Annotated in this window: 195 protein-coding genes, 6 pseudogenes and 2 riboswitches (2 of these 203 only partly in view); of the genes and pseudogenes, 91 read left to right on the forward strand and 110 right to left on the reverse strand. The window is 62.5% G+C overall.

The window, feature by feature from the left end:
* The 3 genes from PspTeo4_RS09350 to PspTeo4_RS09360 all read left to right on the forward strand — a co-directional run.
* On the forward strand, positions 1 to 1,882 hold the 3' portion of the coding sequence (locus PspTeo4_RS09350) for an acetoacetate--CoA ligase (RefSeq protein ID WP_322363403.1). 77 nt of this gene lie to the left of the window's left edge; the window shows 1,882 of its 1,959 coding nt (coding positions 78-1,959); its start codon lies off the left edge, out of view; it ends in the stop codon at positions 1,880 to 1,882.
* A gap of 36 nt (positions 1,883 to 1,918) precedes the next feature.
* A complete protein-coding gene (locus PspTeo4_RS09355) occupies positions 1,919 to 2,194 on the forward strand; it encodes a peptidylprolyl isomerase (protein WP_322363404.1) in 276 nt (91 codons plus the stop codon).
* Positions 2,195 to 2,340: 146 nt separating this feature from the next.
* Positions 2,341 to 4,659: an autotransporter outer membrane beta-barrel domain-containing protein gene (locus PspTeo4_RS09360; protein ID WP_322363406.1), complete on the forward strand. Its 2,319-nt coding sequence runs from the start codon at positions 2,341 to 2,343 to the stop codon at positions 4,657 to 4,659.
* Here PspTeo4_RS09360 and PspTeo4_RS09365 read toward each other — a convergent pair.
* Positions 4,656 to 5,279 (reverse strand): LysE family translocator, encoded by a 624-nt coding sequence (locus PspTeo4_RS09365; RefSeq protein ID WP_322363408.1) that lies wholly within the window; start codon positions 5,277 to 5,279, stop codon positions 4,656 to 4,658. The two genes, PspTeo4_RS09360 and PspTeo4_RS09365, sit on opposite strands and share 4 nt — an antisense overlap.
* 138 nt (positions 5,280 to 5,417) lie before the next feature.
* Between PspTeo4_RS09365 and PspTeo4_RS09370 the strand changes: the two genes are divergently transcribed.
* Together PspTeo4_RS09370 and PspTeo4_RS09375 are read left to right on the forward strand one after the other, a co-directional pair.
* Positions 5,418 to 6,233, forward strand: a complete 816-nt coding sequence (locus tag PspTeo4_RS09370) for an AraC family transcriptional regulator (protein WP_322363409.1) — start codon at positions 5,418 to 5,420, stop codon at positions 6,231 to 6,233.
* Positions 6,234 to 6,299: 66 nt separating this feature from the next.
* A complete protein-coding gene (locus PspTeo4_RS09375) occupies positions 6,300 to 6,914 on the forward strand; it encodes a LysE family translocator (RefSeq protein WP_322363410.1) in 615 nt (204 codons plus the stop codon).
* On the opposite strand, the gene PspTeo4_RS09380 is transcribed toward PspTeo4_RS09375, so the two are convergent.
* The gene (locus PspTeo4_RS09380; RefSeq protein ID WP_322363412.1) at positions 6,871 to 7,587 is read right to left on the reverse strand and encodes a metallophosphoesterase; all 717 of its coding nucleotides are present in this window, start codon (positions 7,585 to 7,587) and stop codon (positions 6,871 to 6,873) included. The two genes, PspTeo4_RS09375 and PspTeo4_RS09380, sit on opposite strands and share 44 nt — an antisense overlap.
* A gap of 75 nt (positions 7,588 to 7,662) precedes the next feature.
* Here PspTeo4_RS09380 and PspTeo4_RS09385 point away from each other — a divergent pair, with 75 nt between their 5' ends.
* From PspTeo4_RS09385 to PspTeo4_RS09395, 3 genes are all read left to right on the forward strand, one after another.
* Positions 7,663 to 8,178 carry a DUF3016 domain-containing protein gene (locus PspTeo4_RS09385; protein ID WP_322363414.1) on the forward strand — a complete coding sequence of 172 codons (516 nt, stop codon included), beginning with the start codon at positions 7,663 to 7,665 and terminating at the stop codon, positions 8,176 to 8,178.
* A gap of 76 nt (positions 8,179 to 8,254) precedes the next feature.
* Positions 8,255 to 8,998, forward strand: coding sequence for a carbon-nitrogen hydrolase family protein (locus PspTeo4_RS09390; RefSeq protein ID WP_322363415.1), 744 nt, complete (start codon positions 8,255 to 8,257; stop codon positions 8,996 to 8,998).
* Complete coding sequence (locus tag PspTeo4_RS09395; RefSeq protein WP_322363417.1) at positions 8,995 to 9,237, forward strand: hypothetical protein; 243 nt, start codon at positions 8,995 to 8,997, stop codon at positions 9,235 to 9,237. Before PspTeo4_RS09390 ends, PspTeo4_RS09395 begins: the two co-directional genes overlap by 4 nt.
* Positions 9,238 to 9,241: 4 nt before the next feature.
* On the opposite strand, the gene PspTeo4_RS09400 is transcribed toward PspTeo4_RS09395, so the two are convergent.
* Positions 9,242 to 9,742 carry a methylated-DNA--[protein]-cysteine S-methyltransferase gene (locus tag PspTeo4_RS09400; RefSeq protein WP_322363418.1) on the reverse strand — a complete coding sequence of 167 codons (501 nt, stop codon included), beginning with the start codon at positions 9,740 to 9,742 and terminating at the stop codon, positions 9,242 to 9,244.
* A gap of 193 nt (positions 9,743 to 9,935) precedes the next feature.
* On the opposite strand from PspTeo4_RS09400, the gene PspTeo4_RS09405 reads away from it, so the two are divergent.
* Positions 9,936 to 10,151 (forward strand): hypothetical protein, encoded by a 216-nt coding sequence (locus tag PspTeo4_RS09405; RefSeq protein ID WP_322363420.1) that lies wholly within the window; start codon positions 9,936 to 9,938, stop codon positions 10,149 to 10,151.
* 46 nt (positions 10,152 to 10,197) lie between these two features.
* Positions 10,198 to 10,860 carry an SOS response-associated peptidase gene (locus tag PspTeo4_RS09410; protein WP_322363422.1) on the forward strand — a complete coding sequence of 221 codons (663 nt, stop codon included), beginning with the start codon at positions 10,198 to 10,200 and terminating at the stop codon, positions 10,858 to 10,860.
* Here PspTeo4_RS09410 and PspTeo4_RS09415 read toward each other — a convergent pair whose 3' ends face one another.
* The gene (locus PspTeo4_RS09415; RefSeq protein WP_322363424.1) at positions 10,861 to 11,190 is read right to left on the reverse strand and encodes a hypothetical protein; all 330 of its coding nucleotides are present in this window, start codon (positions 11,188 to 11,190) and stop codon (positions 10,861 to 10,863) included.
* A gap of 350 nt (positions 11,191 to 11,540) precedes the next feature.
* Between PspTeo4_RS09415 and osmE the strand changes: the two genes are divergently transcribed.
* Entirely contained in the window at positions 11,541 to 11,903 is a 363-nt protein-coding gene (osmE, locus tag PspTeo4_RS09420; protein ID WP_322363425.1) for an osmotically-inducible lipoprotein OsmE, read from the forward strand.
* A gap of 565 nt (positions 11,904 to 12,468) precedes the next feature.
* Here osmE and PspTeo4_RS09425 read toward each other — a convergent pair.
* Positions 12,469 to 12,678: a DUF2790 domain-containing protein gene (locus tag PspTeo4_RS09425; RefSeq protein ID WP_322364828.1), complete on the reverse strand. Its 210-nt coding sequence runs from the start codon at positions 12,676 to 12,678 to the stop codon at positions 12,469 to 12,471.
* A gap of 439 nt (positions 12,679 to 13,117) precedes the next feature.
* Here PspTeo4_RS09425 and PspTeo4_RS09430 point away from each other — a divergent pair, with 439 nt between their 5' ends.
* Together PspTeo4_RS09430 and PspTeo4_RS09435 are read left to right on the forward strand one after the other, a co-directional pair.
* A complete protein-coding gene (locus tag PspTeo4_RS09430) occupies positions 13,118 to 13,366 on the forward strand; it encodes a helix-hairpin-helix domain-containing protein (RefSeq protein WP_322363426.1) in 249 nt (82 codons plus the stop codon).
* 120 nt (positions 13,367 to 13,486) lie between these two features.
* A complete protein-coding gene (locus tag PspTeo4_RS09435) occupies positions 13,487 to 13,723 on the forward strand; it encodes an Arm DNA-binding domain-containing protein (RefSeq protein WP_322363427.1) in 237 nt (78 codons plus the stop codon).
* Between the two features lie 203 nt (positions 13,724 to 13,926).
* Here PspTeo4_RS09435 and PspTeo4_RS09440 read toward each other — a convergent pair whose 3' ends face one another.
* A complete protein-coding gene (locus PspTeo4_RS09440) occupies positions 13,927 to 14,841 on the reverse strand; it encodes an alpha/beta hydrolase (protein WP_322363428.1) in 915 nt (304 codons plus the stop codon).
* 118 nt (positions 14,842 to 14,959) lie between these two features.
* On the opposite strand from PspTeo4_RS09440, the gene PspTeo4_RS09445 reads away from it, so the two are divergent.
* Positions 14,960 to 15,886, forward strand: a complete 927-nt coding sequence (locus PspTeo4_RS09445) for a LysR family transcriptional regulator (protein WP_322363430.1) — start codon at positions 14,960 to 14,962, stop codon at positions 15,884 to 15,886.
* Positions 15,887 to 15,896: 10 nt separating this feature from the next.
* On the opposite strand, the gene PspTeo4_RS09450 is transcribed toward PspTeo4_RS09445, so the two are convergent.
* Positions 15,897 to 17,090 (reverse strand): MFS transporter, encoded by a 1,194-nt coding sequence (locus PspTeo4_RS09450; RefSeq protein ID WP_322363431.1) that lies wholly within the window; start codon positions 17,088 to 17,090, stop codon positions 15,897 to 15,899.
* 106 nt (positions 17,091 to 17,196) lie between these two features.
* Between PspTeo4_RS09450 and PspTeo4_RS09455 the strand changes: the two genes are divergently transcribed.
* Positions 17,197 to 18,006: an SDR family NAD(P)-dependent oxidoreductase gene (locus PspTeo4_RS09455; protein ID WP_322363432.1), complete on the forward strand. Its 810-nt coding sequence runs from the start codon at positions 17,197 to 17,199 to the stop codon at positions 18,004 to 18,006.
* On the opposite strand, the gene PspTeo4_RS09460 is transcribed toward PspTeo4_RS09455, so the two are convergent.
* The 7 genes and pseudogenes from PspTeo4_RS09460 to PspTeo4_RS09490 all read right to left on the reverse strand — a co-directional run bounded on the left by PspTeo4_RS09460 (position 17,985) and on the right by PspTeo4_RS09490 (position 25,488).
* Positions 17,985 to 18,425: an OprD family outer membrane porin gene (locus tag PspTeo4_RS09460; RefSeq protein ID WP_322363433.1), complete on the reverse strand. Its 441-nt coding sequence runs from the start codon at positions 18,423 to 18,425 to the stop codon at positions 17,985 to 17,987. The genes PspTeo4_RS09455 and PspTeo4_RS09460 overlap by 22 nt on opposite strands.
* Positions 18,406 to 19,188 (reverse strand): annotated as a pseudogene (locus PspTeo4_RS09465) (OprD family outer membrane porin); the annotation flags it as partial. The pseudogene PspTeo4_RS09465 and the gene PspTeo4_RS09460, both read right to left, overlap by 20 nt.
* A gap of 233 nt (positions 19,189 to 19,421) precedes the next feature.
* The gene (locus PspTeo4_RS09470) at positions 19,422 to 20,705 is read right to left on the reverse strand and encodes a TRAP transporter large permease (RefSeq protein ID WP_322363435.1); all 1,284 of its coding nucleotides are present in this window, start codon (positions 20,703 to 20,705) and stop codon (positions 19,422 to 19,424) included.
* Positions 20,706 to 20,707: 2 nt separating this feature from the next.
* Positions 20,708 to 21,217 (reverse strand): TRAP transporter small permease, encoded by a 510-nt coding sequence (locus tag PspTeo4_RS09475; protein WP_322363436.1) that lies wholly within the window; start codon positions 21,215 to 21,217, stop codon positions 20,708 to 20,710.
* Between the two features lie 33 nt (positions 21,218 to 21,250).
* Complete coding sequence (gene dctP / locus PspTeo4_RS09480; protein WP_322363437.1) at positions 21,251 to 22,312, reverse strand: TRAP transporter substrate-binding protein DctP; 1,062 nt, start codon at positions 22,310 to 22,312, stop codon at positions 21,251 to 21,253.
* Between the two features lie 241 nt (positions 22,313 to 22,553).
* A complete protein-coding gene (locus PspTeo4_RS09485) occupies positions 22,554 to 23,900 on the reverse strand; it encodes an MFS transporter (protein ID WP_322363438.1) in 1,347 nt (448 codons plus the stop codon).
* Between the two features lie 88 nt (positions 23,901 to 23,988).
* On the reverse strand, positions 23,989 to 25,488 hold the full coding sequence (locus tag PspTeo4_RS09490) for an aldehyde dehydrogenase family protein (protein ID WP_322363439.1): 1,500 nt from the start codon (positions 25,486 to 25,488) through the stop codon (positions 23,989 to 23,991).
* Between the two features lie 218 nt (positions 25,489 to 25,706).
* Between PspTeo4_RS09490 and PspTeo4_RS09495 the strand changes: the two genes are divergently transcribed.
* Entirely contained in the window at positions 25,707 to 27,116 is a 1,410-nt protein-coding gene (locus tag PspTeo4_RS09495) for an MmgE/PrpD family protein (RefSeq protein WP_322363440.1), read from the forward strand.
* 39 nt (positions 27,117 to 27,155) lie between these two features.
* On the opposite strand, the gene PspTeo4_RS09500 is transcribed toward PspTeo4_RS09495, so the two are convergent.
* On the reverse strand, positions 27,156 to 28,187 hold the full coding sequence (locus PspTeo4_RS09500) for an MBL fold metallo-hydrolase (RefSeq protein WP_322364830.1): 1,032 nt from the start codon (positions 28,185 to 28,187) through the stop codon (positions 27,156 to 27,158).
* A gap of 270 nt (positions 28,188 to 28,457) precedes the next feature.
* Between PspTeo4_RS09500 and PspTeo4_RS09505 the strand changes: the two genes are divergently transcribed.
* On the forward strand, positions 28,458 to 29,207 hold the full coding sequence (locus PspTeo4_RS09505; protein WP_322363441.1) for a YkgJ family cysteine cluster protein: 750 nt from the start codon (positions 28,458 to 28,460) through the stop codon (positions 29,205 to 29,207).
* Between the two features lie 29 nt (positions 29,208 to 29,236).
* Here the strand turns inward: PspTeo4_RS09505 and PspTeo4_RS09510 are convergent, their stop codons facing one another.
* Positions 29,237 to 29,938 (reverse strand): nitroreductase, encoded by a 702-nt coding sequence (locus tag PspTeo4_RS09510; RefSeq protein WP_322363442.1) that lies wholly within the window; start codon positions 29,936 to 29,938, stop codon positions 29,237 to 29,239.
* 39 nt (positions 29,939 to 29,977) lie between these two features.
* Positions 29,978 to 30,883 (reverse strand): alpha/beta fold hydrolase, encoded by a 906-nt coding sequence (locus PspTeo4_RS09515; protein WP_322363443.1) that lies wholly within the window; start codon positions 30,881 to 30,883, stop codon positions 29,978 to 29,980.
* Between the two features lie 303 nt (positions 30,884 to 31,186).
* On the opposite strand from PspTeo4_RS09515, the gene PspTeo4_RS09520 reads away from it, so the two are divergent.
* From PspTeo4_RS09520 to PspTeo4_RS09545, 6 genes are all read left to right on the forward strand, one after another.
* Complete coding sequence (locus tag PspTeo4_RS09520; protein WP_322363444.1) at positions 31,187 to 32,077, forward strand: CoA ester lyase; 891 nt, start codon at positions 31,187 to 31,189, stop codon at positions 32,075 to 32,077.
* A gap of 12 nt (positions 32,078 to 32,089) precedes the next feature.
* Positions 32,090 to 32,551, forward strand: a complete 462-nt coding sequence (locus tag PspTeo4_RS09525) for a MaoC family dehydratase (protein ID WP_322363445.1) — start codon at positions 32,090 to 32,092, stop codon at positions 32,549 to 32,551.
* A 12-nt stretch (positions 32,552 to 32,563) separates the two neighbouring features.
* Positions 32,564 to 33,730 carry an acyl-CoA dehydrogenase family protein gene (locus tag PspTeo4_RS09530; RefSeq protein ID WP_322363446.1) on the forward strand — a complete coding sequence of 389 codons (1,167 nt, stop codon included), beginning with the start codon at positions 32,564 to 32,566 and terminating at the stop codon, positions 33,728 to 33,730.
* Between the two features lie 67 nt (positions 33,731 to 33,797).
* A complete protein-coding gene (locus tag PspTeo4_RS09535) occupies positions 33,798 to 35,036 on the forward strand; it encodes a CoA transferase (protein WP_322363447.1) in 1,239 nt (412 codons plus the stop codon).
* A gap of 47 nt (positions 35,037 to 35,083) precedes the next feature.
* Entirely contained in the window at positions 35,084 to 36,226 is a 1,143-nt protein-coding gene (locus PspTeo4_RS09540) for a CaiB/BaiF CoA-transferase family protein (RefSeq protein WP_322363448.1), read from the forward strand.
* Positions 36,223 to 36,624, forward strand: a complete 402-nt coding sequence (locus PspTeo4_RS09545) for a YybH family protein (RefSeq protein ID WP_322363449.1) — start codon at positions 36,223 to 36,225, stop codon at positions 36,622 to 36,624. Before PspTeo4_RS09540 ends, PspTeo4_RS09545 begins: the two co-directional genes overlap by 4 nt.
* Before the next feature lie 221 nt (positions 36,625 to 36,845).
* Here the strand turns inward: PspTeo4_RS09545 and PspTeo4_RS09550 are convergent, their stop codons facing one another.
* The 16 genes from PspTeo4_RS09550 to PspTeo4_RS09625 all read right to left on the reverse strand — a co-directional run bounded on the left by PspTeo4_RS09550 (position 36,846) and on the right by PspTeo4_RS09625 (position 54,349).
* The gene (locus tag PspTeo4_RS09550; protein ID WP_322363450.1) at positions 36,846 to 37,454 is read right to left on the reverse strand and encodes a TetR/AcrR family transcriptional regulator; all 609 of its coding nucleotides are present in this window, start codon (positions 37,452 to 37,454) and stop codon (positions 36,846 to 36,848) included.
* 171 nt (positions 37,455 to 37,625) lie between these two features.
* The gene (locus PspTeo4_RS09555; protein ID WP_322363452.1) at positions 37,626 to 38,861 is read right to left on the reverse strand and encodes an acetyl-CoA hydrolase/transferase family protein; all 1,236 of its coding nucleotides are present in this window, start codon (positions 38,859 to 38,861) and stop codon (positions 37,626 to 37,628) included.
* Between the two features lie 12 nt (positions 38,862 to 38,873).
* Positions 38,874 to 40,070: an acetyl-CoA C-acetyltransferase gene (locus PspTeo4_RS09560; protein ID WP_322363453.1), complete on the reverse strand. Its 1,197-nt coding sequence runs from the start codon at positions 40,068 to 40,070 to the stop codon at positions 38,874 to 38,876.
* Positions 40,071 to 40,086: 16 nt separating this feature from the next.
* Entirely contained in the window at positions 40,087 to 41,016 is a 930-nt protein-coding gene (locus PspTeo4_RS09565) for an electron transfer flavoprotein subunit alpha/FixB family protein (RefSeq protein ID WP_322363454.1), read from the reverse strand.
* Positions 41,016 to 41,765, reverse strand: a complete 750-nt coding sequence (locus tag PspTeo4_RS09570; protein ID WP_322363456.1) for an electron transfer flavoprotein subunit beta/FixA family protein — start codon at positions 41,763 to 41,765, stop codon at positions 41,016 to 41,018. Before PspTeo4_RS09570 ends, PspTeo4_RS09565 begins: the two co-directional genes overlap by 1 nt.
* A gap of 2 nt (positions 41,766 to 41,767) precedes the next feature.
* The gene (locus PspTeo4_RS09575) at positions 41,768 to 42,589 is read right to left on the reverse strand and encodes a CoA ester lyase (protein WP_322363457.1); all 822 of its coding nucleotides are present in this window, start codon (positions 42,587 to 42,589) and stop codon (positions 41,768 to 41,770) included.
* Positions 42,583 to 43,428 carry an FAS1-like dehydratase domain-containing protein gene (locus PspTeo4_RS09580; protein WP_322363458.1) on the reverse strand — a complete coding sequence of 282 codons (846 nt, stop codon included), beginning with the start codon at positions 43,426 to 43,428 and terminating at the stop codon, positions 42,583 to 42,585. Before PspTeo4_RS09580 ends, PspTeo4_RS09575 begins: the two co-directional genes overlap by 7 nt.
* 10 nt (positions 43,429 to 43,438) lie before the next feature.
* Positions 43,439 to 44,605: an acyl-CoA dehydrogenase family protein gene (locus PspTeo4_RS09585; RefSeq protein ID WP_322364832.1), complete on the reverse strand. Its 1,167-nt coding sequence runs from the start codon at positions 44,603 to 44,605 to the stop codon at positions 43,439 to 43,441.
* A gap of 179 nt (positions 44,606 to 44,784) precedes the next feature.
* The gene (locus PspTeo4_RS09590; RefSeq protein WP_322363459.1) at positions 44,785 to 45,690 is read right to left on the reverse strand and encodes an SDR family NAD(P)-dependent oxidoreductase; all 906 of its coding nucleotides are present in this window, start codon (positions 45,688 to 45,690) and stop codon (positions 44,785 to 44,787) included.
* A gap of 21 nt (positions 45,691 to 45,711) precedes the next feature.
* The gene (locus PspTeo4_RS09595; RefSeq protein WP_322364833.1) at positions 45,712 to 46,851 is read right to left on the reverse strand and encodes an acyl-CoA dehydrogenase family protein; all 1,140 of its coding nucleotides are present in this window, start codon (positions 46,849 to 46,851) and stop codon (positions 45,712 to 45,714) included.
* A gap of 28 nt (positions 46,852 to 46,879) precedes the next feature.
* Positions 46,880 to 47,950, reverse strand: coding sequence for an acyl-CoA dehydrogenase family protein (locus PspTeo4_RS09600; RefSeq protein ID WP_322363460.1), 1,071 nt, complete (start codon positions 47,948 to 47,950; stop codon positions 46,880 to 46,882).
* 257 nt (positions 47,951 to 48,207) lie between these two features.
* Positions 48,208 to 49,617, reverse strand: a complete 1,410-nt coding sequence (locus PspTeo4_RS09605; RefSeq protein ID WP_322363461.1) for an MmgE/PrpD family protein — start codon at positions 49,615 to 49,617, stop codon at positions 48,208 to 48,210.
* 39 nt (positions 49,618 to 49,656) lie between these two features.
* Positions 49,657 to 50,727, reverse strand: a complete 1,071-nt coding sequence (locus PspTeo4_RS09610; RefSeq protein WP_322363462.1) for a zinc-binding dehydrogenase — start codon at positions 50,725 to 50,727, stop codon at positions 49,657 to 49,659.
* 66 nt (positions 50,728 to 50,793) lie between these two features.
* Positions 50,794 to 52,284, reverse strand: a complete 1,491-nt coding sequence (locus tag PspTeo4_RS09615; RefSeq protein WP_322363463.1) for an aldehyde dehydrogenase family protein — start codon at positions 52,282 to 52,284, stop codon at positions 50,794 to 50,796.
* Between the two features lie 81 nt (positions 52,285 to 52,365).
* Entirely contained in the window at positions 52,366 to 53,256 is an 891-nt protein-coding gene (locus tag PspTeo4_RS09620; protein ID WP_322363464.1) for an SMP-30/gluconolactonase/LRE family protein, read from the reverse strand.
* A 169-nt stretch (positions 53,257 to 53,425) separates the two neighbouring features.
* Complete coding sequence (locus PspTeo4_RS09625) at positions 53,426 to 54,349, reverse strand: transporter (protein WP_322363465.1); 924 nt, start codon at positions 54,347 to 54,349, stop codon at positions 53,426 to 53,428.
* 249 nt (positions 54,350 to 54,598) lie between these two features.
* Between PspTeo4_RS09625 and PspTeo4_RS09630 the strand changes: the two genes are divergently transcribed.
* Complete coding sequence (locus PspTeo4_RS09630) at positions 54,599 to 55,402, forward strand: helix-turn-helix domain-containing protein (protein ID WP_322363466.1); 804 nt, start codon at positions 54,599 to 54,601, stop codon at positions 55,400 to 55,402.
* A gap of 31 nt (positions 55,403 to 55,433) precedes the next feature.
* On the opposite strand, the gene PspTeo4_RS09635 is transcribed toward PspTeo4_RS09630, so the two are convergent.
* The 6 genes from PspTeo4_RS09635 to PspTeo4_RS09660 all read right to left on the reverse strand — a co-directional run bounded on the left by PspTeo4_RS09635 (position 55,434) and on the right by PspTeo4_RS09660 (position 62,107).
* Positions 55,434 to 56,618, reverse strand: a complete 1,185-nt coding sequence (locus PspTeo4_RS09635) for a CoA transferase (RefSeq protein ID WP_322363467.1) — start codon at positions 56,616 to 56,618, stop codon at positions 55,434 to 55,436.
* A gap of 38 nt (positions 56,619 to 56,656) precedes the next feature.
* Positions 56,657 to 57,445: an IclR family transcriptional regulator gene (locus PspTeo4_RS09640; RefSeq protein ID WP_322363468.1), complete on the reverse strand. Its 789-nt coding sequence runs from the start codon at positions 57,443 to 57,445 to the stop codon at positions 56,657 to 56,659.
* On the reverse strand, positions 57,442 to 58,302 hold the full coding sequence (locus PspTeo4_RS09645) for an IclR family transcriptional regulator (RefSeq protein WP_322363469.1): 861 nt from the start codon (positions 58,300 to 58,302) through the stop codon (positions 57,442 to 57,444). The genes PspTeo4_RS09640 and PspTeo4_RS09645 overlap by 4 nt, the downstream gene beginning before the upstream one ends.
* Positions 58,303 to 58,313: 11 nt before the next feature.
* Complete coding sequence (locus PspTeo4_RS09650; RefSeq protein ID WP_322363470.1) at positions 58,314 to 59,129, reverse strand: enoyl-CoA hydratase/isomerase family protein; 816 nt, start codon at positions 59,127 to 59,129, stop codon at positions 58,314 to 58,316.
* Between the two features lie 32 nt (positions 59,130 to 59,161).
* Positions 59,162 to 61,096 carry an AMP-binding protein gene (locus tag PspTeo4_RS09655; protein WP_322363471.1) on the reverse strand — a complete coding sequence of 645 codons (1,935 nt, stop codon included), beginning with the start codon at positions 61,094 to 61,096 and terminating at the stop codon, positions 59,162 to 59,164.
* A 153-nt stretch (positions 61,097 to 61,249) separates the two neighbouring features.
* Positions 61,250 to 62,107: a MaoC/PaaZ C-terminal domain-containing protein gene (locus PspTeo4_RS09660; RefSeq protein WP_322363472.1), complete on the reverse strand. Its 858-nt coding sequence runs from the start codon at positions 62,105 to 62,107 to the stop codon at positions 61,250 to 61,252.
* A gap of 294 nt (positions 62,108 to 62,401) precedes the next feature.
* Between PspTeo4_RS09660 and PspTeo4_RS09665 the strand changes: the two genes are divergently transcribed.
* Positions 62,402 to 64,066, forward strand: a complete 1,665-nt coding sequence (locus tag PspTeo4_RS09665; RefSeq protein ID WP_322363473.1) for an electron transfer flavoprotein-ubiquinone oxidoreductase — start codon at positions 62,402 to 62,404, stop codon at positions 64,064 to 64,066.
* A gap of 519 nt (positions 64,067 to 64,585) precedes the next feature.
* Here the strand turns inward: PspTeo4_RS09665 and PspTeo4_RS09670 are convergent.
* Positions 64,586 to 65,509, reverse strand: a complete 924-nt coding sequence (locus PspTeo4_RS09670) for an AraC family transcriptional regulator (protein ID WP_322363474.1) — start codon at positions 65,507 to 65,509, stop codon at positions 64,586 to 64,588.
* A 151-nt stretch (positions 65,510 to 65,660) separates the two neighbouring features.
* On the opposite strand from PspTeo4_RS09670, the gene PspTeo4_RS09675 reads away from it, so the two are divergent.
* On the forward strand, positions 65,661 to 67,286 hold the full coding sequence (locus tag PspTeo4_RS09675; RefSeq protein WP_322363475.1) for a GMC family oxidoreductase: 1,626 nt from the start codon (positions 65,661 to 65,663) through the stop codon (positions 67,284 to 67,286).
* Positions 67,287 to 67,321: 35 nt separating this feature from the next.
* Here the strand turns inward: PspTeo4_RS09675 and PspTeo4_RS09680 are convergent, their stop codons facing one another.
* The 10 genes from PspTeo4_RS09680 to PspTeo4_RS09725 all read right to left on the reverse strand — a co-directional run bounded on the left by PspTeo4_RS09680 (position 67,322) and on the right by PspTeo4_RS09725 (position 79,937).
* The gene (locus PspTeo4_RS09680; RefSeq protein WP_322363476.1) at positions 67,322 to 68,737 is read right to left on the reverse strand and encodes an efflux transporter outer membrane subunit; all 1,416 of its coding nucleotides are present in this window, start codon (positions 68,735 to 68,737) and stop codon (positions 67,322 to 67,324) included.
* On the reverse strand, positions 68,734 to 71,874 hold the full coding sequence (locus PspTeo4_RS09685) for an efflux RND transporter permease subunit (protein ID WP_322363477.1): 3,141 nt from the start codon (positions 71,872 to 71,874) through the stop codon (positions 68,734 to 68,736). Before PspTeo4_RS09685 ends, PspTeo4_RS09680 begins: the two co-directional genes overlap by 4 nt.
* A gap of 14 nt (positions 71,875 to 71,888) precedes the next feature.
* Positions 71,889 to 73,031, reverse strand: coding sequence for an efflux RND transporter periplasmic adaptor subunit (locus PspTeo4_RS09690; RefSeq protein WP_322363478.1), 1,143 nt, complete (start codon positions 73,029 to 73,031; stop codon positions 71,889 to 71,891).
* 63 nt (positions 73,032 to 73,094) lie between these two features.
* Positions 73,095 to 74,261, reverse strand: coding sequence for an NADH-dependent flavin oxidoreductase (locus PspTeo4_RS09695; protein WP_322363479.1), 1,167 nt, complete (start codon positions 74,259 to 74,261; stop codon positions 73,095 to 73,097).
* Positions 74,262 to 74,318: 57 nt separating this feature from the next.
* On the reverse strand, positions 74,319 to 75,233 hold the full coding sequence (locus tag PspTeo4_RS09700) for an AraC family transcriptional regulator (RefSeq protein WP_322363480.1): 915 nt from the start codon (positions 75,231 to 75,233) through the stop codon (positions 74,319 to 74,321).
* Between the two features lie 27 nt (positions 75,234 to 75,260).
* Positions 75,261 to 75,908, reverse strand: a complete 648-nt coding sequence (locus PspTeo4_RS09705; protein WP_322363481.1) for a flavodoxin family protein — start codon at positions 75,906 to 75,908, stop codon at positions 75,261 to 75,263.
* Positions 75,909 to 76,141: 233 nt separating this feature from the next.
* Positions 76,142 to 77,080, reverse strand: coding sequence for an alpha/beta hydrolase (locus tag PspTeo4_RS09710; protein WP_322363483.1), 939 nt, complete (start codon positions 77,078 to 77,080; stop codon positions 76,142 to 76,144).
* A 40-nt stretch (positions 77,081 to 77,120) separates the two neighbouring features.
* Positions 77,121 to 77,756 carry an SDR family oxidoreductase gene (locus PspTeo4_RS09715; protein WP_322363484.1) on the reverse strand — a complete coding sequence of 212 codons (636 nt, stop codon included), beginning with the start codon at positions 77,754 to 77,756 and terminating at the stop codon, positions 77,121 to 77,123.
* A gap of 57 nt (positions 77,757 to 77,813) precedes the next feature.
* Positions 77,814 to 78,713 (reverse strand): alpha/beta hydrolase, encoded by a 900-nt coding sequence (locus PspTeo4_RS09720; RefSeq protein WP_322363485.1) that lies wholly within the window; start codon positions 78,711 to 78,713, stop codon positions 77,814 to 77,816.
* A 306-nt stretch (positions 78,714 to 79,019) separates the two neighbouring features.
* Positions 79,020 to 79,937 (reverse strand): AraC family transcriptional regulator, encoded by a 918-nt coding sequence (locus tag PspTeo4_RS09725; protein ID WP_322364834.1) that lies wholly within the window; start codon positions 79,935 to 79,937, stop codon positions 79,020 to 79,022.
* Positions 79,938 to 80,212: 275 nt separating this feature from the next.
* Between PspTeo4_RS09725 and PspTeo4_RS09730 the strand changes: the two genes are divergently transcribed.
* On the forward strand, positions 80,213 to 80,743 hold the full coding sequence (locus tag PspTeo4_RS09730) for a glyoxalase superfamily protein (protein WP_322363486.1): 531 nt from the start codon (positions 80,213 to 80,215) through the stop codon (positions 80,741 to 80,743).
* Between the two features lie 56 nt (positions 80,744 to 80,799).
* Here PspTeo4_RS09730 and yfcF read toward each other — a convergent pair whose 3' ends face one another.
* The 8 genes from yfcF to PspTeo4_RS09770 all read right to left on the reverse strand — a co-directional run bounded on the left by yfcF (position 80,800) and on the right by PspTeo4_RS09770 (position 92,013).
* Positions 80,800 to 81,435 carry a glutathione transferase gene (gene yfcF / locus PspTeo4_RS09735; protein ID WP_322363487.1) on the reverse strand — a complete coding sequence of 212 codons (636 nt, stop codon included), beginning with the start codon at positions 81,433 to 81,435 and terminating at the stop codon, positions 80,800 to 80,802.
* Between the two features lie 566 nt (positions 81,436 to 82,001).
* On the reverse strand, positions 82,002 to 82,211 hold the full coding sequence (locus PspTeo4_RS09740) for a hypothetical protein (protein WP_322363488.1): 210 nt from the start codon (positions 82,209 to 82,211) through the stop codon (positions 82,002 to 82,004).
* Positions 82,212 to 82,302: 91 nt separating this feature from the next.
* A complete protein-coding gene (locus tag PspTeo4_RS09745) occupies positions 82,303 to 82,773 on the reverse strand; it encodes an Imm26 family immunity protein (RefSeq protein WP_322363490.1) in 471 nt (156 codons plus the stop codon).
* Positions 82,774 to 83,762: 989 nt separating this feature from the next.
* On the reverse strand, positions 83,763 to 84,224 hold the full coding sequence (locus tag PspTeo4_RS09750) for a hypothetical protein (RefSeq protein WP_322363492.1): 462 nt from the start codon (positions 84,222 to 84,224) through the stop codon (positions 83,763 to 83,765).
* A 405-nt stretch (positions 84,225 to 84,629) separates the two neighbouring features.
* Complete coding sequence (locus PspTeo4_RS09755) at positions 84,630 to 85,220, reverse strand: hypothetical protein (protein ID WP_322363494.1); 591 nt, start codon at positions 85,218 to 85,220, stop codon at positions 84,630 to 84,632.
* A gap of 517 nt (positions 85,221 to 85,737) precedes the next feature.
* The gene (locus PspTeo4_RS09760; protein WP_322363495.1) at positions 85,738 to 87,030 is read right to left on the reverse strand and encodes a hypothetical protein; all 1,293 of its coding nucleotides are present in this window, start codon (positions 87,028 to 87,030) and stop codon (positions 85,738 to 85,740) included.
* A gap of 596 nt (positions 87,031 to 87,626) precedes the next feature.
* On the reverse strand, positions 87,627 to 90,263 hold the full coding sequence (locus PspTeo4_RS09765; protein WP_322363496.1) for a hypothetical protein: 2,637 nt from the start codon (positions 90,261 to 90,263) through the stop codon (positions 87,627 to 87,629).
* Between the two features lie 457 nt (positions 90,264 to 90,720).
* Complete coding sequence (locus PspTeo4_RS09770; protein WP_322363498.1) at positions 90,721 to 92,013, reverse strand: hypothetical protein; 1,293 nt, start codon at positions 92,011 to 92,013, stop codon at positions 90,721 to 90,723.
* 524 nt (positions 92,014 to 92,537) lie between these two features.
* Here PspTeo4_RS09770 and PspTeo4_RS09775 point away from each other — a divergent pair.
* Both PspTeo4_RS09775 and PspTeo4_RS09780 read left to right on the forward strand, forming a co-directional pair.
* Positions 92,538 to 92,825 carry a hypothetical protein gene (locus PspTeo4_RS09775; RefSeq protein WP_322363499.1) on the forward strand — a complete coding sequence of 96 codons (288 nt, stop codon included), beginning with the start codon at positions 92,538 to 92,540 and terminating at the stop codon, positions 92,823 to 92,825.
* A 255-nt stretch (positions 92,826 to 93,080) separates the two neighbouring features.
* Positions 93,081 to 93,619: pseudogene (locus tag PspTeo4_RS09780) on the forward strand (DNA cytosine methyltransferase); the annotation flags it as partial.
* A gap of 10 nt (positions 93,620 to 93,629) precedes the next feature.
* On the opposite strand, the gene PspTeo4_RS09785 reads toward PspTeo4_RS09780, so the two are convergent.
* Positions 93,630 to 93,845, reverse strand: a complete 216-nt coding sequence (locus PspTeo4_RS09785; RefSeq protein WP_322363500.1) for a hypothetical protein — start codon at positions 93,843 to 93,845, stop codon at positions 93,630 to 93,632.
* 131 nt (positions 93,846 to 93,976) lie between these two features.
* Here PspTeo4_RS09785 and PspTeo4_RS09790 point away from each other — a divergent pair.
* The 3 genes and pseudogenes from PspTeo4_RS09790 to PspTeo4_RS09800 form a co-directional block, all read left to right on the forward strand.
* Positions 93,977 to 94,556, forward strand: a pseudogene (locus tag PspTeo4_RS09790) (site-specific integrase); the annotation flags it as partial.
* A 20-nt stretch (positions 94,557 to 94,576) separates the two neighbouring features.
* Complete coding sequence (locus tag PspTeo4_RS09795; RefSeq protein WP_322363501.1) at positions 94,577 to 96,163, forward strand: ABC-F family ATPase; 1,587 nt, start codon at positions 94,577 to 94,579, stop codon at positions 96,161 to 96,163.
* Positions 96,164 to 96,314: 151 nt separating this feature from the next.
* A complete protein-coding gene (locus PspTeo4_RS09800) occupies positions 96,315 to 97,505 on the forward strand; it encodes an MFS transporter (RefSeq protein ID WP_322363502.1) in 1,191 nt (396 codons plus the stop codon).
* On the opposite strand, the gene PspTeo4_RS09805 is transcribed toward PspTeo4_RS09800, so the two are convergent.
* Positions 97,455 to 98,513: a dienelactone hydrolase gene (locus tag PspTeo4_RS09805; RefSeq protein WP_322363503.1), complete on the reverse strand. Its 1,059-nt coding sequence runs from the start codon at positions 98,511 to 98,513 to the stop codon at positions 97,455 to 97,457. The two genes, PspTeo4_RS09800 and PspTeo4_RS09805, sit on opposite strands and share 51 nt — an antisense overlap.
* Positions 98,514 to 98,643: 130 nt before the next feature.
* The gene (locus tag PspTeo4_RS09810) at positions 98,644 to 99,255 is read right to left on the reverse strand and encodes an FMN-dependent NADH-azoreductase (RefSeq protein ID WP_322363504.1); all 612 of its coding nucleotides are present in this window, start codon (positions 99,253 to 99,255) and stop codon (positions 98,644 to 98,646) included.
* A gap of 133 nt (positions 99,256 to 99,388) precedes the next feature.
* On the opposite strand from PspTeo4_RS09810, the gene PspTeo4_RS09815 reads away from it, so the two are divergent.
* Positions 99,389 to 100,291, forward strand: a complete 903-nt coding sequence (locus PspTeo4_RS09815; protein WP_322364835.1) for a LysR substrate-binding domain-containing protein — start codon at positions 99,389 to 99,391, stop codon at positions 100,289 to 100,291.
* Positions 100,284 to 100,643: an MmcQ/YjbR family DNA-binding protein gene (locus PspTeo4_RS09820; RefSeq protein WP_322363505.1), complete on the forward strand. Its 360-nt coding sequence runs from the start codon at positions 100,284 to 100,286 to the stop codon at positions 100,641 to 100,643. The genes PspTeo4_RS09815 and PspTeo4_RS09820 overlap by 8 nt, the downstream gene beginning before the upstream one ends.
* A 19-nt stretch (positions 100,644 to 100,662) precedes the next feature.
* Here the strand turns inward: PspTeo4_RS09820 and PspTeo4_RS09825 are convergent, their stop codons facing one another.
* Entirely contained in the window at positions 100,663 to 101,091 is a 429-nt protein-coding gene (locus PspTeo4_RS09825; RefSeq protein ID WP_322363507.1) for a DUF1294 domain-containing protein, read from the reverse strand.
* Between the two features lies 1 nt (position 101,092).
* Entirely contained in the window at positions 101,093 to 101,923 is an 831-nt protein-coding gene (locus PspTeo4_RS09830; protein WP_322363508.1) for an undecaprenyl-diphosphate phosphatase, read from the reverse strand.
* A gap of 390 nt (positions 101,924 to 102,313) precedes the next feature.
* Here PspTeo4_RS09830 and PspTeo4_RS29840 point away from each other — a divergent pair.
* From PspTeo4_RS29840 to PspTeo4_RS09880, 11 genes and pseudogenes are all read left to right on the forward strand, one after another.
* Positions 102,314 to 102,985, forward strand: a pseudogene (locus PspTeo4_RS29840) (cache domain-containing protein); the annotation flags it as partial.
* 138 nt (positions 102,986 to 103,123) lie between these two features.
* The gene (locus PspTeo4_RS29845) at positions 103,124 to 103,858 is read left to right on the forward strand and encodes a methyl-accepting chemotaxis protein (RefSeq protein WP_416196946.1); all 735 of its coding nucleotides are present in this window, start codon (positions 103,124 to 103,126) and stop codon (positions 103,856 to 103,858) included.
* Between the two features lie 204 nt (positions 103,859 to 104,062).
* Positions 104,063 to 104,629, forward strand: a complete 567-nt coding sequence (gene pnuC, locus PspTeo4_RS09840; RefSeq protein ID WP_322363510.1) for a nicotinamide riboside transporter PnuC — start codon at positions 104,063 to 104,065, stop codon at positions 104,627 to 104,629.
* A complete protein-coding gene (locus PspTeo4_RS09845) occupies positions 104,626 to 105,162 on the forward strand; it encodes an AAA family ATPase (RefSeq protein WP_322363511.1) in 537 nt (178 codons plus the stop codon). The genes pnuC and PspTeo4_RS09845 overlap by 4 nt, the downstream gene beginning before the upstream one ends.
* Before the next feature lie 299 nt (positions 105,163 to 105,461).
* Positions 105,462 to 105,899, forward strand: coding sequence for a hypothetical protein (locus tag PspTeo4_RS09850; RefSeq protein ID WP_322363512.1), 438 nt, complete (start codon positions 105,462 to 105,464; stop codon positions 105,897 to 105,899).
* Position 105,900: 1 nt separating this feature from the next.
* The gene (locus tag PspTeo4_RS09855) at positions 105,901 to 106,473 is read left to right on the forward strand and encodes an adhesin (protein ID WP_322363514.1); all 573 of its coding nucleotides are present in this window, start codon (positions 105,901 to 105,903) and stop codon (positions 106,471 to 106,473) included.
* 62 nt (positions 106,474 to 106,535) lie between these two features.
* Positions 106,536 to 108,068, forward strand: a complete 1,533-nt coding sequence (locus PspTeo4_RS09860) for a heme utilization protein (protein ID WP_322363515.1) — start codon at positions 106,536 to 106,538, stop codon at positions 108,066 to 108,068.
* A gap of 67 nt (positions 108,069 to 108,135) precedes the next feature.
* Positions 108,136 to 108,816, forward strand: a complete 681-nt coding sequence (locus PspTeo4_RS09865; RefSeq protein ID WP_322363516.1) for a C39 family peptidase — start codon at positions 108,136 to 108,138, stop codon at positions 108,814 to 108,816.
* Positions 108,817 to 108,849: 33 nt separating this feature from the next.
* Positions 108,850 to 109,596: a hypothetical protein gene (locus PspTeo4_RS09870; protein WP_322363517.1), complete on the forward strand. Its 747-nt coding sequence runs from the start codon at positions 108,850 to 108,852 to the stop codon at positions 109,594 to 109,596.
* A 46-nt stretch (positions 109,597 to 109,642) separates the two neighbouring features.
* Complete coding sequence (locus tag PspTeo4_RS09875; protein ID WP_322363518.1) at positions 109,643 to 110,923, forward strand: hypothetical protein; 1,281 nt, start codon at positions 109,643 to 109,645, stop codon at positions 110,921 to 110,923.
* 127 nt (positions 110,924 to 111,050) lie between these two features.
* Positions 111,051 to 113,252, forward strand: coding sequence for an LTA synthase family protein (locus tag PspTeo4_RS09880; RefSeq protein ID WP_322363519.1), 2,202 nt, complete (start codon positions 111,051 to 111,053; stop codon positions 113,250 to 113,252).
* A gap of 221 nt (positions 113,253 to 113,473) precedes the next feature.
* Here PspTeo4_RS09880 and PspTeo4_RS09885 read toward each other — a convergent pair whose 3' ends face one another.
* On the reverse strand, positions 113,474 to 114,799 hold the full coding sequence (locus PspTeo4_RS09885; protein ID WP_322363520.1) for a sigma-54 dependent transcriptional regulator: 1,326 nt from the start codon (positions 114,797 to 114,799) through the stop codon (positions 113,474 to 113,476).
* 344 nt (positions 114,800 to 115,143) lie between these two features.
* Here PspTeo4_RS09885 and PspTeo4_RS09890 point away from each other — a divergent pair, with 344 nt between their 5' ends.
* Positions 115,144 to 115,410 (forward strand): hypothetical protein, encoded by a 267-nt coding sequence (locus tag PspTeo4_RS09890; protein ID WP_322363522.1) that lies wholly within the window; start codon positions 115,144 to 115,146, stop codon positions 115,408 to 115,410.
* A 114-nt stretch (positions 115,411 to 115,524) separates the two neighbouring features.
* On the opposite strand, the gene PspTeo4_RS09895 is transcribed toward PspTeo4_RS09890, so the two are convergent.
* From PspTeo4_RS09895 to cobW, 4 genes are all read right to left on the reverse strand, one after another.
* Positions 115,525 to 116,082, reverse strand: coding sequence for a vWA domain-containing protein (locus PspTeo4_RS09895; protein WP_322363524.1), 558 nt, complete (start codon positions 116,080 to 116,082; stop codon positions 115,525 to 115,527).
* A 110-nt stretch (positions 116,083 to 116,192) separates the two neighbouring features.
* Positions 116,193 to 117,194: an ATP-binding protein gene (locus PspTeo4_RS09900; RefSeq protein ID WP_322363526.1), complete on the reverse strand. Its 1,002-nt coding sequence runs from the start codon at positions 117,192 to 117,194 to the stop codon at positions 116,193 to 116,195.
* 1 nt (position 117,195) lies between these two features.
* Positions 117,196 to 120,957, reverse strand: a complete 3,762-nt coding sequence (gene cobN / locus PspTeo4_RS09905; RefSeq protein ID WP_322363528.1) for a cobaltochelatase subunit CobN — start codon at positions 120,955 to 120,957, stop codon at positions 117,196 to 117,198.
* A 3-nt stretch (positions 120,958 to 120,960) separates the two neighbouring features.
* Complete coding sequence (gene cobW / locus PspTeo4_RS09910; RefSeq protein ID WP_322363530.1) at positions 120,961 to 122,028, reverse strand: cobalamin biosynthesis protein CobW; 1,068 nt, start codon at positions 122,026 to 122,028, stop codon at positions 120,961 to 120,963.
* Positions 122,029 to 122,124: 96 nt separating this feature from the next.
* Positions 122,125 to 122,333, reverse strand: a riboswitch (cobalamin riboswitch).
* Between the two features lie 370 nt (positions 122,334 to 122,703).
* Between cobW and PspTeo4_RS09915 the strand changes: the two genes are divergently transcribed.
* The gene (locus PspTeo4_RS09915) at positions 122,704 to 123,828 is read left to right on the forward strand and encodes an IS481 family transposase (RefSeq protein WP_322362636.1); all 1,125 of its coding nucleotides are present in this window, start codon (positions 122,704 to 122,706) and stop codon (positions 123,826 to 123,828) included.
* On the opposite strand, the gene PspTeo4_RS09920 is transcribed toward PspTeo4_RS09915, so the two are convergent.
* Complete coding sequence (locus PspTeo4_RS09920) at positions 123,816 to 124,097, reverse strand: hypothetical protein (RefSeq protein WP_322363532.1); 282 nt, start codon at positions 124,095 to 124,097, stop codon at positions 123,816 to 123,818. The two genes, PspTeo4_RS09915 and PspTeo4_RS09920, sit on opposite strands and share 13 nt — an antisense overlap.
* A gap of 382 nt (positions 124,098 to 124,479) precedes the next feature.
* A riboswitch (cobalamin riboswitch) is annotated at positions 124,480 to 124,704 on the forward strand.
* A gap of 93 nt (positions 124,705 to 124,797) precedes the next feature.
* Here PspTeo4_RS09920 and PspTeo4_RS09925 point away from each other — a divergent pair.
* The 7 genes from PspTeo4_RS09925 to PspTeo4_RS09955 all read left to right on the forward strand — a co-directional run bounded on the left by PspTeo4_RS09925 (position 124,798) and on the right by PspTeo4_RS09955 (position 131,310).
* Positions 124,798 to 124,983 carry a CbtB domain-containing protein gene (locus tag PspTeo4_RS09925; RefSeq protein ID WP_322363533.1) on the forward strand — a complete coding sequence of 62 codons (186 nt, stop codon included), beginning with the start codon at positions 124,798 to 124,800 and terminating at the stop codon, positions 124,981 to 124,983.
* Positions 124,984 to 124,993: 10 nt separating this feature from the next.
* Complete coding sequence (locus PspTeo4_RS09930; RefSeq protein WP_322363534.1) at positions 124,994 to 125,686, forward strand: CbtA family protein; 693 nt, start codon at positions 124,994 to 124,996, stop codon at positions 125,684 to 125,686.
* Entirely contained in the window at positions 125,656 to 126,096 is a 441-nt protein-coding gene (locus PspTeo4_RS09935; protein ID WP_322363536.1) for a cobalamin biosynthesis protein, read from the forward strand. Before PspTeo4_RS09930 ends, PspTeo4_RS09935 begins: the two co-directional genes overlap by 31 nt.
* A 32-nt stretch (positions 126,097 to 126,128) precedes the next feature.
* Positions 126,129 to 126,881, forward strand: coding sequence for a precorrin-4 C(11)-methyltransferase (gene cobM, locus PspTeo4_RS09940; protein WP_322363538.1), 753 nt, complete (start codon positions 126,129 to 126,131; stop codon positions 126,879 to 126,881).
* Between the two features lie 66 nt (positions 126,882 to 126,947).
* Complete coding sequence (locus PspTeo4_RS09945; protein ID WP_322363541.1) at positions 126,948 to 127,190, forward strand: DUF1272 domain-containing protein; 243 nt, start codon at positions 126,948 to 126,950, stop codon at positions 127,188 to 127,190.
* 219 nt (positions 127,191 to 127,409) lie between these two features.
* Positions 127,410 to 128,024, forward strand: coding sequence for a response regulator transcription factor (locus PspTeo4_RS09950; RefSeq protein WP_322363542.1), 615 nt, complete (start codon positions 127,410 to 127,412; stop codon positions 128,022 to 128,024).
* A 13-nt stretch (positions 128,025 to 128,037) separates the two neighbouring features.
* On the forward strand, positions 128,038 to 131,310 hold the full coding sequence (locus PspTeo4_RS09955; protein ID WP_322363544.1) for a transporter substrate-binding domain-containing protein: 3,273 nt from the start codon (positions 128,038 to 128,040) through the stop codon (positions 131,308 to 131,310).
* Here the strand turns inward: PspTeo4_RS09955 and PspTeo4_RS29850 are convergent.
* Both PspTeo4_RS29850 and PspTeo4_RS29855 read right to left on the reverse strand, forming a co-directional pair.
* The gene (locus PspTeo4_RS29850) at positions 131,285 to 131,779 is read right to left on the reverse strand and encodes a methyl-accepting chemotaxis protein (protein ID WP_416196947.1); all 495 of its coding nucleotides are present in this window, start codon (positions 131,777 to 131,779) and stop codon (positions 131,285 to 131,287) included. The two genes, PspTeo4_RS09955 and PspTeo4_RS29850, sit on opposite strands and share 26 nt — an antisense overlap.
* A gap of 42 nt (positions 131,780 to 131,821) precedes the next feature.
* Positions 131,822 to 132,604: pseudogene (locus tag PspTeo4_RS29855) on the reverse strand (PAS domain-containing protein); the annotation flags it as partial.
* A 363-nt stretch (positions 132,605 to 132,967) separates the two neighbouring features.
* Between PspTeo4_RS29855 and PspTeo4_RS09965 the strand changes: the two are divergent.
* Together PspTeo4_RS09965 and PspTeo4_RS09970 are read left to right on the forward strand one after the other, a co-directional pair.
* Positions 132,968 to 135,958, forward strand: a complete 2,991-nt coding sequence (locus PspTeo4_RS09965) for a T6SS effector BTH_I2691 family protein (protein ID WP_322363546.1) — start codon at positions 132,968 to 132,970, stop codon at positions 135,956 to 135,958.
* Positions 135,959 to 135,962: 4 nt separating this feature from the next.
* The gene (locus PspTeo4_RS09970; protein WP_322363548.1) at positions 135,963 to 136,856 is read left to right on the forward strand and encodes a DUF6708 domain-containing protein; all 894 of its coding nucleotides are present in this window, start codon (positions 135,963 to 135,965) and stop codon (positions 136,854 to 136,856) included.
* Positions 136,857 to 136,875: 19 nt separating this feature from the next.
* On the opposite strand, the gene PspTeo4_RS09975 is transcribed toward PspTeo4_RS09970, so the two are convergent.
* Complete coding sequence (locus tag PspTeo4_RS09975; protein WP_322363550.1) at positions 136,876 to 137,895, reverse strand: LacI family DNA-binding transcriptional regulator; 1,020 nt, start codon at positions 137,893 to 137,895, stop codon at positions 136,876 to 136,878.
* A gap of 207 nt (positions 137,896 to 138,102) precedes the next feature.
* On the opposite strand from PspTeo4_RS09975, the gene PspTeo4_RS09980 reads away from it, so the two are divergent.
* The gene (locus PspTeo4_RS09980; RefSeq protein WP_322363552.1) at positions 138,103 to 138,642 is read left to right on the forward strand and encodes a gluconokinase; all 540 of its coding nucleotides are present in this window, start codon (positions 138,103 to 138,105) and stop codon (positions 138,640 to 138,642) included.
* Between the two features lie 108 nt (positions 138,643 to 138,750).
* Positions 138,751 to 140,103 (forward strand): GntP family permease, encoded by a 1,353-nt coding sequence (locus tag PspTeo4_RS09985; protein ID WP_322363554.1) that lies wholly within the window; start codon positions 138,751 to 138,753, stop codon positions 140,101 to 140,103.
* A gap of 30 nt (positions 140,104 to 140,133) precedes the next feature.
* Here the strand turns inward: PspTeo4_RS09985 and PspTeo4_RS09990 are convergent, their stop codons facing one another.
* From PspTeo4_RS09990 to PspTeo4_RS10005, 4 genes are all read right to left on the reverse strand, one after another.
* Positions 140,134 to 141,558 (reverse strand): sigma-54 dependent transcriptional regulator, encoded by a 1,425-nt coding sequence (locus tag PspTeo4_RS09990; protein ID WP_322363555.1) that lies wholly within the window; start codon positions 141,556 to 141,558, stop codon positions 140,134 to 140,136.
* Entirely contained in the window at positions 141,527 to 143,020 is a 1,494-nt protein-coding gene (locus PspTeo4_RS09995) for a HAMP domain-containing sensor histidine kinase (protein ID WP_322363556.1), read from the reverse strand. Before PspTeo4_RS09995 ends, PspTeo4_RS09990 begins: the two co-directional genes overlap by 32 nt.
* Positions 143,021 to 143,310: 290 nt before the next feature.
* Positions 143,311 to 144,768 (reverse strand): HAMP domain-containing sensor histidine kinase, encoded by a 1,458-nt coding sequence (locus PspTeo4_RS10000; protein WP_322363557.1) that lies wholly within the window; start codon positions 144,766 to 144,768, stop codon positions 143,311 to 143,313.
* Between the two features lie 117 nt (positions 144,769 to 144,885).
* The gene (locus PspTeo4_RS10005) at positions 144,886 to 145,482 is read right to left on the reverse strand and encodes a transglycosylase SLT domain-containing protein (RefSeq protein WP_322363559.1); all 597 of its coding nucleotides are present in this window, start codon (positions 145,480 to 145,482) and stop codon (positions 144,886 to 144,888) included.
* A 186-nt stretch (positions 145,483 to 145,668) separates the two neighbouring features.
* Between PspTeo4_RS10005 and gspG the strand changes: the two genes are divergently transcribed.
* Complete coding sequence (gene gspG, locus PspTeo4_RS10010; protein WP_322363560.1) at positions 145,669 to 146,094, forward strand: type II secretion system major pseudopilin GspG; 426 nt, start codon at positions 145,669 to 145,671, stop codon at positions 146,092 to 146,094.
* Positions 146,095 to 146,105: 11 nt separating this feature from the next.
* A complete protein-coding gene (locus PspTeo4_RS10015; RefSeq protein WP_322363561.1) occupies positions 146,106 to 147,296 on the forward strand; it encodes a type II secretion system F family protein in 1,191 nt (396 codons plus the stop codon).
* Between the two features lie 37 nt (positions 147,297 to 147,333).
* On the opposite strand, the gene PspTeo4_RS10020 is transcribed toward PspTeo4_RS10015, so the two are convergent.
* The 5 genes from PspTeo4_RS10020 to PspTeo4_RS10040 form a co-directional block, all read right to left on the reverse strand.
* Complete coding sequence (locus PspTeo4_RS10020; protein ID WP_322363562.1) at positions 147,334 to 148,869, reverse strand: DHA2 family efflux MFS transporter permease subunit; 1,536 nt, start codon at positions 148,867 to 148,869, stop codon at positions 147,334 to 147,336.
* Complete coding sequence (locus PspTeo4_RS10025; RefSeq protein WP_322363563.1) at positions 148,866 to 150,059, reverse strand: HlyD family efflux transporter periplasmic adaptor subunit; 1,194 nt, start codon at positions 150,057 to 150,059, stop codon at positions 148,866 to 148,868. Before PspTeo4_RS10025 ends, PspTeo4_RS10020 begins: the two co-directional genes overlap by 4 nt.
* Before the next feature lie 30 nt (positions 150,060 to 150,089).
* The gene (locus tag PspTeo4_RS10030; protein ID WP_322363564.1) at positions 150,090 to 150,563 is read right to left on the reverse strand and encodes a MarR family transcriptional regulator; all 474 of its coding nucleotides are present in this window, start codon (positions 150,561 to 150,563) and stop codon (positions 150,090 to 150,092) included.
* A gap of 203 nt (positions 150,564 to 150,766) precedes the next feature.
* Positions 150,767 to 151,399, reverse strand: coding sequence for a response regulator transcription factor (locus PspTeo4_RS10035; RefSeq protein WP_322363565.1), 633 nt, complete (start codon positions 151,397 to 151,399; stop codon positions 150,767 to 150,769).
* Between the two features lie 13 nt (positions 151,400 to 151,412).
* On the reverse strand, positions 151,413 to 152,819 hold the full coding sequence (locus tag PspTeo4_RS10040) for a PAS domain S-box protein (protein ID WP_322363566.1): 1,407 nt from the start codon (positions 152,817 to 152,819) through the stop codon (positions 151,413 to 151,415).
* 195 nt (positions 152,820 to 153,014) lie between these two features.
* Between PspTeo4_RS10040 and PspTeo4_RS10045 the strand changes: the two genes are divergently transcribed.
* The 3 genes from PspTeo4_RS10045 (at position 153,015) to PspTeo4_RS10055 (ending at position 157,801) form a co-directional block, all read left to right on the forward strand.
* Positions 153,015 to 154,637, forward strand: a complete 1,623-nt coding sequence (locus PspTeo4_RS10045; protein ID WP_322363567.1) for an acyl-CoA synthetase — start codon at positions 153,015 to 153,017, stop codon at positions 154,635 to 154,637.
* Positions 154,638 to 154,852: 215 nt separating this feature from the next.
* The gene (locus PspTeo4_RS10050; RefSeq protein ID WP_322363568.1) at positions 154,853 to 156,622 is read left to right on the forward strand and encodes an acyl-CoA dehydrogenase C-terminal domain-containing protein; all 1,770 of its coding nucleotides are present in this window, start codon (positions 154,853 to 154,855) and stop codon (positions 156,620 to 156,622) included.
* A gap of 171 nt (positions 156,623 to 156,793) precedes the next feature.
* The gene (locus tag PspTeo4_RS10055) at positions 156,794 to 157,801 is read left to right on the forward strand and encodes a FecR family protein (RefSeq protein ID WP_322363570.1); all 1,008 of its coding nucleotides are present in this window, start codon (positions 156,794 to 156,796) and stop codon (positions 157,799 to 157,801) included.
* Position 157,802: 1 nt separating this feature from the next.
* On the opposite strand, the gene PspTeo4_RS10060 is transcribed toward PspTeo4_RS10055, so the two are convergent.
* Positions 157,803 to 159,122, reverse strand: coding sequence for a Na+/H+ antiporter family protein (locus tag PspTeo4_RS10060; RefSeq protein ID WP_322363571.1), 1,320 nt, complete (start codon positions 159,120 to 159,122; stop codon positions 157,803 to 157,805).
* Positions 159,123 to 159,653: 531 nt separating this feature from the next.
* Here PspTeo4_RS10060 and PspTeo4_RS29860 point away from each other — a divergent pair.
* From PspTeo4_RS29860 to PspTeo4_RS10080, 5 genes and pseudogenes are all read left to right on the forward strand, one after another.
* Positions 159,654 to 160,619: pseudogene (locus PspTeo4_RS29860) on the forward strand (HAMP domain-containing protein); the annotation flags it as partial.
* A gap of 102 nt (positions 160,620 to 160,721) precedes the next feature.
* On the forward strand, positions 160,722 to 161,477 hold the full coding sequence (locus PspTeo4_RS29865) for a methyl-accepting chemotaxis protein (RefSeq protein WP_416196948.1): 756 nt from the start codon (positions 160,722 to 160,724) through the stop codon (positions 161,475 to 161,477).
* 133 nt (positions 161,478 to 161,610) lie between these two features.
* Positions 161,611 to 162,474 (forward strand): LysR family transcriptional regulator, encoded by an 864-nt coding sequence (locus PspTeo4_RS10070; protein ID WP_322363573.1) that lies wholly within the window; start codon positions 161,611 to 161,613, stop codon positions 162,472 to 162,474.
* Positions 162,475 to 162,588: 114 nt separating this feature from the next.
* Complete coding sequence (locus tag PspTeo4_RS10075) at positions 162,589 to 163,506, forward strand: AEC family transporter (RefSeq protein WP_322363574.1); 918 nt, start codon at positions 162,589 to 162,591, stop codon at positions 163,504 to 163,506.
* A gap of 48 nt (positions 163,507 to 163,554) precedes the next feature.
* Positions 163,555 to 164,166, forward strand: coding sequence for a cell wall hydrolase (locus PspTeo4_RS10080; RefSeq protein ID WP_322363575.1), 612 nt, complete (start codon positions 163,555 to 163,557; stop codon positions 164,164 to 164,166).
* A gap of 6 nt (positions 164,167 to 164,172) precedes the next feature.
* Here the strand turns inward: PspTeo4_RS10080 and PspTeo4_RS10085 are convergent, their stop codons facing one another.
* A complete protein-coding gene (locus tag PspTeo4_RS10085; protein WP_322363576.1) occupies positions 164,173 to 166,338 on the reverse strand; it encodes a TonB-dependent siderophore receptor in 2,166 nt (721 codons plus the stop codon).
* 260 nt (positions 166,339 to 166,598) lie between these two features.
* On the opposite strand from PspTeo4_RS10085, the gene PspTeo4_RS10090 reads away from it, so the two are divergent.
* Complete coding sequence (locus PspTeo4_RS10090; protein ID WP_322363577.1) at positions 166,599 to 167,450, forward strand: CAP domain-containing protein; 852 nt, start codon at positions 166,599 to 166,601, stop codon at positions 167,448 to 167,450.
* Positions 167,451 to 167,475: 25 nt separating this feature from the next.
* Here PspTeo4_RS10090 and PspTeo4_RS10095 read toward each other — a convergent pair whose 3' ends face one another.
* Positions 167,476 to 168,444, reverse strand: coding sequence for a GlxA family transcriptional regulator (locus PspTeo4_RS10095; RefSeq protein ID WP_322363578.1), 969 nt, complete (start codon positions 168,442 to 168,444; stop codon positions 167,476 to 167,478).
* 101 nt (positions 168,445 to 168,545) lie between these two features.
* On the opposite strand from PspTeo4_RS10095, the gene PspTeo4_RS10100 reads away from it, so the two are divergent.
* The gene (locus tag PspTeo4_RS10100; RefSeq protein WP_322363579.1) at positions 168,546 to 169,157 is read left to right on the forward strand and encodes a LysE family translocator; all 612 of its coding nucleotides are present in this window, start codon (positions 168,546 to 168,548) and stop codon (positions 169,155 to 169,157) included.
* A 42-nt stretch (positions 169,158 to 169,199) separates the two neighbouring features.
* Here PspTeo4_RS10100 and PspTeo4_RS10105 read toward each other — a convergent pair whose 3' ends face one another.
* Together PspTeo4_RS10105 and PspTeo4_RS10110 are read right to left on the reverse strand one after the other, a co-directional pair.
* Entirely contained in the window at positions 169,200 to 170,399 is a 1,200-nt protein-coding gene (locus tag PspTeo4_RS10105) for an MFS transporter (RefSeq protein WP_322363580.1), read from the reverse strand.
* 113 nt (positions 170,400 to 170,512) lie between these two features.
* Positions 170,513 to 171,412 carry a LysR family transcriptional regulator gene (locus PspTeo4_RS10110; RefSeq protein ID WP_322363582.1) on the reverse strand — a complete coding sequence of 300 codons (900 nt, stop codon included), beginning with the start codon at positions 171,410 to 171,412 and terminating at the stop codon, positions 170,513 to 170,515.
* A 117-nt stretch (positions 171,413 to 171,529) separates the two neighbouring features.
* Between PspTeo4_RS10110 and PspTeo4_RS10115 the strand changes: the two genes are divergently transcribed.
* The 6 genes from PspTeo4_RS10115 (at position 171,530) to PspTeo4_RS10140 (ending at position 180,306) form a co-directional block, all read left to right on the forward strand.
* Entirely contained in the window at positions 171,530 to 171,883 is a 354-nt protein-coding gene (locus tag PspTeo4_RS10115) for a cupin domain-containing protein (RefSeq protein ID WP_322363583.1), read from the forward strand.
* A gap of 129 nt (positions 171,884 to 172,012) precedes the next feature.
* Positions 172,013 to 174,217, forward strand: a complete 2,205-nt coding sequence (locus PspTeo4_RS10120) for a TonB-dependent siderophore receptor (protein WP_322363584.1) — start codon at positions 172,013 to 172,015, stop codon at positions 174,215 to 174,217.
* A gap of 237 nt (positions 174,218 to 174,454) precedes the next feature.
* Entirely contained in the window at positions 174,455 to 176,872 is a 2,418-nt protein-coding gene (locus tag PspTeo4_RS10125) for a glucose/quinate/shikimate family membrane-bound PQQ-dependent dehydrogenase (RefSeq protein ID WP_322363585.1), read from the forward strand.
* Positions 176,873 to 176,983: 111 nt separating this feature from the next.
* The gene (locus PspTeo4_RS10130) at positions 176,984 to 178,249 is read left to right on the forward strand and encodes a carbohydrate porin (RefSeq protein ID WP_322363586.1); all 1,266 of its coding nucleotides are present in this window, start codon (positions 176,984 to 176,986) and stop codon (positions 178,247 to 178,249) included.
* 72 nt (positions 178,250 to 178,321) lie between these two features.
* Positions 178,322 to 179,824, forward strand: coding sequence for an amino acid permease (locus PspTeo4_RS10135; protein WP_322363587.1), 1,503 nt, complete (start codon positions 178,322 to 178,324; stop codon positions 179,822 to 179,824).
* Positions 179,825 to 179,919: 95 nt separating this feature from the next.
* Positions 179,920 to 180,306 (forward strand): VOC family protein, encoded by a 387-nt coding sequence (locus PspTeo4_RS10140; RefSeq protein WP_322363588.1) that lies wholly within the window; start codon positions 179,920 to 179,922, stop codon positions 180,304 to 180,306.
* Positions 180,307 to 180,313: 7 nt separating this feature from the next.
* On the opposite strand, the gene PspTeo4_RS10145 is transcribed toward PspTeo4_RS10140, so the two are convergent.
* The 7 genes from PspTeo4_RS10145 to PspTeo4_RS10175 are packed head-to-tail and all read right to left on the reverse strand — an operon-like array spanning position 180,314 to position 186,594.
* The gene (locus PspTeo4_RS10145) at positions 180,314 to 181,681 is read right to left on the reverse strand and encodes a sensor histidine kinase (protein ID WP_322363589.1); all 1,368 of its coding nucleotides are present in this window, start codon (positions 181,679 to 181,681) and stop codon (positions 180,314 to 180,316) included.
* A complete protein-coding gene (locus PspTeo4_RS10150; protein ID WP_322363591.1) occupies positions 181,678 to 182,340 on the reverse strand; it encodes a response regulator in 663 nt (220 codons plus the stop codon). Before PspTeo4_RS10150 ends, PspTeo4_RS10145 begins: the two co-directional genes overlap by 4 nt.
* A 2-nt stretch (positions 182,341 to 182,342) precedes the next feature.
* A complete protein-coding gene (locus PspTeo4_RS10155; protein WP_322363592.1) occupies positions 182,343 to 182,984 on the reverse strand; it encodes a tetratricopeptide repeat protein in 642 nt (213 codons plus the stop codon).
* Positions 182,981 to 183,787 (reverse strand): SDR family oxidoreductase, encoded by an 807-nt coding sequence (locus tag PspTeo4_RS10160; protein ID WP_322363593.1) that lies wholly within the window; start codon positions 183,785 to 183,787, stop codon positions 182,981 to 182,983. Before PspTeo4_RS10160 ends, PspTeo4_RS10155 begins: the two co-directional genes overlap by 4 nt.
* A complete protein-coding gene (locus tag PspTeo4_RS10165; protein WP_322363594.1) occupies positions 183,774 to 184,454 on the reverse strand; it encodes an iron-containing redox enzyme family protein in 681 nt (226 codons plus the stop codon). The genes PspTeo4_RS10160 and PspTeo4_RS10165 overlap by 14 nt, the downstream gene beginning before the upstream one ends.
* Before the next feature lie 12 nt (positions 184,455 to 184,466).
* Entirely contained in the window at positions 184,467 to 185,927 is a 1,461-nt protein-coding gene (locus PspTeo4_RS10170) for an AMP-binding protein (protein ID WP_322363595.1), read from the reverse strand.
* Entirely contained in the window at positions 185,917 to 186,594 is a 678-nt protein-coding gene (locus PspTeo4_RS10175; protein ID WP_322363596.1) for a thermostable hemolysin, read from the reverse strand. Before PspTeo4_RS10175 ends, PspTeo4_RS10170 begins: the two co-directional genes overlap by 11 nt.
* A gap of 143 nt (positions 186,595 to 186,737) precedes the next feature.
* Between PspTeo4_RS10175 and PspTeo4_RS10180 the strand changes: the two genes are divergently transcribed.
* Positions 186,738 to 187,307: a hypothetical protein gene (locus PspTeo4_RS10180; protein WP_322363597.1), complete on the forward strand. Its 570-nt coding sequence runs from the start codon at positions 186,738 to 186,740 to the stop codon at positions 187,305 to 187,307.
* 77 nt (positions 187,308 to 187,384) lie between these two features.
* Here PspTeo4_RS10180 and PspTeo4_RS10185 read toward each other — a convergent pair whose 3' ends face one another.
* The 4 genes from PspTeo4_RS10185 to PspTeo4_RS10200 all read right to left on the reverse strand — a co-directional run bounded on the left by PspTeo4_RS10185 (position 187,385) and on the right by PspTeo4_RS10200 (position 191,446).
* A complete protein-coding gene (locus tag PspTeo4_RS10185; RefSeq protein ID WP_322363598.1) occupies positions 187,385 to 189,064 on the reverse strand; it encodes an MFS transporter in 1,680 nt (559 codons plus the stop codon).
* A gap of 192 nt (positions 189,065 to 189,256) precedes the next feature.
* Entirely contained in the window at positions 189,257 to 190,036 is a 780-nt protein-coding gene (locus PspTeo4_RS10190; RefSeq protein ID WP_322363599.1) for an alpha/beta hydrolase, read from the reverse strand.
* Positions 190,029 to 190,442, reverse strand: coding sequence for a VOC family protein (locus PspTeo4_RS10195; protein WP_322363600.1), 414 nt, complete (start codon positions 190,440 to 190,442; stop codon positions 190,029 to 190,031). Before PspTeo4_RS10195 ends, PspTeo4_RS10190 begins: the two co-directional genes overlap by 8 nt.
* Before the next feature lie 77 nt (positions 190,443 to 190,519).
* Entirely contained in the window at positions 190,520 to 191,446 is a 927-nt protein-coding gene (locus PspTeo4_RS10200) for an alpha/beta fold hydrolase (RefSeq protein WP_322363601.1), read from the reverse strand.
* A 231-nt stretch (positions 191,447 to 191,677) separates the two neighbouring features.
* Here PspTeo4_RS10200 and PspTeo4_RS10205 point away from each other — a divergent pair, with 231 nt between their 5' ends.
* On the forward strand, positions 191,678 to 196,561 hold the full coding sequence (locus PspTeo4_RS10205) for an NEL-type E3 ubiquitin ligase domain-containing protein (protein ID WP_322363602.1): 4,884 nt from the start codon (positions 191,678 to 191,680) through the stop codon (positions 196,559 to 196,561).
* A gap of 7 nt (positions 196,562 to 196,568) precedes the next feature.
* Here PspTeo4_RS10205 and PspTeo4_RS10210 read toward each other — a convergent pair whose 3' ends face one another.
* Positions 196,569 to 199,073 carry a UvrD-helicase domain-containing protein gene (locus PspTeo4_RS10210; protein ID WP_322363603.1) on the reverse strand — a complete coding sequence of 835 codons (2,505 nt, stop codon included), beginning with the start codon at positions 199,071 to 199,073 and terminating at the stop codon, positions 196,569 to 196,571.
* A gap of 175 nt (positions 199,074 to 199,248) precedes the next feature.
* Here PspTeo4_RS10210 and PspTeo4_RS10215 point away from each other — a divergent pair, with 175 nt between their 5' ends.
* The gene (locus PspTeo4_RS10215; RefSeq protein ID WP_322363604.1) at positions 199,249 to 199,947 is read left to right on the forward strand and encodes a pirin family protein; all 699 of its coding nucleotides are present in this window, start codon (positions 199,249 to 199,251) and stop codon (positions 199,945 to 199,947) included.
* A gap of 179 nt (positions 199,948 to 200,126) precedes the next feature.
* On the opposite strand, the gene pgm is transcribed toward PspTeo4_RS10215, so the two are convergent.
* The 6 genes from pgm to PspTeo4_RS10245 all read right to left on the reverse strand — a co-directional run bounded on the left by pgm (position 200,127) and on the right by PspTeo4_RS10245 (position 210,409).
* Positions 200,127 to 201,764, reverse strand: coding sequence for a phosphoglucomutase (alpha-D-glucose-1,6-bisphosphate-dependent) (gene pgm / locus PspTeo4_RS10220; protein WP_322363605.1), 1,638 nt, complete (start codon positions 201,762 to 201,764; stop codon positions 200,127 to 200,129).
* 86 nt (positions 201,765 to 201,850) lie between these two features.
* Positions 201,851 to 204,112 (reverse strand): ATP-dependent DNA helicase, encoded by a 2,262-nt coding sequence (locus PspTeo4_RS10225; protein ID WP_322363606.1) that lies wholly within the window; start codon positions 204,110 to 204,112, stop codon positions 201,851 to 201,853.
* Positions 204,109 to 205,758, reverse strand: coding sequence for a VRR-NUC domain-containing protein (locus PspTeo4_RS10230; RefSeq protein WP_322363607.1), 1,650 nt, complete (start codon positions 205,756 to 205,758; stop codon positions 204,109 to 204,111). Before PspTeo4_RS10230 ends, PspTeo4_RS10225 begins: the two co-directional genes overlap by 4 nt.
* Positions 205,759 to 205,836: 78 nt before the next feature.
* Positions 205,837 to 207,186, reverse strand: a complete 1,350-nt coding sequence (locus tag PspTeo4_RS10235) for an aminotransferase class I/II-fold pyridoxal phosphate-dependent enzyme (protein WP_322363609.1) — start codon at positions 207,184 to 207,186, stop codon at positions 205,837 to 205,839.
* Positions 207,186 to 208,595: a hypothetical protein gene (locus PspTeo4_RS10240; RefSeq protein ID WP_322363610.1), complete on the reverse strand. Its 1,410-nt coding sequence runs from the start codon at positions 208,593 to 208,595 to the stop codon at positions 207,186 to 207,188. Before PspTeo4_RS10240 ends, PspTeo4_RS10235 begins: the two co-directional genes overlap by 1 nt.
* A gap of 791 nt (positions 208,596 to 209,386) precedes the next feature.
* Positions 209,387 to 210,409, reverse strand: coding sequence for a zinc-dependent alcohol dehydrogenase family protein (locus tag PspTeo4_RS10245; protein WP_322363611.1), 1,023 nt, complete (start codon positions 210,407 to 210,409; stop codon positions 209,387 to 209,389).
* 206 nt (positions 210,410 to 210,615) lie between these two features.
* Here PspTeo4_RS10245 and PspTeo4_RS10250 point away from each other — a divergent pair, with 206 nt between their 5' ends.
* Positions 210,616 to 211,530 (forward strand): LysR family transcriptional regulator, encoded by a 915-nt coding sequence (locus PspTeo4_RS10250; RefSeq protein ID WP_322363612.1) that lies wholly within the window; start codon positions 210,616 to 210,618, stop codon positions 211,528 to 211,530.
* 97 nt (positions 211,531 to 211,627) lie between these two features.
* Here the strand turns inward: PspTeo4_RS10250 and PspTeo4_RS10255 are convergent, their stop codons facing one another.
* Positions 211,628 to 212,890, reverse strand: a complete 1,263-nt coding sequence (locus PspTeo4_RS10255) for an MFS transporter (protein WP_416196915.1) — start codon at positions 212,888 to 212,890, stop codon at positions 211,628 to 211,630.
* A gap of 219 nt (positions 212,891 to 213,109) precedes the next feature.
* Between PspTeo4_RS10255 and PspTeo4_RS10260 the strand changes: the two genes are divergently transcribed.
* A complete protein-coding gene (locus PspTeo4_RS10260) occupies positions 213,110 to 214,597 on the forward strand; it encodes an aldehyde dehydrogenase family protein (protein ID WP_322363613.1) in 1,488 nt (495 codons plus the stop codon).
* Positions 214,598 to 214,642: 45 nt separating this feature from the next.
* Here the strand turns inward: PspTeo4_RS10260 and PspTeo4_RS10265 are convergent, their stop codons facing one another.
* Positions 214,643 to 216,544 carry a potassium transporter Kup gene (locus PspTeo4_RS10265; RefSeq protein WP_322363614.1) on the reverse strand — a complete coding sequence of 634 codons (1,902 nt, stop codon included), beginning with the start codon at positions 216,542 to 216,544 and terminating at the stop codon, positions 214,643 to 214,645.
* Positions 216,545 to 216,881: 337 nt separating this feature from the next.
* Here PspTeo4_RS10265 and PspTeo4_RS10270 point away from each other — a divergent pair, with 337 nt between their 5' ends.
* Positions 216,882 to 218,675, forward strand: coding sequence for an alpha/beta fold hydrolase (locus tag PspTeo4_RS10270; RefSeq protein ID WP_322363615.1), 1,794 nt, complete (start codon positions 216,882 to 216,884; stop codon positions 218,673 to 218,675).
* 55 nt (positions 218,676 to 218,730) lie between these two features.
* Here PspTeo4_RS10270 and PspTeo4_RS10275 read toward each other — a convergent pair whose 3' ends face one another.
* Both PspTeo4_RS10275 and PspTeo4_RS10280 read right to left on the reverse strand, forming a co-directional pair.
* A complete protein-coding gene (locus PspTeo4_RS10275) occupies positions 218,731 to 219,501 on the reverse strand; it encodes a class II aldolase/adducin family protein (RefSeq protein WP_322363616.1) in 771 nt (256 codons plus the stop codon).
* A 32-nt stretch (positions 219,502 to 219,533) separates the two neighbouring features.
* Positions 219,534 to 220,373, reverse strand: a complete 840-nt coding sequence (locus PspTeo4_RS10280) for a TauD/TfdA dioxygenase family protein (RefSeq protein WP_322363617.1) — start codon at positions 220,371 to 220,373, stop codon at positions 219,534 to 219,536.
* Between the two features lie 321 nt (positions 220,374 to 220,694).
* On the opposite strand from PspTeo4_RS10280, the gene PspTeo4_RS10285 reads away from it, so the two are divergent.
* Complete coding sequence (locus PspTeo4_RS10285; protein WP_322363619.1) at positions 220,695 to 221,264, forward strand: TetR/AcrR family transcriptional regulator; 570 nt, start codon at positions 220,695 to 220,697, stop codon at positions 221,262 to 221,264.
* Between the two features lie 17 nt (positions 221,265 to 221,281).
* Here the strand turns inward: PspTeo4_RS10285 and PspTeo4_RS10290 are convergent, their stop codons facing one another.
* Both PspTeo4_RS10290 and PspTeo4_RS10295 read right to left on the reverse strand, forming a co-directional pair.
* On the reverse strand, positions 221,282 to 221,923 hold the full coding sequence (locus PspTeo4_RS10290; RefSeq protein ID WP_322363620.1) for a DUF1109 domain-containing protein: 642 nt from the start codon (positions 221,921 to 221,923) through the stop codon (positions 221,282 to 221,284).
* Positions 221,910 to 222,497, reverse strand: coding sequence for a sigma-70 family RNA polymerase sigma factor (locus tag PspTeo4_RS10295; RefSeq protein ID WP_322363622.1), 588 nt, complete (start codon positions 222,495 to 222,497; stop codon positions 221,910 to 221,912). The genes PspTeo4_RS10290 and PspTeo4_RS10295 overlap by 14 nt, the downstream gene beginning before the upstream one ends.
* Positions 222,498 to 223,012: 515 nt before the next feature.
* Between PspTeo4_RS10295 and PspTeo4_RS10300 the strand changes: the two genes are divergently transcribed.
* The 8 genes from PspTeo4_RS10300 to PspTeo4_RS10335 form a co-directional block, all read left to right on the forward strand.
* The gene (locus PspTeo4_RS10300) at positions 223,013 to 223,300 is read left to right on the forward strand and encodes a DUF2282 domain-containing protein (RefSeq protein ID WP_322363624.1); all 288 of its coding nucleotides are present in this window, start codon (positions 223,013 to 223,015) and stop codon (positions 223,298 to 223,300) included.
* Positions 223,301 to 223,316: 16 nt separating this feature from the next.
* Positions 223,317 to 224,150, forward strand: coding sequence for a DUF692 domain-containing protein (locus PspTeo4_RS10305; RefSeq protein ID WP_416196916.1), 834 nt, complete (start codon positions 223,317 to 223,319; stop codon positions 224,148 to 224,150).
* A complete protein-coding gene (locus PspTeo4_RS10310) occupies positions 224,147 to 224,902 on the forward strand; it encodes a DNA-binding domain-containing protein (protein WP_322363625.1) in 756 nt (251 codons plus the stop codon). The genes PspTeo4_RS10305 and PspTeo4_RS10310 overlap by 4 nt, the downstream gene beginning before the upstream one ends.
* A gap of 10 nt (positions 224,903 to 224,912) precedes the next feature.
* Positions 224,913 to 225,380: a DoxX family protein gene (locus PspTeo4_RS10315; RefSeq protein ID WP_322363626.1), complete on the forward strand. Its 468-nt coding sequence runs from the start codon at positions 224,913 to 224,915 to the stop codon at positions 225,378 to 225,380.
* A gap of 131 nt (positions 225,381 to 225,511) precedes the next feature.
* Positions 225,512 to 226,804 carry an ArgE/DapE family deacylase gene (locus PspTeo4_RS10320; protein ID WP_322363628.1) on the forward strand — a complete coding sequence of 431 codons (1,293 nt, stop codon included), beginning with the start codon at positions 225,512 to 225,514 and terminating at the stop codon, positions 226,802 to 226,804.
* Between the two features lie 59 nt (positions 226,805 to 226,863).
* Positions 226,864 to 228,207, forward strand: coding sequence for an OprD family outer membrane porin (locus PspTeo4_RS10325; RefSeq protein WP_322363629.1), 1,344 nt, complete (start codon positions 226,864 to 226,866; stop codon positions 228,205 to 228,207).
* A 45-nt stretch (positions 228,208 to 228,252) separates the two neighbouring features.
* Positions 228,253 to 229,569, forward strand: a complete 1,317-nt coding sequence (locus PspTeo4_RS10330) for an MFS transporter (RefSeq protein WP_322363631.1) — start codon at positions 228,253 to 228,255, stop codon at positions 229,567 to 229,569.
* Between the two features lie 93 nt (positions 229,570 to 229,662).
* Positions 229,663 to 229,834, forward strand: partial view of a class II aldolase/adducin family protein gene (locus PspTeo4_RS10335; RefSeq protein ID WP_322363632.1) — the start only. It continues 584 nt past the right edge of the window; 172 of the gene's 756 nt are visible here — the first part of the coding sequence; its start codon is at positions 229,663 to 229,665; its stop codon lies off the right edge, out of view.

Raw genomic sequence — 229,834 nt, forward strand, 5'->3', positions numbered from 1 at the left:
CCTGCGCTACAACCTGCAACTCAATGACTACCCGGCACTGTATCGCTGGAGCATCGAGCACCGCGCCGACTTCTGGCGCACCCTGGCCGAGTACTTCCATGTGCACTGGCACACACCTGCCACCCAAGTGCTGAGCGAAGGGCCGCAGATGCCCGATGCCCAGTGGTTTGCCGGTGCTACCCTGAACTTCGCTGAACACTTGCTGCATCGGCGGGATGACCGCCCGGCGCTGGTCAGCGTGCGCGAAGATGGCCAGCGCCTGGTGCTCACCCATGCGCAATTGGCCAGCCATGTCGCCGGGCTGCAAAAGGCGTTCAAGGCTGCAGGCATCACCGCTGGCGACCGGGTGGCGGCGATCATGCCCAACACCTGGGAAACCCTGGTGGCGATGCTCGCCTGCAGCAGCCTTGGGGCGGTGTGGTCCACGTCATCACCCGAGTTCGGCCTGCACGGCATCATCGACCGCTTCGGGCAAATCGAGCCCAAGCTGCTGGTTGCCTGTGCCGGTTACCAATACGCTGGCAAGACAATCGACCAGGTGGACAAGATCAACCAGGTCTGCGCCCAGCTGCCGGGCCTCAAGCAGTTGCTCGTGGTGCCTTACACCCGCACGCAGACTCGCACCGATGAGTTCACCGCCGCCAACGTGAGCCTATGGGACGACTTCTACCAGGCCGGCGGCTCGCCCAGCTTCACCCCACTGCCTTTCGACCACCCGCTGTACATTCTGTATTCGAGCGGTACCACGGGGGTGCCCAAGTGCATCGTTCACCGCGCTGGCGGCGTGCTGTTGCAGCACCTCAAGGAACATGGCCTGCACAATGACCTGAAGGCCGACGATGTGCTGTTCTACTACACCACCTGCGGCTGGATGATGTGGAACTGGCTGGCCAGCGGCCTGGCGGTGGGTGCCACCCTGGTGTTGTATGACGGCTCACCGTTCCACCCCGGCCCCGAGCGCCTGCTCGACCTCATCGATGCCGAAGGCATCCGCGCTTTCGGCACCAGCGCCAAGTACCTGGCTGCGCTGGAGCAGGAAGGCCTGGAGCCGAAAAGCAGCCATCGCCTCGACAGCCTGCGCCTGATCATGTCCACTGGCTCGCCGCTGTCCCCGCACAGTTACGACTACGTCTACGGCAAGATCAAGGCCGACCTGTGCCTGGCCTCGATGTCGGGCGGTACCGACATCGTCTCGTGCTTCGTGCTGGGCAACCCGACCTTGCCGGTGCGCCGTGGTGAAATCCAGTGCAAGGGCCTTGGCATGGCGGTCGAAGTATGGGACGAGCACGGCCAGCCGATCACCGGCGAGAAAGGTGAGCTGGTGTGCACCCAGCACTTCCCCTGCATGCCACTGGGGTTCTGGAGAGACACCGACGGCAGCCGTTACCACGACGCCTACTTCAGCCAGTTCCCCGGGGTCTGGGCCCAGGGCGACTATGCCGAGCAATGCCCCAGTGGTGGCCTGATAATCCACGGCCGTTCCGATGCGGTGCTCAACCCAGGCGGTGTGCGCATCGGCACGGCGGAAATCTACCGCCAGGTGGAAAAGGTCGAGCAGGTGCTGGAAAGCGTCGCCATCGGCCAGGACTGGCACGGCGATGTAAGGGTGGTACTGTTCGTCCGCCTGCGCGACGGCCTGCAACTGGATGACGACCTGCGCCAGCGCATCCGCCAGGTGATCCGCCAGTACACCACGCCGCGTCATGTCCCGGCAGTCATCGCCCAGGTCACCGACATTCCCCGCACCATCAGCGGCAAGCTGGTGGAACTGGCGATTCGCAACGTGGTGCACGGGCGGCCGGTGAAAAATACCGATGCCCTGGCCAACCCCGAGGCACTGGAGCAGTTTCGCGACCGCACGGAGTTGCGCGATCAGGCATAATGGCGCCCTTTTTTGCCCCGAAGCACAGGTGTTCCCATGAAAGCTCAAGCCCGCCATATCCTGGTCAAGACCGCTGAAGAAGCCGAGAAGCTCAAGCAGCGTATCGCCAACGGCGAGGCCTTCGACGTGCTGGCCAAGAAGTTCTCCACCTGCCCATCGGGCAAACGCGGTGGCGACTTGGGTGAAGTACGGCCGGGGCAACTGGTGGGGGCAGTCGACCAGGTGATCTTCAAGAAACCCCTGCGCGTGGTGCACGGGCCGATCAAAACCAAGTTTGGTTACCACCTGGTGCAAACCTTCTATCGCGACTGACACAGCGTTATTGACGGCTGGCCACCTGGTAATTCTGCCAGTTGTCGCGTAACAGGCAATTTCCTACAAAGCAGGCAGGGCCGAGGCCGTGCCCATGAGCACGGTCCCAGGTAGTGGTCCGTTCAAATGGACACGGAGACCTGCCGATGCGTTATCCACGCCTGCTTGCACCTGCTGCCTTTCCCCTGCTCACCCTGCCGCTGTTCGTCCATGCCCAGTCCCTGACGGTAGTCCCCGGCGATAGCCTTGGGGCGGTCGCACAGAGCCAGGCAGTCGACGATTTCAAAATGACCGGAGGGTCCCTGCAGTCCCTGAACCAAGGGCAAGGCTACGACACCTTCGAAATGAGCGACGGGCGCATCGTTGGCGCATTCGAGGATGGCGACCGAGCCATTTTCTCCGGTGGCCGCATCGGCCGGGTGGACCTCAAGCTTGCCGACAACTACTTCGAGATGTCCCAGGACACGGCGGTCGAAACCCGCATTGACGGGAACCTGGTCAGCGGCTTTGGCAATGACACCATCATCCTTCGCGGCGGTACCATCGGCGGCAACATCAGCACCAGCGGTGGCGTGGACAACATCACCGTCAGCGGCGGCGAATTGCGGGGCAACGTGTTGGCCAGCACAGGCAACGACGTCTTCACCTGGTCTGGAGGACGTATCGCCGGCCGCGTGGACCTCGGCATTGGCGATGACCGGGCGCTGCTCGCAGGGTTGCCCAGTGACCGATTGACCATCCAACTAGACGGTGGCGCCGGCAACGACAACCTGACCTTCGACGCCAGCCAGGTGAACGGCGGCGCGCAGTACTTGAACTGGGAACAGGTCGACCTGAACAACGCCAGCAACCTGGCCCTGGACGACACGTTGGTACTGGGTGATGCCTCCAGCGGCACCGGAACCCTGAACATCGACGCCAGCAGCACCCTCGCCTCGCGCCAAGGCACGCTGGCCCCCTTTACCCCTGAGCAACGAGCAACGCTGAACAACGCCGGCACCCTCGACCTGAGCGGCGGCAACGACGCCCAGGGCCGCCTGACCGTACAAGGCAATTACCAGGGCAACAATGGCGTGCTTCGCCTGAACAGCGTGCTGGCCGGCGACGACGCCGCATCTGACCGCCTGGTGGTCAGCCAGGGCAGCATCAGCGGCACCACCAACCTGAACATCACCAACCTAGGCGGGACGGGCGCAGCAACCCAGGCCAACGGCATTCAGGTGGTCGAGGCCCGGGACGGTGCGACCAGTACCGCTACAGCCTTTACCCAAACCCAGACGCTCTCGGTGGGCGCCTATGACTACCGCTTGTTCAAAGGTGGGGTAACGGCGGGCAGCGAAAACAGCTGGTATCTGCGTTCGACGCTGGTGGCAGCGCCCGCACCCACTAGCGTGCCCGACCCTGAACAGCCCGACCCTGAGGTGCCCCCGGCAGTGACGCCGCCAGTTGCCGCGCCCGCACCAGGGCAACCCGACCTGCCAGCGCCCGTGGCCGGCTTGAGCATTCCGTTGTACCGCCCGGAAGTTCCTGTCTACGCCGCAGCCCCAAGGGGCGCTGCGATCATCGCCCGGCAAGCCTTGGGTACCTTCCACCAGCGTCAAGGCGACCAACAACTGCTCAGCAATCAGGGCGGATTGTCCGCCAGCTGGGGCCAGGCCTACGGCGGCACACTGCGCCAGCACTGGAGCGGGACCGTCAGCCCGAGCCTGGATGGCGACCTGTATGGCTTCAAGGTCGGCCAGGACCTGTACGCTGTGCTCAACGACAACAGCTACCGCCAGCATGTCGGTGTGTACGTCAGCCATAGCCGGCTGGAGGCTGACGTCAAGGGCTTCGCCCTGGCCCTGGAGGACCGCAGTGTCGGTGACCTGAAGCTTGATGGCGACAGCCTGGGCGCCTACTGGACCCTGGTGGGGCCACAGCACTGGTACGTCGACGCCGTGCTGCAGTACACCGACCTCGACGGCCGCGCACGCTCGAATCGCGGCGACAAACTGAACATCGACGGCAACGCCTGGACCGCCTCACTGGAGTCCGGTTACCCGTTCACCATTTCCGAGCACTGGACGCTTGAACCGCAGGCACAGTTGATCGCCCAGAAAGTCTCGTTGGACAGCGCAAACGATAGCGTCTCGCACATAAGCCATGATGCGCAGGTGGAGTTGACCGGGCGGCTTGGCGCACGCCTTGAAGGCTCGTTCGCAGGCTCCAGCGCACGCCTGCTGCAGCCCTATGCACAGCTCAACCTGTGGCACGGCGACGGGGGCCGCGACACCTTGACCTTCGATGGCGTGGACAAGATCAAGACCGACTACCGCTACACCTCGGCGCAGCTCGAAGCTGGGCTGGTGGCGCAGGTGAATGCAGCGTTGAGCCTGCATGGCGGTGTGCAGTACAGCACCAACCTCGACAGCCGCCAGCAGGAAGCCAGCGGCGTCAATCTGGGCATGCGCTGGCAGTTCTAGCGGCGCGCCGCCAGCAACCCGAGGCCGGCGCAGCCAAGCAAGGAAGCGCTGACTCGGTTGAACAACCGACGCGGCCCCGGCTGGTTGAACCAACGCTGCATGTAGGCGCCCAGCCCCGCGTAGATGGCGATGGCGGCCCATTCCAGCAGCAGGAACAGCACGCCCAGCCAAAGGAACTGTTCGCTCACCGGGGTGGCGCTGCCCACCGACACGAACTGCGGCAGGAAGGCGGTGAAGATCAAGATGGCCTTGGGGTTGCCTGCCGCTACCCAGAACTCCTGGCGGGCCAGGCGCCAGGTGCCGCGCGGATGGTCACTGGCGACCACCGCCTCGCCCACCGGGGCACGCCACAGCTGCCAGGCGATGTAGAACAGGTATGCCGCGCCCACCACCTTGATCGCCAGGAACAGGTACTCGCTGGTATGCAGCACCACGGCCAGGCCCATGGCCGCCAGCGCGATCATGCCGCTGAAGGCGACGATGCGCCCACCGCCGGCCACGCAGGCCGTGCGCAGGCCATAGCGGCTGGCGTTGTGTAGCGACAGCAGGTTGTTCGGCCCGGGTGCCATGTTCAGGGCAAAGCAGGCGGGAATGAATAACAGCAGGCTCGACAGGTCCATTCTTGTTCTCCTAGACATCAGGCGCTCATTTCGGCGTTTACCCGCGCCTGGGTCAAGGTACAGCCATGGGAAAAAACTGTATGGTCGCCCCAGTGACCTCGGCGCTGCTAAGCTGCCGGCTTGATCAAGGAGCCAACCATGCCCGCTTCCCCCGCGCTGTGGCGCGATGCGGCGCTGCCTTTTGTCGAAAGCCGCCGCGCCTGCGATAGCCGTGCCTGTTACAAGGCCCATAGCCACCCCACCTTCTCCATCGGCGCAGTGGATGCCGGTAGCAGCTATTTCACCGGGGCCGGGGCCGGGCAAGCGCACCTTACACCTGGCACCCTGGTGCTGGTTCCGGCGCAGCGCGTGCATGCCTGCAACCCCGAGCCTGGCCAGGCCTGGAGCTACCAGATGCTGCATGTGGACGCCCACTGGCTGGCGCAACTGCGCCTGGAGTCTGGGCTTGCCGCGGCGGAGCCTGGGGCACCTGCACGCATCAGCCGGAACCCCGCGCTGTACCGTGAGTTCTGCGAGTTGAATGGGCTGCTGTTCTCCAAGGCCAGCACAGCGGAAAAGGAAGCGGCACTGGTGGCCTTCCTCGGCGACCATGACTTTTCCGTGCACCCGCCGCTGCATCCGGCACCTGCACCGTCACTGGATGCACCTACCCTGCGCCGGCTGATCGCGCGTATCGAGGCTGACGACCCGGCCGAACTGAGCCTGGGTTCGATGGCCGAACTGGCGGGCCTGGGCCGTTATCAGCTGATCCGCGCCTTTCGCGCCGCCACCGGCCTGACGCCCCATGCCTACCTGTTGAACGCACGCATCAACCGAGGCCGGCACTGGCTGGCCCAGGGGCATGAGCTGGCCGAAGTGGCATACCGCCTGGGGTTTGCTGACCAGAGCCATTTCCAGCGAGTGTTCAAGGCCCATGTGGGCGTCACCCCGGGGCAGTACCGGGCCCCGCAATAATCTTCAATACGCGCCATCGGCGTCGACGCCAGACTCGGGTTTTGCCAACCCAGGTAGCCCCGTCTCATGGAGCAGTTTCTGATCGTCGCTTTCGCTCACTTCCTGGCCCTGCTTTCGCCTGGCCCGGACTTCTTCCTGGTGGCGCGCAGTTCGGTGTCCGCTGGCTGGCGGGTTGCCAGCGGCGCATGCCTGGGTATCGCTCTGGCCAACGGGGTGTTTATCGTCAGCGCCTTCGCCGGCCTTGCCATTCTGCGCGATGGCGGCGCCCTGTTCATCGCATTGCAAGTGGCGGGGGCAGGTTATCTACTGTACATCGGCACGCTGTTTCTGCGCCACGCTGGGCAGACCCAGCTGGCAACGGTGGGTGAACCCACGGCGGTCAGCGGCTGGTGGCGCTGTATGGGCATGGGCTTTGTGTCCGGTATCCTCAACCCCAAGAACGCCCTGTTCTATGCAAGCCTGGCCAGCATGGTCGCCAGCAGCAGCGGCGCATGGAAAACCGTCTATGCCGGCTGGATGTTCAGCATCGTGCTGGCCTGGGACCTGCTGGTAGCCATAGCCATCGGCAATCGCAGGGTGCTCAGGCGCTTCGCCCGCGCCTTGCCGTGGCTGGAACGGCTCAGTGGAGCCTTGCTGATCACGCTAGCCATGGCGCTGCTCGGCCACCTGGTGTCGGGTTGACCAAGGTCAGTGTATGCAGGTCCATCAGGCTGAAATGGCCTCGGCTCCAACCGCCGGTATCCAGGTGCCAGACATTGCCCAGCAACGTGGCCTCACGCAAGGGCGTGTGCCCTACCAGCAGCGCCCGCAGCCCTTCCACGGTGTGGGTGTCGCCTTCCTGCAGGCGTTTGCGCGACCACTGGCAAAACTCGCAGACCTTGGGTTCGAGCACACCTTCGAGCTGAGCACGCAACTCGCTCCAGTCGGCGAACGGGCTGTCGGCGTGCAACAAGCCGACAAGGCCTTCGGCAGTCTGCACTTCAATGGCGATCGGCATGCGGACAAACGCCTCGACAAAACGCAGTTGCTCGGCCGTGGGCAAGTCGAGAAACCAACCGCCACCTGCGGTGCGATACATGTCCGGGTCCAGCCGACCACCGTTCAGGTGGTTCACCGCCAACGACTCGTGGTTACCTTGCACGGCATGGAACCAGGGCCGGGCCAGCCAATCCAGTACTGCTTCGCTTTCCGGGCCTCGGTCTACCAGGTCACCGACACTGAACAGGCGGTCGACCTCGGGGTCGAACCCTACCACTTCCAACAGGTGCTCAAGGCGGCTGAAATGCCCGTGGATATCACCCACAGCCAGGTCACGCCCCTTGGCATTGGCGGCTATCCGCCGAAACCGGCTCATTACACTATTCCTCTACGGCCGCGCACATGGCAGGCGTAAAATGGTCGTACACGCAGTCCGCCCCGGAGGTGCATCATGCGTACCGCCCTTGTGTGTGCCGTGCTCATGGCGCTTTCAGTAGATAGCATGGCACAAGGCACACAACCCATGCAGGTTCAGGTGCATTTTGATCACCCTGAGCACTTCCGTGATGCCAGCCTCGACAGCGCAGGTTACGAACGCGGCGCCGATGACTATGTCATGAAGACCTTGACCCAGTACCTGCAGAAGCTTGGCCAGCGCTACCTGCAACCTGGCCAGCAGCTGGTCATAGACATCCGTGACATCGACCTGGCCGGGCGCTTTGAACCCTGGCACAGCAATGCCTACGATGTGCGCTTCATGCGCGAGATCACCTGGCCAACCATCGACCTGACCTACACCCTGAGCCAACCCGGCCAGCCCGACAAGAAAGCCCAGGAACGGGTCAGCGACAAGATGTACCTCAGCCGCCCAGGACGGGTGGCCAGCAGCAGCGACCGCCTGTACGCGGAAAAAGCCATGCTCAACGACTGGTTCCGTCAACGTTTCGCAACACAACCAGCGTCCTGATTGTCTGTTCACTGGTACGGGAAAGCGCGCTGGTAGTATGCTCGGGGTTTGGATCCATACCAGGGACGGGCTTGCCATGAAACTCTGTGCCGTACAATTGGCGTCGCGCAAGGGCGACCTAGAGGGCAACCTCCAGCGCCATCGCTATTGCATCGAGCAGGCCGCGGCCCTCGGCGCCAGGCTCGTGGTGTTTCCCGAACTGTCCCTGACCGGTTACGAACCCACCCTGGCCCGCCAGCTGGCCCTGCCCGTCTCGTCGGCGCGGCTCGACCCGCTGCAGGCGTCGTGCGACCGCCATGGCATCACGGTCGCATTCGGCCTGCCGCTGCCGACACCCAACGGCATTCACATTGGCATGCCCATCCTGCGCCCCGGCGAACCGAGGCTGACCTATGCCAAACAGCGTCTGCACGACGACGAGCTACCGTTTTTCGCTGCCGCCATGCAAAGCCTGGTGTTCGAGGTGGACGAACAGCACATCGCGCCAGCCATCTGCTATGAATCCATGTTCATGGCCCATGCTGAAAAGGTCCGCGCCCAAGGGGCCGGTCTGTATCTGGTGAGCGTGGCCAAAACCGCCAAGGGTATCCGCGAAGGCTACGAGCATTACCCCGAAGTGGCCCGGCGCTTGAACATGCCCGTGCTGATGGCCAACTGTGTCGGGCCGGCCGACACCTTCATCGGTGCCGGCGGTTCTGCAGCCTGGGACAGCCACGGGAACCTGCTGGCAGCACTGGACGAGCGGACTGAGGGCCTGGTGATGATGGACCTCGCGACAGCCAGCGCCACTGCCCTGACGCTGCCAGACCTGCCTGCATGAAGTATCTGCTGCTTGCCCTGACAAGCTACAGCACCACCTACTACGTGGTCGGTTTGTTGATTCACGGCCAATTGGCCGACATCGCCGAAGGGCTTCGCCATCGACCGGATGCGCCGACGCCCGCCCAGTACCTGCGCGAAGTGCGCCCCCAGGCCCGCCGCGCCCATCGAGCGTACACGCTGCTGGCAGGGTCGGTGCTTGCGTTGGGCTTCTGCCTGTTGGCCAGCTGGATAAGCTGAACGCTTACAAATCCAAGGCCAGGCTCTGGCGCCCTTCCAGTGCCAGCAGATATTGCTTGGCCTGCAGACCACCAGCAAAGCCAGTCAAGCTGCCCGAAGCGCCGATCACCCGATGGCAGGGGGCGATGATTGAAATCGGATTGCGTCCATTGGCCGCCCCGACCGCCCGCACCGCGCTGGGGTTGCCGATCTGCCGGGCAATCTCGCTGTAGCTGCGGGTTTCACCGAAAGGGATGGTCAGCAGCGCCGCCCACACCTGACGCTGGAACTCGGTGCCGGCAAAATCCAGCGCCAATTCGAAGTGCTGCCGGGCGCCGGCAAAGTACTCGCCCAACTGGCGTGCTGTTTCCAGCAACACCGGGTGGGCATCGTCCCGGTGCAGCTCGCCCAGGCGAACGCGATTTTCGCGCTCCTCCTCCCATAGCACCGCCGCCAGTTGCTGGCCGCGGGCCACCAGGGTCAGGGTGCCGACAGGGGATGCCATGAGGGTGAATGCGCAGGACATGGAAGGCTCAGCTCAAAAAGACGTTCGACGCACTCTAACCCCGCCCCCACCGCTGTGCATCCGCTTTCTTGCTCGAGCATTTCCAGACCGCCATCAACCGAGTGTGAGCGAGCCGTCATTTATTCATGAGCCTCCTTGATGCCTAACCGCAGCCGGACTAATACTTAAGTCTCTGCCTGGGGAGGCACAAAACATGCAACCAAGATTCGTTATCGTTCCGGCGGTACCCATCGAAAAGGAGTCATTCCGGATCGGTGCGAGGTACTACGCGGCGACCACTTGCGGTGGCTTCGACATCTACGACAATCAGGCCAAAGAGCGGCTCAAACCAAGCTACCCGAACAGGACGACTGCGGAGGCGCAATGCCTGCGCATGAACGCGTCGGGTGACGCGGCGCCTATGTCGTAAGAGACCGGCGCCGCTACGCTGACACGTCGTGCAGGAGGGTTGGTTGATGTGCGGGCGCCTTTCTCAATACCGAGGCATTCACGACTTCGTCGACACGCTGGCCATGCCGGGGGCCTGGCGCAACAACATCGACGGGCCTGGCGAACCTCGATACAACGTCGCCCCCTCGACCCCGGTGGTGGTGCTGAGGGTGGACGAAGCGGGCCTCAGAGCAGACCGGGTGAAATGGGGGTGGCGGCCGCACTGGGCCGAAGACCGCGCACCGCCGATCAACGCTCGGGTCGAGAAAGTCGCACATGGTGCGTTTTTTCGGGCGATCTGGCCCCACCGGGCGATTACCCCGGTCGACAACTGGTACGAATGGGTCGATGAGGGCGGGCCCAAGAAGCAGCCCTACCTGATCAGGCGCCGCGACGGCCGCCCTGCCCTCTGTGCCTCGATCGGCCAATTCGCCGGCCAGGCCAATGACGGCTTCGTGATCATCACCGCCGATGCCCAGGGCGGCATGGTCGATGTGCATGACCGGCGCCCGATCGTACTGTCACCTGAGCTTGCCAGGGCCTGGCTGGCCTCCACGACGGCGCCGGCTCAGGCTGAGCAGATGGCGCTGAACCTGGGCGAACCGGCCGACGCCTTCGAGTGGTACCGGGTAAGTACTGCCGTGGGTAATGTGCGTAACCAGGGGCCGGCGTTGATCCAGCCAGCCTGATCAGTCCAGGCAGTCCCGCGCCGCCTGGCGCAGCTTGTCACCTGCAAAGAAACCACCCTTGTAGAAGGTGGCCAGGCTACCGTCATGATGTTTGACGACTTCCAGCACCTCATCGGACGCCAAGGCGCTGGGCACGGTCAGTCGATAACCGTTGTTGATCGATTTCTGCACCGTCAGCGGGGCGATGGCTTGCCACTTCGGCAGTACGCAGGCGGCGTAGTCCTCAGGTGATTTCTTGGTGGTTTTGCTGCCGGTGGGGGCTGATGGCGATGCGCAGGCAGCCAAGGTGGCGGCCAGCGCAAAGGGAAATAGCAAGCGGAAGGTATGCATGAACGAGGCGACCGAAATGAAGTGCTGGCATTTTACTGAGCCGTCGCAGAGAACTCCAACCCACCAAAGTCGGCAGAGACCCTCATTCTGGATATCGGCGCAAGTATGAGTGGGCTGTGCGTGCCACTGAAGGCTGAGACGGTCTGCGACGTTTTACCAATTGGCCCTCACCTGCAACTGTCTACAATGGGCCTCGCTGACGGATCAGCACCCATCGGAAAGCCCGCCTCGGCGGGCTTTCCCCTGCCCCGGCTGTTTGCAGACGCACGATGTTTGCACCCCTTGCAGAACTCAACTTTAATTTTTGATGGCTGCGAAGTTTTCATCGACTCACCCTCGGGAGTGCGACTATGAAAACATTGACTCTTGCGCTGGCAATGGTGCTTGCCGCGGCAGTGGGTTGCTCCAGCAACTCGTCCCTGTATCAGGACCAACCATTGGTCTCGAAAGTTGCCGAAGGCATGAACAAGACGCAAGTCGTACAGATCGGCGGGCAACCGCAATCAGTAAGCGAGCGTACGGTGGTGCCGGGCACGTGTTTCGACTACACGCTGGTCAAGTCAGGACAACAGCAGGCCTACAGCGTCAGCTTCGATGAAGCGGGCAAAGTCGATAAAAAGAGTTTCATGACCTGTGCGCAGTGGAGCCATGCCCAGCAGAAATCCCGCGAGCCGCTGAACAACATGGGCGGTATGGGTGGTGCTGGTTATTAGCGTCATGGCGCTGCACAGGTTCATTGCTGGCGCCATCACCTACTCCACTGGTCGGCCAAGTACTGCGTTTGGATAAAACAGGCGCTTACTGGTGGTCATGCTTTCTGGCCCGACGCAGCAGACGTCAATCGAGGTGAGCCGCCATGAGACGCATCCACAAGATCATCCAATTGCGCCGCCGTCAGTTGCACTTCTATCTGCCGCCCAGCGGGCTGGACCCAGAACTCCCTGCCCCAGCCCCAAACCCGGTGGTCACCCTGCAGGTGGCCCGAGTTCGGGGAGTGGCCTTACCCACGACTGGGGAGACTGGGGATCAGGCGTTGGCTTGCAGAAACACGAATATCGCCACGACATCCACGGTCAGCACGGCAGTTACGATGAAGCTCAAGAAGTAGAGGTCATTCTGGAACATGGCTGCATACCCCGCTTTGTCAGTGTTACTGGGTAGCAGCAAAACGCGTTCCAACCCTGGCAGCAAAGCCGGGGTGCAGGGCTAAATGCCAAGAGGGCTACACACAAACAAAAAACCCGGCCTAATTGGCCGGGTTCACTTTTTACGAATCCATCAATTGTCGTGGCAACCGTTACCCATGACGCTGTATTCCATGATGTGTTTTTGCCCCTGGTGGTCGAGGTAGACCATCTGGATAGGCACCACGCCACACACATTGGGTACTTGGTCCTGGTGAACAACTTTGGCGATATCCGGGTGCGAGCCATAGGTGTATTGCTCTACCGCAGGTTCATCCGCAAAAGCCATTTGAGCACTCACCATTACACAAGAAGCAGCAATCAATGCTTTGAACAGTTTCATTTTCCATATCCCAACGATGCAAACGATTAACGTCTTCAGTCGGAAAAAAAGGCCGAAGGCTTTAGAAAGCACCAGAGGGAGGTTTGCATGGACCCAGGGAAGTTGGTGCTTAGTGGCTTCGTCTGAAGCTGTGCCTAGTTTAAGGCGGTGGTGTTTTTGATAAACACCAAAGACAGGAAAGCATTTTTAGTGAATTTGCAACAATCGGGAATCGTGTGTACACAAGGCCCGCGTCGGGGCGTATTGCTGAGCCGATAATCCTGGCCTACTCCTTGACCTGACAAACCCCATTTGCTCGGTTCTTGCCGGTGTACGAAACATCAAGTCAGCGGCTTGTAGCAGTGACCTTCATCATAGGGCAAGCTTCGCAAGGCCCGTTGACCAGAAAAGGATTTCGCACATGCCATTTACACCAAACGAACGCGCTGCACTACTGGAACTCAAGGGGGTAGGCCCTACCGTGATTGCCAGGTTTGAGCAGATGGGGATCGAGTCTCTGTCCGAGCTCGGCAAGTCGAACGTTGCTGACATTCTCTCCCGAGCCAGCGCCGCAACAGGGTCGACATGCTGGAAGAACAGCCCTCAAGCCAGGGCAGCCATCACAGCCGCCGTTGATCTTGCGAAACACACTGTAGACGCAGAGCAGTAGCCCGATGGTTCATGGCGGCGAGGCATGACACGCGCCGTCATTGAATCGTCTCGATGAGTCATATTGATGCTTCCACCAACCGGACTGATACTTAGGTTTCTGCCTGGGGAGGCACTCAACATGCAACCAAGATTCGTGATCGTTCCGGCGGTGCCCGTCGAAGGTGAATCCTTCCGCATCGGCAACCGGTTCTACGCCGCCGCCGTTTCGGTTGGTTTTGACATATACGACAACCAAGAGAAAGAAAGGCTCAAGCGCGGGTTCATCAACAGATCGGACGCAGCGGCTGCGTGTGACAACATGAATGCCGACACACGAAACCCATCGCAGCTGTTTCCCTTGTTGCGTACGGACTGAGGCGACACAAAACAGCGCATCTTTGCTTTGGGGCGCCGAGAAGGTAAGGCGAAAGCCTATCTGCTCCAACCCTCTCGCTTCTCTCTTGAGGTGGCAAGTGTTTGGGCTGCTCTGCAGCCCATCAAGCAAATGGCCACCGCGGCTGACGCTTGCGAGTAGACCGACAGCTCGACAAGCATCAACCGCGTTCTCCAGCCCAAACCTTACAGCTTGCCCTTGAAGAATGGCGCCAGCACCGACACCGCCTCGTCCACGTATTTCGGCACGTCATACAGCGACATGTGGTTGGCGCCTTCGACGACATGCAACTGCTTGTCCTGGCTCGCGGCGCGGGCCAACAGGTCATCGCTCATCCACTTGCTGCCCGCCACGCTGCCGGCCACGGCGAGAATGGGTTGGGTCAGGAAGGCTTCGGCCTTGTTGTAGGCGTCGTAAGTGATGATCTGGGTCAGGCTGCGAGCGGTCATGAAACCGGGGGCATTGGGGTGTTCGCAACGAGGCGTGTGGTAATACTCCCAGGCCTCGCGCAGTTCGGCGTTGGGGGCATCCTCCTCACGCATCGGCGCCAACGGCAGCGTAGCCAGTTCGGTTTTGCTGGCATCGGCGGTGCGAGCGTTCGAACCGAACTCGATGTAACCCACTGCATCGGCATCGGCGACGGTATTTTCCCAGCCGTTGCGGAACATCTGGCCGATGTTCACCGCACTGACCGTCGCCAGGGCCTTGATGCGACGGTCGTTGATCGCCGCGTTGGCGCTGTAGCCGCCACCGGCACAGATGCCCATGGCGCCGATACGCTGCGGGTCGACATAGGCCAACGTCGTCAGGTAGTCGATCACGGCGCTGATGTCTTCGGTTCGAACGTAGGGGTTCTCCAACTGGCGCGGCAGGCCAGTGCTTTCGCCTTGGTACGAGGCATCGAAGGCAATCGTCAGCAAGCCTTGCTCAGCCAGCTTGCGTGCGTAAAGGCCTGCGGTCTGCTCCTTCACGCCACCACCTGGGTGGGCAATGACAACCGCAGGGTACTGCTTGCCTTCGTCGAAACCGACAGGCTCGTGGATGATCGCTGCCAGGGTGATGCCTTGGCCATTGAGGTTGTTGATGCTGACGTTACGCATGAGGCTACTCCTGCTGAGGAAAAGGACACCAGGTCACTCGATGCCTGTATGGTAGCCAAGCCATTAGCGTGTAAAAATCACCTAAAACTTACATGAGTCGTCAGGAATACTTAACAATATGACAACTCCACCCTCCCTGCTTCCGGCACTGGCCTGGTTCGTTCACATTGCACGTCACCGCAGCTTCACCAAGGCTGCGCTGGAGATGGACATGTCGCGCGCGGCGCTGTCCCAGCACCTCAAGGCGCTGGAGCAGCAGTTGAACGTCAGGCTGCTGCACCGTACGACACGGGACATGTCGCTTACTGAAGAAGGGCAACGCCTGTTCGATGCCATCGTTCCCGCGTTACGCAGCATCGACGTGGCGGTCGCGGAACTGGGTGAAGCACAGTCCGAACCCAGCGGTCTGATCCGCGTGAACACCTCACGCATCGCTGCAAGAACCTTGTTGGAACCCTACCTGGGCGAACTCATGGCGCGCTGGCCGGGTTTGCGCCTGGAACTGATGCTCAACGACGGCTTTGCCAACATTATCGCCGAAGGCTCGGATGTTGGAATCCGCCTGGGGGAAAGCCTGGACGAGAACATGGTCGCCGTCCCCATCAGCCCCCGTGTCGAAATGGCCGTCGTCGGCTCGCCCGCCTACTTCGAGCGTCACGGTATCCCGCAGACACCCGCCGACCTCGTGCATCACAACTGCCTGGCCTATCGCTTCACGTCCAGCGGCATACTCGACCGCTGGACCTTCACTTCGCCGGACGCCGACGGCCACACCCAGGCACTGGAACCGCGAGGTAGCGCGGTGTTCAACGACGATGAAAGCATGCTCAAGGCGGCGCTGCAGGGCATCGGCCTGATCAAGCACCTGGACTTGTGCGTGCGCGAGCAGTTGCAAAGCGGTGAGCTCGTCCGCGTGCTCCAGCCTTGGTGCCAGCCGTTCGCAGGGTTCTATCTCTATGTGCCGACACGCGCACAAATGCCCGGCAAAGTGCGGGCACTGATTGATTTTCTGCTGGAGAAACGCGCCCTTCTGGAGTCTGCCTGACACTGCGCGGTCAACGTCGGCCACCGAGCAGGCCACACAGCAGCATCGCCAGTGCGAAAACCAGCACCATCGGTGTCACGCCATAGTGTGAGGCGAATACCCCAAACAGCAATGGCAAGATCGTCTGCACCAGGTTGTTGAGCGACATGGACAAACCCACGCTCTCGTTCACCTGCCCGCTCGGCGCGGCGTCGTAGATCATGGCCAAGGCAACCGGTACGCCGACCCCCAGAGGCAGTGCCAGCAACCAGCTCAACGCGGCCAACAGGAGAGGGTCGCGCACCCAGGGCATCACCCCATAGACCAACGCGCCTGCCACCACTGCGCCTTTGAGCGTGGACTTGATCTCGAAGCGCCGGGTCAGCAAGGGCGTGCACAGCCTGGATACAAAAGTGCCAACCGCGAAAGCCCCCAGGATCCACCCGGCTTCGAGCGCCCCAAGGCCCACCTGGCTGATATGCAGCGACAACACGAACGGATAGATCGACTGGGCTGCCACGAACACACTGCTGATCAGGATCCAGCCTCGCAGGTCGGCCTGTGCCAACAGCATCCGGGCCGGTCGCGAAGCTTTGCTCGCAGTGCCTTGGCGGCGCTTGTGCTGGAACAGGTGCCCGCCCAGTGCCAGTACCGCCAGCGAGATCAACGAAAAGACGCCCAACGTCAGCATGGCCGCTGTGCTGCCCCAATACTGGTAGGTTGCCCCCACTATCAATGGCCCGGAGAACTGGAAAAGCGAATACCCCAGAACCAGGTACCCCAGGTCTCGGGCTCGCTGAGTCACATCCTCGACGGCTCCGATTGCCTGAGTGGCGGCCATGTGCGCAAACACGCCGCCCGCTCCGACCAGGCCGGCTACCACCAGCAATGCGAACGCACGCGGAATCAGCATGAACACCAGGGCGGCGACGACTGCCAGGCTGGCGGCAAAGGCCATCGGCCACAAAGTGCCGACGCGGTCGAGCCAGCGACCGAATCCAAGGCTGAAAAGCATCGGCACCGCCGTGAACATGGCCGCCGTCGCCCCCACGAACAGCGCACTGGCCCCCATCGACAGCGCCAGCAAAGGGACCACCAGCCGTGCGGCGAACATCGAGGCCAGGTTCAGGCCTGCGACCGTGCAGGTTCCGACGAAACCCAGTGTGGAGGTTGTTGCAGTGGGTAGACGCATCATCCATTCCTCATCCCAACTCAGATACTTCACTGCCCAGGTTCCGATTTCCGGAACACCGGGTTGAAACCTCACCCGGCCTCGCCACGGCCGCTTCTAATATCGGCGCACACAAAATCACGGCAGGGAGACTCCTCTGATGAAACCACTGGCAGGACAAGTCGCGCTGGTCACTGGCGCGGCACGGGGCATCGGCCGCGCGGTCGCGCAGCGCTTGGCCGAAGATGGCGCCCTGGTGATCGTGTCCGACCGCGACGCTGACGCAGCCAACGCAGTCGCACACCGGCTCAGTGCACTTGGCCACCAGGCCACCAGCCTGAGTCTCGACGTCACCGATCATGTGGCCGTGCAGGCCAGCATCGAGCAGATCTGCGCCGAGCATGGCCGTATCGACGTACTGGTCAGCAACGCCGGTGCCGGCAAGTCCAAACCCTTCCTGGACATGAGCGAAGCGGAGTTGCAGTCGCAGATGGCGCTGAACTTCGGCTCGGTGTATGTGCTGGCCCAGGCGTGTGCGCGCAAGATGCAGATGGCAGGCTACGGCCGGGTCATCTTCGTGTCTTCCGTCACCGGCTTGGCCGGGCCGGTCGAGCTGTCGGCCTACGGCGCCATGAAAGCCGGACAGCTGGGCCTGATGCGCGCCATGGCCCTGGAGCTGGGCGAGCACGGCATCACTACCAACGCCGTGGCCCCAGGGCCGACCGACACCGAGCTGCTGCGGGTGGCGTGGTCCGCCGAGCAGGTCGCCGAAGCCGGCGAGCGCATCCCTGCGCGCCGGATCGGCAAGCCTGAAGAAGTCGCCCACGCCGTGAGCTTCCTGGCCTCGCCGGGGGCGGCCTTCATCAACGGGGTTGTGCTGCCGGTAGACGGCGGCTTCACCGCGGCGGGCGGTTACATGGCCGAGGTTTATCGGCAGCGCAAGGCGCATCAGAACAGCGCCAGGTTGTAGTTGAGCACCACGCGTATCTGGTCCTGGTCCGGCGCCACCTCGCTGCGTAATTTGCCTTGCATCAGGCTGATACCCAGCCCGCGCGCCGGGCCACTCTGGATCGCGTAATTGAGGATCAGGTCGGTTTCACGCTCGCGCCGGTCGCCATCGCGTGCGGTCTTGATGCCTTCCGAGTTCTGATGGTTGAAGATCAGGCTCAAACCCGGCACACCCATTGCGACGAAGTCGTAGCTGTACTGGGCAATTACCGTGTCCTGGCCGGCGCGACCGAAGTTCGAGAGGATGCGCTCGGTGGTCAGGTACGAGCTTGCCCCCTGCCCCCACGCCCCCACCCAAGGTCCCCTGGTTGGGCTGGACGAAGTTGCTGTCATCGGACACACGCTGGTAACCCAGCAGCACGCTATGCCCCGAGAAGGCATAGTTGAAGGTCAGGCTCCAGGTGTCGTTGTCGATCTCGCCACGGCCATCAGGGGTGTATCCGGCGACTCGATACCCAGGTTTTCCAGAGGCGTTGGCACCTTCGCCACGGGTACGGAAGTACCTCAGATCGGTCTTCAGGCTCTGCCCTTCAGCCAGTTTCCAGGTATGTACGGCACCGGCGAACTGTTGCCGGTAGTAGTCTTCCAGGGAGGATTGGTAGTACTGCAGCAACAGGTTGTCCTGCGGTTTGTAGTCGACGCCGGCAAAACGAAAGTCATTGCTTTCACGCTGCCCACCGGTTACCGCAATCCCTGTCCGATCACTGGAGGCACGGCCCACGGCCTGGGTCAGCTTGCCAACGGTGAAGGTCAAGCCGTCGATTTCCTTGGAGGTCAGGATCCCGCCCTGGTAGGTCTGCGGCAGTGGCCGCGTGTCGCTATAGACCAGAATGGGCAGGGTTGGCATCAAGGTGCCCAGCTTCAGCTCGGTCGCCGAGGCCTTGAGCTTCAACGTCAGCCCCAGGTGGCTCCACTCGTCGGCGGCGCGGTCGCCGTTGGAATTGAGCACCGTGCTTCCCTGGTGTCGCCCTTTGCCGCTGTCCAGCTTGAGCCCGAGCAGGCCCAGGGCATCCACGCCGACCCCAAGGGCACCATCGGTATAGCCGGACTGGTACTGCAGGCGAAAGCCCTGGGCCCACTCCTCGGCTTTCGAGGGGCCGGTATGCCCCTCGCGAAAATCACTGTTGATGTAGAAATTGCGCATGCCCAGGTTCAGCTTCGAATCCTTCAGGAAGTCCGCTGTTGCAGCGCTTGAGAAAACCGGCCCGATCAACGGGATCAACACATACAAAGAGCCTTTCAGCACACTCACAGGATCGCCCTCTTGTTCTTGTTTTTTGGATAGCGACGTCCCAGGCCGGGCACCGAAAGGTGCCAGCCGGGCGTGGTTGTAGTGGTGAGGAAGTTGCGCGTCGCGCGGGCGCTGCCCGCTTTCGACTACATGTTGGCGGGCAGCCAGAGCACCAGCTGCGGGAACACCAGCAGCAGCGCAATGGTCACGCCCATCGACAGGACATAGGGGAAGCAGCCCCTGAACACCTGCGTGACCGGCATCTTCGAGTACTTCGAGACCACGAAGCAGTTCAGCCCTACTGGTGGAGTCACCAGCCCGATCTCGGCGACGATGATCATGATGATGCCGAACCACACCAGGTCATAACCCAGCGCTGAAACCAGAGGCGCCACCACCGGCACGGTCAATACCAGGATCGCCATCTGGTCGAGGAAAAAGCCCAGTATCAGGTACATGAACACCAACGCCAGGATGATTACCCAGGGCGCCACCGGCAAACCCCCGACCCAACCGATCAGGTCCTGGGTCACGTGAGTGAGGGCGAAGAACAACGAAAACACCTTGGCCCCGACAATGATGAACGCGATCATGCACGAGGTGCGCGTCGCCCGCGCCAGCAACTCGGTGAAGGCTTCCCATGACGGCTTGCCCCGGCACAGGTACAGCACGCCCGCGAAGAACGCCGCCAATGCAGCGGTCTCGGTGGGTGTGGCGATACCTGAATACACCACCCCGGTGATCGCGCCGAACAACATCAGCACTGGCAACACGGACTTGAGCAAGGCCAGCTTCTGGCCCAGTGGCACCGGGTCCGACAGTGGCGCACGGCTCGGGTCCAGCTTGACCAGGGTGTAGACCGTGACCACGATGGTCAACGTCACCAGCAAGCCGGGCACCACCCCGGCCATCAGCAGGCGAGCGATGTTCACGTTGGCGATCAGGCCATACACCATCATGATGATGCTCGGCGGAATCAGCATGGCCAGGGTGCCGGAAACGGCCACGCAGCCACCGGCCATGCGAGGCTCGTAACCGTGCTTGAGCATGGCCATCAGCGAGGTGGACGACAGCGTTGCCGCCGATGCCGTCGACGAGCCACAGATCGCGCCAAACCCGGCCCCCGAGAACGCCGTTGCAATGCCTAGGCCGCCCGGGAAGCGACCGAACCAGGCAGCGCCGGTACGGAACAGATCATCGGTAACCCCGGACTTGAGGACGAACTCGGCCATCAGCAGGAACATCGGAATGGTGATGAATTCGTAGACGATCGCCGACTCACGGGCCACCGACCCGAGCATCAGCGCCTTCGCGTCGGCCCCGCCCACCAGCAGCAAGCCGGCAGCACCGACAATCGCCATGGAAAACGCGATAGGCGCACCCAAGCCGATAAGAACCAGCAAGGCGACAAAGAAGATTGCGGCAAGCATGATCAGAACTCCTCCTGCAGCTCGAGCGCCGGGTCCTTGCCCTGGCTCAGCACCATCACGCAGTGATGCACCAGGCGCACGGCCAGCAAGGCCGCGCCGAGTACGATGGGCAGATACGACAGCCAGACAGGCCAGGCCTGCGAGCCATGGATGTACTCATGCTCGTGCAACGCCTCCAACAGGCTGTTGCCGGCGCTGTAGGCAAGCACGGCAAACACCATCGCGGCGAACAACGACAGCAGCACGTCGACCCAGGCGCGCAAGCGCGGTCCCATGCGCTCGGTGAACAGCTCCAGACGAATGTGGTCGCCATGGCGGAAGGTATCGGCAGCGGCAAGGTAGGACACCGCCACCATCAGGTAGTAGCTGACCGACTCGGTCACCCAAGGGATCGGCGCGCCGAGGGCATAGCGGGCGACGGCGTCGCTGCCCACCAGGAACATGATCGCGACCAGGCATAACCCCGCAATCGCCGCGCCCGATTTTTCCAACCGCTTGAATGTGGTATTCATCAAAATGCCCCGTGGTCCAGTGGTTGCCATGGTTCAGATCTCCTGCCCATTCGTGCCTTGGAAGGTCTTGAGCACGCCTTTGCCGTCCTGCCCGACCGCCTGCATGTCCGCCAGCCAGGCATCGATGACCTGCTTCAACTTGTCGTTCCAGCGACTGATTTCTGCGGGTGTGAGTTGGGCGACCTGATGACCGCGGTGTTTCACCATGTCCTCGCGAATTTTCCGGTCGTCCTCGTCCAGGCCCTGGCAGAAGGTTTCCTGGGTCGCTTGTGCGGCCTGGGTCATGACTGCCTGGATGTCCGTCGGCAACTTCGCCCAGGCCTGCTGGCTGATGGCGAAGGCGATCACCCCGCCGCCAAGGTTGACGCCGTCCACGGCGTAGCGGGTAAGGTCTTCGAGGTTGTAGGGAGGCAGGCCGTAATGCAGGAAGATCGCGCCATCGACAGTGCCCCGGGACAACGCTTCGTAAGTCTCCGACGACGGGATCTGTACCGGCACTCCACCCAGGGCCTGGGCAGTCTTGATCATCGATGCGCCCGTGCTGCGCAGCTTCAGGCCCTGGACCTCGTCCAGGCGGGTGATCGGCTTGCGGGTGGTCATCAACGTGTAGGGCGGCATGGCGGCAACGAACAGCACGTGCAACCCCTGGCGCGCGAACTCGCCCTCACCCAGCACGCCTGCTGGTCGGGCCAGTTTCCAGTAACGCCGGGTGCCTTCACAGGCATTGGCGTACATGCCCGGCAGTTCGGCTACCGACGACATCGGCAGCTTCTCGGACTCATAGGACGGGATGAAAATGGCGATATCGGCCAGGCCAGAGCGCAACAGGCTGAAGTAGTCCTTGCCCAGTTGGCCTGCGGGGTAGAGTTCGAACGCGATTCGCCCGTTCGAGGCTTGCTTCACCTGCTCGGTGAAGACGGCGCCAGCATCGGTCCACAAGTAGTGCTTGCTGGAAAACCGATGGGCGAACTTGAGGGTCAGCGGCGTTTGCGCGAAAGCCGGCAACGCCGTACCGGCAACGGCAGTCACAAGCAGGCTTGCCTGCAGCAGACGGCGTAGCCGCCCGGGTTTACGGGTGCGATTGTTCACTAGCATGACTCTTGTCCTTACTTGTTCTTATTAGGCCGAGCTACGCTCGCGGCAGGTTTAGCCTGACCGCGTGAAACGAGGATGCGGGCATCCCCAGAACAGCGTCAATCAAGCAGTCCGCATCGTTCCGTACAGTGACGCAAGGAACCTTGCAGGCTGTTTTTCGATGGAAAAAAACCGCCGCGGCCGAAGACGGTATGGCCGGGCGGTTGTAATGGAGCGCGGTACGAAGTGTTGCGCGGCAGGCCTACTTCACCCGCTGCGCCTCATGCGCCGCCTGCGTGTTGAGGCGGCGGTAAGCCGAGGCGCGCTCATCGACCAGCGCGATGGCCAGCGCCCCTACCAGCGATACACAGGCAATGACCAGGAAGTTGCCCATCAAGGGCAATTGCAAGGCCACCAGCAAACCGATGACGATGGGGGCCGATACAGCACCGATGCGCCCCAGCCCGGTGGCAAAACCCAGGCCGGTGGAGCGGATCGACGCGGGGTAGAAATGCGCGGTGTAGATGTACACCAACAGCTGCGTGCCCATGGTCGAGGCGCCTACCAGCATCACCACCAGCGACAAGGGTTGCACGCCCTGAGCCAGCATCATCAGCGCCACGGCGCCGACGATGAACAGGACGAAGCTCACCCACTTCAGGCCCAGGCGGTCCCCCACCCAGCCACCGACCACTGCGCCCAGCAGGCCACCGGTGTTGAACGCGATCAGGTAATTCAATGCCGACCCCAGGTCGTGGCCAGCCAGGTTCATCAGCTTCACCAGCCAGGAACTCAGCGCATAGAGCACGAACAACCCGGCAATGCCGGCAACCCAGAACATCACCGTGCTGAAGCCACGCCCCTCGCTGAACAGGCGCCCCACAGTGTCTCCGGATTGCTGGTCCACCTCTGGCAGCACGAACTCGCTGTCGGCCGGCAACTGCAGCTCCGGCCGCAAGCGTCGGGCCGAGGCCAGTAGCGCCTGGCTACCCTGCTTGCGCAGGACGAACGCCAGAGACTCAGGCATGTACCGGAGGATGAACGGGATCAACAGCAGCGGTATAGCCGCCACGAAAAACACCGACTGCCAGCCATGGACGACCAGCAACTGCTTGCCCAACAGTGCGGCCAGCATGCTGCCCAGCGCATAGCCGCAGCACATCAGGGTCATCAGCACGTTGCGCACCTTGCGCGGCGCGTACTCCGACATCAATGACACGACGTTCGGCACCGCGCCGCCCATGCCGATACCGGCCAAAAAACGCAGCGCACTGAAGCTCAACGGTTCATGGGCGAACCCCGCCGCCGCCGTGAACGCACTGAACAGCAGCACACACAGGGCAACCGCACGACGCCGCCCGATACGGTCGGCCAAGGTGCCGAACAGGATCGCGCCCAGCACCATGCCCACCAGCCCTGAACTGGCCATGAAGCCGGCACTGGTCGCCTCGGCGCCCATGCCCTGCATGATCGCCGGCAGCGCCGCACCGACGATCGCCAGGTCATAACCATCGATGATCAACAGGCCGAAACACCAGGCCAGCACCGTCCAGTGCAGCCCGGTCAGGCGCGCCTCTTCGGTCAAGCCATGTAGCTCGATACGTTGCATGACATCCACTCCTCTTGTTCTTGTTGTGTAGTGGCCAGTGCGGCCGTTGTTGCGTGTGGAGGTGCCTGCCGGCTGGGGACGCCGGCGATTACAGGTCGAGGTTGAAGTTGACGGTCTTGAGTTCGGTGAAGGCCTCGATGGCGGCCCAGCCGCCCTCGCGCCCCACCCCGGAGCGCTTGACCCCGCCGAATGGCGCGTTGGGTACGCTGGCAAAACCATTGACCCCCAGCGACCCGGTACGCACCGACCGGGCGACGCGGAAGGCCCGGGAGATATCGCTGGTGTACAACGCACCTGCCAGGCCGAAGGCGCTGTCATTGGCGATGCGCACGGCTTCTTCCTCGGTGTCGAACGGGATGACGCACAGCACCGGGCCGAAAATCTCTTCCTGCGCGATACGCATGTCATTGCGAACGTTTACGAACAGTGCCGGGTTGATCCAGTTGCCGTTCTCAAGGTCACCACCAGCGAGATCCCCGCCGGCCAACAGCTCGGCGCCTTCCTGCTGGCCGCTGCGCACCAGGTCGAGGATACGTGTCACCTGGCGCTTGGAGATGATCGGTGCCGAGGTGGTGGCGGGGTCGAAGGGGTCGCCGAAACGCACGCGCGTCAACTGCTCACCGGCGTGATGGATGAACTCGTCGAGGATCGAGCGGTGCACCACGGCGCGTGAGGGCGTGGTGCACACTTGCCCGGAAAGGAACGTCGAACACAGCCCCATCAGGCTGCTGGCCGCTCCGGCGACATCGCGGCAATCGGGGAACACCAGCGCGGCACTCTTGCCGCCCAGTTCCAGTGACAGACGCTTCATGTTGGCGCCGCTGGACTGAAGAATCCTTTCGCCCACTTCGGGACTGCCGGTGAAGGTCACCTTGTCGACCCCGGGGTGGCTCGACAAGGCCGCGCCCGCCTCTGCGCCACCGGTCACCAGGTTGAACACGCCCGGTGGCAGGTCACTTTCGGCAATGATTTCAGCCAGGCGGTGAACCGCGATGCCGGCGTATTCCGATGGCTTGACCACCACCGTGCAACCGCAGGCCAGCGCCGGGGCGACTTTCATGGCGAACGACATGATCGGCCCGTTCCACGGCAGGATGGCCGCGACCACGCCCACCGGCTCGCGGAACGACAGGTAGTGCAGGTTCGAGGCGCCGGAAAACTGCGGGTAGGTTTCGCCGTTGATCTTGTCGATCCAGCCGAGGAAGTGGTCGAAGATATCCGCCGCCGCTCGGGGGGAAACCCGCGACTGGCGGCTGAAGCTCAAGGGCATGCCGTTATCCAGGCTCTGCAGCGCCGCCAACTCCTCCTGCGCGGCGAGGATGCGGTCCATGATCGGGCGCAACAGGCGGCGACGGTCCTGGGCGGCCATGCGCGGCCACGGGCCTTCGTCGAAGGCCTTGCGCGCCGCCCTCACCGCCATGTCGACACCGCCGTGACCGGCATCGGCGAAATGGGTCATGACCTCGTTGCTGGCAGGGTGGATCTGTTCGAAACGCTGCGCGTCCCAGGTACGCCACTGGCCATCAATGAACAGCTTGCCAGGGGTTACGCCGAGGGCATCGCGTTGGGCAGTCAGGCTGACACGCATGTCGGCTTCCTTAACATTGTTGTTTTCGACTGCGGCCCATGCTCGGCTGCCCCCTCGACCGTGGTCAATGCAGACACCGCCACTGTTCCGCGCAGTGGAACGGTGGCGATCGCGGGTGCTTTCCATTGGCCGGAACAAACTCGCTCGGTCGATTGCCGCAACAGGCCTGGAGGCCTTCAATGCCCAATCAACAGCGGCAAACAACAAGAAGGACAACCATGAAGAAGTTCCTCCCCCTGCACGCAGAAGACCCCATGGCCACCTTGTGCCGAATGGCCCTGGAGACCACCTACGACGACCTGCCAGCAGCCGTGCTTCGCCATACCCGTCATACCTTGCTGGACGCCATGGCGGTGACCATCGGCGGCTCGGGCATGGACGGGATTCCGGCAATCGTCGACCTGGTCAAGGAAAAAGGTGGCGCGCCGCAAACCGCGCTGCCCTTTTATGGGGGCCGAGTACCGGCGGCCGAAGCAGCCCTGGCACTCGGGCCGATGCCTCGCGCCATGGACTGTGGCGACCTGCACGAAGAGGCCGGCCACATCAGCGAGTACATCGTCACCAGCCTGCTGGCCGCCACGGGCCTCACCGGGCCGGTGAGCGGGCGCGAATTCCTGGTGGCCATGGCCATCGGCCAGGAAATCCTCGTGCGCATCGGTAGCGCCTACAAGGTGATCAACCGGGCAATCACCGCGCAGGACTGCGGCGGCCACTACATTTTTGGCGCCGTTGCCGCCGTGGGCCGCCTGATCGGCCTGACCCAGGAGCAACTGGAAAATGCCCAGGGTATCGCCAGGACCATGACCCAGCCGCACACCATGGGGATCTATGCACCGGCCACGCTGATGGTACGGGTGCACCACGGCCTGGTCTGCCAGGCTGCGATCACCGCGTGCCAACTGGCGCAACGCGGCATCACCGGCCCACGCCAGGAGGTACTGTGCGGGCCCAAAGGCTTCCTCGCCACCGCCCGCTGGGAAACCGAGCCACAATGGCTGACCGATGGGCTGGGCGAGCGCTGGATGCTGGAGCAGATCATCACCAAGGGCTACAGCGCCTGCTACTTCTCCCATTCGTCCATCGATGGCATCCGCGATCAGATGCATACCCACGGTTTCGGCGCCAGCGACATCGCACACATACAGATCGCGGTGTCCACGCCAGGTTGGCGCGCGGTATGCGAGCCGGTGGAGAAGAAGTGGCATCCGCGCACGGTGCCCGAATGCCAGTTCAGCTTGCCATACGCCGTCGCCAGCGCAGCCTTCGACGACAAGGTGTTCCTTGAAACCTATTCGATCGAGGCCAGGGAACGCCCAGAGGTGCGCGAGTTGATGACACGTATTTCAGCCATCGAACAGCCGGATGTCTCTGATTGGGGCGCGCGCCTGACCACGACGCTACACGATGGCCGAGTGCTGGAAGGCGCCTACACCTATGTGAAGGGACACCCTCGCAACCCCTTCACCGAACAGGACTTCATCGACAAGTTCAGGCTCTGCGCGCCCTACTCCGTGCTGCCCCTGGGCGAGGCGGTGGTGGAAGGCATGATCCGCAATGTTCTGGCCCTGGAGCAATTCGATGACGTGGTGCCGGTGCTGATCGACCCCTTGCTGCCCCCGGCAGCGTGATCAGGCTCTAATGCCAGACGAGGCCAGCCTCGCAAGTTGTCAGCGCGGCTCGCTGGCCTCGTACAGCCCACAGCGGCGCCCCACGCCGCTCTGCTCCTGATCGACCACCGCTCGCCACCAACGCTCGCCGGTACGCGGAGCATGCAAGTCGACCCGCTCACCCATCCGCGGCGTCGCCACCTCTATGCCGTGCTGCCCGGCCCACTCGATCACTTGCTCGAATGGCGCATACCAGGCATGCAGCGCCAGGTCGAACGTGCCGTTATGAATCGGCAGCAACCAGCGCCCACCCAGGTCGCGATGCGCCTGCACCGTTTGGCTCGGGTGCATGTGCACGTAAGGCCAATGCTCGTCGTAGGCACCGGTTTCCATCAGGGTCAGGTCGAAGGGACCGAAGCGTCGGCCAATTTCGGCAAAACCGTTGAAATAACCAGTATCGCCGCTGAAAAAGATCCGCAAAGCCGACGCCTCAATCACCCAGGAGCACCACAGTGTCCGGTTGCCGTCACGCAGGCCGCGCCCGGAAAAGTGCTGGGCCGGCGTAGCGGTCAGACGCAGACCGCCCGCCTCGATACCCTGCCACCAATCGAGTTGACGCACCTTGGCGGCGGGGACACCCCAGGCCTGCAGGCGGTCGCCCACCCCCAACGGCGTGAGGAACAGCTCGACCTTGGGCGCCAGCGCCTTGATGGTCGCCTTGTCCAGGTGGTCATAGTGGTCATGGGAAAGAATCACCCCACGGATCGGCGGCAGTTCGTCCAGCTCCACAGGGGGTGCATGGAAACGCTTCGGGCCGGCAAAGGGCACGGGCGATGCCCGTTTGGAGAACACTGGATCGGTCAGCCACCAACCACCTTCGAGCTTGAACAGCACCGTGGAATGGCCCAGGCGGAACAGGCTGGCGTCGGGTGCGGCATCGAGTTGCGCGCGGGTCAGGCGCAGAACCGGCACTGGCGCCCGTGGGACGGTGAACTTCGGCTTGTTGAACAAGGCGTTCCAGATCACCTTGGCATCTGGCTCTGGCATGTCCGCTGGGCGCGGCGTCAGATTATGAAAGCGTCCCTGGCGCATCTGGGGCGAATGTCCGTGGTCGGCAATCGGAGCGCTGAGCGATGGATAACGTTTCAAAGGCGTGTTTTTCCGTGGGCGGGAGCAAACCCGGAGCCCACAGTATAAGTACCGGTTCATGCGTACCCTTGCCCAATCCAGCGAGGTTAGTGCCCAATTCTGCGAAACCGATTGCATCCATCGCGAATCGGGCAAGAAGAACAGAGGAACAGGCAAAGAAAGTGGCAGGTGACTTCGTAGCATGCGCCCGTTCACCTTCTCGGAGCCATGCGCATGACCGTTCCCGTCTCTTTCAACTGTGTCGGCTGCGGCGTGTGCTGCAAAGGCCGCTTCGTGCCCTTGAGCCTGGCCGAAGCCGAAACCTGGCTGGCTCGGGGCGACGATGTGGTCATCCTGCTGGAAGCCTTCGCCACCCGCCACGAGGCCCAGAACAACGCCTCCTACCGGCACGATGCCGCACGCTCCGACCAGGTGCGCTCGGGTTCGGCCGACCTGCAAGTCATCGCCATATTTGCCGCCTCGGTACTGCACGGCTGCCCGAACCTGCAGGCGGACGATCGCTGCGGTATCTACGCCGAGCGCCCGCTGGTGTGCCGGATCTATCCAATGGAGGTCAACCCGTTCATCGCCCTGAACCCGAGCACCAAGGAATGCCCGGCACCGGCCTGGACAGCTCCGGATGGCGAGCTGCTTATAGCCTCCGATGGGCAGCCACCGCTGGAGCTGCGCCGGCTGATCGAAGCGTCGCGCCAGGCCGACCGCGATGACGCCCGGGCCAAGGTCGACATCTGCCGTCACCTGGGCTTGAGTACCGCAGCCTGGAAGGGCAATGGGCTTACCGCCTACTTCCCCACTCCTGAGAAGCTACTGCAGGCCATCGCCCGTCAACGCACGGAACCAGCCCCGCCAGTGCAGTGGACGGTACGCGCCCACGGAGGTGTGTTGATCGAGCAATTGACGCAATCGGGCGTGCAGCTGACGGGCGAGGCGCCCGAGCATGTATTCATCCCCTTGGCGGGATGACAGCTCCCGCCATGGGCCTCTCGCTCGCTTCAAACGATGCGCAGCACCTCGGCCAGCGAGGCTCGGTTGGTGCGGAAGCTGTTCACCGGATGCTCGGTATCGGCGTAACCGAAAGAGATGCCGCAGACCATATGGCGGTCATCACCGATGCCGAAATACTCGCGAATGAAGCGTGCATGACGGGCCAGCGCCGCCTGTGGCGCCGTCGCCACGCCGTGGGCCTGGGCCGCCAACAGGAAGGCAGAGATGAAACCACCGCAATCCACTGCCGCGTAAGGCCCAAGGTCGGCGCGGGTGGTGAGGATGGCGACATGGGGGGCGCCGAACATCCGGAAGTTTTCCAGGCTCTGCTGGGCATAGCGTTCCTTGTCGCCACGGGCGATGCCCAGTGCTTCGTACAGTTTGAAACCTGCTTCACGCCGACGGTCTGCATACACATCCCGATACGCCTCCGGAAACGGAATGTCCGAGTCGGTCTCAGTGTGCGTCATCGCCCGCGCCATCAACGCCTCGCGAAACGCCTCGGTACTTTGCCCGGAGGTCACCAGCACCTGCCATGGCTGGGTGTTGCACCACGATGGCGTGCGCCGCGCAATGTCGACCATATCCTCGATCACGGCCTGAGGGACGGCATCCGGGCGGTACGCCCGACAGGTGGAACGGCCGCTGAGCAGGCGCTTGAGCAAGTCGGCATCGGGGTTGTGGGTGAGGTGTTCGGTTGCGTCTTTCATTGTTGGTATCGTCCACGGGCGAAATGGGGTAAACAGGCGTCAGCTTGCGCTGGCGCCAAGCAGCAGATGCCGGCTCAGGAAGTCCCAGGCGGCCTTTCCGAAAGCGTCGTTGCGGTCACCTGCCACCATGTGCCGCGCATCGGCGACACTCAGGTGCTCGGCGTGCGGGCACAAGGTCAGGAAGTCTTGCAGCCCCTCCTGCGAGACCACGTCGGACTGGGCGCCACGCACCAGCAGCGTCGGCAGGCGCAGTTGCCGGGCACAGTCGGACAAGCGTTCGTAACGCGCCACCAGGTCAAGAGGCGTATCCAGGTAACGCGGATCCCAGTGCCAGTGCAGGCGGCCATCGGGCGCGCCTCGAAGGTTCTTCACCAGCCCCTGGGTACTGGCCGGCTTGCGCCGTTGCGGCTGGTAGCGGCTGATTGCTTCGGCGACCTCATCCAGCGAAGCGAAGCCGTTGTCGTGCTGTTGCATGAACGCCTTGATACGGGCCACACCCGACGCCTCGCAGCGTGGCACCACGTCCACCAGAATCAGCGCACGGGCCTCGATCCGACCTTCGCCGACACCGACAAGGCTGGTGATACCGCCCATGGATGCGCCGATGAGCACTGGCGGTCGCCCACCGTGGCTGGCGATCACCGCTTTGAGGTCCTGCACCATGGCGTCAGTGCTGTAGTCGCCACTGGGGCTCCACTGCGAATCGCCATGCCCGCGGGCATCCAGTGCAATGGCATGACACCCGGCAGCAGCCAGCAACTTGCCGGTAGCGCCCCAGGCATGACGGGTCTGCCCGCCACCGTGCAGCAAAATCACCAGCGGCCCCGCCGGGTCGCCCCAGCTGTCTCCCGCCAGGACAAGCCCCTCCCCGCCCTGCCAATGCTGCGTGGGCTGTGGGGTGCCGGGCAATCGCCTGCGTGTCGCCGTGGTTGCTGAACCTGCCATGTTTGCCTCCTGCCCCGAAGGTTGCTATCGCCTTGCTTACGCGGCAAGGACCTTACAGTTGTTAGGTAGCCTGCCTTGCCGTTGGCATCCTGACAAGGAGCAACACGTCACTGTTCCGTTCTTTGGCGCAAATACCGCGCTTTATAGCAACGAAAGGGCCACAAATTCCAAAGTACGGAAATATTCCACCACCTCGCTTGGCGCCGATCAGCTCGCGGATACATGCTGGACCCCAGGCAAATGCCGCTCATTAATCTAACTGTCGTTAGGCTAACCAGCAAAACAAGAAGGAGTACTCGCACGATGGCTTCCACTACCATCAAACCGATCCGCTCGATGATGTTCGTGCCCGGCAACAAGCCGAACATGATCGAGAAGGCTGCCGGCGCCAAGGCCGATGCACTGATCCTCGACCTGGAGGACAGCGTGCCGGCGGACCTGAAGGTCGAGGCCCGCGGTATCGTCAAGTCCAAGATCGCCTGGCTGGCCGAGCAAAAACAGCGCATCTGGGTGCGTATCAACCGTAGCGCCCACCTGTACGACTTCGATGACATCCTCGCCGTGGTCAGCCCGTTGGTCGAAGGCATCGTCATCTCCAAGCCGTGCGGCCCCGAGGACATCCACACCGTCTCGTCCATGCTGGCCGAGGCGGAATACCGGGCCGGCGTACCGGTCGGTCATACCCTGGTCATCCCGCTGCTGGAAACCGCCCGCTCCCTGCAGTTGGCTTACGAGATCGCCCAGCACGAGCGCGTGCCGGCCATCGTTGGCGCCACCGCCAAGAACGCCGATGTGGCCCGTGCGCTGAAGACCGTGTGGTCGCTGGAAGGCCGCGAGACCCAGTACCTCAAGTCGCGCATCGTCATGGCCGCCCGCGCCGCCGGCAAGTTGCCGATCGGTGGTGTATGGCAGCAGGTGCACGACCTGGAAGGCCTGAAGGTGTCTTCGGCCAACGACCGCCAGCTGGGCATGAGCGGCGAACTGGTGTTGCACCCGTCCAACATCGAGATCGTCAACCGCACCTACAGCCCCACCGAAGAAGAAGTGGCCCTCTACCAGGGAATGATCGACGCCCTGGAAAAAGCCCAGGCCGAAGGCCGTGCCTCATGCATCTACGACGGTGAGCACATCGACATCGCCCACGCCAAGACCGCCCGCGAAGTCATCGAACTCGCTCGCGCCTTCAATCACTGAGGAGACAAGAAAATGGCCGGACTTTACTTCGAAGAATTCAAGCCGGGGATGGTGATCGAGCATGCCATTCGCCGTACCGTGACCGAGACGGACAACATCCTGTTCTCGGCCATGACCTACAACTGCGCGCCGCTGCACATCGATGCCGAGTACAGCGCCAATACCTTCTATGGCCAGCGCCTGGTCAACAGCATGTTCCTGCTGGCCCTGGTGGCCGGGATCACCGTGTACGAAACGACCCTCGGCACCACCTTGGGCAACCTGGGCTTTGGCGAAATCGCCTTCCCCAAGCCAACCTTCCACGGCGACACCATCCGCGTGCAGACCGAGATCGTCGACACCCGCCTGTCCAAGAGCCGCAACGACTCCGGTATCGTCACCTTCAAGCACGTGGCCAAGAACCAGCGCGATGAAGTCGTCTGTACGGCGGTGCGCACCGGCCTGATGATGCTGCGCCCGACCGCGCAGGCTTGAGGAGAACCCGCCATGGATTACCAACTCACAGCCGACCAGCGGGCCATCGTCGATGCCGCAGAGAAGATCTGCGCCAACTTTCCGCTCGAATACTGGCGCAACAAGGACAAGAACCACGCGTTTCCCCATGAGTTCTTCGAAGCCGTGGCCCGTGATGGCTGGCTGGGGATCTGCATGCCGGAAAACGTCGGCGGCGCCAACCTGGGCGTGACCGAGGCCGCCTTGTTCATGCGCACCGTCGCCGAATGCGGCGGTCAGGCGGCAGCCTCGACCATCCACATGAATATCTTCGGCCTGCAGCCTGTCGTGCATTTTGGCACCGAGGCGCAGAAACAGGCCTGGCTGCCACCCTTCGCCCGTGGCGAACACAAGGCCTGCTTCGCGGTCACCGAGCCGGACACCGGCCTGGACACCACCAAGCTGCGTTGCGTGGCCAGAAAGCAAGCCGATGGCAACTACATCCTTTCGGGCAAGAAGGTGTTCATCTCCACCGCCCAGGTCGCCGACCACATGCTGATCCTGGCGCGCACCACGCCGATCGAAGAGGTCAAGAAGCACAGCGAAGGCCTGAGCCTGTTCTACACCAAGCTCGATCGCAACTACGTCGATATCCGTGAAATCGACAAGCTCGGCCGCGCCGCCGTGGACACCAACGAGCTGTTCATCGACAACATGCCGCTGTCCAAGGATTCGCTGATCGGCGAAGAAGGCAAAGGCTTGAGCTACATCTTCCACGGCATGAACGCCGAGCGGGTACTGGTTTCCGCCGAGCAGATCGGCATCGGCCGCGCCGTGCTCAAACTGGCCACCCAATACGCCAAGGAACGCGTGGTGTTCGGCCGGCAGATCGGCATGAACCAGGGCGTGCAGCATCCACTGGCGCGCAACTGGGCCGAACTGGAAGCGGCCAACCACATGATTTTCGCCGCCGCCGACCTGTACGACAAAGGCCTGCCCTGTGGCTCCGAGGCCAATGCCGCCAAGCTGCTGGCATCGGAGGCGTGCATGCAGGCCTGCCAGACCTCGATTCTCACCCATGGCGGCTTCGGCTACGCCAAGGAGTACCACGTCGAGCGTTTCATGCGCGAAGCCTGGATCGGCTACATCGCACCGGTCACGCCGCAACTGATTCTGTCGAACATCGCCGAGCGCAAGCTCGGGCTGCCGAAGTCCTACTAAATCTGCGCGATGCCTGGCCCGGTTCAACCGCCAGGCATCGGTCGCAAACGGGTTCCAGGAGACAACAATGTCAACAACAAGACCTCTGGAAGGTATCCGCGTCCTCGATTTGACCGTCGCGCTGTCAGGCCCTTACGCCTCGCTGCTGCTGGGCGGCATGGGCGCCGAAGTGATCCGCATCGAATCACCCGGCGGTAGCGACATCGCCCGCAGCAACCCGCCTTTCCTCGGTGCCGACGGCCTGAACTTCGGCGCACCCGGCGAGGACGAGATTTCCCTGTCGATTCTCAACCGCGCACGCAACAAGAAAAGCATCACCCTTGACCTGAAGAGCGAACAGGGCAAGGCGCTGTTCATGCAACTGGCGCAGAAAGCCGATGTGATCCTGGAAAACTTCAGCGAAGGCGTCACGGCCAAGCTGGGCGTGGACTACGAGCGCGTGCAGCCACACAACCCGAACATCATCTATGCCTCGATCAAGGCCATGGGTGAGCCCAGCGCCTACCCAGGGCTCAAGGGCATGGACATCATCGTCCAGGCCTTGAGCGGCATCATGGAAGTCACCGGTTTCGCCGATGGCCCACCCACCCGCTGCGGCCTGCCAATTGCCGACATGGTCGCGCCGATGTACGCGGTCAATGGCATCCTCGCCGCACTGATCCACCGTGGCCGTACCGGCGTAGGCCAGCACGTGCAGGTGTCCATGCTCGATTGCCTGGCCTCGTGGGTCGCCGAAGAACACTTCGACGTCATGGGTCAGGCCGGCTACCCGATGCGTTCCGGCAACTTCCATGACCGCCTCGCGCCCTTCGGCGTCTATCGAACCCTGGACGGCCATATCGCCATCGTCGCCTTCCACCCCGAGTGGATGCGTGGCCTGCTCGATGCCCTCGGCCAGCCGGAGCTGATCGACGACCCGCGCTTCGCCCACCGCGGCCCGCGCATGCGCCATGCGACCGAACTCAATGCCATCATCGAGGCCTGGACCAGCCAACGCAGCAGTGCCGAGGCGATCGAGGAACTGGGCCGCAAGCGCGGCGTACCGGCCGCCCCCGTGCGCACACCGCAACAGATGCTGGACGACCGTCGCCTGCATGAACGCGGCGCCATTCTGGAACTGTCGCACCCACATAACGGCCCTACCGGCGCGGTGGGCATGGGGCTGCCGATCCAGTTCTCGGCCACCCCTTCGCAATTCGATCAGCCGGCCATGGCGCTGGGCGCCGCCAACGAAGATGTCTATACCCGCCTGCTGGGCCTGAGCCCCGAGCAGATCAGCCACCTGCGCGAGCAGGGCATCGTCTAGCCTGGCCCGCCGTGGCACAGGCCGCGGCGGCGTAGAAGGAGATCACCGTGGGACCCTTGCAAGGTGTACATATCGTCGAGTTCGCCGGCATCGGGCCGGCCCCCTTGTGTGCGATGCTGCTGGCCGACCTTGGCGCCACCGTCATCCGCATCGACCGCGTCACCCCGGCCGACATCGGCCTGGCCCGCCCCCTGGAATACGACCTGGTGCTGCGCAACCGCAAGACCATCAGGGTGGACCTGAAGGACCCCAAAGGCATGGCCCTGGTGCATGACCTGGTGGGCCGCGCCGACGCTGTGATCGAAGGTTTCCGCCCTGGCGTGATGGAGCGCCTGGGCCTCGGCCCCGACGCGTGCCTTGAGCGTAATCCCAAACTGGTCTACGGCCGGATGACCGGTTGGGGCCAGGAGGGTCCGCTGGCCCACAGTGCCGGGCACGATATCAACTACATCGCCATCACCGGTGTACTCGATGCCATCGGCCGCAAAGGGTCGCCGCCCACCGTTCCGCTGAACGTGCTGGGCGACTATGCAGGCGGCTCGCTGTACCTGGCCATCGGACTGCTCAGCGGCATTCTCGAAGCCCGTGGTTCAGGCAAGGGCCAGGTGGTGGACGCGGCCATCGTCGATGGCGTGACCTCGCTGATGACGGTGCTGCTCGGACTATGGCACGCCGGCATGATGAACGAGGGCCGTGGCAACAACCTGCTGGACTCCGGCTCGCCGTTCTATGACGTCTATGCCTGCGCCGACGGCCAGTACGTGTCGGTCGGCCCCATCGAGCGCAAGTTCTACCTGCAATTGCTGGAAAAACTCGAACTCGACGCGCCCGAACTGCGCGAGCAATACGATCGCGCCCATTGGCCGGCAATCCGCGATGCCCTGGGCCAACGCTTTGCCAGCCAGCCTCGCGCCCATTGGGAACAACTGCTGGCCGGCAGCGACTGCTGTTTCTCGCCAGTGCTCGACCTTGCGCAGGCCATGCAACACCCGCATCTGCAAGCGCGGGAGACCTTCGTCGAGGTGGGTGGAATAATGCAGCCGGCCCCTGCTCCACGCTTCTCCCGCACACCGCCGGCGCGCCCCACGCCACCGGCTGCGGCGACGACGGAGAACGCGCGGGCCGCGTTGGCGCAATGGCTGTCAGAGGCAAGCATCGAAGCTTACGCTGCCACTGGGGCCTTCCAATGACACCGGCGCGCGTGCTGGAGCAGGTGCTCGAACAGTGGAGCGATGCCGCTGCGAGTTGGGACGCTGACGCCCTGGGGGCCTGCTACAGCGCCGATGCCGGGCTGCATGGCGGGCGTCCGGGGCACAGCCTCGGGCGCTCGGCCATCGTGGCGTACTTCGCCAGCTACGACGCAGTGATTCGTTCGGGTGTCGTGCAGGCCCTGGACCAGGAAGTGTCGCAGCCCGCCGAGGGCCTGCTGGTGGCCCAAGGGCATGTGCGCATGAGCTTCGTCCTGGGCGATGGGCGCGAGACGGTGAGCCTGCTGCGCTCGACCTTGGTGCTGCGTGTCGAAGAGGGTGTGTGGAGAATCTGGCGGCACCATTTTTCCCCGGTGCCAGAAGCGCCGCCCTTGGGCTGACGATTCATAAGTGGTGAGTCAGTGGGAACTCTATGGGAGGTGGCGTAGCCTGCGATCGAGGGCGTAGCCCTCGCATGATCACGTATTGGGGCTGCTACGCAGCCCATCGCAGCGGTTCGGCGCCCCGACTACGCCAGCTCCCACACAGATCGCGCAAGCTTTTTAGAGATTGAGCACAGCACATACCTCAGGGACTCTCGACCAGATAAGAGCACTTGGCTCTACGACCTCGGCCGTACCCCGTCGAAAAAGATTGCGCAAAACTCCTCCACCACCGCCTCGGCCGTACCCTTCTGCGGATCGAACCAGTTCAACGCCGAGTTGATGGTACCGAGCACGAACACCCGGCACAGCGCCAGGTTCACGTCTTCGCGCAAGTAACCCTCGTCACGCAAACGGTGCAGCAGGCCATCCCAGAATGCCTGGTGACGTTCACGCCGGCGCAATTGACGCTGCTGAACCTTCTCCGGCAGCTGCTCATGCAACCGGCCGCGGGCGAAGGCGTAGTCGCCGTATTGCACCAGGCCCGTCAACTGGCCGACCAGCGCCGCCTTGAAACTGTCCTCGGCCGTCGCACCAGCAGGTAGCGAGTCCATGCGTCGATAGATGTGCCGTACGATGCGCTCGGCACCATGCTCCATGACCGCGTCTACCAACTCTTCCTTGGACGAGAAGTGGTAATAGATGCTGGCAGCCTCGATCCCGGCCTGCTCGGCAATCTGGCGCATGGTCGTGGCGGTGTAACCCTGGGCACCGAACGCGCGGGCAGCGAGTCGCATGAGCCGTTCGCGGGTGTCTTCGGCAGAGGGAGTGGCTTGACGTCGCGCCATCGGTAGCGGGCATTCCTGTTGGTCGGGTGAACGTTGGAAATGGTAACCGTCGGCTTGCCAGTGCTCAAACGGTGTTTGTCGAAAGCGAGGTGGCCTGGTCGCAAGCCAAGCGCACGACCACCGGGTTGCGTGGACCCGTTGGCTGCGCTCTTGACTCACGATCAGGCCAGTTCAGAGCCCCGCCGCCAAGGCGAGCGATTCACGAAAATCAGGATGGGCAATCTCCACCATTCGCCGCACCCGCTCACGCAGGTCGCAGTGACGTAGATCCGCCACCCCATACTCCGTCACGATGAAACCGGCATCAGCACGAGGCGTGCTGACCGGCCCCGACAGGCAACCGACCACCCTGCTCTGCCGGCCGCCCAGCGCCGTGGCTGGCAGGGCAATGATCGGCAGGCCACCGCGAGAGGCATGGGCGCCACGCTGGAAGTCCATGGCGCCGCCCACTGCGCCCACGTACAGGCCACCGGCGATTTCGGCGTTGACCTGGCCCGTGAGGTCGACCTCGATGGCCGAATTGATGGTCACCAACCGATCCAGGCTGCGCAGCACATCCAGCGAGTGGGTGTAAGCCGTCGAACGCAGCTGGACCCGAGGGTTGTCGTGGGCATAACGGTAGATACGCTCGCCCCCGAACAGCACACCGCCTATGCTGACCCCGACATCGCGAGTCTTGCGCGCATTGTTGATGATGCCCTGCTCCATCAGGTCGGCCACCTTGTCGCCAATGGCGCCGGAGTGGATGCCCAGGTCGCGGTGCGAGCGCAGGCCATCGAGCACGGCCTCCGGCAAGCTGCCCAATCCCAGCTGCAAGGTCGCGCCATCCTCGACCAAGCCGGCGATGTGCCGTGCGATGGTTTGTTCCACCTCCCCAGACTGCGCACCGGGTACCTCCAGCACAGGCCGGTCGGTACGTACCAGCAGGTCGATGTCCCGTGGGTCCAGGTACTCACCGTGGGTCCAGGGTGCCTGGGCATTGACCTCGGCGACCACCAGGCGTGCCGAGCGCACCAACGGTGCCAGGTACTCGGCGGCAACACTGAAACTGAAGCCTTGCGGCCCCTCGGCGACCTGCAACAGCAGCACGTCCACAGGCGCCAGGACCGTGGCGAGCTGGGAATAGTGGCACGGCAGGATATCCAGCCGTTGCTCACGCGCCAACGCTCGGTTACGCGCGGCACCACAGTAGGACTGGAAGCGTACCTGGGCAGCATTTGCCGGAGAGACGCTGTCTGCCAGGCTCATGCCGACGAAGGCGTTGAAGCGCCCAATACCTTCACGTTGAGCCATCAGGCGCTCAGTGAGCGCTGTCGGCTCGGCACCGCCCTGCCCCCACACCACCCGGTCGCCCGGGTGGACCAGCGCACAGAAGTCGAGCGCATCGAGGCTGATTTGTTCCGTCATGGCGGGTACTCCTCAGGCCCGCTCGAAGATCGCGGCCAGGCCCTGGCCGCCGCCGATGCACATCGTCTCCAGGGCCAAACGCCCCTGGCGACGCTGCAGCTCATGCAGCACCGAGGTCATGATGCGCATGCCTGTCGCACCCACCGGGTGCCCCAGCGAGATCCCCGAACCATTGACGTTGAGCCGCTGCGGGTCGTTCCAGCCCCAGCCCTTGAGCACCGCCAGCACCTGGCAGGCAAAGGCCTCGTTGACCTCCACCAGGTCCATCTGGTCGAAGCCCAGGCCGGTACGGGCGAACAGCTTGTTCACCGCCGGCACCGGGCCGATACCCATGGTTGCCGGCTCGCACCCCGCCGCTGCCCAGCTGTGCAGGTAGCCGATCGGCTCCAGCCCCAGCTCGTCCAGCTTGTCTTCGGCGACCACCAGGCAAGCGGCAGCGGCATCGTTCTGCTGCGAGGCGTTGCCAGCAGTGACCGTGCCACCCTTGGTCAAGGTGCGCAGACCGGCCAGTTTCTCCAGGGTGGAATCGCCGCGCACGCCTTCATCGCGGCTCACCAGCACAGGCTCGCCGCGTTTCTGCGGGACACTGACCGGCACGATTTCGGCATCGAAGCGGCCCGCTTCCCAGGCCGCTGCAGCACGCTGCTGGCTGCGGGCGGCAAAGGCGTCGGACTCTTCGCGGCTGATGTTGTATTCCCGCGCCAGGTTCTCGGCGGTCTCGATCATTCCCGAAATACGCCCGAAGCGGTGCTCCGGCTGCGAGCGCTCGCGACCGCGGTCCAGGCGGTCGTGCAACGTCACGGAACCCGCCTTGGAGCCCCAGCGCATGTCAGTGCTGTAGTACTCGATGTTGCTCATGCTTTCTACGCCGCCGGCCAGCACCACATCGACGGCGCCGGTCTGCACCATCATCGCGGCGCTGATCAGCGCCTGCAGGCCGCCCCCGCAGCGGCGGTCCAGCTGCATGCCCGGCACGCTCACCGGCAGGCCCGCTTCCAGGGCGATCCAGCGCCCCACGCATGGCGTTTCCGAGTTGGCGTAGGACTGGGCGAACACCACATCGTCGATACGCGCGGGGTCCAGCCGCGTCTGCGCCAAAATGGCCTTGACCACCTCGGCCCCCAGACGCTCCACCGGCACACCGCGCAGGCTGCCGCCAAAGGCACCCACCGGCGTACGCCGGGGGGCCACGATCGCTGCTCTTCTCATGATGACTTTCCTCTGCTTACAACACGGCTTGCAGTTGCGGCACGACCTCGAACAGGTCACCCACCAGGCCGTAGTCGGCCACCTGGAAGATCGGCGCTTCTTCATCCTTGTTGATCGCCACGATCACCTTGGAATCCTTCATGCCCGCCAGGTGCTGGATCGCACCCGAGATGCCGACGGCAATGTACAGCTGCGGCGCGACGATCTTGCCGGTCTGGCCGACCTGCATGTCGTTGGGCACGAAGCCTGCGTCGACTGCGGCGCGCGACGCCCCCACGGCAGCACCGAGCTTGTCGGCGAGGCTGTACAAAAGGCTGAAGTTGTCGCCGTTCTGCATGCCCCGGCCACCGGACACCACGATCTTGGCGGCGGTCAGCTCCGGTCGGTCGGACTTGGCCAACGCTTCACCGACAAAGGCAGATACCCGCGCATCGAATGCACTGGCCAGTACCTCGACGCTGGCCGCGCCACCTTCGCTACTGGCGGCATCGAAACCTGTGCTACGCACGCTCAACACCTTCACTGGCGCGCTGGATTGCACGGTGGCGATGGCATTGCCGGCGTAGATCGGGCGTTTGAAGGTGTCGGGGCTGACCACTTCGATGATCTCGGAGATCTGGTCCACGTCCAGCTGCGCGGCAACCCGTGGCAGGTAGTTCTTGCCCTGAGTGGTGGCCGGGGCCAGCACGTGGCTGTAGCCGCCCGCCAGGGAAACCACCAGCGGCGCGATGTTCTCCGGCAACTGGTGCGCGTATGCCGCGTGGTCGGCCACCAGTACTTTGCTCACACCGGCCACTTGTGCGGCAGCTTCGGCGACAGCGCCAACGTTGCTACCGGCCACCAGCACGGTGATGTCGCCGCCAATCTGCAGCGCAGCGGTGATCGTGTTGAGGGTCGCGGCACCCAGGGCGCCATTGGAGTGTTCAGCAACAACCAGGATAGCCATCAGATCACCTTCGCTTCGTTCTTGAGTTTCTCGACCAGTTCAGCCACCGACTTGACCTTGATGCCCGCGCTGCGAGCAGCCGGTGCTTCGACCTTGAGAGTCTTGGTGGTGGAGACAGTGGCAACGCCCAGCGCATCTGGAGTCACGGTCTCCAGCGGCTTCTTCTTGGCCTTCATGATGTTCGGCAGCGACGCGTAGCGCGGCTCGTTCAAGCGCAGGTCGGTGGTGACGATCGCCGGCAGGTTCAGGGCGACGGTCTGCAGGCCGCCATCGACTTCGCGGGTGACGTTCAACGTGTCGCCCGCCACCTCGACCTTGGAGGCGAAAGTGCCCTGGGCGTATCCGGTCAGCGCGGCCAGCATCTGACCGGTCTGGTTGTTGTCGCTGTCGATGGCCTGCTTGCCAAGGATCACCAGCTGCGGCTGCTCTTTGTCGACGATGGCCTTGAGCGCCTTGGCGATGGCCAGCGAGCCCAGTTCGGCATCGGTTTCGACCAGCACGGCGCGGTCGGCGCCCAGCGCCAGGGCGGTACGCAGTTGTTCCTGCGCCGAGCCCGGCCCCACGGACGCCACCACCACTTCAGTGGCAACCCCTTGCTCCTTCAGGCGCACCGCTTCTTCCACGGCGATTTCGCAGAACGGGTTCAGGGCCATCTTCACATTGGCCAGGTCCACGCCAGTCTGGTCGGCCTTGACCCGGACCTTGACGTTGTAATCGACCACGCGCTTTACCGCGACGAGGATTTTCATGTTTAGAGCTCTCCAACAGGGGCGGAACGGGAAAGGATGCGGCGGGCGCGCTCGATCAGCGGGCGATCGACCATCGCCCCATCGACCTGCACGGCACCGCCGTCGCGTACGGCTTCCAGGACCCGACAGGCCCAGTTCAAGGTTTGCGCATCCGGCAAGAACGCCTCGGTGATTGGCGCAATTTGGCGGGGGTGGATCGCCAGCTTGCCGGCAAAACCCAGGTTGCTGGCGGTCAGGGCGTCCTGATGCACCGGCGCCGGGTCGTCGAAGCTGGGGGTGACGCCATCGAGCGGTGCCGGCAGCCCGGCCAGCCGCGACTGCAACACCAGGGCGCTGCGCATATACGCCAGCGCCTCCCAGCTCGGCTGACAGCCCAGGTCCAGGGCCAGGTCAAGCGAACCAAACGCGGCCTGGACCACACCCGATTCACGCAGCAAACCACCCAGGTCGGCGAAGGCCCCAGCGGTTTCCACCAGGGCGATCACCGGCACCTGGCGCCCGAGCAGGTAGTGCACCAGGCGGATGTCTGCGGCACTTTCGGCCTTGGCCAGCATGAGCGCATCGAAACGCGCCTCACGCAGGGCCGCCAGGTCGGCCTGGAAGTCCGGCGTACTGGCCGCGTTGATGCGCACGATCACCGTCACACCGTCGATGCCGTGGTTGGCCACCGCCTCGCGGGCGGCAGCCCGTTTGCTGGCGCCCACCGCGTCCTCCAGGTCGAGGATCACCGCATCGGCACCGCTCGCGGCGGCCTTGGCGAACCGTTCAGGCCGGTCGCCCGGCACGAACAGCGGCGCCATGGGAGGCTGGAAATCGGTCAACATGTCGCGCTCGCCTCCATGTTCAGGTTGCCGTCGGCATCCTGGGTCCAGGCCAGCAGGCTGTCGCCCTGCGCTTTCCACGACACCGCGGCGCGGAATACCCGCCCCGCGATCAGCGGTACCTGGCCGCGATAGGCAAAGCGCGCCGGTACACGACCGGCGTGCCGAGCCGCCAGGTTGAACAGCAGGCTGGCTTGTAGAGGCCCGTGCACCACCAGCCCCTGGTAGCCCTCCACCTCGGTGGCGTAAGGCAGGTCGTAATGGATACGGTGGGCATTGAAGGTCAGCGCCGAATAACGCATCAGCAGAGTGGGTGGCGTCTCCACCCAACGCTGCAATTCGCCCGCACGCTCCGGGCCACCGGCCGACGCTGCTGCGCCCTCGGCTGGCCCGCGATAGACGATGTCCTGGCGTTCACGAATGGCCAGCACACCTTCGCAGGACAACTCATGCTCGACGGTGACGAAGCACAGTTTGCCGCTACGCCCTTCCTTGAAGCGGATGTCGCGGATGGTCGACAGGCGCTGGATCGGCTTGCCGATGGGCAGCGGGGCCAAGGTTTGAACCTCGCCACCGGCCCACATGCGCCGAGGCAGCAACACCGGCGGCAGAAAGCCACCGCGGCGCGGATGACCATCCTCGCCCAACTCGGCCATGCTCGCCGCTGCCGGGCTAGGCGCCAGACACCAGTGCAGGCCTGGCGGGGCGAACCCCTCGGACTCCCACAGGTGCGGCGCCAGCGTGGCCTGGTAGGCTTCGAGCATCTGTGGCGTGATGACCGCCTCGCAGCGTTCCTGACGCCCCAGCCACTCTTGCAGTTGACCCAGATCGTTATCGCTCATGACCCTGGCCTCAGTAGGAACGCGGCATGCCCAGCACGTGCTCGGCGACGTAGCTGAGGATCAGGTTGGTGGAGATCGGCGCCACCTGGTACAGGCGGGTCTCGCGGAACTTGCGCTCCACGTCGTATTCCTCGGCGAAGCCGAAGCCGCCGTGGGTCTGCAAGCAGGCGTTGGCCGCTTCCCAGGACGCATCGGCGGCCAGCATCTTGGCCATGTTGGCCTCGGCGCCGCAGTCCTGGCCGGCTTCGTACTTGGCCAGCCCTTCACGCACCATCAGCTCGGCGGCGCGCATCTGCGCATAGGCTTTGGCGATGGGGAACTGCACGCCCTGGTTCTGGCCGATGGCGCGACCGAAGACCTTGCGGTCGTTGGCGTAATCCACCGCCCGGCGGATGAACCACTTGGCATCGCCGATACATTCGGAGGCGATCAGCAGGCGTTCGGCGTTCATACCCGAGAGGATGTAGCGAAAACCCTTGCCCTCCTCGCCCACCAGGTTGGCCGCTGGCACTTCCATGTTGTCGAAGAACACTTCGCAGCTGTTGTGGTTCATCATCGTGCGGATGGGCTGGATGGTCAGGCCGTTGCCCAGCACCTGGCGCATGTCGACGATGAAGGTCGACAGGCCATCGGTCTTTTTCGCCACCTGGTCACGCGGCGTGGTGCGGGCCAACAGCAGCATGAGGTCGGAATGTTCGGCACGGCTGGTCCAGACCTTCTGGCCGTTGACGATGAACTTGTCACCCTCACGACGGGCAAAGGTGCGCAATGAAGTGGTATCGGTGCCGCTGGTGGGTTCGGTGACACCAAAGGCCTGTAAGCGCAGCTCGCCACTGGCCACCCCCGTCAGGTACTGGGCCTTCTGCTCATCGGAGCCATGGCGCAGCACGGTGCCCATGGTGTACAGCTGGGCATGGCAGGCCGCGCCGTTGCAACCGGTTTCCTGGATGGTTTCAAGGATCGCGGCGGCGGCCGACAGGCCTAGTCCGGAACCACCATATTCTTCAGGGATGAGTACCGAGAGGAAACCCGACTCGGTCAGGGCGTTGACGAACTCGGTGGGGTAACCGCGCACTTCGTCCAGCTTGCGCCAGTACTCGCCTGGGAAGCGTGCGCACAGCTTGCGAACTTCTTCGCGGATTTCCGGGTAGCTTTCTTGTGGGTTGTTGTAGCTCATCGACTCGACCTCGTGATGACGCATGTAGGGCAATCGGGTTGTGTTGCCGCCACCGGCCTCATCGCCGGCAAGCCGGCTCCCACACCAGCGCTGCAATTCCTGGGAGTTGCGCTGTACAGGTGGGAGCTGGCATGCCGACGACGCGGCACGTCAGCGACGCTTGGTGACAGGGATACGCGTCAGACCGGGTCCCAGCAGAACACGTCGGCGCTGACTTGCAGCGGGGTGAAGGAGCCCGACAGCGCCGGCATGCCGTGCTCGGCGATGGCCTGTGGTGTCCAGCCCTCACCCTGCTGCACCGAGCGCACCGGGCGGTTCTGGCTCATCAGCAGGATCTCGTTGCGGCGCACGGTGAACACCTGCCCGTTAACGTCCTTGGCCTGGTCGGACAGCAGGTACACCGCCAGCGGCGCGTTCTTTTCCGGGGTCATCTGTTTCAGGCGCTCGACCCGGGCTTTCTCTTCCGGCGTCACATCCGGGATGGCGCTGGTCATGCGGCTCCAGGCGAATGGCGCCAGGCAGTTGGAGCGCACGTTGTAGCGCTGCATGTCCAGGGCGATGGACTTGCTCAGCGCCACCATGCCCAGCTTGGCCGCCGAATAGTTGGCCTGGCCGACGTTGCCGATCAGCGCCGAGGTGCTGACCATGTGCACGAAGGCGCCGCTGTTCTGCGCACGGAAGCGTTCGGCCGCAGCGCGGCTGACGTAGAAGCTGCCGTTCAGGTGCACGTTGATCACCGATTGCCAGTCCTCGACGCTCATCTTGTGGAAGATCACGTCGCGGATGATCCCGGCGTTGTTCACCACGCCATCGATGCGGCCGAAGCTGTCCATGGCGCAGGCGATGATGTTCTGCGCGCCGTTCCAGTCGGCGACGCTGTCGGTGTTGATCACCGCGCGCCCACCAAGGCCCTCGATCAGTCTCAGGGTTTCCTGGGCCGGGGTGGACGAACCACCCTCGCCGCCCAGGGACACACCCACGTCATTGATCACCACCGAGGCGCCGGCACGCGCCATTTCCACCGCGATGGCTCGGCCAATGCCGCCACCGGCACCGGTGACCACCACTACTTTGTTGTCGAGCATGTCGTTCTCTCCGTCGTTCGCTTACAGGCCGAGCATCGCCTTGGCCAGGATGTTGCGCTGGATCTCCGAGCTGCCGCCGTAGATGGTCGCGGGGCGTGCCTGGAGGAACAGGCCGGTGGGGTTCAAGTTGCCGTTGCCTTCGATCGGCTCCAGATAGGCGGCGTACTCGCCGCTGATCTCCAGCATGTAATCGGTGATGCGCTGGAACAGCTCGGTCTGGTGCACCTTGAGCAGCGACACGTCGGCGCCCAGGTTCTCGCCACGGCGCAGGCGCTCGGCGAAGGTCTCGAACAGCAGCTTGTGGTCGTCCAGGTCCAGGCGCAGGCGGGTCAGGCGGTCGCGGAAACCGGGCTCGTCGTTCAGGCCCAGGTGCTCACCGAGAATTTCCAGGCGGGTCAGCGCGTTGGCCGATTGCTTGGGCGAACCGAGGAAGATCCGCTCGAAGCCCAGCAGCGCCTTGGCCATGGTCCAGCCGGCGTTCATCTCGCCGACCAGGTTGGCCTTGGGCACGCGCACATCGTCGAAGAACACCTCGCACAGCTCGTCGTGCAGGTCGAGGTTGAGGATCGGCCGCACAGTCACACCGGGGCTGTCCATCGGCACCAGCACGAAACTGATGCCTTCTTGTTTCTTCGCTGTCTTGTCAGTGCGCACCAGCATGAAGATCCAGTCGGCGTCGGTGGCCAGGGTGGTCCAGATCTTCTGGCCGTTGATCACCCACTCGTCACCGTCGAGTAGCGCTTCGGTGCGCAGGCTGGCCAGGTCAGAGCCGGCGTTCGGCTCGCTGTAGCCCTGGCACCAGATGTGCTCGCCGCTGAGGATGCGCGGCAGGAAATACTGCTGTTGCTCAGGCGAGCCGTAGCGGATCAGCAACGGGCCAAGCAGCATGATGCCGTGGTCCGGGGTGCGGGCCACGCCGTGGTTCTCGAACTCTTCGGTGTAGATCAGCTGCTTGGCCGCCGACAGGCCCATGCCGCCGAATTCGCGGGGCCAGCCTGGGCACAGCCAGCCGTGCGCGGAGAGGGTCATGTACCAGTCCTTGACCTCTTCCCAATGCAGGCGCTTGGGCAGGTCGCGCAGCTCGTCCGGGAAGTGGGCGAGCAGGAACTCGCGTACGGTCTGGCGGAACGCGTCGTCGCTCAGGGCGTTGAAATCGGGCAGTTGCGGTTTGTCGCTCATGGTCGGGTCCTCAGGCACTGGCCAGGCGTGGCATGCAGGCGTCGTAGCGGCGACGGTGCTGGTCGGATGACCCATACAGGTTGGCCAGGGTCATGGCCTTGCGCAGGTACAGGCCGACGTCGCATTCGTCGGTGTAACCGATGGCGCCGTGCAGCTGGACCGCCTGGCGGGTCACCAGCAAAGCGGCGTCGGCGGCGCGGGCCTTGGCCCGGGAAACGGCGGCGCGACGTTGGGTAGCCGGCGCGCCGGCATCGCAGGTGGCCGCGGCCGCTTCGAGGCTGGCGCGCCATAGCGCCAGTTGCAGCTTGAGGTCCACGGCGCGGTGTTGCAGGGCCTGGAAGTTGCCGATGGTCTGGCCGAACTGCTTGCGGGTGCGCAGGTAGTCCAGGGTAAGAGCGAAGGCCTGTTCGGCGGCGCCCAGCAGGTAGGCGGCGGTACCCAGCATGGCTTCATCGAGGGCATCCGACAGGGCCTGGGCCGGCAGCGGCAAGGTCTCGGCCGGGGCATTGTCCAGATGCAGATGGCCGAAATGGCCACCGTCCTGGGTGGTGACGATGTCCAGGCTCACGCCGGGCGCCTTGGCGTCCACCAGGGCCAGCCCCTCTGGCGTGCTGACCAGGAAACCATCCGCCGCGCCCGCCATGGGAATGCACAGTTTTCGCCCGGTGACGCGGCCATCACGCAGGCGGGTCCAGCCTTCGGCGGTATCCAGGCTGTCGACTTCCTCCTGCAGGGCCGGCAGCAGCAGGCGCTCGCCACTCAACTGCGCGGCCAGTTGCTCGCCATCGAGCAGGCGTGCGGCCAGCACCGCCGGCACGAAGGGCTCGGGCAGCAAGGCGGCGCCGAACACTTCCAGCAACGCGCAGTACTCGGCCATGCCCAGGCCAATACCGCCCTGAGCCTCGGGCACGGACAGGCCCAACCAGCCGTTTTCGGCCATCTCACGCCATACCGCCCCATCGACTCCGGGCACCTCATAGCGCAGCCCACGCACCCGGCCCAGCTCGCTGGCAGGTGCGAACGCGGCTGCGCTATCGCGAATCATGCGGATGTTTTCCAAACGTTCTTCAGACGAATGCATCTCGGTCTCCTGGTTGCCCGGCAGTCACCCGGCAACATGTGTCGTCGGCAGCGAAGTCGTCACAGCCTTGGACCAATATTTCGCCATATGAAATACCATTTCAATAGATGACTCCCTGCTGGCAGGGGTTTTCGGAAGGGCAATTCGGCTTCGTTCCGAGCAATGGAATTTGCCCATCGCCTGCCCTGCGAAAACGACAACGCCTTGCTCCAGGCAAGGCGTTGAAGGGCACCACTGAGCGCGACAGCGAGAACGCGTCAGGCAGCGAACAGCGCTGTCAGGTCGGTCACCTGCGCTTGCAACGGCAGCTCACGCAACGTCGCCAGCAAGGCCCGGGCACGCTGCTCGCCGAGCACCTCGGTGGTCAGCTCCATGAACTTGGCATCCTGCTGGGCCTCGGACATGGGGTTCTCCAGCGAGCCAATGGGCTGCTCGACGAACAGGTGCTGCTGGGTATCGTCGGTGAACGTCAGGGTCAGGTCGGCGACGAACTTTCCGGGGTAGCGCTGTTCGATCTCGGGTGACTCGCTGATGCGGATGGCGCGGGCCACTTCCAGCACGGGCGCCATGTCGACCTTGCCCGCCAGGTAGTCACGGTGCACCGCATAGCCATTGCCCTGGCCCAACAGCGCGAAGGCTATCTGTACCGGCAGGCTGAACTGCACATGCTCGATGTTGGCCGGCGAGTAGGCATTGGCATTGGCGTTGCCCACGACCGTGTTGAACGCCGGGTGGATACGCGCATGCACTTCACGGATACGCTCCAGTTGCCCCGCATACGGCGTCAACGCATCGATGTAGGCATGGGTGCAATAGCAGGCGCAGTAGGCCTTGAGCCAGACGTTGCCGATTTCGAACGGCTGGTCCAGGCCGAAACGCGCCTCGGCGCCTTCGCCTGGCCCGCGCTGCACGAAGGTACGCAAGAAGCCTTTGTTGCCGGTCAGGAAGGCCCTTGGCCCGGTGATGCCCGCCGCAGCCATGCTGGCAGCGACCATGCCGTTGCGCGTGCCGATACCCGCATGCACCCGCTTGATCGAGCCACCCGTGGAGGTGTACTCGGTGGTGCCTCCCGCATGGCTCAAGGCGATGGCCAAGGCATGCAAGGTGGTTTCAGCATCGAAGCCACGCAGCTTGGCCGCCACCGCTGCAGCGCCGAAGTTCGACAGCACCGCGTGGGGTTGATAACCCCGTTTGAGCAGTTCCGGTGCGGCCAACATGCCGATACGGGCATAGACCTCGTAACCGGCAACCATGGCGGTGATCACTTCCTCGAGCGTCGAGCCCAGTTCTTCGCCGATCGCCAGGGCTGCGGGAATCACGCAGCTGCCTGGGTGGCTGGCACTGGTTGCATGGGCGTCGTCGTATTCGAAGCCATGACCATAGGCCCCATTGACGAAGGCGGCATCGGCAGCACTCATGCGCAGGTCGCTGGCGGCCACACGGCTGTTGCCCGGGGCATGCTGGGCACGCACGAAGTCCAGCACCTGCCGTGACCATGGCATCTGCGCGGTGCCGACCTGCAGGGCGACCTGGTCGCGCAACAGGCGGCTCACGCCGGCCAGCGCAGCCTTGTCCAGGTGCTCGTAACGCAGTTGCTGGATCAGTTGAACCACGGCCTGTTCCAGGCTCGGGCAGTTTTCAAGGGTTTGCTTGTCAGCTTGGCTCATGTGAAGTCCGTTCCTTTGTTGTCATTACCCTGAACAGGGTCAGAAAAGAAACACGCCCTTGCCGCCCGCCTGGCCATCGAAATGGCGGTAGGCTTCGACGGCCTGGTCCAGGCGCCAGTGGTCGGTGAACAATTTGTCCACCTCCACGCCATGGCGGGCGATGAACTGCGCGCATTCGTTCATGCCGGCCTGGGAGAAGGTGTACGAACCGATTACCGTGCGTTGACGGCCAATCAGGTCCTTCATGGCATCCACATTCAGGTTGCCGCCAATCGCCACCAGGGCGATCCGTCCCCAGGTCGCGGTGCAGCGCACCGCCTGCTGGCGTGGCGCCTCGCCGCCAGCGCAGTCCATGGAGCAAGACACGCCCTTGCCGCGGGTGATGCGCATGATCTCCTCGACCGCGTCCACCTGGCTGCCGTCGACCACATGGGTCGCCCCTAGCGCCTTGGCCCGGGCAATGCGCTCGGCGCTGATGTCCACGCCAATCACTTCGACCCCCATGGCCGCCGCCAACTGCACGGCGGACAGCCCCACCGGCCCCAGGCCGAACACCGCCAGGGTGTCGCGGGCACTGATGTCCAGGCGCAGCAGCGCGCCATAGGCGGTACCGGTGCCACAGGCGATCGCGGCACCACCGGCGAAGGTGATCTCGTCGGGCAGGTGCACCAGGCAGGACGCCGGGGTTTTCATGTAGTCGGCATGGCTGCCGTGGGCGATGACCCCGTGCACCGTGGCGCCGTGATCACACAGCTGGGTCCAGCCGGTACGGCAGGAGTCGCAGCACGTGCAGCCTTCGTAGTGGAACACCATGACCCGGTCGCCAATCTTGAAACGCGTCGGGTCGATCCCGGCGCCAATAGCGACGATCTCGCCGCAGGGCTCATGCCCGCCAATGATGGGCTGGGTTTCGTCGATGCCACGGGAGGCCAAGTCCTTGAAGCCCAGCGAACGAATGATCTGCACAGGGTCGTGCCGATAAAAATGCAGGTCACTGCCGCACATGCCTGATGCCCGCATGCGGATCACGGCCTCGCCCGGCCCCGGGGTGGGGTCGGCAAAGTCGAGGATCTCCAGCTTGCGGTCGCCTCTGAATACAACGCCACGCATAATCTTCTCCGGTAATCGCTCTTGTACTTGTTCTGTTCCGAATGCCTGTGTCGCAGCCACGGTGGCTTACATGCGCAGCATCACGGCCTTGACCTGGGTGTAGGCGTCGATCGACTCCTGGCCAAACTCGCGGCCCCAGCCAGACTGCTTGTAGCCGCCGAACGGCATGGCCGGGTCGGCTTCGCCATAGGTGTTGATCCACACCCGCCCTGCCTTGAGCGCACGCACCACCTTGTGCGCCCGGCCGATGTCACGGGTCCAGACCGCAGCCGACAGGCCGTAGCTGGTGTCATTGCCTTGTAGCACCGCGTCTTCTTCATCATCGAAGGCGATCACCGACAGCACCGGCCCGAAGATCTCTTCCTGGGCGATGCGCATGCGGTTGTTCACCTGGCCGAACACGGTCGGCTCGACGAAATAGCCAGCGCCAGACCATGGGGCACCGCCCAGACGCAGTTGCGCGCCCTCCTCCTGGCCTGCGTCGATGTACGAACGCACGCGGTCGCGCTGCTTGGCCGAAATCAGCGGGCCGAGCTTGGTGTCGGCAGCCAGCGGGTCGCCGACCTTGAAGGTGGCCGCCAGGCTGGCCACGCGCTCCAGCACCTCGTCATACACCGCGCGCTGCACGAACAGCCGGGTCCCGGCCGAACACACCTGGCCGGAGTTGCCGCAGAAGGTCTTGACCGCCGCCTGCACCGCCTTTTCCAGGTCGGCGTCGGCGAACACGACGTTGGGCGCCTTGCCGCCCAGTTCCAGGGTGACCTTCTTCAAGTTCGAGGTGGAGGCCTGCACGATCTGCTTGCCCACGGCGGTGGACCCGGTGAAGGCGATCTTGTCCACATCCTGGTGCAGCGACAACGCGGCGCCCGCGGTGTGGCCAAACCCCGGCAGCACGTTGATCACGCCCGGTGGCAGGTCGGTTTCCTGAATCAGTTCGGCCAGCCGCAATGAGCTCAGCGAGGCCAGGTCCGCCGGCTTGAGCACCAGGGTATTGCCACAGCACAAGGCGTTGGCCAGCTTGATCGAGGCCATCAGCACCGGGACGTTCCAGGGGATGATCTGCCCGCACACACCCAACGGCTCGCGCAGGGTATAGACGAAACCGGTGGCGTCGGAAGGAACGGTGCTGCCATGGATTTTCGAGCACCAGCCGGCGTAGTAACGGAAGATGTCCGCCGCGGCGGTGGCGGCGGCCTTGGCGTACCACAGCGGCATGCCGTTATCGAGGGTTTCGATGGCGGCCAGTTCATCGGCATGGCGATCGATCTGCTCGGCGATGCGCAGCAGCATGCGGGTGCGCGCATGGGACGAAATACCGCTCCAGGCGGCATTTTCAAAGGCCTTGCGCGCAGCGACCACGGCCGCATCGACATCGGCGCTGTCGGCTTCGGCAATCCGGCACAGCAGTTGTTCGGTGGCCGGGTTGAGGGTTTCGAAGGTGCTGCCCGAGGCGGCATCCTGCCACCTGCCGCCGATCAGCAGCCGCTTGTGCCCGGAAGCGATCCAGGCGCGGGCGCTGGCGACGCCGGCGTTCGGGTTGAGGGGGTCGGTACTCATGCATTTCTCCTTGCCTGAATGGAATGCGGGGCCTGCCACGGCCGATCCATGGCAGGCGTATCTGGCGTGTGTCGGCGAGGCTCAGGCAGCAGGGACATCCACGCGGGTGGACAGCACCTGGCTGAGCGGATTGTTGCGACGCACTTCGGGGTCGAATTCGGCTGGCGTCACGCACATGAACAACGTGCGGCCATCGGCGCCACCCAGGGCGCAGGAGTAGCAGTTCAGATCGCCGGTCTGTACTTCATCGACGATCTCGCCGCCCGGCATCACGCGCAGGGCTCGGGTCTTGGTGAAATCGGCCACCCAGATGGCGCCCTCGGCATCGACCGAGGCAATGCCATCGCTGGCGACCACGATCTCGCCCATGGCCTTGAAGATATCCTCGTTCTGGGGAATCGGGCCGAAACGCGCCCAGTCGCGGCGGGCGGACAACGAGCCGTCGGCCTGGATGTCGAAGGCCGACATGCGGTTGCCGAATGACTCGGCCACTACCAGGGTCTTGCCGTCAATCACCGTAGAGCCGTTGGGGAAATGCAGCGGCTCGCTGACCACGGTCACGCTGCCGTCCGGGTCGACGCGCACCAGCCTCGCGGGCCGACGGGGTGCGAAGCGCATCACGTCGAAGCCCAGGTTGCCGACCCAGGCGCGGCCTTGCGCGTCCACCACCATGTCGTTGGGCTCGAACTCCTGGTGCGGGCCGAGTTCGGCATGCACCACCAGGCTGCCGTCGTGCTCGCGGCGCAACAGGCGACGGTCATGCATGGACACCACCAGCAGGCGTCCATCGGGCAACCAGCCGATGCCCGACGGGCAACCCGGCACCTCGGCTTCCTTGCGCAGCTCGGTGCCATCGTCGTTTACCGAGTACACGGCGAACGAGTACAGGTCACTGAACCAGAAACGTCCCTGATACCAGCGTGCGCCTTCGGTGTGGGTCAGGCCATCGAGCAGTACAGACAGTTTTCTCATGACGCGTTCTCTTGTTTGTCTTGTCGAACATCATGTCGGGCCGACCTGCTCGTGCTTGCGGCAGGTTCGACGCGCGTGGACTCATTGCAGCCCTGGCGGGCGTTGCGGGCAAGCAGGCAAGGCTGCTTGTCCCGTACTTCGGAAAGTGCTTGGCAATGCTGCTCGCCGGTCAGAACACATGCAGGTAGCGCAGGCGCAGCTGCTGGCTCATCTTGAAGCCGTTCTCCACATCAAGATCACGGAACAGGCCGACCATGAACTGGTCAGCCGGTGTCAGCATGGTGCTGCCCTGAATGTAGAAACCGCGGGTCTTGACCTGGTCGCCCTGCAACTGCCCGTCGACTTCGGTTTCGCCACCCTGGTCGAAATACACGCCCACGCCCAGCTGGGATGCGCCGGGGTCGTTGAACAGGTAGGTCACCCCGCCCTTGGCCTCGTACCAGGGGCGTTGGCGGCGTGTGAGCTTGTCCGGGCCGTATTCGTCGTTCTTGCCGTAGAAGTCGGCTTCCAGCAACACGTCCAGGTCGAAGTGTTCGCCCAGACCACGCTGGTAGCCCAGCTGCAACACCGCCTTCCAGCGGTTTTCACCCGGGTTGAGAAAGTCCTTGTGGTCGTACTCGCCCAGCGGCAGGTACAGCCAAGGGCCGATGGTCAGGTACTCGCGGTTCGCCCGGTCGACATGCAGCCAGAACGGGATGCCGATGAAGGGGTCGCCCATGCCGGCGGTGTGGTCCAGCCCTGCGACGTTGTCCGGCGACATGTTCTGGTGGGTCAGGATCAAGGACGGGTTGATGATGAACGAGTCTCCCACCTGGGTCGGGTGGGCATACCGCAGGATGGTCGTGTTGACATCGAGCTTGGCGCGGTTGTCGATGATCTGGCTGTTCTTGTACATGTCCGAGTTCTTCGAATTGATCATGTACAGCGCCATCAGGTCATGGCCGGGCATGGGGGCGGCGAAGTCACCGATATCGGCGCCCAGGGCATGGGCCCTGGAAATCGGCCAGAGCAGGCATATCGGCACCAGCAGCATGGCCAGCAGGGGGTACAACGCGCGCAGGGTAAACTCCCGCACGTCAGGGCGATTGAGCATGGGAACATCTCCACTTTTTATTGTTGTTCTGAAGCGAGGCACCCTACGGGTGGATGGCCTGGTTCGATGCCGTGGCCGGCATTGCGTCGGCGTCAGGGCCAGTCAAAGGCAGATGCCCCGGCAAGGCAAGCAGCGGCCGCCGGGGGTTCCGTACAGTGAGAGCAGAGCGTGTAAATGCGCGTCGAGGTTCAGCTGCACGCCGCTGCTTGCTAAGATCGCCGCACTCCCTTGCCCTGCCCCGGACTGCCTGTGAACACACCTGCCAAGCCCTCGTTCAAACCCGTTGAAGCCGTTGCCCGAGCCCTGAAAGTGCTGCGCGTGGTCAGCGAGGAACGCCAGGCCACGGTGGCGTCGATCCACCGCAAGACCGGCCTGGACAAAGCCACCATCGTGCGCATGCTCGAGACCCTGCATCACGAAGGGTACGTGACCAAGGACACGGAGCGGGCGCAGTACTCGGTGACCGCCCGGACCTTGCTGTTGAGCCAGGGATACGAGAAATCGCGCTGGCTTGCCGGCGTCGCCGAACCGAGCCTGGCGCGCTTTCGCAATACCATCGGCTGGCCTTCGGACATCGCGGTGTTCGATGTCGATGCCATGGTGGTGCTGCAGACCTCGCGGGAAAGCGGTGGGCCCTTGTCGTTCAATCGCCGCCCAGGGTTTCGCTCACCCATGCTGGCCACCTCGATCGGCATTGCCTACCTGGCGTTCTGCCCGGCCGATGAACGCCAGCGGATCATCGGGCAACTGGCAGCCGTGGACGAACCCTGGAACCAGTTGGCCCGCGAACCGCAGCGGCTCGATGCGCTTCTCGAACACACACGTAAGGACGGTTTCGCGGTAATGAGCGATGACTACAGCGAGCAGGTGTTCGCCGGCAATGTCTGGGCCATGGGCGTGCCGGTGATGCACGACGGCGAGCTGTTCGCGGCCTTGAACGTGATGATGCTCAAGAATGCGGTCAGCCTGCCTGAGGCCCGCAAGAAGATCCTCGGGCCGCTGCGGCAGGTGGCGGATGAAATTGCCAGGGAACTGGCCGCAGCGAGGGACTGAACCCGATCAGGGCCGCGATCTTCAGCGGTGCTCAGACCGTACCATTGGCACGCAGCGCCTCGATCTGGCCCAGCGAGAACCCGAACTCACGCAGCACCTCCTCGGTATGCTCGCCGCTGAGCGGCGCATGCTTGCGAATCGCCAGCGGCGTGCGTGACAGGCTCACCGGAGCGGCAACATAAGGCACCTCTGGCTCGACCCCTGGATGGCGCAAGCGCACGAACGCGCCGCTCTCGGCAATGGCCGGGTCGCTGTTGACCTCGGCAGGGGAATACACAGGCCCTGCCGGGATCTTGGCCTTGGCCAGTTCGTCCAGGGCCTGCTCCCTGGAGCGCCCCGCGCACCACTCGCCCATCAGCCCCGACAGCACCTCACCATGCTGCCCACGCAGTTCATCGTCGGCAAAGCGCGGGTCATCAAGCAGCTCCGGCTGCCCCATGATCTTCGCCCAGCGGCGGAACATGGCCGGGCCAATGACCTGGACGATGATCCAGCCATCGCGGGTACGGAAGATATCCGATGGCCCGTAGCTCTGGCTGCGGTTGCCCGTGGCCTGGCGCTGCAGGCCCAGCACCTGCTCCTCGATCAGGTAACCGCTCGAGAAGTTCAGGGCTGTCTGCAACAACGAGGCGCCCACTTGCTGGCCCTGGCCACTGCGCTCGCGCTCATAGAGGGCAGCCACTGCCCCCAGGGCACAGGCGATGCCGGTGCAGTAATCCACCACCGGCAGCATCGACTTGATGGGCTGCTCGGGATAACCGGACAAGTACACCCCGCCACTCATGACCTGCCCCACACCGTCGAAGCCGATCTTCTCGCGCAGCAATGCGCTGTCGCCGAACGCCGAAGGCGCAACCAGCACGATATCCGGCTTGATCGCCTTGAGCGTTTCGTAGTCGAGCCCCAGGTTGGCCAAGGTCGGCGCTGGCATGTTGGCGATCACCACATCGGCATCCGCCACCAGGCGCCGGACGATGGCCCGCCCTTCTTCACTGGCGATCTCCAGGGTGAGCGAGCGCTTGTTGCGGTTCGACTGCAGGAACACCGCACCATCGCCCTGCTCGGTGACTGGCATGACGAAACGGTCCTCACTACCACCGACCCGGTCGATACGGATCACGTCCGCGCCCATGTCGGCCAGCAGCGCACCGCAGAACGGCCCCGCGATGTATCGCCCGAAGTCGAGCACCCTGATTCCAGCTAGCACTTGCGCCATAGAAGTCTCTCTTGCTCTTCGTTGAATGGCCGGCCCCGTCAGAAGGGGCCTTCCAGATCCTGTAGCAGCTGTTCAAGTTCCGGGGCGGCTTCCAGCAAAGCCTTGCCCATGGTGCTGCGCACTTTCGCGAAATCCGCCCCGACCACGGCGGCCCCGCAGTTGAGACCCATCACGGTGCCCTGGCGGCCAACCTTTATCGGGCAACCAATGCCGTAGGTGTCACGCTGATAACCACCGACCACCAGGCAACAACCGGTATCGGCCAGTTCACCAAAGCTGGCGTCGATGTCCTCGCGCACCTTGGCGAAACCCGGCCCCATGTATAGCGCCATGCGCTCGATCAAGGCCTCGCGCTGATCCGCCGGCAGCCCCCACAGATAACCGCGGCCGATCGCGGTGGTGGCCATGGGCAGCATCGACCCCACGCCCAGGCGCAAGGTGGCGATGTTGCGACCCGAGCAGTAGGTGATGTAGAGCATCTCCAACTGATCGGGCATGGCCAGGGCCACCGAAACGTTGAGGCGGTCAGCCAGCGCCTGCATGAACGGCTGGGCGCGCTGCACCAAGGCACTGGACTCCAGGAATGCCTGGCCGATACCCAGCGGCCCGGTGCTCAGTTCGAACTGCCGGCCACCGCTTGCGTGCTGCAGAAAGCCGGAGAACATCAAGGTGGTGGTCAGCCGCGAGACCGTCGACTTGGGCAACCCGGTGCGGGCGACGATCTCGGCATTGGACAGCGGTGCACGCTCGCCGCGGAACGCACGCAACACCTGCAGCCCCCGGCTGACGGTTAGCAGTGCATCGGCACTGTCGTGATCGAAGGTCATGGCCGTACTCCGTCGATGGGGCCGCTGGAGTCATCCAGCGAGCGTCTGATCTGGTTGGCCAGGGCCAACAATTGCGGGCCCAGCTCACGCGCCACCCGCGCCTTGGTCATCTGCCCCAGCGAACCCAGGCAGGTCAGCACGAACAGGCCGCGCCCAGGCAGGCTGAGGGGCACCGAGATGATCCCAAGGTCGCGCTCCCACTTGCTCAGCGAGTAGCAAAAGCCCATGGCGCGCAGTTGCCGGATCGCCTCGCTGAGGCTCGGCTCCGGTTCTTTCCAGCCATCGGGCATGCGCCGCGCGATGTTTTCCAGCAGGTAGGCACGCTCCAAGGGCGGCAGCGAAGCCAGCAAGGTGACGCCCATCTGGGTCGAGGAAATGGCAATGCGCGTGCCGACATTCAGGCCGTTGCGCCGGAAGCTGCCATTACCGGTACAACTTTCCAGGGCAATCAGGTCCAGGCGGTCGCGCATGGCCAGCAGCACCGTGACATTGTTGGCACAGGCGAAGCGCACCAGGTCTTCGCGCACCAGGCGTTGCACGTCGGAGTGCGAGGTGGCGGCATACCCGAGCGACAGCACCGCTGCCGCCAGGCGATACTGGCGCAGGCTGGCGTTGTAGTTGAGAAAGCCCAGTGACACCAGCGTACGCAGGAAACGGCTGACCGTTGAAGCCGGCAAACCAGTACGCTCGGCGATGTCCTTGTTGCCCAGCCAGCCGTCATGGGCGCTGAAGGCCGACAGCACCTCCAGCGCCCGCACCACTGGCATGACCATGCCCGACCTCGGCAGCTGGGGTTCACGCAGGCTCAGCAAGGCTTCATGGTGCAGCTCGCCGCTCAAGGGTTCGGCCTTGGTCATGACGGTATCTCCTACACGTCGGTGTTGTCCGGGAACTTCGGCGCGCGCTTCTCCCGATAGGCGCGCACGCCCTCCTTCACTTCCTCGCCACCGAAGCCGAGCATCTCCAGGGCCAATGAGGCGTCGAAGATCGGCCCGGCCTGGCGCAGCCAGTTATTGAGCGAGTATTTGGTCCAGCGAATCGCCGACTGGGCACCCTCGGCCAGGCGTGTGGCCACTTCAAGGGCGCGGGTCTGCAGTTGCTCGGAATCGACGCACAGCGACACCAGGCCAATGCGCTCGGCCTCCTCGCCATTGAGCGATTCGCACAGCATCAGGTGATACTTGGCCTTGGCCATGCCGCACAGCAGCGGCCAGACGATGGCGGCATGGTCGCCAGCGGCGACGCCCAGGCGGGTGTGGCCATCGACGATCTTGGCGTCCTTCGCGGCGATGGAAATATCCGCCAGCAAGGCCGCCACCAGGCCGGCGCCGACTGCCGGACCATGGATCGCCGAAACGATCGGCTTGTTGCAGTTGATGATGTTGTAGACCAGGTCCTTGGACTCGCGCCACACGCGGCAGCGGTACTCGAACGACTCGATCATGCCCTCGACGATCTGGAAATCGCCGCCAGCGGAAAACGCTTTGCCAGCGCCGCAGATGATCACTGCGTTGACGCTGTCGTCAGCTTCGATGTCGCGCCATACACGGGTCAGCTCGGCGTGTCCGGCTTCGTCCAGCGCATTGAGGCGCTCGGGCCGGTTCAGCGTGATGCGCAGCACCCGCGGGGCTGGGCGGTCGAACGCCAGTCGCTGGTAGTCGGCGTAATCAATCGGTTTGTGCATGTTGGTATTCCTTCAAATCAGCGGGTAGGCCACTAGGCCTGGATGGCCTGGCGGATCACGTCCAGGGCTGCCGGGTTGTCCAGTGACGAGGTGTCCCCCAGCGGCATGTCGTTGCAAAGGTTGCGAATGACCCGGCGCATCACCTTGGAGCTGCGGGTCTTGGGCAGCAGGCTGACGAAATAGGTGGCCGCCGGCACGAAGGGCCTGCCCATGCGCGCCTGTACGTGGGTGGTGACGCGTTGACGCAGCGCCGCCTGGTCGCCCGAAGCGCCAGGCGCAATCAGGAACACCACCAGTTTCTGGCCTTTGCTGTCGTCCTTGACGCCGACGGCGGCGGCTTCGCTGACCTCATCGAGTTCCAGCAGCACCTCTTCGATTTCCGCCGGCCCGACACGCTTGCCGGCCAGCTTGATGGTGTCGTCGGAGCGCCCCAGCATGTAGAAGCTGCCGTCCTTGAGCATGGCCAGGTCGCCATGCACCCAAAGGCCGGCAATGGTGCGCCAGTACGCGTCCAGGTAACGTTCATCGTCCTGCCAGAACGACTGGGTCATCCCCACGAACGGGCGGCGCACCACCAGTTCGCCCGGCTCGCCGACCACTGTCTGCCCTGCACTGTCCGCCACGCTGACATCCACGCCCGGAGACGCCGTATTGAAGCCCGAAGGGCTGATCGGCCGGATCACCACGCTCGACAGCAGCGCACCGGACACCTCGGTACCCCCGGTGTAGTTGATGACCGGGCTGCGTCCCGTGCCGAAGTGCGCCTGGAACCAGCTGAAATGCTCGGGGTCGATGCCCTCGCCCGCGGTGATCAACAACCGTACCGAGGAGGTATCCGCCGCACAGGCCACGGCCTGGTTGGCGGCCAGGCCACGGATCAGGGTTGGCGCAGAGCCGAAGTGGGTCACGCCGTGGTTCTGGATCAGCCGGCCCATGCGTGACCAGTCGGGGAAGTCCGGCGCGCCGTCATAGCAGACCAGGGTCGCGCCGCGCATCAGGGCGCTGCACAGCACCAGGGAGCCGGCGATCCAGCCCATGTCGGCCGGCCAGCAGAATACATCGCCGGGTTTGACGTTGAAGTGGATCGCCGAGTCGTGGGCGATCTTCAGGGCAAAGCCGCCGTGCACATGCACCGTGCCTTTCGGCTTGCCGGTGGTCCCGGAGGTGTAGACGATCATGAACGGGTCGTTGGGCGACATGCTTGCGGCTGCCTTCTCCTGCCCGCGCCCCTGCGCCAGAACCTGCATCCAGCCCTGGCTGCCGTCGACCTGGGACGCTACGCCATCGGCGTCATGGACCACCAGGGTTTCCACGGCAGGCAGCTCCTGGAGAGCAGCCTTTACCAGCGCCAAGGTGTCCACGCGCTTGCCGCGCCGGTCGAAGCCGGCACTGGCGATCAACGCTTTGGCCGAGCAGGCGGAGAGTCGCGACTTGATGGCATCGACACCAAAGCCGCTGAACAACGGCACCGCGATGGCACCCAGGTAGGCGATTGCCAGCAAGGTGACCGTGGCTTCCAGGCCGTTGGACATCAACAGGCCGATGCGATCGCCACGCTTGAGGCCAATGGCCTCCAGGCCTGCTGCGAAGGCACGAACCTGGTCTGCGAGCTCTGCGTAGCTGGCGCGGGTCACCTCGCCGTTCTCACGCTCGGCGATCACCGCCGTCACGGTGCCTTGGCGCTCCGCCTTCGCAAGGATGGATTGCACCCAGTTCAGCCGCCCACCCGGGAACCAGCTCGGAAACTCGATGCCCCGGCTGTCGTCCAGGTAGTCCTCGAAGGGCTTTTCCCAGGCAATGTCACAGTAGTTCGAGACCATCCGCCAGTACTCAAGCGGGCTGCTCAACGCGCGCGCCTGGAACTGGTCGTAGTCCGGAGTGCCGAGCCGGCGCATCATTTCGGTCACGTTGGCGCTGGCGATGTCTTCAGCGCTGGGTTGCCATACCGAGGGCGAGCTGTCGTTCATGTTGCGTCCCATCTCCAGTCGATTTCGGTGGTCTGGCGAGCCTGCGGCTACGACCTGCCACTCACATGTTGTTTTCAGATCTGGTCATTCATTAACCGCCCGGGCAGCGGTAGCGTCAAAGCCATCGGCCAAACGGTTCCGTACTTCGGAACATCAGGCCCGGTCCCATGCCGCCCGCCCATGGCTGATCACCAGTACGTCACGTTCCAGCACTCGGGCGCGGAAAGCGCCGTCGTGCCAGATCTCGCAACGCAGGGTTTCGCCGGGGTACACGGGCGCTGCGAAGCGCAGGGACATCTCGCGCAAGCGGGCCCCCTGGTAATCGCACAGGCTGCGTACCAGTGCGTGGCAGACCATGCCGAAGGTGCACAGCCCATGCAGGATCGGGCGGGGGAAACCAGCCTTGGCAGCCACCTGCGGGTCGGCGTGCAGCGGGTTGTCGTCACCATTCATGCGGTAGTAGAGGGCTTGCTCGGGCCGGGTCGGCAGGTCGACGACAAACGCCGGCTCACCCTCGGGCAGCGGCTGGCTGGGCGCACGCGGCGCACTGGAGCCGCCAAAGCCCCCGCCACCGCGAATGAATGTCGTGTTGAGGGTGGAGGCGATCAATTCGCCAGTGGCGGCGTTCTTGAGGGTCTTGCGGGTATAAAGCAACGCGCCCTGCCCTTGGCCCTTGTCCACCAGGCCATCGATGACCGTTTCACTGATCAGGTCGGTGTCCACCGGTAAAGGCCGGTGCAAGGTGAGCGCCTGCTCGCCATGCACCACCTGGGTGGCGTCGACGCCAGAGCGCGGATCACCGAGCCAGAAACCGGGATGCGCCAGCACCAGCGCCATGGACGGCAATACCGAGATCGCCTGCGAATAGTCGACATAGTGCAACTGGCGGGCGTCCTCGGGGTCTTGCCCCACCCCTACCGAGAGCGCGTAGAACGCCGCGTCCCGAGGGGACAGGCGCTGACCCACGCTGGGGATCGGATAGCTGAGCAACTGATCGGCATCAATGGGCATCGCGCGCTCCTGACTTGTTCTTGTGATGCGTGCCTGGTTTCAACATGCGAAACCTCGTTTCAAATCATGGTCAGCGCATTCCCCACCGCCACACAACCGCCAAGCGGCATGCGTTCCGAAGAATGGAATGGCGTGTCGAACCGAACGGCCCGCCGTTGCACCAGGCGGAACAAGCTTGTTTCGCGGGTTGAAATATCGTTTCGCATTTCCAATGATCTGGGCACACGCAAGTCCGTGGCGGCCGGCCTTGCCGTCCAACAATTCGCCGCACAGTCCTGTCAGGAGAAATCGAAAGTGGAACGCGAATACATGGAATTCGACGTGGTCATCGTCGGCGCCGGCCCGGCGGGCCTGTCCGCCGCCTGCCGCCTGAAGCAGAAGGCCGCCGAAGCCGGTAGCGAGATCAGCGTCTGCGTGGTCGAGAAAGGCTCCGAAGTCGGCGCCCACATCCTCTCCGGCGCGGTGTTCGAACCCCGCGCCCTGAACGAGCTGTTCCCCGACTGGAAAGAACTCGGCGCGCCACTGAACACCGAAGTGAAGCGCGACGACATCTACGTGCTCAAGGATGCTGGCAGCTCGACCAAGGTCCCCGACCTGTTCGTGCCCAAGACCATGCACAACCAGGGCAACTACATCATCTCGCTGGGCAACCTGTGCCGCTGGCTGGCCCAGCAGGCCGAGAACCTGGGCGTGGAAGTCTACCCGGGCTTCGCCGCCCAGGAAGCGCTGTTCGACGAAAACGGCGTAGTGCGCGGCATTGTCACTGGTGACATGGGTGTCGACCGTGAAGGCAACCCGAAAGACGGCATGTATACCCCCGGCATGGAACTGCGTGGCAAGTACACCCTGTTCGCCGAAGGTTGCCGTGGCCATATCGGCAAACAGCTGATCAAGCGCTTCAACCTCGACAGCGAATCCGACGTGCAGCACTACGGCATCGGTCTCAAGGAAATCTGGGAAATCGACCCGGCCAAGCACGAACAGGGCCTGGTGGTGCACACCGCCGGCTGGCCGCTGGACGTGATGAGCGCCGACAACACCGGTGGCTCGTTCCTCTATCACCTGGAGAACAACCAGGTGGTGGTCGGCCTGATCGTCGACCTGTCCTACGCCAACCCGTACCTCTCGCCGTTCGATGAGTTCCAGCGCCTGAAGCACCACCCGGTGATGGCCCAGTACCTCGAAGGCGGCAAGCGCATCAGCTACGGCGCCCGCGCTATCTGCAAGGGCGGCCTGAACTCGCTGCCGAAGATGGTGTTCAACGGCGGCGCACTGATCGGTTGTGACCTCGGCACCCTGAACTTCTCCAAGATCAAGGGCAGCCACACCGCGATGAAGTCCGGCATGCTCGCCGCCGACGCCGTGGCCGACGCGCTGATCGCCGGCAGCGAGGGTGGCGACGCACTCAACACCTATGTCGACGCCTTCAAGGCCAGCTGGCTGCATGAAGAGCTGTTCGCCAGCCGCAACTTCGGCCCGGCACTGCACAAGTTCGGCCCGCTGTTCGGCGGTGCGTTCAACTACATCGACCAGAACTGGTTCGGCGGCAAGCTGCCGTTCACCCTGCACGACACCAAGCCGGACTATGCCTGCCTCAAGCTGGCCGCCGACTCGCAGAAGATCGACTACCCGAAACCGGACGGCAAGCTCAGCTTCGACAAGCTCAGCTCGGTATTCCTCTCCAGCACCAACCACGAAGAGGAACAACCCTGCCACCTGAAGCTGACCGACCCGAACGTGCCGATCGCCAGCAACCTGCCGCTGTACGACGAACCGGCGCAGCGCTACTGCCCGGCCGGCGTGTACGAAGTGGTCACCCAGGAAGACGGCAACAAGCGCTTCCAGGTCAACGCGCAGAACTGCGTGCACTGCAAGACCTGCGACATCAAGGACCCGGCCCAGAACATCACCTGGGCCACTCCTGAAGGTGCAGGTGGGCCGAACTACCCGAATATGTAATGCGCGCATAGCCGGCCACTCGTTCCGTGCTCTGGAATGTCAGTATCCAGGGCGCGGAGGCGTTAGCTTTGCCTGTTCCAAGCGAAACCTTGCCTGTTTCGCCATTGGTTAGCCTGGCTTACCAGTGCTGTCGCGGTCAGCGGGATTATCTGCAGAAACAGCGCTTGTATGCTGTCGCGCTGCAGCCGAAGACCAAAGGAGCGCATGCCGATGAGCAGGACCCAGCAATCCACCGTGGTCACCCTGACCCCAGCCGGCCGGGTGTTGGAAGCGCTGCTGCGCCTGCCGCTAGGTTTCGACCCGAACGAATGCTACCCGGCAATCATTTATACCCTTGCGCCCGCTCATGCCGCCGAGCCATCGCAACGCAAGCGCTATGACGAATTGCTGGGCAATGCCGCCTTCGTCAGCCTGACACTTAAGTACCCGGAGTGTCATGCCAGCGACGATTGCCAGGAAACACACCAGCAAGACATTCGCAGCGCACGCGATCACCTGCGTGGCTACCCGTTCATCGATTCACAACGCATCGGCGTGCTTGGCCTGGCGCCGGTAGCGACCTGGCGGGCAGCCCATCACCCGGGTGAATGCCGTGATGAAGGCATATTCCGAGCTGTAGCCGACCCTTTCGGCGACCCTGGCGATTGACAGGTTGCCGCTGCGCAGCAACGAGGCGGCCCGCAGCATGCGCCAGCGCCCCAGGTACTCGATCGGCGCCAGCCCCATGGCCGCCTTGAAGCGACGCGCGAACACCGCCCGGGACATGCCCGCCAATGCGGCTAGCTGGGCGACGGTCCAGGCGTGCGTGGGGCGCTCGTGCATCGCCTGGATCGTCAGGCCCAACGGCGCATCGGACAGTGCTTGCAACCAGCCCTGGGGCAACTCGGGCGGTCGACGTTGCAGAAACAGCCGCAGCGTGTCCACCAGCAGCAGGCGGACCAGGTGTTCGATCACTAGCGCACCGCCCGCCTTGGGTTGTACCAGCTCGTCGGTCAGCCGGGTCAGCGAACTACGCAAGGCCGCGCCCTGTTCGCTGCCACCTTCGACCCGCACCATCGCCGGCAATGGATCGAGCAGCCGCTCGACCAGGTCGTCGTCAAGCAGCAACTGGCAGCTGACGATCAACTCGTCGCCACCGCCATTGAGGGTCTTCACGCCCTGGTGCCCTGGCGTGATCAGCGAGTAGGCATCGACTGGCGTCAGTGTCGGGTCGTTGCTGACCACGAATGCCCAACCCTTGCTGAGCACGAAGCAGTCACCGGACTCCAGCCGCTGGTAGGGCCCATCCGCCATGGCAATCCAGCAGACACCTCGCTCCACCGAGCAGAACTTGATGCCTTGGGCAGGCGGAAAACGCAACGACCACGGCCCGGCCGCATCCAGAGCGGCCGAGCGAGTGATACCGGGGTGCATCAGGTTCAGTACTTCGCACAGTGGGTCCATGGCAGCGAGACGATAGCGAATGGAATCGAGACTTCACCACATTGTCCGTCCCGGGGCGACTGCCCAGACTTGCTTGGCCCGGCCTGCGGAATGTGGCGCCACCAGTAGCTGGCCGCACGCTGAAAAACCATAAGAACAAGGAAACTGATCGATGGCTGAATTCGACTACATCATCGTCGGTGCCGGTAGTTCCGGCGCCGTCCTGGCGCTGCGCCTTGCCGAGGCCGGACACAGTGTCTGCCTGCTGGAGGCCGGCCCGGCGGACCGTGACCCGATGATTCACCTGCCAGCCGGCTTCATCAAGGCGGTGTCCAACCCCAGGTTGACCTGGGGCTTCGTCAGCGCCCCGGTGCCCGGAGCCAACGGCCGCTCGCTGCCGCTGGTGCAGGGCAAGGTGCTGGGTGGCTCCAGCTCGATCAACGGCATGGTCTACAACCGTTGCCAGCCGGCCGACTACGACACCTGGGCAAGCCTGGGCAACAGCAGCTGGAGTTATCAGGATGTGCTGCCGTATTTTCGCAAGGCCGAGCGCCGCATCGGCCCAGGCGAACCCGGCTACCGAGGTGAAGACGGCCCTATCACGGTGACCGACCCCGACTACCCCAGCCCGCTGTACCGCTGTTTCATCGACGCGGCCATCGCCCAGGGCATCGCGTACAACGATGACTACAACGGTGCGACCCAGGATGGCGTGGGCAATTTCCAGTTCACCATCGACACCCGCCGGGGCCTGGCGCGCCGCGCCAGCACGGCGGTGACGTACCTCAACGCGGCCAGGCAGACGCGCCGGGTAACCATCAAGACCGAATGCCTGGTGGAGCAGGTGCTGTTTCGTGACCGGCGGGCCATCGGCGTGCGCTACCTGCACGGCAAGGGCCAGCGTCTGCAGGCCAGTGTCATGGCCAGACGCGAAGTGATCCTCAGCGCTGGCGCGATCAACACCCCCAGATTGTTGCAGGTTTCAGGTGTGGGTGACCCCGAACACCTGCGCAGCATCGGCCAGCAACTGCTGATTGCCTCACCCGGCGTGGGCGCCAACCTCTCGGACCACTACCAGGTGCGCCTGAGCGCACAACTGCAAGGCGTCGTCACCCTGAACCAACGCGCCCGCGGGCTGGCGCTGGTCGGCGAGGCCTTCAACTGGCTGCGGGGCAAACCGAGCATCCTCGGCATGGGTCCGGTACCGATGCGGCTGTTCCACCGTACCGACCCGACCATGCCCGACCCCGACCTGCAGATGTCCTTCACCCCAGGCAGCTTCAAGGCCGGAGAAACCGGACGGCTGGACACCTACCCCGGCATGACCATCGGCGGCTACCAGCAGCGCCCGCAAAGCCGTGGCCATGTGCGCGCCAAATCGACCTGCATCGACGTGGCACCGGAGATCCAGCCCAACTACCTCGACAGCACCATCGACCGTGAGGCAATCATCGAGGTGGTGCGCATGGCCAGGCGACTGATGCGCGCGTCCTCGTTCGCGCCCTATTTCGTCCAGGAGGGGTTCCCGGGCGCGCAGGTGGGCGACAGCGACGATGAGATTCTCGATTTCGTTCGCCAATCCGGCGGCACCGCCTTCCACCACATGGGCACCGCCCGGATGGGGCCTGCCAGCGACCCGCTGGCGGTGGTCGATGCGCAGCTGCGCCTGCGAGGCGCCACGGGGCTGCGCGTTGCCGACTGCTCGATCATGCCAACGCCGTTGTCTGGCAACACCAACGCCCCGGCGATCATGATCGGCGAAAAAGCCGCCGATCTGATACTCGCCAACCCGCAGTAGATAACGGACCGGAGCGCCAGGGCTGCATGGCAGCCCTATAGGCTCGCCGACCGCTGCACTTGCCAGCCACCGCCCATGGCCTTGAACAGGTCGACCTCGGAGGTCAACTGCCCAAGCCGGTCCTGGATCAGTTGCTGGCGGGCACTGAACAGCTCGCGCTGGGCATCGAGCACGCTCAGATAACTGTCCACGCCTTCGTCATAGCGCTGGCGGGCCAGGTCGTAGTAGGCCTGGTTGTCATCCACCCTGCCCTGCTGGCTGTGCAATTGCTTGCCATAGGTGCCACGGGCCGCCAGCCCGTCGGCGACCTCCTGAAACGCGGTCTGGATCGCGCCTTCGTACTCGCTGACGTTGATGTCGCGGCGAATCCTGGCGTAATCCAGCTCGGCCTGCAGGCGCCCGGCGTTGAAGATCGGCAGGTTGATCTGCGGCATGAACTGCCACATCCCCGAGCCGCCCTTGAACAGGCCGTCGAGTTCGGCACTGGATGTCCCGGCCGCACCGGTCAAGGTGATGCTCGGGAAGAATGCCGCCCGCGCCGCGCCGATATTGGCGTTGGCCGCCAGCAGGCGGTGCTCGGCCGCACGGATATCGGGGCGGCGCAGCAGGACATCGGAGCTCAGCCCCGCGGGAAACTGCGCCAGCATTGGCTCGGACAATGGCCGGCCCTGGGGCAGGTCTGCCGGCAACCGGCCACCGATCAATCGCTCCAGGGCGTTGAGGTCCTGAGCTACCTGGCGGGTGTACAGGCTCTCCTGCACCTGGGCCTGGGATACCAAGGTTCGGGCCTGCCTGACATCGATCTGCGAGGCGGTGCCGTTGTTCAAGCGATCCTCCACCAGCCCAAGGCTGTCGCTCTGGCTTTTCAGGGTCGAGCGGGCCAGTGTCAGCTGGTCCTGATCGGCGCGCCAGGTCAGGTAGGCGGTGGCCACATCGGCCACCAGCGAAACCTGCACGCTGTAGCGCGCCGCGTCCGAGGCCAGGTATTGCTCGGCGGCGGCCTGGCTGAGGCTGCGCAAGCGGCCGAACAGGTCCAGTTCATAGGACACACCCAACGCCGCCTGATACTGACTCTGGATGCCTGCCTCGTCGGTCGGCGACAGATCGGCCGGTACCCGCTGGCGGCTGCCACCGACGCCCAGATCGACGCTCGGGAACTGCTCCGCCCGCTGGATACGGTGCAACGCCCGGTAGGCCTCGACATTCAACACGGCCTGGCGCAGATCGGTGTTGTTGGCCAAGGCCTGGCCGACCAGGCGTTGCAGCGCAGGGTCCTGGAACACTGACTGCCAGTCCATCAACGCCGCATCGTCGGCTTTGGTGGACGCGGCATAGGCCGCGCCCTGTGGCCAGACAGCGGGAATATCCGCCTGTGGGCGCTGGTAGTCGGGAATCAGGCTGCAACCGCTCAGCGCGAGGGCCACCGCCAGGCTCAGGGTCTTGAGCTTCATGCCTTCTCTCCTTCCGGGGCGGCTTGACGCTTGGTGCCCCGCTCGAACAATGCCACCACTGCCACGTAGAACAGCGGCACGAAGAACACCGCGAGCACAGTGGCGGTGATCATCCCGCCCACTACACCGGTGGCCAGGGAATGCTGGCTGCCGGAGCCTGCCCCGGCAGCGCGGGCCATGGGCAGCACACCGAAGGTGAACGCCATGGAAGTCATCAGGATCGGCCGCAGTCGCAGGCGAGCCGCTTCCACGGCTGCCCTGACCAGCGGCACGCCTTCGCGCTCGTACAACTCCTTGGCGAACTCGATGATCAGGATCGCGTTCTTCGCGGTCAGGCCGATGGTGGTCATCAAGCCGATCTGGAAGTACACGTCGGCGCTCAGGTCACGCCACAGGGTCGCCAGCACCGCGCCGAGAATGCCCACCGGCACGATAGCAATTACCGCTGCCGGCACCGACCAGCTCTCGTACAGCGCCGCCAGGCACAGGAACACGATCAGCACGGTCAGGGCATAGAGCATCGGTGCCTGGCTGCCGGTCTTGATCTCCTCGTAGGACAGGCCGTTGTAGCTCAGGCCAACGCCATTGGGCATCTGCTGCATGATCTCGGCGATGGCGACCATCGCGTCACCCGTGCTGTAGCCCGGCGCAGGCTGGCCGAGGATCTGCACCGCCGAGATCCCCCCGAAGCGCTCGAGCTTCGGCGAGCCGGAAACCCAGCGGCCGGTGGCGAAGGCCGAGAACGGCACCATCTGCCCACGGTTGTTGCGTACGTACCACTTGTCGAAGTCTTCCGGGCCGATGCGCGAGGTGTCCTCACCCTGCAGGTAGACCCGCTTGATTCGCCCGCGGTCGATGAAGTCGTTGACGTACATCGAGCCCCAGGCCGCCGACATGGTGTCGTTGATCGCCTGGATACTCACCTGCAAGGTGCGAGCCTTTTCTTCGTCGATCTCGATCTTGTATTGCGGCTCGTCACCCTTGCCGTTCGGGCGCACAGCCATCAGCACCGGGCTCTTGGCGGCCAGGGCGAGGAACTGGTCGCGCGCGGCCATCAGCCCGTCGTGGCCCAGGCCCGCGTTGTCCTGCAGGTAGAAGTCAAAGCCCATGGCATTACCCATCTCGAGGATCGCCGGCGGCACGAAGGCCATGACGGTGGCGTCCTTGACTCCGGCGAAGCTGGCGTTGGCGCGCTCGGCCAAACTGAACACGTCCTTGCCTGCGGCATGCCGCTTGCCCCAGTCCTTGAGCAACACGAACGCCACGCCGGAGTTCTGCCCGCGACCGGCGAAGTTGAAGCCGTTGACCGTCAGCACGGAGTCGACGATGTCGCTCTCGTTCTTGAGCAGGTAATCGGTGACCTGGCTCAGCACCGCCTCGGTACGCTCGGCCGAACCGTTGACCGGCATGCGCGCCTCGATGATCAGTACGCCCTGGTCTTCGTTGGGCAGGAACGCATTGGGAATGCGGGTGAACAGGTAGCCTGTGCCCACCGTGATGATCAGGAAGATCAGCAAGTAGCGGCCACGACGCCCGAGCATATGCTGCACGCCGCGCTCGAAGCGCTGGGTGCCTCGGTCGAAGGTACGGTTGAACCAGCCGAAGAAGCCTTTCTTCTCGGTATGGCCGTGGCCTTGCGGGGCCTTGAGGATGGTCGCGCACAATGCGGGGGTGAAGATCAATGCCACCAGCACCGAGATGCCCATGCACACCACCACGGTGACGGCGAACTGTTTGTAGATGATGCCCGCCGAGCCGCCGAAGAACGCCATCGGCACGAACACGGCCGACAGCACCGTACCGATACCGATCAAGGCACCGGATATCTGCTGCATGGACTTGCGCGTGGCCTCCAGTGGCGACAGCCCTTCGTCATGCATCAGGCGCTCGACGTTCTCCACCACGACGATGGCATCGTCCACCAGCAAACCGATGGCCAGCACCATGGCATACATGGCCAGGGCATTGATGGTGATGCCGAAGAGCGGCAACACCGCAAAGGTCGCCAGCAGCACCACCGGAATCGCCAAGGTCGGAATCAGCGTGGCCCGGAAACTCTGTAGGAACAGGAACATCACCAGGAACACCAGCACCACCGCTTCGAAGATGGTGTGGATCACTGAGTCGATCGACGCGGTAACCACCGGTGTGGTGTCGTAGGGGAAGATCACTTCGACCCCTTCCGGCAGGTTTTTCGCCTGCTTCTCCACCACGGCGCGCACCGCCTTCGAGGTCTCCAGCAGGTTGCCTCCCGGCGCCAGACGCAGGGCCAGGCCAGAAGACTCGTGGCCGTTGTGGCGGATGCTGATGGAGAAGTTGTCCGCACCCAGGGCGACCTTGGCCACGTCCTTGACCCGCACCTGCGAACCGTCGGCATTGACCTTGACCAGTACCTCCTCGAACTCATGCACGTTGGTCATGCGGGTCTTGCCGATGATGGTGGCGTTCAACTGCACGCCGCCACGGGTCGGCAGGCCGCCAAGCTGGCCGGAGGACACTTGCACGTTCTGCTCACGGATCGCCGCCGCCACATCGCTCGGGGTCAGCTGGAAGCTGTTGAGCTTGCTGGGGTCGAGCCAGATGCGCATGGCGTAAGGGGCGCCGAACAGCATCACGTCACCCACACCGTTAACCCGGGAAATCGGGTCCTGCAGGTCCGAGGCAATGATGTTGCTCAGGTCGAAGTTGTCCAGCTTGCCGGACTTGTCCACCAGGCCCACCACCAGGAAGAAGTTCTGCTGGTACTTGACCACCCGCAGGCCCTGGCGCTGCACCTCCTCGGGCAGGCGTGGCGTTGCCAGTTGCAGTTTGTTCTGCACCTGCACCTGGGCGATGTCCGGGTTAACCCCCTGCTCGAAGGTGACGATGATGGTCATGCTGCCGTCGGCGTTGCTTTCGGCGGACATGTAGCGGAACCCATCCAGGCCGCTCATCTGCTGTTCGATGACCTGGACCACGGTGTCCTGAACGGTCTGCGCCGAAGCGCCCGGGTAGGACACCTGGATGGAGACCGCCGGCGCCGCGATGTTCGGGTACTGGCTGACTGGCATGTTCAGCAGCGAGAGCATGCCGGCCAGCATCGCGACCATCGCCAGGACCCAGGCGAAGATCGGACGATCGATGAAAAAGCGTGACATGAGGTGGGTGCTCCTCAGTTGGCCGCTTGGGCGGGGCCGGTGAAGTCGGTGACCAGGTTGACGTTACCGGCTTCGACCGGCTCGACCTGGATACCCTTGCTCAGGCGCTGCAGGCCTTCGGTGACGACGCGATCGCCAGAGGTCAGGCCCTTGCCGATCAACCAGGCGTTGCCGACGGTGCGCAGCACCTCGACCTCACGTTGCTGCACCTGGTTGTCGGTGCCGACCAGCCACACCAGCGGCTGGCCACGGGTGTCGCGCACGACCGCCTGTTGCGGCACCAGCAGTGCCGTCTCGCTCACCCCCTCGATGAGCCGGGCACGCACGAACATGCCTGGCAGCAGGGTGCGCTGCGGATTGGGAAACTCGGCGCGCAGGGTCACGGACCCGGTGGTGGGGTCAACCCGCACTTCCGAGAACTTCAGCGTGCCCTTTAGTGGGTACGGGCTGCCATCATCCAGGGCCAGGCTGACCTCGGCCTGCTTGGCGCCGTTCTGCAGATGCCCAGACTCCAGGGCACGTTGCAGGCCAAGCAGCTTGGTGATCGGTTGGGTCACGTCGACATAGATCGGGTCGAGCTGGGTCACGGTGGCCAGCTCCTGCGCCTGACCGTTGGTGACCAGCGCGCCCTCCGTCACCCTCGAACGGTCGATGCGACCCGAGATCGGCGACAGCACTTGGGTGTACTGCACATTGATCCGCGCCATCTGCGCATCGGCCTGAGCCTGCAGCCAGGTGGCCTGGGCGTCATCGTACTGCTGCTGGCTGACCGCCTGGGTTTGCAACAGGCGCTGATAACGCTGGGCCAGGTTGCCGGCACTGCGCAGGTTGGCCTCGGCGCGAGCCAGTTGGGCGTTGTAGGTGCGCGGGTCGATCTGGTACAGCGCCTGGCCTTGCTTGACCTCGCTGCCTTCTTCGAAGGCGCGCTTCTGAATGATGCCCGACACTTGCGGGCGTACTTCAGCCACGCGATAGGCCGAGGTTCGGCCAGGCAGGTCGCTGGTCAACACCAGCGTTTGGGCCTTGACCTGATAGACGCCCACCTGGGGCGCGGCGGCGGGCGCGGCCGCTTCCTGCTTGCCGCAACCGGCCAGCAGCGCGGCGAGCGCCAAGGGGAGCAATGCCGGGGCGGCACGCACGGAACGAGAGAGAGTCACCGGTAGGTTCTCCTTGAAAGGGTGGAAAAATTCGCTCGGGCGCGTAATGGCACGCCCCTTCGGTCAGTCGACCAAAGCCTCGGCGTCGCGCAGGGCGAACCAGCCGGGAGTGGCACTGATGGCACGCCACAGGCCCTCGGGCACGGCGTTGTCCGGGATGGCGCGCACATCGAGTTGCTGTTCGATCTGTTCAGCCTTGCCTTCACGGGCCAAGGCGACCCAGTCGGGATTGATGACCAACCCCCGGCCCAGGGCAACCATCGACAGGCCCAAGGCCAAGGCGGCCTCTGCCTGCTCCGGCGTAGTGATCTGGCCGGCCGCGATCACGGGCAACCGGTCGGCAACTTGTGCTAGTGCACGCTCGATGGTCAGCACTGGGGCCACGCTCTGCGATTCGCCGTTGATGGGCTTGGCGTTGAGCAGGTCGTAAAGAGACACATGCAGGTAATCGACCCCCGCCTGCGCCAGGCGCTCGACCATTGCCAGGGAATCGTCGAGACGCAGGCCGCCCTCCTGGGCTTCCTCGAGTGATATCCGGTAACCGATCAGGAACGGGCGCTGCGCATGTTCGCGGACCACCTGCTGCAGGGCCTGCACCAGTGCCAAGGGGAAGCGCATGCGGTTTTCCCGCGAGCCTCCCCACTGATCGTCGCGCTGGTTGGCGGCCGGCGACAGGAAGTTCTGAATCAAAAAACCATGCGCACCATGCAGCTCGACGCCATCGAACCCGGCCTCGATGGCGCGCCGGGTGGCCTGGGCGAAGGCCTCGATCAGCGCGAGAATCTGCGCTTCGGTCAACGCCCTGGGCGTGGGAATGCCGCTGTTGAACGGGCCTGCCGGGGCCTTGACCGCACTGGCGCTGACCACTTCACCCTCGGGTGTCTGCGCGGCGATGGCTTTGCTGCCTGCGTGGAAAATCTGCAGCACCGCCGGCGCCCCGCCGCTTTTCGCGGCCTGCGCCAGACGCCGCAAGCTGGGCAGGAAGCGGTCGTCCCAGGCAGCGAACTCGGCATCGAAGCCAATACCTTCTGGGCTGACGTGGGTGCAACCGGTGATCACCAGCCCTACCCCGTTCACGCGGCGACGGTAGTAGTCCAGCTCCTGCTCGGAAATGCTCGCGTCAGGGTTGGCGGACCAGGTGGTCATCGGCGCCATGGCCAGGCGATTGCTGACGCTCAGGCCGTTGGCGAAGTGCAAGGGACGGAAGATGTCGGGATAGATCGGTTTCATGGTGCTTTCCAGATGCGGCCAGCACTGCGGGTGCCGACCAGAATGACAAGGGGCGATTCAATTCATGCGCAAGCGGCGTATGTCGCGCTGGGGCGGCTCGCCAAACAGCCGGGCGTATTCACGGCTGAACTGCGAAGCACTTTCGTAACCAACCCGCGCCGCGGTCACGCTCGCATCCAGGTTTTGCGTGAGCATCAGCTGGCGGGCTTCCTGCAGGCGCAACTGCTTCTGGTATTGCAGCGGGCTCAAGCCGGTGATCGTGCGAAAGTGCTGGCGGAAGGTCGAAGGGCTCATGTGGCAGCTGGCGGCCAACAGCTCGAGCTTCAGTGGCTCGGCGAAGTGGCGCTTGAGCCAGTTGATGGCGCTGGCGATCTGCTGGCTGGGTGCCCCCTGGTTGATCAGGTGGCGCAGTTGCGCGCCATGGGGCCCTGTCAGCAGGCGGTAGGCGATCTCGCGTTGGATCAACGGTGCCAGATAAGGGAGCAGAACCGGGTCCGACAGCAATTGCACAAGGCGCAGCGCCGCATCCAGCAGGCCGTCGGACAAAGGCTCCACGGCCATCGAGCAAAAGCCGCAATCACGGGTGGGCGACGGCAGGCGCAATTCGGTGGCCAGTTGCAGGATGTCCTGGGGCGCCAGGTGCAGCATCATGCCGAGAAACGGTTCGGCATGGCTGCCCTTGACCACCTTGGACACCACCGGTAAATCGACGGCGGTCAGCAACGACTGCCCCGGCCCGAAATGCAGGACCTCTTCGCCCAGCACGACCTGTTTCTCGCCCTGGGCGGTAATCCCCAGCCCCAGGCCGTAGATGCAGTGCATCGGTTGGGTGACAACCCGGCGGCGGTGCAAGGTCAAGCCTGGAATGGCAGTCTCGTAGTCACCGTCGGAGGGCGCGATGCGGGCAATGGCCATGGCCAGGGCGCGACTGTCGGCATGCGCCGGCCGCGACGGTTCGAAAGGCGCGTTCATGGGCTACCTCGGTAAACGTTTGGCAGATCAATGGATCGGGGTTGACGGCGTGCTCGCGGGCAACCAGTCCTGATCGATGTGTTGCAGCATCTGCTCGCGGGTCAGCTGCCGGGTCATGCGCCCGCGCAGCACCGCACGATGCTCGAAACTGCTGGCGCCCTGAGCCATGACCCGCTCACGGAACGCCGCGATGTATTCGGGCGCGAAGTGACTGTTGTAGGTGTTGAACAGCACCACGCGCTTGCCATCCAGGCGCTGCCCCGCGACAAAAGCCCAGATCGGCGGTGCCGGGCTGTACAGCCAGACCGGCGACCCGAGGTAAACGGTGTCGTAGGCACTCAGATCGACGCTGACGGGCGCGATGCGTGCCGATTCACTGCGAGCATCCTGAAGTGCTCGCGCCAGCCCACGCACGCCCAGGGCATACTCGGGTGCCTCGAGGGCAATCAGTTTTGCACCCAGGCGGCAGGCGACATGGCGAGCGGCAACTGCGGTATTGCCCGAGCGCGAGTAGTAGATCACCGCGGTACGCGATGCCGGGGCGCAGCTGTCCAATGCCTCGACCTGATTGCGGCGCGCCTGGCGTTGTTCGATCCAGCTCACCGAAACCAGTACCAGCAGCGGCACCAGCACTACCGCAACCAAGGCAATCAGGGCCCATCTCGCCATCGACATGATCGTTCTCCTCACATTGAATTCAGTATAAGGACGAAGGCCAGAGCTTCTTTGCCTATTCCAACTGTAGAGTTGCTTGATCCGTTGAGATTTAAGGCAAGCCTCCCCCACACAGCCCATTAGTCATGGGCTACCCTGATGTCACTGGTGATGGGGAAATAAGACTATTTGCCTATTTCAGCAAATTCTCGCAACGCGGCCTGCATGCATCGCACGCAGGCCGGCTGCTGGCATTACTGCAGATGCTTGCGCAGGAAGGGCACCGCCTGGGCCATGGTCAGCGCGACGGGCTCGGCCTTGTCGTACAGGTCGTAGTGCGACCAACCTTCAGCCACGAAAATCTGCTTGTCGGTCGAAGCCGCCCGACCGTAGATTTCCCAGCCATCGCGATACGCACCGAAGCCGCCCGGCTTGTCACCGATGACCACCAGCAACGGCTGGGTCAACAGCACTTCGGCATGCAGGAAGGCATCCCAACCGAACGCCGCACTATTGAACGAGAACAGGCCGCTGGTGGCACCGTTGGCTTGCTGGCCACGCGGCGTCTTGTAGTAGTCGGTCGCTTCGAGCACGTCGATGTCAGTGATGCCAGCCTTGCGCCCTTCCTCGACGGACGCTGGCAGGTAGTTGATCACGTGCCGGCTGCCACCCTGAGCTTCGGCGGTGCGCTGGGCGGCCATGGCCTGCAAGGCAGAGACCGGGTCGAAGTTGCTGAAGCCTTCGCGGATCAGGCGACCGAAGTTGACCCCGGTGACCGAGACCAATGCCTTGATCCGGTGGTCGGTGATGGCGGCATGCACCGTGTACGCACCACCGCCGCAGATGCCGATGGCGCCTATGCGAGCGGGGTCGACATAGGGCAGCGTCACCAGGTAGTCGATGGCAAAGCGGATGTCGGACACGCGGATCGACGGGTCTTCGACGAAGCGCGGCTCACCGCCGCTCGCGCCCTGGAAGCTGGCGTCGAAGGCGATCACCACAAAGCCCTCCTTTGCCAGGCCCGCACCGTATACGTTGCCCGAGGTCTGCTCCTTGCAGCTGCCGATCGGGTGGGTGCTGACGACGGCCGGGTATTGTTTGGAAGGGTCGAAGCCCGGCGGCAGGTAAAGGTCTGCGGCGGTTTCCCAACCCAGGTTCTGGTAGCGGACGTGTTTGATGCTGATATCGCTCATGTGATTCTCCAGAGTGACCGTATCCACGTAGGGATGCGGTTTACAAAAAGGCCGGTTTGTCGCCGTCGCTGCCCGGTTTGTTGACGCCGACGTTGTCACGCGACAGCCAGGTGGGCGTGTCGATGATTCGGGTGATCAGCGCCGCGACGCTCTTGCGCGACACCTCGGTTCCGCTGAAGGGTTCATGACGGCCAGTGGTTTCATAATTCACTTCGTCGCTGTCGCTAAGCCACGCCGCACGCAGAATGGTGTAGTCCAGATCACTGGCTTCGATCAGGTCCGCCGATCGCCGGTAAGGGCCGAGGTACTGCCCGATTTCACGACGGTTCCACTCACCGAACGCACCGGGCACTTCGTCGTAGATGCCCAGGGAGTTGACGAAAATGAGTCGGCTGGGGCCGGCGGCGTGCATGGCCGCGATGATGCGGTCCGTCTGTGCGTCGATTTCGCCCGCTAGGTTGGCGTAGACGATGTCCTGGCCAACCATTGCGCGAACCAGGCTGCGCGAATCGAGCGCATCGCCCTCGATGACCGAGGCATTGGATGGAACGGGATCTTGCAGTTTGCCGGCATCACGCAGGTAGAGCGTCAGCTTCACGTCTTCGCGCCCGGCCAGCATGCGGATGACCCATTGGGCGATCTGCCCGGAGGCACCGATGACAAGTACATGTTTCATACGTTGTTCCTGAAATCTGTAAGGTTGGCGACGCAGGATTTGCGCCGCCTGATGGCTTCAGAGGCTGGCCTGGAAGAACGGCGCCAGGTGCTGCAGGGCCTTGTGGACGCCGGCACCGTCGTACAGGTCCATGTGCGCCAGGCCGTCGAGCACCACCAGTTCCTTCTGCCCCAGCGCCTTGGCATGCAGCTCCTGGCTGTGCCACAGCGAACCTGCTTCGCTGCCGGCGATGACCAGGGTCGGCTGGGTCAACAACTGATCGACCAGGTCAAAGGCGTCGAACGCCACCCAGGCGCCGAGACCGTTCATCAACATCTTGTTCTGCGCATTGGGATGCTGGGCGCGAGGCGTCAGGTAATAATCCGCTGCCTCCTGCAGGTCACGGGGCGCACTGGTGTCCCCCAGTTGCGGTACGTAGGGCGCATAGACAGGGGCGGCACCGGCCGCTTCGGCGGTGCGCTGACCAGCCAGCGCATCGAGCACCGGCAGCAGGTCGTTGATGGAGCCCTTGCCTTCCCAGCCCTTGCGAGTGGCAGCACCGACGTTGACCGCACTGGCAGTTGCCAGCGCCTTGATGCGACGGTCGACCGAGGCGGCCTTGGCCGCGAAACCGCCACCGGCGCAGATACCCAGCACGCCAATGCGCTGAGCATCGACAAAGCCAAGGGTTGTCAGATAGTCGACCGCGCTGTAGACATCGGCCACGCGGTTCATCGGTTCATCCAGGAAGTGTGGCTCACCACCGCTGGCGCCTTGGTAGGAGGCGTCGAAGGCCAGGGTCACGAACCCCTGCTCTGCCAGCAACCGTGCGTAGGTGCCGGCAGTCTGCTCCTTGACCCCACCACCGGGATGAACCGTGATGATCGCGGGGTACTGTTTGCTCTCGACAAAGGCAGGCGGCAGGTAAAGGTTGCCGGCCATCACGATGTTGCGGTTGTTGAACTGGACGTTCTGCATGGTGTTGCCTCCGGGTACGCAGCGCGCCGAAGCAAGTGGCGCGAATGCTGGGTTGCGGAGGGCGAGGTGCTTGCGCCTCGTTTGGCGCGTGCTGCTTGCCTGCCCTTCGATGGAGACAAGTATAGGAAGGGGGGTATTGCAGTTTTTGCCTAATCTGACTCCTTGCTTGCACGTTTCAAGGAGAATGCACAATCAGTTCAACTTTGCGGATTCAGGCAGAACCTTTGCTTTTACTGGCCTTGCGGTTATGCAAATTGCTGTTAAGCCAATAGAGCGGACTCTACCAAATTGCCTATTACGCAGAGGTCACGCTTGCTGACGCATACGCCGAACATCCCGCTGAGGCGGTGCACCGAAGGCTCGACTGTACTCGCGGCTGAATTGTGAAGCGCTTTCGTAGCCCACCATTCCAGCCGCCTGGCCCGCGTCCAGATGCTGGTTGAGCATCAATTGCCGCGCCTCCTGCAACCGCAACTGCTTGTGAAACTGCAAAGGGCTCACACCGGTCAGCGTGCGGAAATGTTGGCGGAAGGTCGAAGGGCTCATGTGCACCCGCTCGGCCAGATCGTCGATCCGCATCTGCTCTGCCAGGTTCTGCTTCAACCAGGCCACCACCTTGGCGATCTGTTGCATCGGAGAACCCGCGGCAACCAGGTGCCGCAACGCCACCCCGTGCTGGCCGACCAGTAGCCTGACGATGATTTCCTGCAGGACCAACGGGGCGAGATGATCGAACAGCGCTGGCTCATCGAGCAGGCTGAGCAAGCGCTCGAGCGCCCGAGCCACGCCACTGTCGAGTTCGGCGATGACGATGGCCTGGTGAGTGCCGGCCTTGGGCGGCGGTGGCAAATCCAGGTCCGAGACCGTTCGCATGACTTGGCTGGGGTCGAGTGTCAGCATCAACCCCAGAAATGGCTTGGCAACTGAAGCCGACGAGACATGGGAAACCACGGGTTGGTCGATGCTGGTCAACATGCCCTGCCCTGCCTGGTAATGCAGCACGGCCTCCTGCTGCATCACCTGCTTGCTGCCCTGCGCCACCACGCCCAGCCCCAGGCCATAGATGCACGGCATGGGGTCAGTGGGGGCAGCACGGCGATGCAGGCTCAGCGACGGTAGACGGGTGGCGAAGTCCCCTGAACTTGGGGCGTGCCGAGCAATCAGAGCGCTCAAACCTGACAAGGCGGATTCGGCGTGGTCGCGGGGTGTCTCGAGGCGGGTCATGAACTTCTCCATCAGCACTACCGTCATGCTCTGCGCCATGATGAAGCGTTTTGTGCAAATCAACCACTGCTATTGCCAGTAGCTGGGTGGTACCGCGCAAGGCCAGCTTCCGACGGCTCGACAGACTGTGTAGCATTGGCAAAGGCTGATGCTGCCTGCCGCTCGCACCGATAAGGAATGGTGAAAGCATATCTGCTCCAAACCCTCTCGCATCGCTCTTGATAGTCGAGGTTTGGCAACGCGAGCACCAGAATGCTTCGACTCCAGGAGGAATGATGTCGACAATCGAAAATGCCAAGCGGATGGCCAAGCGCTTGCGCAGCTCACTTGAGGCGCGCAATCACGAGATATCCCATTCGGCTGCTCTTGAAATGGTGGCTCAGCAGTTGGGTTACACGGATTGGAACACGGCTTCTGCAGTGCTCCCACACGAGCCGACCAGCCCTGCCATCACGCTGAAGAAAGCCATACCGATACTGCGAATGTTCGATGAAGCGAAGGCAAGAGAGTTCTATCTCGATTTTCTTGGCTTCAGCGTTGAGTTCGAACACCGTTTCGAAGCAGACCTTCCTCTGTATCTGGGGCTCAGCCGAGACGGTCTGCAAATCCACCTCTCCGAGCACCATGGCGACGCCAGCCCAGGCACGACCATTTTTGTTCCCATGCAGAACATTGAGCTGTTTCGGGATGAGCTGATCGGCAAGCGCTACGGCTTTGGCCGGCCAGAGATTGTGGAACAGGACTGGGGGAAGCTTCTGGAGGTTTATGACCCGTTTGGTAACCGGATCCGGTTTTGCCAAAGTTGATTTGCTCCTGAGCTAGCCCCAAGTGCTCCGCTGATTCGGGTGGTCAACCTCGTCCTTTAAATGGGTGGCCGCTGCAGCGTGACCCACTCCTGCACTGACGGGCGCTGCCATTGACGCTGCGCGTAATCCTCCAGTTGGGCTGGAACGACATCGCCATTCAATATCAGTCGATTCAGCATTAGCGCGAGATCAACATCGACAATGGACCACTGGCCAAACAGATAGTCCGGATTGTCGGCCAGCAATAATTGCGCGGCATCAACCAGCTTTTGTGCGGCTAACTCGGCTGACACTGACAACGGCCCGGACTTGACGCCGTAGAACACCACCAAGGTGGAACGCTCCTGGCGGATGGGGAGCAGATCACTTCGCAGCCACGCCTGGATTTGCCTTGCCTTGGCGCGCTGTTGTGGGTGATGCGGGTATACCGGTACCTGCGGGAAGACGTCTTCCAGATATTCGGTGATCGCCGATGACTCTGATAGAGCGAAGTCGCCGTGGACCAAGGTGGGTACTCTTTGGGTTAGAGAAAGGCGAGCGTAGTCCTTTGCCTGGTTTTCCAAGGTGTCCAGGTTCAGGGGGGAGAGTTCGAAATCGATGCCCTTTTCGCGAAGTGCGACGAAGCAGGACATGGCGTAGGGGCTGGTGAATTGGGCGTCGACGTATAGGCGTGGTTTGGAGTTATTGTTCAAGGCGTCAGCTCCGTAGGTAGGAAGCTACACGTTGAAGGGTCTAGTACTATAAGTAAAATTCATGAATTTTATGGGTGTATTCCTCGTAGGAATGCGGTGGTTGTGGCTTCTCACTCGATAGAGGCTCTATCGCCTCTATTCATCCCTAAAGATATTGATGATGAATCTGCTGCGACCCAATGCTGCCGACCTATAGCAGCCGTTGCGAAAGCAATGGTCTTGCTCATTTTCAAAGGCTGTAGCGAACTCTGTGGGAGCGGGTTTATCGAGGCGTCGAACCGCCGCGAAGCAGGCAACGCGGAGGATGGCACGGGCTACCCCCGTGTTCGCGGGTGAACTCGCTCCCAGAAAGATCACCTCTGAACCCACTGGCAGCTTCACGCCCTGAGGAAGTCAGTCAACCCAAATCGAGGGTCTTGAGAAGCGGTGAGCCTCTTTCCTTTGGCCTTCTGCCGACCACTTTCACCGCTCTTTGAAGTTACTCCAGTCCACCAACTGACATTTAGCCGGCCACCGGAATAGCCCATCCCAAACCAAATTGCCGCTAGACAGCGGTGACGCAAAGGTCACTCCTTTTGGGAGTGGAGCGGCGCGAAGGTCATACCGAAAAACCAGCCTCCGATCATTGCCAGCCAAATCGATTTGTACCCGTCGACGTTGTAGGCAAGCCAGTGGTTGATAGCCGTAATCACAACGAATGCTGCGAAAAATTGCTTGCGGGAGTACCTGCTCAAATAGCGAGCAACGGTGGATTCAAATTCTTTAAGCTTCTTCACTGCGTTTCATCCTTGAACACCTTCCGTAATCGTACGCCATCCCCTAACTCAGAAGCCATGCTGCAGACCGTCGAATCGGCAACCGAAGAAGTTAGCTAATGGTGAGCCCTTCACGCAGCGATTCCAGCCAGACATTGCGGGAACCGTGAAAATGGTCTCTGAGGCGGTCTTCAACGTGTTCTGCTGACCATACAGCCGCACACTCCAGCTCGTTCGCTTCAGCCATTGTGCCAGGTCTGATCGCGCCTGTATCGCTTCGATAAATGTGCACATGGCCGGAAATCTGGTCGACGATAAAGTAGTCACGTGGCTGAAGGAGAGTTTCCCCAACGACGCCTTTTGAGACTTTAAGCCAGCGCCCGCTAGTGATGGCCTTGTTCATTACACCGATTACAAACAATAGTTTGAGCGGTTTCTCAGCCAGGCGCTTAGCATTCAATCTGCTGCCGATCGGCTCGAAGAAAGCGACCTCTGCCCGGCTTACAATTTGGCCGTAAGCGTATAGACTCTCCTCAAGTTGAATCTCCACGATTGAGCCAATGGTGACGGTCTGTCTGGCCAACTATCTACTCCTTGATAGAACATTATTCTGGCGCACCTGCCCCTCCGGCGCTGCCCGCCAGCGCCTTGATTTGCGCCTGGATCAAACTCAGAAGCATGGCTGCGTGGAAGTATCAGCCATGCTTAGTTTTTGTCCAAGTCAAACTACCACTGCCCTCAAAATCAGTTGTCTCAACGACCAAGTAGTGGGCGATCATCTTAGCGATCAACCAGGCAAAGCGGATGTCCCCCCCGGCGAATGGCGTCCAAGTCAACGCATCCGGTCAGGCCATTTGTGTACCAACCGAGCAAAGGTGGGCTGTGGATCAACGAACCAAGTGTTACGATCCGCCCCTTCAAAGCAGCGCTCAAAGCGCTGGACATCCGTGAACGTCGGCAGTACGACACCCGCCACACCTACGCAACCACGTGCCCAATGACTAGGATGAACCGAAGCGTTCATCGCGAACCAGCTTGGTCATAGCGTTGAGATGTTGCTCTCTACCTACGCGAAATGGATCAGCTCCTCCTCGGACTGGAGAGAGCTGGAGAAGCTGCCGCCCCGAGTCGAATTGGCCCAAAATTGGCCCAAAACTGACGATAGGGCCTAAATACACCTCTGGAACCCCCGCAGGACAAGCACTTGATTTCTACCGCCAACATCACCATGCGCTACTGCATGGGGTTTAGCGGGTGGGGATGTGTTGATTTTGCTGGGCGAGACACCTCTTACTCCCCCACCAAAACGCATGGGTTGGTTCGCAAATTGGTCCGGGGCCATTCATTCGGCTCTAATGCCGAACCGGCATAGCTTTGAGATGACGCTTGGGTTTAGGGGGGCGTCGAGGGCCGCTGTCGACCCAAAGCTGCCCTTCACGAACGGCAGGAATCGGCCAATAGCGGCCATTCCCACGCGACGGCAGGCAATGCATAACTCTCACAGAATGGAGATTGGTCAACCTTTCCTCATCGCCTAAGGAGACGTTGATCATCCAAGGCCAAGGCCAACGCTTAGTAAGGGGGCGGCGGCGTTTTACTTGCCGGATCCATACCGTAATCAAGAAGAGGGGTGAGAACTTTGAGAATTTCCGGAGCTGGCATACCTCCATATCGGGCTGAATCGCCTATGCGAGCGGACTCAACCGCGCTTTCCAGATGAACAGAGGATTCCAATGCTCCAGCATTCACTGCATTGTAGTCTTCTTGAGCATCAATAATTTTTCTGACCCCTCCTTCTTTTCCTATGATGCTTCTGGCTGCCTTGACCTTGGCGCAGTACTCGGGGTCTTTCTGCTTATCACTTTTGTCGCAATTGTATTGCAAATATACCTGCGAGAGCTTGGTTGAGATATCAGAAGCGGACGCCACTGCTTCTGGATTTGCCGTAACCCAGCCAAACGAGCTTTGACTAAATTCAGCGGCATGAGATGAGGTAATTAATACCGCCATCCAAGCAGCAATAGTGGAGCGCATATACAATCTCCTATATCAACCTTTACTGGGCTTGACAGATTTCGGGGTGCACAATCGCATCAGCACGACATTTGAGCTAGAGGAATATGGGTGGCAGCACGATTGGTGCGCCAATTATTAATGTCTGCCTATATATAATAGTTTGATTCCAGTACATTTCTATATAGTAAGGCTCTGGACTGATAGGTATAGCTCTCCAGCCAAAAACACCATATTCATTTGTGAACGAGGGGGCACTTCTACCGAACAATGGGTGTACCAGAAATACGGTGACACCTGGCACAGGGCCTCTCACTTGAGATACAAGCTGTCCTTGTACCGGGACCATTGCTTCCGCAGAAGCTATCGCTCCATATGTAAAAATTGTCATTACCCAGAAAAGAAACAAAGCGAGCTTTAATTGTCTCATAATGGGGCACCGAATTTACCGACTTTGACATCTGTAATTGGGGGGGGCGTGAAAGGAAGTGGTGAAATTTGCTTCTTCAAATCGGACTCTGTTACATTGCTGGGCGTCAACTCTATTGCTCCGATTTTTGCTATCAGCCGACCTTCATCTATAATTCTCACAGGAGTAGTTAAAGTTTCATAGCCGGCTGCTGTTATTTGCACCACCAAGACAGACAGGTCTGGATATACGCGCCCAGCTATCACACCATTGTCACTATCCGCAAGCCCCCAACTTACTGGGCGCACCACGACAGAAACCCGACCTTTAAGGTTCTTAATTTCGCCTTCGAACTCTATAGGCTCTAATTCGTTGGGCTTAAGAAAAGCCAGCGATAGCGCAATAAATAGAAGTCCCACTAAAAAAAACGCGACCCCTGGAACTTGAGTATTAATTCTAAACTGACGCTTCCATTCAATGGTGATCGCATCAGCTGCTGGCGTGGCGGCCATTGTTATTGCACCTTTGGCGACCAGCCAGATGCCTCCCAGCACCATAGAAAGACCCGCGATCGCTCCGAGTAGTCCTACAATATCGAAAGTAGTCATACCAATCATCCCGTCTAGGAAATTCTATTAAAAATAGAAACTAGCCCAAGCGGAACAGCATAATCACGCTACAGATGGCGCCTAAGACCTCCTTTTTTAGGAGCGTAGACCATAGCTCGAGAAGCGTGCATGCAAATGTACTGTAGTGGTGGGATCAGCACTCAGTTCGTCGATTTACCAGATGAGGTGGCCCTTTGAGGTATTGGGGTCGTTTGTTACGAGTATCTGGGTTCACCGCAGGTTTGGCTTCCTTCTGCCCGATTGAGCTTTGGGCGGCCCGGACCTTCAAAAAATCAGAAAAAACTGTCTCGCTGAATGGCCGCACCGAAGCAGACGTTCAGACTGAGGGAGCCTGGCCGAAGGCTGCCCGTGAAGACCGACCGCAGCGGGTCGATAGCGGCCCTCCACGACCGGCCGCTATCGACCCATAGCTGCCCTTGGCGTAAGGCAGCAAACGGCCATAAGCGGTCCTTCTGGAAGGGCAGCTTTTGCCTTGAATTCAAGCTACGGGTCTCGATTATCCCGCAAGCCAGAGCGGCAAAAGGTCAACCACTTCTGGAGCCGCAGCATCCTCAAAAGACTTAAAGTCAAAGTTTTGGCACATTAAACTGAGCTCGTTCAAGCTAAACCTCTGCCGAATTTTCAGCATTACCTCGTTCATATTCACACCATTTTCGTCCTGAGTGCGCAAATTCCAACGGGCCAGTTCCGTGCTTTCTTCGTGTTCGGCAGACTCTACGAGGCGGTGATCTTTTATCAAGGATAGCGAGTATCGTGCGGGAGAGAGCCTTCCAGAAAGAAACCTTCCTGCCAGCATGTAAGGATTCACACTGCAAAAATCTTCTGATATATCAGCCATGTAGATTAATGGCAGATAGATTCCTCGCATAAAGTCTGACAAACTAGCAATCACCATTAACCAATTCGTTATAAATTTATACGTTGCAACATCCCTTAACTTGGCAGTATCTCCCAATGCCTGCAAATTCCCGGGAAGGCAATGTTGCACAACGAAGCGCAAAACTGCTCGCCTTGCCAGCGCATCTACTTCGAAATTCTTACTATTATACTCCGTCTCCTGTACAGGATACGGCATCATTATAGAGGACCTGCCTTCTACCAAAGAAACCTGGCTGTAGTGCACATCGCAATACAGTCTCATCTCAAATTCCTTTCGGCTATTGCCCTCCTCCCAAAACTCTGTTTCCTTCACATCATAGCGATGGAGTAAAAATCCTCCATTAAATGATTGGAAGCTTTGTAATATTCGATTCTGGCAATTTTGCCATTCGCAGCAGTTCATGGATCGACGAAAAACCTCCATCAACTTGTTTGCTCTGTACATGCTAAAATAGAATCCGTGACGCCCCATGAGTTGTACCCGCCACGGGTCGCCCTTGCATTTAGCTCCGTTCTGCCAATGCAACAACTGCTCCTTGGCCTCAGGGGAAAGCTTAAGATTTTTATAAGAGTCAGCATCAATACGAAGGATGCTTGGCGTACAGTTCTCCAGTAGCTGAGCGTGGCTCACAGAAAGACTATTCACTACAAATCCATCACCGGCTTTTGATAGAATATTTTTAGTACCGCTGCTATAGGGAAGAGCGGCGATAACATCTTCGTAGGTCCAGATTTTTATATTCCGATGGTGAGCGAAGTTATTTAGCTCTGCTTTATACAACGGACCGGCAGGCAAAGCACCCGAGATGATGAGCATGTAATCAATTTGCGGAACGGTTTCAGGCAAGTCTTCGGGAAGCAGGTTTTTCAGAAACTCTAAAAATCTGACCTTAGCCCCGCCATCGCGCAAGTATATTTGCCACCTTTCGACTTGATGCACGGCTGAAATAAAGTCGCTATGGAATTTATCAGGCTTGTTTTTTTGGAAGATCTTCCGAACTGAATTTTCAAGTTCGATCAGGGTTATTTTAATCGCCCCGAGGAAACCGACACGTACACAAAATCGGTAATTGCTCGATGATTGATAGGAAGTTTCGAGATCACAACATTGCAGAATACTCCGCCCGAAAGCACGTCTGGCGTGGGTATCAGGCTTGAATTTTGCGCCATGAACTTTTGAATTGCATGTTCATTTGCCTTCGCGCCTGAATCATTGTGTGCATTCCCCTCGTACAATATCTCGCGAAATTTTTTGATTAGCTCATTATTGGCTTTGTGCATATGTGGAGGCTCGAATGATTAGGAAACACTGGATAAAGCGTGCACACCCGTTACTCCCTCGTGAAGCCGCAAGGTATACAGGAGCTTTTGCCAAGATTTCGAACACTCAGCATTTTGTGTGGCGAAGTAGTTAACCTTCATGAACGTAGAAAAGACTTTGCATGCATTCTCTCTGGGAGATAGTGACCGATCGCCATAAATACCCAATCAAATCCATATACCGGATTAAGTGTCCTTGAATTTATGTATGAAGTGGCGTTCAATTTGATCAGCCTCTTGCCACCCCTGAGTTTTCATCGAATTAATTGCTTCGCGGATCGGTTTAATCGTTTCAATATCGCCTACGATAATGGCGGCGGTAACTGTCTTCATCAGCTTTCGTGGGCTATCCGCGCTTTCAAAAGTTGAAACAATCATCTTACCTAACTCCGCTCTGGTGACTGCATCGTGCTCAGGGGCAATAAGCTCAGAGACCCTTCGCACTAAATCCTTTTGGTTTGAATCCCAGGCATCTGCTCTCCGAAGGACGTTTATGACTGTGCGGATTATTTTGAGCGATAGCTGGGATAACTTCATACGCCGAGCAGCTGATATGACGACATTGAGAATTGTTATCGAAGGGTGTTCTAAATCGATATATGCCTCAATCATGGGTTCTAAACGTAATGTGGCCGCCCTCTCCGTAGCGCTGACTCCAAGCTGCAATACCGCGAGAGTTTCGTCAGCCGGGAAGTTGTGCTTCATCACCCAAGATGCAGTTTGTTCAATAACTACAAGCTGTTGCGCTGGCGAACCCATGTCTTGTACTCGATACACAAATCTTCGCCGACCAGGAGCATTCGGCTCGCGTTCGAAGAATTCGAGCATGCGTGGGTAGAGCTCCTCATAATCTTCACGTCGCCTGAAGCTCAATGCCAAACCAACGTCAACACTATCAATGACACGGTCCGCTTTTGCCGCAGCAAGAAACTTTTGCTCAAGCGCAGGTTGCCCGAGTGACAGGAGCATTTTTGCCAAGCGATGAGCGTCTGAGAATGACGCATGGTCAAACAGTTTCTGGATGCCATCCGCCAGATTTTTTCGTTTTGAGTTCACCTCTTCGATTAGGCCGTCGTCAGCTAGAACATCTCTCAGTAAACGCACCACAAACCGTCGCTCTGCTACCATCTCCGGATCGCAGATGTCACAAAATTTGATGGCGCGATCAACAATACTCAAATGCTCATTTTCGAGGATTGCCTGCGCGACTAGGGAATGGCCAACCTTCAGGCGAGAGACCCCGTTTTTAGTTTTTTGCAATGACACCAAACCAAAAAAACTTTCGTCTTTCCAGAACGCTATCCCATTAGGTCGAATGCGTTCGAACAGCGACAGCGGAGCCGATTGGTCATAGCTACCCGGAACGCACAGATCTAAGAAATCATGGAATGCCGCTTTGGTACGTAAAGGCCTAAGAACATTGGCGGCAAACTCGTTCAACGATCCTCCCTGTAGCGTCAGCGATAACGCTAGAAGTTGCCCATGCTCCATGAAGCGCGCGATTTGACCGGTTCCCACCTGCGCCGCAGGCTCTCGATCAGTACTGATAAGGTCACGCAGCTCTTCAACAAGCTCAGTTGACAGCGGCCCGAGGCGCACCGGGTGGATTGCAAGCATGGTCATTTCCGATTTCTGGGACACAGCCACAGGTCGGCTCGTTCCAAGAACACACAGGCCGGGTCTGATATGTCGCTCAAGAGCCTCAACAAAATCGGAATGTCGCCATACGTCATCGACTATCAGGAGCAGCGGTTTGCTGGAGAGCATCAGCAAACTCAAAACCGCCTTCCAGCTCGCATCATCAACTTCTCCGGGTACAACCACCTCTAACACAAGGTGACTACCTGCTTGATGAGCATCCCATGCAATACGGCGGACCATAGCGCTTTTGCCGGTGCCAGAGTTGCCCTCCACGACAACCATCCCGCCCGAGGCGCGGATATCGGCTAAGGCTCGGACTACTTCCGGAACCTCTGACCTCGACACGTCTAGACCGTTTGCTACTGCAGCCCATAAGCTCTGAACTGCACCGTGAAGAAATGCAGTTCGCATCGACCTCGTCATGACGAGAGACCGTTTGGTTGGAAGTAGTCGGCAAGCAGCCCCATCCTTTCCAGGATGTCCCTCGGGCAGGCCTACGAGGTTCTCGACGACGTCCGAAACTTGAAAGCTTGCTCTCGGCACGAATGCTGCCTGTAACCTTGTGATACTCGACCGTACATGCTCTGGCGGCACACCAAATCTCACGAGGTTCCAAGACGCTTGGGCAGTAAGGTCTGCGATCGCCTCCTCATGGAGAAGAATCTCGAAAGTCGCATTTCCCAAGACATTTCGGAGGCATTCCAGCACCTGATCCTCGTCCAGGCCTTCTCGATACTTTTCTGAAATCAGTGGTGCGATTGCCTCCGCATGGTTCTGGATGAAGACTCTTCGCAAAATCTGAAAAGCACTCTCCTCGTAAGGCGCACTCGTGCAAACAAGACGAAAACAAGGGAAATTAGCGCCAAGACCCTCTCGTGCCGTAACGGTGATCATGTCCCGTGCAAAACCAGCAATGACATCTTTGAGCTTTGAGTAGCTGAAACTGCCTTGCTGGTGATCTTTTGCTTGGATTAAGAGCTCACGATTCCCGGCAAATTTGAGATCGACGTCCTGAGCACCTTCATACCGCAGCTCCACAAGCTCCCTTTCTCCCGTTAGTAGCCAAGTAAGCCTAACCAGCGCGTAGGCCTTCTGGAATGAAAACCCTTTCTCGGCAATAGCGCCCCCCGTCCGAGGTTGGGTATTAAGATCGTTGCCATCCACAGACCACGCTGAACCCATGCTTTGTTCCTAAGGATTTCTACAAATTTAAAGTTGTCACCGGCCAAGCCGGTGACTCGCCTGAGTGCGGATAGTCATACAGAAATTGGGCACCGGTGCCACATTTACTGGCTCAGGCTAAGCGTATCATTTCCGTAGTACACCAGCACAAATCAGCTACGAAATTACAACGCCACCTGAGGCCAGGTCACCACTACATAGGGAAGGTTGAATATGAACACCAGCGTAGAAATGCCAATAGAGACCGTTTTGTCAGAAAGCGACTCGGATCGGATCGAAATGTTACCCACTTCCTACCTCGACCAAATACTTGATCGAGCTCAGGCTCACGCTACACGGCATTGAGCTTGGCCCTGAGAGAACGACTCGATGCGTCAGCTAGCTGACCAATAGCTGACCTCAGCGAATGACAGCTATGGGTCGAAAGTGGCCGTTCGCCAGTGACCACTACCGATATTCAGCGAACTGGAACGACGAGCGCTCGTGTATCAGGATCGGCATCGAATGCTGCCTCTACGAGTAACCAACTTGGCGCAAGCTTCGTGTCGATCATGGCTTTTACGGCCCGTTTACGACAAGTCGAACAGGGTGAGCATTCATAAACATACAGAAGACAATCAAGCGACTCGTTGACAGGGTTCGCATCACAGAACCGCAGAAGTTGCCTAACGACACGATGCAGTTCTTCATTATCCTCAAGCCGTGGCAGGTATTGCACGAAGGTTGCGAAGTCGCCCTCAGCGGAATTATTCACCAACAACGCAACTCCGTTGGCGAAATCGCCATCTGCTATCAGTCGCTCCGCTGTTACCCGCAATTGTGGATGGCTGATCGCGGCGAAGGCTGTAACGGCTGCCAGTCTCAGCGGCTTGTCAGGTTGGTCAATCCATCTGAGCAGTCGTCGTTCAAATCGCGGAACGCCTGTTTTCGCAAAGCACTTGAATAGCTTCTTGGCATGCTCAGGCTGCTCCACGCTCATCAACGCCATGAAGATTGCCTCGCGTTGATCGCTGCTGGCTTGCGCGCCCCATCCGCGAAACCAGTGACATGGATCTCGTGGTTTGTTGCGAAGGTGCGTCAGGATATCGTCGGCGGTAAAGGCTGATAGTGAAAAGTCGGTGTTGCGTCCGGCGAGACCATCACGTGAAGTGCAAACCTCTGCAAGATAGCGCGAGACATCAGCATCGGAGGTGGCGGCACGTTCTAGCAGGGCAAGCCCTTGTTCAGCGCCTGGGGAAGCAAAGCATCGTGAATATAATGTGTCATCGACCCAGAAATCGGTATCGGCTCGCAACCATCGACCCAGTTGCCTGGCGACATGAATCAAACCGTTCACGCCATCAAGGGCAACAATATCGTCAGCAGCGATGACATCGGCTGTGTCCGCCGCACGCGCAAGAGACGCGTACAACAGTTTCCTGGCATCATCCATGCCCGCAGTAGCAAGCAGTTTCAGTATGCCACTACGCTGATTGAGGTCGAATAGGTCCTCGTGTGATGGCGCCAGCCCTTCAGCCTTGATTGCCTCAAAAATCTCAGAATGCATCTGCGCAGTCTCAATGATCGAGAAGAGCCACGGCGTGCGCTTGGCTTCGGCCTGCGGATCATGAACCTGACAGAACAGGCATGCTCCAATAATCAGGTCTTCAAGCCCGGCGGCACCATGGAGCAGTATCTGTTGCAGTGCCCGGCCATGGCCTGCTCGGAGTGCGGCAGCGAAAGCGGTGCGGGTGATAGGCTCTCTGAGCATGAGATATCTCGTGATAAGGCTCGAATAGTTTAGTGCGTTGAGGTCTCGGCGGACAGGACCCAGTCAGGAATCAGCGGGCCAACTCAACCCCAACCTTCATGCACGCCTAGAACTGCTGCTGTGAACACGCTCAAAAGGCCAGAATCAGCCTTCATCCTTCTGCCGGCCATGGCCAAATGCAGAGCCGTCGACGCGAAGCAGGCAACGCGGTGGATGGCACCGGCTGTGCCGGTGTTCGGGGGTAAACCCGCTCCCACAAAGATTGCTTTTGGGCTCAATGACAGCTTCGAGTTGAAAGCTGCCACTCGTGACCGGCTGATATCGACCCAGAGCGGACGTTCAACTGCATTATGTTTGTGTAATGCCTGAAATGCTCACCATGACATCGCCTGCGCCTGTCAGAGCGAGCGCCGCCCGCGCGGCGCATCGCGGATAAATCCGCTCCATTTGTTGCAACGTGCCGAACCTGTCAGGCCATAGTTGCCTGCCTTGGCGCATGGCGTGAGTCATGCGGGGCGTCGGCAGTGCCCATCGTGAAATTGAGCCATGCACACCAGGCTGACAACCATGGCCTATCAGGCATCTCGCAGTTGGCCGATATCCGCAAGATGGCCAGGACCATGACCTGCCAAGAGGTGCAGGAAGCCACCGGCTACCCCAGGCAGGCGCCGTTCCGAGCCGGTCGCGAGGGCAATTTCGTGTTCCGCCTCCCCGAGAGTAAGAACACTGGGGTGGATAAGCGAGAAGTTCAGCGCCAGATCCAGCGGAACGAAAAGCGCATCAAGGAGCTGAAGCTTGTCGAGCGCATCTGAGCCCTGCGGGATGAGGGCCAGCATCGCGCCTAGGTGGCCAAGCAGCTTGAGGTCAATTACGGAACACTGGTGAAGATCATCGAACGCAACAACATTGATTTCCCGAAGGTCCGCGCCCGCAAATGAAGCGTATCACCGCCCGCGTTCGGCACGGCCGGCGCCAGCAATGCATCAATTTACCACCCAGCAGCTTGGGAGGTATCGGCCATGGCTGAGCAGAAGACCTGAGCCGCGAAGCACTCCACGGACTATCGGCTGCAGGCGGTCCAAGCGCTTGGATATCAGGCTGCGCCGCACATCGTGGACTGCGCAGACCTGGGCGTGCCGCAGCACCGGGTGCGCCTGTTCATGGTGCTGACACGCAGCAAAGCACCGCTGATGCTGCAGCTACCCCAAGAGCGTCATGTCCCAGCCGCCAGCTTCCTCGACTTCGACGCCGGTCGCTGGTCGCAGATCGAGAAGCCAGGCCGGACCCAGTCCACGCTTGACCGGGTGCGCAACGGCCGCCAGCGCTTCGGCGATCGGTTCATCATGCCCTACGACGGCAAGGGTTCCGGCACCACCGGCCGTGACATCAGCCGACCTATCGGCACCATCACCACCCTGGACCGCTGGGCACTGGTCGACGGTGACCGCATGCGAATGCTCAGCGCCAACGAGGCCCTGGCCGCCATGTATTACCCGCCGACACCCTGCGCCCGGACAACCACCGGCTGAGCATGCAAATGGCTGGCAACGCAGTAACGCCGCTGGCCGGCCAGAGGGTGATTGAAGCGCTGCTGAAGGCGGCTTAATCACCCACACCTATTGCGCCGAAGCATCGGCATCGTGTGAATTTGGTTTGATTTCCGTATACCAGTGGGGCGGCTCACCTACCCCCCAGATCACGATATTGATCTTCTGGCAGTGCTCACACTGGAACTCAAACTCAGGCCTTGGGTCATCGGGGTCGAAGTCCATTGCCTCCCCACAGCCCGCACAGCCCGACATTAGTGTCTCTTTATTGTCACGCTCGCTCATAACGCGCACCTCTCTGCAATACGTTAAGCGTAGCCAACTCCAACGCCACAGAATCACGCCAGCCCGACGAGGTATCCCCATGCCCACAGAAAAAAATCGATTAGCCTGCATTTCACAAACGAAGCGATACAAGCCAGACCTACGCTGCCTTTTTCGAGTTCATGTTCTTCACTGGCCTTCGGCTATCCGAAGGCCTTGCGCTGCGCTGGGATGCGGTCGATACGACCCAAAAGACCGCTCATGTGCGGCAGACGATTGCATTGGGGGTGGTTGAGGAGAGGACGAAGACCGGGAGGGCTCGATTTGTGCTGCTCAACGACAGGGCGCTGTATGCCCTGGAGTTCGCCAAGCAGTGCGCGGAACGCCGCAGGCAGGGCAAAGGACAATTCACTGAATCGCCGTTCGTCTTCCCGCCCGGGAAGAATGGGGAGCACGTGAAACAGACGTCGGACCTGCACCACCAGTGGCGCCCGATCCTCAAGGGCCTGGGGATCCGATACCGCCCCCCCGTATAACTGCCGTCACACCTATGCGACAATATGCTCAATGTCTGGTCTCAACCCCGCATTTATCGCCCAACAGCTCGGGCATAGCGTGCAGATGCTCTTATCGACTTATGCGCGCTGGATTAACTCGTCCAACGACTGGCAGGAGCTGGAAAAGCTCCAAATTGGTCCGAAATTGGTCCGTAGCTGCGACGAAGCCACGTAAGTTATTGATAGGTAAGCCTCTTGATCTCCACCGCCAACATCACCATGCAATTCGGCTCCAAGCCGCTGTTCGAAAACGTCTCGGTCAAATTCAACAACGGCAACCGCTACGGCCTGATCGGCGCCAATGGCTGCGGCAAGTCCACCTTCATGAAAATCCTCGGCAGCGACCTGGAGCCTTCCGGTGGCCAGGTGATGCTCGAGCCGAACACCCGCCTGGGTAAACTGCGCCAGGACCAGTTCGCCTACGAAGAATTCACCGTCATCGACACGGTGATCATGGGCCACGGCCAGCTGTGGAAGGTCAAAGCCGAGCGCGATCGTATCTACTCGCTGCCGGAAATGACCGAGGAAGACGGCATGGCCGTCGCCGAGCTGGAAACCGAATTCGCCGAAATGGACGGCTACACCGCCGAATCCCGCGCCGGTGAACTGCTGCTGGGCCTGGGTATTCCGCTGGAACAGCACTTCGGGCCGATGAGCGAAGTGGCGCCGGGCTGGAAACTGCGTGTGCTGCTGGCACAGGCGCTGTTCTCGGACCCGGACGTGCTGCTGCTCGACGAACCAACCAACCACCTGGACATCAACACCATCCGCTGGCTGGAAACCATTCTCACCGCGCGTAACAGCACCATGGTGATCATTTCCCACGACCGGCACTTCCTGAACAGTGTCTGCACCCACATGGCCGACCTGGACTACGGTGAGCTGCGCGTCTTCCCAGGCAACTACGACGAGTACATGACCGCCGCCACCCAGGCGCGTGAGCAGCTGCTGTCGGACAACGCCAAGAAGAAAGCCCAGATCGCCGAGCTGCAGACCTTCGTCAGCCGCTTCTCGGCCAACGCCTCCAAGGCCAAGCAGGCCACCTCGCGCGCCAAGCAGATCGACAAGATCCAGCTGGCCGAGGTCAAGCCGTCGAGCCGTGTCAGCCCGTTCATCCGCTTCGAGCAGACCAAGAAGCTGCACCGCCAGGCCGTGACCGTCGAGAAAATGGCCAAGGCTTTCGACGACAAGGTGCTGTTCAAGGACTTCAGCTTCACCATCGAAGCTGGCGAGCGTGTGGCGATCATCGGCCCCAACGGTATCGGCAAGACCACCTTGCTGCGCACCCTGGTCGGTGAAATGACCCCGGACAAGGGTGATGTGAAGTGGACCGACAGCGCTGAAGTGGGCTACTACGCCCAGGACCACGCCCACGACTTCGAAGACGACGTGAGCCTGTTCGACTGGATGGGCCAATGGACCACCGGCGAGCAGGTGATCCGCGGCACCTTGGGCCGCATGCTGTTCTCCAACGACGAGATCCTCAAGTCGGTGAAGGTGATTTCCGGTGGTGAACAGGGCCGTATGCTGTTCGGCAAGCTGATTCTGCAGAAGCCGAACGTGCTGGTGATGGACGAACCGACCAACCACCTGGACATGGAGTCGATCGAGGCGTTGAACCTGGCGCTGGAGAACTACCCGGGCACGCTGCTGTTCGTCAGCCACGACCGTGAGTTCGTATCGTCCCTGGCCACCCGCATCATCGAGCTGACGCCCGAGGGTGTGGTGGACTTCAGCGGCACCTACGACGATTACCTGCGTAGCCAGGGCGTCGTGGTCTGAGTCAATCGTACGGGGGGCCGCTTTGCGGCCCTTTCGCGACGCGTCCCACCGGGCAAGGCTCGACGATGAAATAATCATTAGCCTGCTTTCATTTCCTTCGCGCAACGGCCATGATGAAGCCACGCCCCACCGCCCGCCCGCGAACGAGCCCATGACCGCGCAACAACCCTCCCCCAGCACCACCCCCAACATTACGCTGCAGATCCTGTCGATCGTCCTCTACACCTTTATCGCGTTCCTCTGCATCGGCTTGCCGATTGCGGTGCTGCCCAGCTATGTGCATGACCAACTGGGCTTTGGCGCGGTGATCGCCGGGGTGACCATCGGCCTGCAGTACCTGGCCACCCTCCTCAGCCGGCCATTCGCCGGGCGTGTGGCAGATACCCTGGGCGGCAAGCGGGCCATCCACTACGGGTTGTTCGGCATTGCCGGTTGCGGGGTGTTGACCCTGTTGTCGGCCTGGACCCTGACGCTGCCAGTGTTGAGCCTGCTGCTGTTGCTGGTCGGGCGCGTGATGCTGGGCGTGGCCCAGGGGCTGATTGGCGTGGCGACCTTGAGCTGGGGCATCGGCCAGGTGGGCGCGGAGCACACGGCCAAGGTGATTTCCTGGAACGGTATCGCCTCTTACGGGGCCATCGCCATCGGTGCGCCGGTGGGTGTGCTGGCCGTGGACGGGCTGGGCTTCAGCGTGCTGGGCCCTGCGCTGCTGGTGCTTGCTCTGGTGGGATTACTGGCACTTCGTACACGCCCGGATGTGGTTGTGGTGCGTGGCGAGCGCTTGCCGTTCTGGTCGGCGTTCGGGCGCGTCGCGCCTTGCGGCCTGGGGCTGACGCTAGCCTCCATCGGCTATGGCACCCTGACCACGTTCGTCACCCTTTATTATCTGGAGCGTGGCTGGGCGGGTGCGGCTTGGTGCCTGAGCGCGTTCGGCGTGTGCTTCATCATCTCGCGGCTGCTGTTCGTCAATGCGGTCAACCGCTTTGGAGGTTACAACGTGGCCATCGCCTGCATGGCCACCGAGGTCGTCGGCTTGAGCCTGCTGTGGCTCGCCCCTTCCCCGCCCTGGGCGTTGCTGGGGGCCGGGATGACCGGCTTCGGGCTGTCGCTGGTGTATCCGGCACTGGGGGTCGAGGCGATCAAGCAAGTGCCCAGCAGTAGTCGAGGTGCCGGGCTGGGTGCATACGCGGTGTTCTTCGACCTGGCCTTGGCTATCGCCGGCCCGGTGATGGGCGCGGTCGCCGTGCACCTGGGCTACGCCTCGATCTTCTGCGTTGCGGCCCTGCTTGCCCTGTCAGGGGTTGGACTGACGCTGCTGCTGGCTCGGCGTAGCCACCGCAGTTGAGCGCTCGGCCGGTTGCGGCGCGCCCAGCGCCTGGCTGAAGAACGCCGCAGTGTCCCGCTGCAAGGAGTGGTGAATATGCTGGCGGTCGACGCCATCGGCATCCTTGCACAGCACCGGCATGCGGGCACGCTGTTCCTCATCGCAACGGGCCATGAACACGAAATGCCCGGCACCGGCCAGCAGGCGGTAATCCGGGGTGAGCGGAAGCTTGCGGGCCAGGGCTTCGGCATTGCGGTCCACCGCCACCAGCTGGTCGCTGTCGCCACTGTAGATCAACGCCGGTACTTTCACGCCAGCCAGGGCGTGACGGCCGAACATCAGGCTCAGCGGCGCCATCAGCATCACCGCCCCCACTCGTGCGTCGGCCTGGGGGGCCAGCTCGCTGCGGTCGGCAATCAGCACGCCGTGGGTCTTGCAGGCGTCGGCATCGCCTGGGCGCTCCAGGCAATAGCGGCGCAGGCGGTCCAGGTCGGGCTGCGCGCCGGACAGAATCAAGGCCGTCTCACCGCCGGCTGAATAGCCAATCACCCCCACTTTGCCATCGTTCAGATATGGCCCCAGCAACTGGTCACCACGGGCGGCGGTGATGGCGGCACTGATCTGCAGTGGGCGGCCGTAAAGGTTGCTCAACGTGCCCAGGCGGCTGTGGTCACGGGCGTTGTCGCCGGGGTGAACCACGGCCACCACGACAAAGCCCTGGCGGGCCAGTGCCGTTGCCAGGTAGTGCAACGCCAGCGGACTGCCGGTGTTGCCATGGGACAGTACCAGCAAGGGGAATTGGCCCAAGGCGACCGGGGCCTCATCGGCCACGCGGACCGGGTAGCCGTCGATACGGCTGGTCCGGGGCTCGCCGGTGGATGGATAGAACGCCAAGGCCTGCATGGGGCGGGCGTCGACCGGGTCGGCCAGGGTCATGCGGTGCAGACCGACCTCCCAAGGCTGCGCCTCGGCACGGGCCAGCAGGCCACCGAACAGGACCAGCGCCAACAAGATTCGGGAGGTGCTCATCGGCTGGCGACCCCTGCGGAGCAAAAGGATGGAGCCAGCATAGAACCAGCAACGCCTGGGGCGGATGAAAACTAAATGAAAAAAACGGCTGACACCTAAGGTGACAGCCGTTTCTTTTTACGCTTGAGGATCAGGCGGCAGCGAACAGCTCGTTGGCAATTTGCGCCTGAGCGTCATCAATCGCTTTGCTGCGCTGTTCCGGGCCGTAGGCCAGGCCGTGGGCACGGACGATTTCCAGGTCGGTGACACCGATGAAGCCGAGGAACACTTTCAGGAAGTCTTCGTGGCCGACACCGGTCGGTTGGCCAGCGTGCAGGCCGCCTGCGGTGGACACCAGCACCACCTTCTTGTCGCCGCACAGGCCTTCAGGGCCGGCTTCGGTGTAGCGGAAGGTCTTGCCGGCGACGGCAACGCGGTCGATCCAAGCCTTGAGTTGGGTCGGCACGCTGAAGTTGTACATCGGCGCACCGATCACCACGGCGTCGGCGGCCAGGAACTCTTCCAAGGTTTCGGCGCTGAGCTTGGCTTCGAACGCCTGGGCGGCATCGCGCATGTCTTCAGGGGTGCCGGCGGCAACCAAGGTGGCGGCAGAGAAGTGGGCGATGGCGTCGGCGGCCAGGTCGCGGTAAACCACTTCGATGCTTGGGTCCGCGGCTTGCCAGGCTTCGACCACTTCGCGGCTCAGCTGGCGGGAGGCGGAATTGTCGCCCAGGATGCTCGAATCGATATGCAACAGTTTCATGGGACTCTCCTGTGAATGAAGACCGCGGCGGTGGGCGATCACGATGGGGAGAATCCTACCGGGGCAGCCAATGGCTGATAAGACAGCAAAAATGCGTTAGTTTGTCCCACAGATAGGACAGTGAGACATGACCATGCAAGACCTCAATGACCTCTTTTACTTCGCTCAGGTCGTCGAAGCCGGGGGTTTCGCGGCAGCCGGGCGTCAGTTGGGCATCCCCAAGTCACGCCTGTCGCGACGCATCGCCGAACTGGAAGAGCGCCTGGATACACGCCTGCTGCAACGCACCACCCGCCAGCTCAAGCTCACCGCCGTGGGCGAGCGCTACCTGCATCATTGCCAGGCCATGCTGCTGGAAGCAGAAGCGGCCGACGAGGTGGTGGCCAGCATGAGCAGCGAGCCGCGTGGTCGGCTCCGGGTGTCCTGCCCGGTCGCCTTGGCCCATGCGTTCATGCCAGATGTGGTCAGCCGTTTTCTGGAGCAGTACCCCCAGGTGCAACTGGACATGGTGCTGCTCAACCGCCGGGTCGACCTGATTTCCGAGGGTATCGACGTGGCCCTGCGGGTCCGCGACCTGGGCGATGAAGACCCGGCGCTGGTCACCCGCCGCCTGCGCCAGGCACAGATGCAACTGGTGGCGGCCCCGGGCTTTGCCGACCATATTCGCGACCCCGCCAAACTGGCCACTCTGCCAGTGCTGGGCGCGGCGGAGGCCGACAGGCTGGTGCACTTCCGCCTGCATGGCCCGAACGGCCAACAGCAGGAGGTCGCGCTGGAGCCGCGCCTGGCCATCGATGACTTCGTGGTGCGCAGCGCGGCCGTGCGCGCCGGGCTCGGTTTCACGGCCCTGCCAAGCATGTTCTGCGAAGAGCAGTTGGAACGGGGCGAGCTGGTGCGGCTGCTGCCGGACTGGTCACTGCCCGGCGGCTATCTGCAGGCGGTCTACCCCCATCGACGGGGCCTGCTGCCGGCAGTGCGGGCCTGGATCGATCACCTGGCGACCTCGTTCGAGGCCTGCGGAGAACGCTATGTCTAAGCAGAAAATGACCGAAGAACAGGTGGCGGCATTCTGCCTTGGCCTGCCGGGGGCGCGGGAAGACTACAAATGGGGTGGTATTCGGGTGTTCTCGGTGGCCGGCAACAAGATGTTCGCAGTCATGGACCTGGCGGGCGCGGGGCTGTCGTTCAAGGTCGCCGATGAGCTGTTTCTGGGCTATTGCGACCGCCCTGGGGTACGCCCGGCGCCTTACCTGGCGCGGGCACGGTGGATCAGCATGACGCCGCCCTACCCCATGGGCCGCGATGAGCTGTGCGACCTGCTGCAGCGCTCGCACCAACTGGTGGTGCGGCGCTTGCCAAAGCGATTGCAGGTGGGGCTGGTGTTGTGAAGGGTGTTTTACACCTGGCTCAGAACAGCCTGAATAGCTGATGATTCAGGAACAGGTAGTCGACCCAGAACACCTGATGCAGCATCACGATGGCCCAGAACACCAACTGGTACGAGACCTTGCGGGTCTTGTGTCGAAACAGCTGCTGGGCCAGCAAAGCTCCGGGCCAGCCACCCAGCAGCTCGCTGGCGTGCAACACCTTCTCTGGTGTGCGCCAGGCCTGGCTGCGGGCTTGGTGCTTGTCCTGCCAGTACAGCAGCAGGCAAATGAGGCTCGCCGCCGGGTAAACCGCCAGCGGCCACCAGGCTTGCCCGCTCCAGGCCAGTTGTGCCACGCCGACACCTGGTAGCAGGCACAACGCGCCCAACAGCAGCAGCTTCAGGCGGGCATGTCGTACGCCCTCCTGCCGAGCGGCGCCCTGCTGCACCTTGTCTTGCGTGCGCGCCATATCAGCCGTGCGCCGTCGACCAGTCGACCCAGCCGAACTGCCAGGTGGCCAGAATCAGCAGACCGAAGGCAATGCGGTACCAGGCGAACACTGCGTAGCTGTGGTTGGCGATGAACTTCAGCAGACCACGCACGGCGATCATGGCGAAGATGAACGAGGTCACGAAGCCAATGGCGAATACCGGCAGGTCGCTGGGCTGGAACAGGTCACGGTACTTGTAGCCCGAGTACACCGCCGCGCCCACCATGGTGGGCATGGCCAGGAAGAACGAAAACTCGGTGGCCGCCTTGCGCGACAGGCCGAACAACAGGCCGCCAATGATGGTGGAGCCGGAACGCGACGTGCCCGGAATCATGGCCAGACACTGAACGAAGCCGATTTTCAAGGCGTGACTCCAGCGCATGTCGTCGACATGGTCGACCTCGACGCGATGGTCGCGCCGCTCGGCCCACAGCATGATCACCCCGCCCACCACCAGCGCCGCCGCCACGGTGATCGGGTTGAACAGGTATTCGTGGATCAAGTCGGCGAACAGCACGCCGAGCACCACGGCGGGCATGAAGGCCAGCAGCAGGTTGCCGGTGAAACGCCGGGCGGTGGGCTGGCTGGTCAGGCCAAAGACCACATCGAAGATCTTGCGCCGGAATTCCCACACCACCGCCAGGATGGCCGCCAGCTGAATGATGATGTTGAACGCCATGGCCCGCTCGCCACCAAAGCCGATCAGGTCGGCGACGATAATCTGGTGGCCGGTACTGGAAATCGGCAGAAACTCCGTCAGTCCCTCGACCACACCTAAGATGATTGCCTGGAAGGCAGTCCAAAAATCCATCGTTCCCCCGATGGGGCACTGCTCACTGCAGGCCCCTAGTTCTTGATTTGCTTATGTTTCGCCGCACGCGGCGCGGCTGTTTTACAGCGACTGTTGGTGGTAACGCCAGCCGAAAAGTTCACGCTGCCTAAAGGTTTCATCTTGAGCGGCCGAAATCCTAACAGAGCCGCTCTGCAATGGCTTGCATCAACAGCGGCAGAGTAGCCCGGATCTAGCACTTAGCCATTAGTCGAGTGGGGGGCGACGGCAAAGCGTGTTTGGATGCACCTGAATAACAAGAACAATGCGGGAGTAACCTTCATGAAGACCTTGAGGTCGATGTCGATCAGCCGCCGTTTGTGGCTGATTCTGCTGGTGGCAGTGGCGATGCTGGTGGTGCTGGGCCTGTTGATGCTGCGCCAGATCCACGGCGACTTGTACCAGGCCAAGGCGGAGAAGACCCGCCACGTGGTCCAGACTGCCGCAGGTGTGCTGGCTTACTACCAAGGCCTTGAAGCCGCTGGCAGCCTTAGCCGCGAAGCTGCGCAGCAGCAGGCTCTGCAGGTGGTGCGCGGGCTGCGTTATGACCAGAACGACTATTTCTGGATCAACGACCTGGGGCCGAAGATGATCATGCACCCGGCCAACCCCAAGCTCGACGGCCAGGACCTGTCGGCCATCCGCGACCCGGACGGTTTCGCGGTGTTCAATGAAATGGTCGCCCTCGCCCGCAGCCAGGGCGCAGGCCCGGTCGACTACCGCTGGCCCAAGCCGGGCGCCACCGACCCGGTGGCCAAGACTTCCTACATTCAATTGTTCAAGCCCTGGGGCTGGGTCATCGGCTCAGGGGTGTACATCGACGATGTGCAAGCCGAGTTCGCCCGCCAGTTGCGTGACGCAAGCCTGGTCGGCCTGGGCATCGCGCTGCTGATGGCCCTGATGGTGATGCTCATCGCCCGCAGCATCGCCCGCCCCTTGCAGGAGGCCGTGCAGGCCATGGGCAACATTGCCAGTGGCGAAAGCGACCTGACCCGACGCCTGGACACCCACGGCCGCGACGAGATCACCCACCTGGGCGAGCACTTCAACCGCTTCAACGGCAAGTTGCAGGGTGTGGTCGGCCAGTTGCAGGGCGCCGCCCATGCCCTGGCCCAGTCCGCGAGCCATGTCGGCGACAACGCCGGCGCCGCCCAGCAGCACAGCGCCCAGCAGTCGCTGCAGATGGACCAGGTGGCGACTGCGGTCAATGAAGTGACCTACGCCGTGCAGGACGTGGCCAAGACTGCCGAGCAGGCGGCTGGTGAGATGCGTGCCGCACAGCAGCAGGTCGAGCACGGTCAGCAGGCGATTCACGGCAGCCTGCAGCAGATCGACCGCCTGTCGCAGACCATCGAACAAGCCGTCCAGGTGATTCGCGAACTGGCCGGGCACAGCAGCAAGATCGGCGGCGTGCTCGACGTGATCCGCTCCATCGCCGAGCAGACCAATCTGTTGGCTCTCAACGCTGCCATCGAAGCGGCCCGTGCAGGTGAACAAGGCCGTGGGTTTGCCGTGGTGGCCGACGAAGTGCGCCTGTTGGCCCAGCGCACGGCGCAGTCGACCGCAGAAATTCACACCATGATCGAGCATTTGCAGGGGCAGTCGGACGCTGCGGTCAAAGCCATCGACACCAGCAGCGAAGCTTCGCGGCAAACCGTCGAGCAGGCCCGCGAAGCCGGCTCCAGCCTGGATGCCATCAGCCAGGCACTGCACAACCTCACTGCGCTCAATGCGTCGATTGCCAGCGCCACCTTGCAACAGTCTCATGTGGTCGAGGAGATCAACCGCAATGTGCTGGACACCGCCGGGTTGTCGCAACAGACCGCAGACGCTGCGCGCCAGTCGAGCGATGCCGGGGAGTCGCTGGCGCGTTTGAGCGAGGACCTGGAGCAACTGTTGCGTCAGTTCAGGGTTTGACAGGGTTGCCTGTTACGGCCTCATCGCCGGCAAGCCGGCTCCCACAGGTGTTGCGCCGGTCTCAGGTGCGACGCTGTACCTGTGGGAGCCGGCTTGCCGGCGATGAGGCCTGAACAGGCACCGTAGGAGCCAGCTCACAAACCCTTGTCACCCGACAGCTCGCACAGGCTACAATCGCGCCCCCTCCCATTCCAAGGATCGCCGATGTCCGGCCTTGAGCTCATCGCCGCCGTGCTCGGCGTCACCGCCGTCTGGCTCACCGTCAAACAGAACGCCTGGTGCTGGCCAATCGGCCTGGTGATGGTGCTGATCTACGGCTGGCTGTTCTACGAGGTCAAGCTGTACTCGGGCATGCTGCTGCAATTGGCCTACGCTGCGCTGCAATTGTACGGCTGGTGGCAGTGGCGCCGGCCCGATCGGGCCGAGGATGCACGGAAGGTGACACGCCTGAACCGGCCCGCCGTGCTTTTCAGCCTGCTTGCCGGCCTGCTGCTGAGCCTTGCGCTGGGCGCAGCCATGGCCTTCTGGACCGATGCCGCCCTGCCCTGGCTGGACGCCACGCTCACCGGCTTCAGCCTGGTGGCGCAGGTGTGGATGGCGCAAAAGCGCCTGCAGTGCTGGCCGTTGTGGGTGGTGGTCGATGTGATCTACGTCGGGCAGTACCTGCATCAGCAGTTGTACTTCACCGCCGGTTTCTTCGCCGTACTGACCGTGATCGCCATGCGTGGCTGGCTTGAATGGCGCCGCGACCCGGCATTGGTGGCCCAATGAAAGTCGTAGTGCTGTGCGGCCCCGAATCCAGTGGCAAAAGCTGGCTCAGCGGTGTGCTGCAGGCGCAATTTGGCGGCCTGGTGGTTTCCGAGTACGTGCGCCACTTCATCGACCGGGAACAACGCGACACCTGCTACGCCGATATCCCCAGCATCGCTTGCGGCCAACTGGCCTGGGAAGACGCTGCTCGCGCCCGCCAGCCTGAACTGCTGATTCTCGATACCCACTTGCTCAGCAACCTGTTGTGGAGCCGGGCGCTGTTTGGCGATTGCCCGGACTGGATCGAGCACGCCCTGCTCGAGCGTAACTACGACCTGCATCTATTACTGGACCCACAGGGCGTCGCCTGGGTAGGCGATGGTCAGCGCTGCCAACCGGAGCTGAGTGCGCGTCAGGCTTTTTTTGCCGACAGCCTGGGCTGGCTGCAACGCCATGAACAACCCCTGCAGGTAATCGGTGGCGACTGGCCGACCCGCAGCGCAGCGGCCCTGGACGCCGTTCGGCAACTGCTCGCAACCCCCGTGGTGTGTTAAGCCCCTGACACACCAAACTGGGCCATAGCCCCCGTATTTGCGCACTTTCCCCAAATTGCGGGGCGAGTGTTGCGCCCACGATACAGTCGTGCCAAAGCCGCTTCGGGCAAGGCTACCACCGGAAAAAGCGGTTCTTGGCCTGCCCAGTGTCTCGACGCTGATACAGCTAAATGACAACGCGTCCAGCTATCAAAGCCAAGTCTTTGAATACCCTATAAAAACCAAAAGCGGCACAGCTCCTGCTCTCCTCCTCGCAACGCTGATAACGGGCCAGCGAACGGAAAGAAGGAATTGCCACCGTGGAGAAACTCGATAAAGGCCTTTTTCGCCGCCTGCTGGTCGGGTGCGTACTGGGTTCATGCCTCAGTCTGCCGGCCCAGGCCGACAACGGAATCATCGTGATCACCCGCGATGTCCAACCCCGCATGGCCATCCGAGCCCCTCTGGAACCCGACCCCAACCCCACCACCGCCAACGCCAACCCTTCTGCATACGTGCTCAAGCAAACCAGCGAGCTCAGTGATGGCGACTTCGCCAACATCACCAGCGGTACCGGCATTTCCTCGCTGGTCACACAGCAGACCAACAACATCGGCGGCACCATCGGCAACCAAACGCAGCTTCCCAACATGGCCGCCGGCCGTGGCACAGGGGGAGGCAACGGCATTTCCAACATGGTCAATTCGAGTGTCCAACGCGGCCTGGCACCGCTGCAGATCCTCACCGGAGGCAAATGAGATGAGGCAGACGCTGTTAATCCTTGCCGCGTTTTGCAGTGCATCGGCCTTGGCCCAATCCCCCGTGATCAACGACGCCACCATCGACAGTTCCGGCGCGCAATACCAAGGCAACCTAGGCGTCAACCAGGCGGCGGGCGACCTGCAGCAACAGGCCAACGCACGGGCCATCGCCAATGGCCATGGGGCCAACGCCACCACCCAGATCCGCCAACGCCTGCAATCGGTGATAGACCCCAACATGGATGCCCGCGCCAGCATCCAGGGCGATGCCTTCAGCCATGGCAGCGGCGCACTGGGCGTTAACCAGAGCGCTGGCGCCAGCACCCAGCAAGCCAACGCACTGCGTATCAGCATTAGTTCACAACCGCAAAGCATCGACGACAGCGTCCTTCTGCAACAGAACGTGGCGCTGATCAACAGCTCCGATCCAACTGATGCCTCTCCCGGCTATCGCCAGGTCACCACCGGTGACCAGGCATTCACCGGTAGCCGTGGAGTCATCCAGTTGAATCAGAGCGCCGGGGTGGGCAACCAGACGGCAAACACCCTGAGCGTACGGGTCGCGAACTGACCCGAAAATGGGCAAAAAAGGTAAGAACAACACTTAACCGAAAAAAAAGACGGAGAAACACCATGAAACCCTCGATGGCACTTAAGCCTCTGGTTTTCGCAATTGCTGCGGTCATGGCTGTTGCTGCACAAGCGGATCAGAACGATCGGCGTGGAGGCCACCATGGCCACCACAATCCTCCTCCAAAACCCATCTACACCAAAGCTACTGCCGAAGCGAAAGACACTCAACGAAGCAACGACAACTTCGTGTTCAACGAAGGCACCATCAACTCGGCCGAGATGAGCGACTCCGCCACCGGCGCCAGCGGCAACGTCGGCATCAACGTGGCTGCCGGTAACGGCAACCAACAAGACAACGCTGCGGCCATCGCCAACAGCGCCTCCGACAACTCCGCCATCGACAACAGCTTCGTCTTCGGCGATGCCGAAGCCACCGCCAGTGTCGTTCAGCGAAGCAACAACAACACCGTCAAGAACTGGTCTACCCAGAGCTCTGCCGTCATGGCCGGCTCGGCTGACGGCAGCAGCGGCAACATGGGTATCAACATTGCTGGCGGCGACCTGAACCAGCAGAAAAACACCATGGCCATTGCCAACAACAGTGCGCCAATTGGTGATGCCACTGCCAAAGCCACCGCCAACCAGAGCGGCCCCGGCCTGACCGTGATCAACCGTGCCGACCGCACCTATCGGGTGGATACGATCACCATCACCACCTCGAAAAGCGGTTCGTCCTCGGCCAGCGGCTCGTTCGATGCCAACATCGACAAGAGCTCCAGCTCGAGCTTCAGCGTGGCTGGCTCGCAAAGCAGCAGCGCCAGCGGTTCGAAGAGCAGCAGCGCCAGTGGTTCGAGCAGCAGCAACTCCAGCGGCTCGAGCAGCATGAACTCCAGTGGCTCTAGCAGCAGCAGCGCCAGCGGTTCGAACAACATGGCAGCCAACGGCTCGAACAGCTGGGATGCCAGCGGTTCGCACAACTCGAGCTCCAGCTCCACCTCGAGTGCTTCGCTCAACGCTTCGCTGGACGCTTCGGTCAGCGCCGACGCAACCAGGACCTCGACCTTCGGCCCGTTCACCCGGACCCGCAGCGAGAGCTTCGACGGCTCGGTTAACGCCGACCTCGACGTAAGCGTCGACACCTCCCGCGACCGCACTCACGAGTCGTCCTTCGACAAGTCCTACGACTCGTCGTTCGACAAGTCGTACACCTCTTCGTACGACCGGACCCGTGACTCTTCGTACGACAAGTCTCGCGACTCCTCTTACGAGAAGTCTCGCGATTCTTCGTGGGAAAAAGCGAAGGCTTCGGAATGGGAGAAAGCCAACGCTTCGGCCTTCGAGAAATCCGGCGAGAAATCTTCGGAGTCTTCGGACAGCATCTCGAAGAGCTACAGCGAGGCTAGCGAGTACGCAATGAGCAACAGCGTCTCGTTCCAAGTGCTGACCCCGACCGGCTGGGCCAACCCTGTGACCAACACCGCAACCCTCAGTGGTTCGGTGAACGGTGGCAGCGGCAACCTGGGCGTCAACGTGGCAGCCGGTGTGGGCAACCAGCAAAGCAACTCGCTGGCCATCTCCAACACCTCGATGTAACAACTGCGGCCTGGAGGCCCCCTTCGGGGGGCCTCTTTCTAACAAGAAATACAGGGGGGCGTCGAACATGCGCATGATCGCCTTGGCGTTTTTGCTGTGCATGGCCAGTGTGAGCGAAGCAGCCCAGATGCCGTTGTCCGTCCTGCCTGGTGGCGCGGTGATCTACAAACCCATCCAGAGCATCCGCGAACGCAAGTTCGCCGACCTGGTGCAGCAGAAAACCGACTTCAGTTGTGGCGCCGCAGCGCTGGCGACCATCCTGCGTCAAGCCTACTGGCTGGACGTCGACGAACATCAAATCATCGAAGGCATGCTGGCCCACGCCGACCCGGACCAGGTTCGTGTCCAGGGCTTTTCCATGCTCGACATGAAGCGCTACGTGGAAAGCCTCGGCATGCGTGCCCGTGGCTACAAGGTAGCCCCCGACACCCTGCAGAGCATCCGCATTCCGGTGGTCGTGCTGATGGACATCCGCGGCTACAAGCACTTCGTGGTCATGCAGAAGGTCGACAGAGGCTGGGTCTACATCGGTGACCCGGTGCTGGGCCACAAACGCTTCAAGGTCGAGGACTTCGTCAAAGGCTGGAACGGCATCATCTTCGCCGTCATCGGCCAGGGATACGACAAGAACAACATACTGCTCGACCCGCCGCTACCGCTGAGCGCCAAGAACCGCATCAGCAACTTCACCCCGGTGCAGGACGCCGAGTTGATGGACTTTGGCTTCATCCAAAGCGACTTCTTCTAAATCACTGTGGGCAAGAGGCTCCGGGAGCACCCCATGAAGACTTCAACCTGGCTGGCAGTCATGTGCCTGGCCGCTACCCTGCCGACCCAGGCAGAGACGTTCAAACCGATCGAACTCAAGGACCAGGAACTGGCCAGCCTTCGCGGCCGTTATGTGATGCCGGGGCGCATCGTCAGTTTCGGCATCGTCATGACCAGCACCTGGCAGAACGCCAATGGTGAGGTGATTGGTGCAACGTCCTCGATGCAAATCCAGCAATCGACCATCAAGCCGCAGTTCTACGTGTCGATGATCGACGAAAAAGGCACGGGCAACTCCCAGCCCAAGAGCAACGGCACCGGGACGGTTACCGGTGGCAGCGGCCTGAACACCACCGAAGGCGTGACCCAAGTGGTACGTGCCGCGGGTGACTACAACACGGCCCATAACAATGTCGACATCAACGTGACCAAGGGTAACCAGGCCCCGACCACGAAACCTCAGGGCCAGGCCTTGGCCGACGGCTCCACGCTGAGCGGAAGCAATGGCGCGGGTTCGCTCAAGGTGTCCTCTTCCGGCACCGGGATACAGATGAACATCGTCGCCAACAACAACCAGGGCAACACCTTGCAGCGCATTGGCCAGGGTGGACTGATGCAGAACACCACCTTGCTCGGGGCCAGCAACCGGGTCAGCAACCTCACCTCGCTGAATGTGGTACTGCGTGACAACGCGCCTACGGCGGGCTCGATGAGCGTCAACCTGGACCAGCTCAAAGGCATTCGTAATCTCGGATACTGATCTACGCTCAGTCTCATCGAAAGCAGTCAGAAGGGACGGCTACCCCATGCACCGTTTGTTGACGCTAAGAGCTATCGTTTGTTTGAGTACCCTGGCCCCGGCCACCCTGCTGCAGGCAGCTGTGGACCCTGAGGTCGAAGCACTGAAACAGGAACTCATCGCGCTGAAACAGCGCTACGAAGCACAACAGAACGCATTGATGGTGCTGGAACAAAGGCTGCGCCAGGTCGAAGAGGCGCCGCAGGCCCCTGCGCCCAAGCGCCTGACCAAGTCGCCGGCAGAGGGCGTCAAGGGCAGCCAGACCGTGGCCTCCGGCGCGCCCGGCACCACTGGCAGCTCGTACGGGCAATCGTTGCAGGACAATTCCGAGCCTGCGCAGAGCGTGTCCAACTTGTATGACGAGGCCAGCGGCTTTTTCGGCGGCGGCAAGTTCAGCGTCGAAACCGGCCTGACCTACACCCACTACGACACCCGGGCCCTGACCCTCAACGGGTTCCTGGCGCTGGACTCGATTTTCCTCGGCAACATCAACATCGACCGCATCAAGGCCGACAACTGGACTCTGGACCTGACGGCCCGCTACAACCTGGATCAGCGCTGGCAGTTCGATATCAACGTACCTATCGTCTACCGCGATTCCTCCTACTCCTCGGGTGGCGCAGGCGGTGCCGCCGGGGTCACTTCCGAAGACTCGGTGAAACGCGACCCAACCCTCGGCGACGTCAACTTCGGCATTGCCTACAAGTTCCTCGATGAAGACGAAACCTGGCCCGATGCCGTGGCCACCCTGCGGGTCAAGGCCCCGACCGGCAAGGACCCGTACGGCATCAAGCTGATCCAGAGCCCTGGCAACGACAACCTGGCTGTTCCGGAAGACCTGCCGACCGGCAACGGTATCTGGTCGATCTCGCCCGGTATCTCGCTGGTCAAGACCTTCGACCCGGCAGTACTGTTCGCCAGCCTGCAATACACCTACAACATGCAGGACTCGTTCAGCGACATCAGCCCACAGGTCAATAGCAAAGTGGGCGGGGACGTGAAACTCGGCGACTCCTGGCAGATCGGCGGCGGCATTGCCTTCGCCCTCAACGAGAAGATGAGCATGTCGTTCTCGGTCACCGACCAGTTCTCGAGCAAAAGCAAGATCAAGCCCGACGGCGGCGACTGGCAGTCGATCAGCAACAGCGACTACAACGCTGCGAACTTCAACATCGGCATGACCTTCGCCGCCACGAACAACCTGACGATCGTACCGAACTTGTCCATAGGGCTGACCGACGATGCGCCGGACTTCTCCTTCAGCCTGAAATTCCCTTACTACTTCTGAGCTGACCGGGCCTGCCGCCAGGCCCGGCATTTGGTAACCAACCTTGTAACCGACCGCTTTCCTGAACTTGGCCTGTTATCATCGAGCACAGAAACATGACGTTTTAATGGCAATAAGGAAAGCTTTCGTGAAGAACCTGCTAGGCCACCCTCGCACTCGTCTTGCCGTCCTGGCAACCCTGGTGCTGGTGATCCCACTAGGTGCACGTGCCCTCTTGGGGTGGTCCAATCCACTCGGTTACCTGTCGGACCTCGCGCTCGGCAGCCTGCTGGTGCTGGCGCTGGACCGCCGGCCCTGGTGGCTGGCCCTACCGGTACTGCTGGCTTGGGCTGGGCTCTGGATAGCCTCGGCAGAATTGGTGAGCGCCGTCGGTCGGCTACCCAATGCCGGTGACCTGGGCTACCTGACCGACTCGCAATTCATGGAAAACTCCACCGGTGGCGGCCTGGCCCATGCCTGGATGCCCTGGGTTCTGGTCATTGGCCTGCTGGCGTGGCTGGTCAGCGCCTGGCATGGCCGCAACCAGCGCAGCACACCCCTGCCCCGCAAGGCCTGGGCCATCCCGGTGCTGCTGTTTGGCGTGCACTGGGGCAACCAGCACCTGGCACCGTCCGATGCCGACCAATGGCGCCAATACAACCTGCCGCACCAACTGCTGGCGGCAAGCGTCGGCAGCGTGCAGCAACAAGCCCTGCACCTGCTCGGCGAACAACAGCCGATAACACCACTGCCCAGCGCCGGCCTTACCCAGTCCGACCTGCATGGCCAGAGGCTGCTGGGCGTGCCTGGCCAGGCCCGCAACCTGCTGGTCATCACCCTCGAAGGCATCCCCGGCGCTTATATCAGGCCCAACCGCCAGGCCCTGAACAGCCGCTTCGACGAAGAGCTCATGCCCAAGCTCAGCCGCTGGGCCGAACGCGGCATGAACACACCCGACTACGTGCTGCATACCCATCAGACCATTCGTGGCCTGTATGCCATGCTCTGCGGTGACTACGACAAACTGGCCAACGGCACACCCAAGGGGATGGAGCTGCTGACCCAGCAACAGCGCAACCAGGCCTGCCTGCCGGCGCAATTGCGCCAGGCGGGGTTCACCACCCATTACCTGCAGGGCGCGGGCCTGCGCTTCATGGCCAAGGACCGGATCATGCCGCACATCGGCTTCGAATCGGTCCATGGCCTGGAATGGTTCCGCAACGAGAACTACCTGGAGTTCCCCTGGGGCAAGGATGATCGGGCGTTCTTCGAGGGTGCCCTGGACTATGTCGGCCAGCTGCGCAAACAGGACAAACCGTGGATGCTCACCCTGCTGACCGTAGGCACGCACCAGCCCTACTCTGCACCCGAGCAATACCTGCAACGCTACGACACCGCCAAGCAGGCGGCGGTGGCCTACCTGGACGATGCCATCGGCGCGTTTCTCGATAACCTCGAACAACAGGGCGTACTCAAGGACACCCTGGTGGTCGTCACCTCCGATGAGTCCCACGGCATCGACGGCGTCCGCCTGGCATCGTCCTGGGGCTTCAACCTCACCCTCGCCCCCGAGCAGGCCGCATTGCCGCGCCTGAAACACGGCACCTATGGCCACATCGACCTGGCCACATCGCTGCTCGACTACTTCGCCCTGCCCATTCCCGCAGCCCTGGGCGGGCGCTCGCTGTTTCGCGACTACGACAGTGGCCGCGAGATGATCGCCTACACCAACGGCATGCTGCGCTACCACGACGGCAAGGGCGTGTTCACCGAATGCGACTTCCAGCAACGCTGCCGGCGCTACGCCAGCGAGGGTTTCATTGCCGACCGGGCCAAGTACCTGGGGCCAGGCGATGCGGTGACCGGGCCGCAGATCAACGCACTGGCCGGCGTACTCGACCAGTCCTTGCTGCAGACGCCGCTGAACCTGCGCTATCAGTTCGGCGGGCCGTCCGCCATTCCGTTGCAGGCCCGCATCCATGACGACTGGGCCGACAACCTGATCGGCGCGCAGTATCTGGAGTTGCCTGAAGGCTCGCACACCAAGGTACGGGTCAAGATCCGCTCGCTCGACCCGCAGCACAATGCCTATATCCAGCTTAAGGCCAAGGAGCTGGAGCAGGATGTACCCTTGGGGTTGCCGGAGGAGATTCTGGTAACGGCGGACCGGCCCCTGGACATGGAATTCGGGTTCGATAACCCGACCGAGCGCAAGGCGTTTTCCTTCCATTTGCTGGGGTATGGCGGTGGAGAGGTGGAAGTGAGTGATTTCAGTGTGATCACCGCGCTGCCCGGTGAGGAAGAGCCGGTCGAGGACATTTCCGACGGGCATATTGCGCAGTCGAGCTGATGTGCTGCACGAAACAACCGCAATTGGGGCCGCTTTGCGGCCCATCGCCGGCAAGCCTGCTCCCACATCTACTGCGCTGACCTTCAGATCACTGCAGTACATGTGGGAGCGGGCTTGCCGGCGATGAGGCCAGTACAGGCACCACAAAACAGTTGCCCCCGCAGTGAGTCCGGCACTTAGGCCGCGTTCTGCTTCAGGGACCGCGAAGGGGTCCTTGGAGGCTATCTGATCTGGTGCTTGTGCAACAGTCGATAGAAAGTTGGCCGCGATACCCCAAGCACCCTCGCTGCAATACTCAGGTTATCGCTGTGCCGGTTGAGCACGTCGCACAGCGCCTGGCGTTCCGCGCGGTGCTTGTAGTCCTCCAGCGTGCCCAACGGCTGGTCCTGCTGCTCCATCACCTGCAAGCCCAGGTCCTGGGCTTCTATCTGCCGCCCCTCAGCCAGCACCAGGCCCCGTCGTACGCGGTTGGCCAACTCCCGAACATTACCCGGCCAGTCATGCCGCCCCATCGCGGCCAGGGCATGGTCGCTGAATGAGCGTGGCCGGCGTCCCGTCTCCAGGCTGTAGAAATGCGAGAAGTGGTTGGCGAGCATCGACAGGTCACCGTGGCGGTCGCGTAACGGGGCGGTCACCACCTGCAGGACGTTGAGCCGGTAATAAAGGTCTTCCCGAAAGCGCCCCTGCTCGATGGCCTTTTCCAGGTCCACATGGGTCGCTGCCAGTACCCTGACGTCAACCGGAATCGGTTGGCTGCCACCCACCCGCTCGATGTGCTTCTCCTGAAGAAAACGCAGTAAATTTGCCTGCAACTCCAGCGGCAAGTCGCCGATTTCATCGAGGAATAGCGTGCCGCCATGGGCCGCCTCGATTCGCCCGACCTTGCGCTGGTGGGCACCCGTGAACGCACCCTTCTCATGGCCGAAGAGTTCGGACTGAATCAGGTGCTCTGGGATCGCCCCGCAGTTGATGGCGATGAACGGTTGATCGAAGCGTTGCGACTGACGGTGCAGCGTACGCGCCACCAACTCCTTGCCCGTGCCGCTTTCGCCCCTTATCAGCACCGGCGACTCGGTGGGCGCCAGTTTGCCCAACAGCTTGCGCAATTCACGGATGGGCCGGCTGTCGCCAAGCAGTTCGTGCTCCAGCTCCTCCACCTGCACCGCACCCTTGCCACGCAGGCGCGCCATGCCAAAGGCCCGGCCCAAGGTAACCTGGACCCTGGAAACGTCGAACGGCAGGGTGTGGAAGTCGAAGAACCATTCGCAAACGAAGTCCCCGACGTTCTGCATGCGCAGTTCTTCAGCGCTGAGCACGGCAATCCATTCGGTATTGCTGCGCTTGATCATGTCCTTGACTGCATCGGGGTGTCGCAGGTGCGAAGCCTGCAGGCGCAACAGGCCAACATCGCAGGGATACTCGAGCGCGGCGCCCAAGGTACAACTGTGAACATCCCAGCCAGTACCGCTGAGGCCGGGGAGAAGACGGTGGCAGTCGTCGCAAGGATCGACGATGAGCAAGCGGCGTTGGGATGCAGGCTCGTGCATGACCTTTCCTTGGCGCCAAATTATGGTTTTTTACATGAAAACAGTAAGTTGCGACGCCCGAATTAACAGTAGCAACGAACTTGGCGGTGCCCACTACCGTCTGTCTGCAAACGCTCGTCACCATAATGTCACAAGGGAATTTTCACCCTTTGATGACGTCACAGGGTGCACAGAATGGGAGCTACTTTTCCCGTTTTGAAAAAATTTACAATTACCATGTGACTTGACCACCGACTTGAAGCATCAGTACGAATAACCCCGCGCTGGGTATCGCGAAATGTTTTAGCGAGCACCTGGCAACGCGGACTTCATTTCGATGTTTGGGACCATAGAGAGACCGAACCATGAATGCCCCGCTCCGTGTCAACGAAGCACTGCTGATTGCCGACCACGCCTTCGAACCCTTCCAGTGCGTTGCCTGGGATGCCCCCAACGGTTCGGGCGAGCTGAGCCTGGCAGTCATCGACCGGACCAGCACCCGTATCGGCAGCAAACAAGTTTCCTCGCGTATCTATTCCGACCCGGCCCAGTGGGCGAGCCTGATCGAGGAAGTGCGTGCCGAGTTGTCCGAAAAAGGTTACGACCTGCAACCTTGGTCGATGCCTAAGTAATGCCTGCGGACGACACAAGTGCGTGCCAGATCACGCACTTGTGAAACTTCGTTATTGCCGCACTGGCAACTTTCTCTATTGCGACATAGTGTCGCAGCCGTCCAGAAAGTGTAACTACTGCATTACTTTGAAATGTTGCAGGTGCTGATAGTCGGCTTGCAGTTCTTCGGCCAATTGCCTGGCACGCCCCAGGCGTATTGGCGCCATTTCCATGTCCACCAGCAGTGTCTCGCACGGCATCGGCTGCACGGCGCTCCAACGCTGCAGGCGGCCATCGGTGAACACCAGGCAGCGCTGCACCTCATCAGGGTAGGCCTTGCGCCGCGCCTGCAGCCACTGTCGGGCCTGCTCCAGCGCCGCGATCAATGGCGTGCCACCACCAGCGCCCAGTGCCTGCAACCAGGGTTGCAGCGCCGCCGAGGCCTTGAGGCCATGGCGCTGCCATTGGGGCGCACCACCGCTGGCCGTCAACAGGGCCAGGCGTGCCCGCTGCCGATAAGCCTGGTCGAACAGTTCCGCCAGCAGGCCTTTAGTGTGCGTCAGCGCCTGGTGACGGCGGGTTGACGCCGAGGCGTCGACGATGACCAGCCATAGTTCGTTGGCCTGCGCCCGGCGCTGTTGCCAGCACAGGTCCTGACGTAAACGTGGGCGCCCTTTGAGCAGGGTCGGCAACCAGGCTACCCGGCCTGTCGAAGCGGCCTGTGCACGGCCTCGGCTGCCGCCCTTGAATGTCCCGGCCCGGGGTCTGGCATCCGTCGCCTTGGCCTCGGGCGGGCGGATGCTCAGGGCTTTTTTGCCCAGTTCGGCACCTCGCGACGCGCCCCCGTGGCCACCTGCTGGGGCGCCATAGCCCCCCAATCGCCCTGCCCGCCTTGTTTTTGCGAGTCGCCCTGGCCGCTATCCGCTGCCGTCGAAGGCGGCGTGGCCTGGGGCGATACACGTCGACGATGGCGCAGAGCAAACTCCGCCACGGCATCGACATCTTCCTCGGCAATGACCTCGGCACCGCGCCAGGCGCAATGAGCGCGGGCCGCGCGCAGCCAGACCAAGTCGGCACGCAGGCCATCGACGCCAGCGGCGAAACAGCGTTCGGTGATCCAGGCCAAGGCCTGGTCGTCCAGGGCAATGTGCACCAGTTGCTGACGCGCGGCCTGGCAGCGCTCACGCAACTGCGCCTGAGCGGCGGCCCATTGAGCGCAAAACGCCTGAGGGTCGCTGTCGAAGGCCAGGCGGCGGCGAATGATGTGCTGGCGCGCCTCCGGTGCCGGTACCCCTTCCAGGGCCACGTTCAGGCCAAAGCGATCGAGCAGTTGCGGGCGCAACTCTCCTTCTTCCGGGTTCATCGTGCCAATCAGCACGAACCGTGCACTGTGGCGATGGGAGATACCGTCACGTTCTATTCGGTTGGTGCCGCTGGCGGCCACATCGAGCAACAGGTCCACCAGGGTATCGGGCAGCAGGTTGACCTCATCGACGTACAGCACGCCGCCGTCGGCCTGGGCCAGCACCCCTGGGGAGAATTGCGCTTTACCCTGCCCCAGCGCGGCATCCAGGTCGAGCGTGCCGACCAGCCGTTCTTCACTGGCGCCCAACGGCAAGGTGACGAACGGCCCCTCGCCCAACAGGTCTGCCAAGCCACGCGCCAGCGTACTCTTGGCCATGCCGCGCGGTCCTTCGATCAGCACACCGCCAATCTTCGGGTCGATGGCGGTCAGGCACAACGCCAGCTTCAGGTCATCGGCGCCCACCACGGCCGCCAGGGGAAATTGCACGGGTTCACTCATTTCAAGCCTGTTCCTCGCCGTCGAGCAACTGCTCCTCGAGGGCCTCTCGATAGTCACCGGGGGCCTGCCAGAGGCCCCGCTGCTGAGCCTCCAGCAGGCGCTCGGTCAAGTCGCGCAGGGCCTCTGGGTTGTGCTCGCGCATGAAGTCGCGGGTCGCCGGGTCGAGCACGTAGGCGTCGGCCAGTGACTGGTAATGATGGTCATCGATCAGGTGCGTGGTGGCGTCGAAGGCGAACAGGTTGTCCACCGTCGCCGCCATCTCGAAGGCGCCTTTGTAGCCATGGCGCTTCACGCCGTCGATCCACTTGGGGTTGAGCGCACGGGCACGGATGACCCGGTTGAGCTCTTCCTTCAGGGTGCGGATGCGGGGCCGATCGACCTGGCTGTGATCGCCGTGATAACTGGCCACCGTCGTGCCGACCAGAGTCTCGGAGGCGGCCAGCATGCCACCCTGGAACTGGTAGTAATCGTTGGAGTCGAGCAGGTCATGCTCGTGGTTGTCCTGGTTCTGCAGCACCGCCTGCACCTTGCTCAGGCGCTGGGCGAACTGGGCACGGGCGGGAGTGCCCTGGTCAGCACTGCCGTATGCATAGCCGCCGTGATTGAGGTAAACCTCGGCCAGGTCTTCGCGGCTGTGCCACAGGCGACCATCGATGGCGTTCTGCACACCGGCACCGTAAGCGCCAGGCTTGGCACCGAACACTCGCCAGCCTGCTTCACGGGCTGCCTGGTCGGCCGAGACGCCTTGCGCCAGCAGGGCTTCGCGCTCGCTGCGCACCCGCGCCGCCAGGGGGTTGAGGTCGTCGGGCTCATCCAGTGCCGCCACGGCCTGCACGGCGGCATCGAACAGACGGATCAGGTTACCGAAGGCGTCGCGGAAGAAGCCCGAAACACGCAATGTGACGTCGACCCGAGGGCGGTCCAGCAGGCTCAGGGGCAGGATTTCGAAATCGTCGACCCGCTGGCTGCCGGTCGCCCACACAGGCCGAACGCCCATCAACGCCATGGCCTGGGCGATGTCATCGCCACCGGTGCGCATGGTTGCCGTGCCCCAGACCGACAGGCCCAACTGGCGCAGGTGGTCGCCATGGTCTTGAAGGTGACGCTCCAGAATCAGGTTGGCCGAGGCGAAGCCCAGGCGCCAGGCCGTGGTCGTGGGCAGGTTGCGCACATCCACGGTGTAGAAATTGCGGCCGGTGGGCAGCACGTCAAGACGGCCACGGCTGGGTGCACCACTGGGCCCCGCAGGCACGAAGCGCCCCGACAGGGCTGCCAACAGGCCGCTGATTTCCGATGTGCCACAAGCATCCAGATTCGGCGCGACCTCATCACGCAGCGCCTGCACCACCTCATGCACACCCTGCCACTGGGTATGTTCAGGCAACTGCAGAGTGCCCGCCAGGGCTTGCTCGATCACCTGCAGGGCCATCAGTTCGATGCGTTCGCGGGTGTCCCCGTGAGTGCGCCACGCGCCACTGCTGACGGCCTGAAGCAACTGGGGACGCGGCCCATCCCAAGGAAGCCCAAGCTCGCAGTCCAGCGGGTCGAAGCCCAGCGCCAGCGCCTTGGCCAGCGCGCGCGGCAGGCTGGCGTTGCCACCACGCCCATCGCCACGCTCCACCCGCAGCAATGCCAGCAAGGTATCGAGGCGTAGCCGGCCCTCAGGTGACTGGCCGAACACATGCAAGCCATCACGGATCTGCGATTCCTTGAGGTCGCACAGGTAGGTGTCCAGGCGTGGCAGCCATACCGCCGCGTCGTCCAACTGGCCTTCGAGCTGCAGCTCGCGGTCGATGTGGTTGACCTTGACCAGCTCGAGAATGTCGCGCTGCAGCTCGCGGGCACGCCGTGGGTCGAGCAGTTGCGCCTCGTAGTATTCGTCGGCCAGCTGCTCCAGGTGACGTAGTGGGCCGTAGGTTTCGGCGCGCGTCAGCGGCGGCATCAGATGGTCGATGATCACCGCCTGGGTCCGGCGCTTGGCCTGGGCGCCCTCGCCCGGGTCATTGACGATGAACGGGTAGATGTTCGGCAGCGGCCCCAGCAACGCGTCGGGCCAGCACTGAGCAGACAGGCCGACGCCCTTGCCGGGCAACCACTCGAGGTTGCCGTGTTTGCCGACATGGATCACCGCGTCTGCGGCGTAGGCATGACGCAGCCAGAAATAGAACGCCAGGTAGCCGTGCGGCGGCACCAGGTCGGGGTCGTGGTACACGGCGCTGGGGTCGACCTGATAGCCACGGGCGGGCTGGATACCGACGAAGGTCAGGCCAAAGCGCAGACCGGCGACCATCAAGCGGCCGTTGCGGAACATCGGGTCCTGCTCGGGCGGCCCCCAACGCTCAAGCACGGCCTGGCGGTTGGCGTCCGGCAGGCGCTCGAATGCCGCCTGGTAATCCGCGAGGCTCAGACTCTGGGCGCAAGGTCGCAGGTCCAGATGGTCGAGGTCGTTCGTCACTCCGCCCAACAACTGCTGAATCAACTGTGTGCCACTGTCAGGCAGGTCGGCCGATGGATACCCCTCGGCCTGCAGGGCCTTGAGGATATTCAATGCCGCTGCCGGTGTATCCAGGCCGACGCCATTGCCGATGCGCCCGTCACGGGTCGGGTAGTTGGCCAACACCAGGGCCACGCGTTTCTGCCCGTTCGGCAGGCGCGCCAGCTCCACCCAGTGCCGCGCCAGCTCGGCGACGAAGTCCATGCGCTCGGGATGGGCCCGGTAACAGACCACATCCGCCTGGCTGCGCTCGCTGCGCCAGGCCAGGTCCTTGAAACTCACTGGCCGAGTGATGATGCGCCCATCCAACTCGGGCAAGGCGATATGCATGGCCAGGTCGCGGGCGCCCAGGCCCTGCTCGCTCGCCTCCCAGCCGGGCTGGTTATCCTGGGCGCAGATGGCCTGCAACACCGGAATATCACGCCGGAACGGCCGCAGGTTGGGGCGCTCCGGGCTGGACAGGGCGAACCCCGTGGTGTTGATCAGCACTTCGGCGCCCACTTCGTCCAGCCAGGCTTCGACCTGCTCCAGGCAGGCACTTTCCTTGAGGCTGGCTACCGCAATCGGCAACGGATTGAGCCCGGCCGACTGCAAGCGCTCGCAGAACACGTCGATGAACGCGGTGTTGGCCGCTTGCAGGTGCGAGCGGTAGAACAGCAGCGGTGCCACCGGATGCTCCGGGTGCCACTGGCTGTACCAGTCTTCCAGCGAGGCGCTGGCCTTGGTCGGGTGATAGACCGCGGTCCTGGGCAGTGGCTGCGGCTCGTCCCAGGCGCAATCGCAGCCCAACCACTGACTGGCGATGCAGTTGAACAGGTTGATGGCGTTGGCCTTGCCGCCCTGACGCAGGTAATGCCAGAGGCGTTCGGCCTGCTCGGTGGTCACCGTGCCCAACCCGGTGAGTTCCGGGTCGGGACGGTCATCCCCGGGCACCAGTATCAGCTGCACGCCACGCGCCGCCAGCTCGACCAGCTGCTCGACACCGTAGCGCCAATAGCCGACGCCGCCATGCAATGAAACCAGTATCACCTTGGCATGACGCAACACCTGGTCGACGTACAGGTCGACCGAGGCATGGTTCTGCACCTGCATCGGGTTGGCCAGGCGCACGCTGGGGAAGCCCGGCGGCAGTTGCTCGGCGGTTTCGGCGAGCAACGCCAGGTGTGAGTCGCCGCTGCAGAGAATCACCAGGTCGGCGGGGGTCTGGCCGAGATCGGCGATGCTGTCGTCCGGCACGAAGCCGCCGGGCTGGGTCCGCAGCAGGTGCATGGGTCAGGCGCCCAGGGCCTTGCGCAGGCGCGCTTCCAACTCGGTGGCGTCCAGGTCCTGGCCGATCAGCACCAGGCGGGTGATGCGCGGCTCGTCGGCGCGCCAGGCGCGGTCGAAGTGTTTGTCGAAACGGGTGCCCACGCCCTGCACCAGCAGGCGCATCGGTTTGCCCGGAATGGCCGCGAAGCCCTTGGCGCGCAGAATGCCGAATTCGACCACCAACTGGGTCAGGGCATCGAGCAGCAGGCTCTCGTCGGCTTCAGGCAGGTCGATGGAGATCGAGTCGAAGGCGTCGTGGTCATGATCGTCATGGTCATCACCTTCGTGGTGCGAATCGTGGTGAGTACGACGGCCGTCAATGTGCGCCTCGGACTCGGCGCCCACGCCCAACAGCACTTCCAACGGCAGTCGACCGCTGCTGGCCTCGATCACCTTGACCGCTGGCGGCAGCTCTTCGGCGACTTCCGCCCGGACCTTGGCCAGGCCTTCGGCGTCGATCAGGTCGGCCTTGTTCAACACCACCAGGTCGGCACTGGCCAGTTGGTCGGCGAACAGCTCGTGCAGCGGCGATTCGTGGTCCAGGTTAGGGTCGAGCTTACGCTGGGCGTCCACCTGGTCCGGGTAGGCGGCGAAGGTGCCGGCGGCCACCGCCGGGCTGTCGACCACGGTGATGACGGCGTCCACGGTGCATGCATTGCGGATTTCCGGCCATTGGAAGGCCTGCACCAGGGGCTTGGGCAGGGCCAGGCCGCTGGTTTCGATGAGGATGTGGTCGAGGTCACCACGGCGGGCCACCAGCTCGCGCATGACCGGGAAGAACTCTTCCTGCACAGTGCAGCACAGGCAGCCATTGGCCAGCTCGTAGACTCGACCGCTGGCTTCTTCCTCGGTGCAGCCGATGCTGCATTGCTTGAGGATCTCGCCGTCGATGCCCAGTTCGCCGAATTCGTTGACGATTACCGCGATACGGCGGCCTTGGGCGTTGTCGAGCATGTGCCGGAGCAAGGTGGTCTTGCCCGAGCCGAGGAAGCCGGTGACGATGGTGACGGGGAGCTTGGCCAGTGTTTTCATGTCGCAATGCCCTTGGCAGGATGGCGGGCATGCGGGACGACAGCCACGGGCAAGGCATGCCGGGCTTGTTCGCCACCGGATCACCCCGCCCGGTTGAAAGTCGAAATCGTTCGAGGCAGGTCTCCTGGCTTGCACCGTTTCGCCCCCCGCTACGAAGGGGCTGGTGGGATGACGCCTTCCCGCGCGGGCGCAGTGGCTGTGTCGATCCGTTGTCGGTGCTTACAGTTGCGGGGGCAGCCGCGGCTTGTACCGCGTTCCCGTCTTAGCTTCGGCCGGGCCGAAGAACCTCGAAGCGGCAAGGCTACGCGTGGGGTGGCGGGTGGTCAACTGTTCGCATGATCGCTTGCTGTTGGTGTTGCTCGGCTCTTGCTTTTAGTGCGCGGTAGTTCAGACGCAGCAGATTGCGACGTCAGGAGGCCGAGCGGAGGTCTTGCGAAGGAAGGTGACGGGCATGGATGCCCGTCAAGCGCTGCGGCCCAGGATGGGCCGTACAGCGCGGTCCTTCCGGGAGCAAGACCGGAGCGAGGGGACCCCGGAGCGTAGCGTAGGGGCCGGATGTAGGAGCCAGCGGCTTTGGTTCCTTTGGCCAAGATGTATAGACCGGACACATGGTGGACACGTGTACGGGGACATGGTTGACACTTTCCGGCGAGCTCACTTTGCCGGATTGCCATCATGCCCTGGAATACGAGAGATGCCATGAGCCTGAAAGAAGAGTTTATTGCCCTGGCGCGGCAACCCGGCAGCAACAAACGCCAACTGTGCCGGCTATTCGGTATCAGCCCTCAAACCGCCTACAAATGGCTCGAGCGCTATGAGGCTCAAGGCCGGTCAGGCCTTCAGGAGAAGTCCCGACGCCCCTTCAATAGTCCGAAACTGACTGAAGCCGCCTTGGAGGCAGAAGTCATAGCGCTTCGGCAAGAACATCCGGCATGGGGAGGACGCACGATCAGTAACCTGCTGCACAACCGTGTCGCGCCCAGCACCGTTACCAATATCCTCCGCCGCCATGGCCTGATTCTGCCTGCTCAAACGACGCGTGAGGCCATGCTGAGGTTTGAGCATGATGCTCCTAATGATCTATGGCAGATGGACTTCAAAGGACATTTCCCGACGCAACAAGGCCGATGCCATCCTTTGACCGTGCTGGATGACCATTCTCGCTTCAGCCTGGCCATACAGGCCTGTGACAGCGAACGGGGTGCGACGGTCAAGGAGAAGATGGTGGAAGTCTTCCAGCACTATGGTTTGCCGGCGCGAATCAACGTCGATAACGGTGCACCGTGGGGCTCACCGCGCAATCCTGGAGAGGTCACAGAGCTAAGTATCTGGCTGATTCAACTGGGGATCCGAATAAGTTTCAGTCGTCCCTATCATCCTCAAACCAATGGCAAGCTCGAGCGCTTCCATCGTTCTCTCAAAGCTGAGGTGCTCGATGGGCGCCAGTTTTCCACGCTGATGGAGGCTCAAGCTGCGTTTGATCGATGGCGCGATATCTATAACCTCCAACGGCCTCATCAAGCCTTGGGATACCAGGTGCCTATAGACCGATACCGCACCAGTACTTGGGCCTATCCGCAGCAGTTGAAGGCGTTTGAGTACGGGCCTGACGATGTAGTGGCCAAGGTCTATCACAGCCGGTTCCGTTTCCAGAAACGTTACTTCAGTATTGCGAAAGGCCTGGCTGGGCATGAAATTGCTATACGTCCTAATGCTGAAGGCGGGGGCTTGTTCAATGTCTACTTCTGCCATCATTTCCTGCGGACAATCGACGTGACCAAGCCGGATTACGGTTCATAATCTGTCAACCATGTCTCCGCACACGTGTCCACCATGTGTCCGGTCCGTACACCAAGACCAAAGGAACCCGCCGTAAGGGCGGAAAGGTGAATAAGCGCCTCCATCGCAAATGGATATTCACCTGCCTCAAGTGCCGCTAAATTCCTGCTTTTCTGCTTTTCTGCTTTTCTGCTTTTCTGCTTTTCTGCTTTTCTGCTTTTCTGCTTTTTGGCCGTCGTCGGTTTTGAAAGTTTGGAGCATATCCATTCACGGTGGTGACGCACATTCACCTTTCCGCTCTTACAGCGGGTCCCTTTTTGTCGTGGCTGTACGGACTGGACACATGGTGGACACGTGTACGGTCCGTACAGTCGTGGCAAAAAGGAACCAAAAACCGTCGGCTCCTACATCCGGCCCCTACGCTTCGCTCCGGGGTTCCCTCGCTCCGGTCTTGCTCCCGGGAGGACCGCGCTGTACGGCCCATCCTGGGCCGCAGCGCTTGACGGGCATCCATGCCCGTCACCTCCCTCCGCAAGACCTCCACTCGGCCTCCTGAAGTCGCAATCTGCTGCGTCTGAACTACCGCGCGCTAGAAGCAAAAGCAGAGCAAAAGCAGGGCAAAATCATTCTTGAAATGTAACTGCATTTGACGCGCATCCCGCCCCGTGCTCTCCTTACGCCTTGCGTTCAGGTGCCCCCTAGGGGGGTGAAACGGGAAACCGGTGCGTCACAGCCCCTCGACAGGGCTGGACAAGGCCGGTGCTGCCCCCGCAACGGTAAGCGAGCGAAGCGTCTAGACCACTGTGCCAGTGCATCAGGCATGGGAAGGTGACCTTTTCCAAGGAGCCCTGCTCCTCCTCGCAAGCCCGGAGACCGGCCTGGCGTTCATGAACACCCCGCGGTGGGCGGGCGCTGTCGCATTCCCCTGGGCACTTCGCGCCCGGGGTTGCCGCGCCTGCCCATTGCCCACAAAAAGCAGAGGAACGCGTCATGCCCGTCACCAGCGCCAAACACAGCATCGCCACCCCCATTACCCTCAGCCAGCGCCTCGTTATCGCCGTAGGTGCCAGCCTGCTGGGCCTGTGCCTGGTCTATTTCGCAGGCTTCTCGCACATCGAAGCGGTCCACAATGCCGCCCACGATACTCGCCACAGCGCCGCCTTCCCCTGCCACTGAGCCCGCCCGCATGATCAAGCGCATCGCCCGTACGGCAGGCTTCAGCGGCTTGCTTGCCGCACTTCTGCTGACCTTGCTGCAGAGCTTCTGGGTCACCCCCCTGATCCTTGAAGCGGAAACCTACGAATCCGCCGCGCCAGCTGTTGAACAGCACAGCCATGAAGGCGAAGCGGCGCACACCCATGAACACAGTGCTGAAGCCTGGTCACCGGAAGATGGCTGGCAACGTGTGCTGTCGACCACCGGCGGCAATCTGGTGGTGGCCGTTGGCTTCGCGCTGATTCTGGCTGCGCTGTACAGCCTGCGCGAGCCAAACCGGGTAGCCACCGGCGCATGGTGGGGCCTGGCCGGGTTCGCCGTGTTCTGCCTGGCCCCCACCCTCGGCTTGCCACCGGAACTGCCCGGTACCGCCGCCGCAGAACTGGGGCAACGGCAAACCTGGTGGATCGGCACCGCTGCCGCTACCGCATTGGGCCTGGCATTGCTGGTTTTCGCCCGGCATGGCTTGCTCAAAGCGTTGGGCGCGGTCGTGCTGGTCCTGCCGCACGTGATCGGCGCGCCGCAGCCTGAAGTGCACCAAAGCCTGGCCCCCGAAGCACTGGAAACCCAGTTCGTGTTCGCCTCCTGGCTGACCAATGCCGCCTTCTGGCTGGCACTGGGCCTGATCAGCGCGTGGTTGTACCGCCGCTCAAGCCAGGCTTGAAGGCCACTGGGGTGTCGTCGTCCAAGCTGTACGCAGGCATTGGCTGCCGTCAGGGCTGCCCGGCGACAACGCTCGACACCCTGCTGCGCCAGGCGCTGGATGCGCTTGGCCTGTCGGTGGCCGCGCTGGGCGGTATTGCCAGCATCGACGCAAAAGCCGACGAACCGGGGTTACTGCAACTCGCCGAACAGCTCGACCTGCCGCTTACGCTGTTCGACTCTGCGCAACTGCTGCCCTTCGAACCGCTGCTCAGCCACCGTTCGCCAACCGTGTTCGCTCACAGCGGCTGCTGGGGTGTAGCGGAGAGTGCTGCCTTGGCGCTTGCCACCCGACATCAAGGTGCGGCGCGGCTTGTGGTTACTCGCCAGGTGCTTGGCCCGGCTACCCTCGCCCTGGCTTGTGGCCGATAATCGATCCATTCATTTACCTGCAAGGACTTTCCATGACGGTCTACTTCATTGGTGCCGGCCCCGGCGACCCGGATCTGATCACGGTCAAGGGTCAGCGCCTGATCCGCCAATGCCCAGTGATCATCTATGCAGGCTCGCTGGTTCCAGCAGCCGTGCTTGAAGGCCACCAGGCGCAAACCGTCATCAACAGTGCCCCGCTTCACCTGGAGCAGATCATCGCAGCGATGCGTGAGGCCCACGAGAAGGGTCAGGACGTGGCCCGCGTACACAGTGGCGACCCCAGTCTGTACGGCGCCATCGGCGAACAGATCCGCCACCTGCGCGAGCTTGGCATCGACTACCAGATCGTTCCCGGCGTGACTGCCGCTGCCGCAAGCGCCGCGTTGCTCGGCTGCGAACTGACACTGCCCGACGTGGCGCAAACCGTGATCCTCACCCGCTACGGCGACAGTTCACCCATGCCGGCTGGCGAGCAATTGGCGGACCTGGCTCGTCATGGCAGCACCCTGGCCATCCATTTGGGGGTCAAGCATCTACCGCGAATCGTTGACGAGCTGATGCCCCACTATGGGCCCGACTGCCCGATTGCCGTGGTCCATCGCGCCACCTGGCCTGATCAGGACTGGGTGCGTGGCACCCTTGGCAATATTCTCGAGCAGGTTGCGGCCAAGGGGTTTCGCCGCACCTCGCTGATCCTCGTAGGCCATGTGCTGGGGGATGCACCGTTCGCCGAATCCGCCCTGTACCGAGCAGGCCACGCCCACCTGTATCGCCCCGGCGATTAAGCATTGCCAAGCGCGTAAAGGCCGTAGCAGACTCCGGTGTACCTCTCTCGAACCGGAGTCACGCCCATGCTGGAGCTACGCCCCAATTGCGAATGCTGCGATGCCGATTTGCCGGGTGACAGCCCGGATGCTTTCATCTGCTCGTTCGAGTGCACCTTCTGCCGTGCTTGCGCCGATACCCGATTACATGGCCGTTGCCCGAACTGCTCGGGGCAATTGGTAGCGCGACCCAGCCGCGTTGGCCAGGCACTGAGCAACAACCCCGCCTCCACTCAACGCGTGCTGAAACCACACGCTGCTTGCGCCTGAGACGCTCCATGGGCATCGCCAACCTGTGCCTTGGCGATGCCAAATCCCAGCAGCCTGTAGGACTTTTCACCAAACTCAACCTGCATATTCAACGGATCTATACTCGCCATTACCAAGCATCCTGAATGGAAGTATCTTGCAACGCTTCTGAAAAAGCCGATGCAAACGTATTCCTGACAGTTTCAGGAAACGGATTACCTTCCGACAGGAGTTAGCTAAATGACAACCGTGCTGATCGTCGACGATCACCCCATCGTTCGTCTTTCATTGCGCATACTGCTAGAGCGCGAACGTTTCCACGTCATCGGTGAGGTGGGCGATGGCAGTGAAGTCGCACAGAAGGCGCGTGAGCTACGGCCCGACGTGGTGGTCTTGGACATCGGCCTGCCCGGCCTGGATGGCATGGAAGTGATCAAGCGCCTGCAGAGTCTGGAGCCCCGACCAAAAATCATGGTGCTTACCGGCCAGGCAACTGACCTCTACGTACGCCGCTGTCTAGACGCAGGGATTGGCGCCTTTGTCACCAAGGAAGAAGACTACGACGCCCTGATCTTTGCCCTCAAGGCCCTGATCAAAGGTTACTCGACCTTCCCGCAGATGTCGGTCAACAGCAACTCGCTGGAAAGCGAAACCGTGCGCCTGAGCAGCCTCTCCAACCGCGAGATGGAAGTGCTTCGCCGCCTGTCACGGGGCGAAAACAACAAGAACATCGGCACCTGCATGAACCTCAGCGCCAAGACCATCAGCACCTACCGCGGACGCATCATGGAAAAACTCAAGACCGAGTCGCTGGTGGAAATGGTTGATCTGGCCAAGCGCAACAACGTCAACTGAGCAATCAACTGCCATGACGCGCCCACTGTCGATCATGCTGCTGGCCCTGTGCCTGGCTTGGCCTCTCGGGGCGCTGGCTGGCAGTGAGCAACGAAACCTGCTGGCACGTTCGCTGAGTGCCGCTTCACCCTTGACACTGGACGCTCAGGACCGCCAATGGCTCCAGCAGCGCCAAGTGTTGATTCTGGGTAGCTCGCGCCCCGACTACCCACCGTTTGAAATCAATACCAGCCTGGCGGACTACGAAGGCCTGAGCGCGGACTACGCCGGACTGATCGCCGAGCAATTGGGAGTACCCATCAAGGTACTGCGTTTCCCCAACCGGCACGAAGCGATTGCCGCCCTGCGCGACGGGCGCATCGATCTGCTGGGCAGTTCAAATGGTTTCGAGGCTGCCGACGCCCATTTGGTCCTCAGCCAGCCTTACACCGACGACCTGCCGGTCATTGCCACTCGCGAAGGCCGTACGCTGAAAAACACCATGGATCTGGATGGGCTGCGCCTGGCCATGGTCGATCACTACCTGCCGGGCGAGACAGTCCGCGCACTGTACCCGAAGGCCCGTTTGAGCCTTTACCGCTCCACCCAGGCCGGCCTCGCCGCTGTCGAACTGGGCGAGGCGGATGCCTACCTGGGCGATGCAATCAGTACCGACTTCCTGATCGGCAAGAGCTACCAGGGCACAGTCAAGATCGATCACTTCTGCCTGGCACCGGCTGGCACTTTTTCCTTCGCCCTGGCCAATGACAACCCGCGCTTGCAGCGCCTGGTCGATAAAGCCCTGGCCAGAATCACCGAAAGCGAGCGCCTGAACATCCTGCGCCGCTGGACCAGCGGCAACACCAGCCTGTTGATGATGCGACACCTGGCAGCCCTGAGCCCTGAGGAAGAAGACTGGATCGCCCAGCATCCAACCGTCAGCGTGCTGGTCAACCCGGCCCTGGCGCCACTGACATTCAACAATACCCAGCAGCGCTCAAGTGGCATCACCCTGGAGCTGCTGAAACAGATAACCTTGCGCACCGGCTTGCAGTTCAAGCTGATCGAGCAACATTCAGTGCAGACCATGGTTGAACAACTGGCCCGGGGTGAAGCGCAAATGATCGGCGCGCTGGGTTACGGTACGGCGCGCGCCCAGCAACTGCGCTACACCCGCCCTTACCTGGTCAGCCCCAGGGTGCTGGTAACCCGCAGTTCCTCACCCTCGCCAAGCCAGGCCACAGCGCTGGATGGCCAGCGAATTGCCCTGTTACGTGGCTCGCCCCAACTGGCAGAAGTGCAGCGACAATACCCGCACGCCAGAATCGTCGAAGTCGACAACCCGCTTGGCCTGATGGAGGCCGTGGCCAACGAAGAAGCCGATGTCGCCTACAGCAACCATATCAATGCGAGCTACTACATCAACCATGTCTTCAAGGACAAACTGCGCATCGCTGCCATCCTTGGCGACGACCCCGCCGTCGCCGCGTTCGCAGTGGCACCAGGGCAGCCATTGTTGCAGAGCATTCTCGACAAGGTTCTGCTGAGCATTCCGCCGGAAGAGCTGGACCAACTGATCAACCGTTGGCGCACAAGCACCGTGGTCAGCGACAGCCCATGGCGCGACTATCGCACCCTGGCCCTGCAGGTGCTGGTGCTATCTTCGTTACTGCTGGCTGGCGTGGTGTTCTGGAACAGCTACCTGCGCAAGCTCATTCAGCAGCGCACCGAGGCCCAGCACGCATTGCAGGACCAACTGGCACTAAGCCGCGGCCTGCTTGAACAACTGCGCCAGGCCAAGGACGATGCCGAACAGGCCAGCCAGACCAAAAGTACCTTCCTGGCAACCATGAGCCATGAAATCCGCACGCCCATGAATGCAGTGATCGGTCTGCTGGAGTTGGCCCTGGAGGACAAACGGTCAGCCAACGGCGACACGCAGACCCTTCAAACCGCACACGATTCAGCAGTGGGCTTGCTTGAGCTGATCGGCGACATTCTTGACATTTCGCGCATCGAGTCTGGCCACATGACACTGCAACCGATGCCCACCGACCTGGCCGAGTTGGTGCGTGGCACCGTGCGCGTCTTCGAGGGCAACGCACGGATCAAAGGCCTGCACCTGCAAAGTGCCGTGCCGCCCCAGCCGATCTGGGTACTGGCTGACCCGTTGCGGCTCAAGCAGATCCTCTCCAATCTGTTGAGCAATGCCATCAAGTTCACCGATCGCGGCAATGTCGAAGTCAGCCTGAACGTGACGCCGTCGCAGGCCGACAGCGAACTGCAGGTCGAGCTTTGCGTGCGCGACACCGGCATTGGCATCAGCGAGGCCGACCAGGCTCGGTTGTTCACCAGTTTTGCCCAGGCCAGTGGCACACGAACGCGCCAAGGCGCAGGCCTGGGGCTGGTCATCAGCCGTACCCTGGCTGAGTTGATGGACGGCAAACTCAACCTGCAAAGCGTAGAAAGCGTGGGCACCAAGGTGGAGGTGGCACTCAAGCTGCCAGCCAGTTCAGCGCCCGTACTCGCCGCGCTCGATGGTCCGGCACAGGAAAACGACGGCAGCCCACTCAACATCCTGGTGGTCGACGACTACCCCGCCAACCTGTTGTTGCTGGACAAGCAGCTCACCAGCCTGGGCCATCGCGTCACCCTCGCCGAAAATGGCGCGGTGGCGCTCGCCCTCTGGCAAGAGGCAAGGTTCGATCTGCTGATTACCGACTGCAGCATGCCGGTGATCGACGGCCACGAATTGACCCGGCGCATTCGCGAGCTTGAGCGCCAACACCAACAGCCTGCCTGCAGAATCATGGGCGTCACCGCCAACGCCCAGGCCGAAGAGCGTGCGCGATGCCTGGCCAACGGCATGGATGATTGCCTGTTCAAACCGATCGGCCTGCAGACACTCAAGGCCCACCTGCCCCGACTTACAACATTGCCGGAACCGCCTGACGCACGGCCAAGCGGTTTTGACCTCAAGGAGTTACGCCATCTGACTCAGGATGACGAGCAGCTGGCGCGCAGCTTGCTCGAGCAATTGGCGCAAAGTGCAAGTGAAGACCTCGCCACCCTCCGGGCACTGGGCCCAGCGCCGACTGCCGAGGCATTACGTGTCGTGACCCACCGCATCAAAGGGGGGGCCAAAATGGTCAGGGTACGTGGCGTGGTCCGAGATTGCGAAGCGCTGGAGCAGGCCCTCGCCCAAGACCTGCCTACCCCAGACCTGCAACGCCGCCTGGAAGCAAGCCTGCAGAGCCTGCAGCGTGAGCTGGCCGACACCCTCAGTGCATTTGCAACGTCGAGTTGATCTGGCTGATGGCGTCGACCACATGACGCGACCCCTGCTGGATTTCCATGATCACCGTACCGGCCTCGTTGGCGAGCGCCACGCCCTGATCGGTGCGAGACAAGCTCGACTGCATGCTGGCCACCGCTGTCAGTGACAGGTCGTGGTTCTGCCGCACCACATCGACAATCTCGAGCGTCGCTTTGCTGGTTCGGGCGGCCAGATTGCGCACCTCATCGGCAACCACGGCAAAGCCACGCCCCTGCTCACCCGCACGCGCGGCCTCGATGGCCGCATTCAACGCCAGCAGATTGGTCTGGTCGGCAATGCCACGGATAGTCAGGACAATCTGCCCGATGACGTCCGACTGCCGGCTCACGGCATCTATGTTGCGGGCGGCGTTGTTGAGGTCGTGGGATATCTGCTCGATGACCTCGACAGTCTGCTGCACCACCTCCGTGCCCTTGCGGGCACAGGCATCGGTTTGCACCGAACTTGCGTGGGCGGCCTCCGCGGCGCTTTGCTGGGTGCTGATCTGGGCAGTGATGTCACTGGCAAACTTAACCACTTTGTACAGTCGCCCCTTGCTGTCGAAGATCGGATTGTAAGAGGCCTCGAGATAAACCGTCTGGCCTTGCTTGTTGACACGCTCGAAGCGATGGGAATGGTATTCGCCACGGTTCAGTGACGCCCAGAACTCCCGGTACTCGGCCGACTCACGCTCATGGGGCAGGCAGAACAGACCATGGTGGCGGCCCACCACCTCCTCCAGTCGATAGCCCATGGTCGTCAGGAAATTCTGGTTGGCCTTGATCACCCTTCCCTGGGGCGTGAACTCGATGACCGCCATGGACCGGCCAATGGCCTTGATCAGGCTTTCGCTTTCATGCTCATCCTTGACTCGCTGACTGATATCGGCGGCCACCTTGATCACGCTGGTGACCTGCTGATGTTTGTCGAGCACCGGCATGTAGCTGGCTTCCAGCCAGACATCCTCACCAGCCTTGTTGATTCGTTCGAAAGTGCCGCTGATAGCCTTGCCCTGGCCCAGCTCACGCCATAGCTGTTGGTACTCGGCGCTTTTGGCGTAGACCGGGTCACAGAACAGCCGATGATGCTTGCCCCGCAGCTCGTCGGCGCTGTAGCCCATGGCCCGGCAGAACTGCTCATTGGCGTCGAGGATGGTGCCATCGGGCGCGAACTCGATGATGGCCATGGAACGGCTGATTGCCGCCAGCTTCGCTTCGACGCCGTCCAAGGCCTGATGGCAACGTTGGATCTCGATCAAGTCGGACTTGCGATGGAAATCGAACATGGTGCCGGGCTCCTTGATGGCGGAATTTCCAGAGCATAGATCGGCGTTGGAGGCGTGCAAGCATTCTGATATCACTTTGTGATTAAGCAGTGCTCTCTGGATGCCGTCTTTGCATGTCGTGTTCTGTATAGCTGCCTTAAAGGCTGGAAATAGAGAAACTTCCTACATGATTTTCGGAAGCCCAAATATTCATTCACCACTCACTTCCCGCTAGTCTCAGCCCCCAACTTGCTGTGCCCCTCTCAACTACCTGAACGTTTTTTAGGCGAATACCTTTGCCCTGAGGATGCTTGCTTGTTGGATCGTCGCAGCACGACAGAAAAGGACTTCAACAACTACCGTTACCACGTAAGGAAACCCCTGATGACCGACGCCACCGTAAGCCGCGCCGTCTCCCACCCTGCCTGCAGCGCACGCGTTCCCATCCTGCCGGTGCGCTACGCCATCGTCCCGCGCGGGGCCGATGCCCCACCCTGCTGCTACACCGACTCCGGCTTCAATCTGGAACAAGGCTTCCCCCCGCTGCAGCACTCGGCCTACACCTTACGCGCCCTGCGCCCAGGGTATGTCTATGTGTTCATGAGGGGCACCGAAGGCGAAAAGCTGGTCATCCATGAATACGACGGCGAGGGCCGTTACAAGGAACTGCGCTACCGCGGCCTGGAGTGCTACCACCGCCGCGATGCCTACCTGTCCCGCCGGACCATGGGCTGGGTCTGGGCCGACACCTGCACAGACACCGCCAGTGAAGTCTGGATTGGCTACAGCCCGCACCTGTGGACCAACGCCATGACCGCCCGCATCACCACTTCGGCCGCCGTGCGCAAACGGCATATGCGCCAGCTGGACATGGCCGAACTGATTGCCAACAACCAGGTCCCGTCCACCCAGCCCCACGTATTGCCGGTCAGCGCCCTGACCACTTGGGTCGAGGACTTCAAGCAGGAAGACCGGCGCATGTCGCTGACCTGGAGCAGCCACCCGCGCCACGACTTGCTGCCCATTGGCAACCTCAGCGCCATGGCAAAACACTACCCCAGCACCCAGCCGAAAATCCCGGCGGTGGTAGCACTGGCCGACGCCGAAGGCATGGCGCTGGACCTGGCCCTGTCCGCTACGGCCTACCAGCACCAGATGCGCGACTTGATGCCGTCCGAACAACTGGAGCACACCCGCCCCGCGCAGAGCCCCGCACAGCAATGCCTACCCGCCTGCTACCGCCTGGATGCCGAACGGCTAAGCGCGCAAAGCCAGGACTTTCACCACCGAAACCTGGTGGCCATGCTGCTGAACAAGACGCTGGAGAGCCTGTACCCCGCCGATGTGCCCACCCCGGAGATCGTTGCACGAGACCTTTTGCCAGACTCACCGGTCAGCTCGCTGGCCAAGGCGCAGGCCCGCTACCAAGCGCTGACCCACCCCGACTATTCCCCCGGTGGCGCACGCCTGGCCCAGCGTATCGATACCGTGAAGTACCAGCGGTTCCTGGCCGAGCGCGACGAACTGGAACAACGCATCGACGGCTTGCGCACCCTGGCGATGCAGGCCATCAGCGATCACGACCTGTGGCTGGCCACCGCCGAAGCGCAGCACATCGATGATCCGTACAGCCTGGCGGCAGCGCTGGCCTGCTACGACCGCAACGAGATAGTTTCCGCCCGAGGCCTGGAAATCGCCCTGGCCTTGCTGATCCACCCCATGAGCCAACCGGTGCCGGGCACCGAAGACTACGACCAGCGTTTCCGGCGCCTGGAGCGCTGGCTGGATCAGCACGACAGCCCGCTGTACACGGCCCTGGCGCCGTTCAACCCGTTCAAGGACAAAGCCGACGCCGTCGGCACCCTGCTGGGCGGCAGCGACAACGTCATCGAAGGCCTCGTCGGCCGCTTTCCAGCGATTGCCGACATCACCGACCTCACCGCCCAGTCCGTCAATGCCGTGGTGCTCAAACGCATGCGCGGCCAGACCCGCTGGGATGCCAGTCACACACTGCGCCAACAGGTGCTGGCCGCCGCCCAGGAAGCCAATGCCGAAAAGGCCCTGGGGTTGTTGGCCGCGCGTTACGGGATCACCGACCAGCTGATACGGGAAAACCCGTTCAGTCAGGAGGTGGAACGCTACTTGAAGACCGGGATGGCGCAGGTCGAAGAGATGAAGCAACTACGGGTCACGGGTAGCCGGATGGTCACCGTCGAGCTGACGACCACCGCACGGGTCAAGCCGAACTTCATCGGGTTGCTGACGTCGAGCGCGGGGACGGGTTTGAACGCGGGGATGCTCTGGTTCAATGTGATTGCACTGAAAGCGGCGTACAACAGTTTGCAGCAAAGTGACACGCTGGAATACACCACCGGGTTTGCGGCATCCATCTTCGGTGTGATCGGTGCGGCGGCGGCAACACTGGTGAGTGTGCGGGCCACGCAAAAGGCGGTGATGTTGCGTTTGAGCACAACCGCACCGGGCATGGCGTTTGGCAATGGGTTTGTAAAGTTTCTGGGAAGCAATCTATTTGTTCGCGTGTCCGGTTACCCTGCGATTTTACTGGGGCTCTACTCGGACTTAGAGAAGTCCGCGCGACAAGGAAAAAATGGCGACCTCATTGCATCTGGTTACTCAGCAAAAGGAGGGGTTACAGTCGCCATCGGTTCAGCAATTATTCTAGAGAGCAGCCTCGCAATCGCCGGCGTCACAAGTATCATTCCCTTTGCCGGCTGGGGCGCCGCAGCCTTGGTACTTTTAGGCGCAGTAATTGTCACGTGGGGAATTACTCTCCATGCGAAAGCAAGCGAACGAATTCACAGCCCTTTGGAGCTGTGGGCTGCCCGAAGTATTTTCGGAAATCGCCTCAACGATGGTGAAACCCATCAAAACATAACGTTAGACTTCAACAATAGACTCCCTCAATACAAAGACCTCAGAGAAGAAATCAAAGCTTGGCACACTGAATACTACGCGCCCATTTTACTGTCATCCGAGCAAGCAGAAACATTAGGCCTGCAAGGTTTGGGAAGTGGGTGGCGCAGGAGCGAAGCGTGGACGCCACCTAACTGGACGCTCATCACCTTTAACGAAGTACCGAATCCGCCACCCACGGTAACATTCACCATACTGTTAAGAGAATACGTTATCGACCAGAGCACGTGGTCAGCTACATTAAACATGCTACAAAAAAACAAGAACGCAACAAGCCCCTCAATACATCCCCGCTGCCACGTTACCCCACAAGGTTTAGTACTTCACTTCGAAGCTGAAGCCTCGGGAGCACACAAAGCGACACTTAACATAGATTATTACCAAAACCAAAGCCCCGACGAACAAGAAAAGTCATCAGCGAAATTTGAAATCGAGGACTAACGCCATGTCTGTACTCTGGCTATTCAGTACAAAAAAAGACACTGGAACAGTACCAAAAATATCCTACCAGGTGCATAGCATAACCAAAGAATCACTATGCTTGCGCAACCCTTGGGTGTCAGATTCAGTGCTCATGGGAAAACTATATACAGCATCAATATTACTATCAATACTATACATATACCCAAACATCCTCTCAGACGGATTTAAATACAACCTATACCGAGATAAGTCACTGCTCGCAACTTATGCTTTAGCCCCCTTCCTCTTCGCCCCTTTCCTGGCCTACAGGATCTTTTTCATCAAAAACTTATCCAACATATACCTCAACAGAGAAACCAAAAAGATACATTACCAGCGAATAAGAACACTTATAAGTTTCGACTGGAACAATGTCGGAGGCGGCGTATTCAGCCGCACTGAATTCAGCGGTTCTGCCTTCAGCACCAGCTATGCACTCGCATTCGCTCCACGCCGGGCAGATGGCACTCTCCATAAAAAAGACTGCCTCTGGGTAGACAGCAATGAGCCCACCGAATCCGATATCAAATACGTTGCCGAAGTCTGGGAATACCTACGTCATTTCATGGACCACGGCCCAGAGAAATTGCCGCCCCCCGGTGACCCCAGCTGGTTGTACCGCCCACTGCATGAAATTTGTCTGACACCTGCGCAAGCCTGGCGGCACTACGCTCCATGGCGCACCGGCGAGCCCGGTGAAATGCAGGGGAAAAAACTCTGGCTGCTGCCGTTCTGGGCCGTACTGTTTCCCTACAACCTTTCTGTTGCGATCTGCTGGTACCTCGTTTGCCGCCTGTTCAACGTTCGGGCAGCACCCCCTCCACCCGAGGCATTTGAAAAAGCGCCGCCTCGACCCAAAAAAAGAAAAACCCGATAAAGCTCAACTTTTCAGGCGTTCAAGAACTCTCCCGCACCATCAACTCAAACCCCAAATCCTGCTGCTCGGTCGCAACCCGCTTGCCATCGAGCAGTGCCAACAGCGCTTGAGCAGCCCCACGCCCCACGGCTGCCCGTGGCGTACGAATCGAGGTCAGGCGCGGCACCATCTGCGCCGAGGCGGGCAAGTCGTTGAACCCCACCATGGCCACACGTCCAGGCACCTCGACACCTTGGCGCATGGCTTGCAAGATCGCGCCTTGGGCCAGGTCGTCGTTGCAGAAGAAAATGCCATCCACATCCGGCGCCTGCTCCAGCAACTGACTGAACAGTTCACCCCCCAAAGCGATGGAGGACGGTTCCGGCGTCAGCATTTCCAATTCCGTCGCTTGCAGCCCGGCATCCACCAAGGCCTGGCGGAAACCCTCGGCGCGTTGCATCACCCGTGGGTCGAGCTGCGCGGCGATGAACGCCAGGCGGCGGCGGCCACGGTCGATCAGGTGGCGGGCAGCGGCGCGGCCGGCCTGGTGCTGGGAGAAGCCCACCGACAACTGTCCGACCTCCCCGCCCAGCTCCATCATATGGACACACGGCACACCGCTGGCCGCCAACATCTGGCGCGAAGCATCGCTGCGGTCGAAACCGGTCAGCAACATGCCACACGGCTGGTAGGCCAGATAATTGCGAATCAGGTTCTCTTCCTCGGCAATATCGTAGTGATAGTTACCGATCAGCACTTCCAGTCCGCGAGGGCGCATGACCTCGTGGATGGCTTCCAGGGTGTCGATGAACAGCTGGTTGGAAAGTGAAGGAATCAACACCACCACCGACTGGCTGCGTGCCGACGCCAGGGCGCGGGCGGCTGGGTTGGCGACGTAGCCCAGGCTCGCCGCAGCGGCCATGACCTTTTCCACCAGTTCAGGCGCAACGGTGCTGACGCCGCGCAAGGCACGGGACGCGGTGATGGGGGATACCCCGGAAAGCCGGGCAACTTCTGCCAGCGTGGGACGACCGGTGGTGCGAGAGCCTGTGCGAGACATGAATGTTGTAATTTTACTACTTGCCAAGGATGGGGAACGGCCATAAGGTAGCGCTGTCTCAGGACGCAGGCAATGTAATCTTTGGTAGTGCCCGGCACCCACGGCGTGCCAAGCGTCCATACTGCGTAAGGACAAGATCAATAACACCGGGGAGGTGGCGTTTCGTCGAAGACGAGACAGCGCTATCTCACTCCGCAGGAGGTACTGATGAACTCTTCCCTGTCCGCCATTGTGGTGATGGGTGTGGCTGGCTGCGGTAAAAGCAGCGTAGGCGCCGCCATCGCCAGCAAAAGCGGAGGCCGCCTGATCGAAGGCGACGCTTTCCACCCTGCCGAAAACATCAGCAAGATGAGCGCCGGCATCCCATTGAACGACGACGACCGTGCGGGCTGGCTGGTGCGCCTTGGCCAGGAGCTGCAAACCACACTCCAATCCGGCGAACGCCCGATTCTGACGTGCTCCGCCCTCAAGCGCAGCTACCGTGAAACCTTGCGCGCGGCGGTGCCGAACCTGTGCTTCGTGTTCCTCGAACTGACCCCGGCCGAAGCCGAAAAACGCGTACTGGCGCGCCCCGGCCACTTCATGCCGGCCAGCCTGATCGACAGCCAGTTCGCCACCCTTGAGCCCCCTCATGGCGAAGCGCTGACCCTCGCGCTGGACGCAACCCGGCCGCTTGTCACGCTCGCAGAGCAGGTAGACACCTGGCTAAAGCCCTGCGGTGAGCGGAGCCTGGCGCGAACCGCCTGATTTCGGCGGTTTCATTGGCTCACCTAAGATAGCGCTGTCTTTACGCAAAAACCGTTAAAAATTAAAAAGCTACGCCAAAAACAACGATAAGACCGAGGCATAAGAACCATGTTCGGACTGGCAACTGATACCTTCCTGCTGCTCGACGCCCTTGTCACCATAGTCGGGCTGATTCTGCTGATCACCCATTTCAAGGTCCACCCCTTCGTCGCCCTCACCCTCGCGGCCGGCTTCCTCGGCCTGACCTCCGGCATGCCGGTGGCCAAGGTCATGAAGTCGTTCCAGGACGGTTTTGGCGGCGTGCTTGGCTTCGTCGGCATCGTGCTGGCTCTCGGCACCATGCTGGGCAAGCTGATGGCCGACTCCGGCGGCGCGGACCAGATCGCGCAAACGCTCATCCGCGCCTTCGGCAAGAAGAACGTGCACTGGGCAATGATGTTCGCCGCGTTTCTGGTGGGCATCCCGTTGTTCTTCGAGATCGGCTTCGTGCTGCTGATTCCGCTGGTGTTCATCGTCGCCCGCCGCTCGGGCGTGTCGCTGATCAAGATCGGCATCCCATTGCTGGCCGGCCTCTCCGTGGTCCATGGCCTGGTGCCACCGCACCCGGGGCCGCTGCTGGCCATCGGCATCTTCCACGCCGACATCGGCAAGACCATCTTCTATGGCCTGCTGGTGGCCTTGCCCACTGCCGTGATCGCCGGCCCGCTGTTCGGTAACTTCATCGCCCGCTACATTCCGGGCAACCCTTCGCAGGAGCTGATGGACCAGATCGCCAAGGAGTCCGATCAAGGCAACCTGCCGAGCTTCACCATCACCCTGGTCACCGTGCTGCTGCCGGTGGTGCTGATGCTGCTGAAGACTTTCGCCGACGTGGTACTGCCGGCCGAGCACATCGTGCGTCAGTGGATGGACCTGATCGGCCACCCCATCACCGCCCTGCTCGCTGCTTTGCTGCTGGCGTTCTACACCTTCGGTTCGGCCCGGGGCTTCAATCGCCAACAGATCATGAAGATGCTCGATCAGAGCCTGGCGCCGACCGCAGCCATCGTGCTTATCGTCGGTGCTGGTGGCGGCTTCAAGCAGATGCTGGTGGACACCGGTGTGGGTAACGTGATCGGGCAAATGGCGGTGCAAGCGGAAATTTCGCCGATCATGCTGGCCTGGCTGGTTGCGGCAGTGATCCGCATCGCCACTGGTTCGGCAACGGTGGCGACCATTACCGGCGCGGGCATCGTCGCCCCGGTAATCGACCTGGTGCCGGGGGTGAACCGCGAGTTGCTGGTACTGGCCACCGGCGCTGGCTCGTTGATCCTGTCCCATGTCAACGACGCCGGTTTCTGGCTGGTGAAGCAGTACTTCAACATGACCGTGGCCGAAACCTTCAAGACCTGGAGCATGATGGAGACCATCCTGTCGGTGGTCGGCATCATCTTCATCATGCTGCTGTCGACGGTAGTGTGACCCTCAGGGGGGCGTACAGCGCCCCCTCCTTCACCACTGACGCTTGTCAGGCCGGGTCAACCCCAGCTTTTCTATCCGGTAACGCAGCATGTCGCGGGACAACCCGAGCATCCGCGCCGACTTGGTGACGTTCCAGTCGGTGCGGTCCAGCGTCCGGCACACCAGGTCCCGCTCCATGTCTGGCAAGCTGGTGCCAGGGTCAGGTTCATGCCGTGGCATCTCGAAGGGTGCCGGCGCAGGATGAGCCAAAGGCTCGTCGATCAAGGTCATGCACAGGTTCAGCTGATGCGCCTGCACCACTTCGTTGGGCGCCAGCAGCACCGTTTGCTCCAGCATGTTGCGCAGCTCACGCACGTTTCCGGGCCAGCTGTAACCCAGCATCAGCGCCTCGGCCTCGGCCGAAAAACGCAGGTTGGGTTTGCCGTAGCGGCGCCCGTGGTGGGCCAGGAAGTGCCGGGCCAGCAGCAGAATGTCCTGCCCACGGGCATACAGGCGTGGCACTTTCAGGGCGATGATGCGCAAGCGGAAGAACAGGTCGCGACGGAATTTACCCTGCTGCACCATTTGCTCGAGGTTGCAGTTGGTGGCGCTGATCACCCGCAGGTCGACCTTGCGCTCCTTGACCGCACCGATGCGCCGAATGCTGCGGTCTTCAAGCAATTTGAGCAGCTTGGCTTGCAGGATCAGGTCCATTTCACCGATTTCATCCAGGAACAGCGTACCGCCGTCGGCCGCCTCTACCAGGCCCACGCGGCGTTCCTTGGCATCGGTGAAGGCGCCCTTCTCGTGCCCGAACAGCTCGGCCTCCAACAGGTTGGCCGGAATGGAGGCACAGTTGAACTCGATGAACGGCCCCTTGCTGCGTGAACCATCGAAATGCAGGGCGCGCGCTACCAATTCCTTGCCTGTACCGGTTTCCCCTTCGACCAGCACCGGTGGCAAGTCGTCGCTGGCCATGCGCCGCTCGGCATCGAGCACTTGATGCAGCGTGTGCTTGAGCGTGAGCATGGCCGGCGACTCGCCGATCAACGCCTGCAGGCCGGACTTCTGCGCTTCGCGCTCCTGATAGAACGACAGCGTGCGCTCCATGCGGTCGGCAGCCAGCGCCTTGTCCAGGGTCAGCTTGAGCTCTGCCAGCACCACCGGCTTGGTCAGGTAATGGAAGGCCCCCTCCTTCATTGCCAGTACGGCGTCTTCGACGTTGCCGTAGCCGGTCATCATGATCACCTTCAGCTCTGGCACCTGCGCAACGAGGGTGCGCAACAGGTCGTGCCCGTTCATGCCAGGTAGCGAGTTGTCGGTGAGTACCGCATCGGGCTGGACGCGCTTGATCTGCTCCAGCGCCAATTCCGCGCTGTGGCACACCGTCACCTCGAAGCCCTTGATGCTCAGGTACGTGCGTATGTTGTCGGCGAGGATTTCATCATCCTCGACTACCAGGATGCTGTGCTCCATGGTCTCCTCCCGCTGCAATATTGAAAGTAAGGCTGACGCGGGTTCCTTCCTCTTCGCGGCTGCTCAAGCTGACCGAGCCGCCAAAGCGCTCCATGATGCGTTTGACCAGGGCCAGGCCAACGCCCAGCCCTCCTTGCTTGGTGGTGAAGAACGGCTTGAACACCATCCGTTCCTGCTGCTGGGTCATGCCCTTGCCGGTGTCGCTGAGCAGCAACTGGGCGCGTTGCCCGTCCTGCTGACTCACCTCGGCACGCAACTCGCCGCCGTTGGGCATGGCTTCCAGGGCGTTGGCAAACAGGCTGTTGAGGATCTGCGTCAGCTGCAGCGGCTGGCTGACCACCCACTGCGCCTGCGGCCCTTCGAAGCGGAACCGCACGCCATTGCGTTCGATCTGGTGGGTGAATGCCAGTCGGGTATCCTCGATCGCCGCGACAAGATCAACCGCCTCCGGCTCGTCGCTGGCCGGGCGCAGAGACACCAGCAGGTCACGGACCCAGCGGGACATGCGGTCCACCTGGCCGATGATATCGACGATGTTCTTCTGCGCCGTGGGGTTGGCGATTTCCTGCGCCAACTCCGCACTGGAGCGTATGTTGGCCAGCGGGTTGCGCAAACTGTGGGCCACCGCCGAGGACATCTCGCCCAGCGCCACATAGGTTTCGCTGGCCACCAGTCGGTCCTGCTGCTGGCGCAGCATGGATGCCGCCCGGCGCACGATCCAGAACAGGCCGAAATAGATCAGCGCCCCGCCCACCAGGGTCGAAGCCCAGATCAGCACATAGCCTCGCTGTATGCGTCGCACCAAGTCCTGGGGTTCCTTGTAGATTTCCACCATCGACAGCACCTGCTCACCTTGGCTGTCGAACAAGGGAATGTAGTTTTCGATGAACAGGTACTGGGGCTCGCGCAGGAATTTTTGCTCTTCGCGGTCTTCGTCGGCTTGGTGGTAGCTGGCCGACACCGCCTTGCGTGAGCGGAAAGCACGATCAAGGTCGCCATCGGCCTCGATGCGCACGCCGATCAGCTCGCGGTTGGTGGACCACACGATGGTCCGGTCGCGGGCATAGACGTTGGCCAACAACGTGTCTGGGAGGTGCTCGACATGGTCGAGGAACTCGACCCGGGTCGACTCGGCCAAGGCCGGCGTGAACTGCAGGTGCTGCTGGTCCAGCCGCGGATCTAGCAGCTCGCCCATGGTGATACCCGGTGGCAGCTGTGAATGGCGCACCTCGGCCTGGGCCATGGCCTGGATGAACTGGGCGGTCAGCATGGCATCGCGCTCGACGCTGTCGCGCACCACGAAACGGGTCGACACATACCCCAGGCCACCCGCCACCGAGGTGATGATCAGCAGGCTGATAATGGAAAACCAGCGCAGCAAATTGAACTCACGCAAGGGGCCGGCCAGGCCACCGGCGAGTACACGCGCCTTGTCGGGAACTTCGTTTTCCAGCGTTTGCATCGCTTGGTTCCCGCTCAGGAAGTCCATTCAGGAAGGCCCAATGTATTGCTACCGTCCGTAGCAAATTGATAGCACTTCGCCACAGCAGCCGCAGCCGCCATTTGTCGTGACCTTGACGCTGCAAAAACTTCGCCAGACAAACCTGATTATTTTTTTCGTTGTATTTCATATAGATACGCAATATTTCTAATTTCGAATCGAGATCAATTCCCCAATTTCGGGTAATTTTTACCCAATCGCTATTTCTTGTTATAAATTAATGTCTTGTGTAAACATCATGACAATCAAGGTTAAGAGCGAACCAACCGGAAATTCAACGAAACCCGCGTGCCATGGCCTTCGCTACTGCTCAACCTCACCGAACCCCCAAAGCGTTCCATGATGCGCTTGACCAACATCAGGCCCACCCCTAGCCCACCTTGCTTGGTGGTGAAGAAGGGACGAAACGCCAGACGCTGCTGCTGTTCACTCATGCCCTTGCCGGTGTCGGACAGGCGCAAGGTGAGGCTACCGCGGTCGTGGCGCACCACCTCGACCTTCAGTTGCCCACCCTGCTCCATCGACTCCAGGGCATTGGCGATCAGGCTGTTGAAAATCTGCCCAATCAACACCGGTTGCCCAAGCACCTGCACCGCGGGCACCGGTCGCACATCCAGGCTCACCCCTGCCCGCGTGAGCGCCGTCGCGAAGGTCTGCAGGCTTTCCTGAAGCGCCTGCGGCAAGTCCACCGGTACCGCTTCGTCATTCAGCGGCCGCAGCGATTGCAGCAACTGGCGGATCCACTGCGACATGCGGTCGACCTGGTTGATGATGTCGTTGATGTTCTTTTGCGCTGGGCCATCGTCGAACGCCTGGGCAAGTTCGGCACTGGAACGGATGCTGGCCAGCGGGTTGCGCAAGCTATGGGCCACCGCCGAGGACACTTCACCCAGGGCGACGTAGGTCTCGCTGTTGATCAGCCGCTTCTGCTGCACCGCCATCACCCGCGAGGCACGCCGCATGATGCCGTACAGGCCGATGTAGACCAGGCCGGCGCCGAGGGCGATCGCCAGCCAGATCAGCAACAGGCCGTGCTCGATGCGTACGATCAGGTCGTGGGGTTCCTTGTAGATTTCCACCATTGCCGTGACTTGCTCACCGTCGGCATCGAACAGGGGAATGTAGTTCTCGATGAACAACTGCTCGGGCGGGGTCACGAACTTCTGCTCGGCCCGAGCCTGCTCGAAGTCGTGGTAGCTCGCCGACACTCGCATCTTGTATTCGAAGGCTCGGTTGAGGTCTTCGTCCCCTTCGATCAACTTGCCCACCAGCGCCGGGTTGCTCGACCAGATCACCGTGCGGTCAGGCGCGTAGATATTGGCAAGCAGCATGTCCGGCAGATGGGCGATATGGTCGAGAAACTCCCCGCGCGCCTTGCGCCGGGCATCCGGGTCCACGTCGGGCAAGGACTGCTGGTCGGTGCGCGGGTCGAGCAACTCGCCCATGGTGCGCACGTTGGGGATGGACACATGGCGCACTTCGGCATCGGCAATGGCGGTGATGAACTGGGCAGTGAGCAACGCATCGCGCTCGACGCTCTCATCGATGATGAAGCGACTGGAGATCAGGCCCAGCCCAACGGCCACCGACAGAATGATGGCCAGGCTGACCCAGGCATACCAGCTCAACAGGTTGAACGCCTTGCGCGGGGTCGCGGTTTCGGCGCCGACGGGCACTTCGAGCGTGTTCGAATGCGGGGCGATGTCCATATCGGACTCCACGGCGGTCACCTTTGAAAGGTTATAGCCCAGAGTTGGGGAACCATGACACCGATTTGTGGGGCCAGGCTGGCACCAGTCGCTTGTTCAGCCCCGAGAGGGAAAGCGCTACAAGGGCGAATCTTCGGCCAACCCCTGCAATTTTCGGTATTCGCGCAGCACATTGGGGACATACCGGCGGGTCTCGGCAAACGGCGGTACCGCCCGTCCGCGCCTGAGCACGGCGTCGGGGCCGGCGTTGTAAGCCGCCACGGCCAGGGTGATGTCGTTGTCGAACAGGTTCAGCATGCGTTTGAGGTAACGCGCGCCTCCTTGCACATTGTCTTCAGGGTCCAGGGCGTTCTCCACCCCCATCTCCCGCGCCGTGCCCGGCATCAGTTGCATTAGCCCGACCGCCCCGGCCGCCGAGCGCGCCTTGGGGTTGTAGCCGGACTCGGCCTTGATCAGTGCGTGCAGCAGCGCCTGCGGCACATCGTGGATTCGCGCCGCCGCCGCGACGACGTCGGCGTAGGGCCTTCCGGTGACCAGTTGCGCATCGGCCGGGCCGGCCTGGGCGATCGGCTCACTGACCACCCGCTGGTAATGCCGTCCTGGCCGATGAACGTTGCTCAGTACATAGCCGCCTTTGGCATCGATGCTGATATACACATCGGCCTGGGCAGCGCCTGCCACCAACCAAATCAATCCCAGAATGACAACACGCATCTCGGTCACCTCCCGTTCAATGCCCCCGATGTGGGGGATATGCCCCAGAAAACCTGAGCTTTTGAGCTTCGACGCAAGCACCGTGCCGCTTGCCATCCCGCATGCTGCAAGGCCCCGAGGCAGACGTGCACGGCTGTTGCATGAGGCTTGAAAAAAGCATGTCCCCATGCAGCGGAGGGCTTCACCATGCAACGCAGAATCACTACCCAACGTGGTTTCACCCTGCTTGAGCTTCTGGTGGTGCTGGTGGTGCTCGGCCTGCTGGCCGGGATCGTCGCGCCCAAATACTTCAGCCAGCTGGGCCGTTCGGAGGCCAAGGTGGCGCGTGCGCAGATCGAGGGGCTTAGCAAGGCGCTGGACCTCTATCGGCTGGAGGTGGGGCATTACCCCAACAGTGAGCAGGGCCTGCAGGCACTGGTGGCAGCCCCCAGCGGCGAAGCGCGCTGGACCGGGCCATACCTGCAGAAAGCGGTGCCACAGGATCCATGGGGCCGGCCCTACATCTACCGCCAACCTGGCGAAAACGGCGGTGAGTACGACCTGCTGTCGATGGGCAAGGACGGCCAGCCCGGCGGTGATGGGGAAAACGCCGAAATCACCAGCTGGCAATAAGGAGAGCGGCCATGCGCTACAGCCTCAAAGCCTTGGGTAGCCAAGGGCTGGTGCAGGTGCAGATCGATGCCGAGGATGTTGACCAGGCGCGGCGCAAGGCCGAAGAACAGGGCTTGAAGGTGGTCAGCGTGCGCGGCCAAGGCCGCACGCTTGGCCACCTGCCCTGGCGCCGCGAAGCGACGTTCGACCTGGTGTTGTTCAGCCAGGAGCTGTCCACGCTGCTCAATGCCGGCCTGCCCTTGATCGACGCCCTGGAGAGCCTGACTGAAAAGGCGCCCGCCGCGTCGGCACGCAAGGTGCTGGCGGAACTGGTCCGCCAGCTGTACGAGGGGCGTTCTTTATCCCAGGCCCTGGGTCAGCAACCGCGGGTGTTTCCAACCCTGTATGTCGCGTTGGTGCAGTCGAGCGAACGCACGGGCGCCTTGGGCGATGCGCTGAGCCGATACATCAGCTATCGCCAACGCCTGGACCTTGTGCGGCAAAAGCTGGTGGGGGCCTCGGTCTATCCGCTGCTGTTGCTGTTGGTGGGTGGTGGCGTGGTGCTGTTTCTGCTGGGCTACGTGGTGCCACGCTTCAGCCTGGTGTTCGAAGGCATGGGCACCGAGCTGCCGTGGTTGTCGCGGGTGCTGATGCAGATCGGCCTGTTCCTGCACGCCCAGCAACTGCCGCTGGGCCTGGGGTTTCTGGCCAGCGTCACCACGCTGGTAGTGCTGCGCAGGCACCCGGCGCTGCGGCGCTGGGCATCGCGACAACTGCGCCGTGTTCCGGCCTTGCACCAGCGGCTGATGATGTACGAGCTGGCGCGGTTCTATCGCTCGCTGGGCATTCTGTTGCAGGGCGGTATCCCCATCCTCACCGCCATGGACATGGCCCGTGGGCTGTTGGGCAGTGCAGCGGCACAGGGGCTTGAGCAGGCCGCCAAACGGGTGGGCGAAGGGTTGCCGCTTTCAGATGCGCTGGAAGTGGGCCAACTGGTGACACCGGTGTCGCTGCGGCTGCTGCGGGCGGGCGAACAGTCAGGCAACCTCGGTGAAATGCTGGAACGCTGCGCAGATTTCCACGATCAGGAAATCGGGCGTTGGGTGGAGTGGTTCGTACGCCTGTTCGAGCCGCTGTTGATGACCTTCATCGGGTTGTTGATCGGCTTGATCGTGATTCTGATGTACATGCCGATCTTCGAGCTGGCATCGAGCATTCACTGACCGCAGGCGGGCGCGCCCCACCCGCCTGCGGCGCTGTTCAGTGCCCTGCCGACGCCGGTCCTGCCTTGGCGGTGAACGGTGGCTTGGCCAGCCACACCAGCAGGATCAGGCCGGCGAACACCCAGGTCATCAGGGTGAAGTACTCCACCGTCGACATCATGTACGCCTGGCCATTGAGTATCTGCTCCAGCTTCGCGTAACTCTGCATGTTGGCTCCCCCCAACTGCTCCAGGGCGTGCCGCGTTGCCGGGTCGTAAGCGCTGATGTGCTCGCTCAGGTAGGCATGGTGCTGGTCGGCGCGGCGAATCCAGATCCAGGTCGTCAACGAGGCGGCAAAGCTGCCGCCCAGCGTGCGCAAGAAAGTCGCCAGGCCAGAGCCATCGGCAATCTGCTGCGGCGGCAGGTCCGACAGCAGGATGCTCAAGGTAGGCATGAAGAACAGCGCCACGCCGATGCCCATGAACAGTTGCACCAGGGCAATGTGCTGGAAATCCACCTCGCTGGTGAAGCCTGCGCGCATGTAGCAGCTGGTGCCGATGGCCAGAAACGCCAACCCGGCCAGCACCCGCAGGTCGAAGCGGTGTGCATACTTGCCCACGAACGGCGACAGGATCACCGGCAGCAGGCCGATTGGCGCCACCGCAAGGCCCGCCCAGGTGGCGGTGTAGCCCATCTGCGTCTGCAGCCACTGAGGCAGGATCAGGTTGATGCCGAAGAACGCGGCATAGCCACCCACCAGCACCAGGGTACCGATGCGGAAATTGCGGTGGGCGAACAGGCGCAGGTTCACCACCGGGTGGCGGTCGGTAAGCTCCCAGATCACGAAAATCGCCAGGAACACCAGCGAAATCAAGCTGCCCACGATGATGAACGACGACTCGAACCAGTCCAGGTCGTTGCCTTTGTCCAGCACCACCTGCAGGGCACCCACGCCGACGATCAGGGTCAGCAGGCCAATGTAGTCCATCGGCTGACGGCTGGTAACCACCGGCCGCGTGCGCATCTGCTGGCGCACCACGGCCGCGGCGAACAGCCCGATGGGCACGTTGATGAAGAAGATCCATGGCCAGCTGTAGCTGTCGGTAATCCATCCGCCGAGTATCGGCCCGGCAATCGGCGCCACCACCGTCACCATCGCCAGCAATGCCAGGGCCATGCCCCGTTTGGCCGGGGGATACACCGCAATCAGCAGGGTCTGGGTCATGGGGTACAGCGGCCCTGCGACCACCCCTTGCAACACCCGAAAGCCCACCAGCTCAGGCATTGACTGGGCGACACCGCAAAGGAAAGAGGCCAGCACGAACAGCAAAGTGGCCCAGATGAACAACTTCACCTCACCGAAGCGGCGGCTCAGCCAGCCGGTCAACGGCAAGGCGATGGCGTTGCTCACCGCGAACGAGGTGATCACCCAGGTACCCTGCTCGTAGCTGACCCCCAGGTTGCCGGAAATGGTCGGCAGGGCCACGTTGGCGATGGTGGTGTCGAGCACCTGCATGAAGGTCGCCAGCGACAGCCCGATGGTGGTCAGCAGCAGGCTCGGCGGGCTGAACTGCGCGGGGGCGTTGTTGCTCATCGCTGGGCCGTCTTGCCGGTAGCGCTGTTTTCGTGGATCAACCGGGCGATCAGGTTGTCAGCCTCGACCAGTTGGCGGTCGTACACCTGGGTGGTGTAGCTGGCCTGCTGCGGTGGCTGTTGGGCCAGGGCCGGGCCGCTCTGATCGTGCAGGTCGACCTCGACCACGGTGGACAGGCCGATACGCAACGGGTGGTCCTTGAGCTGCTCAGGGTTCAGGTGAATGCGCACCGGAACCCGCTGCACGATCTTGATCCAGTTGCCGGTGGCGTTCTGCGCGGGCAGCAGGGCAAAGGCACTGCCAGTTCCGGCACCGAGGCTGTCGACCGTGCCGTTGTACTTCACCTCGCTGCCGTACAGGTCGGCGCTGATTTCTACAGGCTGGCCGATGCGCATATCGCGCAGCTGGGTTTCCTTGAAGTTGGCGTCGATCCACACCTCGTTCAGAGGAATGACCGCCATGGTCGCGGTACCCGGCTGCAGGCGTTGCCCCAGCTGCACGGTGCGCTTGGCGACATAACCGGTCACCGGCGCCACCAGGGTGGTGCGGGCATGGTCGAGGTAGGCCTGGCGCAGGTCGGCGGCGGCGGCCATCACTTCAGGGTGCGAGGACACCACGGTGTCGTCGATCAGCGCAGCACTGGTGTTGAGTTGCTGGCGGGCACTGTTCAGCGCGCTCTGGGCCACGCTCAGGTCGTCGCGGGCATGGGAGATTTCCTCAGCAGCGATGGCCCCGCTGTCGGCCAGTACCTTGCGCCGGTTGTAATTGTCCTGGGCTTTCTGCAACTCGGCCTGGCGGGTTTGCAACTGGGCCTTTTGCGCATCGACGTTGCTGTACAGGCCGCGCACCTGGCGCACCGTACGGGCCAGCTTGGCTTCGGCGGACTGCAATGCGACCTCGCTGTCGGCCGGGTCGAACTGCAGCAGAACCTGGCCGGCATGGACCAGGTCGCCGTCATCGGCGCCAATGCTGGTGACGGTGCCGGTTACCAGCGGGGTGATTTCCACCACGTTGCCGTTGACGTAGGCGTCATCGGTGCTTTCGTGCCAACGCCCGACCAGGGTGTACCAGGCCCAGGCACCGAGACCGCCAAGGATCAGCACCAACAGCAGGCCGAGCAGCCAGACCTTGCGCTTGCGCGAAGGCTCGGGGGCGGCGGAGGGATTAGAGGCATCTGCGGGAGTGGCCATGACAATACCTTGGATAATGCGTAACAGGGATCAACGATCGCCGAAGCGGCGGATCGTCAGGGGGTCGCCAGCACCGAGCAGGACCTTGGCCAGCAAGCTTTCGAGGGTCTTAAGTTCCTCGGGCTGCAGCACGCCAACCAGCTCGTTCATCGCCGAGGCGCCGATTTCCGGCAGGCGATCAGCCAGACGCTGGCCATCGGCGGTCAGCGCCAGACGCACCTGGCGCCGGTCATCGGCGCAGCGGTTGCGCAGAATCAGGCCCTTCTGCTCGAGACGGTCGAGCATGCGGGTCATCGAACCGCTGTCCAGGCCCAGGTAGCGGCACAGCTCGGCCGGGGTATCGACCTGATACTGGGTGACGATGATCAGCACCTTGAACTGCGCGGCGGTGACGCCCTCGGATTCGAGGTGCCAGTCGAGGATGCGGTCCTTGAGGATCGCCGCGCGGCCCAGGAGCATGCCGATGGCGCAGGTCTGGAAATTTTCCGGGTTGAAATGGGACATCGGGGTCTGCTCGGGTAATTGTGTAAAAATATTACTGCCTAGGCAGTGAATGTCAAAGCTTTGATTAGGTAGCTATGTAAATTGGGATGAGTGGTGGGTTCCTGGACCGGGCTCATCGCCGGCAAGCCGGCTCCCACAGGGACCGTGCATTTCCTGCAGGAGCCGGCTTGCCGGCGATGAGGCCTGCGCAGGCAGCAAAGCCCTCAGGGCTTACTCACCACTCCCAACCCCAGCGCCTCCACCACCCCGCAAGCGATCGCCATGCCCACCAACTCCGCCAGGCTCTGCGCCTGCATGCGCTTCATCACCCGCCCACGATAAAGGTCCACGGTCTTCACGCTGACCCCAAGCCGTTCGGCCACCTCGCGGTTACTCAAGCCTTGGGCCAGTGGCACGAACACATCGCGCTCGCGGGGTGTGAGGGCGTCGATCCGCGCCTGCACCTGCGCCAGGTCGCCGCGCCGCGTCCGTCCCGCACGCTCCAGTGCCGCCTGGACACTGTCGAGCAACAACTGGTCGTTGTAGGGCTTTTCGATAAAGTCGCAAGCGCCGGCCTTGAACGCCCGCACCACGATCGGCACATCGGCATGGCCGCTGACGAAGATCACCGGAATCTCCAGCCCGCGCTCGCGCAACGCTTGCTGCACAGCCATGCCTCCCAGCCCCGGCATGCGCACATCGAGCAACACACAGGCTGGCCCGTCATCCGCACATGCCTCCAGAAATGCCTGGCCACTGGCAAACGGCAAGGCCTTCAACCCTACTGATTCCAGCAACCATACCGTTGAATCGAGCATGCCCTGGTCGTCATCGACCACATACACTTTCGCTTGCACCCCTTCCCTCCCGTTAACCCCTGCTTACGGCCAGGCGACAGCACAACACCAAACCGCCCCGCTCGCCCAAACGCGCCCACAGGCTGCCACCAAAACCCTCGATCAGGCTGCGGCTCATGCTCAACCCCAGGCCCAAACCTTCAGCTTTGCTGGTGTTGAACGGCGTGAAAATATCCTCGAGGCACTCGGCCGCAACGCCCGCCCCCTGGTCCGTGACTTCGACCAGCACGCCGTCGCCCTCGCGCACGGCGCCCAGCAGGATACGCGACGGTCGCTCGCCATGCTGCTCGCGGTTGGCATCGATGGCGTTGCGCAGCAGGTTGAGCAGCACCTGCTCCAGCAACACCCGGTCGCCATACACTGCGGGCAGTTGCGTACTCATGCGCAGCTCGATAGTGACCTGGTCGCGCGCAGCCTCCCAGGCGCACAGGCGTATGGCTTCGCCCGCCACAGCAGCCACCTCCAGCGCCTGCAGGCGCCTCGGCCCCTTGCGCAAAAAAGCGCGCAAGCGGCGAATGACCTCGGCGGCGTGGGTGGCCTGTTCGGTGATACGCAGCAAACCCTGGCCAACCCGCTCGCGGGCCTGCGGGTCGTGCTCCAGGCCTTGCAAATAGCGCTGGCTGGCATTGGCATAGTTGACTACCGCTGCCAGCGGCTGGTTGATCTCGTGGGCGATACCTGAGGCCAGTTCGCCGAGCGTCGCCAAACGCGCACCATGGGCCAGGCTCTCCTGGGCCTCGATTCGCAGAGTGATGTCCCGCGAGACACAGACAATCTCCACCACCGCACCGGTGTAGGTTTCACGTATTGCCCGGGCGGCGATCTCGAACCAGCGGTAGCTCCCAGAGGCGTGGCGTACACGACAGGTCATGGTGTGGTAGCCATCCTGGTCCAGGGCCACGGCGGCCTGCTGCAACACCTGCCGCCGCTCGCGTGGGTGCAACAGGGCGCGCACCGCCATGCCCCGCAACTGCTCGGGCCACAGCCCCAACAGGCGATAGGCGGCGGGCGAGGCGTCGAGGAAACGGCCGTCGGGGCTGTGGCGGGAAATCAGGTCGGTGGTGTTCTCGATGATCAGCCGGTAAAGGCGCCGGGCCTGGGCAGCTTCCCGGGCCCCCAAGCGCTCGTCGCTGGCATCGCGGCAGCGCGCCAGCACCTGCTGGCGTTGGTCATCGGGGATGAAGGTCCACAACAGAATGCGCTCACCGACCTGCACCTCCACGTCAACAATCGCCCGATGCTGACGCAGGCATGCACGCACCAATGCCGCACAGTTCGACGGTAGCCAGCCGGTCAGCGCTAGCCCCTCTTCGAGCAAGGCCGTCAAGGCCGGGTTGACTGCCAGGGGCCTGGCATCGGCCGCCAGCAGCGCGCTGGGCTGTGGGTCCTTGGCAAGCAAAGGCGAGAGGCGTTTATCCACGATGAGGAGCTCATTTTTATAGTAGTTTTACTATATTGCTATAGTCGATATTCCAGCTACGATAGCAATTCGCGTAAAACAGCGACAGAGGAAGGCGGCCCATTGCACGCCTTCCCGTTCCCTGATCAGAGCTAACAATCAGCCACCGGGAGCCAAGCGCAAAGCCTGCGCCTGCCTCCCATACAGGAATACCGCATGTCGATCTTCTCCCAGGGCCTGATGCCCGCTGCCGTCAACCACGTCGCCCTCACCCCCTTGAGCTTCATCGAGCGCACCGCTGCCGTGTACGGCAGTTACCCGGCGGTGATTCATGGTGCCATCCGCCGCGACTGGCGCGAAACCTACCAACGCTGCCGCCGTCTGGCCAGTGCCCTGGCCGGGCGCGGCATCGGCCGCGGCGACACGGTAGCGGTGATGCTGCCGAACATTCCGGCGATGCTCGAAGCCCACTTCGGTGTACCGATGATCGGTGCCGTGCTCAACACCCTCAACGTGCGCCTGGATGCCGAAGCCATCGCCTTCATGTTGCAGCACGGCGAAGCCAAGGTACTGATCACCGACCGCGAGTTCCAGGGAGTGATCACCGCCGCCCTCGCCCTGCTCGAACACCCACCGCTGGTGGTGGACGTGGATGACCCCGAGTACGGCGAGGGCCAGCCGGCCAGCGACCTCGACTATGAAGCCTTCCTGGCCGAAGGCGACCCGGATTTCGCCTGGGAATGGCCCGATGACGAGTGGCAGGCCATCTCGCTCAACTACACCTCAGGCACCACCGGCAACCCCAAGGGTGTGGTCTACCACCACCGCGGCGCCTACCTCAACGCCCTGGGCAACCAGATGACCTGGGCCATGGGCCACCATCCGGTGTATCTGTGGACCTTGCCGATGTTCCATTGCAACGGCTGGTGCTACCCCTGGACCATCACCGCCCTGGCCGGCACCCATGTGTTCCTGCGCCGGGTCGACCCACAGCGCATTCTTACCCTGATCCGCGAGCACCGCGTCAGCCACCTGTGCGGCGCGCCCATCGTGCTCAACGCCCTGGTGAACATGCCGGAAACCGCCAAGGCGGCCATCGAACACCCGGTGAACGCCATGGTGGCTGGCGCTGCCCCACCCGCCAAAGTGATCGGCGCGGTGGAGGAAATGGGCATCAAGGTCACCCACGTTTACGGCCTGACCGAGGTTTATGGCCCGGTCACCGTGTGCGCCTGGCACGCCGAATGGGATGAGCAACCGCTGGCCGAGCGGGCGCGGATCAAGTCACGTCAAGGCGTGCGCTACCCGACGCTGGACGGCCTGATGGTCGCCGACCCACAGACCCTGCAGCCCGTGCCCCGTGACGGTACGACCCTGGGCGAGATCTTCATGCGCGGCAACACGGTGATGAAGGGCTACCTGAAAAACCCTGAAGCCACCGCCGAGGCCTTCCGTGGTGGCTGGTTCCACACCGGCGACCTGGCGGTGTGGCACGCCGACGGCTACGTCGAGATCAAGGACCGGCTCAAGGACATCATCATCTCCGGCGGCGAAAACATCTCCACCATCGAAGTCGAAGACACCCTGTACAAGCACCCTGCCGTACTGGAAGCCGCCGTGGTGGCACGCCCGGACGAGAAATGGGGAGAAACGCCATGTGCCTTCGTGGCCCTCAAGCCCGGGCACGAGGCCACCCGCGAAAGCGAGATCACCAGTTGGTGCCGCGAGCACCTGGCCGGGTTCAAGGTGCCCAAGACCGTGGTGTTCGGCGAGTTGCCCAAGACATCGACCGGCAAGATTCAAAAGTACGTCCTGCGTGACCGGGCCAAGGGGCTGTGAGCCTGCCCAGCCACTGATGGCTGTCAGTTAGGCCGGTTGGGACCGCTTTGCGGTCCTTCGCAGGCTTCGCCAGCTCCCACGGGCGTGCATTTCTTGAAAGATGCGTGTCATTTGTGGGAGCTGGCGGAGCCTGCGATGGGCTGCAGAGCAGCCCTCATCAAATTAACTGACAGGCATTAGCCCTGCACCTTTCTTTCTTTTACCAGAGCGCTGCCATGACTGATTACAACGCCCCCTTGCGCGACATGCGCTTCGTCCTCGATGACGTGTTCGACGGCCCGGCCCTGTGGGCGCGCCTGCCGGCCCTGGCCGAGCGGGTAGACGCCGACACCGCCAATGCCATCCTCGAAGAAGCCGCCAAGGTCACCGGCCAACTGATCGCCCCGCTCAGCCGCACGGGCGACGAGCAAGGCGTGCAATTCGACGCAGGCCAGGTCACCACCCCGGACGGTTTCCGCGAGGCCTGGCGTACCTACCGCGAAGGGGGTTGGGTCGGCCTGGGCGGCAACCCCGAGTACGGCGGCATGGGCATGCCGAAAATGCTCGGCGTGTTGTTCGAAGAGATGCTCTATGCCGCCGACTGCAGCTTCAGCCTGTATTCGGCACTGAGCGCCGGCAGCTGCCTGGCACTCGACGCCCACGCCAGCGAAGAACTCAAGGCCACCTACCTGCCGCCGCTGTACGAAGGCCGCTGGGCGGGCACCATGTGCCTGACCGAACCCCACGCCGGCACCGACCTGGGCTTGATCCGCACCCGCGCCGAACCCCAGGCCGACGGCAGCTACCAGATCAGCGGCAGCAAGATCTTCATCACCGGTGGCGAGCAGGACCTGACCGAGAACATCATCCATCTGGTACTGGCCAAACTGCCGGACGCCCCTGCCGGGGCCAAGGGTATTTCGCTGTTCCTGGTGCCCAAGTTCCTGATCGAGGCTGACGGCAGCCTTGGCGCGCGCAATGCCGCGCACTGTGGCTCGATCGAGCACAAGATGGGCATCAAGGCCTCGGCCACTTGCGTGATGAACTTCGATGGCGCCACCGGCTACCTGGTGGGCGAGCCGAACAAGGGCCTGGCCGCCATGTTCACCATGATGAACTACGAGCGGTTGTCGATTGGCATCCAGGGCATCGGCTGCGCCGACGCGTCCTACCAGAGCGCTGCGCGGTATGCCAACGAGCGCCTGCAAAGCCGCGCCGCCACTGGCCCGCAGGCACAGGACAAAGCCGCCGACCCGATCATCCACCATGGTGACGTGCGGCGCATGTTGCTGACCATGCGCACCCTCACCGAAGGCGGGCGCGCCTTTGCCGTCTACGTCGGCCAGCAACTGGACCTGGCACGCTACGCCGAAGACGCCAACGAACGCGAACACGCCCAACGCCTGGTGGCGCTGCTCACGCCTGTGGCCAAGGCGTTCTTCACCGACAACGGCCTGGAAAGCTGCGTGCTTGGCCAGCAGGTATATGGCGGGCACGGTTACATCCGCGAGTGGGGGCAGGAGCAACGCGTGCGCGACGTGCGTATCGCCCAGATCTATGAAGGCACCAACGGTATCCAGGCCCTCGACCTGCTGGGACGCAAGGTGCTGGCCGACGGTGGCCAGGCCCTGGCCGGCTTCGCCCAGGAGGTGCGTGCGTTCAGTGTGACCGCGCCATTGCACCGCGAAGCCCTGCAGGCATCCCTCACACGCCTGGAGGCCACCAGCACGTGGCTGCGTGGGCAGGCCGGCGAGGAAGCCAACCTGGTCAGCGCCGTGGCCGTGGAGTACCTGCACCTGTTCGGCCTGACCGCCTATGCCTACATGTGGGCACGCATGGCAGCGGTGGCACAGGCCAAGGTTGATGAAGACCCAGCCTTCCACGACGCCAAGCTGGCCTGCGCCGACTTCTACTTCCAGCGCATCCTGCCACGCAGCCTGGCGCTTGAAGCGAGCATTCGCGCGGGCAGCGCCAGCCTCTATGGGTTGGCGCCCGAGCAGTTCTGATCAGCCTTGCGCCCCATCGTCCTGCGCGTCGATGGGGCGCGAAGCGTTCTCAAACGCTGAATATTCAGCACAAAACTGACAAAAAAACCGCACAACTGATAGTCATTCGCCATTACCTCGGTTCTCGGAAGCCCCTCGGCGGGGGTAGAATGCGCAAAACCCGGAGCCCCAATGAACCAAGACCCCCTGAATTCCGCCCCTGACGATGCCATTACCGATGCCGCCGCGCATTGGTGCATGCGCCTGCATGCCGATGACTGCACGCCGGCCGAGCGCGAGGCGTTCGCGCGCTGGCTGGCGGCCGATGCGCGGCATGCCGAGGAATATCAGGCAATGCTGGAAATCTGGGACACCGCCGACCTGCTGCCGCGCACCGCCACGGTGGTTGAGTTCAACCCTGCTCCGTCGCCCACCCGTCGCGCCTACCAGTGGCGCCCGCTCGCCTCTGCCGCGGCCATCGCCCTGGCGGTATTGCCGCTGGCGGGCTGGATCGGTTGGGAGCAAGGCTGGCTGCCCAACCAGTACCAGCATTTCGAAGCCAGCGACCGGATGCAGACCGTGCAACTGAGCGATGGCAGCCAGGTCGACCTCAACCTCAACACCGAGCTGACCTACCTCAACTATAAAGACCAGCGCCGGGTCAACCTGAAACGGGGCGAGGCGTTCTTCAAGGTCAAGCACGACAGCGCGCACCCGTTCATTGTCCACGCCGGCCGTGGCCAGACCCGGGTTACCGGCACCCAGTTCAACGTCTGGAAGTATCAGGACGAGGTCAAGGTCACGCTGGTGGAAGGTTCGGTGCTGGTCAGCAGCGACGGCAGCGACGGCGGCTACCGCCTCGGCCCTGGAATGCAAGCCAGCTACCACACTGGCGATTTCGAGCCGCAGCTGGTGCAAAGCAACGATTACGGCAATGCCCTGGCCTGGCGCAGCGGCAAGTTGATTCTGGACAACCTGAGCCTCGACCAGGCCCTACCGGTGATCAACCGCTACCTCGAGGCGCCGCTGCTGCTGGCCGACGCCAGCACTGGCCGGATTCGTATCAGCGGCATCTACAACACCCGCGAAGTCGGGCGGCTGGTAGACAACCTGCCCAAGGTGTTGCCGGTGTACCTGACCCGCAGCAAGGACGGCAGCACCGTCCTCAACCGCATTTCACCGCCCCCGAGCGAAGGCTGATTTACAACACCATTGCCGCCAGCCAGCCGAAGGCCAGCAGCGGCAGGTTGTAATGGATGAAGGTCGGCACCACGGTGTCCCAGATATGGTGATGCTGGCCGTCGACGTTCAGGCCCGAAGTCGGCCCCAAGGTCGAGTCCGAGGCTGGCGAACCTGCATCCCCCAGCGCACCGGCAGTGCCGACGATGCACACGGTGGCAACCGGGTCGAAGCCCAGTTGCACGCACAGCGGCACGAAGATCGCGGCCAGAATCGGCACCGTCGAGAACGACGAACCGATGCCCATGGTCACCAGCAAACCCACCAACAGCATCAGCAAGGCACCGATGCCTTTGCTGTGGTCAATCCATTGCGCCGAGGTCTCGACCAGGCTCTTGACCTCACCGGTGGCCTTCATCACTTCAGCGAAGCCCGAGGCGGCAATCATGATGAAGCCGATCATGGCCATCATCTTCATGCCTTCGGTGAACAGATCGTCGGTGTCTTTCCAGCGCACGATGCCCGACAGCGAAAAAATCAGGAAACCGACCATCGCGCCGATGATCATCGAGTCCAGCCACAGCTGAACAATGAACGCAGAGGCGATGGCCACGCCCGCCACCAGCAGTGTCAACGGGTTGTACTGCACACTGACCTGCTCGACCTGCTCGATGCGCGCCAGGTCATAGTCACGCCGCTTGCGGTAACTGAAGAACACCGCAATCAGCAGGCCGGCCAGCATGCCGGCGGCCGGGATGGCCATGGCGTGGGTGACGTTGATACCCGTGACATCGACCCCGGCACGGGCCACGTTGGCCAGCAGGATCTCATTGAGAAAGATGTTGCCGAAGCCCACCGGCAGGAACATGTAGGGGGTGATCAGGCCGAAGGTGATGACGCAGGCGATCAGGCGCCGGTCGATGCGCAGCCGGGTCAGCACGTACAGCAGCGGCGGCACCAGCAACGGAATGAAAGCGATGTGGATGGGCAGGATGTTCTGCGACGACACCGCCACCACCAGCATCAGGCCCACCAGCAGCCACTTCATCTTGCCGCCCTCGGCATGGCCCTGGCGGTCGATCATCGCCAGCGCCCGGTCCGCCAGCGCATGGGCCAGCCCAGACTTGGCGATGGCCACGGCGAACGCCCCGAGCAACGCATAAGACAGCGCCACCGTGGCCCCGCCCCCAAGGCCGCCATTGAACGCCTTGAGCGTACCCTCGATACCCAGGCCGCCGAACAGCCCCCCGGCCAAGGCCCCGATGATCAGGGCGATGACTACGTGCACGCGAGACAGGCTGAGTATCAGCATGATGCCGACCGCGGCAATCACTGCATTCATGATTTGGCTTACCTCACTTGCGACAGAAAAAAAGCGCGCACTCTGAACCACGGCGCGACAGATGTCAAAACTGCCATGTGTCTGCCTATTTCGCGGTAATTCTGGTTTTTCAGGAGGGAAGTGAAAATTAAATTGATCGTTTGAATAAAGAAAGGATTTTCAGCGCCGACACAGTCTCCAGCCCAGACCTATTACAAGGGATTTCTCCCCATGCCTTTGCGACAACTTTCCATCCAATGGAAAATCACCCTGCTCGCCGGTCTCTGCCTGGCGGGTATTGTCACCTTGCTTGTCGGACTTTCGCTGTACCGCATGGACCACAGCTCCGACCTGGTCAAGCAAAGCAGTACGCAGATGCTTACCCAGGCGGCCCAGGCACGCATCGAGTCGCAAGGCGAAGTCCAGGCGCTGAACATCCGCCGCCAGTTCATGGATGCCTATCAATACGGCGCAGGTTTCTCGCGCCAGGTGCTGTTCCTGCGCGAACAGGCTGAAAAGCGCTTCCTCGATGCTTTCGACCTGCGCGAAGACATGACCCGCCAGGTGCGTGCCGCCCTGCAGGCCAACCCTGACCTGCTCGGCCTGTCGCTGGTCTTCGAGCCCAACGCCCTGGATAACAAGGACAGCCTGTTCGCCGACAAGGCAGAGCTGGGCAGCAACGAGACCGGCCGCTTTTCCCTGTACTGGTCGCAACCGCGTGCAGGCCAGCTGACCTCCATGTCCTTGCCCGAACGCGACCTGACCGATACCCAGATCGGGCCAAGCGGGCAACCGGCCAACACCTGGTTCGAGTGCCCGCGCAGCACCGGCAAGGTCTGCGTGGTCGAGCCTTACTTCTATGACATCGATGGCCAGCGGGTGCTGATGACCAGCATCGTCTTCCCGCTGTCGGTGCAAGGCAAAGTGATCGCGACGCTGTCCGTCGACATCAACCTCAACAGCCTGCAGGCCTTGAGCGAAGATGCCAGCCGCAGCCTGTACGAAGGCCGCACCACTGTGGGCATTCTCAGCCCGGCAGGCTTGCTGGCTGGCTACAGCGCCGACGCCAGCAAGCTGGCCCACCGCTTCGATCAGGTCGACCCGAACAAGGGCGCCGAACTGGTGCGCAAGCTGGCCGACGGTAAGCTCAGCATCCTGCACGACCAGCAACGACTCAAAGTGCTGACTGCGTTCCAGCCCATTCCGGGCGCCCAGCCCTGGGGCGTACTGCTGGATGTGCCGGAGAACGCCCTGACCGGCCCGGCCGAAGCCCTCAAGCAGGAACTCGACGCCCTCAACACCAGCGGCACCCTGCTTGAACTCGGCCTGGGCCTGGCAGCGGCGATTGCCGGCTTGCTGATGGTTTGGCTGATGGCCCGTGGCGTCACCCGCCCGATTCTGGGTGTGGCGGCCATGCTCAAGGACATCGCCAGCGGTGAAGGCGACCTTACCCGCCGACTGACCTATGACAAGCGCGACGAACTCGGTGACCTTGCCGGCTGGTTCAACCGCTTCCTCGACAAATTGCAGCCCACCATCGCCGAGGTGAAACGCTCGGTCCAGGCTGCGCGCGGCACCGCCGACCAGTCCTCGGCCATCGCCAGCCAGACCAGCGCCGGCATGGAGCAGCAGTACCGTCAGGTCGACCAGGTTGCCACCGCTTCCCACGAGATGAGCGCCACCGCCCAGGATGTCGCCCGTAGCGCGGCCCAGGCAGCACAGGCCGCACGCGAAGCCGACCAGGCTACCCGCGAGGGCCTGGCAGTGATTGACCGCACCACCCAGAGCATCGATACCTTGGCCGCCGACATGAGCACCGCCATGGCCGAAGTCGAAGGCCTGGCGCAGAACAGCGAGAAGATCGGCTCGGTGCTGGAGGTGATCCGCTCGATCGCCGAACAGACCAACCTGCTCGCCCTCAACGCCGCCATCGAGGCCGCTCGTGCCGGTGAAGCCGGCCGTGGCTTTGCCGTGGTCGCCGACGAGGTGCGCAACCTGGCGCAACGCACCCAGGAGTCGGTGGAGGAAACCCGTCAGGTGATCGAAGCCCTGCAAGCCGGCACCCGCGAAGTGGTCGGCGCCATGGACAACAGCCACCGCCAGGCCCAGGGTGGTGTCGAGCAGGTCGGCCAGGCCGTGACTGCATTGCAGCGTATTGGCCAGGCCGTGACGGTGATTACCGACATGAACCTGCAGATCGCCTCGGCGGCCGAGGAGCAGAGCGCGGTGGCCGAAGAGATCAACAGCAACGTGGCGACCATTCGCGATGTGACCGAGTCGCTGTCGGGACAGGCCAATGAGTCGGCGCGGGTCAGCCAGTCGCTGAACAGCCTGGCCAACCAGCAGCAAGCACTGATGGATCAGTTCCGGGTCTGATCCTGTAGCAAGCGCATCCACCCCAAGGTTGCAGGGTGGATGCGCATTTCAAGAAGGTCGTGGCTTCGGGCTTGCCCGGCAGCGCCACTGGCGCAGAGAATGCTCCTCTTCCGGCCACCTGGAGCCTTCCCGCGTGTCTCTTAAAGCCCTGCGCACCTTGGTGACCATCGCCCGTCACGGCACCTTTGCCCGCGCCGCCGATCTGCTCAGCCTCACCCCATCTGCAGTGAGCCTGCACATCAAGACACTGGAGGACGAACTGCAGGTAGCGCTGTTCGACCGCAGTCGCCGCCAGGTGGCCCTGACCGAAGCCGGACAACTGGCCGTCGCCCGCGCCGAGGCGATACTCGCTGCCTATGACGAGCTGGCCGATACCCTGGCCAGCGGCCCGAGCCTGCGTGGCCGTTTACGCCTGGGCGCAATCCATACAGTGCTGGCCAGGCGTTTGCCCAAGGCGCTGGTGTGGATCAAGGCTCACCACCCACAGCTGCATATCAGCGTGGCCTCGGGCATGTCGGCGGAACTGGCAAGGCGTGTGGAGGATGGCGAGCTGGACGCGGCGATCACCACCGAGCCGGTCAGCCCCTACCCGCAAAACCTGGACTACACCCCATTGTTCGAAGACCGATTCTGGGCCATCGCCAGCCCCGACCTGGCCGGGCAGAGCCTGCCGCAGCTACTGGCCAGCCAGCCGTTCCTGCGTTTCGACAAACGTGCCTGGGCCGGCCGGCAGATCGAACAGGAGCTGCGTCGCCAGCACTTGCAGGTGAGCGAGCAAATGGAGCTGGACAGCCAGGAGGCCCTGGCACGCATGGCAGTGATGGGCTTGGGCGTTGCCATCGTGCCCATGGCCGACGATGACCTGCAACGTTTGCCACCCGCAACTTGCCTGCCCTTTGGCGAACCGCAGCTGAAGCGGCGAGTGGTGCTGCTTGAACATGAGAAAAGCCAGCGCAGGCATTTGAGTGCCGTGCTGAAGACGGCCCTGGAGGCTTGAATCCCAGCCAGCCGACCCTGCATTTTTTCTCAATGGTCAGTACAGAAAACAACGTTTTTCCAGAACGTTCAGCCACGCTAGTCTGTGCCGGTACCCGACAACGGAACACCGACCATGCTCCATCTGCTGCTCACTACCCTGGTCCCGATCATCCTGCTGATTGCCCTGGGCACCTTCCTGCGCGTACGCGGCTTTCTGGCGGAAACGTTCTGGCCCGGCGCGGAACGCCTCAGTTACTACGTGCTGTTGCCATCGCTGTTCCTCCACGGCCTGGCCACCGCCAACCTCGACGGCGTACCGGTAATGGGCATGGTCGGCGTGCTGATGCTGTCCACCGTGCTGGGCGCACTGCTGCTGGTGCTTTACCAGGGCGCGGCGAACCATGACGGGGCCGACTTTACCTCGGTGTTTCAGGGCGGTGTGCGCTTCAACAATTACATAGGGGCGACACTGGCGGCCGGCATTTACGGCAGCGCGGGCATTGCCTTGGCGGCAGTGGCCAACGCGGCGATCGTGCCTCTGGTGAACCTGCTGTGCGTGCTGGTGTTCGCCCGTTTCAGCGCCCGCCACAGCTCGCCGGCCAAGGTGCTGCGGGCGATCTTCGCCAACCCGCTGATCGTCGGCTGCGCCGGCGGGCTGTTGCTGCGCGTCAGTGGCCTGGGCCTGCCCGCAGGCATCGAGCCGACCATCAAAGCCTTGGGCCAAGCCGCCCTGCCCCTGGGTTTGCTGTGCGTGGGCGCAGCCTTGGGCGGCGCACGTCTGGGCCAGCAAGTGCGCCCGCTGGTCGCCGCATCGGCGTTCAAATTCCTGGTCATGCCGCTCACCACCTGGGGGCTGTGCCGGTTGCTGGGGTTGGGCGGCCAGGCGGCGGTGGTGGCGGTGTTGTTCCAGGCACTGCCCACCGCTTCGTCGTCCTACGTGATGGCCCGGCAAATGGGCGGCAACGCACCGCTGATGGCCACCATCATCGCCCTGCAAACCGTGGCCGGTGCCGTGACCCTGCCGTTGATGCTCACGCTCACCTTGAGTTGATGGCGATTGGCTAGACTGTGAATCAGCCCACACTGCGGACATTCGACCATGCGCCTTTCGTGGATGGTGATCGGTTTGACCACGGCCCTGCTTGCAGGCCCTCTTCACGCCGCCGAAAGCGCCAAGGCCGCGGTGGCCGAGGACAAGGCAGAAGTGCTGGAGGAAAAGGTCGTCGAAGACGCCCCGCCTCCGAAGAAAGCCGAAACCCTGACCCCAAGCGAGGTCAAGGCAGTCGACCCGGCAGGCCAGTCACCGATGGACGACAGCATCACCTGCCTTGCCCGCACCATTTACTGGGAGGCCAAGGGGGCCACGGCCGAGGACATGACCGCCGTGGCCAGCGTGGTGCTCAACCGCCTGGGGCACGATGGTTTCCCGGACACCATCTGCGCAGTCGTCAAGCAAGGTGTGGAAACCAAGGCCTGCCAGTTTTCCTGGTGGTGCGACGGCCGTCCAGACCAGGTCGAAGAGGAAGAGCGCTACGGCATCGCCAAGGAAATCGCCCGCAAGGCCCTGAACCAGCAACTCAAGGACCCCACCGGCGGCGCACTGTATTTCCATGACCGCAACGTCAACCCTGACTGGGCCAAGACCTACCGCAAGACGGCCGAGACCCAGCATTTTCTGTTCTACAAGCCAAACCAGGCGTTGGCGCGCTGACTGCCCTCAGAAGTCGATGGAACCGGAGAACTTCACCAGGCGTGGGTCACCCTGGGTCAGGTAACCCCCATTGGCCGAGGCCCAGTAATTCTTGTCGGTGAGGTTTTCGACATTCATGCGCAAGGTCACCTCTTTGCTCTGCACCTTGAAGCGGTAACGCGCCCCGACATCAAAGCGGTTCCAGGTGGGCAGGCTCAGGGTGTTGGCCGGATTGGCGTACTGCCCGCCAGTGCGCAGCATGCGGGCGTTGAGCGCCAGGCCATCGAGGCCCGGCACATCCCAGTCGACACTGGCGTTGAGCTGGAAGGTCGGCACGCCGACCGCGTGGTTGCCGTCATCGGCGCCGTTCAGGGTCTTTTTCAGCTCGGTGTCCATGCGCGTGCCGCCGGCCATCAGGCGCAACCCTGGCAGCGGTTCGCCGAACACGCTCAGCTCGATACCTTTGTTGACCTGCTCACCGTCCTGGACGAACACGTTGCCCTGGACGAAACCATCGGTGGGCCGCTCGATACGGAACACTGCCAGGTTCGCACCGAAGCTCTGGTAGTCCAGCTTGACCCCGGCCTCGACCTGCTTGGTCTTGGCCGGTGGGAACACCTCACCCACATTGATGACCTGGCCGGAAGCCGTGGCCCCCTGGGCCAGGCCCTCGATACGGTTGGCGTACAGCGAAATCGACGGGTTGACCTTGTAGACGATGCCGTACACCGGTGTGGTGACCGACTCGTCGTAGAAGGCGTTGCGCCCGGTATCCGGCCCCTCACCGTCGTAGTCGTAACCCTCGACCCGCAACTGCTGGCGGCGCACACCGGCGGTAAGCAGCAAGGTATCGTCGAACAGCCCCAGCGTGTCGGACACGGCGATGCTGCGGTTGCGTGTCTTGCCGGTGACGCCGGGGTCGTCCAGCTTGCCGCCGACGAAGGTCGGCGTGGTGGGTTTGGGTAGCGGGTCGGTGTGATAGATGTTGGTGTCCTGCGAGTTGTAGAACACGAACGCGTTTTCCTGCTGGGTCCAGATGGTCGCTGCGCCAAGGTTCAGCTGGTGGCTTACCGGCCCGGTCTGGAAACGGCCATTGATACCGCCCATGAAGCTGGTGTTGTCTTCGTTGTGGGGAATCTTGGAACCGCCGATGGTGGCATCGCCGCTGGCGGCATCGGTGAGAATCGGCGTGCCGTAGAAGCCGTTTTCGTGGGTGTGCTTCACACCCCCTGCCAGGTAGGCACTCCAGTTGTCGTTGAAGTCGTAGTCACCGCGCAGCATGCCGAAGGTGTCCTCGGTTTCGGTCCAGGCCCAGTCCTGGCCATAGTTGTGGTCGGCATCCGGCGCCCTTGGAATGTCGCTAAGGCCCGGGTCCAGGCGCACCGAGTTGCGCATGTGGTTGACCCGCTGCTTCTGGTAACCGATGTCGCTGGACACGCGGAAGTTGTCGCCTCGGTAGTCGAGGCCGACGATGAACAGTTTACTGCGCTGATCCTGGTCATCGACGGCCGTTTCGCCCTCACGCTGCGAGAGGTTCAGGCGCACACCGAAGCGATTGTCCTGGCCAAAGCGCTGGCCGATGTCCAGGTGTTCGCCAAGGCGCCCGTCGGTGCTGATGTCCTGGGTGTAGCGCCGGGTGGGTGTGTCGCCGGCACGCTTGGGTTGCAGGTTGACGTTGCCCCCCAGGCCAGTACCGGTGGGGCTGGCACCATTGAGAAAAGCATTGGGGCCTTTGAGCACCTCGACCCGCTCCAGCGCATCGGTGGAAATCATCTGCCGGGGCAGCACCCCGTACAGGCCATTGAAGGCCACATCGTCACCGTTGAGTGGCAAGCCACGAATGACGAAGATCTGCGACTGGTTGCCAAAACCGAACGACTGGCGCACCGACGGGTCGTTGAGCAGCACATCGCCGATGTCCTCGGCCTGCTGGTCCTGGATCAGCTGCGAGGTGTAGCTGGTCATGGTGAAGGGCACATCCATCATGTCCTGGTTGCCCAGAATACCCATCTGCCCACCCCGGGCGACCTGGCCACCGGCGAAGGCCTCCGGGGGCTCGCCCTTGGGCCTGGCGGCCTCGGCATTGATGGCGGTGGCATCGAGCTCGATGGCACCTTCGGCCGCCGGGGCCGGGACCGCAACTGAACAGCAAAGGGCAAGAAAGGTCGACTGATACGCAATGAGTCGTGCCATGGGCAGCTCCCGGATCGATCAAGGGGGGGCCTCCCTGGCGGATGAGAAGTGGATAGCAGTTGAGTATTGTTTCTAGTCGAAGTTAGGAATTATTACCAAGTGATCGCACTTTTCCGGCGACCAGTGGTCTACTTGCTCTTTTGCCGTCTACAACCCTTTGCCGGCAAACCGTCACGCTGCACGATTCCGGGCCAAAAGCTTCGGGCTTGTGTAGGATGAGCAGCGCTTACCAAGACGCTGCCAGCCATAGGGAGATCCACATGCGCGTCCTGTCATCCGTTGCCGCCTTGTCGCTGGGCCTGGTCGTCTCGACCGGGGCACTGGCCGTCACTGGCGAAGAGGCGCAACTGATCGAGTCGATCAATGCCTACCGCAGCCAGGCACAACGCTGCGGCGGCGAAGCGTCGCTGGAGCTGCCGCCGCTCAACAGCGATACACGCCTGGCGCTGTCGCCAGAAGGCACCCGCGACCTGCAGCAGGCCATGTCGCGCGCGGCCTACCCCATGGTGAATGTCCAGGCCATCAGCCTGTCCGGCCCGCGCGATGCCCGTGCCGCGATGAATGCCATCGAAGAAAGCTTTTGCCAGGTGGTGCTGGACCCTCAGTTCGTCGACATCGGTGTCAGCCAGGAAGGCCGCGACTGGCGTATCGTCCTTGCCCGCCCGCTGCTCAGCAAAGGGCTCGGCGACTGGCAGGCCGAAGGGCAAAATGTGCTGCAGGCGATCAATGCCGCACGCAAAGTGCCGCGCCAGTGCGGTGGCCAACCTTATGCCGCCGCCCCCGCACTAGGCTGGAATACGATGTTGGCCGGGGTGGCCGCCAGCCACACCCGGGCCATGGCCAACCAGAATTTCTTCGACCACGTCGACAAGGACGGCCGCACACCGGGCGACCGCGCCGAGCTTGCCGGCTACCTGTACCAGCAGATTGGCGAGAACATTGCCGCCGGACGCGACACGGCGCGCAAAGTGGTCGACGGTTGGCTGGACAGCCCAGGGCATTGCGCCACTTTGATGAACCCGGACTTCCGCGAACTGGGCGCAGCCTATGCCGTGGACCCGAAAAGCGATGCGGGCATCTACTGGACCGCGCTGTTCGGCACCCCGCAATAGCCCCTGCCCCGTTCACCACGCAGCATCATTGGCCTGCACGGCGCAACGCCTGCGCCGTGCAGCCAAACCGCCGCCGCACGCACTTGCCCAGGTAACTCGCATCCGCCAGCCCGACCTCGTCTGCTATCTGAGCCAGGCTGTGGCTGGAATTGAGCAGGCGCCAGCGTGCCTGCTGCAAGCGCATCTCCAGCCACCAGCCCTTGGCGCTCATGCCGTGGCTGGCCTGGAACTGGCGATCCAACTGGCGCCGGCTGATGCCAAGGTCGGAGGCCAGTTGCTCGACCGACAACTTCGCCCCCAGGTGGTGGCGCATCAGTGCCAACGCGCGGGTTACCTGACGCCCCTGCCCCGCCCCGGCCTCCAGAGAGCGCAGCGCGTGCCGGCTGTCGCGGGTCTCATCCACCAGCATGTCGGCCAGGCCTTTGAGTGCGCGGGTTCGCCCACATGCCGCCGATAGCAGTTCAACAGCCAGGTCGATGACCGCCGTGCCGCCAGCACAGGTGATGCGCCCACCATCAATGCAGTACAACTGCTCGGGCAGCAACTGCAGGTGCGGGAAGCTGGCTCTGAACTCCGCTTCGTGGCGCCAGTGCACCACCACCTTGTGCCCGTCCAGCAAGCCACAGGCCGCCAGCAGAAAGGCGGCGTTGTCCACCGCTACCAGCTTTACGCCAGCCTTGACGGCCTGCCTGAGCAAATGCTGGTAACGCGGCGCCAGCTGAGCGGTAGTCCCAGCGCTACGTCCACCAAACACCACCAGGTAGTCGTAGCCGCGCAGCTCGATCTGCTCCGGGGTGGCCTGCACATTGACCACCGCGCCGCTACTCGAAGGTACCGGGGCGTCGGTCAGGCCCAGCAGCGTCCAGCTGCAGTAGCGCTGACGGCTGTAATCCTCGTCGTCGGCGCTGAAGCGCAGCTTGTCGAGAAAGCCACCAAAGGGCAGCAAGGCGAAATCCGGCAACGGCAGGATCAGCAGGCGAAGATCAGGGGGCATCGAAGCATGTCCAGAAAGCACCATCAGATGACCAGATAATACCCTGTGAATTCAGCGCTGTGCCCTAGACTGGGGGCCTGCAAACCGACAGGACACTTTCCATGGCACTCGACACCTGGCTGATCTACCTGCTGGCCAGCATTGGCCTCTCGCTGACCCCTGGCCCCAATAGCCTGCTGGCCCTGACCCACGGCGCCGTGTACGGGGCTCGCCGGACACTGTTCACCATCGTCGGTGGGGTTTTCGGCTTCAGCGCCCTGATCGCCTTGGCCATGTTCGGCCTCAGCGCCTTGCTGCAGGCCTCGGCCTCGGTATTGACCGTGCTCAAGTGGGTAGGCGGCGCCTACCTGATCTGGCTGGGGATCCAGCTGTGGCGCAGCCCGGCCCTGCACCTGGAGCTGAACGCGCGGGCTGCTCGGCTGAGCAATGCCGGCTTGTTCCGCCAGGGCCTGCTGTCGGCCATGGCCAACCCCAAGGTGCTGCTGTTCTATGGCGCCTTCCTGCCGCAGTTCATCGACCCACAGCGCGGGCTGTTCATGCAGTTCGTGGTGATGGCCGCCACCTTCGCCAGCGTGGAGTTCGTGGTCGAGTACCTGCTGGCACGTCTGGCGTATCGTATCCGGCCGTGGCTGGCCAAAGGCGGCAAAGGGTTCAATCGCTGCTGCGGCAGCCTGTTTGCGGTAATTGGCGCGGCGCTGCCCTTGGGCCGGTGAGCCTGGTCTGGTGAGCTTGGTCTGGTGAGCGCCGCAGTCCTGTCAGACCCGGCGTGCGCCAGCCAGGAACACCAGCAACGCCACACCGGGTAAGGCGGCACCGGCCAGTGCAATGCCGTGCCAGCCAAACTGCGCGAACAACCCGCTGGCCATGGCCGAACCCAAGGCACCGCCGAGGAAAATGCTGGTCATGTACAGCGCATTGAGCCGCCCACGGCTGGCCGGGTCCAGCGCATAGACCTCACGCTGGCCGATGACCATGTTCATCTGAACTGCAAAGTCCAACAGCACCCCGGTCAGCCCCAGGCCGATCACACTGAAGCCGGGCGTGGTCAGGCCAAGCAGCAGGGCCAGCGGGGCCAGCACCAGGGCCAGCAACGAGCCACGGCGTGCATGCCCGGCATCGGCCAGTCGCCCGGCCATGGGCGCAGCGATTGCGCCCACCGCCCCCACCAGGGCGAACACGGCGATCTGGCTTTGCGACAGCCCGTGGTCATGGGCCAGCGCAAGGGGGACGGCAGTCCAGTAAAGGCTGAACGCAGCGAACATCAACGCCTGGTACAGCGACCGCTGGCGCAGCACCGGGTAGCGGCGCAGCAGTTCGATCAGCGACGCCATCAATCCAGCATAACTGGCACTGTGCTCAGGCACCCGACGCGGCAGGGTCAGCGCCAGCAGCAGGATGATCGCCAGCATCACCCCCGCAGCGCCGATGAACACGGCGCGCCAGCCAAAGTGATCAGCCACCAGGCTGGACAGCGGCCGCGCCAGCAGAATCCCCAGCAGCAAGCCCCCCATGATATTGCCGACCACACGCCCCCGTTGGTGCTCTGGGGCCAGGTGCGCGGCCAGCGGGATAAGCATCTGCACCGCCACCGAACTGAAGCCGATCAACAAGGCATAGAACAGAAACAGCTGGCCCTGGCCACTGCCGCTGGTGCCGGCCAGCAGCAGGCTGACGCAGGCCAGCACGGCAGTAACGATCATCAACCGGCGGTTTTCCACCAGGTCGGCCAACGGCACCAGCAACAGCAGGCCCAAGGCATAGCCAAACTGAGTCAGAGAAACGATCAGGCTGGCGCGATCGGCGGACAGCCCCAGGTCTGGGGCGATCAGCCCGACGATGGGCTGGGCGTAATAGATGTTGGCGACGATCGCGCCGCAACAGAACGCCAGCAGGGTGACCAGCGCGCGGCTAAGGCCTGTGGCCGGCGCCCTATCTGCGGCAAGGGAGGGGTTCATGGGTAAGTCCTCGACAATGGGCGGAAGATGCCGGGTACGTTACCTACGGGTGTCGCTCCAGAGAATCCGGGCCTGGCGCAACGGGGCTTTGCGTCATGCGCAAAAGTGCCGGCTCAGGGCCGCACCAGGCTTTCGCAGAAGCTGATGAACGCCTGCACCCGGCGCGAGCCACGGTGGTTAGGCAGGTACAAGGCATTTATGCTGTCACTGGCCGCGCCTGGGCTCGCCTGCCAGTCACCGAGCACCCTCTGCAGGCGCCCTGCCGCCACGTCCTCACGTACCAACCAATCGGCCAGCAAGGCAATGCCACTGCCCGCAAGGGCGGTTTCGCGCAGCATATCGGCATTGGCGCTGCGCAACGGCCCGCTCACGTCCAGCTCCAGCGCCTCCTCTGCTCGGCGCAAGCGCCAGGGGCGCCCTTTCTGCCCGTAGCGAAAACGCAGGCAGGCATGCTCAAGCAGTTGCTGGGGGTGAACCAAGGCCGCGCGTCCCGCCAAATACCCGGGGCTGGCCACCAGCCAGCGGTCGAAGGTGCCCAACTGGCGGCAGACCAGTTCATCATCTGGCGCCGGGTCACCCAAGCGGATCGACAGGTCATAGCGGCCATCGAGCAGGTCATCGAGGCGGTCGCTCATGTCGATGTCCAGCTCCAACGCTGGATGCAGCGCCATGAACCGGCCCAGGTGCGGCGCGATCACCCGCCGTCCGAATTCCACCGGCAGGCACAGGCGCAGCACCCCTACCGGCTCCTCGCCACGGTCGGCGACACTGGCGTCTGCCTCATCCAGTGCATCGAGAATGCCCCGCGCGCGCTCGTAGTAACGTGCCCCCGCCTCGGTCAGGCTGACCTGGCGCGTGGAACGGTTGAGCAACGTGGCACCGAGTTCGGTTTCCAATGCATCGACCAGCCGCGTGACCGAAGATGGAGCTACGCCCAGCCCGCGTGCGGCGGCAGAAAACCCCTGTGCATCGACGGTGGCCACGAACATTTTCATTGCCGCTAGCTTGTCCATTTGTTTCCCGTCATTGAAATCTCGGAACGCTCCTACAATCGCTGTGGTAGGTCAAGAAGCGCACTGATGACTCATCCGGTTCATAGTGGCAACACCTCCCGTAGAGCGAGATTACCAATGCCCCTTGCGAATGTATTGAACGAGCTTCCCGCCCGTTGCCCGACCGATGTCGAACTGGTCGACGAGTTGCTGAAACGCCCTGGCTTGCGCATCGAGCGCATCGTCTCCAACGGCCAGGCCAGCCCGCCCGGTTTCTGGTACGACCAGGCCGAAGGCGAATGGATTTTGCTGCTCAGCGGCGCCGCCGGGCTATGTATTGAAGATGAAGGCCATACCCGCCTGCTGAAACCCGGGGACTGTCTCGATATTCCCCCCCACTGCCGTCATCGCGTGGAATGGACCGACCAGCACGAACCCACCATCTGGCTCGCGGTGTTCTACAGCGCCTCCACCCCCTGGCCAAACGGCTGACCTGACCTTCCCCCTCATCCAATAACTGAACGCCTGCCTGCTGCCCTCCGGCAGCGGCGCAGAGCACTCGTTCGCCTGTGAAAAGTGTCGCACAGACACGTTTACACGCCTTTGCCGGATACCTTTGCCATGCATTACCTCACCACCGAAAACCGACTACGCCAAACCCTTACCGCCTCTGCGCTGGGCCTGAGTGCAGTGTCACTCAGTACGGATGCGCTTGGCGAAGCCCCTGCGCCGCTGGAGCTGGAACCCATCGAAGTCACAGCCACACGTGACGATGGCCTTCGCTCCGAATACTCAGCATCGGTGAAGTACGTCGCGCCGCTGCTCGACACGCCGCAGACCATAACCGTCATCCCAGCCCCTCTGATTGCCCGGCAGCAAGCCCTGGGCCTGCGCCAAGTGCTAGCGAACGTCTCCGGCATCACCTTCAATGCTGGCGAAGGTGGCGGCGGCTCGGGCGACAGTCTCAACATTCGTGGCTTCTCGGCGGACAACAACCTTCAGGTCGACGGGCTTCGCGACAGCGCTCAATTCACCCGCTCGGATACCTTCAATGTCGAACGGGTCGAAGTCATCAAAGGCCCCAACTCGGTGTTCGGCGGGGCCGGCACGACGGGGGGCAGCGTCAACATCATCAGCAAGGTGCCCGAACATCACCGCTTCAACCAGCTGAGTGCCAGCCTGGGCAGCGCCCAGTACCAGCGTTTGACGCTGGACAGCAACCAGCCTGTGGATGGCGTTGGCCAGGGTAGCGCGTTACGCATCAACCTCATGGCCCACCAAAATGACGTGCCTGGCCGCCCCGGTATCGAGCGGCAACGCTGGGGCGTGGCGCCCTCCCTGTTACTGGGTCTGAGCGATAGCACTCGCCTGACGCTCAGCGCATTGCACCAGGTCGACGACAACCTGCCCGACTACGGCGTGCCAGCGCGGGAAGGCAAGCGCCTGGCCGGTGTCGGCCGGCACAGTTACTTCGGCTGGAAGAACCTGGACAAGGAGCAGGTCGAACAAAGCGTGCTGACCTTCAAGGTTGACCACGACATCAACGACAACCTGCGCCTGCAGCAACTCGCTCGCTACAGCCAGGTCAGGCGCGACACCGTGGTATCTGCTTCGCATGTCAACACCGAAGGTTTGCCAGTCGGCCATTACCTGCCAGCCGGGCCGCAAGGCTATGGCCGCGACGCCACCACCGAACTTTGGATCAGTCAGACCAGCCTGCTGGGGCATGGCGACTGGCTGGGGTTGGGGCATGACTGGAACGCGGGCGTCGAGCTGTCCCGCGAGACGCTGGACCTGAAAACCTACAACCATGGACTGGGCAATGCGCTCTATCCAGCGGGCGGCTATGCCCTGGCCAACCCGCCTGGTACCTGGAGCGGTCCGGCCCACAAGACCCCCTTGGGTTACAACGAATCCGAGCTGACCGATCAGGCGCTCTACCTGTTCGATACCATCGCCCTGGCTGAGCACTGGGACCTGCACCTGGGCCTGCGCTACGACCACTACGTCGGCAAGGCGCGTGGCTACAAGCCCGGGCAGGAGCGCACCGCCTTCACATCCCGCGACGACGCCCTGAGCGGCCGGGCCGGGCTGGTCTACAAACCGAGCGAGAATGGCCGCGTGTACCTGTCCTGGGGCACCTCCTTCAACCCTTCGGCCGAAGCGCTGGTGTCCAATGGTCGGGGCTTGACCGCCGCAACGCAGGGCCTAGAGCCGGAGCAGAGCCAGACCTGGGAGCTGGGCAGCAAATGGATATGGCTCGATCAGCAGTTGGAACTGGACACCGCGCTGTTTCACATCATCAAGTCCAATGCCCGGGAAGCCTTGGCCGATGGTTCCACCCAGCTGTCCGGCAAACAACGTGTGCAGGGCTTCGAACTCGGTTTGACGGGCCACTTGAGCAGCCGGTGGAGCGTGTTCGCCAACTACACCTTCCTCGACAGCGAGACGCTTGAAGCCGCCCCTGGGGGAACCAGTTTCGCCCGCAAAGGCCAGGCGCTGGGGAACACACCACCACGTTCACTGAGCCTGTGGACGACCTACAACCTCTCGGATGACTGGACCCTCGGTTACGGCGCCCGCCATGTCAGCAAACGCAACGTGACCTCAAGCGGCACGGCCAAGCTCGATGGGTACTGGGTGCACAACGCGATGCTGGGCTACCAGGTCAACCCGCAGCTGGACCTGCAACTGAACATCAATAACCTGTTCGACAAGACCTATGTCGAGCGGGTACGCCAACAACGCGGAAACGCTGCACGCTCCTCCGCCATCGAGTATGGCGACGCACGCGGAGCGCTGCTCACCGCCAATTACCGCTTCTGATCAGCCCAAGTGCCGCCCTGCTTCAAGGCGGCACTACTACCAAAGTCTATCGCGCCACTTCAAAAGCAAACACAAACGCCGCACACGCTGCATATTTACCCACATGATCTAGACTTTTAGCCACACCTTGGCAAGTTCAACCCTGCGACAATCAGCCTCACAAAATTTTGTACTAACTTGTTAATTAGCTTGCTAAGGGCTTAAACTCCGCGCATTCCACCTGCTGAGATCCCTGGCATGAAAGAAACACCGCGCGCCTCTGGCGCCACAACCCTCATTCTGGTCGGCTTGGGCGTGATCGTCGCCCTGCTCGGCCTCCTCCTGGCTGCTGGCGGCATCAAGCTGGCTGGCCTGGGCGGCTCCTGGTACTTCCTGATCGGCGGCCTGGCCATGGCCATCGCCGGTATTCTCATCGCACGCCGCAAGGTCGCCGGTGCCTGGCTGTATGCCTTGTTCCTGGTCGGTACCGTGGTCTGGGCGCTGATCGACGCTGGCTTGCAGTTCTGGCCACTGTTCTCGCGCCTGTTCATGTTTGGCGCGATCGGCATGGTGGTCGCACTGGTGTACCCGCTGCTGGCACGCGCCAACGGCGCCAGCGCCGGCCGTGGTGCCTACGGTGTCGCGGGTGTTCTGGCCGTGGTGCTGGTCATCGCGGCAGGCAACATGTTCGTTGCCCACCCCAGCGTTGCCCCCACCGGTAAAGGCCCTGGCCTGACCCCGGTGGAGCCGGAAAAAGCACAGAAAGACTGGGCCCACTACGGCAACACCGAAGGCGGCAGCCGCTTCGCCGCGCTGGACCAGATCAACCGCGACAACGTCGACAAGCTCAAGGTGGCCTGGACTTACCACACCGGTGACGTGGCCATCAGCGACGGCAACGGTGCCGAAGACCAGCTGACTCCGTTGCAGATCGGCAACAAAGTGTTCATCTGCACCCCGCACAACAACCTGATCGCCCTCGACGCCGACACCGGCAAAGAGCTGTGGAAGAACGAGATCAACGCCCAGTCCAAAGTCTGGCAGCGTTGCCGTGGCATGGCCTACTTCGACGCCACTGCGCCGATCGCCCAGCCGAGCCAGCCAAACAGCTCGCCTATCACCCAGGCCAGCGTGCCGGCCGGCGCCAACTGCCAGCGTCGCCTGTTGACCAACACCATCGACGGTCGCCTGATTGCCGTTGACGCCGATACCGGTGAGTTCTGCCAGGGCTTCGGCAACAATGGCCAGGTCAACCTCATGGCAGGCCTGGGCAATGTCCCGGACTCCTACTACCAGCTGTCCTCCGCGCCACTGATGGCCGGCACCACCGTGGTGGTCGGCGGCCGCGTTGCCGACAACGTCCAGACCGACATGCCAGGTGGCGTGATCCGTGGCTTCGACGTGATCACCGGGGCCATGCGCTGGGCGTTCGACCCGGGCAACCCGGAAGATCGCAACGCACCGGTTGGCGACAAGACCTACGTGCGCAGCACCCCCAACAGCTGGGCGCCGATGTCCTATGACCCGGCGATGAACACCGTATTCCTGCCGATGGGCTCCTCGTCCACCGACATCTATGGTGTCGAACGCAGCAAGCTGGACCACACCTACGGCGCCTCGGTGCTGGCGCTGGATGCCACCACTGGCAACCAGAAGTGGGTGTACCAGACCGTGCACAACGACCTGTGGGACTTCGACCTGCCGATGCAGCCGAGCCTGATGGACTTCACCAAAGACGACGGCCAGACCGTGCCTGCGGTGGTGATTGGCACCAAGGCCGGGCAGATCTACGTGCTCGACCGCGCTACCGGCAAGCCACTGACCCAGGTTGACGAAGTTCCGGTCAAGCCAAGCAACATCCCGAACGAGCCTTACTCCCCAACCCAACCGAAGTCGGTCGGCATGCCGCAGATCGGCGCGCAGACCCTGACCGAGTCGGACATGTGGGGCGCCACGCCGTTCGACCAGCTGCTGTGCCGCATCGACTTCAAGAAGATGCGTTACGACGGCCTGTACACCGCGCCGGGCACCGACCTGTCGCTGAGCTTCCCAGGTTCGCTGGGTGGCATGAACTGGGGCAGCATCTCCACCGACCCGGTACACGGTTTCATCTTCGTCAACGACATGCGCCTGGGCCTGTGGATCCAGATGATCCCGTCGCAGAACAAAGGCCAGGCTGCTGGTGGTGGTGAAGCGCTGAACACTGGCATGGGCGCCGTTCCGCTCAAGGGCACTCCGTATGCGGTGAACAAGAACCGCTTCCTGTCGGTGGCCGGCATCCCATGCCAGGCACCGCCCTTCGGCACCCTGACCGCCATCGACATGAAAACCCGTCAGGTCGCCTGGCAGGTCCCGGTTGGCACCGTTGAAGACACAGGCCCCCTCGGCATTCGCATGCACCTGCCGATCAAGATCGGTCTGCCGACCCTCGGCGGCACCTTGTCGACCCAAGGTGGCCTGGTGTTCATCGCCGGTACCCAAGACTTCTACCTGCGCGCCTACGACAGCAGCAACGGTAACGAAATCTGGAAAGCCCGTCTGCCTGTGGGCAGCCAAGGCGGCCCGATGACCTACGTGTCGCCGAAAACCGGCAAGCAATACGTAGTGGTCACCGCTGGCGGTGCACGCCAGTCGACTGACCGTGGCGACTATGTGATTTCTTACGCCTTGCCGTAAATCGCGTCGCCCAGCATCGCCGGCAAGCCGGCTCCTACAAGACCTGCGCAGGTCCCTGTATGAGCCGGCTTGTCGGTGATGAGGCCCTAAATGACTACCCGAGACTCAGTAATGTCCCGCGCTATTCGCTTCACCCCCCTGCTCCTCACCCTGGCCAGCACCGCTGCCCTGGCCGAGGGCGACCTCATGACCCGCAGCACCATGACCGGTGACTGGGGCGGCCTGCGTCACCAGCTGGAAGAAGACGGCATCAAGTTCACCGGCGACTACAGCGGCGAAACCGCCTACAACGCCCACGGCGGCCTGCACCGCTCGGCGCGCTACTCGCAGAACCTCAAGCTTGGCGTGCAGTTCGACCTGTCGAAACTCTACGGCCTGGACAACGGCGGCAAGGTCCAGCTGACCATCAATGACCGCCGCGGTAACAGCGCTTCGGAAGACCTGGTGGGCAACCGCCTGCCGATTCAGGAGAACTTCGGCGGCCTCTACACCCGCCTGACCGAGCTGAGCTACGAGCGCACCCTGTTCACCCCGGCGCTGAACGTCAAGCTCGGCTACATGGCCATGGGCAACGACCTCGGTGGCCTGGACAGCGGCATCCTGTGCAACTTCATGAACGCCGGTTTCTGCGGCCACCCATTGAACATGTCGGGCGGCAGCGGCTGGACCAACTACCCCAATGCCCACCTCGGCGTACGCGTGAAGTACGACCTTTCGCCGTCCTGGCAGTTGCGCGTAGCGGCGTTCAACGTCGACCCGGAAAGCAATGGCAACTCCAGCCGAGCCTGGCACCTGGGGCCGAAACACACTACCGGCACCGTGGTACCGGTGGAGCTGGTGTACAAGCTGCAGGGCGAACTACCGGGCGAGTACAAGCTGGGCTACTACTACGACAGCTCCGATGTGAAACGCATTGGCAGCGACGACGAAGTGTCGGGCCGTGGCGGTCACTACCTGCTGATCGACCAGGCCGTGTGGAACGACCCAAGTTCGGCTGGCCGCAGCCTGCACGCCTTCGGCCAGTACTCGGCGTCGAGCAAGGCCGCCTCGCCGTTCACCAAGTGGTACGGCGCCGGCGTTGTGCTGTACAAGCCGTTCGAAGGCCGTCCGCGTGACACGCTGGCCCTGGGCTATGGCCGCGCCGTGCCGAACCCGCGCAGCCGCGATGTGCTTGAAGAAACTGCGCTGAACAACGGCCAGGCGTTCCCCGATATCGACAGTGCCGAACAGTTGATCGAGCTGAGCTACGGCTACCAGGCCACGCCATGGTTGAACCTGCGACCTGATGTGCAATACATCATCGAACCGGGAGCCTTCTCCGGGACGGACATCGACAACGCGCTGGTGGTCGGCCTGCAGGTCAAAGCCACCTTCTGATCCGCATTCACTCTGGCGCACTGCTCATCGGCGGTCTTTACTCAACCCTTCCACCGAGGAAGGGTGCAGCCGATGACGCAGGCTACGGAAGGCAAACTGAATGTCTGGGCGCTGACCGCCCTGGTGGTGGGCTCGATGGTCGGCGCCGGGATCTTCTCCCTACCCGCCACCTTCGGGCGCGCCACCGGCGGGTTGGGTGCAATTATCGCCTGGTGCATCGCCGGGTCCGGCATGCTGATGCTGGCCTTCGTGTTCCAAACCCTGGCGCGGCGGCGCCCGGACCTTGAGTCCGGCATCTATGCCTACGCCAGCGCCGGCTTCGGCAGCTACCTGGGCTTCGCTTCGGCCTTCGGTTTCTGGGCAGGCACCTGCATCGGCAACGTCTCCTACTTCATCCTCATCAAATCGACCCTTGGCGCGTTCTTCCCAGTGTTCGGCGACGGCAACACGGTGGCGGCGATTGCCGCGTCCTCGGTGCTGCTGTGGGCTTTCCACTTCCTGGTATTGCGTGGCGTGCAGCAGGCGGCGGTCATCAACACCATCGCTACCGTGGCGAAGATGATCCCGATCCTGGTGTTCATCGTGGTCATCATCGCCGCCTTCGACAGCGAGCTGTTCGCAGCGAACTTCTGGGGCAGCCCGGCTGTGGGCCCGGCGGCCGATCTGGCCCACCTCGACGATTACGGCCGGGTCGGCCACGCCGCCACCGAACTGCTGCCGCCAGGCGAGTCGCTGTTCGAGCAGGTGCGCAGCACCATGCTGGTGACGGTGTTCGTGTTCCTGGGCATCGAGGGGGCCAGCGTCTATTCCCGCTATGCCAGAAACCGCCGGGATGTGGGCGTGGCCACGGTGCTTGGTTTCGTCGGCGTGCTCTGCCTGCTGGTTCTGATCACCCTGCTCAGCTACGGCGTGATGCTGCGCCCGGAGCTGGCCGGCTTGCGCCAGCCCTCGATGGCGGGCGTGCTGGAGGCCATCGTTGGTCGCTGGGGCGCGATCTTCATCAGTATCGGCCTGATCATCTCGGTACTCGGCGCGTACCTGTCATGGACCCTGCTGGCCGCTGAAGTGCTGTACTCGGCGGCCCACGACCAGGCCATGCCAGCCTTCCTCACCCGGCAAAACCCACATCTGGTGCCCTCGGCGGCGCTGTGGCTGACCACCTTGTTCGTGCAGCTGTTCCTGCTGCTCACCTGGTTCACCGAGTACGCCTTCACCCTGGCCCTGGAGCTGACCAGCTCGCTTACCTTGATTCCCTACCTGCTGGTCGCGGCCTATGCGCTGAAGCTGGCTGCAACCCGCGAAACCTATCAGGACACACCGAACGAACGCGGCAAGGATGTGTTGATCGCCCTGCTGGCCACAGCCTACGCGCTGCTGATGGTCTGGGCCGGCGGGCTCAAGTACCTGCTGTTGTCGGCGGTGATCTACGGGCCAGGCACCTTGCTCTACATCAAGGCCCGACGTGAACAACGGCAACCCGTATTCACCCCTCTGGAGCGCAGCGTCTTCGCGGTGGTGGTACTCGGGGCGGTGGTGGCGGTTTACGGCCTGCTGAGTGGGACGATCGAGATCTGATCGAGCGTCGCGCGAGCCCTCTTCCCAGCCCACTGGTCAAATGGGAAAGACAGGCTTTACTGGAAGCTAACGAGCAGTGGAAACGGTGTGCGCCCATGAAGATCGTAGTCACCAGCATCCTCGTCGAAGACCAGGCCAAGGCCCTTGCTTTCTACCATTACGTGCTCGGTTTCGAACCCAAGCATGACCTGCCCATGGGCCAGCATCGCTGGCTGACCCTCACCTCACCCAATGACCCAGACGGCGTCGAGTTGTTGCTCGAACCTGATGTGCACCCTGCCGCCAAGACCTACAAGACGGCGCTAAAACAGGACGGCATCCCCTTCACGACCTTTCGTGTGCGCGACATCCAGGCCGAGTACACCCGCCTGTGCAAAGCCGGCGTGACCTTCACCCAGCCGCCCACCGCCATGGGGCCAGTCACCGTGGCGGTGTTCGATGACACCTGCGGCAACCTGATCCAGATCGCCCAGAAGAACTGACAGTGCTTCACAGCGTGGTCGGCAGGCGCAACGTGGCACGCAAACCGTGCGGTACCCGGTTGGCCAGCTGCACGCTGCCACCCGCACGCTTCATGATGGTGGCGACGATCGAAAGCCCCAATCCGGCGCCATTGGGCGCGTCCTTGCTGTAGAAGCGCTCGAATGCCCGCTCCAGATTCGCCGCTTCGATACCTGGCCCTTCATCGTCAACGTCCAGCAGCACTGTCTGACCCTCGCGATGCAGGCGCACACTGACCCGCCCTCCCGCGGGCGAATGATCCGCGGCATTGGTCACCAGGTTCTGCACAGCGATGCCCAGGGCACCGGCGTCGGCACTGACGCGGAACGCCCCTTCGGCAATGTCCAAAGAAGGCTCCAGACCGCGCGCAAGCATCCACGGGGTCAGTTCGGCCAGCGTTTCGGTCACCACTTCAGCCAGGTCAACCGGCTGCCAGTCACGTTGGCCCAGTTTCGGCTCCAGCCGCGCCAGCGTCAGCAACTGATTGACCACCCGGGCGAGGCGGTCGACACCGCCAATCAGGTAAGTCAGCGCCTTCTGACGCTCCGCTTCGCTGGCTGCGGCCAGCGCGTTCTGCGCATGCAGGCGCAGGATCGCCAATGGTGTGCGCATCTCATGGGCGGCGTCGGCAATGAAACGATGCTCGCGGCGCAGCATCTCGTCGATCTGCGCCAGCAATCGATTGATCGCGGCCTGCATGGGTTCAAGCTCCGCCGGCAGCGGTACCAGCTGCAAGGGCTCGAGGGATTCGGCATGGCGGGCGCGTATGACCGTGGCCATGTTCTGCAACGGCTTCAGGCCCCAGCCAATCGCTGCCCAGACCAACAGGGCCAGCACCAGACTGCCCAGCAGGAACGGCAACAGTGTGTGGCGCACGATACGGTCGATCAGGTCATAGCGCACGTCGTTGCGCTCGCCCACCCAGATTACCCAGCGCTTCTCGGGCACCGGCAGCACAAAGCTGCGCCAGCGCTGCTGCGCCACGACGATATCGGCAAAACCCGGCGCCCGCGGTGGTTGATCAATGTGGGGGGCGCTGGGCGTGTGCACCAGAACGCTGCCATCATCGGACCAGACCTGAAACGCCAGCTTGCTTTCATACGGGTGCCCTACCCGGTGTCGCCCCGCCTTGCTCAGCGCCTCGTCGAAGGCGCGGTAGAGGGCGTCACGGCTCTGTTCCTGCACCGGCAGGCTCATGATCCCCTGCAACAGCCGAGCGTTCTGCGCCAGGTGGGCGTCATAGACCTCGTTAATCTCATGTCGGCTGTCGTGGTAGTTGTACAGCGCCAGGGCACCGCTCCCCACCAGCAACGACAACATGACCCGCCACAACGTGCGCTGGCGCAGCGAACTCATGGGTGGCCTTCCACCAGGTAGCCGATACCGCGCACGGTACGGATCAGGCCGTTGAACAGTTTCTTGCGCAGCTGGTAGATGTTGACCTCCAGGGTGTTGCTCTCGGGCTCTTCATCCCACCCGTACAGCAGCTGAGTCAGGCGCTCACGGGTGAACACCTTGCCCGGTTGCGCCAGCAGTTCATGCAGCAGGCGGTACTCTTTCGGCGTCAGCACCACCAGTTGGCCCTGGTAATGCACCTGCTGGGTGGCAGGGTCCAGGCTCACACCGGCATGCTCGATCACCAATTGCGCGCGGCCGGCACTACGGCGCAACAAGGCCCGCAATCGGGCCTTGAGTTCGTTCAGGTCGAAGGGTTTTACCAGGTAGTCGTCGGCACCGGCGTCCAGGCCGTTGATGCGGTCTTCGGTGGCGTCCCTGGCGGTGAGGATCAGCACCGGCAGGTTTCGGCCGCTGGCGCGCAGACGCCTGAGCAGTTCGATACCGTCCAGCCGAGGCAGGCCAAGGTCCAGCACGACCAGGTCGAAAGCCTCGTGCAGCAGTGCATGCAGCGCGCTGGCGCCATCCTGCAGCCAGTCGAGGGTGTAGCCTTCCTGACGCAGGCCGTCACAAATCCCCTCCCCCAATGCCGCATCGTCTTCAACCAGCAACAGGCGCATGCTCAATCCTGCTTGTCCTTGATCGCTTTGAGTAAAGCATCGATTTCGCCACGCCGGCCCTGGTCCGCCAATTCGCGCCCTGGCCTTGCAGGCGCCTGCGCGGCTTTCTGCAGCGCGGCGCGGGCCTCGTCGTAGCGGTTTTGTCGATACAGGTGGTCGGCCCAGAAGTAGTTGCTGTCGATGCCGTCGGGGTTGATCGCCAGGGCTTGACGCAACATCGCCTCGGCCTTGGCGTGGTCACCAAAACTCAATGGCCAGCCCGGCACCTGGTCATACAATGCCCCCAGGCTGGTGTACGCCGAGCCTTGCAGGGCCTTGGGGTCCATGGCCAGCGCCTTTTCGAGGCTGGTGCGGGCCGCCTTGACCTTGCCCAGCGCGCCCAGCCCTCCGGTGGCGCCAGCCCAGCTGCTGTTGACGATCCCGTCCCAGATCAACGGTTCGGCCGAGCCGGGGTGCTGGTGAACCAATGCCGCCGACTGTCCGGCCAGCGTCTCGAATGCAGCAGCCTGCTGGGCCTCGGGCACACGGTAACGAATCTCGGCCCAGCGCTGCTGAACGGCGTTGAGCTGTTGCGTACCGGTTTGGTCGAGTGCCCAGGTAAAGGGAGCCATGACCAACAGTCCGGCCAGTATCAAAGGTTTCATTTGTTCGACTCCTTGCTATGCGAGGTGCTGTAGCGGCGAATCAGCGGCAGTTGCTTGCGCAGTGCGCGGTCTACCACGCCCGGCAGCATGCCGTTCAGCCGTACGAACAGTTTTTCTGGCCAACCCAGGTACAGCTCGTTGCGGTCGGACTGCACGGCCGCCAGCACGGCACGCGCGACGTCTTGCGGGTCGTCCATGCCTACCTTCAAGGCCTGGTTCAAGGCCGTGGCGGCGCTGCTGTTCATGGCCGTTCGGGTGGCCCTGGGCGCGGCATACAGCACATTGACCGGCGTGTCGGCCAGCTCGCGACGCAAGGCCTCGGAAAAACCACGCAGGGCGAACTTGCTGGCGCAGTAGGTGGCGTAGCCGGGGTAACCAATCGAGCCATAGGTGGAACCTACGTTCACCACCAGTGCCGCAGGCTGTTCGCGCAGCAGCGGCAGGCAGATGCGGGTAAGTTTCACGGCGGCCTTGATGTTCAGGTCGAACAGCTCATCGAGCGCGGCCTCGTCGAGTTGCTCGATCAAGGCGAAGCGGTTGACGCCCGCCGCGTTGATCAACACGTTGAATCCGCCCATCGCCCGCGCCGCCGCCAGCACATCGCCGCGGCCTTCGGCACTGCGCAGGTCGGCCGCTTGCCAACGCAGTTGCTGCGGGTAGCGATTCATCAGGCTGGCCAGTTTGCCCAGGTGGCGGCTGACCGCCAGCACCCGGGCCCCGGCCGCACAGAGCTGGTCGGCCAGTTCAAGGCCAATACCGCCGCTGGCGCCGGTCAGCACCACCACGCAATCAGACAGCCGCATGGCGCACCTCGCCCCGGCTGGTTCGCGGCAAGCCCTCGAACATCGCGGTATACAACCGATACACCACTTTCGCGGCGTGGATCACCGCCTGCTGATCCTGGGCCTGGTCCAGACGGTCCATCAGCTGACGGTAGGTGGCCATATGGTCCTGATCCAACGCGCCATGGGAGCTGAGGTAGCTGAATGCCTTGTCCGGCAGGCCCAGGCTGCTCTGCAGGGAACCGGCGGCCTGGGTAGCCAGGGCGATGCTGGTGCCCTCCAGTACGTTGACCATGCCAAACAGGGCCACGGGGTTGCCACGCGCGACCTGGTCGTAAAGAAACGCCACCATCAGCTCGATGGCCAGCACGGGCCGTGCGTTGCGCACCTGCTGTGGGTCGCCCCCACAGGCGGCGATGTCGTCGAGGATCCAGCGCTCGTGGCCGTACTCCTCGTCGATGTATTCACACACTGCCCCGCGCAACCACTCCAGCCGGTCAGGCAGCCTCGCCCCGCAGGCCATCATCAACGGCACGGTATGCCGAACGTGGTGATACGCCTGCCCCAGGAAGGCCACATAGGCTTCAAGGCTGGCCGTGCCTGCGAGCGCATCCGCGATCACAGGCACATCGAACAACGCCGCACGTTCCTCGGCGGTTTGCGCTTGCAAGGTTTCAAAGAACGACATGGCTGACCTCTTTCACTGGATTTCAGACAGCAGCGACCGGTAGTGCTGCAGAATGTGTTCGCGGCGCGGACGACCATTGGCCGTGAGCGTCTGCTGGACGACACTGAGCGGCTCGGGCAGACGTCTCCACGCATGCACCCGGGCATAATCCGGCAGCCCGGCGTTGGCCTGACGCACTGCCTGCTCGATCACCTCGTCGGGGGCTGCGGGGTCCAGCGGCCAGAGCAGCGCCAGGTTGTGAGGCAGGTGCTCGCCGTGGACGAACGCCTGGGCAATCACCCCGCCTTGGGTCAACTCGGCCTCCACCCATTCAGGGTTCACGTTGCGTCCGAAACTGGTGGTGAACTGGTGCTTCTTGCGCCCGTCGAGGTACAGGAAACCGTCTGGATCGAAGTGGCCGAGGTCGCCGGTGGGCCACCAGGCCCCGTCGAACGGCGCTTCACCCAGGTACCCCAGCAGCACCGAACCGCTGACCAGCACCTCGCCGTCTTCGGCTATGCGCACCTGCACATGGGGCAAGGGCCGCCCGACACTGCCGGGGCGCTGCGCCCCTGGACGGTTGAGGCACACCACCGAGGCGCACTCGGACAACCCGTAGCCCTCGAATACCGGTAGGCCCACTGCTTCGGCCCGCCTCAACAGGCTGGGGGCCACCCGGGCGCCGCCCACCGCAACGAAGCGCAACGGCCCCACGCGCATCAGGCCACGCTCGATGGCCGTCACCAGGCCAAGCAACAACTGTGGGACCAGAATCAGGCTCTCGGCTCCCGTCAGGGCGATGCTGCCCAGTAACCGCTTGAAGTCGACCTGGCTTGCGCCGCCCATACCCAGTTGTTGTTGCGGGTAGATCAGCACGCTGGCACCCGCCAGTAGCGCGGCGTACAAGCCCAGGTTCTCCAACAAGACAGCCAGCGGCAGCACCGCCAGGTACTTGCCAGGCGCCGCCGAGCGGCTGGCGCATTCAAGCTCACGCACTACCCGCAGCAGGCTTTCGGCTCCCAGGCATACACCTTTGGGCGCCCCCGTGCTGCCGGAGGTGTACGTGATTTTCGCGGTGCCGCTGGGCAATGGCCGAGCGGCCGTGGGTTCGCGCGTCCAGCAACGTTCTGCGGTGCGAAAGCCACAGTGGCGCAGGTCCTCGGCAAAACCTTCATCGGCCACGGCCAGTACCGCCCCACTCTGGTCCAGGCAATGCCTGCGCTGGGTGAGGCTGAAAAACGCCGGCAAAATCACGCAAGGACGCTCGCCGAACAGCGCCGCCAGGTCCCAGAACAGCAGCTCAGGGCTGTTCTCCAGAGCGAGCACGCACACTCCTGGCGGCTGCTCGGCCAACCAGTCCTGCCGCCATTGCACCTCGGCCAGCAACTGGCCATAGCTGAAAGAGCCGCTGCTGCCCTGCACCGCAGGTTGCGCCCCCCGGTGACGGGCATGCAGGTGGAGGATCTCTTGAAACAACTGCAGTTCATGCGGCATGACCGGCCTCCCGCAGCGTCGACGGCAAGCCAAGCCGCTCGAAAACCCCACGTTGGTCAAGCGCCGCGTAGCCGTAACCGATGCGACCGACGAACACCTGCGGGTGCTGGGCGTAGTAACGCCCCCAGCTCGCCGCATCGCCGTTCAGGCGCCCGGGGTCGGCCTGAGCCAGCACCGTCGGTGCCAGGCCCAGGCGAAGGAAGCTGTTGACCAGGGTCGCCGCCCCTGTGAATGCCACCCATTGCAGGCCACGCATGGCCAGCAACCAGGTCACGGCGATGATCATGATCCGCGCGCTACCGGCACTGAGTGCGGCCAGGTTGCCGACTTCCACCAGCTCCGACCGTTGCACCGTGCCGGCGGCCAGGCGCGAGACGGCAGCCTCCAGAGGCTCATCGAGGTAGCGTTCGAGAAACAACGGGCCACCGCTGGCCAGGCGTATGCCCGCCGCGGCGATCAGACGCTGGTGACTGTCATGCAGCCCCAGCAGCTCTGGCAGGTAGTGCTGGACATCGGCTTGGTGAACGGACTGGAAACGGTCATGAATGAACTGTTCCAGCACGGCGCGTCCGGGGTCGGACAAGCCCTGCATCAGCAGGTGGGCCTGGCGCTCGGGATGGACGCCAATGGCCAATGGAAACATCGCGCCGCAATCGGTCTGGGTCATGGTTTCCCCCTGGGCTCATGCGTTCGGTGCAGTATCCCGGGGAAATCTGAAACCAATCTGAAGTGGCTGTCAGCGCGTTCACAGCCCTCAAAGCATCCGCTACAGTTGCCCTTGCTCACCGCGTATTACAACAAGGATCAGCGATGCGCCACGAATTCAGTGAAGTGCTCAACGACCTGGTCGACTACTTTCTGGTCGGCGATATCCAGTTGCTCGAAACCTTCAAGCAAGACCATGACCTGCCGGACGACCTGGCCTATGAGTTCACCCACAACGACAGCGGTGACCAGGCCGTGCGCGAGGGCATCGTGCTGCCGTTGGCCGGGGTCGACAACCTGCCCTACCGCGTCATCTTCACCCTGGATGGCGATACACCCGCCCTGCTCGAACCCGGCAGCCGCCTGAAGCACCGGCGCTCCGGTTACCTGCTGCGAGTCGAGAACCGCGCACTGATGCTCTACACCTGGCGCATCCTGCAACACTTCACCCCCAAGACCCTGGGTGATCTGCTGGCGCGTTATCAAGTGCCCGGACGGCCGATCATCGAACTGGATAATGGCTGGTATGACGTAGAGGTGCTGGCAGGTGCCGTGGTGCGCGACGGGCTGTACGAGCCAGCGTTCGAATTCGTGTTGACCAAGCGCTGGAGCCGAGGTGAAGCCGCTGAGGTAGATACCGGTTATGCCTTCACCCTGCGCGGCTATTTCGACTGATGAATCGGCCGCTTCCCAGGTAAACCCGCTCCCGACAACGTGGGAGCAGGCTTGCCCGCGAAGCGGCCAGCAAGGTCTCAAGCGTGGTGAATATCCCGATCCTTGGTCTCCGGCAGGAAGAAGATCCCCAGCACCGCCGTCATCAGCGCAATCACGATCGGGTACCACAACCCGTAATAGATATCCCCGGTCGCCGCCACCATGGCAAAAGCCACGGTCGGCAGGAAGCCACCGAACCAGCCGTTACCGATGTGGTACGGCAACGACATCGAGGTGTAGCGGATACGCGCCGGGAACAGCTCAACCAGCCAGGCGGCAATCGGGCCGTAAACCATGGTCACGTAGATCACCAGGATCGTCAGCAGCAGCAACACCATCGGGTAGTGGATCTTCGCAGGGTCCGCCTTTTCCGGGTAACCCGCTTCCTTCAACGCGCCACCCAGCGTGGCGGTAAAGGCATCGCTCTGGGCCTTGAAGTCAGCGGCTGCCAGGCTGCTGCCATCAAAGCTCGGAATCACCCGCTCGCCGATGCGAATCTGCGCCACGCTGCCGGGCTCGGCCTTTTCGTTCTCATAAGGAATGGCGCGCTTGGCCAGCAAGCTCTTGGCGATGTCGCAGGAGCTTGTGAATTTGGCCTTGCCCACCGGGTCGAACTGGAACGCGCATTGGCCGGGGTCGGCCACCACCACCACAGGGTTCTGCTCCTGGGCGACGAACACGTCCGGGTTGCCGTATTCGGTCAGCGCCTTGAAGATCGGGAAGTAGGTCAGCGCGGCAATGATGCAGCCCGCCATGACGATCTTCTTGCGCCCAATCCGGTCGGACAGGCTGCCGAACACGATGAAGAACGGCGTACCGATCAGCAGTGAACCGGCAATCAGCAGGTTGGCGGTCTGCGGGTCGATCTTGAGCATCTGCAGCAGGAAGAACAGCGCGTAGAACTGCCCGGTGTACCACACCACAGCCTGGCCGGCAGTGCCGCCAAGCAACGACATGATCACCACCTTCAGGTTGTCCCAACGGGCGAAGGACTCGGTCAGCGGCGCCTTGCACGCCTTGCCCTCGGCCTTCATCTTCATGAACACCGGCGACTCGTTGAGCTGCATGCGGATGTACACCGAAATCGCCAACAGCAGAATCGACAGCAGGAACGGAATGCGCCAGCCCCAGGCTTCGAACGCCTCGGTCCCCATCGCCGTGCGGCACGCCAGAATCACCAGCAGCGACAGGAACAGCCCTAGGGTGGCGGTGGTCTGGATCCAGGCGGTGAAGAAACCTCGCCGCCCCTTGGGCGCATGCTCGGCTACATAGGTCGCCGCACCACCGTACTCGCCCCCCAGGGCCAGGCCCTGCAGCAGACGCAAGGTGATCAGAATGATCGGCGCCGCCACACCGATGGCTGCGTAGCTGGGCAGAATACCCACCACGGCGGTCGAGATGCCCATGATGACGATGGTGATGAGGAAGGTGTGCTTGCGCCCGATCATGTCGCCCAGCCGACCGAACACGATCGCGCCGAACGGCCGCACGGCAAAGCCTGCGGCAAAGGCCAGCAGCGCGAAGATGAAGGCGGTGGTTTCATTGACGCCAGCGAAGAAGTGCTTGGCGATGATGGCTGCCAATGAGCCATAAAGGTAGAAGTCGTACCATTCGAACACCGTGCCCAGGGACGAGGCGAAAATGACTTTGCGCTCCTCCCGGGTGATGCCGCGTTGGGGTGCGCTACTGCCCGTGGACGCGCTGTCGAGTACCGCCATGGGTTGCCTCCGTCTTGTTGTTATTACAGGCCGGAGTACCTCACACCCATTTCACCGTCGCACCCAGGCCCTAGGGCTTGCATTGGTTGCGCGAAGCACGACGAGGCAGGCCGCCTCGGATCGCAGCAAGGACAGTTCAAGCATAATCGGCTTTGCCAGGATATCCACTGGCCAGCATGGCTGGGCCGTGCGTCAGTTCAGGAACTGTTTCACCCGTTCCAACACCTGCTGCGGATGTTCCCGATGGGGCACATGCCCACAGCCTGGCAAGATTTGCATCAGGCTCGGCCCGCTCGCCAATCGAACCAACCGCTCTGGATGCGCTTGCGAGCCGAACTCATCATCGTCGCCATGCAGACTGAGCAGCGGGCAACGCACCTGTGGCAACAGCGCGTCGAGGCTCCAGTCGGCGAAGTCGTCGGCCAGCCAGTTGTCGACCCAGGCACGCAACACCCACTCGGCCTTATCACCATGGTAACGGCGCAACCGCTCCAGCTGGCCGGGTTCGGCGAACTGCGCATCGGCCTCACGAATGCCCTGCAGCGTACGCGCTTCGGCGAAGGCCTGCGCCGACTCGGTGATCAACCCCTGGCACGCGCTGGCGAATGTCGCTGCGCAGCCGACCGCCATGCCGCCACCGACGCTGTGCCCGAAGACGATGAAGGTGTCCACGCCAAGCTGCTCGCGCACCGCGGCGAAGCCCTGCAGCGCCTCGGCTTCGACAAACCCCAGCCGCAGCTTGCCTGGATGTGCATCGGAGCGGCCAAAGCCAAGGCGATCATAGGCGATGACCCGGCGCCCGGTGATTTGCGCCAGCCGGGCTGGAAAGTCGCGCCACAGGGCGACGCAACCCAGCGAGTCATGCAGCAGGATGATGGGCGCGCCTTGCACTTGTGACACGGCCCACTCTTGTGCGTATAGCCGGCCCTGGGCAGTGACGATCCAGTGCTCGTGGGTCTGCAGCTCAGCCATGTACAGGCCCCTTCAGCTCGACCTGGTTGCCATCGGGGTCGTAGCAGTACAGCGACAGCCCCTCCCCCTCGGCGCCGTAACGCTTCTCGGCGGGTTCGACGCGGATATCCTGCGCAAGCAGGTAGGCGGTCAGCGCCTGCTCATCGAATGGCTCGATGCGCAGGCAGAAATGATGCAGGTTGCGCCCTTGCGGGCCCGGCGCCGCGCCGCCCGGTTTGCCCAGCGGGCCATCGAGGGTGACCAGGTCGATCATCGCCGAGCCTGTCGCCAGGTGGACCATGCCCAGATCGTCCCGCACACGGCTGACCTCACACCCCAGCACGTCGCGGTAGAAGGCAACACTGCGCTCAAGGTCCTTTACCCGCAGGACCAGATGGTCGATATCCTTGATGGCGAACGGTCGCATGCCGGGGCTCCCTATGGCGTCTGAACAATCGTTGCCTGCCACCATAGCTCAGGACCCGGCACCGTGCCCATCACCGGTTACTCATTGACCCGCCGCTGCAGCATGCTTCCCTCGTGACGGGCGAGAATACGCAGTATCTGATCGACCAGCGCCCGATCCGGCGCTTCCAGATGGAAATGGTGGCCGCCTGGGTGCCAGGAGATGCGCGCATGCTCAGGCAAGGCCGCCTTGCGCTGCTCGAACCCTTCCCCGGTGAACGCCCCTTGGCGACCGAACATGAGGTACAACGGGCAACGAATCTGCCGTAGCAAGTCGCACGCTTCGCCTTCGGTCAACGGCATGGGTTCGGGTAGCACCAGGCGTGGATCATGACGCCAGCAATAGCCGTCGCCCAGTTGCAGCAAATCACGCAGGGCCAGCAGTCGCGCAGCCTCTTCGGACAACTCGCCATCCAGGCGCTTGCGCCGTTGCTCCAGTGCCGTCTCGATACTGTCGAAACGGTGTGTGTCCGGTTCGCCAAAGCCTTGCAGCTGGCTGCGCTGAACCATGCGCTTGAGCCGATATGCCCGCGCCAGGTGCTGCACACGGTCATCCTGAGCCACCGTGAACGGCGCCCCCATGCCATCGAGGAAGATCATGCTGGCAATGCCGCTGGTCATCGCGCCCAGCAATGACGCCACCCCGGTGCCCATGCCATGGGCCAACACATGAAACTGCGCCAAGCCCAGGCTATCGGCCACCGCCAGCATGTCTTCGGCATGCTCCCAGAGGTAGTAACCGCTGTCATGGCGGCGATGGTCGGAGCGACCGTGGCCGACCAAGTCCGGGGCCACCACGAAACAACCGTCAAGCAACGGCCCCAACCGTTCGAACGAGGCCGCGTTATCCAACCAGCCGTGTAGCGCCAGCACGGGGATACCGTCTTCAGGCCCCCAGGTGCGCACGGCAATTTCAATGCCTTCGAGGTCAAGCAGATGATCCTTCGGACCGCACAGCGAACGCATGCAAGTACTCCCTGGCTGAACCTGGCGCAGCGGCCAGACGGAAATCGCCACCGGCCTTTTGCCTACCCGGTGACACCGTGTCTACGCCACACCATCCCGCAGAAGCCACTGCGATGCTGCCCTCGCACCGACCCATACATGCACGAGACCGACCCTTGCGGGCAAGTATCTACCGCACCCTGGCAGCGAAACACAGGTCGACTACCGCCTCCGTCAACCAGAGGCCCCGCCATGACTAGCACACCCGCGCTCCACCACGCGCAGATCACTCGCGCTCTGCCCGAATGGGTCAAGATGCTTCACCCCAGGCACACCCGGCAAGTTGTGCAACAACTACGCGCCGATTACCTTGCCGAGGACGGCTCACCCCACAGCTGGTACGCCACGGCCTCGGATGAAGATCGCCAGCAACTGCGAGCACTCATCGAAACCCGCAATACGAGCCGGGAAGCGCTCAAGAAGGCACTGACCGGCCTCAAGGGCATCACCGAATTCTGCAAACCGCTGCTGGTGCAGCGGCTGAACCTCGATGTGTCGGTGGACAAGGCCCAATATGTGTTCCAGCCGTTTGAACCTATCAACAGCAACTGGCCTGGCTTGCCCGATCCGCAGGTTCCACTCGTACCGAACCAGGCAGTGGACATACTGGCCACCCGGCCCGTCGGAGCCCCACAACCTCGGAGCCTGCTTGAAGCGGCGTTGCACAACTTCGAAGGCCTCGAGGAAGTTGGAGCGCACAGTCAGCTGACCTGCGCTCCTGATGATGACAGCCCGCTGCAGGGCCTGAGCATGGCCAGTTTCGTAAAACACTGCAGGGAGCTGGATCTGGGGCAACGGTACCAGGCTCATCTGCAGGCGATCCACGAAGGCCCACGCAAAAATGAAATCGAGCGTCTGACAATCGAAGCGCTTCGCCACTCATTGCGCGTCCAGGCGCACATCGCGTCATTCAAAGGGTTGCTGAGCAAGCGCGGCCTCGATGGATTGATCCAGCTGTGCGACAACGCAACCCGGCCAACCTATGGCCAACAAGACCTGCTCTGCTGGCGCTTCAGCCTGTTTGACATTCCAATCCACGACATTCTGCTGATCGGGCCTGACCAGGCTGGGCAAAGCAATCCATGCATCGTCTACATGCCTGACGACAGCGAGGAGACGGTAAGGGAGTTCCCCTCACGTCTGGAAGCTGCCCGTCATCTGCGACGCAGGCTGCTGCAAAGCGATTTTCGCCGTGTGCTGATCAACTGCGCCTACAAGGACAAGCAGCCCGAACTCGCCCGCTCGCTGCAGGAGGCATTGTTCAAAAAGCGTGACGACAGCGTCAGCCATCCACGCAAGCAGGTGGACCTGCGTTTTGCCCCTTCTGCGCTTACTACCGAACTCTGGCCGGCGTTGTACCGGTCCCATCTCTCGCGCATGAAAGCCGATGCCAGAACCCTCGCGGTCCCCACTGCCGACGTCGATGCCAAAGCCCGCCAGGAACGCCTGGCCCATTGGCTTGAGACGGGACTGAGTGTGCTCAACGTAGCCGCCTTCTTCATCCCCGGCCTGAATGCCGTCATGACAGGTGTATTTGCGTACCAGCTCATGGGCTCGGTGTTTTCCGGCTTCCATGCCTGGGAAGAAGGCGATACCGCACAGGCGTTGGGCCAGTTGGAGTCACTGGCCATCAACGCCGCGGTCATTGCAGGATTCGCGGTCGGAGCACGACTGGTCCAAAGCTCGGGCTTCGTCGATGCATTGCGCAGTGTCTGGCATGAAGACAGTGAACTGCTGTGGCACCCCGAAATGGCTCGGTACATCAGCACTACGGTGCTACCGAAGGACGCTGAGCCCAACGCGCTGGGCCTACACCCCATCGACGGAAAAACTTATTGGGTCAAGGACGGTGACGTGTTCGAAGTCTTTCAAGATGCCGATTCGCAGTGGCGCGTCCGCCACCCCAGCGATCCTGAGGCCTATGCTCCCCCCTTGCAGCACCACGGCGATGGCCGCTGGCTGCTGGACCACGAACGGCCTGCCGAATGGGAGAGTGAACAGTTGCTGCGTCGACTTGGCCGATTCAGCGCAGGCCTCGGAGATACCGAGTTGAGCGTGGCCCAGCGCATAACTGACACGGACAGCGCGGTACTGCGCCGTACCCAGGCGGCAGGCCTGCGCCCTCCGGCGTTGTTGTGCGACACCCTGCTACGCCTGCGCCTGGACAACCAGGTGGAAAACATCATCGCCAGCGTACGCCAAGGAAAACCCCTCCTGGCCCACAAAAATTATGCGCTGCCGGAACTGCTGGCCTTGCCGGAGTGGCCTCAGGACCATGTGTTGAAGGTATATGAAGGGCCGGAACCTTGGGGCAACGCGGTTCGCTACGGTGCTTCCCACATGCCTGGCCAAGTGGAAATCGAAATCACCCGTGCGGACCTGGAAGGCGGCAAGCTGAGCCAGACGGTTCTGGGGCAGATGGAAGAACAGCACGTGCAATCGATGCTCGGCGAAACACCTTATGCACAGCGCGCCACCGCACTGGACAACAAACTCGCCGACCGCCTGAACATCCAGCGCAAAGCCATATTCCAGAGCTTGCGGCAAAGCCATCGACAGGTTCACACCCCTTCGGAACAAACTCTTGCCAGACAGTTCCCTGGCCTGCCGGACAGCGCGCTGGAGGAAATACTCAGGCACACCAGCCGTGCCGAACAGAGCCGCCTGGCGACCGGGCGAGTTCCCTTGCGCATTGCCGAAGAAGCTCGGTTACTGCAAGCCCGCACGCGGCTCGACCAAGCGATCCTCGGTTTGTATCGGCCCAGTCTGGCCAACAGCGATAGCCGCCAACTGGCTGAGGCTCTGCTTGCAGAGCACCCGAACGCAACCGCAGACGAGCTGCTGGAATACGCCCTCGCTGATCGTGAACGATGTGCCACACTCATCGGCCAACAGCCTGTCAAGCCGGGGTTCCGCTCACCATTGCGCCTGGCCGACGGGCGAGCCGGCTATCCACTCAGTGGCCGAGGCACGGCCAGGAACGCCGCTACCCTCAGGCTCTGGGCCCTCTACCCCGAACTCGACTACGAACAGATCCGCACGCTTGTTACCGAACTGAGCCAGGCCGGCGACCTGGGACTGGCGCTCAACCGACTGGAGGCCGAGCAACGCACGCTTCACAGCACATTGAGTGAGTGGGCCGATGCCACGGACGATCGGTTTGAACGCAACCAACGTCGGCAATGTGCCGAACAGCTGATGAACGCATGGCGGCGTGAGGGCGGTAGCCAATACGCGATACTGGAACTTGAGCATCTTGAAGTAGGCCTGCTGCCCACGATCACTTCACGCCTGCCCCATATCCGAGTCCTCAAGCTGGATGCGTTGAACCTGCGTCGCCTTGAGGGCGAGTTCCTTGCCTGCTTCCCTCACCTGGAAGCGCTGGACGTCTCGAACAACCTGAACATCAACGCGCAATCTCTGTTCGAAGCGCTCAGGGCCACACCCAGGCTACAGACACTGACTTTGTCCGGGAACGGTTTGACGGCCCTCTCGGCGACTGCCCAGCAAGCCCTCGATGCGATGCCCGGCCTACGAGCGCTCAACCTGCCGAGAAACTACCTGGAACTGGACGAAGCCAGCATGGGTTCCCTGGCACGGCTGCAACTGGAAGGCTTGAATCTGGCGAACAACCACATAACGCTCAATCCAGCCCTTGCCGCACGTTTTCAGGACATGGTCCATCTTCAGGTGTTGCGCCTGAGCTTCAACCCGCTGCAACTGGCCCCTGATTTCAGTTTCATGGCGCGCCTGAGCCATCTGACACTGATTCGTTGTGACCTGCAGGAATGGCCCACAGGCCTGACTACCCTGATGAGCCAGCCACAGTACCAATTGCGCCACCTCGACCTTTCGCACAACAGTATTCAGGCCCTGACCGATCTGCCGGGGGTACTTCGCACACCCTATGCCCACGATGTCGCAGCCCGGCTTCCGGGAAGGCGCTGGCATTTCAATTACAACCCCTTGGAAGCTGACACTCGGGCGCGCCTGCTCGGCAGTGGTGTGGCGGTGTTCAGCCACGCAGCAGAAATACCGGAGTGGCAGGCCGTGTGGCGCAACCAGGCAAGCACCGCCCAGGACACGCTGTGGGCCGACCTGTTCGACCAGGGCGAACACGCTAGCCTATTGGGCGTGCTGGAACGCCTTGCCCAGTCGGCAGAGGCACGCCAGGACGCACAGGGTATCAACCTGCGCGTCTGGGCATTGCTTGAAAAAGCCGGACAGGACACCAGGCTGCGCGAGCGCTTGGAACAAGTCGCTCAGCAATACCCTCCCACCTGCGGAGACGCCGGGGCCGAAGCTTTCAGTGCGCTGGAAATCGAGGTACTGGCCCATGAGACTGCCGGGCACTCCAGCGACCGCTCCAAAACGTTGTTGAGCCTTTATCACAAACTGTTCCGGCGCAATAAAGTCAATGCACTGGCTGACCGCATCAGTCTGAAAAGAACCGTGCGCAAGCAAGCGCTACTGGCTGGTGTACTCGACGAGGACTTGCCGCCCTACGATGAGCTGGATGAACCTTCCGCGTTTCCAAATATCGACCTGGTAGCCGGTCTGGTCGACGATATCGAGGTTCGCCTGGCTTTGCGCCAGTCGCTGGCCACACGTCTGGACTTCCCCGAACCCAGCCGGGGCATGCTGTACCGTGACATCGCCAGAATCAACCAGACCATCATCGACAAGGTTGCGGCTGAGGTGGCCAGGCTCGACAACGACAAGCAGGCTCGCCAGCAATGGTTGACCGAGCAATCAGGCTGGGTCATGCATCTGAAAAACCGCCATGCCGATCAGTTCATCCTCATTACCGACTTCTGGCGATCAGGCCACGACTATCTGTTCTACTGCCTGGATGAAAGCAACGAGGCTGTGACCCGTCTGGATACCTCGGTAATCGACGCGTTAGCCAAGGTCCTGCCGACAAACCCCTTGGACGAGCAGGGAATCCTGCGCCGCGTGCCGCTCAATGACGGGCAGTTCAAGCAAGCCATGGACGCCTTGAGCACTGAGCAACAGCAGGTGGAGGCCGGCCTGCTGTTGAGCCTTACCCGTCAGGTGGAAACCCTCGGCGGCTAGGTAGCGTTCACTGTCCGCGCAGGTCTTCAAAGAAGGCCTGCCGGCCATCCACCTGGCTCGACGCCCGTGGCGCGCTCGCCGCCTCGCCGTTGGCCGCCTCCACATGCCAGTAGCAATGGCTGACGGCGCGGGTCACCGCCACATAGGCCAGACGTTGCACTTCTTCTTTCTGCGCCGTATCGAACGGCTGGGCATCACCTGAACGCCCAAGACCGGCCAGGCGGTAGACCTGGTTCTTGTACGGTGAACTGGTCAGGTACTGGCAGTCGCCCAACATGAACACCGCATCGGCTTGCAGGCCCTTGGCGCTGTGATAGGTCAACTGGCGCAGTCGACGTTGCTCAGCGGGCAACGCCGCTTCGGCTTGCAGCACCGGTAACAGGTGTTCGTTCATCAAGGCTTTGTCGCTGCCCTTGCGGTACAGCATCATCACCGATTCGCCCTGTTGGTAGTGCTCGATCAAGGTCTGGCCGAGCGCTGCCTCGTCGCGGTCGAATACCTTTACCGGCGAACCTGGCAATTCAGCAGCCAGGCCTGCAGCGCGGGCCTTCTTGCCAGCGATGGCGGGCGCACCCTTGACCAGATGCTCGGCGGCATCGATCACCTGCTGTTGGCAGCGGTAGTTGTCGACCAGCATCACCCGGGTGTTGGCCGGTGACGGGAACGCCTTGGTGAACTCCATGAAGTACTTGGGCGAGCTGCCGCGCCAGCCGTAGATCGATTGCCAATCGTCACCCACACACATCAGCGACGAATGCTGGGCATTGCGCCCTGTGTGCAGTGGCGCGCCGCGCCGGCGGATCTCAGCGAGGCAGGCCCGCAGCCAACTGACGATCTGCGGCGAAACGTCCTGGAACTCGTCGATCATCAGGTGCGCCAGGGGGCGCAGCAGCGGATCGGGCAACAGCTGCAGGTTCTCGGGATTGTTTTCGCCAAACAGCGCGAACATGCGGTTGTAGCTCATCACCGGCGGCGACTGGGCCAACAAGTGCGCTTCCAGTGCCTTCCAGTACAGGGCCAGTGCTTCAAAGAACAGTCCATCGCTGTCACCCGAGGGGAAGCTCATCGCCGCCACGGCCCTGTTCACCTCAAGGCCGAGGTTCTCGATGAAGTTGGCCGCACCGACGAAGGCATCGAGCAGCGGTGCCGGCGCCAGCTCACCCTTGACCTTGTACTCAAAACCTGGGCCCGCCACCGCATCTCCCGCCAGCGATGCTGCCAGGCGCCGGGCCATTGCGTAGTTGTCGAGCCAGATCAGGGGTTTGTCACAGAAGGCCTGCAACAGCGTGCGCTTGACCGCCCACTCCGCACGCACCGCAAGCTTGGCGCCCGGACGCTGGTACTGGGCGCTTTCCGACGGGTCGAAGCCCAGCACCACCCAGGCATCCAGCCCCGCCAGCCGCCCATGGACATGAAAGCGACTGCCGCGGATCTCCACCGTCTCGCGGCACGGCTCGATGCCCTTGATAGGCCAGGCACCTGCAGCGAACCACAGGTCTTCGATCACATCGCACAGTTCTTCGTCGCGCTGGGCAGCGAGCTGCGTCACTTGCACGCGCTTCTGCACGTCCGGGTGGTCCGGGTCCAGCGGCTTGAGCTGCAGGGCCTCGCGGCGCAGGGTCGCGACGATTTCGGCGAAGCGCGGGCTGTCTTCGAGCAGCTGGCTGTAGCACAGGTTGAGTTGCTGGCGCTGGGCATCGTTCAGACGCAGGTCGAACGGGTTGCTGTCAGCCTCGGCTTCCTGGCCTGCGGGCATCTCGTTGCCCAGTGTCTCGAATGCCCGCACCTGGCCAAAGCCCGGCAGGCTGCGCACCAGCGGCAGGATGCGCGAATGGAAGGTGCGCACCAGTTCGCGGGCGCGGGCAGGCGGCAGGTCGAGTTGCCAGAGGGCGAAGACCTGCACCAGGCGCTTGATGAAATCCTTGCGCGACTCGCGGGTGAAGGTGACCACGGTCATCGCATCCAGCTCGTAGCCCAGGTACTGGCGCAACAGCAATATACGCAGCACCAGCGAGGTCGACTTGCCCGCACCCGCGCCCGCCACGACGCAGGTGGAGGGGGTGTCGCTGAAAATCAGCTTCCACTGCGCCGCGCTGGGCTGGGCTTCGGCAGGCAGGCGCTGGGCGACATCGGCCTTGAAGCGCTTCTTCAACTCAGCGGTAAGCGGCAGGCGCCAATCATCGAACAGCTTGTCGTCCTGGCCAGGCACGGCGGGCGTATCGGGGCGGGTGTCACGGATCACCAGCACCTGGCGCCCGGCTTCGTAACCCTCCACCCGCCCACGCTCGAACCCTTCGCGCAGGCCATCGGCGTGGCCACTGCGCTGGCCGCTGGCATGGCCAAGGAACCAGGAGTCGCGGTGTTGTGCCTGCAGGCGGGTCAGGCCGCGCCCCAGCAGGCGTGCAGCCAGGCGACGAAACCAGGGAAGCTGGGCGGGCGGGGTCAGTTCGGCGGGCGCCTGGGGTTGCTCGTGGGCCACGGTCACTCCGTTGAAAATCGAATCAGCAGCCATGTTCGCCGCATCCACAAAAAATCGCCAGCGAATCAGTGTATTACGCGACAAAGCGGCTAAACGCCGCAAACCTTTTAATCGATTTTACAGATATGTTTAAGCCGATATTTACGCTTATTTTCGATCTTTCAATAGCGCATCATGGCGCCATTCCACTGATTCAAGGAGCACGACCATGCTGCAACTGCGACCGTTCGAAAGCCTCGGCCACGCCAACCACGGCTGGCTCGACGCTCACCATCATTTCTCCTTTGCCGAGTATTACGACCCTGCGCGCATGCACTGGGGCAACCTGCGGGTCTGGAACGACGACCTGATCGCGGCCGGCAGCGGCTTCCCACCGCACCCGCACCGAGACATGGAAATCATCACTTATGTGCGTGAAGGCGCCATCAGCCACCAGGACAGCCTGGGCAACAAGGGCCGTACCGAGGCAGGCGATGTACAGGTGATGAGTGCCGGCACCGGGATCGTCCACAGCGAATACAACCTGGAAGACGTCGACACGCGGATATTCCAGATCTGGATCGTACCTGAGCAGGTCGGCGACGCGCCGTCCTGGGGGACCCGCCCTTTCCCCAAAGGCGAACGCGGTGAAGGCTTCGTGACCCTGGCCAGCGGCCGTGCCGGTGATGAAGACAGCTTGCAGATCCGCACCGATGCAAGGCTGGTGGCAGCCACCCTGCGCGCTGGGGAAAGTGCCGAGTACCGCTTCGACGCCGGGCGCCGGGGTTATCTGGTGCCAGCCAAGGGGTTGGTGGAGGTCAACGGATTGCGCGCCAAGGCCCGGGATGGAGTGGCCATCGAGCAGGAGGAAGTGCTGCGGGTGACTGCTATCGAGGACAGCGAGATCGTGCTGGTTGATGTCGCCTGAGTGACGGGGGCCGCGTTGCGGCCCATTCGCGGGTAAACCCGCTCCCACAGGTTCTGCGCTGCTGTTCAGGGCAGTGATATGCCTGTGGGAGATTACCCAAGAACGTGCGCCGCGTACCCTGTGGGAGCGGGTTTACCCGCGAATGGGCTGCACAGCAGCCCCTCGCTCATGCCCTTCGATCAGGCAATCGCCGCATCCACCAGCACCTGGGCTTCCTGTACCAGACGCTGCAAGTGCGCCTCGTCGATGAAGCTCTCGGCGTAGATCTTGTAGATATCCTCGGTACCCGAAGGACGCGCGGCAAACCAGCCGTTGGCGGTCATCACCTTCAACCCACCTATCGCCTGGCCATTGCCCGGTGCGTGGCTGAGAATCTGCACGATCGGCTCGCCCGCCAGTTCGGTCGACTTCACCTGCTCCGGCGCCAATTTGCTCAACAGGGATTTCTGCCGTGCATCGGCCTTGGCCTCGACGCGGGTAGCGTAAGGCTTGCCCAGTGCTTCGGTCAGGTCCGCGTAGGCCTGGCTCGGGTTGCGCCCGGTACGCGCGGTCATTTCCGCCGCCAGCAGTGCCGGAATCAAGCCATCCTTGTCGGTAGCCCAGACCGAACCGTCCTTGCGCAGGAACGACGCGCCCGCGCTTTCCTCACCGCCAAAGCCCAACGAACCGTCGAACAGCCCCTGGGCAAAGAACTTGAAGCCAACCGGCACTTCATACAACTCACGCCCCAGGCGCTCGGTAACGCGGTCGATCAGGCCGCTGGACACCACGGTCTTGCCCACGGCAGCATCTTGGCGCCATTGCGGGCGGTGACGGTACAGGTAGTCGATGGCCACCGCCAGGTAGTTGTTCGGTTGCAGCAGTCCGTCGGGCGTGACGATACCGTGGCGGTCGTGATCCGGGTCGCAGGCGAACGCCACGTCGAAACGCTCGCGCAGGCCAATCAAGCCCTGCATGGCGTAAGGCGAGGACGGGTCCATGCGGATCTGGCCGTCCCAGTCGACGGTCATGAAGCGGAACGTCGGGTCGACCTCGGTATTCACCACTTCCAGATTCAGCTGATAACGCTCGGCAATCGCCGACCAGTAGCGTACCCCTGCCCCGCCCAGCGGATCGACGCCCAGGCGCAGGTTGGCACCACGGATGACGTCGAAGTCGATGACGTTCTCAAGGTCTGCAACATAGTTGGACACGTAGTCATGACGCTGGGTTGTCGCCGCTTGCAGTGCCTGGGCATGCTCCATGCGCTTGACGCCGGCAAGGCCCGCGCCCAGCAGTTCGTTGGCCTTGGCCTCGATCCACTTGGTCACATCGCTGTCGGCCGGGCCACCGTTGGGCGGGTTGTACTTGAAGCCACCACTTTGCGGCGGGTTGTGCGAAGGCGTGATGACGATACCGTCCGCCAGGCCCTGCTCGCGGCCGCGGTTGTAGCAAAGAATGGCGTGGGACACCGCAGGCGTCGGGGTGTACTCATCGTCCTTGGACAGCATCACCTGCACACCATTGGCCGCCAGAACCTCCAGAGCGCTGGCCGCTGCAGGGGCAGACAAGGCATGGGTATCGGCACCGATGAACAGCGGGCCATCGATGCCCTTCTCCTGGCGATACAGGCAGATGGCCTGGGTAATGGCCAGCACGTGATGCTCGTTGAAGCTCAATTCAAGCGAACTGCCCCGGTGCCCCGAGGTGCCGAAGGCCACGCGCTGGGCCGCCACGGCGGCGTCGGGACGGCCGGTGTAATAGGCGGTGAGCAGTCGGGGAATATCGACCAGCACGCTGGCCGGAGCCGGCTTGCCTGCCAAAGGACTGAGCGTCATGCAAAAACCTCGAGTTCAACGGATGTGGGTGTTGGAACACGAAGTGTACTGGGAGTTGCAACACTGCGCGATGGGCCTGCCGAGGATTATTCGCTGGCCGTATGCCACCACGCGGGAAACATCTGCTGAACCCGCGCCTGGGCAAAGCGTTCGTCGATCAGCACCAGCACACCACGGTCCTGATCGCCTCGAATGACCCGACCAGCGGCCTGGATGACCTTGCGCACACCGGGGTACAGGTAGGCGTAGTCGAAACCGGCACCGAACTGCCGGCCCAGGCGCTGTTTGAACTGTTCGTTGACAGGGTTCACTTGCGGCAACCCAAGGGTTGCGACAAAGGCACCGACCAGTCGCGTGCCTGGCAGGTCGACGCCCTCGCCAAAGGCACCACCCAGCACAGCGAAGCCCACACCTTGGCCATCAGCAACGAAGCGCTCAAGAAACGCCTGGCGAGCCTGCTCGTCCATGCCCGGCGTCTGCTGCCACAAAGGAATCGACGGATGCAGTCGAGTCACCACGTCCACGACTTGTTGCAGGTATTCAAAGCTGCTGAAAAACGCGAGGTAGTTGCCTGGCATCCGCTGATATTGCTCGGCGATCAGCTTGGTGATGGGTAACAGCGAGGCTTGCCGCTGCTGGTAACGGGTGGACACTTCGCTGGCGATGCGCACCTCCAGCTGTTCGCCCCGAAATGGCGCAGCCACCTCCAGCCACGCGGTATCGGCCGGCATGCCCAGCAGGTCGGCATAGAAATGCCGTGGACTCAGCGTGGCTGAAAACAACGTCACGCTGCGGGCGGCCTGCATGCGCGGAGCCAGCAGCCGCGCTGGCGTGACATTGCGCAGGCACAGCGTTGCCAGACGGCGCTTGCGTTGGCCGTCGCGCAGGCTGACGTCGAACAGGAAATGCTCATCGAACAGTTCGGCCACGCGATTGAACTGCAGGGCCTGGAAGAAGAACTGCAGTACCTGCGGGTCCACTTCGGCGGTCGCCTGGTCCAGGCGTTCCTGAATGACCCCGATGCATTGCTGCAGGGTTCGCAGAAAAGCCTCGGGCAGATGGTCACTGGCCTGGTAAGGCGCCTGTTGAGCCTTGTACACGGCATTCCACTGGCGGTTCAGCCTGTCCAGCGCGCTGGTCAGGCCCGGTGGTTTGCTCTGGCGCAGAGCAAGCAACTGGCCCTGGTCGAGGCTGGCGCTGTACATGCCACGACCACGTTCGACCAGGTTGTGCGCCTCGTCCACCAGTACCGCCACCCGCCACTGGTTGGCCTGGGTCAGGCTGAACAGCAACGCATGGGCATCGAAGTAATAGTTGTAATCGGCCACCAGCACATCCACCCAACGGGCCATTTCCTGGCCCAGGTAGTACGGGCACACCTGGTGGGCCAAGGCCACCTCGCGCAGCTGTTGTCGATCGAGCATCGGCAAGCAGGCTGCCGCCTCCCGTGCCGCTGGCAGGCGATCATAGAAACCCCGAGCCAGAGGGCAGGACTCACCGTGGCAAGCCTTGTCGGGGTGTTCACAAGCCTTGTCACGGGCGATCAGCTCCAAGGTACGCAAGGCAGGCTGCTTCGAGGCTTCATCGATTTGCCGCAGGGTATCGAGGGCCAATGCGCGGCCGGGGGTCTTGGCAGTCAGGAAGAACAGCTTGTCGAGCTGTTGCGGCACCATGGCCTTGAGCAAAGGGAACAACGTGCCAAGGGTCTTGCCGATACCCGTGCTGGCCTGGGCCATCAGGCAACGGCCGGTGCTGACCGCCTTGTACAGCGTCTCGGCCAACTGGCGCTGGCCCTGGCGAAACTGCGGGTACGGAAAGCTCAGCGCCTGCAAGCCCTGGTTGCGTTCAAGCAGGCGTTGCTCCTGATACTGGGCCCAGGCGAGAAAACGCTGGCACTGGGTTTCAAAAAAGCCTTGCAGCTCGTCAGCTGGATAGTGCTCGCTGATCAGCGTCTGGCCATCGCTGTCGACGTCCAGATACACCAGTGCCACATCGATGGAGGTCAGTTGCCGAGCCTGACACAACAGCCAGGCATAGACCTTCGCCTGAGCCCAGTGCAATTGCCGATGATTGGCGGGCTGGCGCGCCAGATCGCCACGGTAGGTCTTGATTTCCTCCAGACGGTTGCGGCCCGGATCATAGCCATCGGCACGCCCGCGCACCTGCAACCCCTGGTACTGGCCTTCAAGGGTAATTTCCGACTCGTAGTCAGCCGCACGCCGGGCCACTACGCGACGGTGCCCTTCGATACCTTCCAGGGCCGTCGGTGATGGAGTGAAGCGCAAGTCCAGATCGCCGACCTTGGCGCTGAACTCGCACAGGGCGCGCACCGCCACGCAGTAGTTCACTGCGCATCGCTCCAACGGACATGGCATACCGCTACCGGCAGCCCATGCTCGGCGCAGAACGCCAACCAACGCAACTGGTTGTCCTGCAGGCGATCACCCGGCCCCTTGACCTCGACCATTCGGTAGCGCCCCTGCTCCGGCCAGAACTGGATCAGGTCGGGCATGCCTGCGCGGTTGTTGCGGATGTCTTGCAACAGCCGCAAGAAGCACTGTTTCAGATGGGCCGGTGGCAAACAAGCCAGTGCCTGATCAAGCAGCGCCTGGCTCAATTGCCCCCAGAACACGAAAGGCGACTGCAGGCCCTGTTTGGCGATGTAGCACTCACGTATGGCCTGGCGATAACTTCCATCGTCGAGCCGTGCCAGGCATGCGTCGAACAGCGCGGCACGACGTTGCTGGAAGTCGCTGTCATGCAGATCCTGTGGCCCGCTCTGGAAGGGGTTGAAAAACGCCCCCGGTACTGGGGCGAAAATCGCCTCCCAGCACAAAAGGCCGAACAGGCTGTTGAACAGGGTGTTTTCCACGTAATGGGCCACTGCGCCCTCCCCGGCCAGGTGTTGCCGCACCGCCTCCTCGACCCCTAACGCAGCTTGCTCGCGAGGCAGTTCCAGTTCGATCAGCGTCAAAGGCGCAGCACGGCCGCGCTTTGGCGCTGGGCCTCCGAGCTTGCGCGCAAGCCTGGGCAGCATGCGCTCAAGGGCCTGGATCTCCAGGGCGTTGGCCGGTGCGTCTGCCAACTGCTGTGCCAACGCAAGGGCCTGCGGCCACTGCTCACAGCGCTCCAGCACTCGCACTTGCCGGATCCGTGCCTGCGCGTGGCTGCTTTGCGCGTATACCGCCAGGGCAAGGTCCCAGTCGCCCAGTCGCTCGCACTGCTGGCCAAGGGCAAACAGCAAACGCGCTCGGCGCCGCGCCAACCAGGGGTTGTCACTGCTCAGGCCGTGCAAGGCCGCGAGGATGGCATCGGGTGATTCGCCTTGTTCCAGGCCCTCGGCACACTGGTGCAAGGCCATCGCAAGATCGACCTCTGCCCGCTCACGTAACGCTCGGGAGTCCGCGCTGAACGGCACTGCTTCAAAACGCAGCAGGCCCAGGTCGGCAAGCACGAACTCAGACCAATCCTGGTAAAGGTTGCCGAAAAACAGGAGACGGATGCGATCACACAAGGGCTGCAGGCGCCATTGAACGATGCGCACAGGAGCATCCTCAAACCATTCGGCCATCGGCCTGGCATCAAGCGCCAAGGCCTGCAACTGCGCCAGCCAATCACTTTTGGAGGCTTTGGGTCGGGTCAGCAGCCCTGCAAAGCCTGCAGCGAGCTCATCCTTGCGCAGCAGGGCAAACAGTTGTTCCAGGCTCAGGTATTCTGGCTCGCCGACCCAACCAAGCGCTTGCAATGGCCGCAGTGCAAGCATGGGGTCACCGATTTCAGCGTAATCGAGCCGGTCGCAACGAAACAGCTCGCCCTTGCGCATGACCATGCGCACCATCAGCGCCTGCGCAGGCTCCTCCAAACGGGTGAAGGCCTGGATGAACGCCAGCTCGTGGGCATCCAGCAGGTCCGCGTAGCGTTGTTCGACCCACAGCAACACCTCACGGAAGTTGTGCAGGTAATACAACGGGTCGTCGACGGAATGGGCAATCACGGGCAAAGTTGGGCAGCGGATAGAGGTACTGGTTATACATACAGACCCCTTGGACTTGCAAGCGTCATGGATCAGCGGTCAATCTGGCTCTACCAAAGGCCACCCGCCACGGGCTTGCAGAGCCAGGGCCAAACCCTGCAGCGCCTCCACCAGCGCTTGCGGCTGCTCGCCCAGCCAGGTCAGTGCCAAGTGCTGACGATAATGCCCCAGCGCGCTGTATCGCTGCCCAGGCACAACCTGCAATACCGGCCCAGACAAGCCCTCAGGCGACTGCGGCCGATGCAGACGCACCCATAACGTTCGCCCACCTTCAGGCATTTCAAATGCCACAAGCGCCCCTAGATGACGTTCGACCTGTTCGCAGAGCAGTTCCATGCGCCTAAGTAATTCGCCCTGCAACCCCCCCAGGTTGGCATCGACCTCGCCCCTGACCAGCACTTGGGCGAGCGCCAACTGGCGCAACGGCGCCAATAGAAAACCCCGTTGCGCAATGGCCGAGGGCAGAACCGGATGGCGGCATAGCATATAGGCATAGGGCGCCTCCGCCCCGACACTGGCCTCCAGTGAACCCAATACCATCAACCAGCGCGGGTCGACCCAGTCGCGCAGGCGCGAGCCTGGCGGCGCGCCGAAGCAGTGCTCACTGTCGAGGTCGTTTTCCAGCAACCAAACCGGGTGCTGGTTGACCAACTGTGCTATGCGCTGCTGATCGCGCAGCGGCATCAGACGCCCCTGGGGCATACCCAGGCAGGATGGCAAAATCAGCATTCGCACCGACTCACGACCGAGCAAGCATGACAGCCGCTGCAAATCCAGGCGTCCACAGTCACTCAGTGGCACCTCCAGCACCTGCATGTCACAACGTCGCAAGACCTGCAGCAAACGCCAGCAGCACGGTGAAGCCACCACCACTGTTGCCCCTCTCAGCGACAGTGCCTCCAGCACGGTTTCCAGCAAAGCCTGCACATCGGGGCCCAGGTGAACATCCTCACCGCACCAATATTGCCGGGATGAACGGGTGTAACGCTCGGCCAGGGCGTTGCGCAACCGCACGCCCCCGGTGTTATCCCACGCGGTCGCGGCCCGCTGCCGAGCCAGGCGCCGCTCATGGGCCAACAGCACGCGCTCCAACAGCGGATGGGCAGGCACCGCGGACCAGCCGGGCGTCGCACCAGCTGGTACCAGCCCACCCCGCGGCGGGTCGGACGGCACGAAATAACCCGACTTGGGCACCGACACCACCCGACCTTCATGCTCCAGCAAGCTGTAGGCACTCTGTACGGTGGCCAACGACACGCGCAGGCGCCTGGAAAGTTCGCGTAGCGAAGGCAAGCGCCGCTCCCCACTCCTGTGGGCCTCTGTAATCAGCGCCGCAAGGTAGTGATACACCGTCTGATAGGCGAACTCCCCCCTTGACGATCGCCCCATCAGGGCGATGCCTTGCAACGCGAAGGCGCTGAGGCGGGCAGTTGGCGCAGTAGCCGCAACTGCACATCGCGCCGCGCCAGATTGGCCAGCATCCGCCTGGATGCGGGCCGAATGCGCCCTTCATAGATCGCTCTCAACTGTCCCAGGGTCAAACCACTGGTTTCGATCAGCCAGTCCTTGATGGGTTCAGGGCAAGGCTTACCCTGCAAGGCGCGATGCAGGTATGGCAAGGCGACCAGCATTTCGCGGTGTCGACACTGCAGGTAGCGCTCAAGGTCACGCCCGTGATTGGCGATTGGGCTGAACAGCGCACAGGCGATTTGTGTCTGGGTTATCCCATATGTCTTGTCGAAACGGTCCTGATCAGGCTGTTCAGGCTTGGTCTGCGTGGGCGAACGGGCCAGTTGCAACAAATCTCGAGGCGTATTGGTTTGGATGCCGTGTGTACGCACTTCATGCAGGTGCATGATAGCCAGCGGGTCAAGAAACGCGCTCAATGGTTTACCGTCGCTAGCAGACTCAGGGCAATTCAGAAACTCGTCCAACTGGTCCCGCACAGGCATTTGCGGCAACAGATCATCCACGGCGATGACCCTCAATACCGCCTGTTCGCGCGCCGGTGCTTGATCACTGCGCCCCCGTTCCAAAGCAGTCCCGGCAACCCCATGCAGGGCGCCCAGCCCCTCGAACAGACCAGCCAGACTCTGAGGCATGTCGCGCAACCCATGCTCACCCGCCAGACGCAACGTACGCCGAGCCCAGGACAAATAACGCCGCCGCTGGCGCGCCGGCATGGCAGTGACCACTACATCACCCTCTTGTTGCCCGCTCAACGCCAAACGCAGGGCATCCGCCAGTTCCAGGTGTATACGGCTACCGAACAAGGCTTCGGGCCGCGCGTCAATGAGGTGACTGAACAACAACAGGGCATTGCGAGCCAGCGCCCAACGCTCGGTCGATTTCGCAGACTTGCAACAGAACGGAACCACTTCACAACCATCGATCATCTGCAGTTCCACCCGAACGTCATCGTCCAGGAACAACGTGTTGAACAGGCGCTGATGACTGTCCAGGCAGCCGCTGCCGCTTCCTCGAGGGCGGGGCCTTGGTGGGCTGGGCGCCGGCAGGCAGGCCACCAGCACCCGCAACTGGAATGTTTCCGGTGCGCGCAGGGCAATGCTCAGCTGGGCAGCGCGCAGGGTGGCCAGCAGGCGTGCACTGCTCCGGTCATTCCCTTGCAGCACCAGCAAGCGTAGCGACCCTATGTATTCAAGGCCTCCGGCCGCCACCAACAATCGCTGAACCAGTAACTGCAAAGAGGCATGCTGCGCCTGCGACATGTTCTTGCACAAGCGCTCGTACACTTGTTTATAGATATTATGCATTGCCTGTTCATGAATAGCGCTCATGCTGCCACCTCAAAAACTTCATCTGCTCGCCACGCACTCTTGAAATGCTCTAGCGACTATTAATTGAAGAAATTTCCCACAACTTGTGGAAACAAAGAAGTGACAGGTCACTGTCGCCAAGCCATTGAAATGAAGCCCCGTCCCTGATGACGGAGCGCTACCGCACACTGCGTACCGCCTGGCCAATCCTCGCTCATCCCACGCTCCTTGCGCCGAACTATCACCGCGCCATTATCGAGCGTTGCAAAGTGAATAAAAGATACAGAGCCTGGTAAAAAAACCATTCAGGGGACGCGTGAACACACAATGCACGCGACCATCAGGCAGTTCAACTTACAAAACTTTCCAGAACATTTCCCGAACAAACCCAGCGCTCGCAAATTATGTAGGAAAGTTCTTTAAGGCTTGTAGGAATCGCCCAAAAAAGGTTCTTCACGGAATCTTGTGAGGGGGCTTCTAAGTGCCTGTCCTGGGTTTGGAGGTGATGCGTATATCGAGCGCCGCCCGCGCGGCGCATCGCGAGCAAGGCTCGCTCCTACGTTTGTTTACGGCCAATAACGCCTGTGACACACGCGCGCGACCGCCTTGTGTGTACGACTCGATATCAAGCCATGCACCAAGGCGTTCGCGCGCAAATCCCATAGGCATAACTGGCCCGAAACAAACGTAGGAGCGAGCCTTGCTCGCGATGCGCCGCGCGGGCGGCGCTCGATCTGCCAAGCACCGAAAATGGTGTGAAAAACCCAATAAAAAGCCCGGACATTGTCCGGGCTTTTCGTATCGTCAATCTCTCAAGGCTGCAGCATGTCCAGCGCCACACGACCGCCACAGGGACACTCGTCCATCAGGCGATGGGCTTCGACCACCTCACTGAACGGATACACCTTGATGTTCAGTGGCGTGACCAATTGATCGGCGGTGAACTGGTTGATATCACGCAGCGCACGCTGCAGGGCAACCTGGTCCTGGCTGATGCCCAGCTCGGGCTTGCCAGTGAAGTTGCCAATGCAATGTACATAGAACTGGATGTTTTTCCGGAATGCTGCGCACGCCGGGAAAGGCGTCTGGTTACCGCCCTGCAGGCCATACAGCACCAAGCTGCCACGCGGTGCCAGGACATCGCCGAGCAGCGACATCTGCGGCCCACCCATGCCATCGAGCACCATGTCCACTCCGCGCCCGTCGGTGTACTTGCCAACCTGCATGACCAGGTCCTGCTCTTCAGTGACGATCACCTTGTCGGCACCCAGCCCCAGCAGGTATTCGCGCTGCTCAGGTTCCTTGGTGGCGGCGAACACCTTCAGCCCAAGCGCCTTGCCCAGCTGAACGAACGCAGGCCCGGCACAATGGCTGGCATCGGTGACCAGCGCGGTTTGCCCAGCCTTGGCCCTGGCCAGGTCGACATAGGCGAAGTAGGCGATCAGCAATGGCGTGTAGTGCACGCTGGCCTGAATAGGCGTGAGGATGTCAGGGTAACGGGTGATGGCCGTGCGCGGCAGGACGATCACATCGCCATACACCGGATGGTCGTTGGCGCTGGTGGCCGGGAAGCTGGCCACACGGTCGCCCACAACGATGTCATCGACGCCCTCGCCGACCGCAGTCACAACACCGGCCATTTCGTGGCCGATCCCGGCTGGCAGGCGCGCCTGGGACGGTGCAAGGTTCTGCCGCCAGAGCACGTCATACCAACTCACGCCGATCGCCTCGACGCGGATCTGCACCTCGCCAACGGCAGGGGACGGTTCGGCCTGCTCTTCGCAACGGAGCACATCGGCCGCGCCGAACTTGTGGAAACGGATCATGCGGGACATCGCATACCTCGCCTGTGTGAACCTCGTATTACCACGGACTTTATCCGGGCTTTTGCCGTTAGACCATCAGTGGCTATTAATAGTCGACATGCCTGTCATTGATTGGGCACCCCACATTCTTGTGCATTGGCCCCCGGAAATCGGTGCAGGGTAACAGCCTTTGGCCTTAAGATTCACCCCTGCCCCACTTTAGGTGAAGCGCACCGATGAATCGAAACGACCTGCGTCGCGTAGACCTCAACCTGCTGATCGTGTTCGAAACGCTGATGCACGAGCGCAGCGTGACCCGTGCCGCCGAGAAGCTGTTTCTTGGCCAGCCGGCGATCAGCGCCGCCCTGTCGCGCCTGCGCAACCTGTTCGACGACCCGCTGTTCGTACGCACCGGCCGCAGCATGGAGCCGTCGGCGCGCGCCCACGAAATCTTCGCCCTGCTCTCGCCGGCGCTGGATTCGATTTCCACGGCGGTCAGCCGCGCCGCCGAATTCGACCCGGCCACCAGCAACTCGGTGTTTCGCATCGGCCTGTCCGACGATGCCGAGTTCGCCCTGTTGCCGCAATTGCTCAAGCGCATCCGCGCCGAAGCCCCCGGCATCGTCCTGGTGGTACGACGGGTCAATTACCTGCTGATGCCGACGCTGCTGGCCTCGGGGGAAATATCGGTGGGCGTGAGTTACACCAACGAACTGCCCGCCAACGCCAAACGCAAGGTACTGCGTCGCAGCAAACCCAAGTTGCTGCGCGCCGACAGCGTGCCCGGCAGCATCACCTTGGACGATTTCTGCGCACGCCCCCACGCGCTGGTGTCGTTTGCGGGCGACCTATCCGGGTTCATCGACGAAGCCTTGGAAGAAATTGGCCGTAAACGCCATGTGGTCCTGGCCGTGCCGCAGTTCAACGGGCTGGGGAGCTTGCTGGCAGGGACCGATATCGTTGCGACGGTGCCGGACTACACCGCCGATGCCTTGACTGCGGCAGGCGGGCTGCGGGCCGAAGACCTGCCGATGGACGTGCGTAGCTTTGAACTGCACATGGCTTGGCGTGGGGCGCAGGACAATGACCCGGCGGAGCGATGGTTGAGGTCTCGGATTCAGATGTTCTTTGGGGATCCGGATAGCCTTTGAGTGAATGCCGTTCAAAAACCACAAGCATCCTATAAAAAGTTACTTATAGTTGATACATAGTCCTAAACCCCTGGTTTCCCAAAGGTTGCCTGCCTGATCATGATGCTTGTACATCGTCCGGCCGGACGCTCTGGAATCTGGCAACCCATTTCACGAGCACTCGCCCGGTGCAGTAGACAAGCAGCAGCCCACCACAGAGACTCATCGTCCAGATGCCGCCGATGCTTGCCGCCAGCAGACCCGCCATTGCCCCCCCTATCGCATCGAAACCGAAACGTGTCGAGGTGTAGATCGACACTACCCGCCCACGCAGTATTTCTGGCGCCTGGTTTTGCAGCAGGATATTTGTGCCGACATTGTTGATCGTTACCCCATAGCCCAGTACGGCCATTGCAACCAGCGACAGCGGCAGGTAGTCACTGACCGCGAAAACCATCAAAGCGACAGCGCTAACCGTGGCGCCTTGCATGATCATGCGCTGGAGTTGCTCCACGGTTTGCCGGGCGATCAAGAGCGTCGAGACCAGCGAACCTAAACCTGCGGCGCCCCAGAGCCAGCCAAGCGTTCGGGCATCCCCCGAAAAAACATCGCGGGCGAATACCGGTAGCAGTACCGCGTAGCTTGAAGCACTGACATTCACCACCAGCACTCCGAACATCAGGCTGCGTACCGAGGGCGTCTTGAAGGTATAGGCCAGCCCCTGGCGGAAGAGGCTGCTCATGCTGCCACGGGCACGTTCGCCAGCGCTCAGACGAACGAACAGCAGGCCGACAATCAGGGCAAGGTACGAGATTGCATTCAAGGCAAAGCATGCGGCTTCACCGACAAGGCCAATCAACAACCCGGCCAGCGGGGGGCCGACAAAGCGTGAGCAGGTAAAAAGCGTGGCATTCAACGCCAGGGCATTGGGTAGGTCTTCGGCGTTGTCGACAAACCGACTCAGCAACGATTGGCGTAGCGGTGTATCCGCAGCGTTCAGCACACCCAGCGTGAATGCCAGGATCACTATCAGATTGGCACTGATATCGCCGCTGTAAGTGAGCAACGCAAGCACACTGGCCTGAACGCCCAACAGCGCCTGGGTGAGCAATAACAGCTTGCGTTTGTCATGTCGGTCCATCCATGCGCCAGCGAACGGCCCAACCAGCAATTGCGGCAGCAAGCTGGCGCAGGTTGTAGCACCGAGCAACGCAGTGGAATCGGTCAGGCGATAGATCAACCACGACAGTGCCACCATCTGTATCCATGTGCCCAACGTGGAGACGGCATGTCCGATAAAGTAGAGACGGAAGTTAGGGTGGCGCAACGCCCGAAGATAGTGCGGCCAGCGAGACGAAGCGGGCATTCGAGGAGAACTCATGAAAATAATCCGCCAGCGATAATAAAGTTAACATGTTAAACATAGTATGCCCTTGGGGGCCTTCTTCCAAGGTGTTGATACCGCTGCGATGCCGTCATCACTCTGGCAGCCACAGTCATGCCTCTTGTCACGCTGGCACAAGATCGTCACCACTTGTCTCTCTATGCTCGACGCTTTGGCGGCCTGCCAGCCGCATCCAATCTGCCGCCTGGAGTTCACATGAGCGACATCACTCTGCTGCCTGCTGTAACCGCATTTCTAGCCCGAGAGCATGGCGTGTTCATCGATGGCCAGACCACCGCCAGCCAGTCCTCTGCAAAAATTGCCGTGGTCAACCCAGCCAACGGTCAGACCATCGCCCAGATCGCCGACGCCAACCAGGCCGATGTCGACTTCGCCGTCAGCTCATCGCGCCAAGGCTTCAGCGTCTGGTCGCGAACCAGCCCCGCCGCTCGCGCCGCCGTGCTGTTCAAGCTGGCCGACCTGCTGGAGGCCAACCGTGAAGAACTGGCGCAACTGGAAACCCTGCAATCGGGCAAGCTGATCGGCATCTCACGTGCGTTCGAGGTCGAGCAGGCCGCGCACTTCCTGCGCTACTACGCCGGCTGGGCGACCAAGATCACGGGGCAGACCATTACCCCTTCCCTGCCTTCGTTCGCTGGTGAACGCTACAGCGCATTCACCCTGCGCGAGCCGATCGGTGTCGTGGTGGGGATCGTGCCGTGGAACTTCGCCACCATGATCGCCATCTGGAAACTGGCCTCGGCCTTGACCACTGGCTGCAGCATCATCCTCAAGCCCAGCGAATTCACCCCGTTGACACTGCTGCGCATCGCCGAACTGGCCAGCGAGGCCGGCCTGCCACCTGGCGCACTGAACGTGCTCACCGGTGCGGGCCTGGTGGGCAAGGCACTGGTCGAACACCCCGGCACCGACAAAGTGTCGTTCACCGGCTCGGTGCCCACCGGCATTGCCGTCGGCCAGGCGGCCATGGGCGCCAAGCTGACTCGCGCCACCCTGGAGCTGGGCGGCAAGAACTCGGTGGCGTTTCTTCCGGATGTGGCAATAGACAAGGCAGTCGATGGCATCATCGAGGCGGGCTTCCTGCATTCCGGGCAGATCTGCGCGGCAGGCGAGCGTTTCTTCGTGCACCGCTCGCGCATCGACCCACTGCTCGATGCGCTGACGCAGCGCCTGGGCCAGCTGAAGATCGGCTCGCCGCTGGACGAGACTACCCAGTTCGGCCCTGTGGCCAACAAACCCCACCAGCAGAAACTGGCCGAGCTGTTCGCCACCGCTCGCGCCGAGGGCAGCCAGATCGTCCACGGCGGACACATTGGCGACGGTCCAGGGTGCTTCGTCGAACCCACGGTGATACTGGCCAACTCGGCCAGCGATACCCTGCTGAACCAGGAAACCTTCGGGCCGGTGGCTACATTCCTGCCCTATGACAATGAAGATGAACTGCTGCACTTGATGAACGCCACACCCTACGGCCTGAGCGCCAGCCTGTGGACCAACGACCTGGGCAAGGCCATGCGCCTGGTACCGGAAATCCAGGCCGGTACCCTGTGGGTCAACATGCACACCTTGCTGGACCCTGCGGTGCCCTTCGGTGGCATCAAGGCTTCCGGGATCGGCCGGGAGTTCGGCTCGGCGTTCATCGATGACTTCACCGAGCTCAAGTCTGTGATGATTCGCTACTGATTTCGCCTACTACCGAGCGCTGGTTAGCCCAGCGCTATGCACGCGTCACATCTCTACCTGTGTACCCAGTTCAATCACCCGGTTGACCGGCAACTTGAAGTACTTGAGGTTGCTGTTCGCATTTTTCAGCAAGAACGCAAACAGGTGCTCACGCCAGCGCGCCATGCCAATACGCTGGGTAGCGATGACCGTTTCGCGGCTAAGGAAGTAGGTTGTGCGCATCGGGCTGAAATCCAGGCCTTGCTGGTTGCAGTGGCTTAGCGCCAGAGGAACGTCCGGCTCCTCCATGAAGCCGAAATGCAGACTGACCCGGTAGAACCCTCCCTCGAATGCCTCGACCCGAATCCGCTGCGCCGCATCGACCCGGGGCTCGTCCTCGGCCAGCACAGTCAACAACACGACCTGTTCATGCAGCACTTGGTTGTGCAGCAGATTGTGCAACAGCGCGTGGGGCACAGCATCGGTACGGGCCGTCAGGAACACGGCCGTGCCGTTCACCCGATGGGGCGGTTGCGACTGCACGCTGGCAATGAACAGGTCCAGCGGCAAGGCAGTCTCGTCCAGGCGGTCGAACAGAATCACCCGCCCACGCTTCCAGGTGGTCATCAGCACGAACAGGCCCAAGCCAGCGATCACCGGGAAGGCACCGCCCTGCAAAATCTTCGGTGCGTTGGCGGCGAAGTACAGGCTGTCGACCACCAGAAAGCCCAGCAGCATGGGTATCGCGAGCCAGCGCGGGGTCTTCCACAACAGCAGCACCACCGCCGAGGCCAGCAACGTGGTGATCAACATGGTACCGGTCACGGCAACGCCATAGGCTGCAGCCAGCGCGCTGGACGACTCGAAACCGACCACCAGCAGCACCACGCCTACCATCAATGCCCAGTTGACCATGCCGATGTAGATCTGCCCCTGCTCCTCGCTGGAGGTGTGCTGGATGAACATGCGCGGCACATAGCCCAGCTGGATGGCCTGGCGGGTCAGCGAGAAGGCACCGGAAATCACCGCCTGCGAGGCAATGATGGTCGCCAGGGTGGCCAGCGCGACCATCGGCAGCAACGCCCACTCGGGGGCCAGCAGGTAGAACGGGTTGCGCACCGCCGCCGGGTTGTTGAGGATCAATGCGCCCTGGCCGAAATAGTTCAGTACCAGGCCCGGCAGCACCAGCATGAACCAGGCACGGGAAATCGGCTTGCGACCGAAATGCCCCATGTCGGCATAGAGCGCTTCGGCACCGGTCAAGGCCAGTACAACCGCGCCCAGAATGGCGACTCCCACACCTGGATGGGCGACGAAGAAGTGCACCGCCCAAACCGGGCTCACCGCTTGCAGCACCTCCGGCCGCTGGGCAATGCCGTAGATGCCCAGTGCCCCCAGCACCACGAACCACACCACCATGACCGGCCCGAACAGGATGCCGATACGTGCTGTGCCGTGCTTCTGGATCACGAACAGCCCCACCAGTACCACCACCGAGATCGGCACGACCCAGTGATCGATGCCGTCGATGCCCAGTTGCAGGCCTTCGACCGCCGACAACACGGAAATCGCCGGTGTGATCATGCTGTCACCGTAGAACAGTGCTGCACCGAACAGCCCCAGCAATACCAGCACCTTGCTCAGCCGCGGATAAGGCCGCGCCGCCCGTCTGGCCAGCGCCGTCAGGGCCATGATGCCACCCTCGCCCTGGTTGCTGGCGCGCAGGATGAACAGCACGTACTTGACCGAAACCACCCAGATCAACGACCAGAACACCAGCGAGAGGATGCCCAACACTCCCTCGATGTTGGCCTGCACGCCAAAATGGCCGTTGAACACTTCTTTGAGGGTGTACAGCGGGCTGGTGCCGATGTCGCCATAGACCACGCCAACGGCAGCGACCAGCAGGCCGATGCCAGAGCTCTTGCCGGCGTGGGATTGATTTTCAACAGTTGCGGTCTGGCTCACAGATCACGTCTCGTCAGCATTGCGTAAACACTGGGTGCAGGAAGGGATTGGGAAGGCTAGGAAAACGGCGCCAGTATCGGCCCATGCCTTGGCGCAGGGTATAAAGAATGCGTAAAAAAACACGCTCCGCTGCCGCTCATCGCTCACGCAGCAGTACGGCGGCTCTGACCCGCTGCCTACCGAAGCAGCGCATGGGCGCAAACGAGCCGCCAGCTGCAGCCCAGTCCCCTCTCGTCATGAAATGAAAATTCGCTGACGCGCGATGAGAAGTGGCCGCAGCCACTGCTGCCTTAGAGTCGACGCACAACAAAACCGCGCCGCAATGACGAGGGCAGCCATGAGCAGATCCACCCCAACGAGCGAAACCGCAAAGCCTACCCAACGCCCCCCTGCATCCAATCGAAAGCGCCGCGCACGCAAGCAGGTCGATCATGCGGACATCGCTCAGCACCAGGAGCTGATCGGCACAGCTGCCACCCCGCCCCTGACGGGCAACCCTCTGGTCAGCGTGCGCCCGGCCGACCTCGCCAGCTGGGCCGGCTGCCTGCTCAAGGCCGTGGGTAAGTCGCCGCTCAAGGCCGGCGCTCATGTGGGTGGCTACCTGAAAACGCTGCGCGGCATCGCCAGTGGCAACTGCAGCATCACGCCAGACCCGAAGGACAAGCGCTTTACCGACCCGGCCTGGCAATCCAACGCCTTCCTGCGCGCACTGTTGCAGAGCTACCTGGCCGGCCAGGGTGAGCTGACCCGCTTCATCGAGTCCAGCAACCTGGCCCCGCTGGAAAAGAGCCGAGCCCGGTTCGTGGCGGCGCTCCTGGCCGATGCCTTGGCACCGAGCAACTCACCGCTGAGCAATCCGCAGGCGCTGCGCAAACTGGTGGACACCGGCGGCATGAGCCTGGCCAGGGGCATGCGCCAGTTCGGCCACGACATGCTCAACAACCGCGGCCTGCCGAGGCAGGTCGACAGCACGCCGTTCACGGTTGGGGAGAACATCGCCACTGCCAAGGGCGAAGTGGTGTTTCGCAACGAAATGTTCGAGCTGCTGCAGTTCGCGCCCACCACCGAGCATGTCTTCACCCGGCCCTTGGTGATGTCGCCGCCACAAATCAACAAGTACTACGCCATCGACTTGTCGCCAGAGAAAAGCCTGATCAAGTGGATTCAGGACAGCGGCGTCAGCCTATTCGTCATCAGTTGGCGCAACCCCACCCGCGAGCATCGCGACTGGGGCTTGTCCGATTACGCGCTGTGCCTGGACCTGGCGGTAGACGTGGCGCGCAGGATAACGGGCAGCCCGGATGTGAACATGTGGGGCTCCTGCTCGGGCGGCATCACCCTGGCGGCCTACCTGGGCTGGCTGGCGGCCCGTGGCGAAGGCCACAAGGTGGCCAATACCAGCTGGGCGGTGTGCGTGCTCGACATGCCCTCGGCGCTGGACGACACCACCCTGGGGCTGTTCACTACCCCGTCCGCCCTGCGCGCGGCCAAGGCCAGTTCCCGGCGCAAAGGCGTGCTGAGCGGCCAGGGCATGGCCCGCATGTTCGCCTGGATGCGACCAAACGACCTGATCTGGAGCTACTGGGTCAACAATTACCTGCTGGGCAACAAGCCGCCGGCTTTCGACATCCTGGCCTGGAACAACGACACCACGCGGCTTCCCGCCCAACTGCACGCCGACTACCTCGACCTGATCCAGCAAAACCCCTACAGCAACCCGGGCACCCTGGAGATTGCCGGCGAGTCGATCGACATGTCCCAGGTGAAAGTGGGCGCCTATGTGGTTGGCGGTACCACCGACCACATCACGCCCTGGCAAGGCTGCTACGGCACCGCCCGGCTGTTTGGCGAAGACACGACCTATGTGCTGTCCAATGCAGGCCATTTGCAAAGCCTGGTGAACCCGCCGGGCAACCCCAAGTCGTTCTATTACGCGGCGCCTGCCGACGCCGAGATGCCGGAAACCTGGCTGCAGAGCGCCGGGGAACGCCAGCAAGGCAGTTGGTGGCCGCACTGGCGCGAGTGGATCGGGCAGCGCTCGAGCGAAAGCCTGGCGGCGCCGAAGAAGCTCGGCTCGCGCAAGTACCCGCCCCTGTGCCCCGCACCCGGCACCTATGTCATGGAACGCTGAGGCAACTGTCACGCTGGGGTGATGACTGCCTTGGGAGGGACCGGGCGACAGAGGCCTAATCAAGCACTGCCGGATCGCGCCGGATCTCCTCCCGTGCCATGGCTTCCCAGAGGAACGGGAAGCCGTTGGCGTCGGTACGTTCCCCGGTCGCTCGCGCGACACTGGCGGGTAGCGGCAAACCGCCGCCAAGCGTCTCGACACGCCAGGCCAGGCGACTGCGCCACTCCAGCGTTATGGCACGCAGGTGCGCCTGGCGGATGCCATTGGCCACGATCAGGACGCCATGGTTGGCCAGCAATGCCCATTTTTGCGTACCCAGTGCTTCCACGGCCGCGCGCCCCAACTCAATGTCTTCGACCGTGCCCCGATACTCGTCATACAGCACCGGGTCAGTATCGACCAAGGCCGACGTCTGGTCGTATATCGGCGGAATACGCCCAACGGCAGACCACACCGACCCCCACTGCGGGTGATTGTGGATCACCACGCCAACATCATGCCGTGCCGCGTGCACATCAATGTGCAGGTTGATGGCCGGGGTGATGTTCCAGTCACCCTCGATCACCTTGCCGTGACGATCGAGGCGCACGATATCCGAGGCGGTCACCTCACCCCAGGTGAGCTCCCACGGGTTGGCCAGGTAAGTGCCGTCATCCTGGCGAACGGTGATGTGGCCGGCGATATGGTCGTTATAGCCCTCACGAGACAAAACGCGGCACAGCAACGCCACGCGCTGGCGCGCTGTCAACTCGGGCAGCAGTGCGAAGCGACCTGGCCTGGGAATGAAGCGGGCCAGCAAGTCATGGTTCAGTTCATCCTTCAACATGGCGATTTCCTCTTGAGCGAACCTTCGGTGAGTCAGGCACGGGAAGCCCCGCGCGCGAATACCGAGGTGCGATGCATGCGGCGCTGGTGCGGTTGGTAGTCCAGGATCGCGTTGTGAAGCACACTGCGGTTATCCCAGAGCAGCATGTCACCGACACGCCAGCGATGGCGGAAGCCGAAGTGCACATGCTGGCAATGGGCATGGAGATAGCTGAGGATCGCATCGCTTTCGGGGCCGGCCAGGCCGTCGATGTGGGTGGTGTAAGTCGGGCTCAGGTACAACGCCTTGCGACCGGAGACCGGATGCTCGATGACCAGCGGATGCAGGTGCCTGCGGTTCATCTCGATGACCTCGACATAGCGCCCATGCGTGACCACGTTCTGGCGCAGCGCCGCCGTCATCGGTGCGTTCATGTCGTGCCAGGCGCCAAGGCCTTCAAGGTAGAGTTTCATGCGCGCGGACAACCGGTCGTACGCAGTGGTCATGCTGATCCAGCAGGTATCGCCGCCACACGGCGGCAATATCTGCGCGTGTGTCATGGTGACGATCGGCGGGCTGGGCAGAAAGCTCTCGTCGTGGTGCCACATATCGGCCCGGTCGCCTTGGCGGGAGTCGATCACGGTGATTTGTTCGAAGCCATTGCCCAGGTTCGGATAGAAGGTGTGAACTTCAGGCTCGCCGAAATACCGTGCAATCGCCAGGTGTTGCTCGGGCCGTAACCCAGGGACTGACATTACGATGGCTTCATGCTTGACCAATGCCGCCTCAAGTTCCGCCAGCGTTTCTGGCAATACCAATGAGGCGGGATCAAGGTCGAGCACTTCGGCGCCCAGACTTGGACCAAGGGGCCGAACGGTGAACGTTGACGACATGGGCAATCTCCCGGTGGGCTGAATATCCGATCTTGTAGAGCGCAGTACTGCGCTTTCTGTTGTTGTCTGATCGACGAAAACAATCATACTCACGTCGCCAAGGCGCAGATATTCGCATTCCCGGAGTGCTTGAACTCCTTGGCAAGCAATTGATTCAACTAATAAATATTCAAACCAAAGCGCCATAACAAGAACAGCACTCGGATTTTCATGAGCAAAAAAGGCAGTGAACCGAAGATATGCCCAAGCGTTACGCGAGAGCCGCTTCCGGCGTTACGCAAGCGCCCGACTCAATCACGCTCTCGCGCACTGGTAGACGCCGTGGAGCAAGCGTGCCTGCGGATTCTGGATGAAACCGGCGAAGCTTCGCTGACCGTGGCCCGCATCGCGGAAATATCAGGCGTCGCCGTCGGTTCGATCTACCAGTATTTCCCCAACAAGGACTCGATCATTGCCTTGTTGTACGAGCGTATTCTCGATGAAGAATCCGAGGAGTTACTGCGGGTGCGCGAAAGGCTGGTTGGCGTGCCATTGAAAACGGCGCTGCGCGATATTCTGGCCAACATCGTTCGTGTTGAAACGCGACTGTTCAAATTGAACAAAGCTTTTCACCTGCGGTACCACTCAGCCCTTCACCTGGGTATGTGGCGCGGCCCGTACCAAACGGCAGGTGAGTTCATCGAAGCGACCTGGCTGCCGCTGCTGCACCTGTATGAACACGAAATCACCACCGAGCACCCCGCCCTGGCGGCCTATTTGCTCGGGCAGGGGTTGCGCAGTGTGATCCGCTCGGTGTTGGAGGACATGCCAGCGCAGCTGGAACATCCTGCCTTGCTCGACAGCCTGGTCTCGATGGCTGTCGGCTGCCTGCGTCCTTCGACATCCGACTGACAGATCGCCCTTGCCCTTCACCAACGCAGCAAACGCGGCCCCAGCGCCGCCCCCACCACGGTCGGCACCAGCATCCCCAGCACGTACCAGAGACCCCAGAACGGCACTTCCATTTCCGGGCAATGCAGGCAATAGGCCAAGGTCGCCGTGGCGCCCGCAAGCAGGCCGCCCGCGGCGCCGGCCTGGCGCAGACGGGTCGGTGCCAGGCCGCGCACAGCCCAGAACACCGCGATGAAGGTGGGTACCGAAAGCAAGGTGATATTCAACGGGCAAGTGCGCCAGGTGCGCCCCAGGATCAAGTCGGCGCGGGCTTCCACCGGGGCGCCAAGCAGGCTGGCTGCCGCGCCCAGCCAGACCAGCAGCAACGGCAGCCCCAGCAAGCCCCACAATGCCCCGCCCTTCACCCCCGGTCTGGCCAGCCGCTGGGTCAGCCACAGCCCCAGCAGCGCCAGGCTGCCGGGCAACGCCAGCTTGGCCCAGAACAGCGGAGTGTGCGCCACCAGTGCCAGGTCGCTGCGCACGCCGAAAATGGCCACGGTCATCAGCACCGCAGCCAGCGCGCCGCCGAGCAACGCCAGCACCAGGCGCCGGGCCAGCGCATGACGGTCCACCGGTCCTTCCCCGGCCGCCAGCAGGGCAATCAAGTCATCGGTCTTCATCGTCGCCCTTGCCTCCAATCAGTTTGGCCAATGCCTTCAGGCCTCGGTGGATGCCGACTTTGACCGCCGAACTGGAAAGCCCGGTCATGCGCGCAGTCTCTTCCACCGACAACCCTTCGAGTTTGACATGGACGATGGGCAGCCGCTGACGCGCCGGCAGTTGCGCCAGCAGCTTGCCCAGGTCCCGCGTGGCCTGGGCCGCCTCTTCTTCGCCGGCGGCGAACAGGTCGCTGTCATCATCCAGCCCCTCGTGCAGCGCACCGTGGCGGGCATAACTGCGATAGTGGTCCGCCAGTTTGTAGCGCGCAATGGCCTGCACCCAGGCGGTCAGCGGTTGCTGCGCCTGGTAGGTGTGGCGGGCGTTGTGCACCGCCAGCAGCACCTCTTGCAGCAAGTCTTCGACTTCAGCGGGGCGCTGCGCCAGGCGCCGCAGCAGAAAGCCGCGCACATGCACCGCCAACGCCGCCAGGAACGTCCGGTAAGCCACCGCATCGCCCGCCAACCCTTGCAGCAGCAACGCCTGCAACTGGGCCTCGCGCGCGCTGAGTGCCTGCTGAGAAGTAGTTCGTAGCATCGGCCACCCGGGTTACACCCACCGTGGGAATTTTTTCAAACGACGCTTGCCGCCTTCATACGTTAGGCGACCGGCACGCCTGCGGAAAAATTTTATTGGGTTTGTCACACCATTTTCGGTGCTTGGCAGATCGAGCGCCGCCCACGCGGCGCATCGCGAGCAAGGCTCGCTCCTACGTTTGTTTCGGGCCAGTTATGCCTGTGGGATTTGCGCGCGAACGCCTTGGCGCATGGCTTGATATCGAGTCGTACACACAAGGCGGTCGCGCGCGCCTGTCACAGGCGTTATTGGCCGTAAACAAACGTAGGAGCGAGCCTTGCTCGCGATGCGCCGCGCGGGCGGCGCTCGATATACGCACCACCTCCGAACCCAAGACAGGCATTTCGAAGCCCCCTACCAAGATTTCGTGAAAAACCAAAATTTTTCCAGGTGCTGTAACCCGACCGGCCCACACCGCGAACTACTCCATGAGCCGCCGGTACACCACCACGGCCCCACTTCCCGGAGACCGCATCATGAAAACCCTCGCCCTCGCCACCGCCGCTCTCGCCCTGGCTTCGCTGGCCGGTGCCGCCCTGGCCGCCGACGCAACCGACAAAGCCGCCACTGCCGTCGCCATGGAGAAATGCTACGGCGTCGCCATGGCCGGCAAGAACGACTGCAGGGCCGGTGCCGGCACCACCTGCGCCGGCAGCGCCAAGAAAGATTACGACGGCATGCACTGGAAGAACGTGCCCGCAGGCACCTGCACCTCCATCAAGACGCCCAGCGGCATGGGCTCGCTGACCCCGATCAAGTCCTGAGCAGAGGCCGCCGATCATGAACGGGATCACCTCCATGGGTGCAGGCCTGGGGCTCAAGGCCGAGCACTATGCCGACGCCTGGGCGTGCCAGGCCCGCGGGCTCTGGTTTGAAGTGCACCCAGAAAACTACATGGTCGGCGGGCCACGCCTGGCTTGGCTGGCACGCATAGCCGAACGCCATCCACTGTCGCTGCACGGCGTTGCACTGTCATTGGCGGCGGACGCCGAACCGGATGCGGCGCACTTGCGCCGCCTGCGGACGCTGGTCGACCAGGTGCAGCCAGCACTGGTGTCGGAGCACCTGGCCTGGTCCACCTGGCGTGGGCAGTATCACCCCGACCTGCTGCCTTTCCCCCGCAGCGACGAAGCCCTGGCCCGTATCAGCGACAACATCCAGCGTACTCAGGATGCATTGGGGCGCCGTATCTCGCTGGAAAACCCCAGCCACTACCTGCTTCTGGAGGGGCACGACTGGGATGAAATCGACTTTCTGGACGAACTGGCGCGCCGCACGGGCTGCGGCCTGTTGCTGGACGTCAACAACGTGCACGTCAGTGCGCACAACCTCGGTTTCAGCGCAGCGGCGTACCTTGAGCGGTTTCCGGCCCAGGCCATCAGCGAAATACACCTGGCCGGCCACAGCCACGACGCCCAGGGCCGCCTGCTGATCGACTCCCATGACGCCGCCATCGCCGAACCGGTGTGGGCCTTGTACCAGCAGTTGATCAACCGTATCGGCCCGCGCCCGACCTTGATCGAGCGCGACGGCAACCTGCCTGCATTCGCCGAGCTGCTGGCCGAGCGGAACACTGCCCAGGCGCTGCTCGACCCGGCAGGAGCAAGACCATGAAACTTTCCCTTGGCCAGTTTCAGGCTGCCTTCATCGACGCGCTTTACCTGCGCCCTGCCCCGCAACTGGCCGCGCTGACCGAACACCCCGCTTTCGCGGTGTACCGCAACACCGTGCTGGCGGGCTGCGTCGATGCCCTGCGCGCCAACTTCCCCAGTGTCGAAGCCCTGGTCGGCTCGGCCTGGATGCAGGACGCCGCCGCGGCCTATGCGCAACGAACGCCGCCCGACGACCCACGACTAATCCATTACGGCGCGGACTTCGCCGACTTTCTCGAACAGTTGCAGGCACAACATGGCCTGTCCTACCTGCCCGATGTCGCACGGCTGGATTTCGCCTGGTGCGAAGCGTTCAGCGCGCCCCGCGAACCCTGCCTGGTGCTTGCCGACCTGGCCGGCATGACGGCCACCGACCTGGCCAACAGCTACCTGGCCCCACGCAGCAGCGTGCGTTGGCGCTGGTTCGCGCAGCACCCGGCCTTCAGCCTGTGGCGACACAGCCGTGAAGGCCTGGCCTGGCCGCAAGACCAGCCTTGGGTCGCTGAAGGCGCGCTGCTGAGCGGCAATGCCGAAGGTGTCGCCCAGCAAGCACTGGCACTTGGCGGCTGCATCTTTCTCGATGCCTGCGCCCAAGGCTTATCACTGGAACAGGCCTCTGCGCTCGCGCAAGACGCGCAACCCGACCTGGATTTCACCGACCTGCTCGGTCGGCTGCTGCATGCCCAGGTATTCCGTCCACTTTCGTTCGCTTGAAGGAGCCACCATGGACATCACCCATTGCGCTGCCCCGAACAACGGCCTACGCCATCGCTGGAACCGCCTCGCCGAGCGGGTGCAGCACATGCTGAGCGATACCCTGTTGTGCCTGGTGGCCCGAGTCGGGATCGCCTCGATCTTCTTCCTGTCTGGTCGCACCAAGGTGGAAGGGTTTCTGAGCATCACGCCCAGCACCTTTGAGCTGTTCCGAACCGATTTCGCGCTGCCACAGCTGTCGCCCTGGCTGGCGGCCCACCTGGCCACTTACGCCGAGCACCTGTTCCCGCTGCTGCTGGTCCTGGGGCTGTTCACTCGGTTGTCTGCCCTGGCCTTGCTGGGCATGACCACGGTTGTCGAAGTATTCGTCTACCCCGACGCCTGGCCGACGCACCTGACCTGGGCCGGCCTGCTCCTGCTATTGATCGCACGGGGCGCAGGCGCGCTGTCGCTCGACCGGGCGCTGGGGGTGCGTTGAGCGCCAGCGACGCAACATCCTGAAGCATGCTTTTTCAGCATGGTATTTGAATATTTTCAGCATTAGACGGCATCGTTCGCGACTCGATAGTCTCGCTTCCACTTCGAACAAGATCGTAAGGTGGAACCGGAATGACGACGCGGATCACAGCAACCGAGCAGGCGATCATCGACAGCGTGGAAAGCCTTCGCGGGCGAGCCGTCGAGCTGCTGGCGGAATTGGTGGCGCGGCCTTCGCTGCTGGGCGAGGAAGACGCCGCCCAGGCGCTGGTCAGTGAGGTGTTTGCCGAGGAACTGGGGCTGTCGGTGGAGCAGTTGGCAATCGATGAGGCACTCATTCGTGAGCACCCTGGGTACTCGCCATCGCTGATTTCCTACGACGGCCGCATCAATGTCATCGGCACCCACACACCCGCCCGGGCCTCGGGCCGCTCGGTCATTTTCAACGGGCACATCGACGTGGTGCCTGTGGGTGATGAGCGCCTGTGGACCCGTCCGCCGTTCGAGCCCTGGGTCGAGGGCGACCGCCTGTACGGCCGTGGTTCTTCCGACATGAAGGCCGGCATCGCCAGCTACATCATCGCGTTCAAGGCACTGCGCGAACTGGGCCTGACGCCCGCGGCGAAGGTGATTCTGCAGTCAGTCATCGAGGAAGAATGCACCGGTAACGGCGCCCTCGCCTGCCTGGTGGCCGGGCACACGGCCGATGCGGCGATCATCACAGAGCCCACCGCCGGCCTGATGACCTGCCAGATGGGCGTGCTGTGGCTGACGCTGGAAGTCAGCGGGCGCCCGGCACATGCGGCCCTCTCCAGCCAGGGCAGCAGCGCGGTGGACTTCGCCCTGGACTTGTTCCGCGGCCTGAAGGCCCTGGAAGACGAGTGGAATGCCCCAGCGAACAAGCATCACTGCTACCACCACCATCCAAAACCGGTCAATTTCAACCTTGGCCAGATTCACGGCGGCGAGTGGACGTCATCGGTGCCTTCCATGTGCCGTCTGGATATTCGTATCGGCATCTACCCGGACAAGACCGTCGAACAGGCCAAGGCCGAGGTCGAGGCACGCCTGGCACAGGTGTTCGATGCGCACCCCGCCCACGGCGCGCAGCAGTATCAGGTCAGTTATGGCGGGTTCCACGCCCAGGGCTGCGAAGTGGACTTGAACCAGCCGGTGATCCGCTCGTTGCAAAGTACCTATGCCGATGTGATCGGCGAGGCCATCCCCCATGTGACCTTTGAAGGCGCCACCGACGCGCGCTTCTTCAACCTCTACGGCGGTATTCCGGCGACCTGCTACGGGCCGGTGGGCGGCTCCATCCACGGCATCGACGAGTGGGTATCGATCGACAGCATGCTCGACGTGGCCAAGGTCCTGGCCGTGTTCATGGCCCGCTGGTGCGGTCTGCAAGCCACAGAACAATAAAGCTTCACCCCTTTTTCGCTTCAACCCTGCCAAAACAAAAACTAAACAGGCGCATTCCGATGCACAGCAGACACGCTTTGCTCCATTGCACGGCCGGCTCGTTAGCGGCCTTTTTTACCCTCGCGCCACTGGCGAGTCAGGCCGCCGGCTTTCTTGAAGACAGCTCGCTGACCCTGAACACCCGCCAATGGTACTCCCACGAAATCGGCCGCAAAGACACCCGCTTCCAGGCCACCACCCACGAAGGCAAGCGCGCGGTACGTGACCGCACCGCCTGGCTGCAGGGTGCCAAGCTCGACTATGTATCGGGCTTCAGCCAAGGCCCGGTCGGTTTCGGCCTGGACCTTTCACTGTACGGCGCGGTAGCGCTGGAACGCAGCCGCTTGGCGACTGCAGGTGGCAGCAACCGCCTGCTGGTAGACAAGGACGGCAACGTGGTCGACGACTGGAGCAAGGTCGGCGTGGCGGCGGCCAAGTTCAAAGTCGCCGACACCGTGATGAAAGTCGGGCGGCACCAGGTGCGCACACCGGTGATGGGCTACTCCGATACCCGAACCCTGCCGGCTTCGTTCGACGGCTGGTCGCTGGAAAGCCAAGACATCGACAACCTGACGCTCAAAGCCGGTTACTTCGACCGCGCCACACCCCGCACCGGCGCAGGCAGCCAGGACCTCGGGTTGTCGTTCGTCTCGCGCCAGGTCAACAGCGACTGGGTGGCCTACCTCGGCGGCGACTACAGCTACGCCCAAGGCAGCAAGGTCAGCCTGTACGGTTCACGCTTCGAGGACATCTGGGACCGCGAGTACCTGGGGCTGACGCACAAGCACATATGGAGCCCGCAAAGCGCCAGCGAAGTGCAGGTCGATTTCTACAACACCCGCTCCAGCGGTCGCGAACTGGCAGGCAAGATCGACCAGCAAGCCTATGGCCTGAGCCTGACCCAGACCTGGCTCAACCACTCGCTGAAGTTCGGCGTGCAGCAAATCGTCGGTGACGAGTACTTCGACTACGTGGCCGAGTCCAACGCCATCAACCTGCCCAACACCATGCTGTCGTATTACAACGGGCCTAACGAGCGCTCGTTCCAGATCAACTACGTGAACGACTTCGCCGCTTACGGTTTCCCTGGCTTCAAGACCATACTCTGGTACATCAAGGGCTGGGGTATCGATGGCAGTCATTACGATGGTGGGCGCAACGCGGCGTACGGCTCGGTGCTGAGGCAGGACGGCGAAAGCCACTACGAGGTGGGCACCTTCGTCAGCTACGTCTTCCAGAGCGGGTCGCTCAAGGGTGCCAGCGTGCTGACCGGAAATGCCTGGCACCGTGCCAGCGATCGGCAGATCGAAGGCAACCTCGAAGAGTTTCGCCTGATCTTCAACAAGCCATTCAAAATTCTCTGAGGCCTAGCGCAGCTACAGCCCTTTACCGCCTTGCAAGGTGACACCATGAAAAGCATTACCGCAGAAAACGCCGTGGATGCGGCGCCTTCGAACCTGGACCCTGCCCAGACCCGCAAGATCGTGATGGCCGCCTATGTCGGCACGGCGCTGGAATGGTACGACTTCTTCCTGTTCGGCACGGTGGCGGCGATTGTCTTCGCCCCGCTGTTCTTCCCCGCCGAAGTGTCTTCGCTGTCTGTGCTGGGTGCGTTCCTGAGCTTTGGTGTCGGCTTTGCCGCACGCCCGCTGGGGGCGATGATTTTCGGCCACATCGGCGACCGTTACGGGCGCCGTGCGGCGCTGGTGATTACGGTGATGATGATGGGTATCGCCACCACCCTGATTGGTGCGTTGCCCACCTATGCCAGCGCCGGCATCGTCGCACCCATCTTGCTGACCCTGTTGCGTGCCGTGCAAGGCGTGGCCGCCGGGGGTGAATGGGGTGGAGCGACGTTGCTAGCCATTGAGTATGCGCCGCCGCGCCAGCGCAGCCTGTATGCCTCCATCGTCCAGCTGGGCTCGCCGACCGGCACCCTGTTGTCGTCCGGCGCCGTGGCGCTGGCCGCCTCGCTGCCGGGCGATGCCTTCCTCGAATGGGCCTGGCGCGTGCCGTTCCTGGTGTCCATCGTGCTGGTCGGCGTCGCCCTGTGGCTGCGCTGGAAAGTCGAGGAAACCCCAGCCTTCCGTCAACTGGCGAACGAGAATCGGACCGAGGCCATGCCGGTGCTGGAAGTGTTCCGCCAGGTACCGGGGCGCCTGGTGCTGGGCATCGCCTCGTTCCTGTATTGCAATGCCGGATTCTTCCTGATCACCGCATTCATGATCAGCTACGTGACCAAGACCCTCGGCATGCCGAACAAGGTCATTCTGCAAGCCCTCACCCTGGGTGCGCTGATGCAGATGGTGACCCTGCTGTTCGCAGGCCGCCTGGCCGACCGCATAGGTTCGGGCAAGACGGTGGTGATCGGCTACCTGGTGACCTTGGTGCTGGCGTTCCCGACGTTCTGGCTGGTGGACACCCGCGAGCCGCTTTTGATCTGCATGGCGATGGTGCTTGGCCTGGGCCTGGCGACCATTCCCTACGCCCCCATCGGCACCCTGCTCAACGGACTGTTCCCTGAGCACCTGCGCTACACCGGCCTGGGCCTGTCGGCGAACTTCTCGGGAATGATCGCAGGCTTCATGCCAGCCCTGGCGACCTGGTTCCTGATGCTGTCGGACGGCAAGTCGTGGGGCCCGGCACTGCTGCTGGCGATGATCGCCTTCATCTCACTGGTGGGCGCCTGCATCGCCATGCGCATCACCCGTAACACCTCGCACTGACGCTGCGGGCGCTCCCGGCGCCCCGCCCTTTTCATCCGACTCACGAGCGGTTCGACCGAACTGCGGCCCCCGCTCGCCTTCAAGGAGCCCGATATGCACGCAACCGAACGCCATTTGCGCGAGCAACTCGCTGCCTGCTACCGCCTGGTCGCGCACTACCGCATGACCGACCTGATCTTCACCCACATCTCGGTGCGCCTGCCCGGCCCCGAGCATCACTTTCTGATCAACCCCTACGGCCTGCTGTTCGAAGAAATCACCGCCA

Origin of the sequence: Pseudomonas sp. Teo4 (assembly GCF_034387475.1) — a bacterium.
Classification (GTDB): domain Bacteria; phylum Pseudomonadota; class Gammaproteobacteria; order Pseudomonadales; family Pseudomonadaceae; genus Aquipseudomonas.

Bases quoted from the DNA above. Each gene is read 5' to 3' on its own strand.
- PspTeo4_RS09355 (WP_322363404.1), top strand. From the start codon at position 1,919: ATGAAAGCTCAAGCCCGCCATATCCTGGTCAAGACCGCTGAAGAAGCC.
- PspTeo4_RS09360 (WP_322363406.1), top strand. From the start codon at position 2,341: ATGCGTTATCCACGCCTGCTTGCACCTGCTGCCTTTCCCCTGCTCACC.
- PspTeo4_RS09365 (WP_322363408.1), bottom strand. From the start codon at position 5,279: ATGGACCTGTCGAGCCTGCTGTTATTCATTCCCGCCTGCTTTGCCCTG.
- PspTeo4_RS09370 (WP_322363409.1), top strand. From the start codon at position 5,418: ATGCCCGCTTCCCCCGCGCTGTGGCGCGATGCGGCGCTGCCTTTTGTC.
- PspTeo4_RS09375 (WP_322363410.1), top strand. From the start codon at position 6,300: ATGGAGCAGTTTCTGATCGTCGCTTTCGCTCACTTCCTGGCCCTGCTT.
- PspTeo4_RS09380 (WP_322363412.1), bottom strand. From the start codon at position 7,587: ATGAGCCGGTTTCGGCGGATAGCCGCCAATGCCAAGGGGCGTGACCTG.
- PspTeo4_RS09385 (WP_322363414.1), top strand. From the start codon at position 7,663: ATGCGTACCGCCCTTGTGTGTGCCGTGCTCATGGCGCTTTCAGTAGAT.
- PspTeo4_RS09390 (WP_322363415.1), top strand. From the start codon at position 8,255: ATGAAACTCTGTGCCGTACAATTGGCGTCGCGCAAGGGCGACCTAGAG.
- PspTeo4_RS09395 (WP_322363417.1), top strand. From the start codon at position 8,995: ATGAAGTATCTGCTGCTTGCCCTGACAAGCTACAGCACCACCTACTAC.
- PspTeo4_RS09400 (WP_322363418.1), bottom strand. From the start codon at position 9,742: ATGTCCTGCGCATTCACCCTCATGGCATCCCCTGTCGGCACCCTGACC.
- PspTeo4_RS09405 (WP_322363420.1), top strand. From the start codon at position 9,936: ATGCAACCAAGATTCGTTATCGTTCCGGCGGTACCCATCGAAAAGGAG.
- PspTeo4_RS09410 (WP_322363422.1), top strand. From the start codon at position 10,198: ATGTGCGGGCGCCTTTCTCAATACCGAGGCATTCACGACTTCGTCGAC.
- PspTeo4_RS09415 (WP_322363424.1), bottom strand. From the start codon at position 11,190: ATGCATACCTTCCGCTTGCTATTTCCCTTTGCGCTGGCCGCCACCTTG.
- osmE (WP_322363425.1), top strand. From the start codon at position 11,541: ATGAAAACATTGACTCTTGCGCTGGCAATGGTGCTTGCCGCGGCAGTG.
- PspTeo4_RS09425 (WP_322364828.1), bottom strand. From the start codon at position 12,678: ATGGTGAGTGCTCAAATGGCTTTTGCGGATGAACCTGCGGTAGAGCAA.
- PspTeo4_RS09430 (WP_322363426.1), top strand. From the start codon at position 13,118: ATGCCATTTACACCAAACGAACGCGCTGCACTACTGGAACTCAAGGGG.
- PspTeo4_RS09435 (WP_322363427.1), top strand. From the start codon at position 13,487: ATGCAACCAAGATTCGTGATCGTTCCGGCGGTGCCCGTCGAAGGTGAA.
- PspTeo4_RS09440 (WP_322363428.1), bottom strand. From the start codon at position 14,841: ATGCGTAACGTCAGCATCAACAACCTCAATGGCCAAGGCATCACCCTG.
- PspTeo4_RS09445 (WP_322363430.1), top strand. From the start codon at position 14,960: ATGACAACTCCACCCTCCCTGCTTCCGGCACTGGCCTGGTTCGTTCAC.
- PspTeo4_RS09455 (WP_322363432.1), top strand. From the start codon at position 17,197: ATGAAACCACTGGCAGGACAAGTCGCGCTGGTCACTGGCGCGGCACGG.
- PspTeo4_RS09460 (WP_322363433.1), bottom strand. From the start codon at position 18,425: ATGCCTTCTCGGGGCATAGCGTGCTGCTGGGTTACCAGCGTGTGTCCG.
- PspTeo4_RS09470 (WP_322363435.1), bottom strand. From the start codon at position 20,705: ATGCTTGCCGCAATCTTCTTTGTCGCCTTGCTGGTTCTTATCGGCTTG.
- PspTeo4_RS09475 (WP_322363436.1), bottom strand. From the start codon at position 21,217: ATGAATACCACATTCAAGCGGTTGGAAAAATCGGGCGCGGCGATTGCG.
- dctP (WP_322363437.1), bottom strand. From the start codon at position 22,312: ATGCTAGTGAACAATCGCACCCGTAAACCCGGGCGGCTACGCCGTCTG.
- PspTeo4_RS09485 (WP_322363438.1), bottom strand. From the start codon at position 23,900: ATGCAACGTATCGAGCTACATGGCTTGACCGAAGAGGCGCGCCTGACC.
- PspTeo4_RS09490 (WP_322363439.1), bottom strand. From the start codon at position 25,488: ATGCGTGTCAGCCTGACTGCCCAACGCGATGCCCTCGGCGTAACCCCT.
- PspTeo4_RS09495 (WP_322363440.1), top strand. From the start codon at position 25,707: ATGAAGAAGTTCCTCCCCCTGCACGCAGAAGACCCCATGGCCACCTTG.
- PspTeo4_RS09500 (WP_322364830.1), bottom strand. From the start codon at position 28,187: ATGCGCCAGGGACGCTTTCATAATCTGACGCCGCGCCCAGCGGACATG.
- PspTeo4_RS09505 (WP_322363441.1), top strand. From the start codon at position 28,458: ATGACCGTTCCCGTCTCTTTCAACTGTGTCGGCTGCGGCGTGTGCTGC.
- PspTeo4_RS09510 (WP_322363442.1), bottom strand. From the start codon at position 29,938: ATGAAAGACGCAACCGAACACCTCACCCACAACCCCGATGCCGACTTG.
- PspTeo4_RS09515 (WP_322363443.1), bottom strand. From the start codon at position 30,883: ATGGCAGGTTCAGCAACCACGGCGACACGCAGGCGATTGCCCGGCACC.
- PspTeo4_RS09520 (WP_322363444.1), top strand. From the start codon at position 31,187: ATGGCTTCCACTACCATCAAACCGATCCGCTCGATGATGTTCGTGCCC.
- PspTeo4_RS09525 (WP_322363445.1), top strand. From the start codon at position 32,090: ATGGCCGGACTTTACTTCGAAGAATTCAAGCCGGGGATGGTGATCGAG.
- PspTeo4_RS09530 (WP_322363446.1), top strand. From the start codon at position 32,564: ATGGATTACCAACTCACAGCCGACCAGCGGGCCATCGTCGATGCCGCA.
- PspTeo4_RS09535 (WP_322363447.1), top strand. From the start codon at position 33,798: ATGTCAACAACAAGACCTCTGGAAGGTATCCGCGTCCTCGATTTGACC.
- PspTeo4_RS09545 (WP_322363449.1), top strand. From the start codon at position 36,223: ATGACACCGGCGCGCGTGCTGGAGCAGGTGCTCGAACAGTGGAGCGAT.
- PspTeo4_RS09550 (WP_322363450.1), bottom strand. From the start codon at position 37,454: ATGGCGCGACGTCAAGCCACTCCCTCTGCCGAAGACACCCGCGAACGG.
- PspTeo4_RS09555 (WP_322363452.1), bottom strand. From the start codon at position 38,861: ATGACGGAACAAATCAGCCTCGATGCGCTCGACTTCTGTGCGCTGGTC.
- PspTeo4_RS09560 (WP_322363453.1), bottom strand. From the start codon at position 40,070: ATGAGAAGAGCAGCGATCGTGGCCCCCCGGCGTACGCCGGTGGGTGCC.
- PspTeo4_RS09565 (WP_322363454.1), bottom strand. From the start codon at position 41,016: ATGGCTATCCTGGTTGTTGCTGAACACTCCAATGGCGCCCTGGGTGCC.
- PspTeo4_RS09570 (WP_322363456.1), bottom strand. From the start codon at position 41,765: ATGAAAATCCTCGTCGCGGTAAAGCGCGTGGTCGATTACAACGTCAAG.
- PspTeo4_RS09575 (WP_322363457.1), bottom strand. From the start codon at position 42,589: ATGTTGACCGATTTCCAGCCTCCCATGGCGCCGCTGTTCGTGCCGGGC.
- PspTeo4_RS09580 (WP_322363458.1), bottom strand. From the start codon at position 43,428: ATGAGCGATAACGATCTGGGTCAACTGCAAGAGTGGCTGGGGCGTCAG.
- PspTeo4_RS09585 (WP_322364832.1), bottom strand. From the start codon at position 44,605: ATGAGCTACAACAACCCACAAGAAAGCTACCCGGAAATCCGCGAAGAA.
- PspTeo4_RS09590 (WP_322363459.1), bottom strand. From the start codon at position 45,690: ATGCTCGACAACAAAGTAGTGGTGGTCACCGGTGCCGGTGGCGGCATT.
- PspTeo4_RS09600 (WP_322363460.1), bottom strand. From the start codon at position 47,950: ATGCATTCGTCTGAAGAACGTTTGGAAAACATCCGCATGATTCGCGAT.
- PspTeo4_RS09605 (WP_322363461.1), bottom strand. From the start codon at position 49,617: ATGAGCCAAGCTGACAAGCAAACCCTTGAAAACTGCCCGAGCCTGGAA.
- PspTeo4_RS09610 (WP_322363462.1), bottom strand. From the start codon at position 50,727: ATGCGTGGCGTTGTATTCAGAGGCGACCGCAAGCTGGAGATCCTCGAC.
- PspTeo4_RS09615 (WP_322363463.1), bottom strand. From the start codon at position 52,284: ATGAGTACCGACCCCCTCAACCCGAACGCCGGCGTCGCCAGCGCCCGC.
- PspTeo4_RS09620 (WP_322363464.1), bottom strand. From the start codon at position 53,256: ATGAGAAAACTGTCTGTACTGCTCGATGGCCTGACCCACACCGAAGGC.
- PspTeo4_RS09625 (WP_322363465.1), bottom strand. From the start codon at position 54,349: ATGCTCAATCGCCCTGACGTGCGGGAGTTTACCCTGCGCGCGTTGTAC.
- PspTeo4_RS09635 (WP_322363467.1), bottom strand. From the start codon at position 56,618: ATGGCGCAAGTGCTAGCTGGAATCAGGGTGCTCGACTTCGGGCGATAC.
- PspTeo4_RS09640 (WP_322363468.1), bottom strand. From the start codon at position 57,445: ATGACCTTCGATCACGACAGTGCCGATGCACTGCTAACCGTCAGCCGG.
- PspTeo4_RS09645 (WP_322363469.1), bottom strand. From the start codon at position 58,302: ATGACCAAGGCCGAACCCTTGAGCGGCGAGCTGCACCATGAAGCCTTG.
- PspTeo4_RS09650 (WP_322363470.1), bottom strand. From the start codon at position 59,129: ATGCACAAACCGATTGATTACGCCGACTACCAGCGACTGGCGTTCGAC.
- PspTeo4_RS09655 (WP_322363471.1), bottom strand. From the start codon at position 61,096: ATGAACGACAGCTCGCCCTCGGTATGGCAACCCAGCGCTGAAGACATC.
- PspTeo4_RS09660 (WP_322363472.1), bottom strand. From the start codon at position 62,107: ATGCCCATTGATGCCGATCAGTTGCTCAGCTATCCGATCCCCAGCGTG.
- PspTeo4_RS09670 (WP_322363474.1), bottom strand. From the start codon at position 65,509: ATGGACCCACTGTGCGAAGTACTGAACCTGATGCACCCCGGTATCACT.
- PspTeo4_RS09675 (WP_322363475.1), top strand. From the start codon at position 65,661: ATGGCTGAATTCGACTACATCATCGTCGGTGCCGGTAGTTCCGGCGCC.
- PspTeo4_RS09680 (WP_322363476.1), bottom strand. From the start codon at position 68,737: ATGAAGCTCAAGACCCTGAGCCTGGCGGTGGCCCTCGCGCTGAGCGGT.
- PspTeo4_RS09685 (WP_322363477.1), bottom strand. From the start codon at position 71,874: ATGTCACGCTTTTTCATCGATCGTCCGATCTTCGCCTGGGTCCTGGCG.
- PspTeo4_RS09695 (WP_322363479.1), bottom strand. From the start codon at position 74,261: ATGAAACCGATCTATCCCGACATCTTCCGTCCCTTGCACTTCGCCAAC.
- PspTeo4_RS09700 (WP_322363480.1), bottom strand. From the start codon at position 75,233: ATGAACGCGCCTTTCGAACCGTCGCGGCCGGCGCATGCCGACAGTCGC.
- PspTeo4_RS09705 (WP_322363481.1), bottom strand. From the start codon at position 75,908: ATGTCGATGGCGAGATGGGCCCTGATTGCCTTGGTTGCGGTAGTGCTG.
- PspTeo4_RS09710 (WP_322363483.1), bottom strand. From the start codon at position 77,080: ATGAGCGATATCAGCATCAAACACGTCCGCTACCAGAACCTGGGTTGG.
- PspTeo4_RS09715 (WP_322363484.1), bottom strand. From the start codon at position 77,756: ATGAAACATGTACTTGTCATCGGTGCCTCCGGGCAGATCGCCCAATGG.
- PspTeo4_RS09720 (WP_322363485.1), bottom strand. From the start codon at position 78,713: ATGCAGAACGTCCAGTTCAACAACCGCAACATCGTGATGGCCGGCAAC.
- PspTeo4_RS09725 (WP_322364834.1), bottom strand. From the start codon at position 79,937: ATGACCCGCCTCGAGACACCCCGCGACCACGCCGAATCCGCCTTGTCA.
- PspTeo4_RS09730 (WP_322363486.1), top strand. From the start codon at position 80,213: ATGTCGACAATCGAAAATGCCAAGCGGATGGCCAAGCGCTTGCGCAGC.
- PspTeo4_RS09750 (WP_322363492.1), bottom strand. From the start codon at position 84,224: ATGCGCTCCACTATTGCTGCTTGGATGGCGGTATTAATTACCTCATCT.
- PspTeo4_RS09755 (WP_322363494.1), bottom strand. From the start codon at position 85,220: ATGACTACTTTCGATATTGTAGGACTACTCGGAGCGATCGCGGGTCTT.
- PspTeo4_RS09765 (WP_322363496.1), bottom strand. From the start codon at position 90,263: ATGGGTTCAGCGTGGTCTGTGGATGGCAACGATCTTAATACCCAACCT.
- PspTeo4_RS09770 (WP_322363498.1), bottom strand. From the start codon at position 92,013: ATGCTCAGAGAGCCTATCACCCGCACCGCTTTCGCTGCCGCACTCCGA.
- PspTeo4_RS09785 (WP_322363500.1), bottom strand. From the start codon at position 93,845: ATGAGCGAGCGTGACAATAAAGAGACACTAATGTCGGGCTGTGCGGGC.
- PspTeo4_RS09800 (WP_322363502.1), top strand. From the start codon at position 96,315: ATGACCGCGCAACAACCCTCCCCCAGCACCACCCCCAACATTACGCTG.
- PspTeo4_RS09805 (WP_322363503.1), bottom strand. From the start codon at position 98,513: ATGAGCACCTCCCGAATCTTGTTGGCGCTGGTCCTGTTCGGTGGCCTG.
- PspTeo4_RS09810 (WP_322363504.1), bottom strand. From the start codon at position 99,255: ATGAAACTGTTGCATATCGATTCGAGCATCCTGGGCGACAATTCCGCC.
- PspTeo4_RS09815 (WP_322364835.1), top strand. From the start codon at position 99,389: ATGCAAGACCTCAATGACCTCTTTTACTTCGCTCAGGTCGTCGAAGCC.
- PspTeo4_RS09820 (WP_322363505.1), top strand. From the start codon at position 100,284: ATGTCTAAGCAGAAAATGACCGAAGAACAGGTGGCGGCATTCTGCCTT.
- PspTeo4_RS09825 (WP_322363507.1), bottom strand. From the start codon at position 101,091: ATGGCGCGCACGCAAGACAAGGTGCAGCAGGGCGCCGCTCGGCAGGAG.
- PspTeo4_RS09830 (WP_322363508.1), bottom strand. From the start codon at position 101,923: ATGGATTTTTGGACTGCCTTCCAGGCAATCATCTTAGGTGTGGTCGAG.
- PspTeo4_RS29845 (WP_416196946.1), top strand. From the start codon at position 103,124: ATGGACCAGGTGGCGACTGCGGTCAATGAAGTGACCTACGCCGTGCAG.
- pnuC (WP_322363510.1), top strand. From the start codon at position 104,063: ATGTCCGGCCTTGAGCTCATCGCCGCCGTGCTCGGCGTCACCGCCGTC.
- PspTeo4_RS09845 (WP_322363511.1), top strand. From the start codon at position 104,626: ATGAAAGTCGTAGTGCTGTGCGGCCCCGAATCCAGTGGCAAAAGCTGG.
- PspTeo4_RS09855 (WP_322363514.1), top strand. From the start codon at position 105,901: ATGAGGCAGACGCTGTTAATCCTTGCCGCGTTTTGCAGTGCATCGGCC.
- PspTeo4_RS09860 (WP_322363515.1), top strand. From the start codon at position 106,536: ATGAAACCCTCGATGGCACTTAAGCCTCTGGTTTTCGCAATTGCTGCG.
- PspTeo4_RS09865 (WP_322363516.1), top strand. From the start codon at position 108,136: ATGCGCATGATCGCCTTGGCGTTTTTGCTGTGCATGGCCAGTGTGAGC.
- PspTeo4_RS09870 (WP_322363517.1), top strand. From the start codon at position 108,850: ATGAAGACTTCAACCTGGCTGGCAGTCATGTGCCTGGCCGCTACCCTG.
- PspTeo4_RS09875 (WP_322363518.1), top strand. From the start codon at position 109,643: ATGCACCGTTTGTTGACGCTAAGAGCTATCGTTTGTTTGAGTACCCTG.
- PspTeo4_RS09885 (WP_322363520.1), bottom strand. From the start codon at position 114,799: ATGCACGAGCCTGCATCCCAACGCCGCTTGCTCATCGTCGATCCTTGC.
- PspTeo4_RS09890 (WP_322363522.1), top strand. From the start codon at position 115,144: ATGAATGCCCCGCTCCGTGTCAACGAAGCACTGCTGATTGCCGACCAC.
- PspTeo4_RS09900 (WP_322363526.1), bottom strand. From the start codon at position 117,194: ATGAGTGAACCCGTGCAATTTCCCCTGGCGGCCGTGGTGGGCGCCGAT.
- cobN (WP_322363528.1), bottom strand. From the start codon at position 120,957: ATGCACCTGCTGCGGACCCAGCCCGGCGGCTTCGTGCCGGACGACAGC.
- cobW (WP_322363530.1), bottom strand. From the start codon at position 122,028: ATGAAAACACTGGCCAAGCTCCCCGTCACCATCGTCACCGGCTTCCTC.
- PspTeo4_RS09915 (WP_322362636.1), top strand. From the start codon at position 122,704: ATGCCCTGGAATACGAGAGATGCCATGAGCCTGAAAGAAGAGTTTATT.
- PspTeo4_RS09925 (WP_322363533.1), top strand. From the start codon at position 124,798: ATGCCCGTCACCAGCGCCAAACACAGCATCGCCACCCCCATTACCCTC.
- PspTeo4_RS09930 (WP_322363534.1), top strand. From the start codon at position 124,994: ATGATCAAGCGCATCGCCCGTACGGCAGGCTTCAGCGGCTTGCTTGCC.
- cobM (WP_322363538.1), top strand. From the start codon at position 126,129: ATGACGGTCTACTTCATTGGTGCCGGCCCCGGCGACCCGGATCTGATC.
- PspTeo4_RS09945 (WP_322363541.1), top strand. From the start codon at position 126,948: ATGCTGGAGCTACGCCCCAATTGCGAATGCTGCGATGCCGATTTGCCG.
- PspTeo4_RS09950 (WP_322363542.1), top strand. From the start codon at position 127,410: ATGACAACCGTGCTGATCGTCGACGATCACCCCATCGTTCGTCTTTCA.
- PspTeo4_RS09955 (WP_322363544.1), top strand. From the start codon at position 128,038: ATGACGCGCCCACTGTCGATCATGCTGCTGGCCCTGTGCCTGGCTTGG.
- PspTeo4_RS09965 (WP_322363546.1), top strand. From the start codon at position 132,968: ATGACCGACGCCACCGTAAGCCGCGCCGTCTCCCACCCTGCCTGCAGC.
- PspTeo4_RS09970 (WP_322363548.1), top strand. From the start codon at position 135,963: ATGTCTGTACTCTGGCTATTCAGTACAAAAAAAGACACTGGAACAGTA.
- PspTeo4_RS09975 (WP_322363550.1), bottom strand. From the start codon at position 137,895: ATGTCTCGCACAGGCTCTCGCACCACCGGTCGTCCCACGCTGGCAGAA.
- PspTeo4_RS09980 (WP_322363552.1), top strand. From the start codon at position 138,103: ATGAACTCTTCCCTGTCCGCCATTGTGGTGATGGGTGTGGCTGGCTGC.
- PspTeo4_RS09985 (WP_322363554.1), top strand. From the start codon at position 138,751: ATGTTCGGACTGGCAACTGATACCTTCCTGCTGCTCGACGCCCTTGTC.
- PspTeo4_RS09990 (WP_322363555.1), bottom strand. From the start codon at position 141,558: ATGGAGCACAGCATCCTGGTAGTCGAGGATGATGAAATCCTCGCCGAC.
- PspTeo4_RS09995 (WP_322363556.1), bottom strand. From the start codon at position 143,020: ATGCAAACGCTGGAAAACGAAGTTCCCGACAAGGCGCGTGTACTCGCC.
- PspTeo4_RS10000 (WP_322363557.1), bottom strand. From the start codon at position 144,768: ATGGACATCGCCCCGCATTCGAACACGCTCGAAGTGCCCGTCGGCGCC.
- PspTeo4_RS10005 (WP_322363559.1), bottom strand. From the start codon at position 145,482: ATGCGTGTTGTCATTCTGGGATTGATTTGGTTGGTGGCAGGCGCTGCC.
- gspG (WP_322363560.1), top strand. From the start codon at position 145,669: ATGCAACGCAGAATCACTACCCAACGTGGTTTCACCCTGCTTGAGCTT.
- PspTeo4_RS10015 (WP_322363561.1), top strand. From the start codon at position 146,106: ATGCGCTACAGCCTCAAAGCCTTGGGTAGCCAAGGGCTGGTGCAGGTG.
- PspTeo4_RS10020 (WP_322363562.1), bottom strand. From the start codon at position 148,869: ATGAGCAACAACGCCCCCGCGCAGTTCAGCCCGCCGAGCCTGCTGCTG.
- PspTeo4_RS10025 (WP_322363563.1), bottom strand. From the start codon at position 150,059: ATGGCCACTCCCGCAGATGCCTCTAATCCCTCCGCCGCCCCCGAGCCT.
- PspTeo4_RS10030 (WP_322363564.1), bottom strand. From the start codon at position 150,563: ATGTCCCATTTCAACCCGGAAAATTTCCAGACCTGCGCCATCGGCATG.
- PspTeo4_RS10045 (WP_322363567.1), top strand. From the start codon at position 153,015: ATGTCGATCTTCTCCCAGGGCCTGATGCCCGCTGCCGTCAACCACGTC.
- PspTeo4_RS10050 (WP_322363568.1), top strand. From the start codon at position 154,853: ATGACTGATTACAACGCCCCCTTGCGCGACATGCGCTTCGTCCTCGAT.
- PspTeo4_RS10055 (WP_322363570.1), top strand. From the start codon at position 156,794: ATGAACCAAGACCCCCTGAATTCCGCCCCTGACGATGCCATTACCGAT.
- PspTeo4_RS10060 (WP_322363571.1), bottom strand. From the start codon at position 159,122: ATGAATGCAGTGATTGCCGCGGTCGGCATCATGCTGATACTCAGCCTG.
- PspTeo4_RS29865 (WP_416196948.1), top strand. From the start codon at position 160,722: ATGGAGCAGCAGTACCGTCAGGTCGACCAGGTTGCCACCGCTTCCCAC.
- PspTeo4_RS10075 (WP_322363574.1), top strand. From the start codon at position 162,589: ATGCTCCATCTGCTGCTCACTACCCTGGTCCCGATCATCCTGCTGATT.
- PspTeo4_RS10080 (WP_322363575.1), top strand. From the start codon at position 163,555: ATGCGCCTTTCGTGGATGGTGATCGGTTTGACCACGGCCCTGCTTGCA.
- PspTeo4_RS10085 (WP_322363576.1), bottom strand. From the start codon at position 166,338: ATGGCACGACTCATTGCGTATCAGTCGACCTTTCTTGCCCTTTGCTGT.
- PspTeo4_RS10090 (WP_322363577.1), top strand. From the start codon at position 166,599: ATGCGCGTCCTGTCATCCGTTGCCGCCTTGTCGCTGGGCCTGGTCGTC.
- PspTeo4_RS10095 (WP_322363578.1), bottom strand. From the start codon at position 168,444: ATGCCCCCTGATCTTCGCCTGCTGATCCTGCCGTTGCCGGATTTCGCC.
- PspTeo4_RS10100 (WP_322363579.1), top strand. From the start codon at position 168,546: ATGGCACTCGACACCTGGCTGATCTACCTGCTGGCCAGCATTGGCCTC.
- PspTeo4_RS10105 (WP_322363580.1), bottom strand. From the start codon at position 170,399: ATGAACCCCTCCCTTGCCGCAGATAGGGCGCCGGCCACAGGCCTTAGC.
- PspTeo4_RS10110 (WP_322363582.1), bottom strand. From the start codon at position 171,412: ATGGACAAGCTAGCGGCAATGAAAATGTTCGTGGCCACCGTCGATGCA.
- PspTeo4_RS10115 (WP_322363583.1), top strand. From the start codon at position 171,530: ATGCCCCTTGCGAATGTATTGAACGAGCTTCCCGCCCGTTGCCCGACC.
- PspTeo4_RS10120 (WP_322363584.1), top strand. From the start codon at position 172,013: ATGCATTACCTCACCACCGAAAACCGACTACGCCAAACCCTTACCGCC.
- PspTeo4_RS10125 (WP_322363585.1), top strand. From the start codon at position 174,455: ATGAAAGAAACACCGCGCGCCTCTGGCGCCACAACCCTCATTCTGGTC.
- PspTeo4_RS10130 (WP_322363586.1), top strand. From the start codon at position 176,984: ATGTCCCGCGCTATTCGCTTCACCCCCCTGCTCCTCACCCTGGCCAGC.
- PspTeo4_RS10135 (WP_322363587.1), top strand. From the start codon at position 178,322: ATGACGCAGGCTACGGAAGGCAAACTGAATGTCTGGGCGCTGACCGCC.
- PspTeo4_RS10140 (WP_322363588.1), top strand. From the start codon at position 179,920: ATGAAGATCGTAGTCACCAGCATCCTCGTCGAAGACCAGGCCAAGGCC.
- PspTeo4_RS10145 (WP_322363589.1), bottom strand. From the start codon at position 181,681: ATGAGTTCGCTGCGCCAGCGCACGTTGTGGCGGGTCATGTTGTCGTTG.
- PspTeo4_RS10150 (WP_322363591.1), bottom strand. From the start codon at position 182,340: ATGCGCCTGTTGCTGGTTGAAGACGATGCGGCATTGGGGGAGGGGATT.
- PspTeo4_RS10155 (WP_322363592.1), bottom strand. From the start codon at position 182,984: ATGAAACCTTTGATACTGGCCGGACTGTTGGTCATGGCTCCCTTTACC.
- PspTeo4_RS10160 (WP_322363593.1), bottom strand. From the start codon at position 183,787: ATGCGGCTGTCTGATTGCGTGGTGGTGCTGACCGGCGCCAGCGGCGGT.
- PspTeo4_RS10165 (WP_322363594.1), bottom strand. From the start codon at position 184,454: ATGTCGTTCTTTGAAACCTTGCAAGCGCAAACCGCCGAGGAACGTGCG.
- PspTeo4_RS10170 (WP_322363595.1), bottom strand. From the start codon at position 185,927: ATGCCGCATGAACTGCAGTTGTTTCAAGAGATCCTCCACCTGCATGCC.
- PspTeo4_RS10175 (WP_322363596.1), bottom strand. From the start codon at position 186,594: ATGACCCAGACCGATTGCGGCGCGATGTTTCCATTGGCCATTGGCGTC.
- PspTeo4_RS10180 (WP_322363597.1), top strand. From the start codon at position 186,738: ATGCGCCACGAATTCAGTGAAGTGCTCAACGACCTGGTCGACTACTTT.
- PspTeo4_RS10185 (WP_322363598.1), bottom strand. From the start codon at position 189,064: ATGGCGGTACTCGACAGCGCGTCCACGGGCAGTAGCGCACCCCAACGC.
- PspTeo4_RS10190 (WP_322363599.1), bottom strand. From the start codon at position 190,036: ATGGCTGAGCTGCAGACCCACGAGCACTGGATCGTCACTGCCCAGGGC.
- PspTeo4_RS10195 (WP_322363600.1), bottom strand. From the start codon at position 190,442: ATGCGACCGTTCGCCATCAAGGATATCGACCATCTGGTCCTGCGGGTA.
- PspTeo4_RS10200 (WP_322363601.1), bottom strand. From the start codon at position 191,446: ATGCGTTCGCTGTGCGGTCCGAAGGATCATCTGCTTGACCTCGAAGGC.
- PspTeo4_RS10205 (WP_322363602.1), top strand. From the start codon at position 191,678: ATGACTAGCACACCCGCGCTCCACCACGCGCAGATCACTCGCGCTCTG.
- PspTeo4_RS10210 (WP_322363603.1), bottom strand. From the start codon at position 199,073: ATGGCTGCTGATTCGATTTTCAACGGAGTGACCGTGGCCCACGAGCAA.
- PspTeo4_RS10215 (WP_322363604.1), top strand. From the start codon at position 199,249: ATGCTGCAACTGCGACCGTTCGAAAGCCTCGGCCACGCCAACCACGGC.
- pgm (WP_322363605.1), bottom strand. From the start codon at position 201,764: ATGACGCTCAGTCCTTTGGCAGGCAAGCCGGCTCCGGCCAGCGTGCTG.
- PspTeo4_RS10235 (WP_322363609.1), bottom strand. From the start codon at position 207,186: ATGGGGCGATCGTCAAGGGGGGAGTTCGCCTATCAGACGGTGTATCAC.
- PspTeo4_RS10240 (WP_322363610.1), bottom strand. From the start codon at position 208,595: ATGAGCGCTATTCATGAACAGGCAATGCATAATATCTATAAACAAGTG.
- PspTeo4_RS10245 (WP_322363611.1), bottom strand. From the start codon at position 210,409: ATGTCCCGCATGATCCGTTTCCACAAGTTCGGCGCGGCCGATGTGCTC.
- PspTeo4_RS10250 (WP_322363612.1), top strand. From the start codon at position 210,616: ATGAATCGAAACGACCTGCGTCGCGTAGACCTCAACCTGCTGATCGTG.
- PspTeo4_RS10255 (WP_416196915.1), bottom strand. From the start codon at position 212,890: ATGAGTTCTCCTCGAATGCCCGCTTCGTCTCGCTGGCCGCACTATCTT.
- PspTeo4_RS10260 (WP_322363613.1), top strand. From the start codon at position 213,110: ATGAGCGACATCACTCTGCTGCCTGCTGTAACCGCATTTCTAGCCCGA.
- PspTeo4_RS10270 (WP_322363615.1), top strand. From the start codon at position 216,882: ATGAGCAGATCCACCCCAACGAGCGAAACCGCAAAGCCTACCCAACGC.
- PspTeo4_RS10275 (WP_322363616.1), bottom strand. From the start codon at position 219,501: ATGTTGAAGGATGAACTGAACCATGACTTGCTGGCCCGCTTCATTCCC.
- PspTeo4_RS10280 (WP_322363617.1), bottom strand. From the start codon at position 220,373: ATGTCGTCAACGTTCACCGTTCGGCCCCTTGGTCCAAGTCTGGGCGCC.
- PspTeo4_RS10290 (WP_322363620.1), bottom strand. From the start codon at position 221,923: ATGAAGACCGATGACTTGATTGCCCTGCTGGCGGCCGGGGAAGGACCG.
- PspTeo4_RS10295 (WP_322363622.1), bottom strand. From the start codon at position 222,497: ATGCTACGAACTACTTCTCAGCAGGCACTCAGCGCGCGCGAGGCCCAG.
- PspTeo4_RS10300 (WP_322363624.1), top strand. From the start codon at position 223,013: ATGAAAACCCTCGCCCTCGCCACCGCCGCTCTCGCCCTGGCTTCGCTG.
- PspTeo4_RS10305 (WP_416196916.1), top strand. From the start codon at position 223,317: ATGAACGGGATCACCTCCATGGGTGCAGGCCTGGGGCTCAAGGCCGAG.
- PspTeo4_RS10310 (WP_322363625.1), top strand. From the start codon at position 224,147: ATGAAACTTTCCCTTGGCCAGTTTCAGGCTGCCTTCATCGACGCGCTT.
- PspTeo4_RS10315 (WP_322363626.1), top strand. From the start codon at position 224,913: ATGGACATCACCCATTGCGCTGCCCCGAACAACGGCCTACGCCATCGC.
- PspTeo4_RS10320 (WP_322363628.1), top strand. From the start codon at position 225,512: ATGACGACGCGGATCACAGCAACCGAGCAGGCGATCATCGACAGCGTG.
- PspTeo4_RS10325 (WP_322363629.1), top strand. From the start codon at position 226,864: ATGCACAGCAGACACGCTTTGCTCCATTGCACGGCCGGCTCGTTAGCG.
- PspTeo4_RS10330 (WP_322363631.1), top strand. From the start codon at position 228,253: ATGAAAAGCATTACCGCAGAAAACGCCGTGGATGCGGCGCCTTCGAAC.